The organism is Streptomyces catenulae (assembly GCF_000718015.1).
GTDB lineage: Bacteria > Actinomycetota > Actinomycetes > Streptomycetales > Streptomycetaceae > Streptomyces > Streptomyces catenulae.
Map to the genome: position 1 here is coordinate 284,258 of NZ_JODY01000002.1, position 215,529 is coordinate 499,786.

Annotated in this window: 135 protein-coding genes, 1 tRNA gene and 4 pseudogenes (1 of these 140 running past the window's edge); 68 read left to right on the plus strand and 72 right to left on the minus strand. The window is 74.3% G+C overall.

The genetic code is table 11. From position 1 onward, the window contains the following. From IF23_RS0103435 to mmuM, 4 genes are all read left to right on the plus strand, one after another. A protein-coding gene (locus IF23_RS0103435) for a helicase-related protein (RefSeq protein ID WP_037677166.1) crosses the window boundary here: on the plus strand, positions 1-836 show its end. Its footprint begins 1,003 nt before the window's first position; the window shows 836 of its 1,839 coding nt (coding positions 1,004-1,839); its start codon lies beyond the left edge, outside the window; its stop codon occupies positions 834-836. A gap of 83 nt (positions 837-919) precedes the next feature. Continuing rightward, on the plus strand, positions 920-2,251 hold the full coding sequence (locus IF23_RS0103440; protein ID WP_051739187.1) for an SWF or SNF family helicase: 1,332 nt from the start codon (positions 920-922) through the stop codon (positions 2,249-2,251). Between the two features lie 178 nt (positions 2,252-2,429). Beyond that, positions 2,430-5,390, plus strand: a complete 2,961-nt coding sequence (locus tag IF23_RS0103445) for a glycoside hydrolase family 2 TIM barrel-domain containing protein (RefSeq protein ID WP_030279591.1) — start codon at positions 2,430-2,432, stop codon at positions 5,388-5,390. A gap of 183 nt (positions 5,391-5,573) precedes the next feature. Continuing rightward, positions 5,574-6,494 carry a homocysteine S-methyltransferase gene (mmuM, locus tag IF23_RS0103450; RefSeq protein WP_030279592.1) on the plus strand — a complete coding sequence of 307 codons (921 nt, stop codon included), beginning with the start codon at positions 5,574-5,576 and terminating at the stop codon, positions 6,492-6,494. 143 nt (positions 6,495-6,637) lie between these two features. On the opposite strand, the gene IF23_RS33895 is transcribed toward mmuM, so the two are convergent. Then, positions 6,638-7,471: a hypothetical protein gene (locus IF23_RS33895; RefSeq protein WP_030279593.1), complete on the minus strand. Its 834-nt coding sequence runs from the start codon at positions 7,469-7,471 to the stop codon at positions 6,638-6,640. Positions 7,472-7,609: 138 nt separating this feature from the next. Here IF23_RS33895 and IF23_RS0103460 point away from each other — a divergent pair, with 138 nt between their 5' ends. The 4 genes from IF23_RS0103460 (at position 7,610) to IF23_RS0103475 (ending at position 12,367) form a co-directional block, all read left to right on the plus strand. After that, a complete protein-coding gene (locus IF23_RS0103460) occupies positions 7,610-8,575 on the plus strand; it encodes an acetylxylan esterase (protein ID WP_030279595.1) in 966 nt (321 codons plus the stop codon). A 131-nt stretch (positions 8,576-8,706) separates the two neighbouring features. Further along, positions 8,707-10,137, plus strand: coding sequence for a xylulokinase (gene xylB, locus IF23_RS0103465; RefSeq protein WP_030279597.1), 1,431 nt, complete (start codon positions 8,707-8,709; stop codon positions 10,135-10,137). 277 nt (positions 10,138-10,414) lie between these two features. Then, the gene (locus IF23_RS0103470) at positions 10,415-11,032 is read left to right on the plus strand and encodes an N-acetylmuramoyl-L-alanine amidase (protein ID WP_030279599.1); all 618 of its coding nucleotides are present in this window, start codon (positions 10,415-10,417) and stop codon (positions 11,030-11,032) included. 108 nt (positions 11,033-11,140) lie between these two features. Then, complete coding sequence (locus tag IF23_RS0103475; protein WP_030279601.1) at positions 11,141-12,367, plus strand: phosphodiester glycosidase family protein; 1,227 nt, start codon at positions 11,141-11,143, stop codon at positions 12,365-12,367. Between the two features lie 45 nt (positions 12,368-12,412). Here the strand turns inward: IF23_RS0103475 and IF23_RS0103480 are convergent, their stop codons facing one another. Next, positions 12,413-12,607: a hypothetical protein gene (locus IF23_RS0103480; protein WP_030279604.1), complete on the minus strand. Its 195-nt coding sequence runs from the start codon at positions 12,605-12,607 to the stop codon at positions 12,413-12,415. Between the two features lie 388 nt (positions 12,608-12,995). Here IF23_RS0103480 and lysX point away from each other — a divergent pair, with 388 nt between their 5' ends. From lysX to IF23_RS0103495, 3 genes are all read left to right on the plus strand, one after another. Further along, complete coding sequence (gene lysX / locus IF23_RS0103485; RefSeq protein WP_030279606.1) at positions 12,996-16,310, plus strand: bifunctional lysylphosphatidylglycerol synthetase/lysine--tRNA ligase LysX; 3,315 nt, start codon at positions 12,996-12,998, stop codon at positions 16,308-16,310. A gap of 105 nt (positions 16,311-16,415) precedes the next feature. Then, positions 16,416-17,216 carry an aminotransferase class IV gene (locus IF23_RS0103490; RefSeq protein ID WP_030279608.1) on the plus strand — a complete coding sequence of 267 codons (801 nt, stop codon included), beginning with the start codon at positions 16,416-16,418 and terminating at the stop codon, positions 17,214-17,216. 148 nt (positions 17,217-17,364) lie between these two features. Further along, positions 17,365-18,072, plus strand: coding sequence for an alpha/beta fold hydrolase (locus IF23_RS0103495; protein WP_030279610.1), 708 nt, complete (start codon positions 17,365-17,367; stop codon positions 18,070-18,072). Positions 18,073-18,091: 19 nt separating this feature from the next. Here the strand turns inward: IF23_RS0103495 and IF23_RS0103500 are convergent, their stop codons facing one another. The 5 genes from IF23_RS0103500 to IF23_RS0103520 form a co-directional block, all read right to left on the minus strand. Further along, positions 18,092-18,790 carry an ABC transporter ATP-binding protein gene (locus IF23_RS0103500; protein ID WP_030279612.1) on the minus strand — a complete coding sequence of 233 codons (699 nt, stop codon included), beginning with the start codon at positions 18,788-18,790 and terminating at the stop codon, positions 18,092-18,094. After that, positions 18,774-19,811, minus strand: a complete 1,038-nt coding sequence (locus IF23_RS0103505) for an ABC transporter ATP-binding protein (RefSeq protein ID WP_078653774.1) — start codon at positions 19,809-19,811, stop codon at positions 18,774-18,776. Before IF23_RS0103505 ends, IF23_RS0103500 begins: the two co-directional genes overlap by 17 nt. A 68-nt stretch (positions 19,812-19,879) precedes the next feature. After that, a complete protein-coding gene (locus IF23_RS0103510) occupies positions 19,880-20,836 on the minus strand; it encodes an ABC transporter permease (RefSeq protein WP_030279616.1) in 957 nt (318 codons plus the stop codon). After that, positions 20,829-21,824, minus strand: a complete 996-nt coding sequence (locus IF23_RS0103515; protein WP_030279618.1) for an ABC transporter permease — start codon at positions 21,822-21,824, stop codon at positions 20,829-20,831. The genes IF23_RS0103510 and IF23_RS0103515 overlap by 8 nt, the downstream gene beginning before the upstream one ends. Then, positions 21,824-23,419: an ABC transporter substrate-binding protein gene (locus IF23_RS0103520; protein WP_030279620.1), complete on the minus strand. Its 1,596-nt coding sequence runs from the start codon at positions 23,417-23,419 to the stop codon at positions 21,824-21,826. Before IF23_RS0103520 ends, IF23_RS0103515 begins: the two co-directional genes overlap by 1 nt. 205 nt (positions 23,420-23,624) lie before the next feature. Between IF23_RS0103520 and IF23_RS0103525 the strand changes: the two genes are divergently transcribed. The 3 genes from IF23_RS0103525 (at position 23,625) to IF23_RS0103535 (ending at position 26,627) form a co-directional block, all read left to right on the plus strand. Then, positions 23,625-24,608: a hypothetical protein gene (locus tag IF23_RS0103525; protein WP_030279622.1), complete on the plus strand. Its 984-nt coding sequence runs from the start codon at positions 23,625-23,627 to the stop codon at positions 24,606-24,608. A 100-nt stretch (positions 24,609-24,708) separates the two neighbouring features. Next, on the plus strand, positions 24,709-25,971 hold the full coding sequence (locus IF23_RS30870; RefSeq protein ID WP_051739160.1) for a hypothetical protein: 1,263 nt from the start codon (positions 24,709-24,711) through the stop codon (positions 25,969-25,971). Positions 25,972-26,186: 215 nt separating this feature from the next. Continuing rightward, positions 26,187-26,627 carry a hypothetical protein gene (locus IF23_RS0103535; RefSeq protein ID WP_030279626.1) on the plus strand — a complete coding sequence of 147 codons (441 nt, stop codon included), beginning with the start codon at positions 26,187-26,189 and terminating at the stop codon, positions 26,625-26,627. Positions 26,628-26,696: 69 nt separating this feature from the next. On the opposite strand, the gene IF23_RS35320 is transcribed toward IF23_RS0103535, so the two are convergent. Beyond that, the gene (locus tag IF23_RS35320) at positions 26,697-27,923 is read right to left on the minus strand and encodes a S1 family peptidase (RefSeq protein ID WP_030279628.1); all 1,227 of its coding nucleotides are present in this window, start codon (positions 27,921-27,923) and stop codon (positions 26,697-26,699) included. Between the two features lie 96 nt (positions 27,924-28,019). Here IF23_RS35320 and IF23_RS0103545 point away from each other — a divergent pair, with 96 nt between their 5' ends. Further along, positions 28,020-28,547 (plus strand): hypothetical protein, encoded by a 528-nt coding sequence (locus IF23_RS0103545; protein WP_030279629.1) that lies wholly within the window; start codon positions 28,020-28,022, stop codon positions 28,545-28,547. A gap of 30 nt (positions 28,548-28,577) precedes the next feature. Here IF23_RS0103545 and IF23_RS0103550 read toward each other — a convergent pair whose 3' ends face one another. From IF23_RS0103550 to IF23_RS0103585, 8 genes are all read right to left on the minus strand, one after another. Beyond that, positions 28,578-29,924, minus strand: coding sequence for a hypothetical protein (locus IF23_RS0103550; protein ID WP_030279632.1), 1,347 nt, complete (start codon positions 29,922-29,924; stop codon positions 28,578-28,580). A gap of 120 nt (positions 29,925-30,044) precedes the next feature. Next, a complete protein-coding gene (locus IF23_RS0103555) occupies positions 30,045-31,190 on the minus strand; it encodes an acyl-CoA dehydrogenase family protein (protein ID WP_030279633.1) in 1,146 nt (381 codons plus the stop codon). Beyond that, entirely contained in the window at positions 31,187-32,368 is a 1,182-nt protein-coding gene (locus IF23_RS0103560; protein WP_030279634.1) for an acyl-CoA dehydrogenase family protein, read from the minus strand. The genes IF23_RS0103555 and IF23_RS0103560 overlap by 4 nt, the downstream gene beginning before the upstream one ends. Further along, on the minus strand, positions 32,365-33,363 hold the full coding sequence (locus IF23_RS0103565; RefSeq protein ID WP_030279636.1) for an NADPH:quinone oxidoreductase family protein: 999 nt from the start codon (positions 33,361-33,363) through the stop codon (positions 32,365-32,367). Before IF23_RS0103565 ends, IF23_RS0103560 begins: the two co-directional genes overlap by 4 nt. A gap of 200 nt (positions 33,364-33,563) precedes the next feature. Further along, positions 33,564-34,664 (minus strand): glycosyl hydrolase family 18 protein, encoded by a 1,101-nt coding sequence (locus IF23_RS0103570; RefSeq protein ID WP_030279638.1) that lies wholly within the window; start codon positions 34,662-34,664, stop codon positions 33,564-33,566. Positions 34,665-34,780: 116 nt separating this feature from the next. After that, entirely contained in the window at positions 34,781-35,653 is an 873-nt protein-coding gene (locus tag IF23_RS33370; protein WP_107126863.1) for an aminoglycoside phosphotransferase family protein, read from the minus strand. After that, on the minus strand, positions 35,650-36,132 hold the full coding sequence (locus IF23_RS0103580; protein ID WP_030279642.1) for a phosphatase domain-containing protein: 483 nt from the start codon (positions 36,130-36,132) through the stop codon (positions 35,650-35,652). Before IF23_RS0103580 ends, IF23_RS33370 begins: the two co-directional genes overlap by 4 nt. Beyond that, positions 36,129-36,806, minus strand: coding sequence for a winged helix-turn-helix transcriptional regulator (locus tag IF23_RS0103585; RefSeq protein WP_030279644.1), 678 nt, complete (start codon positions 36,804-36,806; stop codon positions 36,129-36,131). Before IF23_RS0103585 ends, IF23_RS0103580 begins: the two co-directional genes overlap by 4 nt. A gap of 193 nt (positions 36,807-36,999) precedes the next feature. On the opposite strand from IF23_RS0103585, the gene IF23_RS0103590 reads away from it, so the two are divergent. The 6 genes from IF23_RS0103590 to IF23_RS0103615 all read left to right on the plus strand — a co-directional run bounded on the left by IF23_RS0103590 (position 37,000) and on the right by IF23_RS0103615 (position 43,850). Next, entirely contained in the window at positions 37,000-38,211 is a 1,212-nt protein-coding gene (locus IF23_RS0103590) for a pyridoxal phosphate-dependent aminotransferase (RefSeq protein ID WP_030279646.1), read from the plus strand. Between the two features lie 235 nt (positions 38,212-38,446). Further along, the gene (gene egtA, locus IF23_RS0103595) at positions 38,447-39,742 is read left to right on the plus strand and encodes an ergothioneine biosynthesis glutamate--cysteine ligase EgtA (protein WP_030279648.1); all 1,296 of its coding nucleotides are present in this window, start codon (positions 38,447-38,449) and stop codon (positions 39,740-39,742) included. After that, a complete protein-coding gene (gene egtB / locus IF23_RS0103600; protein WP_030279650.1) occupies positions 39,739-41,055 on the plus strand; it encodes an ergothioneine biosynthesis protein EgtB in 1,317 nt (438 codons plus the stop codon). The genes egtA and egtB overlap by 4 nt, the downstream gene beginning before the upstream one ends. A 35-nt stretch (positions 41,056-41,090) precedes the next feature. Next, on the plus strand, positions 41,091-41,846 hold the full coding sequence (egtC, locus tag IF23_RS0103605) for an ergothioneine biosynthesis protein EgtC (RefSeq protein WP_030279652.1): 756 nt from the start codon (positions 41,091-41,093) through the stop codon (positions 41,844-41,846). Further along, positions 41,843-42,805: an L-histidine N(alpha)-methyltransferase gene (gene egtD, locus IF23_RS0103610; RefSeq protein WP_030279654.1), complete on the plus strand. Its 963-nt coding sequence runs from the start codon at positions 41,843-41,845 to the stop codon at positions 42,803-42,805. Before egtC ends, egtD begins: the two co-directional genes overlap by 4 nt. 139 nt (positions 42,806-42,944) lie before the next feature. Continuing rightward, positions 42,945-43,850: a phosphatidylinositol-specific phospholipase C gene (locus tag IF23_RS0103615; protein WP_030279656.1), complete on the plus strand. Its 906-nt coding sequence runs from the start codon at positions 42,945-42,947 to the stop codon at positions 43,848-43,850. Between the two features lie 61 nt (positions 43,851-43,911). On the opposite strand, the gene IF23_RS0103620 is transcribed toward IF23_RS0103615, so the two are convergent. Further along, the gene (locus IF23_RS0103620; RefSeq protein ID WP_030279658.1) at positions 43,912-44,949 is read right to left on the minus strand and encodes a phosphatidylinositol-specific phospholipase C domain-containing protein; all 1,038 of its coding nucleotides are present in this window, start codon (positions 44,947-44,949) and stop codon (positions 43,912-43,914) included. 199 nt (positions 44,950-45,148) lie between these two features. Here IF23_RS0103620 and IF23_RS0103625 point away from each other — a divergent pair, with 199 nt between their 5' ends. Beyond that, positions 45,149-45,700 carry a DUF2165 domain-containing protein gene (locus IF23_RS0103625; protein WP_051739162.1) on the plus strand — a complete coding sequence of 184 codons (552 nt, stop codon included), beginning with the start codon at positions 45,149-45,151 and terminating at the stop codon, positions 45,698-45,700. Positions 45,701-45,843: 143 nt separating this feature from the next. On the opposite strand, the gene IF23_RS0103630 is transcribed toward IF23_RS0103625, so the two are convergent. Then, entirely contained in the window at positions 45,844-47,013 is a 1,170-nt protein-coding gene (locus IF23_RS0103630; RefSeq protein WP_030279663.1) for an FAD-dependent monooxygenase, read from the minus strand. A gap of 336 nt (positions 47,014-47,349) precedes the next feature. Between IF23_RS0103630 and IF23_RS0103635 the strand changes: the two genes are divergently transcribed. From IF23_RS0103635 to IF23_RS0103650, 4 genes are all read left to right on the plus strand, one after another. After that, positions 47,350-48,069 (plus strand): PAS domain-containing protein, encoded by a 720-nt coding sequence (locus IF23_RS0103635; protein ID WP_030279664.1) that lies wholly within the window; start codon positions 47,350-47,352, stop codon positions 48,067-48,069. A 64-nt stretch (positions 48,070-48,133) separates the two neighbouring features. Next, entirely contained in the window at positions 48,134-48,595 is a 462-nt protein-coding gene (locus tag IF23_RS0103640; RefSeq protein WP_030279667.1) for a universal stress protein, read from the plus strand. Positions 48,596-48,720: 125 nt separating this feature from the next. Then, positions 48,721-48,936, plus strand: coding sequence for a dodecin (locus IF23_RS0103645; protein WP_030279668.1), 216 nt, complete (start codon positions 48,721-48,723; stop codon positions 48,934-48,936). A 133-nt stretch (positions 48,937-49,069) separates the two neighbouring features. Then, on the plus strand, positions 49,070-50,509 hold the full coding sequence (locus tag IF23_RS0103650) for an amino acid permease (protein WP_037677173.1): 1,440 nt from the start codon (positions 49,070-49,072) through the stop codon (positions 50,507-50,509). 77 nt (positions 50,510-50,586) lie between these two features. On the opposite strand, the gene IF23_RS0103655 is transcribed toward IF23_RS0103650, so the two are convergent. Next, positions 50,587-51,060: a hypothetical protein gene (locus IF23_RS0103655; RefSeq protein WP_030279672.1), complete on the minus strand. Its 474-nt coding sequence runs from the start codon at positions 51,058-51,060 to the stop codon at positions 50,587-50,589. Between the two features lie 407 nt (positions 51,061-51,467). Between IF23_RS0103655 and IF23_RS0103660 the strand changes: the two genes are divergently transcribed. Then, positions 51,468-53,843 carry a GH92 family glycosyl hydrolase gene (locus tag IF23_RS0103660; RefSeq protein ID WP_030279674.1) on the plus strand — a complete coding sequence of 792 codons (2,376 nt, stop codon included), beginning with the start codon at positions 51,468-51,470 and terminating at the stop codon, positions 53,841-53,843. Between the two features lie 56 nt (positions 53,844-53,899). On the opposite strand, the gene IF23_RS0103665 is transcribed toward IF23_RS0103660, so the two are convergent. From IF23_RS0103665 to IF23_RS0103685, 5 genes are all read right to left on the minus strand, one after another. Further along, positions 53,900-54,112 (minus strand): EF-hand domain-containing protein, encoded by a 213-nt coding sequence (locus IF23_RS0103665; protein ID WP_030279676.1) that lies wholly within the window; start codon positions 54,110-54,112, stop codon positions 53,900-53,902. Between the two features lie 54 nt (positions 54,113-54,166). Then, on the minus strand, positions 54,167-56,623 hold the full coding sequence (locus IF23_RS0103670) for an excinuclease ABC subunit UvrA (protein WP_030279678.1): 2,457 nt from the start codon (positions 56,621-56,623) through the stop codon (positions 54,167-54,169). A gap of 20 nt (positions 56,624-56,643) precedes the next feature. After that, on the minus strand, positions 56,644-57,906 hold the full coding sequence (locus IF23_RS0103675; RefSeq protein WP_030279680.1) for an NAD(P)/FAD-dependent oxidoreductase: 1,263 nt from the start codon (positions 57,904-57,906) through the stop codon (positions 56,644-56,646). Next, a complete protein-coding gene (locus IF23_RS0103680) occupies positions 57,903-58,097 on the minus strand; it encodes a ferredoxin (RefSeq protein WP_030279682.1) in 195 nt (64 codons plus the stop codon). The genes IF23_RS0103675 and IF23_RS0103680 overlap by 4 nt, the downstream gene beginning before the upstream one ends. A 295-nt stretch (positions 58,098-58,392) precedes the next feature. Beyond that, positions 58,393-59,583 (minus strand): CapA family protein, encoded by a 1,191-nt coding sequence (locus IF23_RS0103685; RefSeq protein ID WP_030279684.1) that lies wholly within the window; start codon positions 59,581-59,583, stop codon positions 58,393-58,395. 165 nt (positions 59,584-59,748) lie between these two features. On the opposite strand from IF23_RS0103685, the gene IF23_RS0103690 reads away from it, so the two are divergent. From IF23_RS0103690 to IF23_RS0103710, 5 genes are all read left to right on the plus strand, one after another. Next, complete coding sequence (locus tag IF23_RS0103690) at positions 59,749-60,702, plus strand: aminoglycoside phosphotransferase family protein (protein WP_051739164.1); 954 nt, start codon at positions 59,749-59,751, stop codon at positions 60,700-60,702. A 340-nt stretch (positions 60,703-61,042) separates the two neighbouring features. After that, positions 61,043-61,987: a hypothetical protein gene (locus tag IF23_RS30880; protein ID WP_030279688.1), complete on the plus strand. Its 945-nt coding sequence runs from the start codon at positions 61,043-61,045 to the stop codon at positions 61,985-61,987. A 186-nt stretch (positions 61,988-62,173) separates the two neighbouring features. Continuing rightward, complete coding sequence (locus tag IF23_RS0103700; RefSeq protein ID WP_245654870.1) at positions 62,174-62,947, plus strand: triose-phosphate isomerase family protein; 774 nt, start codon at positions 62,174-62,176, stop codon at positions 62,945-62,947. Positions 62,948-63,005: 58 nt separating this feature from the next. Next, positions 63,006-63,476, plus strand: a complete 471-nt coding sequence (locus IF23_RS0103705; protein ID WP_037677178.1) for an RpiB/LacA/LacB family sugar-phosphate isomerase — start codon at positions 63,006-63,008, stop codon at positions 63,474-63,476. 65 nt (positions 63,477-63,541) lie between these two features. Then, on the plus strand, positions 63,542-64,555 hold the full coding sequence (locus tag IF23_RS0103710) for a zinc-dependent alcohol dehydrogenase family protein (protein WP_030279694.1): 1,014 nt from the start codon (positions 63,542-63,544) through the stop codon (positions 64,553-64,555). Positions 64,556-64,564: 9 nt separating this feature from the next. Here the strand turns inward: IF23_RS0103710 and IF23_RS0103715 are convergent, their stop codons facing one another. Continuing rightward, the gene (locus IF23_RS0103715; RefSeq protein WP_030279697.1) at positions 64,565-65,389 is read right to left on the minus strand and encodes a helix-turn-helix transcriptional regulator; all 825 of its coding nucleotides are present in this window, start codon (positions 65,387-65,389) and stop codon (positions 64,565-64,567) included. 188 nt (positions 65,390-65,577) lie between these two features. On the opposite strand from IF23_RS0103715, the gene IF23_RS0103720 reads away from it, so the two are divergent. Beyond that, the gene (locus IF23_RS0103720; protein WP_030279699.1) at positions 65,578-67,050 is read left to right on the plus strand and encodes an MFS transporter; all 1,473 of its coding nucleotides are present in this window, start codon (positions 65,578-65,580) and stop codon (positions 67,048-67,050) included. 18 nt (positions 67,051-67,068) lie between these two features. Here IF23_RS0103720 and IF23_RS0103725 read toward each other — a convergent pair whose 3' ends face one another. Beyond that, positions 67,069-68,226 (minus strand): glycoside hydrolase family 88 protein, encoded by a 1,158-nt coding sequence (locus IF23_RS0103725; RefSeq protein ID WP_037677181.1) that lies wholly within the window; start codon positions 68,224-68,226, stop codon positions 67,069-67,071. 467 nt (positions 68,227-68,693) lie between these two features. After that, positions 68,694-68,864: a hypothetical protein gene (locus IF23_RS34315; RefSeq protein WP_169749983.1), complete on the minus strand. Its 171-nt coding sequence runs from the start codon at positions 68,862-68,864 to the stop codon at positions 68,694-68,696. A gap of 411 nt (positions 68,865-69,275) precedes the next feature. Here IF23_RS34315 and IF23_RS0103735 point away from each other — a divergent pair, with 411 nt between their 5' ends. Beyond that, a complete protein-coding gene (locus IF23_RS0103735; RefSeq protein ID WP_030279701.1) occupies positions 69,276-70,706 on the plus strand; it encodes a lipase maturation factor family protein in 1,431 nt (476 codons plus the stop codon). Here the strand turns inward: IF23_RS0103735 and IF23_RS32395 are convergent. Then, complete coding sequence (locus IF23_RS32395; RefSeq protein ID WP_078653753.1) at positions 70,600-71,685, minus strand: tetratricopeptide repeat protein; 1,086 nt, start codon at positions 71,683-71,685, stop codon at positions 70,600-70,602. The two genes, IF23_RS0103735 and IF23_RS32395, sit on opposite strands and share 107 nt — an antisense overlap. 329 nt (positions 71,686-72,014) lie before the next feature. Between IF23_RS32395 and IF23_RS0103745 the strand changes: the two genes are divergently transcribed. Beyond that, positions 72,015-73,208 (plus strand): lactonase family protein, encoded by a 1,194-nt coding sequence (locus IF23_RS0103745; protein ID WP_030279703.1) that lies wholly within the window; start codon positions 72,015-72,017, stop codon positions 73,206-73,208. Between the two features lie 93 nt (positions 73,209-73,301). Continuing rightward, positions 73,302-74,762 (plus strand): amino acid permease, encoded by a 1,461-nt coding sequence (locus tag IF23_RS0103750; protein WP_078653754.1) that lies wholly within the window; start codon positions 73,302-73,304, stop codon positions 74,760-74,762. Here IF23_RS0103750 and IF23_RS0103755 read toward each other — a convergent pair. Next, the gene (locus IF23_RS0103755) at positions 74,666-75,550 is read right to left on the minus strand and encodes a PaaX family transcriptional regulator C-terminal domain-containing protein (RefSeq protein ID WP_078653755.1); all 885 of its coding nucleotides are present in this window, start codon (positions 75,548-75,550) and stop codon (positions 74,666-74,668) included. The two genes, IF23_RS0103750 and IF23_RS0103755, sit on opposite strands and share 97 nt — an antisense overlap. Before the next feature lie 46 nt (positions 75,551-75,596). On the opposite strand from IF23_RS0103755, the gene IF23_RS0103760 reads away from it, so the two are divergent. From IF23_RS0103760 to IF23_RS0103775, 4 genes are all read left to right on the plus strand, one after another. Further along, a complete protein-coding gene (locus IF23_RS0103760; protein ID WP_030279706.1) occupies positions 75,597-77,243 on the plus strand; it encodes an acyl-CoA dehydrogenase family protein in 1,647 nt (548 codons plus the stop codon). A gap of 96 nt (positions 77,244-77,339) precedes the next feature. Continuing rightward, the gene (locus IF23_RS0103765; RefSeq protein ID WP_030279707.1) at positions 77,340-77,918 is read left to right on the plus strand and encodes a GrpB family protein; all 579 of its coding nucleotides are present in this window, start codon (positions 77,340-77,342) and stop codon (positions 77,916-77,918) included. A gap of 159 nt (positions 77,919-78,077) precedes the next feature. Then, positions 78,078-79,310, plus strand: coding sequence for a metallophosphoesterase (locus IF23_RS0103770; protein WP_030279708.1), 1,233 nt, complete (start codon positions 78,078-78,080; stop codon positions 79,308-79,310). A 245-nt stretch (positions 79,311-79,555) separates the two neighbouring features. After that, the gene (locus tag IF23_RS0103775; protein ID WP_078653756.1) at positions 79,556-81,724 is read left to right on the plus strand and encodes a SpoIIE family protein phosphatase; all 2,169 of its coding nucleotides are present in this window, start codon (positions 79,556-79,558) and stop codon (positions 81,722-81,724) included. 64 nt (positions 81,725-81,788) lie between these two features. Here IF23_RS0103775 and IF23_RS0103780 read toward each other — a convergent pair whose 3' ends face one another. Next, a complete protein-coding gene (locus tag IF23_RS0103780; protein ID WP_030279710.1) occupies positions 81,789-82,010 on the minus strand; it encodes a hypothetical protein in 222 nt (73 codons plus the stop codon). A 179-nt stretch (positions 82,011-82,189) separates the two neighbouring features. Between IF23_RS0103780 and IF23_RS0103785 the strand changes: the two genes are divergently transcribed. After that, a complete protein-coding gene (locus tag IF23_RS0103785; protein WP_078653757.1) occupies positions 82,190-83,014 on the plus strand; it encodes a TetR/AcrR family transcriptional regulator in 825 nt (274 codons plus the stop codon). Here IF23_RS0103785 and IF23_RS0103790 read toward each other — a convergent pair. From IF23_RS0103790 to IF23_RS0103805, 3 genes and pseudogenes are all read right to left on the minus strand, one after another. Beyond that, positions 82,989-84,380 carry an NADP-dependent succinic semialdehyde dehydrogenase gene (locus IF23_RS0103790; RefSeq protein WP_030279712.1) on the minus strand — a complete coding sequence of 464 codons (1,392 nt, stop codon included), beginning with the start codon at positions 84,378-84,380 and terminating at the stop codon, positions 82,989-82,991. The two genes, IF23_RS0103785 and IF23_RS0103790, sit on opposite strands and share 26 nt — an antisense overlap. Before the next feature lie 492 nt (positions 84,381-84,872). After that, positions 84,873-85,181 (minus strand): annotated as a pseudogene (locus IF23_RS32405) (MFS transporter); the annotation flags it as partial. 72 nt (positions 85,182-85,253) lie between these two features. Continuing rightward, positions 85,254-86,204: a GntR family transcriptional regulator gene (locus IF23_RS0103805; protein WP_030279714.1), complete on the minus strand. Its 951-nt coding sequence runs from the start codon at positions 86,202-86,204 to the stop codon at positions 85,254-85,256. A gap of 269 nt (positions 86,205-86,473) precedes the next feature. Here IF23_RS0103805 and IF23_RS0103810 point away from each other — a divergent pair, with 269 nt between their 5' ends. Further along, entirely contained in the window at positions 86,474-87,583 is a 1,110-nt protein-coding gene (locus IF23_RS0103810; RefSeq protein WP_030279716.1) for an FAD-dependent monooxygenase, read from the plus strand. Positions 87,584-87,758: 175 nt separating this feature from the next. Further along, positions 87,759-88,604, plus strand: coding sequence for an LLM class flavin-dependent oxidoreductase (locus IF23_RS0103815; RefSeq protein ID WP_030279718.1), 846 nt, complete (start codon positions 87,759-87,761; stop codon positions 88,602-88,604). Between the two features lie 49 nt (positions 88,605-88,653). Here IF23_RS0103815 and IF23_RS0103820 read toward each other — a convergent pair whose 3' ends face one another. The 3 genes from IF23_RS0103820 to IF23_RS0103830 form a co-directional block, all read right to left on the minus strand. Further along, positions 88,654-89,781 carry an amidohydrolase family protein gene (locus IF23_RS0103820; RefSeq protein ID WP_030279720.1) on the minus strand — a complete coding sequence of 376 codons (1,128 nt, stop codon included), beginning with the start codon at positions 89,779-89,781 and terminating at the stop codon, positions 88,654-88,656. Next, positions 89,775-91,175 carry a type I glutamate--ammonia ligase gene (locus IF23_RS0103825; RefSeq protein ID WP_030279722.1) on the minus strand — a complete coding sequence of 467 codons (1,401 nt, stop codon included), beginning with the start codon at positions 91,173-91,175 and terminating at the stop codon, positions 89,775-89,777. Before IF23_RS0103825 ends, IF23_RS0103820 begins: the two co-directional genes overlap by 7 nt. A gap of 115 nt (positions 91,176-91,290) precedes the next feature. Next, positions 91,291-93,354 carry a SpoIIE family protein phosphatase gene (locus IF23_RS0103830; protein WP_030279724.1) on the minus strand — a complete coding sequence of 688 codons (2,064 nt, stop codon included), beginning with the start codon at positions 93,352-93,354 and terminating at the stop codon, positions 91,291-91,293. A 191-nt stretch (positions 93,355-93,545) separates the two neighbouring features. On the opposite strand from IF23_RS0103830, the gene IF23_RS0103835 reads away from it, so the two are divergent. From IF23_RS0103835 to IF23_RS0103870, 8 genes are all read left to right on the plus strand, one after another. Then, complete coding sequence (locus tag IF23_RS0103835; RefSeq protein WP_030279726.1) at positions 93,546-94,406, plus strand: TetR/AcrR family transcriptional regulator; 861 nt, start codon at positions 93,546-93,548, stop codon at positions 94,404-94,406. Positions 94,407-94,477: 71 nt separating this feature from the next. Continuing rightward, entirely contained in the window at positions 94,478-95,365 is an 888-nt protein-coding gene (locus tag IF23_RS0103840; protein WP_030279728.1) for a beta-keto acid cleavage family enzyme, read from the plus strand. Between the two features lie 46 nt (positions 95,366-95,411). Beyond that, positions 95,412-96,383: a 3-hydroxyacyl-CoA dehydrogenase NAD-binding domain-containing protein gene (locus IF23_RS0103845; RefSeq protein ID WP_030279730.1), complete on the plus strand. Its 972-nt coding sequence runs from the start codon at positions 95,412-95,414 to the stop codon at positions 96,381-96,383. Continuing rightward, positions 96,380-96,838: a thioesterase family protein gene (locus IF23_RS0103850; RefSeq protein WP_030279732.1), complete on the plus strand. Its 459-nt coding sequence runs from the start codon at positions 96,380-96,382 to the stop codon at positions 96,836-96,838. The genes IF23_RS0103845 and IF23_RS0103850 overlap by 4 nt, the downstream gene beginning before the upstream one ends. A 269-nt stretch (positions 96,839-97,107) precedes the next feature. Further along, positions 97,108-98,058: a metallophosphoesterase family protein gene (locus tag IF23_RS0103855; protein ID WP_030279733.1), complete on the plus strand. Its 951-nt coding sequence runs from the start codon at positions 97,108-97,110 to the stop codon at positions 98,056-98,058. Positions 98,059-98,083: 25 nt separating this feature from the next. Beyond that, complete coding sequence (locus IF23_RS0103860; protein WP_030279735.1) at positions 98,084-99,331, plus strand: MFS transporter; 1,248 nt, start codon at positions 98,084-98,086, stop codon at positions 99,329-99,331. After that, positions 99,328-100,467: a TolB-like translocation protein gene (locus IF23_RS0103865; protein ID WP_245654871.1), complete on the plus strand. Its 1,140-nt coding sequence runs from the start codon at positions 99,328-99,330 to the stop codon at positions 100,465-100,467. Before IF23_RS0103860 ends, IF23_RS0103865 begins: the two co-directional genes overlap by 4 nt. 42 nt (positions 100,468-100,509) lie before the next feature. Then, entirely contained in the window at positions 100,510-101,199 is a 690-nt protein-coding gene (locus IF23_RS0103870; RefSeq protein WP_245654872.1) for a DUF309 domain-containing protein, read from the plus strand. A 37-nt stretch (positions 101,200-101,236) separates the two neighbouring features. On the opposite strand, the gene IF23_RS0103875 is transcribed toward IF23_RS0103870, so the two are convergent. The 5 genes from IF23_RS0103875 to IF23_RS0103895 form a co-directional block, all read right to left on the minus strand. After that, a complete protein-coding gene (locus IF23_RS0103875; protein ID WP_037677187.1) occupies positions 101,237-102,403 on the minus strand; it encodes a D-alanyl-D-alanine carboxypeptidase family protein in 1,167 nt (388 codons plus the stop codon). A gap of 196 nt (positions 102,404-102,599) precedes the next feature. Next, on the minus strand, positions 102,600-103,838 hold the full coding sequence (locus IF23_RS0103880; RefSeq protein WP_030279743.1) for a cytochrome P450 family protein: 1,239 nt from the start codon (positions 103,836-103,838) through the stop codon (positions 102,600-102,602). Between the two features lie 201 nt (positions 103,839-104,039). Next, the gene (locus tag IF23_RS0103885; RefSeq protein ID WP_030279745.1) at positions 104,040-105,269 is read right to left on the minus strand and encodes an MAB_1171c family putative transporter; all 1,230 of its coding nucleotides are present in this window, start codon (positions 105,267-105,269) and stop codon (positions 104,040-104,042) included. After that, the gene (locus IF23_RS30885) at positions 105,262-105,984 is read right to left on the minus strand and encodes a hypothetical protein (RefSeq protein ID WP_245654873.1); all 723 of its coding nucleotides are present in this window, start codon (positions 105,982-105,984) and stop codon (positions 105,262-105,264) included. Before IF23_RS30885 ends, IF23_RS0103885 begins: the two co-directional genes overlap by 8 nt. Next, on the minus strand, positions 105,974-106,546 hold the full coding sequence (locus IF23_RS0103895; protein ID WP_078653760.1) for a helix-turn-helix domain-containing protein: 573 nt from the start codon (positions 106,544-106,546) through the stop codon (positions 105,974-105,976). Before IF23_RS0103895 ends, IF23_RS30885 begins: the two co-directional genes overlap by 11 nt. Positions 106,547-107,695: 1,149 nt before the next feature. Between IF23_RS0103895 and IF23_RS0103900 the strand changes: the two genes are divergently transcribed. From IF23_RS0103900 to IF23_RS0103920, 5 genes and pseudogenes are all read left to right on the plus strand, one after another. Further along, positions 107,696-109,237 carry an AMP-binding protein gene (locus IF23_RS0103900; protein WP_051739168.1) on the plus strand — a complete coding sequence of 514 codons (1,542 nt, stop codon included), beginning with the start codon at positions 107,696-107,698 and terminating at the stop codon, positions 109,235-109,237. Positions 109,238-109,301: 64 nt separating this feature from the next. After that, positions 109,302-110,093 carry a nitroreductase family protein gene (locus IF23_RS31860; protein ID WP_051739170.1) on the plus strand — a complete coding sequence of 264 codons (792 nt, stop codon included), beginning with the start codon at positions 109,302-109,304 and terminating at the stop codon, positions 110,091-110,093. Between the two features lie 86 nt (positions 110,094-110,179). Then, positions 110,180-110,863: pseudogene (gene ribA / locus IF23_RS0103910) on the plus strand (GTP cyclohydrolase II); the annotation flags it as partial. Continuing rightward, positions 110,860-111,192 carry a hypothetical protein gene (locus tag IF23_RS0103915; RefSeq protein WP_030279757.1) on the plus strand — a complete coding sequence of 111 codons (333 nt, stop codon included), beginning with the start codon at positions 110,860-110,862 and terminating at the stop codon, positions 111,190-111,192. The pseudogene ribA and the gene IF23_RS0103915, both read left to right, overlap by 4 nt. A gap of 144 nt (positions 111,193-111,336) precedes the next feature. Next, entirely contained in the window at positions 111,337-111,747 is a 411-nt protein-coding gene (locus IF23_RS0103920) for a PaaI family thioesterase (RefSeq protein WP_051739172.1), read from the plus strand. Positions 111,748-111,801: 54 nt separating this feature from the next. Here IF23_RS0103920 and IF23_RS0103925 read toward each other — a convergent pair whose 3' ends face one another. The 7 genes and pseudogenes from IF23_RS0103925 to IF23_RS0103955 all read right to left on the minus strand — a co-directional run bounded on the left by IF23_RS0103925 (position 111,802) and on the right by IF23_RS0103955 (position 128,938). Then, positions 111,802-112,593, minus strand: coding sequence for a methyltransferase domain-containing protein (locus IF23_RS0103925; protein WP_030279761.1), 792 nt, complete (start codon positions 112,591-112,593; stop codon positions 111,802-111,804). Next, positions 112,590-112,826, minus strand: coding sequence for a ferredoxin (locus IF23_RS0103930; RefSeq protein ID WP_030279763.1), 237 nt, complete (start codon positions 112,824-112,826; stop codon positions 112,590-112,592). Before IF23_RS0103930 ends, IF23_RS0103925 begins: the two co-directional genes overlap by 4 nt. Next, positions 112,823-114,052: a cytochrome P450 gene (locus tag IF23_RS0103935; RefSeq protein WP_051739173.1), complete on the minus strand. Its 1,230-nt coding sequence runs from the start codon at positions 114,050-114,052 to the stop codon at positions 112,823-112,825. The genes IF23_RS0103930 and IF23_RS0103935 overlap by 4 nt, the downstream gene beginning before the upstream one ends. Before the next feature lie 50 nt (positions 114,053-114,102). Continuing rightward, positions 114,103-115,689, minus strand: coding sequence for a long-chain-fatty-acid--CoA ligase (locus IF23_RS0103940; RefSeq protein ID WP_030279767.1), 1,587 nt, complete (start codon positions 115,687-115,689; stop codon positions 114,103-114,105). Positions 115,690-115,949: 260 nt separating this feature from the next. Beyond that, positions 115,950-117,542, minus strand: a pseudogene (locus IF23_RS0103945) (beta-ketoacyl synthase N-terminal-like domain-containing protein); the annotation flags it as partial. Between the two features lie 58 nt (positions 117,543-117,600). Further along, a complete protein-coding gene (locus IF23_RS0103950) occupies positions 117,601-123,219 on the minus strand; it encodes a type I polyketide synthase (protein WP_425423793.1) in 5,619 nt (1,872 codons plus the stop codon). A 22-nt stretch (positions 123,220-123,241) separates the two neighbouring features. Then, positions 123,242-128,938 (minus strand): type I polyketide synthase, encoded by a 5,697-nt coding sequence (locus tag IF23_RS0103955; protein ID WP_051739176.1) that lies wholly within the window; start codon positions 128,936-128,938, stop codon positions 123,242-123,244. Positions 128,939-129,477: 539 nt separating this feature from the next. On the opposite strand from IF23_RS0103955, the gene IF23_RS0103960 reads away from it, so the two are divergent. From IF23_RS0103960 to IF23_RS0103985, 6 genes and pseudogenes are all read left to right on the plus strand, one after another. Beyond that, complete coding sequence (locus tag IF23_RS0103960) at positions 129,478-130,509, plus strand: beta-ketoacyl-ACP synthase III (protein ID WP_030279776.1); 1,032 nt, start codon at positions 129,478-129,480, stop codon at positions 130,507-130,509. A 23-nt stretch (positions 130,510-130,532) separates the two neighbouring features. Then, on the plus strand, positions 130,533-130,781 hold the full coding sequence (locus IF23_RS0103965; RefSeq protein WP_030279778.1) for an acyl carrier protein: 249 nt from the start codon (positions 130,533-130,535) through the stop codon (positions 130,779-130,781). Between the two features lie 32 nt (positions 130,782-130,813). Beyond that, entirely contained in the window at positions 130,814-131,701 is an 888-nt protein-coding gene (gene scoE / locus IF23_RS0103970) for a (3R)-3-[(carboxymethyl)amino]fatty acid oxygenase/decarboxylase (RefSeq protein ID WP_030279780.1), read from the plus strand. Next, positions 131,698-132,210, plus strand: a complete 513-nt coding sequence (scoD, locus tag IF23_RS0103975; protein ID WP_030279782.1) for a (2E)-enoyl-ACP glycyltransferase — start codon at positions 131,698-131,700, stop codon at positions 132,208-132,210. Before scoE ends, scoD begins: the two co-directional genes overlap by 4 nt. A gap of 61 nt (positions 132,211-132,271) precedes the next feature. Beyond that, entirely contained in the window at positions 132,272-133,048 is a 777-nt protein-coding gene (locus tag IF23_RS0103980; RefSeq protein ID WP_051739177.1) for a thioesterase II family protein, read from the plus strand. Positions 133,049-133,211: 163 nt separating this feature from the next. Continuing rightward, a pseudogene (locus IF23_RS0103985) lies at positions 133,212-133,430 on the plus strand (response regulator transcription factor); the annotation flags it as partial. Positions 133,431-133,511: 81 nt separating this feature from the next. Here the strand turns inward: IF23_RS0103985 and IF23_RS0103990 are convergent. The 13 genes from IF23_RS0103990 to eccD form a co-directional block, all read right to left on the minus strand. After that, positions 133,512-134,255 carry an AfsR/SARP family transcriptional regulator gene (locus IF23_RS0103990; RefSeq protein WP_245654874.1) on the minus strand — a complete coding sequence of 248 codons (744 nt, stop codon included), beginning with the start codon at positions 134,253-134,255 and terminating at the stop codon, positions 133,512-133,514. Positions 134,256-134,699: 444 nt separating this feature from the next. After that, a complete protein-coding gene (gene ccrA / locus IF23_RS0103995; RefSeq protein WP_030279790.1) occupies positions 134,700-136,046 on the minus strand; it encodes a crotonyl-CoA carboxylase/reductase in 1,347 nt (448 codons plus the stop codon). Positions 136,047-136,453: 407 nt separating this feature from the next. Continuing rightward, positions 136,454-137,974, minus strand: a complete 1,521-nt coding sequence (locus tag IF23_RS35325) for a beta-ketoacyl [acyl carrier protein] synthase domain-containing protein (RefSeq protein ID WP_030279791.1) — start codon at positions 137,972-137,974, stop codon at positions 136,454-136,456. Between the two features lie 566 nt (positions 137,975-138,540). Further along, a complete protein-coding gene (locus IF23_RS0104005) occupies positions 138,541-139,665 on the minus strand; it encodes a hypothetical protein (RefSeq protein WP_157847971.1) in 1,125 nt (374 codons plus the stop codon). A gap of 161 nt (positions 139,666-139,826) precedes the next feature. Further along, on the minus strand, positions 139,827-181,802 hold the full coding sequence (locus IF23_RS0104015; protein ID WP_245654880.1) for a protein-glutamine glutaminase family protein: 41,976 nt from the start codon (positions 181,800-181,802) through the stop codon (positions 139,827-139,829). Between the two features lie 180 nt (positions 181,803-181,982). Beyond that, on the minus strand, positions 181,983-182,339 hold the full coding sequence (locus IF23_RS0104020; RefSeq protein ID WP_030279800.1) for a hypothetical protein: 357 nt from the start codon (positions 182,337-182,339) through the stop codon (positions 181,983-181,985). Continuing rightward, positions 182,332-182,775, minus strand: coding sequence for a YbaB/EbfC family nucleoid-associated protein (locus IF23_RS0104025; RefSeq protein ID WP_030279802.1), 444 nt, complete (start codon positions 182,773-182,775; stop codon positions 182,332-182,334). Before IF23_RS0104025 ends, IF23_RS0104020 begins: the two co-directional genes overlap by 8 nt. Before the next feature lie 37 nt (positions 182,776-182,812). Beyond that, positions 182,813-184,921 (minus strand): hypothetical protein, encoded by a 2,109-nt coding sequence (locus IF23_RS0104030; protein WP_030279805.1) that lies wholly within the window; start codon positions 184,919-184,921, stop codon positions 182,813-182,815. A gap of 173 nt (positions 184,922-185,094) precedes the next feature. Then, positions 185,095-185,544 carry a hypothetical protein gene (locus IF23_RS0104035; RefSeq protein WP_030279807.1) on the minus strand — a complete coding sequence of 150 codons (450 nt, stop codon included), beginning with the start codon at positions 185,542-185,544 and terminating at the stop codon, positions 185,095-185,097. Further along, positions 185,534-185,824: a WXG100 family type VII secretion target gene (locus IF23_RS0104040; RefSeq protein WP_030279809.1), complete on the minus strand. Its 291-nt coding sequence runs from the start codon at positions 185,822-185,824 to the stop codon at positions 185,534-185,536. The genes IF23_RS0104035 and IF23_RS0104040 overlap by 11 nt, the downstream gene beginning before the upstream one ends. Positions 185,825-185,909: 85 nt before the next feature. After that, positions 185,910-186,251, minus strand: a complete 342-nt coding sequence (locus IF23_RS0104045) for a WXG100 family type VII secretion target (protein WP_030279810.1) — start codon at positions 186,249-186,251, stop codon at positions 185,910-185,912. Between the two features lie 390 nt (positions 186,252-186,641). Then, entirely contained in the window at positions 186,642-188,114 is a 1,473-nt protein-coding gene (gene eccB / locus IF23_RS0104050) for a type VII secretion protein EccB (protein WP_030279811.1), read from the minus strand. A 51-nt stretch (positions 188,115-188,165) separates the two neighbouring features. Further along, positions 188,166-189,554 (minus strand): type VII secretion integral membrane protein EccD, encoded by a 1,389-nt coding sequence (gene eccD / locus IF23_RS0104055; RefSeq protein WP_030279812.1) that lies wholly within the window; start codon positions 189,552-189,554, stop codon positions 188,166-188,168. Positions 189,555-189,828: 274 nt separating this feature from the next. Here eccD and eccCa point away from each other — a divergent pair, with 274 nt between their 5' ends. Next, positions 189,829-193,797, plus strand: a complete 3,969-nt coding sequence (gene eccCa, locus IF23_RS0104060) for a type VII secretion protein EccCa (protein ID WP_030279813.1) — start codon at positions 189,829-189,831, stop codon at positions 193,795-193,797. 515 nt (positions 193,798-194,312) lie between these two features. Here eccCa and IF23_RS0104065 read toward each other — a convergent pair. The 4 genes from IF23_RS0104065 to IF23_RS0104080 all read right to left on the minus strand — a co-directional run bounded on the left by IF23_RS0104065 (position 194,313) and on the right by IF23_RS0104080 (position 202,056). Next, entirely contained in the window at positions 194,313-195,647 is a 1,335-nt protein-coding gene (locus IF23_RS0104065) for a S8 family serine peptidase (RefSeq protein WP_051739178.1), read from the minus strand. Positions 195,648-195,856: 209 nt separating this feature from the next. Further along, positions 195,857-199,150 carry a right-handed parallel beta-helix repeat-containing protein gene (locus tag IF23_RS0104070; RefSeq protein ID WP_030279815.1) on the minus strand — a complete coding sequence of 1,098 codons (3,294 nt, stop codon included), beginning with the start codon at positions 199,148-199,150 and terminating at the stop codon, positions 195,857-195,859. Between the two features lie 430 nt (positions 199,151-199,580). Further along, positions 199,581-201,305 (minus strand): GAF domain-containing sensor histidine kinase, encoded by a 1,725-nt coding sequence (locus tag IF23_RS0104075; protein ID WP_051739179.1) that lies wholly within the window; start codon positions 201,303-201,305, stop codon positions 199,581-199,583. A 19-nt stretch (positions 201,306-201,324) separates the two neighbouring features. Then, on the minus strand, positions 201,325-202,056 hold the full coding sequence (locus tag IF23_RS0104080) for a response regulator transcription factor (RefSeq protein ID WP_030279819.1): 732 nt from the start codon (positions 202,054-202,056) through the stop codon (positions 201,325-201,327). A 158-nt stretch (positions 202,057-202,214) separates the two neighbouring features. Between IF23_RS0104080 and IF23_RS0104085 the strand changes: the two genes are divergently transcribed. The 5 genes from IF23_RS0104085 to IF23_RS35555 all read left to right on the plus strand — a co-directional run bounded on the left by IF23_RS0104085 (position 202,215) and on the right by IF23_RS35555 (position 209,547). After that, the gene (locus IF23_RS0104085; RefSeq protein ID WP_030279821.1) at positions 202,215-203,441 is read left to right on the plus strand and encodes an AMP-binding protein; all 1,227 of its coding nucleotides are present in this window, start codon (positions 202,215-202,217) and stop codon (positions 203,439-203,441) included. 20 nt (positions 203,442-203,461) lie between these two features. Beyond that, positions 203,462-204,481: a 2-phospho-L-lactate transferase CofD family protein gene (locus tag IF23_RS0104090; RefSeq protein ID WP_051739181.1), complete on the plus strand. Its 1,020-nt coding sequence runs from the start codon at positions 203,462-203,464 to the stop codon at positions 204,479-204,481. Then, positions 204,478-205,353 carry a LuxR C-terminal-related transcriptional regulator gene (locus IF23_RS34580; RefSeq protein ID WP_051739182.1) on the plus strand — a complete coding sequence of 292 codons (876 nt, stop codon included), beginning with the start codon at positions 204,478-204,480 and terminating at the stop codon, positions 205,351-205,353. The genes IF23_RS0104090 and IF23_RS34580 overlap by 4 nt, the downstream gene beginning before the upstream one ends. A gap of 102 nt (positions 205,354-205,455) precedes the next feature. After that, entirely contained in the window at positions 205,456-208,449 is a 2,994-nt protein-coding gene (locus tag IF23_RS33900) for a helix-turn-helix transcriptional regulator (protein WP_030279827.1), read from the plus strand. Between the two features lie 222 nt (positions 208,450-208,671). Continuing rightward, the gene (locus IF23_RS35555) at positions 208,672-209,547 is read left to right on the plus strand and encodes a zinc-binding dehydrogenase (protein WP_425423795.1); all 876 of its coding nucleotides are present in this window, start codon (positions 208,672-208,674) and stop codon (positions 209,545-209,547) included. Here IF23_RS35555 and IF23_RS0104115 read toward each other — a convergent pair. The 7 genes from IF23_RS0104115 to IF23_RS30890 all read right to left on the minus strand — a co-directional run bounded on the left by IF23_RS0104115 (position 209,513) and on the right by IF23_RS30890 (position 214,799). Continuing rightward, positions 209,513-209,586: transfer RNA gene (locus IF23_RS0104115), tRNA-Pro, on the minus strand. The genes IF23_RS35555 and IF23_RS0104115 overlap by 35 nt on opposite strands. 146 nt (positions 209,587-209,732) lie before the next feature. After that, positions 209,733-210,656: an alpha/beta fold hydrolase gene (locus tag IF23_RS0104120; RefSeq protein ID WP_030279838.1), complete on the minus strand. Its 924-nt coding sequence runs from the start codon at positions 210,654-210,656 to the stop codon at positions 209,733-209,735. 180 nt (positions 210,657-210,836) lie between these two features. After that, a complete protein-coding gene (locus IF23_RS0104125) occupies positions 210,837-211,418 on the minus strand; it encodes a GAF domain-containing protein (RefSeq protein ID WP_030279840.1) in 582 nt (193 codons plus the stop codon). Continuing rightward, complete coding sequence (locus IF23_RS0104130) at positions 211,415-212,032, minus strand: GTP-binding protein (RefSeq protein WP_030279842.1); 618 nt, start codon at positions 212,030-212,032, stop codon at positions 211,415-211,417. Before IF23_RS0104130 ends, IF23_RS0104125 begins: the two co-directional genes overlap by 4 nt. Beyond that, the gene (locus IF23_RS0104135) at positions 212,010-212,405 is read right to left on the minus strand and encodes a DUF742 domain-containing protein (RefSeq protein WP_030279844.1); all 396 of its coding nucleotides are present in this window, start codon (positions 212,403-212,405) and stop codon (positions 212,010-212,012) included. Before IF23_RS0104135 ends, IF23_RS0104130 begins: the two co-directional genes overlap by 23 nt. 2 nt (positions 212,406-212,407) lie before the next feature. Next, on the minus strand, positions 212,408-212,881 hold the full coding sequence (locus IF23_RS0104140) for a roadblock/LC7 domain-containing protein (RefSeq protein WP_245654875.1): 474 nt from the start codon (positions 212,879-212,881) through the stop codon (positions 212,408-212,410). Next, a complete protein-coding gene (locus tag IF23_RS30890) occupies positions 212,871-214,799 on the minus strand; it encodes a sensor histidine kinase (protein ID WP_030279848.1) in 1,929 nt (642 codons plus the stop codon). Before IF23_RS30890 ends, IF23_RS0104140 begins: the two co-directional genes overlap by 11 nt. Positions 214,800-215,529 lie beyond the last annotated feature (730 nt).

Here is a 215,529-nt window from a genome sequence, read left to right on the forward strand (position 1 = left end):
CGTGGGCGCCGCTCGCGCCGCTGCTCTCGGCGGCGGTACCGGACACGCTGGAGCTGGACGACGAGGAGGTCGTCGCCCTGCTGGGCCCGGCGGGGCGGTCGCTGGCCGCCGCCGGGGTGCAGGTCCGGCTGCTGACCTCGCTCAAGCAGATCTGCAACCACCCGGCGCAGTACCTCAAGGAGCTGGACGCCGCCCCGACGACCGCCTCCGTACGGCCGGAAGAACCCGTTCCGGTGAACGAAACCGGGGCTCCTACGGGCGCTCCGGTTTCGGAGGGCGTGGGGAACTCGCCGCGGATTGCCGGGCGTTCGGGAAAGGTGGAACTGCTCGACGAACTGCTGGAGACCCTGCTGGCCGAGGAGGCGAGTGTGCTGGTGTTCACGCAATACGTACAGATGGCGCGCCTGCTGGAGCGGCATCTGACGGGGCGCGGCATTCCCGTGCAGCTGCTGCACGGTCAGACGCCGGTGGCGCGGCGGGAGGAGATGGTGCGGCGCTTCCAGGAGGGGGCGGTGCCGGTGTTCCTGCTGTCGCTGAAGGCGGCGGGCACCGGGCTCAACCTCACCCGCGCCTCCCATGTCGTGCACTTCGACCGCTGGTGGAACCCGGCGGTCGAGGCCCAGGCCACCGACCGGGCGTACCGCATCGGGCAGACCCAGCCGGTCCAGGTGCACCGCATGATCACGGAGGGCACGGTCGAGGACCGTATCGCCGGGATGCTCGCCCGTAAGCAGAAGTTGGCCGACGCGGTGCTCGGCGCGGGCGACGCGGCGCTGACGGAGCTGACCGACGCCGAGCTAGCGGAGTTGGTCACCCTGCGGGGAGAGCACGGATGACGGGGTGGCCGGGCCCTCGGGGGCACGACGGACAGGACGTACGGGAAGGCGAGGAGGACAGGGTGACGGGGGTCGTGGCGGAGATGCGGGCGGAGTACGGGGAGGCTTCCTCCGGCGGGCGCGAGGCGGTGCCCGAGCGGACGTTCGCGGCGCTGCCCGCGGTGCGCGGCGGGGCGTTCGCGCAGAGCTGGTGGGGCCGGGCGTGGCTGAAGGCGCTGGAGGACACCGCGCTCGACGGACAACAGGTCAAGCAGGGGCGGCGGCATGCGCGGGCCGGTGCGGTGGGGGCCGTGTCGGTGCGGCCCGGGCGGATCACGGCGATGGTGCGGGACCGCGACCACACCCGGCACCGCACCGATGTCCTGTTGCAACAGCTCGACCCGCGGGAGTGGGACCGGCTGCTGGATGTGATGGCGGACCGCGCCGGGCACATCGCCGCGCTGCTCGACCGCGACCTGCCGCCGGTGCTCGCCGAGGACGCCTCCGATGTCGGCATCACGCTTCTGCCGGGCATCGGCGATCTGGAGTCGGAGTGCAGCTGCGAGGAGTGGGACCACTGCGCGCACTCCGCCGCGCTCTGCTACCAGCTGGCCCGGTTGCTGGACGAGGACCCGTTCCTGTTGCTGCTGGTCCGCGGCCGCGGGGAGCGGGAATTGCTGGACGAGTTGCAGGCCAGGAGCGCGGCGCGGGCCGCCGACGCCTCCGGGGAACGGCCCCCGGCGGTCCTCGGCATCCCCGCGGCCCAGGTCTACGCGGCGCGGGAAGCGCTGCCGCCGCTGCCTGACCTGCCGCCTCCCGTGGACGCCTGGGACGATCCGGCTCCCCTCGGGGGCGGCACCCCGCCCGAGCCCGGGGTGGAGGTCGCGGCGCTGGAGCTGCTGCGGGCGGACGCGGCGGCCCGGGCCCGGGAATTGCCGCCCCTGCTGCTTGCCGCCCGGCCCGGTCAGCTGCCGCCCGCACTCACCCGCGCGCAGGACACCGTACGGCTGGCGGCCGCCGATCCCGGGCCCGCGGCGGTAGCGCGGCTGGCGGCGGGTTCGGGGCGTGATGCGCGGACGATGGCCCTGGCGGTGCGTGCCTGGCGGCTGGGCGGCGCGGCGGCGCTCGACGTCCTGGAGGAGGACCGGGTGCCGGATCCGGCCGATCTGGTGCGCGCCCGGGCGCAGCTCGCCGCCGCCTGGCCGGACGCCGCGCGGCCCGAGCTGCGGATGGCGCGGGCCCGTTGGACGGTGCGGGGCGGCGCCGCCCAGCTGCGGCGCGGGCGGGACGGGCGCTGGTGGCCGTACCGCAAGGAGCAGGGCCGTTGGGCACCGGCCGGAGCGGCGGCGGAGGATCCGGCGGCGGCGCTCGCCACCGCGATATCCGGCCCGGACGCCCCGGACCGGCGGGACGGCGCGGGCGGGGACGCCCGGTAGCGCCCGCCGTTCGCGCCGGTCCGTCCCGGGTGCGTCCGGGTGTCCGCCCGGCCGATCCCCGCCGCCCTCCTGCGGGCGGGCGGCGGGGCGTGCTTCGCTGGACCGATCCCCATCGCACCGATCCCCGTACCGCACCGCCGCCCGCCACCGGGCCGGTGCCCCGCAGCGAGGAGGAGCCATGAGCGGTACCCCACCGGCGCCCGGCCGGACCACCGTGCCGTATCACGAGGACCGGTCGCCGGGGAGCGGTGCGCTGCCGCCCCGGCCCTGGTACGCCGGGTCGGACGCCGCACGGCTGTCGTTGAACGGCCGCTGGCGGTTCCGGCTCTCCCCCACGGTCGCCGATACGGACACCGCGTTCACCGCCCCGGAGTTCGACGACGCGGGGTGGTCGGAGCTGGAGGTTCCGGGCCACTGGGTGCTCCAGGGACACGGCGCGCCCGCGTACACCAACACCGCGTACCCGTTCCCGGTCGATCCGCCGCGGGTGCCGGACGAGAATCCGACCGGCGATCACCGCCACCGCTTCGATCTGCCCCCCAACTGGCCGGGCGGCCCGGCGGTGCTGCACTTCGGCGGGGTGGAGTCCTGCGCCCGGGTGTGGCTCAACGGCACGGAGCTGGGCCACTTCAAGGGCAGCCGGTCGGCGCACGAGTTCGCGGTGGGCCCGCTGCTGCGCCCGCGCGGCAACGTCCTGGCCGTCCGGGTGCACCAGTGGTCGTCGGGCAGCTATCTGGAGGACCAGGACCAGTGGTGGCTGCCGGGCATCTTCCGGGAGGTGGAGCTGCACAGCCGTCCCGAAGGCGCGGTCGCCGACCACTTCGTGCACGCCGGGTACGACCACACCACCGGCCTCGGCACGCTCCGCGTCAGCTGCGATCCGCCGGGCCGGGTGACGGTGCCGTCGCTCGGCCTGGATCTGGCGACGGACGAGAGCGCCACCGTCGCGGTCCGCCCGTGGACGGCGGAGGACCCGGTGCTCTACGACGGCGAGCTGGTCACGCCCGGCGAGCGGATTCCGCTGCGGATCGGCTTCCGCACCGTCCGGGTGGCGGACGGGCTGTTGCAGGTCAACGGCCGTCGGATCCTGCTGCGCGGTGTCAACCGCCATGAGTTCGACCCGCACCGGGGCCGGGCCCTGGACCGCGGGACGATGCGGCGGGATCTGCTGATGATGAAGCGGCACAACCTCAACGCGGTGCGCACCAGCCACTATCCGCCGCATCCGGCGTTCCTCGACCTCTGTGACGAGCTGGGGATGTGGGTCGTCGAGGAGTGCGATCTGGAGACCCACGGCTTCCGGGCGCTGGGCTGGCGGAACAATCCGGTGGACGATCCGCGCTGGGAGCCCGCGCTGCTCGACCGGGCCCGCCGCACGGTCGAGCGGGACAAGAACCATCCCAGCGTGATCATGTGGTCGCTGGGCAACGAATGCGGCACCGGGCAGGGGCTGTCCGCGATGGCCGCCTGGATGCGGCGGCGGGATCCGTCCCGACCACTGCACTACGAGGGCGACCCGAGCTGCGCCGACACCGATGTGTACTCCCTGATGTACGCCGACCACGCCGAGGTGGAGCGGATCGGGCGGCGTACGGAGGAGCCACCGGACGATGCCGAACTGGCCGCCCGGCGGCGTGATCTGCCGTTCGTCCTGTGCGAGTACGGCCATGCGATGGGCAACGGACCCGGTGGACTGAGCGAGTACCAGCGGCTGTTCGAGACCTATCCGCGCTGCCAGGGCGGCTTCGTCTGGGAGTGGCTCGATCACGGGCTGCACCGCACCACCCCGCAGGGGGCGGAGTTCCACGCCTACGGCGGCGATTTCGGCGAGGAGCTGCACGACGCCAACTTCGTCTGCGACGGGCTGGTCTTCCCGGACCGTACGCCGTCCCCAGGGCTGACGGAGTTGAAGAAGGTCGTCGAGCCGGTACGGATCACGGAGGGCGGCTCCGGCGACGGTCCGCCGCGGACGGTCGTGATCCGCAACCTCCATGACTTCGCGGACCTTTCGGGGCTGGCGTTCTCCTGGGCGTACGAGGTGGACGGCGTGGCCCACGCCTCGGGCACCCTGACCGTCCCGGACACCGCGGCGGGCGCGACGGCCGAGGTCGAGCTGCCGCCGGTGCTCTCCGCACCTGGTGGGACGCGCGCCGACGGGTCCTATCCGGAGGCGTGGTGGACGGTCCGGGCGGTGCTGGCGGAGGGAACGGCGTGGGCAGCGGCCGGGCACGAGGTCGCCTGGGGCCAACTGCCCGCACCGGCGCCCGGCGACCGCACCGGCCCGCCCGTCGGCCCCCCGGTGGCGCCGCGCCGTTCGGGGGCGGATCTCACGCTGGGCCCCGGTGTCTTCGACCCGGCGACGGGCCTGCTCACCGCCGTGGCGGGCGAGGCGGTGCACGGCCCGCGGCTGGAGGTGTGGCGGGCGCCGACCGACAACGACGAGGCGGCGTCCGGCCCATCGGATCCGGGCCCCGCCGCCGCCTGGCGCCGGGCCGGGCTGCACCGGATGCGGCACCGTACGGACGACGTCGCCCTCTCACCGGAGGCACTGACGGTGCGCACCCGGGTCGCGGCCGCCGGGACGGACGCGGCGCTGCGTGTGGTCCACCGCTGGACGGCCGCGGCGGAGCTGCTGCGGTTGGAGGTGACCGTCGAGCCCGAGGGGGAATGGCATGTTCCGCTGCCTCGGCTGGGGCTGCGGATGGCGGTGGCCGGGAGCCTGGGCCGGGTGCGGTGGTACGGCGGCGGACCCGGCGAGGGCTACCCCGACAGCCGGGCGGCCGCGCGGCTGGGGCGCTGGGAGTCGTCCGTCGACGCACTGCAGACGCCGTACGTCCGCCCGCAGGAGAACGGTGCCCGGCCCGGTGTGCGGTGGGCGGAGCTGACCCGGGCCGACGGTACGGGCCTGCGGATCGACGGCGTACCGGAGTTCTTCCTCACCGCCCGGCGCTGGACCACGGAGGAGCTGGACGCCGCCCGGCACACCACGGATCTGACGCCCGGTGAGCGGGTCCGGCTCCACCTCGACCATGCGCAGCACGGCCTCGGCAGCCGCTCCTGCGGCCCCGGTGTGCTGCCCCGGTACCGGCTGACGGCCGGGCCCGCCCGGTTCGCGTTCACGTTCTCCGCGGTGCGGTGAGGCGGCCGTGACGGGGCACCGGGCGAGCCGCCGGAGCGCCCGCACACCGCCCTGACCAGGACCGTACCGACTCCGCCGGGCCGCGGGTGGCGGTCCGCCGTCACCGGGCGGCGTTACGATCCGGACGGACGGGCCGGGTGACGCCCGGTCCTCCTGTGCCGTGTTCTTCTGGAGAGGATTCCGATGGTCCGTACGTCTGTGCCGTTTGCCGAGGCGCTCGCCGCGGGGCCGGTGGTTCTCGACGGCGGGCTGTCCCACCAGTTGGAGGCCGCGGGGCACGATCTCGGCGACGCGCTCTGGTCGGCGCGGCTGCTCGCCGAGGATCCCGAGGCGGTGACCGAGGCGCACCGTGTGTACTTCGCGGCGGGGGCGCAGGTCGCCATCACCGCCAGCTATCAGGCGACGTTCGCGGGGTTCGCCCGGCGTGGGATCGGCGCCGCCGAGGCCGGGGCGCTGCTCGGCCGCTCGGTGGCGCTGGCCCGGGAGGCGGCCGGGCGGGCGCGGGCGGACGGTGTCGCCGGGCCGCTGTACGTGGCCGCGTCGGCCGGGCCGTACGGCGCGATGCTGGCGGACGGTTCGGAGTACCGGGGGCGCTACGGCCTGACCGTGGCCGAGCTGACGCGTTTCCACCGGCCCCGGCTGGAGGTCCTGGCGGCGGCCGGTCCGGATGTGCTGGCGCTGGAGACGGTGCCGGACGCCGACGAGGCGCGGGCCCTGGTGCGGGCGGTGCGCGGGCTGGACACCCCGGCGTGGCTCTCGTACAGCGTGGCGGGGGCGTGCACCCGGGCGGGGCAGCCGCTGGAGGAGGCGTTCGCGGTGGCGGCGGATGTGGACGAGATCGTCGCCGTGGGCGTCAACTGCTGTGCGCCCGCGGACACGGACCACGCCGTCGAGGTGGCGGCCCGGGTGACCGGTAAGCCGGTGGTGGTCTACCCCAACAGCGGGGAGAGCTGGGACGCCGGGGCCCGCACCTGGTGCGGTGCGCCGGAGTTCCGGGTGGAGCAGGTGACCGGCTGGGCGGCGGCCGGGGCGCGGCTGATCGGCGGCTGCTGCCGGGTGGGCCCGGAGCAGATCCGCGCGTTGGCGGCGCAGCTGCGGGGGTGAGGGGCGCGGTGCCCGCGGGCCGCCGGGTGTGGCCGCGGCGCCCGTCGGCCCGTACGGGCGTGTCCCCGCGGGGCCGCGCGGTCCCGGAGCGGCAGCCTCCGGGTGCGCCGTCGGGCCCGGGCCGGGCGGCGCACCCGTCACGCTCAGGAGAGCGGGGCGTGCAGCTTCTTCGTGCCGGAGCGGTTGCCCATCAGGCTGCAGCTGACGCTCTTGATGCCGAGGTTGTAGCCCTTGAGGTTGGGGAACTGCACATAGGTCCCCTCGGCGGTGCCGGAGGGCTGGCGGGCGGCCTTGCTCTCCAGGTCGCTCTTGCAGATCTTCGCCGCCTCGTCCTTGATGTCGGAGCTGGAGGTGAAGCCGGAGCGCAGCTGGTGGATGCTCACCACCTCGGCGTCGTGGGCGTCGTTGCAGGACGCCGCCTCGTTGTTGCCGCTGCCGTCCGCCGGGAGGTCGTAGCAGTCGCCGACCTGCAGCTTGAAGAACGGGATGGTGCTCTCCGACGGCGAGGCGCTCGCGGGGTCGGACGGGAAGTCCGTGGCGGTGGCGGGGTCGTCCGGTGTGGCGCTCGGCGAGGCGTCGGTGCTGCGGGACGGCGTGGCACGGTTCTTCTTGTCGTCGTCGCCGTCACCGCTCAGCGCGATGATGCCGAAGACGACGGCGAGCACCAGCACACCGCCGCCGATGATCGCCGCGATGATCTTCCCGTTGCCGCCGCCGGACGGCGGCGGGGGCGGCGGCCAGCCCCCGGGAGCGCCGGGTCCGCCCGGGCCCGCCGGGCCGTAGCCGGGACCGGCCGGACCGAAGCCACCGGGCGGCGGACCGGCCGGCTGTCCTCCCGGCGGCGGGAAACCGCCCTGCCCGTAACCGCCCTGCACCGGGCCCCCGGCACCGTAGCCGCCGGGCGGCGGGCCGAAGCCGCCCTGACCGTCGTTCGGGGGCTGGTTCGGCGGGGGCGGCGGAGGCGGAGGAAAGCTCATGGCAGAGATAATCGCTTCTTTGCGGGGTCTTGGGAAACTCGGTGACAGAGCTGGGGCGAACGACGTCTGAAATGTCCGGCAGCTGGGCACGGGTTGGTCCGCAGCCACCCGCTCCACCCTACGGCCCGGAGGTTTGACGTGTTCATCGACCTGCCCCTGGACGAACTGCGCCGCTACCGCCCCTCGGTCCCCGAACCGCCCGGCTTCGACGCCTTCTGGCAGCGGACCCTGACGGAGACCCGCACCCACGACCTCGACGCGCGGTTCACCGCCACCGACGCCGGGCTGGCCCTGCTGGACACCTACGACGTGGAGTTCGCCGGGTTCGGCGGGCACCCCATCCGCGGCTGGTTCCTCGCCCCGCGCGGCGCCGCCGGGCCGCTGCCGTGCGTGGTGCAGTACCTCGGCTACGGCGGCGGGCGGGCGCACCCCCACGACTGGCTGCTGTGGCCGTGCGCCGGGCTGCCGACGCTGGTGATGGACGCGCGCGGGCAGAGCGGCCCCAACCGGCCGGGCGACACCCCCGATCCGGTCGGCGCGGCCCACCCCGGGGTGCCGGGGAAGATGACGCAGGGTCTGCTGGACCCGGAGACGTACTACTACCGGCGGCTGTTCACGGACGCGGTCCGGGCGGTGGAGGCGGCGGGTGTCCATCCGGTGGTGGATCCGGCGCGGATCGTGGTGTCCGGGCGCAGTCAGGGCGGGGCGTGCGCGCTGGCGGTGGCGGGTCTGGTGCCGGAGGTCGCCGGGGCGCTGATCGACGTCCCGTTCCTGACGGACGTCCGGCGGGCGCTGGAGATCACCAAGGAGGAGCCCTACGGGGAGTTGGTCCGGTACTTCGCGGGTGAGCGGCTGCACATCGACCGGGCGCTGGCCACCCTCGACCACGTCGACGGGCTGAACTTCGCGGTCCGCGCCCAGGCGCCCGCGCTCTTCGACACCTCGCTGCACGACCCGATCACCCCGCCGTCCACCGGCTTCGCCGCGTACCACCACTACGCGGGCCCCAAGGAGCAGCGGGTGTGGCGGTTCAACGGGCACGAGGGCGGCGGCGGGCATCAGCGGGCGGAGCAGCTCCGGTTCGTCCGCGAGCTGTTCGGCTGAGCCTCCGGGCGCCCCGGGCCGTGGATCCGGGGCGTCCGCGCCCCACTAGCATGCGGCACGCGCGGGGAGTGCCCCCGGGCATGCGGTGGCCGAACGGCCCGGTCCGCGGCCGGGCGGAGGGAGAGAGCGCGATGGGCGCACAGGCAGCGGGACCGCTCGTCGTCGGTGTGGACAGTTCGACGCAGTCCACCAAGGTGCTGGTGGTGGACGCGGCGTCCGGCACGGTCGTCGCCCGGGGCCGGGCCCCGCACGCCGTCGGCGGCGGGGCGGGCAAGGAGAGCGATCCGGGGCGGTGGTGGGCAGCGCTCGGTGCGGCGCTGGGGCAGTGCGGGGAGGCGGCGCGGCAGGCGGGCGCGGTGTCCGTGGCCGGGCAGCAGCACGGGCTGGTGACGCTGGATGCGGCGGGTGCGCCGGTGCGGCCCGCGCTGTTGTGGAACGACGTACGGTCCGCGCCGCAGGCGGAGCGGCTGGTGGCGGAGTTGGGCGGGGCCGCCGCGTGGGCCGAGCGGGTCGGCAGCGTGCCGGGCGCGGCGTTCACGGTCGCCAAGTGGGCCTGGCTGCGCGAGCACGAACCGGCCGCGGCCGCCGCCACCACCGCGGTCCGGTTGCCGCACGACCATCTCACCGAGCGGCTGACGGGTGCGGCGGTCACCGACCGGGGCGATGCGTCCGGCACCGGTTGGTGGTCCTCGGCCACCGAGGCGTACGACACCGGGATCCTCGACCACGTCGGGCTGGACCCGGCCGCGCTGCCGCGCGTCGCCCGCCCCGGGGAGGTGGTGGGCACCGTACGGACCGATGAGCTGCCGCTGCCGCGCGGGGCGTTGGTGGCGGCGGGTACCGGCGACAACATGGCGGCGGCGCTGGGGCTCGGGCTGCGGCCCGGTCGGCCGGTGCTGAGCCTGGGGACGTCCGGCACGGTCTACGCGGTCTCGCGGCGGCGCCCGGCCGACCCGTCCGGGACGGTCGCCGGTTTCGCGGACGCGCGCGGCGACTGGCTGCCGCTGGCCTGCACGCTCAACTGCACGCTGGCCGTCGACCGTATCGCCGCGCTGCTGGGCCGGGACCGGGAGGCGGTCGAGGCGGGCGGCGAGGCGGTGCTGCTGCCGTTCCTCGACGGGGAGCGGACCCCGAATCTGCCGGGGGCGTCGGGGCTGCTGCACGGGTTGCGGCACGACACGACACCCGGTCAGGTGCTGCAGGCGGCCTACGACGGCGCGGTGTTCGCGCTGCTCAAGGCGGTGGACCAGGTGCTCGACGCCGAGTCGGCGGCCGATGCGCCGCTGCTGCTGATCGGCGGCGGCGCGCGGGGCCGGGCGTGGCGGGAGACGGTGCGGCGGCTGTCGGGGCGCCCGGTGGAGGTGCCGGACGCCCGTGAGCTGGTCGCCCTGGGCGCTGCAGCGCAGGCCGCGGGGCTGCTGCTGGGCGAGGACCCGGCGGCGGTGGCGGAGCGTTGGGGCACCGCCCGCGGCACCGCGTACCCGCCGCGGGAGCGGGACACCGCCGCCTGGGAGCGGCTGACGGCCACCCTGGCCGACGGGGAGGCGCTGCTGCGGCGGTGAGGGCCGCGTCCGGGCCGCTCCCCGGGGCGGTCCGGACGCCTCGCCGCCGCTCCCGGGGCGGGCCGCGCGACGCGCCCGGCCGCCCCGGGGATCACTACGGCGTCCGGGTGACGGCGTGTCACCCCCAACTCGCCTGTAGGACCTGCGAGTTCCGTCTTTGGTTCGCCCATTGGCAGCACCCGAAGACCCTTGGCAGCCGGGGGGCGGCTGCGCATCATGAACACACCGGCCACACGTGTCATGTACGCGTCCCCCCTCGGCCTCGTCAGGAGTACGCATGGAGTCCGACCGCACCTCCCTGCCCCGCCGCCGCCTGCTCACCGGCGCCGCCGCGCTCGCCGCGGCCGCCGCGCTGGTCCCGGCGGGCAGCGCCGCCGCCCGTCCCCGCACCGCCCGCCCCCGGGCGGCCGCCTATCCGCCCGTGCACTGGGCCGCCGCCGACCCCGCCAACTTCACGGAGGCCAACCGGCCGACGGAGTACCCGGTCGAGATGGTCGTCATCCACGTGACACAGGAGACGTTCGCCGACACCCTCAAGCTCTTCAAGGACCCGAACCACAAGGCGGCCGCCCACTACGTCGTCCGCTCCTCCGACGGCTATCTCGCCCAGTGCGTCAGCGAGAAGAACGTCGCCTGGCACGCGGGCAACTGGGACTACAACACCCGCAGCATCGGCATCGAGCACGAGGGCTGGATCGACGACCCGAAGTGGTTCACCGACGCCCTCTACCAGAAGTCCGCCGCCCTGACCGCGGCCATCTGCGACCGCTACCACATCCCCAAGGACCGCGAGCACATCATCGGTCACGTCGAGGTCCCCGGCACCGACCACACCGACCCGGGCCAGTACTGGGACTGGTCGCGCTACATGGACCTGGTCAAGGGCCGCGCCTGACGCTCCGCCACCCGGGCGGCGTTCCCGAGATGTCCGCCGCGCCGACATCCCCGCGCCACGGCGACGACGCCGGACACCGCGAGGATCGGTGCGACCTCGGGAGGCACCGTGCGACGTCGATGGGGCGCGGTACACACGGCACTGGCGGCGCTGGCCGTCTGGAGTCTGCCGGTCGCGACCGGCAGCCCTCCGGCGAGCGCCGCCACCGCCCTGACCACCGCGCCCGGCGTCCGGCAGGCGCCCGGCGTCACCTACACGACGTTCCGGGTGACCGTGGCGCGCGGCGCCGCCCACGGCCATCTGCTGACGGTGGACCTCCGGGCGCCGCGCGTCTCGGTGGACCTGCTGTACCCCGGGGCGGTCGGCGCGCGGGCGCCGGTCTCCGCGCTCGCCGCGGCGCGCGGCGCGACCGCCGCGGTCAACGGTGACTTCTTCCATCTCCTCGAAACCCAGCACCCCGGCGTCCCGGCGACCGGCGCCCCGTCCGGCCCCGCCGTCGCCGCCGGGCACGGGCTGAAGGCCGCGGTCCCCGCCGGTCAGCGCTTCGGCCCCGCGCCGCCGCCCGGCGCGCGCCCCGAGGATGTCCTCGGCATCGGCGACGACCGGCGGGCGCGGCTGGACCGGCTCACCCTGCGCGGCGCCGCGGTGACCGGCCACGGCACGCTGCCGCTCACCGGGCTCAACCAGTACGCGCTCCCGGTGGACGGCATCGGCGCGTACACCTCCCGCTGGGGTCCGGCCGCGCGGGCGCGCGCCGTCTGCGGCACCGACACGGACCGGGCGGCGCCGTGCACCACCCGCGTACGGGAGGTGACCGTGGCGCACGGCCGGGTCACCGCGGTCGCCGACCGGCCCGGTGCCGGGGTGCCGCCCGGCGCCGAGGTGCTGCTGGGCCGCGAGGAGGGCGCGCGGCGGCTGGCGGCGCTGCGGCCGGGCGACCCGGTGCGCATCGGCCACCGTCTGACCGGCCGGAGCGGGGCGCCGCTGCGGTGCGCGGTCGGCGGGTTCGCGGTGCTGCGGGACGGGCGGACCGTACCGGGCACCGATACCGGCACCCCGGCGGTACGGACCGGCGCCGGGATCGGGGACGGCGGCCACACGCTCTATCTGCTGGCCCTGGACGGCTCCCCGGGCGAGCCGGGTCTCACCCTCGCCGAGCTGGCCACCGTCCTGCGCGGGGTCGGGGCGCGCGACGGGGTGGATCTGGACGGCGGCGGCTCCTCGACGCTGGTGACCCGGGCACCGCACGGTGGACCGGTCGTGGTGCGCAACCATCCGTCGGGCGGTGCGGAGCGTCCGGTGCCGAACGCGCTCGGGGTGTTCACGGGCGGCTGACGGCCGCCCCCGGCGGAGCGTGCGGCCCGCCCCGCCGGAGCCCGGTCACGGGCGGACGCTGCTGATCACGTCGGCGGCGCCGGAGAGGCTGTGCCGCAGGTCCGGGGCGATGCTGCTGCTCGCCAGGTAGAAGCCGAGCAGCGCGCAGACGATCGCGTGCGAGAGCTTGAGCTTGCCACTGCGCAGGAAGATCGCTGCCAGAATGAGCAGCAACAGGACGACCGAGATCGTCAGAGCCATGGGTGCACCTCCGCGACGGCCGCCCGATCGGACGGCTAGGAGTGGCAAGTTTGGCGCATTTCCGGCAAAATCCCGCCCGCGATACGGTGCCCCATCCGGGTGATCACTGCGGGTCACACCGCTCGCGGCGCCGGAGTTCCCGGCATTCGTGTGTCGCGGATCACTTTCTCCGCGGGCAACGGGGCCTCCACCCCAGCCGTCTTAGCGACGGATACGCCCGGCGCCATCCGCGTCGGCGCACACCCCCGGCCGACGGAAGCACCGCCATGATCCGACCGCGCACCCCGCGCTCCCCACGACGACCCGTGGGGCAGGCGGCCTGCCGTGCGCGGCGACCGTGCGCTCCCGTATCGGCCGAATATCCCCTTTCCATGCTTAATGTGACGGAATGAGCACCGTGCAGGACCAGGATCAACTCACGGGGTGGCTGCGCTTCCGGCGCCGCGTCCCCAACAGCTTCGCCATCGCCTTCGGTGTGCTGGGCCTCTTCTGCGCCGTCACGGCGCTCTTCGGACCGCTGCGGCGCGGGCTCCACCCGGTGGTGTACTGGCTGGACACCCTCACCATCCCCGTGGCGCCGAACTTCGCGTACGCCGTCTTCCTGTTCCTGCTCGGCGCGGCGATGGCCGCCCGTAAACGGGTGGCGCTGTGGTTCGTCGTCGCCTACATGCTGCTGGTCGCCCTCGCCGACGCGCTGTTCCTCGCCGCCGGGTACTGGGAGTTCGCCGTCTCGCTGGCGGTGTGCACCGCCATCCTCGTGCTGCTCGTCGTCTCGCACCGCGAGTTCTACGCCATCACCCGGCGCGGCGCCTTCGTCCGCGCCGCGGGCGTGCTGGTGGCCGGGCTGGTCGCCGCGGTGCTGCTCGGCTGGGGCCTGGTGACGCTCTTCCCCGGCTCGCTGGAGCACGGCGCCGGGAACCGGCTGCTGTGGGCGGCCAACCGCGTCTGCGGCGGGCTGGTCGGCGGTCGCCTCGTCGAGGGCCACCCGCCGCACTGGATCGTCTTCCTGCTCGGCGTCTTCGGCGCCCTCGCACTGCTCAACGCCGCCGCCACGCTCTTCCGCTCGCAGCGCCTGGAGGCCGCGCTCCACGGCGACGAGGAGCCCCGTATCCGGGCGCTGCTGGCCCGCTACGGCGGCGACGACTCGCTCGGCTACTTCGCCACCCGCCGCGACAAGGCCGTCGTCTTCTCCCCCAGCGGCAAGGCGGCCGTCACCTACCGCGTCGAGGCGGGCGTCTGCCTGGCCAGCGGTGACCCGGTCGGCGACCGCGAGGCGTGGACCCAGGCCATCGAGGCGTGGCTGGAGGTCGCCGGGCGCTACGGCTGGCAGCCGGCCGTGATGGGCGCCAGCGAGGAGGGCGCGAAGGCGTTCGCCCGCTGCGGTCTGGGCGCGCTGCAACTCGGCGACGAGGCGATCCTGCACGTCAAGGACTTCGAGCTGGACGGCCGCGACATGCGGGTCACCCGGCAGGCCGTCAACCGCGTCCAGCGCACCGGCGCCACCTGCCGGATAAGGCGTCATTCGGCGCTCACCGACGCCGAGATGCGTGAGGTCGTCGACCGCGCCGACGCCTGGCGCGACACCGAGACCGAGCGCGGTTTCTCCATGGCGCTGGACCGCCTCGGCGACCCCGAGGACGGCGACTGCCTGCTGGCCGAGGCGTTCGACGGCGACGGCCGGATGATCGCGCTGCTGTCCTTCGTCCCCTGGGGCGACGACGGCATCTCGCTGGACGTGATGCGGCGCGACCGCAGCGCGCCCAACGGCGTCATGGAGTTCATGGTCGCGCAGCTCTGCGCCCAGGCCGGGCAGTTCGGGGTGCACCGCATCTCGCTGAACTTCGCGGTGTTCCGCTCCGCCTTCGAGGAGGGCGCGCGGATCGGCGCGGGCCCGGTGCTGAAGTTCTGGCGCCGGTTGCTGCTCTTTTTCTCCAAGTGGTGGCAGCTGGAGGCGCTCTACCGCTCCAACGCGAAGTACGCCCCCGAGTGGTACCCGCGCTTCCTGTGCTACGCCGACACCGGCGCGCTGGCCCGGATCGGCCTCGCCTCCGGCATCGCCGAGGGCTTCGTCGCCGTACCGAGCCTCGGCAAGCTGTGGGGCAAGGGCCACAAGAAGAAGCTGCAGGCCCCGGCGAGCACCGCCGGACTGCCCTCGCTGGAGGAGCTGGGCCTGGTCAGCGAGGTGCCGTCCGCCGAGGAGCAGCGGGAGCGGGAGCTGGCCGCGCTGCCGGAGCAGGTGCGCACCCGCCATTTGAAGCTGGAGCGGCTGCGCGCCGAGGGCACCGACCCGTACCCGGTCGGGGTGCGGCGGACGCACACGCTCGGCGAGGTCCGCGCCGCGCACCCGGAGCTGACCGCCGGGACGCACACCGGGGAGACCGTACGGATCGCCGGTCGGGTGCTGCTCACCCGCGACCACGGCGGCGTGCTCTTCGCGGTGCTGCGCGACTGGTCCGGTGACCTCCAGATCGCGCTGACCCGCGACACCGCGGGCAAGGAGCTGCTGGAGCGCTTCGGCTCCGACATCGACCTGGGCGACCACATCGAGGCGGAGGGTGAGGTCGGCGCGAGCGACCGCGGTGAGCTGACCGTCTTCGTCACCGAGTGGCGGCTGACGGCGAAGTGCCTGCGACCGCTGCCGGACAAGCGCCGCGGTCTGACCGACCCGGAGGCGAAGGTCCGCCACCGCTACGTCGACCTGGTGGTCTCGCCGGACGCCCGGGACACCGTACGGGCCCGCAGCACGGCGGTGCAGGCGCTGCGGCAGGGGCTGATCGACCGGGGTTACCTGGAGGTCGAGACGCCGATGCTCCAGCAGATCCACGGCGGCGCCAACGCCCGCCCGTTCCACACCCACATCAACGCCTACAACCTCGACCTGTACCTCCGTATCGCGCCCGAGCTGTATCTCAAGCGGCTGTGCGTGGGCGGTATGGAGAAGGTCTTCGAGATGGGGCGGACCTTCCGCAACGAGGGCATCTCGTACAAGCACAACCCCGAGTTCACGATGTTGGAGGCGTACCAGGCGTTCGCCGACTACGACGTGATGCTCGATCTGACCCGGGAGCTGATCCAGGGTGCCGCGGTCGCCGCGTTCGGCACCGCGACCGCCCGTAAGGCGGATGCGAACGGGCGGCTGGTCGAGCACGACATCTCCGGGATGTGGCCGGTCAAGACCGTCTACGGCGCGATCTCCGAGGCGCTGGGCGAGGAGGTCGACGCGGACACCGACGCACCGGTGCTGCGGCGGCTCTGCGACGCCGCATCGGTGCCGGTCAAGCCGGAGATGGGCCGCGGCGACATCGTGCTGGAGATGTACGAGCGGCTGGTGGAGGAGCGCACGACGCTGCCGACGTTCTACAAGGACTTCCCGACGGACGTCTCGCCGCTGACCCGGCAGCACCGCAAGGACCCGCGGCTGGCCGAGCGCTGGGACCTCGTCGCGTTCGGCACGGAGCTGGGCACCGCCTACTCCGAGCTGACCGACCCGGTCGAGCAGCGGCGGCGGCTGACCGCCCAGTCGCTGCTGGCGGCGGGCGGTGACGTGGAGGCGATGGAGCTGGACGAGGACTTCCTCCAGGCGCTGGAGTACGCGATGCCGCCCACCGGTGGTCTGGGCATCGGTGTGGACCGGCTGGTCATGTTCCTCACCGGTCTGTCGATCCGCGAGACGCTGCCGTTCCCGCTGGTCCGGCGCCGCTGAGCGGTCCGCCTCCGTACGCCGCGCGCCTCTCCTCCGGGAGGGGCGCGCGGCGCGTTTCCGGCCTCCGTACGGGAACCCCGGCACCGGGTGGGGCGTTGGCCGCACATGACGACTCATGTGGTGCACTGCAACGGCCGGGACGCGACCGCCGAGGAGCTGGCGGCGGTCGCGTTCGGCAGCCCCTCCCATTTCACCGCCATGCAGGTACGCGGCGGTCTGATCCGCGGACTCGACCTCCATCTGACCCGGCTGCGCAACGCCTCCCGGGAACTGTTCGGGGCGGCCACCCCGGACGACGAGATCCGCGCCCAACTGCGGGCGGCGCTGGCGGTGAGCCCCGCCGATGTGTCGCTGCGGGTGCTGGTCCATGCGCCGGGCGATCCGTTCTCGGCCGGTGCGGGCACGCCCGAGGTGCTGATCCGTACGGCGTCCGCCGGGGTGGCGCCGACGGGTCCGCTGGCGCTGACGGCGGTGGCGCACGAGCGGTTCCAACCGGCCGTGAAGCACGTCGGGGAGCCCGCGAAGCGGTTCTTCCTCCGGCAGGCGGTGGCGGCGGGGTGCGACGACGCCGCCTTCGTCGACCGGGAGGGGCGACTGAGCGAGGGCACGATCTGGAACCTCGCGTTCTGGGACGGTTCGGCGGTGGTGTGGCCGGTCGCGGAGGTCCTGGACGGCGTCATGCAGGGCATCGTCAAACGGCAGTTGACGAAGCTCGGGGTACCGCAGCGCGACGCCGAGGTGCGGGCCGACGGCCTCGCCGGATGGGCCCGCGGGGCGGTGGTCCTCAACTCCCGGGCCCCCGCCGTCGCCGTCCACCGCATCGGCGGTGAACTCCTGCCCGAGGCACCGGACTTCGTCGCGCTGCTGCACCGCGCGCACGAGGCGGAACCGCCGGTGGCGCCGTGAGGCTCCGGCGTACAGGCGCTGAGCTGCGCCGACGACCGCATACGGGGCCGGGTCCGGGTGTCCGCCGGGCCCGGCCCCGGGCCGTCGCCGGACGGCTTTCGCCCGCCGGTGGGCGGGCGTTGTCAGACCCCTCGGTTACGTTGCCCACATGACGCACTTCGTGATGGTGGCGGGGGCCTGGCTCGGGGCCTGGGTGTGGGGCGATGTGGCGCGGCTGCTGGCCGCGGCGGGGCACGGCGCGCATCCGCTGACGCTGAGCGGTGTCGCGGAGAGGCGGGGTGTCCCGGCCGGGCAGGAGACCCATGTGCGGGACATCGTCGACGAGGTCGTCCGGCGCGATCTGCACGACGTGGTCCTGGTCGGGCACAGCTACTCGGGCATACCGGTGGGTCAGGCGGCCGAGCGGATCGGCGGGCGGCTCTCCCGGGTGGTCTTCGTCGACTCCGAGGTGCCGGTCGACGGGGAGTCGTTCGTCTCCGGCTGGTGGGAGGGGCCGGAGCGGCTGGCCGCGGTGCTCGCCGCGCACGACGGCCGGTGGCCGCCGCCGACCGCCGCGGACCTCGCCGGTCAGGGGCTCTCCGACGCACAGATCGCCCGGCTCGTGGCGGGCGCCACACCGCATCCGGGTGCCTCGTTGGCGGAGCCCGCGACGCTGACGCGCCCGCTCGGCGCCCTGCCCGCCACCTACGTCAAGTGCCTGCTCGACGGCCCGGAGCCGAAGACCACGGTGGCCGAGCTGCTGACGTGCGGCACCTGGCGCCGCGTCGATCTCGACACGGGGCACTGGCCGATGGTCTCCCGGCCGGAGGAGCTGGCCCGCGTCCTGCTCGCCGCGGCGGCGGAGGGCCGGGGGTAGCGGTCCGGGCCCGGCGGTCTCACGCCGCCGCGGGCCCCTCCCCCGGTGCCGTGACCCGCTCCGTCCCCGCCAGGTCGGACCAGCGCACCGTCCGGTCGCACCAGCGCTCCAGGAGGGTGCGGTCGTGGCCGACGGCGAGGAGACCGGCGCCGGTGCGGGCGCGGTACGCCTCCACGACGGCGACCAGCGCCGCGGTGGTGGAGGCGTCCAGCATCGCGGTCATCTCGTCGCAGATCAGCCAGCGCGGCTCCAGCACCAGCGCGCGGGCGAGGCAGGCGCGTTGCAGCTGTCCGTCGCTGACCTCGTGCGGGCGGCGGGTGAGCAGATCGGCGGTGAGGCCGACGGCGGGCGCCAGCTCCGCGACGGCGGCGGACGCCTGGGCGCGGCGCCCGGTGGCGCGCAGCGGTTCGGCGATGAGGTCGGCGAGGCGTAGCCGGGGGTCGGCGGAGAGCCGGGGTTGCTGGAAGACGACACCGAAGGAGGTCCGCAGGGCGCGGGGGGCGCGGTGGCGCCAGCCCGGGGCAGCCACCCCGTCCACGGTCACCGTTCCGGCGTCCGGCCGGTGCAGCAGCGCCGCGACCCGGGCCAGGGTCGACTTGCCGCAGCCGCTCGGGCCGAGCAGCCCGACCGACTCGCCGGGCGCCACGGTCAGGGAGACACCGGAGACGACCGGGCGCCGCCGCTCGTATCCGGCGGTGATGTCACGCAGTTCGAGCACGGCGGTCGCCCTTCTCCTCGGACTTCTCGGGGGCGTCGGCCGGTGGCGGGCCGGGGTGCGGATGGTGGCAGGCGACGCCGTCGGACGGTTCCGGGCGGACGGCGCACCGGGCGTCCGCGCGGGGGCAGCGGGCGGCGAAGGCGCAGCCGTCCGGCAGGGCGCCCAGCTCGGGCGGCAGTCCGGGGATCGGGGCGAAGGCGCGGCCGGGCAGCGCGTCCAGCAGCCCGCGGGCGTAGGGGTGGCGGGGGCCGGGGGTGCCGAAGAAGGTGGCGGCGTCGGCGTGTTCGACGATCCGGCCCGCGTACATGACGGCCACGTGGTCGGCGATCCGCTCGGCGGCGGCCAGATCGTGGGTGATCATCAGCAGCGCCCGGCCGTCGTCGGCGTGCGCGCGGAGCGCGTCGACGGTGCGGGCGACGAGGTCCCGGTCGAGGCCGGTGGTGGGTTCGTCGGCGAGCAGCAGCCGGGCGTCGCCGACCAGCGCGAGGGCGCTCGCCGCGCGCTGGGCGAGGCCGCCGGAGAGCTGGTGCGGATAGCGGTCTAGGTGGTCGAGGGGGAACGCGGCGCGGTCCGCGGCCCGTTCCGCCGCCGCGCGCAGCGCCTCCCGGGCCGCGCGCCGCCCGGGTCGCCGTGCGGCGGACGTGCCGCGCGCCGCGCCCGCCGCGGGTGCGGCCGGTCCGCCGCCCAGTTCCCGCACCGTCTCCTCCAGTTGGGCGCGGATGGTGCGGACGGGCGTGAGGTGGGCGGCGGGGCTCTGCGGGACGAGGCCGATGCGGCGACCGCGGACGGTGCGGGCCAGCAGCGGTTCGTCGGCGGTGAGCAGTTCCACGGCGGGTGCGCCGTCGGCGGCGGTCAGATGGGCCGCGCCGGACGTCTCGGCGTTGCCCGGCAGCAGGCCGAGCAGTGCGGAGGCGAGGACGGACTTGCCGCAGCCGCTCTCGCCGACGAGGGCGAGGCAGCTGCCCGGCGCCAGGTCGAAGGAGGCGCCGGAGACGGCCCGGACGTGGTGGCCGCCGCGCATCCGGAAGCGGACCGACAGCTCACGCACCGACAGAACGGGGGCGGGCGGTGCGGTGGTGCGGGGCGCGGTCACAGCATCAGCTCCGATCGGCGGCGGGGGTTGATCCGCTCCCGCCAGGCACCGGCCAGACCGGCGAGGGCGAGGGTCGGCACGATGAGGAAGAGACCGGGGAAGAGCGTCGGCCACCAGGCACCGGCCAGCAGCGAGCCGCGGGCGGCGTTGACCATGATGCCGAGGCTCGCCTCGTGCGCCGGGAGGCCCAGGCCCAGGAAGGAGAGCGCGGACTCGTGCCAGATGGCGTGCGGCACCATCAGCACCGCGGCCAGTCCGGCCTGCGGCAGCACACCGGGCAGCAGATGCCGTACGGCCACCCGCCAACGGGAGGCGCCGCCGGAGATCGCCGCGTCGATATGGGGGCGGGAGCGGAGCGACAGCACCTCGGCGCGGACGATCCGGGCCGTGGAGAGCCAGTGGGTCAGCGCCACGGAGAGGATCACCGGCCAGACGCCGGGCCGGAACATCGCCACGATGAAGATGCCCAGCAGCAGATGGGGCACGGAGGAGAAGAGGTCGACGAGACGCATCACGGCGCGGTCCGCCCAGCCGCCGAGCGCCCCGGCGAGCGCCCCGACCGCGGTGCCCAGCCCGACGGCGACCAGCGCGGCGACCACGCCCACCAGCAGCGAGACCCGCAGACCGTAGACGCAGCGCAGCAGCAGATCGCGGCCGACCTCGTCGGTGCCGAAGGGGTGCGACAGCGAGGGGGCCTGGAGTTTCCGGGCCAGGTCGACGGATTGGTTGTCCAGCGGGACGAGCAGCGGGACGACGAGCACGGCGAGGACCACGGCGGCGACGAGACCGGCGCTGACCCACACCCGCACGGTGCGGGTGCGCCGCCGGTGGCCGGTGCCGGGCCGCCGGTGCCAGGTCACGCCCGGCGCGAGCGCGGCGCCGGTCCCGGGCGCGGTGCCCGGTCCGGGTGCCGCGGTGGCTTCCTGTCGGGTGGAGGTGTGCGAGTCAGCCATCGAAGCCCACCCTGGGATCGGCGAGACCGTACAGCAGGTCGGAGAGGAGGTTGCCGGCGAGGACGGCGGCGGTGGCGAGGACGGTGAGGGCGGCGAGCAGCGGGAAGTCCACGGCGGTCGCCGCCTCGACGGTGGCGGCGGCGATGCCCGGCCAGCTGAAGACCGTCTCGACCAGCAGCGCGCCGGTGATCAGTTCCGGCACCCGGGAGCCGATGAGGGTGAGGACCGGCAGCAGTCCGGAGCGGAGCGCGTGGTGCAGCAGCACGGTGCGTTCGCGCAGGCCACGGGCGCGGGCGCCGCGCACCGGGTCCTCCTCCAGCGCGTCCCCGACGCCCTGCCGTACGTACAGCACGAACCACGGGAGCTGGGAGACGGCGAGGACGAGGGCGGGCAGCGCCACATGGCGGGCGATCTGGCCGGGGGTGGCGAGGTCGGTGCCGGTGTCGGTGAGGCCGCCCGCCGGGAGGACGCCGAGTTTCAGGGCGAACAGCCAGACGGCGAGGAGGCCGAGCCAGAACGGCGGCGCGGCTTCCAGGGTGTAGGCGAGGGAGGTGACGGCGCGGTCGAGGAGTCCGCCGCGGCGGCGGGCGGCGGCCACCCCGAGGGCGGTGCCGACGGCGACGGCGAGGAGGAAGGCGAGCGCGCAGAGCAGGACGGACCAGCCCAGGCGTTCGCCGATGACCTGGGTGACGGGTGCCCGGAGCGTGGCGGAGTCGCCGAGGTCTCCGGTGAGCGCGGCGGTCAGCCAGTGCCACCAGCGGCCGATCAGCGGCTGGTCGACGCCGAGGTTGTGGCGCAGTTGGTCGAGGTTGGCCTGGGAGGCGGTGAGCCCGGCGTCGCCCGCGTAGGCGCGGACCGGGTCGAAGGGGGAGGCCGCGGCGACGGCGAAGACCCCGAAGGTGACGGCGAGGAGGACCGGCACGGCGAGCAGCGCCCGCCGGCCGGTCATCCGCGCCATCGCCGCCCAGGGCAGGGAGGCGCGGGGCATCACGTGGCGGGCTGCCAGTCCTCGACGTTCCACCAGGGGCCGGAGGCCAGGCCGTGGTCGTGCGGTTCGGTCTGGGTGGTCAGGTTCTTCCAGCGGTCGGCGACCACATAGACGTGGTCGACGTGGGTGAGGAAGGTGTAGGCGGGGTTCTCGACGAGGCGGCGCTGGACGGCGTCGTAGGCGGCCTTGCGGGTGGCCTGGTCGTCGGTGCGGCGGGCCTCGGTGAGCTTGGCGTCGACGGTCTTGTCGGCGTAGCGCGACATGTTGTTGAAGCCGTCCCCGGCGAGCGAGGAGTGCAGCAGGAGGTACTGGTCGAAGTCGGGGTCGGCGGGGCTGCCGCCACCGGCGAGGACGGCGTCCTTGGCCATCCGCGGCTCGATCGCCTCCCAGGTGCCGGATTCGACCTTGGCCTCGATACCGGCCTTCTTCGCGTCGGAGGCGAAGGCGAGGGCGTGCTCCTGGCGGAGCTTGTCGCCGGAGAGGTACCAGAGGGTGAACGAGGCGCGCTGGTGGCCCTTGGTGCGGATGCCGTCCGGGCCCTTCTTCCACCCGGCGTCGTCGAGGATCCGCTCGGCCTTCTTCAGGTCGTGCGGGCGCTCGGTGCCCTTCGCGAACCAGGGGCTGTCGGTGGGCACCGGCCCGTAGGCGGGCTTTCCGGCGCCGTTGAGGATGCCCTTGACCATGGCCTCGCGGTCGACGGCGAGGTCGAGGGCGCGGCGGACGGCCTTGGCGCCGGTGACCGGGTTGCCGGTGGGCAGCGTGACGTTGCGGTAGTCGAAGGTGGTGGCGGTGACGGTGGTGCGGTGCTTGTCGCCCTTGAAGGTGGCGGCGAGCTCCGGCGGCAGGATGGCGCCGTCGAGGTCGCCGGAGCGCAGCCGGGTGGCGCGGATGTCGTCGTCCTTGATGATCGCCATGGTGAAGTTCTTCACCTTCGGCGCGCCGCCCCAGTAGTGCGGGTTGGCCTTGAAGGTGAGCTTCTCGCCCTTGGACCAGCGGGTGAGGACGTAGGGGCCGGTGCCTATCGGCTTGGTGGTGAAGGAGCCGTGGTTGATGTCCTGCTTGCCCGCGATGTGCTGCGGGGCGATGGGCAGGACGGCGCGCTCGGCGAACGGCGCGTAGGGGTACTTGAGGTGGAAGACGACGGTGTGGTCGTCCTTCTTCTCGACGTTCCGCAGGGCGTCCAGCTCCGCCTTGGAGGCGTTGTTGGTCTTGGAGTCGAGGATGGTGGAGTAGGTGAAGACGACGTCGTCGGCGCTGAAGGGCTTGCCGTCGCTGAAGGTCACACCCCGGCGGAGGTCGAAGGTGTAGGTCCGGCCGCCGTCGGTGACCTTGGGCAGCGCGGTGGCGAGGGCGGGCCGGAGGTGCATCCCGGCGTCGTGGGTGAGCAGCCCGTCGAAGATCTTGGAGTTGCCGTCCTTGCCGTAGCCGAGGAGCGGGCTGAGCGTCTCCGGTTCGTACGCGATGCCGACCACCGCGGAGTCCGTGCGTCCGGTGGCGGACTTGCCGTCGTCCGGTGTGGAACAGGCCGTCGCGCTCAGCGCGAGGCCGGCCGCCAGCGTCACCGCGGCGGCTCCCCGTGGGAACCGGGCCGTCATCCTTGTGACTCCTCTGCATAGGGATCGTTATTGCATGGTCAACGCAATTAAAGCGTACGTAAAGGTGCGCCGATGAAGCGGGGCGGTTCTGGTAATGGCCGGTACCGGCCGGTGGCCCGCCATGCCCCCTGGACACCCCCGCGGCAGCCGTTCCGGAGCGTCGATCCCGGTGGCAGACTGCTGCCCCTACGGGACGGGGGCGACCGTGAGCGACGATCCGAGCGGGGGGACGGGGCAGGGGCGGGGCGCGCAGGCCCGGCGGCGGATCCGGAGCGGAGCACGGTTCGTCGCCGACACCGTCCGTCCGGAGTCGGCCGGGCTGAGCCGCGGGAAGCGGCTGGCCACCTATGCCGTCGCCCTTTTGACCTCGGCGTTCCTGGTGGGTCTGGGGCTGGCGCGGTCCTACTTCACGGCCGGGACGGAGGCACGGATCGGGGATGACGCACAGAGCGCCCTCGACGCGGAGAAGGGCTACCTGCACGCCGCGTTCCGGCCGCTCCCCCGCACCGCCTACGGGCCGCCGTACTCCGCCTTCTCCCGGACGCCGCTCACCCCGCGCCAGATCGACGGCGTCCACCGCGGCGAGTACGACGCCGCCGTACTGCGGGACAGCGTGGCCGCCTCCGGCTTCGGTCTGCGGGACACCGCACCGGGCAACGGGCAGGTCAACTACGTCGACCTGGTCAGCGACAGCAGCTCGATCATCACCGTGACCGGCATCGCCCCGACGCACATCCGCTGCCGGAACTCCGCGATGGTCGCCGAGATCCACACCCCCGCCCAGGGTGATTCGCCGATCAAGGGGCTGGCGTTCGAGCTGGAGCAGCCCGCCGGAGCGCCGAACGGGTTCATCACCGACTCCGAGGATCCGCACCGGGGCGAGCCGTACTTCGCGCACCACACCGTGCCGCTCGGCGGCGCGGCGCCCCCGCAGACCCTGAGCGTGCTGGGTGTCGCCCCGCCCGGCAGGTACTGCACCTGGGACCTGGCGGCGCAGTTCACCACCGACGACGGCACGGTGCACCACACCCGGCTCAACGCCGCGCCACTGGTCACCGAGGGCGGGCCGGGCACCGGTCCCGGCACCCAGCACCTCCAGGTGGATCTGGTCACGCAGATCCGGTGGCGGTGCGAGCACGGGCTGCGGCGGCCGGAGGACTGCGGCGGGGTGTTCCGCGCCCGGCCGTAGGGCGTGCCCGCCCCCGTTCCCCCGGACCGTTCCGCGGGCCGAACGCCCCTAGGGTGCACGGAAGATCACTACCGGGCGAGGGGCGAGGAGCGTGGCGGAGATGGCGCACGAGCGGGACGGGGCACCGACGCGCAGGCGGGTCCTGTGGAGCATGTCCGCGGCCGGGGCGCTGCTGGCCGCCGGATGTTCCACGTCCGACGGGCGCCCGGCCGGGAACGGCGGTACGCAATCCGGCTCCCCGGCCCCCGGGCACGCCCCCGCCGGGGTCCTCGCCGCGAACTTCAACGAGGATCCGCGCGGCACCACCCTCGACCGGCTGAAGGGCGTCCAGGCCGGTTGGGTCCGCGGTTTCGTGCCGATGCCCGAGGTCAGGGACGGCCACGCCGACCGGCAGCGGGGCATCGCCGCCCTGCTGGCCGCGGGGCGCGCCGGGTACGGCACCGTGCTGTCGCTGAAGTTCCCCTTCACCCGGCGCCCGCTGCCCGCCCCCGGCAGCGCCGCCATGGACACCGAGCTGAACCGCGTCGACCAGGTCCTCGACGCCACGCTCGGCACGGTGGACATCCTCGGCATCGGCAACGAACCGTTCCTCGAATCCCGCGCCGACGACCGGCGACGCGGCCGCTTCAACGCCTTCTACGAGGCGCTCGCCCGGCACATCGTCGAGCGGCGCCGGAAGCGCTTCCCCGACGGCTGCCGCACCCGGCTCTACATGGGCGCCCTCAACGATCTGGAGAACCCGGCCACCCACGACGCCGCGCACGCCCGCTGGCTGACCTTCGTCCACGACACCCACGAGATCGAGGGCGTCGACATCCACCCCCATGTCGCCGCGATCGAGGACACCGAGGCGTTCCTCCGGTACGTCCTCCCCCGCCTCCGCCCCGAACAGCGCTTTCTGGCCACCGAGTTCTCCCTGGTGCGGCTCTGGAAGCGGCATCTGAAGGACCGGGTCCCCGCCTCGTTCGCGCACAGCCGCGGCATACCGGCGGACACCCCGGTCTGGCGGGCGCTCCGGGACGCCGCCGCCCACCCGCTCCCGCAGGCCGACTGGCAGCGCCTTCTGCTCGACAGCGCCTGGTTCGGCCCGCACCGCAACTTCCTGACGCACCAGATGCAGCGGTTCCGGGCCACCGGGCGCCTCACGGTCGCCGCGTACGGCGTCGTGCAGGGGCCGGTGATGGTCCACGACTTCGGGCCGACGTCCCAGCCCTGGCTGCTGAACAGCGTCTACTCCAACCTGACCGCCCAGCCCTCCGCCGACGGCACGCCCGCCCCCAATCCGGCCTGGTACGACGAGTTCCGGGCGCTCCAGCGGGCGGAGGACCGCCTTCCGGTGCGTACCGGGACCGTCCCGACCTGACCGCGCCCCGCCGTCCGGGCCGCGCCACGGCGGCGAAGGGTCAGGAATCGGTAATGCCGCCCACTTCGGACGGAACCCGCCGCGGGCTCCGGCCCTCTGGAGGGGTGCGGGACACGCCACCCACGGGCCGCTCCCGCTCGACCGTCACACCATGCGTGCACGACGAGATGCTCCGTGGCCGCCGTCCGGAGAAGGCGCCGCGGGAAGGGAAGCCCATGACCAGGACGACGAAGACCGGGACACGGACGAGGCACACACCGGGCGGGCGGCGGGTGGCCGTGACCGCCGCGCTGGGGCTGGCGACGCTGGCGCTCACCGCGGTGCCCGCACACGCCAAGGGCACCGCGGAGGTGACGGCGCCCCGCACCGCGGCCGTCGGCAAGACCTTCACGGTCTCCGCGTACGGGGACGACGACGCCGCCTCCTACCTGCGGGTGTGCCTCCAGGAACGCGGCCACGGACAGCCCTGGCACCAGGTGGCCTGCGGCGCCGTCGTCGAGCGGGGCGGCCCGGAGGCGCGGGCCGTGGCGCACCCGAGGAGCGCGCGGCGCGGCCCGGTGGAGTTCCGTGCGGTGGCGTACGGGCTGACCGGGCCGCACGACCGGCACCCGCAGCGCTGGCGGACCTCGGGCGTCGCGACGGTGCGGGTCCGCTGAGCCTCCCGGGGCCCCGGACCCGCACGGATCCGGGGCCCCGGTGCCGACTGCCGTTGTTGCGGGGCCGGTTCAGGTGCCCGCGGTCGTCAGGGTGAGCTGCCACTTCGTCAGCGCCTCGTCGACCGGCTGGAAGACCGTCATGGTGTCGCCGCCGGTGCTGCACGTCGCGGTCCCGCCGCCGGAGTGGATGCCGACCGCCTTCGGGTCGCCGGGCTGGGTGACGTACGAGCCGCCGGAGTCACCCGCGGTGGAGCAGGCGTCGGTGAAGGACAGCCCGTCGACCACCACACCGCCGTCGTAGTCCACGGTCTGGTCGACGGCGGTGATCTCCCCGCAGTGCCAGCCGCTGGCCTCGCCCGAGCGGCACACGGAGGTGCCGACGATGCCCTCCTGGGAGCCGGTGACGGCGACCGGGGCGCCGCTCTGACCGGCCACGTCGGGGCTGAGCTTCCAGGCCGGTTGGTCCACGTCGACGAGGCCGAAGTCGCCCTCGCGGCCGTCCACGCTGTGGGTGCCGCCGCGGTTGGAGGTGCCCATCCGGCTGCCGTCCTTGCCGTACGCCGCCTGGTCCGCGGTCTCGGTGCAGTGACCGGCCGTCAGGAAGCCGCGGCGGCCACCGCCGGTCACCGAGAAGCCGATGGAGCAGATGCCCTCCTCGCCCGGTGACCACCTCTCGCCGCCGACGACGGTGCCGCCCTGCTGGCGCGGCGCGTCAGCGGCGCGGACGACCCGGACCGGGATGCCGGTGGGGGCGCCGAGTTGCTGGGCCTCCTCGACGAAGGAGTCGGTGGCGGCGGTCCGGGTGCGGGTGTCGACGCGGACGGTGAGGGCGTTGGCGCGCTCGTCGACGCCCCACCCGGTCACGCCCGGCACGCCCTTGCCCGCCTTGGTGTCGATCTGCGCCAGCAACCCGGTGAGCTGGGCCCGGCTGTGGGTGACGCGCTGTGCGACGGCCCCGGCGTCCTTCACCAGCTTGGCGTCCGCGTCCCCGGTGACCGCGACGACGAGCTTGCCGCTCTTCTTGTCGAACCACATTCCGGCGGCGCGACCGGCGAGCGCCTGACGCACCGCCTTCGCCGCGCGCGCCGCCTCCGTCTCCTGCGCGAGCCGGGCCCGCGCCTGCGCCGGGGTGAGGCCCAGATCGCGCCGCATCGCGTCGAGCATCGCGCGGTCGGTGGGCCGCGGGCCCGGGCCGGGGGACGGTGTGGCGTGGGCGGCGGCGAGCGGGGTGACGGCGGCCAGGACGACGGCGGCGGCCGCGCCCCGGACGGCGGCGGTGCGGTGGCGACGGTGCATGGAGGCTCTCCTCGCGGGTCGGTGACGTCGGCCCGTCGAGCCTCCTCGACCCCGCCACCGCCGGCGCGGGCAAGATCGCCGCGGGATGATGGCCCGATGACGTCCGACACGCGGAACACCGGCCCCGGGCCCTGCGGCCCCGACCCGTTCGGCGGGCTGCCCGCGGCCCTGCGCGACATCGCCTACTCGGCGGCCCGCCATCCGGGAGCCAGGTCACCTGATGGGCCGTCATCGGACGGGAGCGGCGCCCCCGATCTGTCGGCGGGCGCCAACTGCCAGCTCTACGCGTACGCGGTGCTGCGCCACCACGGTCTGACCGCGCCGCCGCTGCGGTCGGCGGAGCTGTGGGCGGACACCGCCGCCACCCGCCGCGTCACGGTGGCCCGCCCGCTGGATCTGGTGCTCTTCGACGGCGGGCCGGTGGCCGGACGCCCGGAAGGGTACGGCGCGCACGTCGGGGTGCATCTGGGCCCGGACCGGGTGCTGCACCTGTGCAAGGAGGTCGGCCGCCCGGCGGTGTGGCGCTACGCGGAGTTCGCGGCGCGGGCGCGGTACGCGCGGACGCTGGGGATCAAGCGGGTGGTACGGGACAGGGCCCGGTCGCAGGCCGGGCCCCGTCACTGACTCCGCGGGAGAAACCGCGCGCGTCGGCCGTCAGAAGCCGCCGCCGAAGTCGCCCCCGCCGCCTCCGCCGTCGCCGAAGCCACCGCCGTCCCCGAAGCCGCCGCCGAAGTCACCGGCGTCGAAGTCGGAGCCGGAGAACTCGCCGCCCTCGGTGCCGCCGAGGTCCGCGCCGTAGGCGTGCGGGGCCGTCATCAGATTGCCGAGCACGGTGCCCATCAGCATTGCGGGCAGCAGCCCGCCGCCGAAGTAGCCGCCCGCCCAGGGCGCGTAGGCGGGACCGGCGTCCCAGTAGGGGCGGTCGCCCTCGGCGGTACGGACCGTACGGGCCAGCGGCTCGCGGCCGTCGTCCAGGCGCGCCTTGTCGGCGGCGCAGACCGGGACGGTGCGCGCGGCGCCGCCCGCCGGGGCCCACTCCACGTCGACCACGGACGGTCCGTGCCGCGGGTCGAAGAAGCACGGCAGGCGCCGTTCGGGCAGCGGGGCGCCGGTGCGGCGGGCGGCCAGCGTCGCGAGCGAGAACCGTCCGTCCTCCAGCGCCTCGGTCACCGCCCGCACATCGTCCGGCCGCTCGGCCGACGCCATCGCCGACTTGGCGGTCTCGTACGCGTCGAGCGCACGGCTGTAGTCGTCGCGCATCGCGTCGTCGGCGCCGGGCTCACCGGGCCGGAAGTCCAGCCGGTCCAGCTCCTCGCCGAAGGCGGTGATGTCCTCGTCGACGACGACCCGCAGGTCCTCCAGGGCGGCGCGCTCCCGCTCGGCGCGGCGGCGCCGGTTGCGGCGGGTGAGGGCGTAGGCGCCGCCACCGCCGACGACGGCCAGCACGCCCAGCCCGACGAGGGTGCCGGTGCCGGGGCCCCCGCCGCCGTCGCCCTCCCAGGCGGCCGGGGCGTGGCCGTTCGCCTGCTGGATCGCGGTGTCGACGAAGCTGTTCAGCCGCTCATCGACGGACGGGTACCCGGAGCGCTTCACCGCGCCGACGAGGTTCTGCACCGAACCGCGCGACATCACCCGGGCGTCGGCCCCGGCGTTGAAGCCGTCGCCCAGCTCCACGGCGTAGACGCCGCTGATGCCGGTCTTGGTGCGCAGATCGCGCAGCAGGGTGTCGGGGCGGTACTCGGCGGTGCGGGGCAGCACCGCGACGAAGACCGGCTTACCGGAGTTCTCGATCTTCTTGGCCAGGGCGTCGGCCCGGTCGCGGGGCAGCTGGGAGGCGGCGCGCGGGTCGACGTAGACGGGACCCTTGCGGAGGGCGGCGGCCGCCTCGTCGAGCCCGCCCGCCGCCCGCGCCGTGGACGCCGGTGCCACGGCGGGCACCAGCAGCGCGGCCAGCAGGGCCAGGAGGGGGAGGAGCAGCACACGGTGGCTGACGGTCTTCATGCCCACGACGCTACCCGAACGGCGTATTCAAGACATCAGCCGCGACGGCGGGAAGCGACAGCGGCTGCCCGGGAGCCGGGGCGGGCGGCGGCCGTGGTGTGCCGCCGCCCGCCCGGGCGGTCACGGTGCGGGCAGGTCCACCAGCTCCGCCAGGGCCGCGCGGTGGCGACCCGGGGCGCCGAACGCGCTCTCGTCGCTCTTGGCCCGCTTCAGGAAGAGGTGCACCGGGTGCTCCCATGTCATGCCGGTGCCGCCGTGCAGCTGGAGGCACTCCTCGGCGGCGCGCACCGCGACCGGCGCGCAGTACGCCTGGGCCACCGCGACGGCGACCGGTGCGTCCGGGCTGCCGGTGGCCAGCGCGTCGGCGGCGTTGCGGGCCGCGGCGCGGGCGGAGGCGATATCGAGCCAGAGCGTGGCCATCCGGTGTTTGAGCGCCTGGAAGGAGCCGACCGGACGGCCGAACTGGGTGCGGGTCCCGGTGTACGCGACCGCCGTGGTCAGGCACCATTCGGCGATCCCGAGCTGTTCCGACGCGAGGAGCCCGGCGCCCGCGGTGAGCGCCCCGCGCACCGCCGCGACGGCCCGTTCCCCGGTGGCCAGCGGTGTCCCGGCGGCGCCGTCCAGGGTGAGGGTGGCGAGCGGGCGGGTCAGGTCGAGCGGGGTGAGCGAGGTGGTGGCCACGCCCGCGGCGGGCACCTCGACCGCGTAGAGGGCGGGTCCGTCCGGACCGTCTGCGGGGACGAGCAGCACCTCGGCGCAGACGGCGTCGGCGACGGTGGTGACCGTGCCGTGGAGGGTGCCGTCCGCCGTGGCCCGGACCGTCGGCCGGGCCGTCCGGAACGGCTGGTCGGGGGCGGTGGGCAGCGGCACGGCTAGGACGGCGACGGTACCCGCGGCGAGCCGGGTGAGCAGCGCGCCGACCGGCGGTCGCCCGGTGCCGCAGCCCAGCAGCGCGGTGACGGCGACGACGGCGCCGGTCAGGTAGGGCACCCGGGCGACGGAGCGGCCGGTCTCCTCCAGGACGACGGCGGCTTCCCGGGCGCTCGCGCCCGCGCCGCCGAACTCCTCGGGGATCAGCAGCCCGGCGGCGCCGATGCCGTTCGCCAGCGCGTCCCACAGCCCGGTGTCGCAGGCGCGGCCCGCCTCCAGGTCGGCGAGGACGGTGGCGGGGTCGCTGCGGGCGGCGAGCAGGGCGCGGACGGCGGCGCGCAGATCGTCCTCGCTCTCGCCGTAGAGCAGGTCGGCCGCGGGGGTGTCGGCGGTCATCGGGGGAGGTCCTTCCACGCGACGTCCTTGTCGGTGCGCGGCTCGGGCGGGAGTCCGAGGACGCGTTCGGCGACGATGTTGAGCAGCACCTCCGAGGTGCCTCCTTCGATGGAGTTCCCCTTGGCGCGCAGATAGCGGTAGCCGGCCTCGCGTCCGGTGAAGTCGACGGATTCGGGGCGGCGCAGCGCCCAGTCGTCGTACGTCAGGCCGTCCTCGGCGAGGAACTCCAGGTCCCAGCCGCTGATCTGCTGGGCGAGGCGGGCGAAGGCGAGCTTCATACCGCTGCCCTCGGGGCCCGGGGCGCCCTTGGCGAGTTGCTGGCGCAGCCGTTCGCCGGTGAGCCGGGTGACCTCGGCCTCCACCCAGAGCGTGAGCAGCCGCTGGTGGAGGTCGTGGGTGCGCAGGTCGGGGCGGGCGCGCCAGTCGGCGGCGGCGATGCCGATCATGCCGCCCTCGCGCGGGGTGGCGGCGCCGCCGATGGCGACCCGCTCGTTCATCAGGGTGGTGCGGGCCACCTCCCAGCCCTGGCCGACCTCGCCGACGCGGTGGCTGTCGGGGAGCGAGACGCCGGTGAGGAAGACCTCGTTGAACTCGGCCTCCCCGGTGATCTGCCGCAGCGGCCGGACCTCCACGCCCGGCGCGGTCATGTCGCAGATGAAGTACGTCAGGCCCTGGTGTTTGGGGAGCGAGGGGTCGGTGCGGGCCACGAGGATGGCCCAGCGGGCGAGGTGGGCGCTGGACGTCCAGACCTTCTGGCCGTCGATCACCCAGCGGTCGCCGTCGCGGACGGCGCGGGTGGCGAGCGCCGCGAGGTCGGATCCGGCGCCCGGTTCGCTGAACAGCTGGCACCAGACCTCCTCGCCGGTCCACAGCGGTCGCAGATGGCGGCGCCGCTGTTCCTCGGTGCCGTGGCGCAGCAGAGTGGGGGCGGCCATGCCCAGGCCGATGGCGAGGCGGCCGGGGTTGTTGCCGGGGGCGCCCGCGGCGGCCAGTTCGGCGTCGACGACCGGTTGCAGGGCGCGCGGCGCGTCGAGCCCGCCGAGCCCTTCGGGGAAGTGGACCCAGGCGAGCCCGGCGTCGAAGCGGGCCCGCAGGAAGTCGAGGGGCGCGGTGGTGGCGGGCGGGTGCGCGGCCAGCAGCCGGGCGGTGCGCTCGCGCAGGTCGGCGGCGTCGGTCATCGTCCCGCCTCCGCCCCGGGCAGGACGACGAGGCGGCCGGTGGTGGTGCCGTCGGCGACCCGCTGCACGGCGTCGGCGGCGCCGTCGAACGGGACGCGCTCGCCGATCAGCGGGGCGACGGCGCCCTTGGCGGCCAGTTCGGTGAGGGCTTCGTGGCAGGCGTCGACGGCGTCCGGGTCCTTGGTGTTGTAGAGGCCCCAGTGGAGGCCGAGGACCGCGTAGTTCTTGACCAGCGCGTGGTTGAGGGCGGCGGTGGGGATCGCGCCGCTGGCGAAACCGACGACGACGATGCGCCCCTCGAAGGCGATGCACTTGACGGATTTGGCGTACGCGTCGCCGCCGACCGGGTCGTAGACGACATCGGCGCCGCGGCCGTCGGTGGCGTCCTTCACGGCGGCGACGAGGTCGTCGGCGCGCCGGTCGAGGACGAGGTCGCAGCCCAGTTCGCGGGCGACGCGGACCTTCTCGGCGCCCCCGGCGACGCCGATCACCCGGGCGCCCGCGGCCTTGCCGAGCTGGACGGCGGCGCTGCCGACGCCACCGGCCGCGGCGTGCACCAGCAGGGTCTCCCCCGGCTGGATGCGGGCCCTGCGGTGGAGGCCGAACCAGCCGGTCTGGTAGCCGATGTGGAGGGCGGCGGCCTCGGCGTCGTCCAGGGATCCGGGCGCCGGGCGCACGGTCGCGGCGTCCACGGCCACCCGCTCGGCGAACCCACCGTCCGGCAGCGGCGGTTGGGCCAGCACCCGCTGTCCGACGGCGCCGCGCGCGCCCTCGCCCACGGCCAGCACCTCGCCGCAGATCTCCACACCAGGGGTGAACGGCAGCGGCGGGCGGACCTGGTACTGGCCGCGGCAGAGCAGCGCGTCCGGGAAGTTGACGTTCGCGGCCCGCACCCGCAGCAGCAGCTGCCCGGGACCGGCCTGTGGCTCCGGCACCTCCTCCAGCCGCATCACCTCACGCGGTTCGCCGTTCGCGTGTACGCGCCATGCCTTCACCAGCTGCCTCCCGGGCCGTCGGTACGCGGACGGCGCGCGGACCGTGGGGGCTCCGGCGCGCCACGGGCATACTAAGCGGTCGGTATCCCGGAGGGAACCGCTTCCGGAAACCGTCCGGCGGGCATGCCGGACGCCCCGCGCACCCACCCGCGCCCCGGCGCGAACGGGCGCGCCGGGCCGGGGGGTTCACCGGCCGTCGCTCACCGCACGGGGCGGTGGCGCACCGCGTGGGCCCGCAGCTCCGCCCAGCTCCCGGGGTCCTCGAAGCCGAGCGCCCACAGCCCGGTGCCGCGGATGCGGTACCGGTCCAGCACCTCCTTGTGCGCCGCGACGCCGCGCGCGTCCTGGTACCAGACCTCGTGGTCGTGGCCGTCGCGCCGGTAGCGGAAGTGCGGGGTGCCGGAGGCGTCGTCGAAGCGGTACGCGGCGCCCGTGCTGCGGCGCAGCGCCTCCGCCTCCTTCCAGGTCCGGTGGGTGGCGCGGCCCCCGGCGGTCCGGTCCCAGTCCCAGCCGTAGCCGGGGAAGGCGACCTCGATCTTGTGCCGGGGGACGGTGGCGGTGGCCCGGCGCAGGAACGCGTCGTACCACTGCCGGGAGGAGAGCGGTCCCGGTGCGCCGCCGGACCAGTGCAGGTCGTAGCCCATGATGCGGAACCGGTCGGCGACCTTCCCCAACCGCCGGTAGTCGTACGCCGTACCGGAGTCGCCGGTCTGCGGCAGGACGGTGACGACGCACTGCTTGCCGAGGGCGTGCAGCCGGGCGCAGAGGTCGGCGGTGAGCGCGTTGTACCCGGTGGCGACGCGGGCGCGGTCGGCGGCGTCGCCGGTGAGCGCCATCCTCTCGTAGTCCAGGTCGATGCCGTCGTAGCCGTGGCCGCGCACGGTCCGCAGCAGCGCCTCGACGTGTGCGGCGCGCCGCCGCCGGTCGAGCATCAGCCCCGCCATGTCCTTCGCGTCGAGCGTCTCGGTGACGGTCGGCACCACCTTGATCCCGGCCTCCCGCAGCCCTTGGACGATGTCGCGGCGCCCGGCCCCCGGGTGGGCGGTGACGGTGCTGTCCCCGGTGGCCTCGTACCAGAACGGGCTGACGGTGTGCAGCTGATCGGCGTGGCGCAGCGCGTCACGGTAGGCGGCGTCCACATCGCCCCAGTAGGGCAGCCAGGCGGAGGCGGTACGGGTCGGATCGTGACGGGTGTGCGCGGTGGTGGCGGGCGAGGCGGCGGCGAGCGGTCCGGCCAGTGCGGCCGCGGCGAGCAGCAGCGCGGTTCCGGTACGGGCCAGGAACGATGAGGGACGGTGCATGGTCCGAGCCATGCCCGATGCCGGCGGGGACGTCCCACCCGGCTCCGCCGAACGGTGTCGGGCGGCGCGGGCGTACCGCCGTACGGGGCAGGCGCCGCCTCGGTGCTGTCGGCCCGTCAGCTCTCCAGGAGCACCTGGAGGCGGTGGGCCTGGCGCTCCGCCGTGCCGGGTGGGTTACGGGGGCGCGCCGGATCGTCGGCAGCGAGCAGGAAGAGCCAGACCAGGGCGAGCAGGCGGCGGCAGTCGGCGAGCCGGGCGGTCTCGGCCGGGGTCAGGGCGCAGGCGCGCAGCAGCGCGGGGACGTCGACGGGCTCCGCCACCCAGCCGCCCACATGCTCGGTGATCTCCGCGATCTCCCAGGCACGGTCGCTGCGCCCGGACTCCTCGAAGTCGACGAGCCGCACCCGGTGTCCGTCCCCGAGGTAGTTGGCGGCGTTGCCGTCGCCGGGGCCGAAGCAGGGCGTGACGCCGGATGGCGGGGCGTCCCCGGTGACGCCGGGCGGCGCGCCCGCGAGCCAGGCGCGGCCCGCGTCGAGCGCGCGGCGCACCACGGGCGGGCGCGGCCGGTCCGCCGGCCGCGCGTACCAGCGCCTCAGCCGCTCCGTCACCGCCCGTTGGTGGCCGGGCCGCAGTGGCATCGCGGCCAGCTCCGGCGGCGGGAGGGCGGTGTGCACGGTCCGCAGGGCCGCGGCCCAGGCGTGCAGCTCCGGTGCGCCCAGCGGGCGGCCGCGGAGGGGGGTGCCGGGCAGGCGGCTCATGGTCAGCGCACCGGGCCGGGACGCGCCGTGCTCCAGGAGCACCGGGGCGATCCCCGGGGCATGGACCGCGAGCAGCCGCAGGGCACGCACCTCCCGTGCCCGGGCGGCGGCGTGCCCCGGGCGGTACGTCTTGACGACCCGGTCGGGGAGGAGCACCACCCGGTGCGTGCTCCACGGAACGGCCTCCGCGCCCGCCCCGCCCTCCCCCGCCGTGTCCGCGTCACCTCTCACGTCCGTCCCTCCCGTTCCTGTGCGTCGCGGAGGGCTGCCGACGGGGTGGCCCAGTCGGCCCGGACGACGCGGAAGCCGTCGCGGGTGGCCGCCTCGCAGACGAGGGCGTCGTCGTCGACGAGATGGCGGACCTCCCGGCCACGGGCGAGGCGGCGGAGCAGATCGAGTTTGGCGTGGCGGGCCGGGCGGCGGTCGTCGTTCGCGCGCATCCGGAGCGTGCCCTCGGGCAACCCGTGGGCGGCGAGCCAGTCGAGGGTGGGGCGGCGGTAACTCTCGGGGCGGCCGGTGAGGTAGGCGATCTCGCAGTCCCGGGCGTCGGCCAGGACCAGCGCGACGCCCTCGGCGAGCGGTGGGTCCTCGGGTGCGGCGGCGAAGAACGCGGCCCAGTCGCGCGGGCGCCGGTCGAGGAAGTGCCGGCGGTGCCCGGTGTCGGCGAGCGTGCCGTCCAGGTCGAAGACGGCCAGCGGACGCCGCGTCATGGCGTACCGCCCGCTCCCCGCGCCCCCGCGGACACCGCGTCGGCCTCCCCCGCCGGGGTGACCGCGATCCGGCCGGACTCCAGTGCCTGGCTGAGGGAGACCTGGTCGTAGGCGACGTCGACGCAGGTGGCGGTGGACATCCGGAGGCTGACATCGGGCTCCGGGGCCGGGCCGTCGCCGTAGACCGGGGTGTCGCCGCCGAGCGTGACATGGAAGGTGCCCTCGTCCAGGACGACGTCGAGGACGCCGATGCCGGGCGCGGCGGGGGTCGCCGGATCGCCGGAGAAGTGGGCGGCGAGACGGGTGAGGAGCGGGACGGCGAACCAGTGGGCGCGCACCGCGTCGGTGGGGCGGGGGTCGCCCAGGGCGGGGGCGCCCCAGTCGGCGAGGGCGGTGAGGACCGGCAGCAGCTCCCGGCCGCGCGGGGTGAGTTCGTAGACGAAGGCGGCGCCCGGCGGGGCGAGGCGGCGGCGGGTGGCCAGCCCCTCGCGCTCCATGTCCTTGAGGCGGGAGGCGAGCATGTCGGTGCTGACGCCCGGGAGGTCGGTGTGGAGGTCGGTGTAGCGGCGGGCTCCGCCCAGCAGTTCGCGGACGATGAGGAGCGTCCAGCGGTCGCCGACGGCATCGAGGGCGCGGGCGACGGCGCAGTACTGGTCATAACTTCGGCGCGACATGGCTCCAGCATAGACATATGGTTGGACTTTCCAAGTCCGGGCTTGGTAAAACCAAGTACGGTGAGGAAACCGGGGTTCCGCCGCACCGCGCGGCGGCCACGGACCGGTCGGCACGGCGCGCGGGCGGGCACCGCCCACCACACGCCCCGGCCACGTCCCGCGGCCCGGCGAACGACGAAGGGGAGGCCGCCGTATGCAGTTCAAGCAGTCCAGCAAGATGGCCGACGTCTGCTACGAGATCCGGGGTCCGGTGATCGAGCAGGCCGACGCGCTGGAGGAGGCCGGGCACAGCGTGCTGCGGCTGAACACCGGAAATCCCGCGCTCTTCGGCTTCGAGGCGCCCGAGGAGATCCTCCAGGACGTCATCCGCAACCTCTCCCGGGCCCACGGCTACACCGAGTCCCGCGGCATCCTCGCGGCGCGCCGCGCGGTCGCGCAGCACTATCAGGGCCGCGGGCTGCCCGAGGTCGGCGTCGACGACGTCTACCTCGGCAACGGCGTCTCCGAGCTGGTCTCCATGGCCGTCACCGCACTGCTCGACGACGGCGACGAAGTCCTCATCCCGGCCCCCGACTTCCCGCTGTGGACGGCGGCGACGACGCTGGCCGGGGGCAAGGCGGTGCACTACCTCTGCGACGAGTCGGCGGACTGGCTGCCGGATCTGGACGACCTCGCCTCGAAGATCACCGACCGCACCCGCGCGCTGGTCATCATCAACCCCAACAACCCCACCGGCGCCGTCTACCCCCGCGAGCTGCTGGAGGGCATGCTCGACCTCGCCCGCCGCCATCAGCTGCTGGTCCTCGCCGACGAGATCTACGACCGGATCCTCTACGACGACGAGATCCACCACCACGCCGCCGCGCTCGCCCCCGACCTGGTGTGTCTGACCTTCAGCGGACTGTCCAAGGCGTACCGCGTCGCGGGCTTCCGCTCCGGCTGGCTGGTCGTCTCGGGCCCGCAGCAGCACGCCGCCGACTACCTGGAGGGCCTGGGCACCCTCGCCTCCATGCGGCTGTGCCCCAACGCCCCCGCGCAGTACGCCGTCCAGGCGGCGCTGGGCGGTCGGCAGAGCATCCAGGACCTGGTGCTGCCCGGTGGCCGCCTCCGGGCGCAGCGGGACGTGGCGTGGGAGCGGCTGAACGAGATCCCGGGCGTCTCCTGCGTCAAGCCCCGGGGCGCGCTCTACGCCTTCCCCCGGCTGGATCCCAAGGTGTACCCGATCCACGACGACGAGAAGTTCGTCCTCGATCTGCTGCTGCGGGAGAAGATCCAGGTCGTCCAGGGCACCGGCTTCAACTGGCCGCGCCCGGACCACTTCCGGATCCTCACCCTCCCGCACGCCGACGACCTGGACGCCGCCATCCGCCGCATCGGCCGCTTCCTCGGCGGCTACCGCCAGTGACCGGCCGCCGGGCACGGCACCCGGGGGCCGCCGCCCCCGGGCCCGCCACCACGCCACCTCACCCGGACGGCCGTACCGACCGGGGGTACCCTGCGCCCCCGCCCTGCCGCGCGGCCCCGGCCCAGCGCCCGCCGACCGCCGCCCGCGGGGGCGCGAAGCCCCCTTGAGCGCACGCGCCACAGCGGCTTAGGTGGAGGGCGGCAGCCCAGCCGCCCCCGGAGGGGAGAGGGAAGCGATGCCCGTACGACCCGCGGTCAGCGAAGCCGAACTCGAAGCCCATCTGCGCGGAATCTGTTTCAAGACCGGTCCGCCCCGCCGGATCGGCGTCGAGATCGAGTGGCTGGTCCACGACGCCCGCGCCCCCCGAAGCCCCGTCGCACCGTCCCGACTGCACACCGCCGCCGACGCGTTGCGGCAGCTCCCCCTCGCGTCCCGGCTCACCTTCGAGCCGGGCGGTCAGCTGGAGCTCAGCTCGCCGCCCTCGGCGTCCTTGATGTCCTGCATCGAGACGGTCGCCGCCGATCTCGCCCTGGTCCGGCCCGTCGTCCGGGCCCACGGTCTCGGCCTCGCCGGTCACGGCCACAACCCCTGGCACGCCCCCAGCCGGGTCCTCGTCGAGCCCCGGTACGACGCGATGGAGGCGTACTTCGACCGCTGGGGTCCGGCGGGCCGCTCCATGATGTGCGCCACCGCCTCGGTGCAGGTCTGCCTGGACGCCGGTCACGAGGAGCCCGGGCCGCTGGGCCTGGGCCGCCGCTGGCTGCTGGCCCATCTGCTGGGCGCCGTCCTGGCCGCCGCGTTCGCCAACTCCCCCACCAGCGAGGGCTGTCCCACCGGCTACCGCACCACCCGGCAGCTCGTCTGGTCCCGGCTCGACCCGGGGCGCACCCTCGCCCCGCCGCCGGACGACGACCCGCGCGCCGCCTGGGCCCGGTACGTCCTCGACGCCCCGGTGATGTGCATCCGCGGCCCGGACGGCCCCTGGGACGCCCCCGAGGACCTCACCTTCCGCAACTGGGTCCGCGGCGCCGCGCCCCGGCCACCGACCCGGGAGGATCTCGACTACCACGTCACCACGCTCTTCCCACCGGTGCGCCCGCGCGGCCATCTGGAGCTGCGGATGATCGACGCGCAGCCCGGGGAGCGCGGCTGGGTGGTCCCGCTGGCCGTCACCACCGCGCTCTTCGACGACCCCGAGGCCACCGAGCGCGCCTACCGCGCGGTCAAGCCCCTGGCGGAGACCGCCGGCGCCCGGCCCGCGCCCCGTAACCCGCTGTGGCGCCGGGCGGCGCGCGCCGCGCTGACCGACCCGGAGCTGCACGCCGCCGCGCTGACCTGCTTCGACGCGGCGCGCGAGGCGCTGCCCCGGCTGGGCGCCGGGCCCGAGGTGCTGGCCGCCGTCGAGGCGTTCACCGCGCGCTACGTCGCCCGTGGCCGCTGCCCCGCCGACGACCATCTCGACGCCCTGGACGACCTGGCCGCCGCGGGCCCGCCCGAGGCCGGTTCCGCTCCCGGTAAGGAGAGCCCGTGACCCACGATCCCGAGGCGCTGCGGACCCGCGCGGCCACCGCGCTGCTCGCCGCCCGCGACCGCACCCATCTGCTGACCGGCTGTGTCGAGGAGCCCGATCTCCTCGCCCAGCACTCCCCGTTGATGTCGCCGCTGGTCTGGGATCTGGCGCACATCGGCAATCAGGAGGAGCAGTGGCTGCTGCGCACCGTCGGTGGCCGCGACGCCCTCCGCCCGGAGCTGGACTCCGTCTACGACGCGTTCGCCCACCCCCGCGCCAGCCGCCCGTTCCTGCCGTTGCTGGGCCCCGCCGAGGCGCACGGCTATGTCGCCGAGGTCCGTGGCCGGGTCCTGGACATCCTGGAGGGCGCCGCGCTGCACGGCGCTCCGCTGCTGGACGCCGGTTTCGCGTTCGGCATGATCGCCCAGCACGAGCAGCAGCACGACGAGACGATGCTCATCACCCACCAGCTGCGCCGTGGCCCGGCCGTCCTCACCGCGCCGGAGCCCCCGGACCCCACCGGCGGCCCGCTCCCCGCCGAGGTGCTCGTCCCCGGCGGCCCGTTCACGATGGGCACCTCCACCGAGCCGTGGGCGCTGGACAACGAACGGCCCGCGCACCCCCGCACCGTCGCCCCGTTCCACCTCGACACCGCGCCCGTCAGCAACGCCGCCTATCTGCGTTTCATCGAGGACGGCGGCTACGACGAGCCGCGCTGGTGGGCCGCCGAGGGCTGGGCGCAGATCCGCGAACACGGCCTGCGCGCCCCGCTGTTCTGGCGGCGCGAGGGCCCCGGCTGGGTCCGCCGCCGCTTCGGCGTCACCGAGGAGGTCCCGCCCGACGAGCCGGTGCTGCACGTCAGCTGGTACGAGGCGGACGCCTATGCGCGCTGGGCGGGGCGGCGGCTGCCGACCGAGGCGGAGTGGGAGAAGGCCGCCCGCCACGACCCGGCGACCGGCCGCTCCCGCCGGTATCCGTGGGGCGACGCCGACCCGGAGCCCGGCCACGCCAACCTCGGCCAGCGGCATCTGCGGCCCGCCCGGGTCGGCAGCTACCCCGAGGGCCGTTCGCCGCTGGGCGTCGGGCAGTTGATCGGCGATGTGTGGGAGTGGACCGCCGACGACTTCCTGCCGTACCCGGGGTTCGCCGCCTTTCCGTACCGGGAGTACTCCGAGGTGTTCTTCGGCGGGGCGTACAAGGTGCTGCGGGGCGGGTCGTTCGCCGTCGACCCGGTGGCGTGCCGGGGGACGTTCCGCAACTGGGACCTCCCGGTGCGGCGGCAGATCTTCGCCGGGTTCCGTACCGCCCGCGACGCCGCCCCGGGTGCCGTATGAGGCGCCCGGGGCCGGTACGGGGAGGGTGGTGAGCGATGTGCCGTCACCTCGCCTATCTGGGACCGCCGGTGCCGGTGCGGCAGATCGTCCTGGATCCGCCGCACGGTCTCTACCGCCAGTCGTGGGCCCCCCGTCACCAGCGGTACGGCACGGTCAACGCCGACGGTTTCGGCGTCGGCTGGTACGCGCCGGGCGACCCCGAACCAGCCCGCTACCGCCGTGCCGGGCCGATCTGGGCCGACGAGTGTCTGCCCGGCATCGCCCGGGTGGTCCGCACCGGCGCGCTGCTGGCCGCGGTGCGGGACGCCACCGAGGCGGGCGCCGACGCCGAGGCGGCAGCCGCGCCGTACACCGGCGACGGGCACCTCTTCAGCCACAACGGCGCGGTCCGCGGCTGGCCGGAGGCGCTGGCACCGCTCACCGCCGCACTGCCGCCCGCCGATCTGCTGCGGCTGGCGGCCCGCTGCGACGCCGCGTTCTGCTGGGCCCTCATCCGCAACCGGCTCGCCCGGGGCGACGACATGGGGCAGGCGCTGGCGCACACGGTCGAGGCGGTCGCCGAGGCGGCGCCCGGCTCGCGGCTGACGTTCCTGATGACCGACGGTGCCGCCATCGCCGCCACCGCCTGGGGCGACACCCTCTTCCATCTGTCGATCCCGGGCGGCGGCACCGTCGTCGCCTCCGAGCCGTACGACGACTCCCCCCACTGGACCGAGGTGCCCGACGCCACCCTGCTGCGGGCCACCCGCGACGGCGTCCACCTCACCCCCCTAGAGGAGCGCACCCCGTGAGCCCCTTCACCCTCACCCGTACCCTGCCCGCCGACGCCACCGCCGCGGCGCTCCGCGCCGACGTCCGGCGGGGGCTGACCCACGACCCCAAGGAGCTGCCGCCGAAGTGGTTCTACGACGCCCGCGGCAGTGAGCTGTTCGACGAGATCACCCGGCTGCCGGTCTACTACCCGACCCGCGCCGAACGCGAGATCCTGCTCACCCGCTCCACCGCGATCGCCGCGGCGACGGGCGCCCGCACCCTGATCGAGCTGGGCTCCGGTTCGTCGGACAAGACCCGCCACCTCCTCGGCGCGCTGGAGACGCTGGACACCTATGTCCCGGTCGACGTCAGCGCGTCCGCCCTGGAGGCGGCGGGGAAGTCGCTCCTCGCCGAGCACCCCGGGCTGACGGTCCATGCCCTGGTCGCCGACTTCCAGCACGGGCTGACGCTGCCGGACACCCCGGGGCCACGGCTGCTGGCGTTCCTCGGCGGCACCCTCGGCAATCTGCTCCCCGACGAGCGCGCCGTCTTCCTGCGCGACCTGCACGACCTGCTCGCCCCGGGCGATGCGCTGCTGCTCGGAACCGACCTGGTCAAGGACGAGGCGACGCTGGTCGCCGCGTACGACGATCCGCAAGGCGTCACCGCCGCGTTCAACCGCAACGTCCTGCACGTCATCAACCGCGAGCTGGACGCCGACTTCGACCCGGACGACTTCACCCACCTCGCCCGGTGGAACGCCGACGACGCCTGGATCGAGATGCGGCTGCGTGCCCGCCGGGCGCTGACGGTGAAGATCCCGGCGCTGGGTCTGGCGGTGCCGTTCGCCGCCGGTGAGGAGCTGCGCACCGAGGTCTCCGCGAAGTTCCGCGAGGACGGCATCCGCGCCGAACTCGCCACCGCGGGGCTGGACCTGACCCACTGGTGGACGGATACGGCGGAGCGTTTCGCGCTGTCGCTGTCGGTGCGCCGCTGACCTGATCCGGCCCCCGCCGCCGCCCTCCCGGGCCCGCCGCACGGATTCCGTGCGGCGGGCCCGTGTGGTTCGATACCTCGATCACCTGTACGCACCGGTAGGTCCGGGCGTACGACGGACCAGGGCAGGGGTGGCGGGGATGGGACTGGATCGACGGGGATTCCTCAAGGGCGCGGCGGCGTTGGCCGGTGCCGGGATGCTGGCGGGCGCCGGTGCGGGCTCCGCGGTGGCCGCACCCGGCCGCCGTACGGCGACGGTCTCCGCGCAGAACTGGCTGGCCGCAGTCGGCGACGCCACCCCGATCCAGCGGCTCTCCATCCCCGGCACCCATGACTCGGGCGCCCGGCACGGCGGCCCCTGGGTGGAGTGCCAGAACACCTCGGTCGCCGAGCAGTTGGCGAGCGGCATCCGCTACCTCGACGTCCGCTGCCGCGCCATCGACGACGTCTTCGCCATCCACCACGGCGCGTTCTACCAGGAGTTGATGTTCGGCGACGTGCTCAACGCCTGCCGGGACTTCCTCGCCGCGCAGCCGTCGGAGACGGTGCTGATGCGGGTGCAGCAGGAGTACTCCGAGGTGGCGGCGGAGGAGTTCCGCCGGATCTTCGACCTCTATCTCGACACCAAGGGCTACCGCCCGCTGTTCCGGCTCGACGGCGGGCTGCCGACGGTGGGCGAGGCACGCGGCCGGGTGGTGCTGCTGGCGGACGCCGACGCCATGCCGGGCGTGCGCTACGGCGCGCCGGAACTGTTCGACATCCAGGACGACTACATGACCGAGCCGCTCGGGAAGTTCCCGAAGATCGAGGCGGAGTTCCGCAAGGCGGTCGCCGAGCCGGGCAAGCTCTTCGTCAACCACGTCAGCACCGCCGCGCTGCTGCCGCCCCGCTCCAACGCGGACCGCCTCAACCCGAAGGTCAAGAGCCTGCTGGAGGGCGAGGGCGCCGACTGGCAGGGGCTCGGCGTCGTCCCGATGGACTTCCCCAACGAGAACGGACTGGCCGAAACGCTCATCCGGCACAGCATCGGCGACGCGCTGGCGTAGGCGCCCCGCGGGCCGAAAAAGGAGCGGCGTGCCGGACCCCGCCGGGCCCGGCGCGCCGTCGTCACTTCCCGCCGCGCGGCTCCACCGTCTTCAGGACGGACGGCAGCGGATACCAGTCGGCGGTGGTGAAACTGGCGTGCTCACCGGCGAGTTGCCGGACCCGGGCCAGGGCATCGCCCTCGGACGGGTGGGTGCCGTCGATCGCCGGGGCCACCTTGTGGGCGTCCGTCATGATCAGCAGGTAGTGGCGGGTGTCGTACCAGGCGGTGTCGGTGCCGTCGGCGAGATACGCCGAGGCATCGCCGTCGAACATCACGAACCACGGGCGGAGCGAGGCGTCCTCGTACCGGCTCCGGGGGTCACCGGGGGCCGCGCCGTGCACCGCGGGGAAGGCCGTGGAACGCTTCAGCTCGCCCCGGGCGGCGAGGTCCTTGAGGTGGCGGGCGTACTCGACGTCGGTCCAGAGCTTGTCGAGGGGGTTCTTCTCCTCGACGGTGCCGGGGATCAGCTCGAAGAGGAACTTGCCCTTGAGCGCGTCCCGTTGCGGCCAGCCTCCGGCGCGGACCGCCTCGTCCGGGGTGGCGTGGCTCCCGGTGAGGTCGCCGGGTCCGTAGACCGCGTCGCCCAGCTTGGCGCGGACGAGGGCGTCGAAGGCGGCGGGGCCACGGCCGCCCTTGTCGTTGAAGCCGTCCTTCATCTCGACCTTGATGAGCACCGGCCGGTGGTCGGGGTGGGCGTCGTGCCAGGCGCGCATATCGGCGAGGCAGCCGCCGAAGTCCTGGTCGCGGCCCTTGGTGCGCAGATCGGCGGGGGTGGTGGCGCCCTCGCAGTTGCTGTTGTTGCCGAGCGGATTGCTGTGCGAGACGCGCCAGGAGCGGCCGAAGCCGTTGGTCCAGACGTCGATCTCGACGAGCGAGGCACCGGAGTCCAACGCATCCGCGAGATAGGGGTACTTGTCCTTCTCGTAGGCGTTGTGGACGCCGACGGAGGTGCTGGTGGCGTAGGTCATCGGGGCCGTCTCCGCGCCCGCGGTGGCCGCCACCGTGATCAACCCGGCCGCCGCCACGGCCACCGCCCCTGCGCCCCACGCCTTCTTCATCGTCCCGCTCTCCCTCTCGCTCCGCGACCGCGCACCGCGCCGCCGTCCGCCGGTCGCTCACCCGGTCGAATGGGCAGCATCGTACGGGAGTTGACCTCGGGCGGGGAACGGAAACGGCAGGTCGGGCACGTTCGGGCGGCAGTCGTGGCAGGCTGCACGGGCCGTGGCCGCAGGGGCCCGGCGGAGCAGAGGAGCAACCATGTCCGAACGGACCCCGCGGAGCGGATTTCCGGTCGCCGCGGTCGTGCTGACCGGAATCGTCGCGCTGTACATGGCACTCGTCGCGTTCGGCAACATCACGGATTTCGGCACCAATCAGGAGTTCGTCCGTCATGTGCTGGCGATGGACACGACGTTCCGGGACGAGGACCTGATGTGGCGGGCGGTGACCTCCCGCCGGGTGCAGGACGGCGCATACATAGCGATCATCGTCTGGGAGACGCTGGCCGCGGCGCTGCTGACGGTCGGCGCGCTGTGGTGGGCGCTGCGGCTGCGGCGGGATTCCCCGGGGCGGGCGCGGACGGTCGCGGTGGCCGGGCTGGTGATGGTGCTGATGCTGTTCGGCGCCGGGTTCCTCGCGGTGGGCGGTGAGTGGTTCGCGATGTGGCAGTCGAAGCAGTGGAACGGGCTGGACGCGGCGACCCGCAACTTCACGGTGGCGGGCCTCGCCCTGCTGGTGGTGCAGGGCGCGGGCACGGGACACCGCGAGGAACACGACCGGGACGCCTTCTCGGACCGGACGGACTATTGACGGAGGGACTGCTGACGGAGGGGCTGCTGACGGACGGACTCCTGACGGACGGATTACTGACGGTCCGCCGGGAGGCGGTGTCCCGGGGCGCTCCTACGGGCGGGGCGCCCCGGACGGCGGCCCTGACCCCTCGGGCCCGCGCCTCACCACGTGATCCGATACCCCGTCAGCCAGTCCGGGCCGCCGTCCCCCTCGGCCCGGGGGCTCTCCTCGGCCGCCCGTCGCCGGTCGCCCTCCGGGGTGCCGACCCGCCCGGCCAGACCGGCGCTGGTGGCGACCACTCTCTCGACCCGCTCGCGCCGCGCCGCCTCGAACACGGCGTACGCGGTGGGCGCGGCGTCGTGGTCGCGCAGCGCACGGGCGAGGACCACACCGTCCTCGACGGCCATCGAAGCGCCCTGCGCGGCGTTGGGCGCCGCCGCGTGCGCCGCGTCGCCCAGGATGACGAGCGGGCCACGGTGCCAGCGCGGGGTGCGGGCGAGATCGTAGGAGCCGGAGGCGACGACGGTGTCACCGGCCGCCGCGACCAGGGCGGCGGCGGGGGTCGCGTCGTCCGCGAAGAGCGCGGTGAGGCGGGCGCGCCACCCGGCGGCGGTCGGGCCGCCGCCCCGGGGCAGCTCCGCGCCGGGCACATTGGCGAACCACCACACCTCGCCGTCGGGCGCCCGGGTACAGCCGAGGAAGCCCCGCGCACCGGCGACCATGGTGTAGGTGCCGGGCGCCAGGTCGACGTCGTCGGCGCGGGAGCGGCCGCAGACCGTGTGCTGCCCGGTGTAGCGCGGACGCGGGGCGCCCGGGTCGATGAGGGTGCGGGTCACCGAGTGGAGCCCGTCCGCGCCGATGAGGACGTCCCCCTCGGCGGTGGTCCCGTCGGCGAAGGCGGCCACCACCCGCTCGCCGCCTGCGCCGGGCACGGTCTCGGCGCCGGTCAGCCGCTTGCCGTGGTGGACGGGGATGCCGCGGCGGACCGCCTCGTCGTGCAGTACGCGGTGGAGGGTGGCCCGGCGCAGGGTGCGCGGTCCGAGACCGGCGCCGTCGCCGCCGGAGATCGGGCGTTCCCCGCGCGGCGCACCGTCCGCGCCGATCAGGGCGACCCGCCGGGCCGGGAAGGAGTGGTCGACGACGGGCCCGTGCGCGTCGATCACCCGTAACGCCTCCAGGCCGTTGGTGAAGACCACCAGGAAGGCGCCGACATCATCGGCGCCGGTCGGATACGCCTCGAAGATCTCCGCCGCGATGCCCGCCTTGTGCAGCGCCAGCGCGGTCACCGTGCCCGCGATGCCGCCGCCGACGATCAGAGCCTTCCTCGCCATACGCTCCCCTGTTCCGGCACCGGCCGCGCCGGACCGGCGAAGGCGGCGTGGCCCGGCGCCGCGCCGTGTGCCCCGGGCCCGGGCCCGGCGGCCCCGTCAACGTACCCGCCGCTCCCCCGCGCCCGCCGGGGAACGCCGTGACCGGCCACGGGCGCACCGCACGGCCCGGGGCGCGATCCGGTGGGCAACCCCTAATCTCCCGCCGTCGGCGGTTCTGCGGTGCAGGTCGACGCGGTGGATCGCGGGTTTAGGGGTATCCCGTCCGGGGCGGCGACTGCATGATTGTGCAGTGGGTTTCCCGCCGGAGTGAGGCGGGACGAGGAGGGTCGACAGGGCATGGCGGACGGAGCCGAGCCGGGCACGGTGCGCAGCGGAGCACCGGACGGAGGCGGTCCGCGGACCGCCGGGAACGCGCCGGAGGAGGTGCCGCCCCCGCCCGGACCGGCCCCGCAGAATCCGTGGCGCAACCACTTCCTGGCCCTGCTCGACCGGCTCCCGCTGCCGATCGCGGTGTGCCGGGCGGACGGCGGGGTGCTGATCGCCAACCCCGCGATGGCCGCCGAATGGGGCGTCGCCCCGGGCCGCCTCTGCGGCCGCAACCTGCTGGATCTCTTCCGGCCGCGGGACACGGCCCAGTTGGACCGGCTGACGGAGGCGCTGCGGCTCGGCCGCCGCTCGCGGTACCCGGTGGCGGTCGGCTGGCGGGGGACGGACGGGGTGACGCGGCAGGGTGAGCTCTCCCTCGACCCGGTGGGCGACCCGTCGGCGCGGCCCCCGGCGCTGCTGGCGCTGCTGAAGGTCCGGGAGCAGACGGCGCCGCCGCCCGCCCCGCGCGGCCGGGTCAGCCCGGTGGAGGGCCGGATCCTGGCGCTGGCCGCGGGCGGCGCCACCACCGCCGCGATCGGCTCGGCGCTGGGCCTGACCGTGGACGGCGTCAACTACCACCTCTCCCGGCTGGCCCGCCGCTGGCGGGTGCAGGGCCGGACCGCGCTGGTGGCCCGGGCCTATGTGCTGGGCGTCCTGGAGCCGGGCAGCTGGCCGCCGCGGGCCGCCTGACCGGGTATCGCGCCACCCGGTGCCCGGCCGCCCGTCCGGACAGACGTACGGATAACCTCAAGGGGTGGCGGACAACCAGCAGCCCGCGTTCGAGCGGGGCACGGACGGCCCGAAGGTCATCGTCGTCGGCGTCGACGGCTCGGACTCGTCGTGGCGCGCCGCCGCCTACGCCGCCGGGCTGGCCCGCCGCCAGGGCGCGAAGCTGGCGCTGGTCTACATCCAGCCGCTGCTGCCCGCCGGGGCGACGATGGGCGCGCCGGTCGTCGACACCACCCATGAGGTGGCCGAGGAGTTGATGGCGGAGATCCGCCGGTCGACGGAGCGGTTGCAGGGGCTGTACCGGATCCGCTGGGAGTTCCACACACTGCGCGGCGACCCGTACGCCGGGATGGTGCAGATGGCCGACGAACTGCAGGCGGACGCCGTGGTCGTGGGCGCCTCGGAGTCGGCCGGGCACCGCATCATGGGCTCGGTGGCGGTCCGGCTGGTGAAGACCGGGCGCTGGCCGGTGACGGTCGTCCCGTAGGGGATGTCCCGGGGCCGGGACGCCCGGCGGCGCACCGGGCGGGTCAACTCCGCTGGTGGGCCGGGGTGTGCTGGGGCACGGTGAGAAGGCACGGGCGGAGCGCCGCCCCGGCCAGGGAGACCACCGTGACGAACCACACCTACCGGGTGACCGAGATCGTCGGCACGTCCCACGAGAGCGTCGACGCCGCGATCCGCAACGCCGTACGGCGCGCCTCGCAGACCCTGCGCAACCTCGACTGGTTCGAGGTGTCCCAGGTGCGCGGCAACCTCGCCGACGGCGATATCGAGCACTACCAGGTCTGCCTGAAGGTCGGATTCCGGCTGGAGAGCGCGGACTGACACCCTCCGCGGTGTGCCCCGGTGAACTCCCCGCCCGGCCGGCGTGAACACCCGGGGAGACGCCTTCCCCGCCGGCCGTCGAGGGTCCATCATGAGCCGCCGTCAGGCCACGACGGAGGTACGGAGGTCACCAATGGGGTTGCGTCCGGGACACGGTGTACTGCGCCGCAAACCGATCGAGCACATCGAGGAGGCCGAGGGCGGCTCCGCCCAGCAGCTGACGCGGGTGCTGGGGCTGTGGCAGCTGACCGCGATCGGTGTCGGCGGGATCATCGGCGCCGGGATCTTCACGCTGGCCGGAACCGTCGCCAACGGCAAGGCCGGACCCGCCGTGCTGATCTCCTTCCTGATCGCGGGCGTGGCGAGCGCCGCGGCGGCGTTCTCGTACGCGGAGTTCGCCGGTCTGATCCCGAAGGCGGGATCGGCGTACACGTACGGCTACGCGGTCCTCGGTGAGCTGGCGGGCTGGTTCATCGGCTGGGACCTGCTGCTGGAGTACACCGCGATCGTGGCGGTGGTCGCCATCGGCATCTCCGGCTACTTCAGCTTCCTGGTGGGCGAGATGGGGGCGAAGCTGCCGGACTGGATGCTGGGCGCGCCGGGCACCGGCCCGGGCCACCGGGTGGACCTCTTCGCGGCGGTCCTCTGCCTGCTCATCGCGTATCTGCTGACGCTGGGCATCAAGAACGCGGCCCGTTTCGAGATGATCGTGGTGGGGCTGAAGGTGCTGGTGGTGGTCGGCGTCATCGCGATCGGCTTCTTCCACATCAACACCGCCAACTACCATCCGTTCTTCCCGTTCGGCGTCAGCGGCGCGTTCACCGGCGCGGCCACCGTCTTCTTCGCCGTCTTCGGCTACGACGCGATGAGCACGGCGGCCGAGGAGTCGAAGGACGCCCAGCGCCACATGCCGAAGGCGATCATCTACTCGCTGGTCATCTCGATGGTGCTGTACGTCCTGGCCTGTCTGGTGCTGACGGGGATGCAGAACTACAAGGACATCGACCCGGAGAGCGGGTTCTCGTCGGCGTTCAAGTCGGTGGGGCTGAGCAGCATCGCGGACGTCATCGCGGTCGGCGCGATCATCGGCATCCTCACCGTGATGTTCACCTTCATGCTGGGTGTGACCCGGGTGTGGTTCTCGATGAGCCGGGACGGGCTGCTGCCGAAGTGGTTCGCCAAGACCCATCCGACCCGGCATGTGCCGACCCGGGTGACCTGGATCGTCGGGGTGGCGTCGGCGGCCATCGCCGGTTTCCTGCCGATCGGCGAGGCGGCGGAGCTGACGAACATCGGCATCCTGCTGGCGTTCGTGGTCGTCTGCATCGCGGTGATCGTGCTGCGCTACAAACACCCCGAACTCCCCCGCACCTTCCGCACCCCGGGCATGCCGGTGGTCCCCGCGCTCGGGGTGCTCTTCTCGCTCTGGCTGATCACGTTCCTGGAGTGGCAGACCTGGGTCCGCTTCGTGGTGTGGTTCCTGATCGGCCTGGGCGTGTACTTCGGCTACTCCTACCGCCGTTCGGAGGTCGCGAAGGCGGAGCGCCGGGAGGCGGAGGGCCCGACCCCCTGACGGCGGCCACGCGGCCGGTACGCGGACGGCGGGCCCCGGGAGTGTTCCGGGGCCCGCCGTCCTGGGTGCGTCGGGGATCAGAAGACGAACGGTCCCGGGTCCTGGGGGCCGGTGGCCTTGCAGGTGGCGGTGATACCGAAGACGACGACCTTGAGGGAGGTGGCCTCCAGCTTGTCGCCGGAGGCGACGGTGCCGGTGAGCGGGCCGGTGCTGACGGCGCTGCCGGAGGGGATCTTCGGGTTGGAGCTGCCGCTGAAGGTGGCGGTGTCCGAGCCGTTCTTGGTGAGGGTGAGGGTGGACTTGACGGAGTTCGCGGCCACGTCGATCGGGGCGGTGACGGCCGAGGTGGAGACGCTGATGGTGGCGGCCGTGCCGTCCTGGGTGGCGGTGAGCGTGGCGGTGCCCTTGCCGTAGGTGCCGCAGTCGAAGCCGAGGGTGGCGGTGTCGGGGTTCACCGCACCGGCGGCCGGTGCCATGGCGAGGGTGCCGACGAGTGCCGCGCCGACGGCGAGGGCGCTGCCGAGGGCCTTGCCGAGCTTGCCGTGTCTCATGTGGTCCGCCTTCGTGGGGGGGGGCGATGAGGTGGTCGGGGCACCGGCCGTCGTGGTGCGGGCGGCGGGCGTCCGCGCGGGGCCGCGGCGCGGTCCCGTGCCCGGCACACGGATCTGACGTGTGTTCAGCAACCTGAATGCGGTGCCCATTGAGGCATGGCCCCGCGAAGAGAACAAGGCACTGCCGCGGAATTTTTTGACGTGTCATCGTCAAGACACCGGGGCGCGGGCCCGCGTTCCCGCACCGGTCCGCCCTCTTGACGGGTACCGGGCCGCCCCCAAGAATGAGCCCGCCCTGACAACGTTGTCGGCTCGCTCGTCGCGTCGGCCCGGTGCCCGCCGTGCCGGTGCCCGGTGCCCCGCCGCGTCCAGTGGGCCGCGCCGCGCTCACTCCCGGAGGTCCACCCATGCCATGGCCCCGTCGCACCCGGCTGCGCACCGCCGGTGCGGTGCTGGCGGCCGCGCTCGTCGGGGGCGCGCTCGCGGCCCCCGCCGCGCAGGCCGCGCCCCCGTCCGGCCGCCTCACCGACCTCGTCAACCCGTTCATCGGCAGCCGCAACGACGGCAACACCTACCCGGGCGCCGCCGTGCCGTTCGGCATGGTGCAGCTCTCCCCCGACACCGGCCACACCACGGGCTACGACTACGACGACGACCACATCCGCGGGTTCAGCGCCGTGCACATCTCCGGTGTGGGGTGCGGTCTCGGCGGCGATCTGCCGGTGCTGCCGACCACCGGCGAGGTCACCGAGACCGACTACGCCAAGTACGCCGCGGCCTATAACCACGACGACGAGTCGGCCCGCCCCGGCTCGTACCGCGTCAAGCTCACGTCGTACGGCGGGATCGGCGCGGAGCTGACCGCCACCGCGCACACCGGGCGGCAGCGGTACGTCTTCCCGGCGACGGAGAAGGCCAATGTGCTGCTCAACGCGGGGCAGGCGCTGCACAAGGTGGTCTCCAGCCGGGTCGAGGTGCTGGACTCGCGCACCGTGCGCACCGCCGTCACCGGCCGCGGCTTCTGCCAGGACACCCAGCCGTACACCGTCTACACGCTCACCCGCTTCAACCGGCCCTTCGCCTCCTACGGGACGTGGCGGGGCGACAGGGTGACGGCCGGGTCGAAGAGTTCGACGGCGGCGGGGCGGCACGGGGCGTACGTCCGCTTCGACACCCGGAAGGGCCGCGTCGTCGAGGCGACCACCGCGATCAGCTATGTGGACGCGGCGGGCGCGGCGCGCAATCTGCGGGCGGAGGGCGGTTCCTCGTTCGACCGGGCGCGGGCCGCGGCCGACGCGGCGTGGGAGCGGCGGCTGGGGCAGGTGCGGGTGGCCGGCGGCGAGCCGACGCTGCGGCGGACGTTCTACTCGTCGCTCTACCGCGCGTTCCTCGCCCCCAACACCGGCACCGATGTGGACCGCCGCTACCGGGGCTGGGACCAGCGCGTCCACACCGCGCGCGGGTTCACGTACTACCAGAACTGGTCGCTGTGGGACACCTACCGCACCCAGGCGCAGCTTCTCGCGCTGCTCGCGCCACGGGAGTCGCGGGACATGGCGCTGTCGGTGCTGCGGATCGGCAAGGAGAGCGGCTGGCTGCCCAAGTGGGGCTACGGCACGGTCGAGACGAACATCATGACCGGCGATCCGGTGACGCCGTTCCTGACCAACGCCTACCGGCAGGGGCTGCTGGCCGGGCACGAGGAGGAGGCGTACGCGGCGCTGAGGCGGAACGCCGACGGGGTACCGCCGGCCGACTCACCCGCGGTGGGCCGGGAGGGCAATGCGGAGTACGTCCGGAACGGCTACGTCCCGTTCCTCAAGGGCCGTCCGCACACCAAGCCCGGCGACTCCGACTTCGACCACGGCGGCTCCGCGACGCTCGAATACGCGCTGGCGGACGCGGCGTTGGCGGGGATGGCGCGCGATCTGGGGCATACGGCGGACGCCGACCGGTACGCGGCCCGCGCGCAGAGCTACCGAAAGATCTTCGACGCCTCGACCGGCTTCTTCCGGGCGCGGGACGGGCAGGGCGCGTTCACCGGGCCCGCCGATCCGGCGAAGAGCGAGGGGTTCCACGAGGGGACGGCGTGGCAGTACCAGTGGCTGGTGCCGCAGGACCTGCCCGGAATGATCTCCCTCATCGGCGGCAAGGCGAAGGCCACCGAGCGGCTGGACTCCTTCTTCGCCTACGACAAGCTGCTGGCGGACCCGGAGAGGACCGCGCGCGAGGTGTGGGTCAACGGTCCGTACGACTACTACAACGCGGACAAGTACAACCCGCAGAACGAGCCGGATCTCATCGCTCCGTACACCTATCTGTCGACCGGTCAGCCGTGGAAGACGACGGATGTGGTGCACGCGGCGCTGACGCTCTTCACGGATACGCCGACCGGGATGACCGGCAACGACGATCTGGGGACGATGTCGGCGTGGATGGTGCTCTCGTCGATCGGGGTGTTCCCCGTGCAGCCCGGCACCGACACCTGGGGGCTGAGCACCCCGGTCTTCGACCGCGTCGATCTCCGGCTGGACCGGCGGTTCCACCCGGCGGGCCGCTTCACCGTGACGGCGCCCGGCACCTCGGCGACCGACCGCTACGTACAGTCGGTGCGGCTGGACGGCGCCGGGCGGCAGCGGACGTATCTGACCACCGACGAGCTGCGCGGGGCGCGGGAGTTGGCGTTCACCGTGGGTGACGCGCCGTCGGGGTGGGGCACCGGGGCGGCGGATGCGCCGCCGCCGATGACCGCGGCGGACGGGCGGCCGGGCCGCACCGGCTGAGCACGGGCGGTGTCCGGGGCGGGCGGCGGGTGCCGCGGCCCGCCCCGGACGGACGTTCAGCCCTGGAGCGAGGCCCAGAACTCGTCGAAGGACATCCGGCCGTCGCCGTCGGTGTCCTTGGAGTTGATGATCGTCTGGGCGGTGGCGCCGGTGAGGTACCGGTCACCCATCTCGGCCATGGCACGCCGGAACTCCTCGGCGGTGACCAGGCCGTCGCCGTCCTCGTCGAACCGCGCGAACTGCTCCCTGGCCTTCTCGATGTCTGCCATGTGGGCCCCCTTCGTGTGCTGGACGATCCGTGCCGCTGATGCGACCCGCGTACCTTAACCCGCAGGTCGGACCCCGGCGCGGGCCAGGTAGGGCGCGGTACGGCTGCCGGGGGCGGCGGCGACCTGCCCCGGGGTGCCCGCGGCGACGATCCGGCCGCCGTCCGCGCCGCCGCCGGGCCCGAGGTCGATGACGTGGTCGGCCCCGGCGACCACCCCCATGTCGTGCTCGACGACCACGACGGTGTGCCCGGCGTCCACCAGCCCGTGCAGCTGACGCAGGAGCACCTCGGTGTCGGCGGGGTGGAGTCCGGTGGTGGGCTCGTCGAGCAGGTAGAGGGTGTGGCCGCGGCGGGTGCGCTGGAGTTCGGTGGCGAGTTTGATGCGCTGGGCCTCGCCCCCGGAGAGTTCGGTGGCGGGCTGGCCGAGCCGCAGATAGCCGAGGCCCACCTCGCGCAGGGTGCGCAGGCTGCGGGCGGCGGCGGGGACGTCGGCGAGGAACTCCGCGGCGGTGTCGACGGTCATCGCGAGGACGTCGGCGACGGTCCGGTCCCGGTAGGTGATCTCCAGGGTCTCGGGGTGGTAGCGGGCGCCGTGGCAGGCGGTGCAGGGGGCGTAGGTGCCGGGCAGGAAGAGGAGTTCGACGGCGACGAAGCCCTCGCCCTGGCAGGTCTCGCACCGTCCGGCGGCGACGTTGAAGGAGAAGCGTCCGGCGGTGTAGCCGCGGGCGCGGGCGGCGTCGGTGGCGGCGAAGACCTTGCGGACCGCGTCGAAGAGTCCGGTGTAGGTGGCGAGGTTGGAGCGCGGGGTGCGGCCGATGGGCTTCTGGTCGACGCGGACCAGCCGGTCGACGGCGGACAGGCCCTCGGCGGCGGCGATGCGGGCGCGGTCGTCGGCGGCGTCCTCGGCGCTCCCGTCGTCCTGGGGCCCGGCCGGTTCCTCCGCGGTGCCCAGGTGGTCGCGGACGGCGTCGGCGAGGACCCGGGTGACGAGGGTGGACTTGCCGGAGCCGGAGACGCCGGTGACGGCGGTGAAGACGCCGAGCGGGAAGTCGGCGTCGAGTCCGCGCAGGTTGTGCAGGGTGACGCCGCGCAGCGCGAGCGTGCCGGTGGGCGTGCGCGGGGTGCGCTCCGGGGGCGGCGCGGGGTCGAAGAGGAAGCGGCGGGTGGCGGACTCCGCGGCGTCGGCGAGCCCGGCGACGGGGCCGGAGTGCAGGATCCGGCCACCGTGCTCACCCGCGCGCGGGCCCACGTCGACCAGCCAGTCGGCGCTGCGCACCACATCCATGTCGTGCTCGACGACGAAGAGGGAGTTACCCGCCTCCTTGAGCCGCCCGAGGACGGCGAGGAGGGATTCGGTGTCGGCGGGGTGGAGCCCGGCGGAGGGTTCGTCGAGGACGTAGACGACGCCGAAGAGACCGGAGCGGAGTTGGGTGGCGAGGCGCAGGCGCTGGAGTTCCCCGGCGGAGAGGGAGGGCGCGGGGCGGTCCATGGCGAGGTAGCCGAGGCCGAGTTCGGTGAGGACCTCGATGCGGGAGACGAGGTCGCGGGCGAGGGTGGCGGCGACGCCGTCGTCGTCGCGGCGGGCGGTGGGGGCCAGCAGTGCGGCGAGTGCGCCGAGCGGGCGGGCGGCCAGGGTGGCGATGTCGTGTCCGGCGAAGGTGACGGCGAGCGCCTCGGGGCGCAGCCGCCGTCCGGCGCAGACCGGGCACGGTTCGGTGAGCAGGAAGCCGCGGACCCGGGTGCGCAGCGTCTCGCTCTTGGAGTCGGCGAAGGTGTGCAGCACATAGCGGCGGGCGCTCATGTACTGGCCCTTGTACGGGCGTTGGATACGGCCCGCCTCGCGGACCGGTTCGACGGTGACGACGGGCTGTTCGTCGGTGAAGAGGATCCAGTCGCGTTCGGCGGAGGGCAGTTCGCGCCAGGGCCGGTCGATGTCGTGGCCGAGGGTGGCGAGGATGTCGCGGAGGTTCTTGCCCTGCCAGGCGCCGGGCCAGGCGGCGACGGCGCCCTCGCGGATGGTCAGCGCGGGGTCGGGGACGAGGGAGTCCTCGGTGACGCGGTGGACGCGGCCCAGTCCGTGGCACTCGGGGCAGGCTCCGGCGGCGGTGTTGGGCGAGAAGGCGTCGGAGTCGAGGCGGGCGGCGCCGTCGGGGTAGTCACCGGCGCGGGAGAAGAGCATCCGCAGGGAGTTGGAGAGGGTGGTGACGGTGCCGACGGAGGAGCGGGCGGACGGCGCGGAGCGGCGCTGCTCCAGGGCGACGGCCGGGGGCAGTCCGCTGACCTCCTCGACCTTGGGCGCGCCGACCTGGTGGATCAGGCGGCGGGCGTAGGGGGCGACGGACTCGAAGTAGCGGCGTTGCGCCTCGGCGTAGAGGGTGCCGAAGGCAAGTGAACTCTTGCCCGATCCGGACACCCCGGTGAACGCGACCAGCGCGTCCCTCGGGATGTCCACATCGACGGTGCGGAGATTGTGCTCACGGGCGCCGCGCACCCGTACGTACGAGTCGGTCATCCCTCCATGATCGGGCACCGTCAGGCCGGGGCGAGAACCGCCCGGGCGCGGGCGCGTGCCTCCTCCCAGGGCTGCGGGGTGGCGACGACGGCGCGCAGCGCCCTGACCTGGCGTGGCGGCAGTCCGGCGGCGAGGACGCCGGTGGCGGCGCCGTCGCGTCCGTAGAGGGCGACGGCGCTGCGCGCGGCGCGGTCGAGGACGGTGGTCTCCGTGCGGTCGGCGTCCGCGGTGAGCCCGTACGCCTGGAGCTTGATGCCGTACTGGTCGGACCAGAAGTACGGGACGGGGGCGAAGGGGCGGCGCTCGGGGGTGTCCGGGCCGGGCGCGGTCTCCGCGGCGAGTTCGGCGAGGAGGTTGCGGGCGGCGGCCATGCCCTGTTCGGTGGCGTTCATCCGGTGCTCGAAGCGGAGCGGGACGCCGTGCAGCGGGTGGTCCCAGCGGGCCACGTCCCCGGCGGCGTAGATGCCGGGCGCCGCCGCGCAGTAGGCGTCGCAGCGCAGCCCGTCGGTGGTGTCGAGGGCGGGCTCGCCGCGCAGCCAGTCGACGGCGGGGTCGGAGCCGATGGCCAGCAGGACGGTGTCGGCGGGTACCTCGGTGCCGTCGGTGAGGCGGACGCCGCCGGTCGTGCCGGGCACCGGTCCGGTGAGGAAGTCCGCGACGTCGCCGGTGAGCAGGTGGACGCCGCGGGTGCGGTGCTCCTCGGCGAGCAGCATGCCGACCTCGGGCCCCACCGCGCGGGCCATCGGGAAGGCGTCGCGTCCGATGAGCGTCACCTCGTGTCCCAGCTCCCGGGCGACGGCGGCGGCTTCGCAGCCGAGGACGCCGTTGCCGACGACGGCGAGCCGGTGTCCGGCTCCGGCCAGCCGGGCGCGGAGGGCGACGGCGTCGTCGAGGGTGCGCAGGGTGAGGACGCCGTCGAGGGCGTCCGCGCCGGGCAGGGTGCGGGCGGTGACGCCGGTCGCGACGACGATTCCGGCGCAGGCGAGGCGGGCGCCGTCGTCGAGGGTGAGGGTGCGGGTGGCGGCGTCCAGAGCGGTGGCGCGGGTGCCGAGCCGCAGGTCGAGGTCGAGCGGGGCGAGTTGGTCGGCGGTGCGCAGCAGCAGCCGTTCGCTCTCCCAGGTGCCGTGGAGCAGCTGCTTGGACAGCGGCGGCCGGTCGTACGGCAGATGGGGTTCGTCGCCTATCAGGGTGAGCGGCCCGGTCCAGCCGGAGCGGCGCGCCGTCTCCGCGGCGGCGAGTCCGGCGGCGGAGGCGCCGACGACGGCGAGGGGGCGGGCGGTCATGCGTGCAGCTCGATGACGCCGGCGGGGCAGAGGGCGGCGGCTTCGCGGACCGCGTCGTGCCGTTCGGCGGGCGGTGTCCCGTCGAGCAGGACGACGGTGCCGTCCTCGTCCCGCTGGTCGAAGACCTCGGGGGCGGTGAGCACGCACTGGCCTGCGCCGCAGCACGCGTCGGCAGCAACGGTGATCTTCATGGCCGGCAACTCCTGGGGGGTGTGGGCGGGTTGGGTTCGATCTTCCGGCGGAATGGACGGTACCTCCGTCGGCGGACGGCGGGCAGGGCGCACCCGCCGCGGGCCGACATTCCGGTACGGACCGGCGCTCCGCCCGGGGCCGGGATCCGGCCCGGCGCGGGGCGTCGGCGCCCCGTACCGGCCGTGTACCGGAATGTCCGCCGGGCGCCCGCAGCGGCGGGCCGGGGCGCGGGCCGCCCGGTCCGCCGCACCGCCGCCCGCCCCCGCGTGTCCGGGCGCCGACCGTGTCCCGCGCTCAGCGTCCCGCCTTCAGCCCCGATGCGGCAGCCCCCCTGCTGAGCACGGTCTTCCCGATCGCGGCGCGTTCCTTGACCCACAGTTTGGTGCGGTTGAGGTTGATGCTGCGCAGCGGCCGGCCATGGGTGATGAGCTGTGGGACGTACTCCGCGTCGGTCACCTGCCAGCGCTCGCCGGGCCGCTCCGGCGGGGCGAAGCGGAAGCGGGCGACGGTGCCCCAGTTGCCCTGCCACTTCTTCATGGCTCCGGTGATCTGGTCTCCGAGCCCGTAGACCACCCACACACCGTTGACCCTCTCGTACGCCTGCGGGGCGCGGGTGCCGGTGCCCAGGAGCAGGTCGAGGTCGGGGCGGCCGTCGGTCTGCGCCGCGGTCAGGGCGCGGGCCAGGGCGAGTTGGGTGGCGTCGGGGACGGAACCGTACTCGGTGCCCCACTCCACGCTGACCACGACGAGGTCGGCACCGGCGCGGCGGGCGGCGCGGGCGTCGGCGACGATCCGCTGTTCGTCGACGAGGTTGACCGCCCAGGGTTTGCCGCCGCGGGCGGCGGCCCGGCGGTCGCCGAGGGCGTAGGAGAGGTGCGCGACCTCGGCGCCGCCGCGCGCCCGCAGCAGCGCGGGGCGGGAGCCCTCGGCGGCGTCCCGCGCCGATCCGGTGTGCCGCATCCCGACGGTGTCCAGCGCCTCCAGGGTGGTGCGGACCCCGGCGTCGCCGCGGTCGAGGGTGTGGCCGGAGGCGGTGGCGCAGGAGTCGAACCCGGCGTCCTTGAGGGCGGTGGCGACCTGGGGCGGGGCCTGGGCGGCGCCGGAGCTGGTGAAGGGGCCGGTCAACGGGCCGAGCGGGGTCCCCAGATGACACAGCGCGAGGTCCGCCTCGGCGATGACGGGTTTGATCCCCTTGAGCATCGGCCGGTAGTCGTACCCGGTCGGCGCCCCGGCGTGGTGCGCGAAGTCCGGCGCGTCGTCCTGCGCGGTGTCCAGGACCTCCGGGTACGAGGCGAGGACCTCCCCGGACGCGACGAGGGTGAACGGCGCCTTGGCGGCCGAGGGTGGCGGGGCACCGCCGTGCCCGCCCGCCGCGGCCGGTGCGGACGGGGCCGGGCGGGGCGGCGGGGCGGCCGGGGGCGCACCGCAGCCGACGGCGAGGGCGGCGACCAGGACGGTCACGGCAGAGCGGGGGTACAGGTTCATTCCTGACGCATATCAAGACGATTCTTCGGATAAGCAGCGGAAAGGGTGGATTGCGGGGATATCGCCCGGACGGCCGCCCGGCCCGCTCGGCGGCGTGGGCGCGACGGCGTCGGGGCCGGGCGGGCGCCCCTCCCGCCGCGCCCCGCCCGCCTCTACGCTGCCTGTATGGACGACACCGGCGGCCACCCCGCCACGGACCGTTTCCCGCCCGGCCTGACCATGCTCCGTACGGTGCGGCGTACGGCCGACGGGCGGTCCTGGCTGGCGCGGCTGCCGGAGCTGGTGCGGGCGGCGGAGGAGCGGTGGGGGCTGCGGCTGGGCGCCCCGTACGACGGTGGCAGCTGTTCCTGGGTCGCGCCCGCCACGCTGCCGGACGGTGCGCCCGCCGTCCTCAAGGTCGGGCTGCCGCACCGCGAGGCCGACGGCGAGGCGCCCGCGCTGCGCGCCTGGGCGGGCGAGGGCGCCGTACGGCTGCTCGACCACGATCCGGCGCTCGGGGCGCTGCTCATCGAGCGGTGCGCACCGGGTACCCCGCTCGCCGCCGCGCCGCTGCCGCCGGAGGAACGGCTCACCCTCGCCGCCGAGGTGCTGCGCGGTCTGTGGGCGGTGCCGCGCCCGGCGGACGGCGGGCCGGAGTCGATGGTGGCGGTGTGCGACGAGTGGGCCGCGCTGGTCGAGGAGCGCGCCGCGCACCTGCCCGCCGGGTACGACGCCGGGCTGGTGGCGCTGGGGGCGCGGCTGCTGCGGACGCTGCCGCGCGGGGCCCGGCGTACGGCGGTGGTCCACGGCGACGCCAACCCGGGCAACCTCCTCGCCGCCCGGCGCCGCCCCTGGCTGGCCATCGACCCCAAGCCGATGACCGGCGACCCGGCGTACGACCCGTGGCCGCTGCTGCTGCAGATCGACGACCCGTTCACCCACCCCGACCCGGGCCCGGTGCTGCACGCCCGCGCCCGGTTGCTCGGCGCCGCCCTGGCCGAGGACCCGGCGCGGCTGCTGGCCTGGGCGGCGGCGCGCGGGGTGGAGAGCGCGCTGCACGAGGCGGCGCACGGCGACCCGGCGGGCGGCGCGGACGCGTTGCGGCGGGCGTGGGTGGCGGCGGAGCTGGCGGGGTGCTGAGCGCCCGCCCGGGCAGGGCCTGAGCGACGGCTTCCGGGGTTCCCGACCGGCGCTTCCCGTACCGGCCGCCCGCCGGACATCGGAGGTGTGCCCCTCGGGGCATCTGCCGCACCACGGCCCCAACTCCACGTAGCGCACCGGCAATCCCCCTCGCACCGCACGTCAACCCCCCTTTCCCGCACCGCGTTGGCCCGTCCGGAATGTGTTCACCCCTCCGACGTACGCCCCGTGCGGGGGCTTCCGGAACGTCCGGTGGGGCACCACCATGCGGAGGGGCCGGCGCGGCGGGCGGCCGTTCGTGTGCGCCCGTTCCCCGCCGCGCGCGCCGACTGGAGGCCGCATGGCCGTCGAACCGTCCCCGTCCCACCGCTCCCCCGCCTCCCCGCCGGGACGCCGCGCCCCCGGGGCGCCGACCCTGACCGCGGCGGGCAGAGGCGAGGACGGGGTGGCCGGGCGGGAGGCGGAGCCCGGCGACTCCTGGGTGCGGCTCCTGGCCGACGCCGACCCCGTCTGGCGGCGGCTGCCCGCGGCGTGGCAGGAGGCGCCGTTCCTCGGGAACGCACTGCTGGGCAGCTGGGCGTCGGCCGAACCGGACGGGCACGCGGTGCGGTTCACCGTGCAACAGGGCGAAGTCCCGGCGCAGCGGCCGGAGTCGGGGGCACCGTTCGGTCCGGTACGGCCGCCGGTGGGGCACTTCACGCTGACGCCGTGCGGCGCGGTCACCGCGGCGGACTGGCGGCTGCGGCTGCGCGAGGCGGAGCTGACCGGCACCCTCACCACCGACCGCGGCACCCTCACGGTCCGCGCGCTGGTGCACACCGCGCGCCCCGTGCTCGCCGTCGAGGTGGTCCCGAGCGCCGGGGAGCGGGCGTTCCGCTGGCGGTTCCGTCCGGCCGGGGCGGACGGGCCCGAGGGGGACACCGGTCCGCCGCCCGTCCGGGTCGAGGAGCACGCCGCGGCGCACGCCGCCGTGCGACCGCTACCGGACGGCGGGGCGCAGGTGACGGCGTGGCGGGAGCGGGCCGACGGGTACGGGGCGCGGACGCTGTACGCGGCGGTCGTCCCGGCGCACCCGGACCGCGCGGCGCGGCGGCGGGCGCTGCGGGTGGTGCGGGACGCCACCGCGGAGCCGTACGACGCGCTGGCGGCGGATCACCGGTCGTGGTGGCACACCTATTTCCACCGCGGGCTGCGGGCCGTGGCGGACTCCCGGTTGCAGCGGAACGACGGGATCCAGCTCTACCGGGCGGCGTTCCTCCCTCCGCCGCGCGAGGGGCTGCCGTAGCTTCCGGCCGACCTGCCGAGGGGGACGGCGCGGCCGGGGCACGGGGCGCCGGGGGTGTCCGGCGGCGGCAGGCCCGCCGCCGGACACCCCCGCACGGGCCGAGCCCCGCATCACACCTACTTTGTGAAATTCACGTCTTGATCTGAGAACTTCACATGTGATTCTGTTTGAAGCATCATGAACGACGTGATCCCTGAGAACTCGACGTCTTCCGTGCGCCCGCGCCCGGTGGTCGGCGTCTCGCTGAAGCTCTACTTCGGCCTGGCGCAGACCCGGGCCTGGCTCGCGGAGGTGGCCGCGCTCCGCGACGCCCTCACCGCGCTCCCCCGCCCCGTCGACCTCTTCGTCCTCCCCGCCTTCCCCGCCCTCGCCGACGCCCGCGACCTACTGGCCGGGACCGGCATCGGCTACGGCGCCCAGGACGTCCACTGGGCCGAGAACGGCGCCTGGACCGGTGAGGTCTCCGCGGGCATGCTCGCCGAGACCGGCGCCCGCTACGTCGAGATCGGCCACGCCGAGCGCCGCCGCCACTTCGGCGAGACCGACGAGACGGTGGCCGCCAAGACCCGCGCCGCCACCCACGCCGGGCTGATCCCCGTGATCTGCGCCGGTGAACGCCGCGCCGACGGCCTCGCGGACGCCGTCGCGGAGACCCTCACCCAGGTCCGCGCCGCCCTGTCCGGCGCCGTCCCCGGCAGCGAGATCGTCATCGCGTACGAGCCGGTCTGGGCGATCGGCGCCCGCGAACCGGCCCCCGCGCACCACGTCCGGACGGTCGCCGACGCGATCCGCGGCGCGCTGCGCGACCACGACGTCCGCGGGCGGCTGATCTACGGCGGCACCGCGGGCCCCGGCACCTACACCGAACTGGACGGCGCCGTCGACGGACTGTTCCTGGGACGTCTCGCCCATGACACCGAGGGCCTGCGCAAGGTCGTCGAAGAGATCGCCGGTGGCTGATCCGAGCCGCCTTCCCGCACCCACCCGGCCGCACGGCCCCGCCCCGTCAGGAGACCCCGTGACCACCGCCCAGGACCCCGTCCGTATCGCCATCGGCGCCGACGACGCAGGCATCGTCATGCGGGACGCGATGATCGCCTACCTCACCGACCGCGGCTACCCCGTCACCGACCTCAGCGCCGCCCCCACCGAGGACTACCCGGACGTCGCCGAGCGCGTCGCGCGGAGCGTGGCCCGCGGCGACCACGAGCGGGCCGTGCTGATCTGCGGCACCGGCATCGGCATGGCCATCGCCGCCAACAAGGTCCCCGGCATCCGCGCCGCGCAGATCCCCGACAGCTACAGCGCCGAGCGCGCCCGCAAGTCCAACGACGCCCAGATCGCCTGCTTCGGCAACCGCACGATGGGCGTCGAAGCCGCGCTGGTCTGCCTGGAGCACTGGCTGGCCTCGGAGTTCGCGGGCGGCGGCTCGGCGCCCAAGGTCGAGAAGATCCGGCAGGTCGAGTCCCGTAACCTCCTCACCGCCTGACCCACCGAGCCCTCCCAGGAGCCCCGCCCCTCTCCCGCACCCTCTTCCGAAAGGCGGTAGCGACCATGCGCGCCGTTGTCATCGAGGAACCGAACAAGCTCTCCGTGACCACCGTCGCGGACCCCACCCCGGGCCCCGGCGAGGTGGTCGTCAAGGTGACCGCCGCCGGACTGTGCGGCACCGATGTGCACATGCTCGCGGGCGAGTTCGGGCCCACCCGCTACCCGGTGATCCCCGGCCACGAGTTCTCCGGCGAGATCGTCGCGGTGGGCGCGGGCGTCACCGGCTACGCGGAGGGCGACGCCGTCGCCGCCGACCCGGCCATCTACTGCGGCGCCTGCCACTTCTGCGCCATCGGCCGCGGCAACCTCTGCGAGCGGTGGGGCACCATCGGCATCACCGTCGACGGCGCCTGCGCCGAGTACGTGAAGGTCCCGGTCGGCAACCTCTACCGGCTGCCGGAGACCGTCCGCCTGGAGCACGCCCCGCTCATCGAGCCGCTGTCGACGATCGTCCGCGGCTTCGACATCGTCGACCCGCAGCTCGGCGACAACTTCCTGATCTACGGCGCGGGCACCATGGGCCTGCTCTACCTCCAGGTCGCCCGCCGGGCCGGTGCCGCCTCCGTGTCCGTCGTCGACCTCAACGAGGACCGGCTGGCGGTCGCCCGCCAACTCGGCGCCGACGCCGTCGCCACCACCGCCGACGCGCTGACCGACGACCACCCGCGCGGCTGGCAGGTCGTCACCGACTGCACCGGCAACATCCGCGCCATCGAGGACGGACTGACCCGGCCCATCCGCGGCGGCACCTTCCAGCAGTTCGGCTGCGCCCCCGACCAGGAGAAGGCGCAGTTCTCGCCGTTCCGCATCTACAACGACGAGATCCGCATCGTCGGCAGCATGGCGATCCTGCACAGCTACGGCCGCGCCGTGGAGTTGCTGGGCAGGGGCGTCATCGACTCCGAGACGATGATCACCCACCGCTTCGGTCTCGACCGGTACGCCGAGGCGCTGGAGACCTTCAAGAAGGGCACCGGCCGCAAGCTCCAGATCGTCCCCGACGGATCGGCCGACTGACCCGTCGGCTCAGGGCCCGCGCGTCAGCTCCGGCAGCCGGGCGGCGGTCCCCTCGTCCGAGGGCAGGCACGACACCACCGTGACGCCCGGCGCGTCGACCGCCGCCAGCTTGACGTAGTCGAACGTCAGCAGCCCCAGCCGGGGATGGGCGAAGCGGCGGCGCGTCGGGCGGAACTCCGCCACGTCGTGCCTGCCCCACCAGCCGCGGAACTCCTCACTGCGGGCGCACAGTTCCGCGGTCAGCTCCTCGAACGCGGCGTGGCCCGGGTGGCGGTCGGCGTGCGCGCGGTACTGCTCCAGCAGCGTACGGGCCTGATCCGGCCAGTCGACGAGGAGCGTACGGACCGGCGGATGGGTGAACACCCGGCGCAGCAGATTGGGCACCGGGTCCGCCCACCCCGCCGGGTCGCCGATCAGCCCGGCCTCGGCGCGGTTCCAGGCCAGTAGATCCCAGTTGGGCGCCACCGCGTAGGCCGGATGCGGGTCCAACGCGTCCACCAGGCGTTGCAGCGCCGGGCCGCCGTCCGGCACCGGAGCCGGGCCGGGCGGGGCGTGCCCGGCCAGCGCGGCGAGATGGCGGGCCTCGGCCGGGGAGAGCCGCAGCACCCGGGCCAGGCTCTCCACCACCTGACGGCTCACGGTGATGTCACGGGCCTGCTCCATCCACGTGTACCAGGTGACGCTGACACCGGAGAGCGCGGCGACCTCCTCACGGCGCAGCCCGGGCGTGCGCCGCCGCGGCCCGGTGGGCAGCCCGGCCGTCTCCGGGGAGATCCGTTCGCGGCGGGAGCGGAGGAACTCCGCCAGAACCCGGCGCCGTTCCCGGTCCGCCATCACACCGCTCCGTCCACGGGCCCCGCGCCCGCCCGCTCCCCGCCCCGCGCTCCGGGGCGTCCGACCGCCCGCCAGCGTAACGCCCGTACGGCGCGGACGCGTTCGCCCGCGGGCCCCAGGGTGGTACCCCCACCACCAGCATCAACGGGCTCTGTATCCCGGCCGCCCCGCCGACCAGGCTCGGCGGCATGACCATCCCCCGGCCACCCGCCGCCCCCGCACCGTCCGTCCCGGCTCCCGCCCCGGAAGCGGTCTTCCCCGCCCCGTGGCGGGCCCTGTCCCTCGTCCTCGTCGGCGTGTTCATGGCCGTGCTGGACACCTTCGTCGTGCTGGTGGCGGCGCCCGCCGTCCAGGCCGGTCTGCACGCCTCCGACGCCGACACCCAGCTGATCCTGGCGGGCTACCAACTCGCCTACGCCCTCGCCCTGGTCACCGGCGCCCGGCTCGGCGACCGGTACGGCCGCAGACGCTGCTTCCTCCTGGGCACGGGCGCCTTCACCCTCGCCTCGGTGGCCTGCGCCACCGCGCCCACCGCCGGTGCGCTGATCGCCGCGCGGGTGGCCCAGGGGCTGGCCGCGGCGGTGCTGTTCCCGCAGGTGTTCGCGGTGATCCAGGTGGTGCTGCCGCCGGAGCGGCGGGCCCGGGCGTTCGGCGTCCTCGGTGCGGTGATCGGCCTCGCGGGCGTCGCGGGGCAACTGCTCGGCGGCGTTCTGCTCGCCGCCGACCTGTTCGGCGCCTCCTGGCGGCCGCTCTTCTGGATCAACGTCCCCCTCGGCGTGCTCACCCTCGCCCTCGCCGCGGTGTACGTCCCCGAATCGCGCGCCGCCGAACGGCACCGCCCGGACCTGGCGGGCACCGCGGTGCTCACCGTCGCGCTCGGTCTGCTGATCGTGCCGCTGATCGAAGCGCACGGCGCCGGTGGGGCGCCGTGGATCTGGGCCGGTCCGGTCGCCGGGGCGGCCGCGCTGTACGCGTTCGTGGTGGTCGAGCGGCGGATCGAGGCGCGCGGCGGGACGCCGCTGCTGCGCCCGCGGCTGCTGGCCGACCGCGCCTTCACCACCGGTATCGCGCTGGTCCTGCTGGCGTACTGCGGGATCAACTCCTTCTTCCTGATCCTCTCCCTCACCCTCCAGGACGGCCTCGGGCTGGACCCGTTGGCCGCCGGGCTCTGCTACGTCCCGTTCGCGGCGGCGTTCTTCGCGGGCAGCGTCGCCACCGGGCGGGCCTCCCGTCCGGGGCGGCGGTTGCTGCGGACCGGGGCGTGGATCCTCGCGCTCGGCCACGCCGTCACCCTCGCCGTCGTCACCGTCCGCGGCGCCGCCCTCACCCCGTGGGCGCTCGTGGGGCCGCTGCTGCTGGTCGGGCTGGGCAACGGCGTACTGGTGCCGCCGCTGCTGCACACCGTGCTCGCCGGGGTCCGCCCCGCCGAGATCGGGATGGCCTCCGGAGTGCTCTCCACCGGCCAGCAGGTCGGCGGCGCGGCCGGGGTCGCCGTCCTCGGCCTGGTCTTCTACGGCACGCTGGGCGGCGCCGCCCGGCACGACACCGGCGCCTACGCCCATGCGCTGGCCGCGGCGCTCGTTCTCAGCCTCGGCCTGGCGCTGGCGGTCGGGGCGTTGCTGCGGTGGCTGCCCGGCGGGGAGGCGCCGGGCAGCCGGTGACCGCCGGGCGGTCCGGGCCTACCCCACGAGCGCCGCCAGCTCCGTCCCCGCGAGCAGGAGCCCGCCGACGCCGAAGTCCGCGGTGGTGTCGCGGCCGACCGGCTGGCCCGACTCCGGCCGGTCCCCCTCGGGCTGGACGTAGCCGAGGAAGCCGTCCGGGTGCAGAGCGTGGGTGACCAGGGCGTGCCAGGCGCGGGCGGCGACCGGCCGGAAGAGGCGGGCCGGGACGAGTCCGGTGCGCAGCGCGTAGGCCGTCGCGTAGAGGAAGAAGACGGTGCCGCTGGTCTCGGGGCCGGGCAGGTGCGCGGGGTCGCCGAGGTCGACGTTCCAGAAGCCGTCGGGGCGCTGGATACGGCGGAGTGCGCGCAGCTCGGTGAGGAGGGCGGTGCGGTAGGCGGGCGCGTGGCGGTGGTCGTCGGGGAGCGCGGTGAGCACCTTGGTGTGGGCACCGGCGACCCAGCCGTTACCGCGCGACCACAGCACCGGTCGGCCGTCCGGGGAAACGATTCCTCCGGGCAGGAAACGTTTGTCGCGGTACCAGAAACCGCTGGTGGGATCGTAGAGCCCCGGGCCGCCCTCGGCGTTGCGGGTGTGGGTGTAGAAGGTGTGCATCGCCGTCGCGTAGGAGTCGTCGCCGCGGAGCGCGCCGAGGCGGGCGAACGGCGGCATCGCCATGTGCAGCGCGTCGTCCCAGGTCCAGTCGGAGTGCCGGTCCGCCGCGGAGTCGACCATCGCGCGCACCGACGCGTCCAGCGCCGCGATCTTCGCCTCGTCGGGTGCCGGGTCCAGTGCGTACAGGTCCAGGTACGCCTGGCCTGCGCACTGGTTGTCGGCGTGGCGGGTGGTCGGGCCGTCGTTGAGACCGTAGTCGTGTTTCTCGGCCCAGCCGCGGGCGTAGGCGGCGTAGCGGGGCTCGCCGGTCAGCCGGTGCAGGGCGAGCAGTCCGCTGAAGAAGGTGGCGCGGGCCCATCTGTTGTCGCCGGGGTCGGTGTGCGCCCCGATCCAGTGGTCGGCGACGCGCCGCAGCACGGCGATGATCTCCGCCCGTGCGGGCAGTCCGCCGCCCGCGGCCGTCCGCTCCGCCGCCGCGGCGCGGTCGCCGCCGCCCGTGAACGGGGAGAGGCCACCCCCTACGGCCAGGACGGCGCCGGTGGCGAGAAAGTGCCGACGTTCCATGACACACCCCTTCCGGGTACGACGATCGGGCACGAGCACCACGGGACGGGCCGGGGCCGGGGGCTGCCCGGACGGGGCGACGCGGGGCCGCGGGCGGCACCGGCGGAGCATGCGGTGGGGCCCGGCGCGACCCATCCCGTTCACGTACGGGAACGCTGTTCGTTCATGGGAAGCGGTGCCATGGTGACAGTGGAGCCCACGGTTCGGAAGAGGGCCCGGCGCCGGAAGGGGAGAGGGCCGGACGGGCGCCGTACCGCCCGGGCAACGGCCCGTCCGGGCAACGCCGTTCGGTACGCGGGAGCGCCGTGCCGCGTGCGGGCGTCGCCCGCCGGTACACGACGACGGGGAGCGGCAGCCGATCGCTGCCGCTCCCCGTCGTGCGCCGCTCCCGGACGGGAACGGGCGGTTGCGGTGCCGGATGTGCCCTTCGCGCCCGGCCCGGGCGGGACCGGAAGGGGGCTCCGGGGTCAGTCGATGCCGCGGAAGATGTGCGGCTCGACGGGCTCCTCGTCACAGCCGGCGAGCCGGACCGGAGCGCCACGCCCCCAGACCTCAAGGTTGCGGACTTCCTTGATCCGGCCGGGGCGTTCGCCCTGCTTCGGGCGGGGCTCCTTGTACTGCGTCTTGTCGAATGCCACCACGCACTCCTTCAATCAGAGGTATGGGTCCCGACGCGGTGGCGCCTCGTTCACAAACCGGGAGATCGGCCAGGGTTTGTGGCGTTCCCGCGACGGGCCAAATGGTGTTGGCGTCTCCCAGAAGGGGCGTCCGTCGTCCCCCACCCTAACGACACCTAACCCCTACCGCGCGACTTTTTCCGTCGGCTTTGCCCCGCTCTCCGCGCAATGGCGGTGATCCGCACCGCGTCGGCCCCGGTCACCGGCCCGGGCGGGGTGGCCGACGGGTGCCGCGGCCGCCCTGCGGGGCCCGCCATTCGGATGACCGCCACCCCTCCGGCCGGGCGCCGCCGCCCGGACGTACCGGCGCGTCGGGTGGCGTCCGGAGCGTCTGCCCGCGGGACGGCACCGGGCGGTGCTACCCCTGGGCGGGTGGACTGGTTCACCGACTCCGGTTACTGGCTCGGCCGCCTCGTCTTCCAGCGGCTGCTGGCCCTCGTCTATCTCACCGCGTTCCTCGCCGCGGCGCGGCAGTTCCGGGCGCTGATCGGCGCGCGGGGGATGCTGCCCGTGCCCCGCTTCGTCGCGCGCGTACCGTTCCGCGCCGCGCCGTCCGTCTTCCAGCTGCACTACTCGGACCGGTTCTTCGCCGCCTGGTCGTGGTGCGGGGCGCTGCTGGCCGCCGCGGTGGCCGCGGGCGCCGCCGACGCGGTGCCGCTGGGCGCGGCCATGGCGATGTGGGCGGCGCTGTGGGTGATGTACCTGTCGATCGTGAACGTCGGCCAGACCTGGTACGGCTTCGGCTGGGAGTCGCTGCTGCTGGAGACCGGGATGCTGGCGGTCTTCCTCGGCAACGGCGACCTCGCGCCGCCGGTCCTCGTGATGTGGCTGGTGCGCTGGCTGCTGTTCCGGGTGGAGTTCGGCGCCGGGCTGATCAAGATGCGCGGGGACCGCTGCTGGCGCGATCTGACCTGCCTCTGCTACCACCACGAGACCCAGCCGATGCCGGGCCCGCTGAGCTGGTTCTTCCACCGTCTGCCGGGCCCACTGCACAAGGTCGAGACCGCCGCCAACCATGTGGCGCAGCTGGGGCTGCCGGTACTGCTGTTCACCCCGCAGCCGGTGGCCGGGTGGGCGGCGGCGGCGATGGCCGTCACCCAGCTCTGGCTGGTCTTCTCCGGCAATTTCGCCTGGCTGAACTGGCTGACCCTCGCGCTCGCCCTCTCCGTCGCCGCCGGGGCCCTCCCCCGGGTCACCCCGCCGCCGCTCCCGGCGGGCGCCCCGGTCTGGTTCACCGTCCTGGTCTGCGCGGCGACCGCCGGGGTCCTGGCGCTCAGCTACCGCCCGGCCCGTAACCTCCTCGCCCGCGAGCAGCGGATGAACACCTCCTACGAACCGTTGCACCTGGTCAACTCGTACGGCGCCTTCGGCAGTGTCACGCGGGTGCGGCGGGAGGTGGTGGTGGAGGGGACGGCGTCGGCGGTGGACGGGCCGGGGACGGTGTGGAAGGAGTACGCCTTCCACGGGAAGCCGGGCGAGGTGGGGCGGCTGCCGCGCCAGTTCGCCCCCTACCATCTGCGGCTCGACTGGCTGATGTGGTTCGCCGCGCTGTCGCCGGGCTACGCCGCCGGCTGGTTCGGCGGCTTCGTGGAGCGGCTGCTCGAAGGCGACCGGGACACGCTGCGGCTGCTGCGCGGCAATCCGTTCCCGGACGCCCCGCCGCTGCGGGTGCGGGCCCGGCTCTTCGAGTACCGCTTCACGACGTGGCGGGAGCTACGGGAGTCAGGTGCATGGTGGCACCGTCGAGAAGTCCGTCCGTTTCTGCCGCCCACCGCGCTGTCACCTCGTCCCGGAAGGCGGTGAGCGTCCGCAGCGCCTCCCGCAGCCCGATCCGGCGGAACTCCCGCTCCAGGGCGTCGAGTTCGGCGAGGGTCTCGACGTGGTCGCGGCCCAGCCGGGCGCGGGACCGTGCCAGGCCCAGCGCGGCCAGGGCGCGGCCACGGGGCTCGGTCATCTCGGTGAACTCCCGCAGTGCGAGGGCGTACAGCTCGCGCGCCTGGGCGTACCGCTCGGCGCGGAAGAGGACGTTGCCGCGCATCTTGTGGTTGTAGGCGAGGGCGGCGGCGAGGTCCATGGCGCGGCATATCGCCTCCGCCTCGGAGAGCAGCTCCAGGGCGCGGTCGGTCTCGCCCAGCGCGGAGCGGACGTCGGCCACGCCCCGCAGCGACCAGGCGTGGCCGCGGCTGTCGTCCGCCGCGGCGGCGATGGTGACGCACTCCTCGAAGAGGTCCAGCGCCTTGGGCAGGTCGCCGGTGTTGCGGTGCATCTGGGCGATGCCGGACAGCGCCCAGACCGCGTGGCGGGGCTCGCCGTGGGCGCGTGCCTGGGCCAGGAGCTGTTCGTGCAGGTCGGCGACTGCTGCGTAGTCGCCCTGGATGCGGCCGGTCTCGGCGAGCCCGGCGAGGGCGTAGCCGTGGGCCAGCCGGTCGGCGCCGTCGGCGAGGGCGACGGCGTGGGTGAGCAGCCGACGGGCGAGCGGCAGGGCACCGCACTGGCGGGCGAGGGTGCCGCCGCTCCACAGCGCCCAGCCCATGGCGCCGCGGTCGCCCGCCTCCCGGGCGCTGCGGTAGCTGTCGCGCCAGGCCGCACCGGCCGCCTCGACCCTGCCCAGACGGCGGTTGGCCTCGCCCGCCGCGAGGGCCGCGCGGGCCCGGTCCAGCGGCCCTTCGGCCTCCTCGTGGGCGCGGACGGCGGCGGCCAGCACCTCCTCGTAGGAGGAGTTGACGTCGAGCTTCGCGCCCAGCGCGCCCTGGTACTCGGGGGCGAATGCCTTGCCGTACATGTTGCGGTGCCCTCTCGTTCATGATCCGTCTTGCTCACGACGCTATGGAGTCGGGTCTGTAGCCCGAATCCCTCGCAGTGCCCCTCCTCACGTACCTCTGAAGTGCTACGGTCCGCCCCCGCCGTCATCACCGCGATGTACGGGTGAACCCCCTCCCAACAGCGATAACGGCAGCGGTAGCTGACGGAGCGTCGGGGAACGGTGACGCGGTGGACCCGTGCCGCGGGCCGCCGTCCCCTTGCCGTGCCGCGCCGTCCGGGTCAGGCTGACCCCGTCTTGCCGCGGGGCCGTACGGTCCGCGGGCCGAGCGCCGGATACCGAGGTGGAGCATGAACGCAGCAGGGACGGGCCCCGGCGTGGGGCGCAGGCGTCTGCTCGGGGGCGTCGCCGCCGGACTCGCCGTCGCAGCCACGGGCACCGCGCTGACCGGCCGCGACGCCACCCCGGCGCAGGCCCGGGACCGGGGGCGCGGGGAGGCCCGGCGACCGCGGGCCGCCCGGACCGCGTTCCTCGGGACGTACACCTCCTCGGGGGGAGCCGGGATCATCCTTGCGGAGTACGCCGCGGACGGGACGCTGACCTCCACCGGCACGGTCGGCGGCGTCCCCGACCCGTCGTACCTGGCGCTCGCCCCCGACGGCGGCACGCTCTACGCCGTGGACGAGCAGCCGGACGGCGCGGTGACCGCGCTGGCGCTTCCGGCGCAGGGCCCGCCGAAGGTGCTGGGCAGCCGTCCCACCGGCGGCGCCGGGCCCTGCCATCTCTCGGTCCACCCGGGCGGACGGTGGCTGCTGAGCGCCAACTACACCTCCGGGAGCGTGGCGGTGCACCCGATCGACCCGGCGGACGGCTCGCTGGGCGGGCGGACGGATCTGGTCACCCACTCCGCGCCGCCGCCCGGTCCGGGCCAGGACGGGCCGCACGCGCACCAGATCCTCACCTCGCCGGACGGCGGCCACGTCCTGGCGGTCGATCTGGGCACCGACACCGTCTACACCTATCGGCTGGACACCTCCGCCGGGAAGCTGGCCGAGGTGTCGCGGGCGGCGCTGCGGCCGGGCGCCGGGCCGCGGCATCTGACGTTCCACCCGTCGGGCCGGTACGCGTATCTGGCGAACGAGGTCGACAACACCGTGGTGGTCTGCGGGTACGACGCGGACAGCGGGCGGCTGACGCCGGGCGAGCCGCAGCCGACCGGCACCGGCGAGGGCACCAGCTATCCGGCGCAGCTGCTGGTCACCGCGGACGGGGCGTTCGCGTTCCTGGCCAACCGCGGCCACAACAGCCTGACCCGGTACGCGGTCGAGGACGGCGGGGCGCGGTTGCGGCTGCTGGACAGGGTGCCGGTGGGCGGCGACTTCCCGCGGCAGATCACCTTCTCGCCGGACGGACGGCTGCTGTTCGCGGCGAACCAGAAGTCGGGGACGGTGACGGTGTTCGCGGTCGACCCGGACTCCGGGGCGCTGGTGCGGCGGGGCGAGCCGTTCGCGGCGGCGGCAGCGGTGTGCGTCCTGCCGCGGTGAGCGGGCGGGCCGCGCCGCGGGATCCGGCGGGTCGCGGGGAGTGAAACACTGCCGCAACAGTGCGGCAGTGTCCGGAAGTTAGCGTCGCCCCCCATGAGTACGCAGACACCGGGGGCGCACGGCCCCCAGAGCGGCCCGGCACCGGCGGAGGGTGCGCTGCACCAGGGGCTCAAGCGCCGTCATATGCGGCTGATCGCGCTCGGCGGGGTGATCGGCGCGGGGTTGTTCGTCGGCAGCGGGGTGGTGGTGCACGCGACCGGTCCGGCGGCGGTGCTGTCGTTCCTGGCCGCCGGGGTGCTGACAGTGCTGATCATGCGGATGCTGGCGGAGATGACCGTCGCCCGGCCCGCGCAGGGCTCGTTCTACGCGCATGTCCGCGAGACGCTGGGGCCGCGGGCCGGTTTCACCGTCGGCTGGCTGTACTGGTACTTCTTCGTGATCGTGGTCGCCGTGGAGGCGGTGGCCGGTGGCCGGATCGTCCAGCTGTGGCTGCCCGGCGTGCCGTTGTGGGCGGTCAGCCTGGTCCTGATGGGGCTGCTGACGGCGACGAACATGGTGTCGGCGCGGTCCTACGGCGAGTTCGAGTACTGGTTCTCGTCGATCAAGGTGGTGGCGATCGTCGTCTTCCTGTTCCTGGGCGCGCTGTACGTGCTGGGGCTGTGGCCGCACGCGCAAGGCGGGCTGGCGCTGCTGACGTCGCACGGCGGGTTCGCCCCGGCGGGGGTGGGCGCGGTGCTGGCGGCGGTGGTGCCCTGTGTCGGGTTCTTCACCGGGGCGGAGATCGTGACGATCGCGGCGGCGGAGTCGGTCGAGCCGGAGCGGGCGGTGGCGGACGCGATCCGCTCGATCGTGCTGCGGGTGGTGGCGTTCTACGTGCTGTCGATCTTCCTGGTGGTCGCGGTGGTGCCGTGGACGTCGCGGGCGATCGAGGTCAGTCCGTACGCGGCGGTGCTGGAGCGGCTGGCGGTGCCCGGCGCCGGGACGGTGATGAACGCGCTGGTGCTGATCGCGGTGTTGTCCTGCCTGAACTCCGCGCTCTACACGTCGTCGCGGATGCTCTTCGCGCTCACCGGCAACGGCGATGCGCCGCGCGCCTTCACGAAGGTCAGCCGCGGCGGCGTACCGCGGCGGGCGCTGCTGGCCGGGACGTCGGTCGGCTATCTGTCGGTGATCGCCGCCTGGATCTCCCCCGATGTGGTCTTCTCGTTCCTGATCAACTCCTACGGCGCGGTCGCGCTCTTCGTCTATCTGGCCATCGCCTTCGCGCAGGTGCGGATGCGGCGGCGGCTGGAGCGCGAGGACCCGGCGCGGCTGACGCTGCGGATGTGGCTGTTCCCCTGGCTGAGCTGGGTGACCATCGCGGCGATGACGGCGGTGATCGCCGCGATGGCGGTGCTGCCCGACAGCCGTTCGCAGTTCTGGCTGAGTCTGGTGACGATGGCGGTGGTGCTGGTGGGCTACGAGGTGCGGCGGCGGGTCCCGGCGGCGCGTACCGCACCGGCGGGTCCGGTGCCCGAGCCGGACGTCGTGGGGGCGGCGACCGGCGAGAGGTAGTGGCGCAGCAGTTCGCGCAGATGGTCGACGAAGGCGTCGTAGCTCTCCCGCAGGGTGGATCCCGGCCAGTCGTCGGGGAGCAGTTCGGCGGGGAGCAGCGGGTCGGTCAGCAGATGGCGCTGGGCCGCGGCGGCGACGGTGAAGCGGTGCGCGGGGTCGTCGGCGCCGCCGAGGCGGGCGTCGAGGTCGCGGGCGCGGGCGGCCCAGCCGTCGAGGTCCCAGAGCTTGCCCGCGAGGACGGCCGGATCGCCGTCGGGGGTGCCGGTGAGCCAGATGCACTGGTCGGCGGCGGACGGGCGGGGGCGGTCGAGGTTGGCGGGGCGCAGCCAGCTGCCCTCGCGCAGCTCGGCCAGGCGGAGTCCGTCCATGGCGCGGCGGAGCGCGGTGCGTTCGGCGGCGGTCCGGCGCTCGCCGGTGACCAGGGCGATCTCCCAGGCGCCGGACCACGGCAGGGTGCGCGGGGTGCGGCTGTCGTCCTGACGGCGCTGGCGGGCCAGCAGCCGTGCGGTGAGGGCGTAGTCCCCGTCGGCGTGGGTGAGGTCTCCGGCTGCCACCATGCGGGAGAGTGCGACCCGGACCGTGCCCTCGGCGATGCCGAAGAGTTCCCCGATACGGACGAGGGCGCGGACCGGCAGCTGCGCCGGATGGTTGCCCAGGAGGGTGCTGAGGACGACGGAGCGCGCGGTGAGCGGCCTCACCCCGAGGTCCTCCGCATCGTCCGCCGCGCTCCGCGGGGTGCCCGTGGGGGCCGTTCCGGGGGTGCCGTCACAGCCGTCCGCGCCGTTCATTCATTACATCCTTTCCACGCTTGTCGTACAACTGTAACGTCGAGGTATGACCGTCACTCATGAAGTCGTGAATCAGCCGCCGCCGCTGACCGGTTTCACCGCCGCGGACGAGCCGGCCCTGCTGGAGACCTTGCGCCGGGAAGGCGCCGGATGGGGCGAGCGGGAGGTGACCGAACTCGGCGCGCTGGCGGGCACGGCGGCCGTCCAGGAGCAGTCCCGCTGGGCGGAGGAGGTGCCGCCCCGGCTGCAGACCCACGACCGCTTCGGCCACCGCGTCGACGAGGTCACCTTCCACCCCGCCTGGCATCAGCTGATGACGGTCGCCGTGGAGCAGGGGCTGCACGCCGCGCCCTGGGCCGACGACCGGCCGGGCGCGCATCTGGTGCGCGCCGCGAAGTTCTACCTCTGGTCCCAGGCGGAGCCGGGCCACGGCTGTCCGATCTCGATGACGTACGCCGCCGTCCCCGCGCTGCGGGCGGCGCCCGAGCTGGCGGCGGTGTACGAACCGCTGCTCACCTCGCGGGTCTACGACTTCGGGCTGCGGCCGCCGCTGACCAAGTCGGGCCTGATCGCGGGCATGTCGATGACGGAGAAGCAGGGCGGCTCCGACGTCCGCGCCAACACCACCCGCGCGGTGGCCGCCGCCGACGGGAGCTACCGGATCACCGGCCACAAGTGGTTCACCTCCGCGCCGATGAGCGATGTCTTCCTGACCCTGGCACAGACGGCGGAGGGTCTCAGCTGTTTTCTGCTGCCGCGCGTCCTGCCGGACGGCAGCCGCAACGGACTGCGGCTGATGCGCCTCAAGGACAAGCTGGGCAACCGCTCCAACGCCTCCGCCGAGATCGAGTACGAGGCGGCGGTGGCCTGGCCGGTGGGCGAGCCGGGGCGCGGGGTGCGCACCATCGTGGAGATGGTCAACATGACCCGCCTGGACTGTGTGCTGGGATCGGCCGCCGCGATGCGGGCCGGGCTGCGGCAGGCGCTGCACCACACCGCGCACCGGCAGGCGTTCGGCCGGACGCTGGACCACCAGCCGCTGATGCGCTCGGTCCTCGCCGACCTCGCCGTGGAGTCGGAGGCGGCGACGCTGCTGGGGATGCGGCTGGCGGCGGCGGTGGACCGCTCGCAGGCCGGGGACGCCCGGGAGGCGGCGCTGCGGCGGCTGGCGCTGGCCGCCGCCAAGTACTGGGTGTGCAAGCGCGGCAGCTCGCACGTGGGCGAGGCGCTGGAGTGCCTGGGCGGCAACGGCTACGTCGAGGAGTCCGGCATGCCGCGGCTCTACCGGGAGGCGCCGCTGCTGTCGATCTGGGAGGGCTCCGGCAATGTCGCGGCGCTCGACGTGCTGCGGGCGCTCCAGCGGGAACCGGACGCGCTGGAGGCGTACTTCGCGGAGATCGACGCGGCCGCGGGCGCCGACCGGCGGCTGGACGCGGCCGCCGCGGGGCTGCGGAAGCTGCTGGGTGAGCTGGCCGACCCGGAGCGGGCGCAGCTGCTGGCGCGGACCGTCGCCGAGCGGATGGCGCTGGTGCTCCAGGGGGCGCTGCTGGTGCGGCACAGCTCCCCCGCGGTCGCCGACGCGTTCTGCGCCTCGCGGCTCGACGGGGCGTGGGGCAACGCCTTCGGCACCCTGCCGCCGGGCACGGATCTGACGGCGATCCTGGAGCGCACCCGTACCGGTGAGGCGCACTGAGGCCCGGGCGGTGGACGGAGGTGCGCCCGGCGGGCCCGGCGGCGCGGGGCGCACCGGGAGGGGGCGGCCGGGCCGCCGGGGCGGTAGCGTCCGGGCATGCCCTTCGACGATGAGATCGCCCCGGTCGCCGTGGTCGCCCACCGGCCGTGCTGGGCCCGGGAGTTCGCCGGGCACGCCGCCCGGCTGCGGGAGCTGCTGGGGGCGCTCGCGGTCGCGGTCGACCATGTGGGCTCCACCTCCGTGCCGGGGCTGGCGGCCAAGGACTGTCTGGACATCCAGGTGCGGACGGCGCCGCTCGACGAGGAGTGCGCCGGGCGGGCCACGGCGCGGCTGACGGCGGCCGGGTTCCGGCTCCGCCCCGAGCCGTGGAACCGCACCGAGGTGGTGTCCGGCCGCCCCTGCCGCAAGCTGGTCTTCGCCCCGCCCGTCGGCGCCCGCCGGTGCAACATCCACCTGCGGGAGCACGGCGGGCCCAACGCCCGGTTCGCGCTGCTCTTCCGCGACCATCTGCGCGCCGACGCGGAGGTCCGCCGGGCGTGGGGCACGTTCAAACAGCGGCTGGCCGCAGAGGTCCCGGACCTCGCCGCGTACGGGCGGATCAAACAACCGGCCACCGAGGCGCTGATGCGCGGCGCCGAGCGCTGGGCGGCGGCGACGGGGTGGCAGCCGTCCTGAGCCCGGGCGGCCGTACGGCGGCGGGCCGCACCCCGCGACCCTTATGGCACCGAGTGCACCGACAACTCCCCCACCCGGCACCCGGTGTCGTACATACGTCCACTTCGCCTTCATCGGACCTTCACCATCAGCCTCCTCGCCCATGAGAAAAAGCGAGGCATGTGTGACGACGAACTGATCCCGCCGCGCGCGGACCTGACCGAGGACCAGTGGCTGCGGGACGAGGCCACGCGGCCCGCGGCGGACGCGCCCGGGATGCGGACGACCGGCCGCACCGTGCCGTGGGTCAACCGGCGGACGCTGCTGGGCGGCGCGGTGGCGGGCGCCGCGCTCGGCGTGCTGCCGCTCGGCGCCGGGGACCGGACGGCCGCCGCCGCGCCCCGCGGCGGCGCGCCCGGCGCGTACCCCTTCCCCGAACGCCCCAACCGCAGGGGCGAGTTCGCCGTCCTGGTGACGGGCGACGCGGGCACCGGCGACGAGGCGCAGTACGCGGTGGCCGCCGCGGCGCGGGACGTCTGCCGCGCGGAGGGCGTGGAACTGGCCGTCGGGCTGGGCGACAACATCTACGAGAACGGGCCGGAGTCCGACCACGACTCCGAGTTCCAGGACAAGTTCGAGAAGCCCAACGCCGGAATCGACGTGCCCTGGCTGATGGTGCTGGGCAACCACGACTGCTCCGGGCTGATCCCGGGCAGCGGCGGCGACCCGTCCCGCGGCGACCGCGAGGTGGCGTACGCGGCGACCTCGCGCCGCTGGTACATGCCGGAGCGCTACTACAGCGTGCCGGTCCCCGCCGACCGTCCGCTGGTGGAGTTCTTCGCCATCGACACCATCCCGTGGTCGTCGTACGTCGCCCAGATCGACCCGCACTACCGCTGGGACGGCCCGTACATGCGCGGGCAGCGGGAGTGGCTGGACGGCGCGCTGCGCGCCTCCCGGGCCCGCTGGAAGATCGTCCTGGGCCACCATCCGTACCTCAACAACGGCAAGCACGGCAGCGCCGGTGCCTACGACGGCTTCACCGTCGGCAACTACACCAGCGGCGTCCACCTCAAGGAGATGTACGAGGAGGTCGTCCTCGGGCGCGCCGATCTGATCCTCTCCGGGCACGACCACACCTCGCAGCTGCTGGAGCCGACGGCGCGGACCGGCGGCACCCGGCAGGTGGTGTGCGGCGCGTCCGGCAAGACCGGCGACGGCAGCGCGCACTTCGGCCACCCGGCCGCCTGGCAGAACTTCTCCGACCACGGCTTCATGCTGCTGAAGGTGTCGGGCACCGCGCTGACGCTCGACGCGTACACCGTCGACGTCGCCACCCGGACGGCCACCCGCGCCCACCGGATCCGCACCACGGCGCCGGTCGGCGGGGCGCGGGCGGGCGCACCGGCGTAGCGGCGGGTCCGGCACCAGCGGGGGCCGCGCGCCCCGGGCGGGGCAGCGGGACATGCGGCGGGCCGCGCCCCGGCCTAGGGTGAGCGCATGGCCGCGTCCCGGTGGATATCGGCCCTGGTCAACGGCGCGCGGCCGCGGGCCCGGGGCCCGCACTCCCGCGCGGCGCCGCACCGCCAGGACCGGATCGCGGCGCCGTCCCTCCCCCGTTCCCGTCCGCCCGTGGCAGCCGGGCGACGGGCGCTTCGGTGACCGCCGGGAGCGGCGACGATCCCGGGCGCCGCTACGACCCGCTGGCCGCCCCGGGCGTCCGCGCGGTGCCCGAGGAGGCGCCGGGCGTCTCGCACCACGAGCCGATCGGGCTCCGCCGCCGCCTCGATCTCAACCTCATGGGCACGTTCGACTGGGACCTGAACCGCGGCCACCTGAACCTCGACGAGGGTGCGCTGCGCCTCTACGACCTGCGCGCCGACGAGTGGAGCGGGGAGCCCCTGGCGCTGGCCTCGCGGGTGCCGCCGGAGGAGGGCGCGCGGCTGGACCGGGCGCTGTCGCTGGCGCTCCAGGACGGCGCCTCCTCGTACGGCGCGTACTTCCGGGTGCGCCACCGCGACGGGACGATGCACTGGGCGCACTCCCAGGGCCGGATCCTGCACGACGCGGACGGGCTGCCGTACCGGGTGATCGGGGTGGTGCGGGAGGCGTCGAACGAGCTGGCGGACTCGGCGCTGCTGCGGTCGCTGCAACAGGAGCGGCAGCGGCAGACCGTGATGGTGCAGCAGACCACGGCGGCGCTGGCGCGGGCGATGTCGGTGGCGGATGTGACGCGGGTGCTGACCGGTCCGGGCGGGGCGCGCCGGTTCGGGGCGGACGCGCTGGTCCTGGGGCTGGTGGCGGGCGGCCGGTTCGAGGTGATCGCGGCGACCGGGCTGGACGGCGACGTCCCCGAGGACATGCTCCGCTCCCGGCTGGACGACACGCTGCCGCTGTCGGACACGGTGGCGTCGCGGCGCCCCAGCTTTCTGCGCACCCGCGGCGAGATGATCGCCCGCTTCCCGCGGCTGCGCCCGTACGGGGAGATGCTGCCGCCGGGCAGCGCGTCGTTCCTGCCGCTGGTGGCGCAGGACACCGTCATCGGGGCGCTGGGGCTGTTCGGCAACGAGCCGTCCGGACAGTCCGCCGAGGCGCGGAACCTGGCGCTGGCGCTGGCCGGTGTGGTGGCGCAGTCGTTGCAGCGGGCGACCCTCTTCGACCAGGAGCGGGAGTTCGCGACGGGCCTCCAGGCGACGATGCTGCCGCGGCGGGTGCCGGAGATACCCGGCGGCGAGGTGACGGTGCGGTACCACCCGGCGAGCGTGGGCCGCGACATCGGCGGCGACTGGTACGACGTGATCGCGCTGCCGCAGGGCCGTACGGGGCTGGTCGTCGGGGACGTCGAGGGGCACGACACCCATGCGGCGGCGGTGATGGGGCAGCTGCGGATCGCGCTGCGGGCGTACGCGAGCGAGGGGCATCCGCCGGAGACGGTGCTGGTGCGCGCCTCGCGGTTCCTGGCGGAGCTGGAGACCGACCGCTTCGCGACCTGCACCTACGTCCAGGCGGATCTGGACTCCGGGGCGCTGCACGTGGCGCGGGCCGGGCATCTGGGGCCGCTGGTCCGGGACGGTTCGGGGCATGTGGACTGGCCGAAGGTCCGCGGCGGGCTGCCGCTCGGGGTGGCGACCACGTTCGGGCACGACCACTTCCCCGAGACGCAGCTGTTCCTGGAGCCCGGGTCGACGCTGCTGCTGTGCAGCGACGGGCTGGTGGAGCAGCCGGGGCAGGACATCTCGGTCGGGATCGACGCGCTGACCGCGGCGGTCCGCGCCGGGCCGCAGGAGTTGGGGCCGCTCGCCGATCAGCTCGCGGAGCTGCTGTGGTCGGCGCCCGGGTCGGAGGACGATCTGGCGCTGTTGCTGCTGCGGCGGGTGCCGGACCCGGGCGGCAGCGCGCTGCCGCGGCTGCGGCTCCACGTCCACCAGGCCGATCCGGCGGGCGCCGCCGATGTCCGCTCGGCGCTGCGGCGGACCGTGGACCAGTGGCGGGCCGGGCCGGTGATGTACGACATCGAGGTGGCGGCGAGCGAGCTGATCGCCAACGCGCTGACGCACACGGAGAGCGGGGCGCTGGTGACGATGGAGCTGCTGCCGGGCGAGCCGCGGCGGATCCGGCTGGAGGTCGAGGACCGCTCCAGCCAGTGGCCCCGGCGTCGCAGCCCCGGTGAGACCGCCACGTCCGGGCGCGGTCTGATGCTGGTGGAGGCGCTGGCGGACAGCTGGGGCGCCGAGCCGCGCGGCTCCGGCAAGGCGCTGTGGTGCGAGTTCGTGGTGCCGGACGGGGAGGCGTCCCCGGACGGGGCGGGCCCGCCGGGCGAGGGGTGAGCCGGGCCCGGGGAACGCCCCCGGCCGCCTGCCGCCGCTCCCCCGGCCCGCCCCCGCCGTCGGGTCAGCCGCGGCGGCCGAGCGCCTTGGCGCGGCCGTGGGCCCAACCGGCGAGGACGACTCCGGCGACGGTCCCGGTGGCGTAGACGCCCAGGGTCACCCCGAACCCGGCGTGCAGTGCGCCGAGGACGCCGGTGTCGCCGTGGTGGACGAGCAGCCGGACGGCGCCCTGCCCGCACACCGCGACGGCCACCATGCCGATGATCTGGCACACGTCGTACTTCACCGTCGGTCTCCCCCTTGTGGACTCGCACCGGTCGGCTCCCCCGCGGAGCACGTCCGCACCGGCGCTTCCGGGCGGCGGGACGCCCCCGGAGAACGTTACGAACGTACCACCGGAAATCGCGCAGAATGCGGCTCACATCGGCATTACGTCACACAATTTCCCGCGCTAGGGTGGCGTTCATGCGTGACGAAAAGAGGGAGGCCGGGCGGCGGGACGCGGTGGGCGGCTGCCGGGAGTGCGGGGGTCCGTTGGCGGTCGGCGGGCGGGGGCGACCGGCGCGGTACTGCTCGCGGAGCTGTCAGGCGCGGGCCTACCGGCGGCGCAGGCAGCCGCCGGTCCCGGCGCCCGCGGCGGAGCCGGAGCCGGTCGCGGTCTCGCCGCGGCGGCGGCAGATCGCCGAGGCGGTGTGGCGGATCGCCGCGGCGCGCGGGCTGCACGCGGCGAGCATGCGCGAGATCGCCGCCGAGGCCGGGGTCTCCCTGCGGACCGTGCAGTACCACTTCACCGGCAAGCACCAACTCCTCGTCGACGCCCTCCGGTTGCTGCACGACGACAACGAGCGGCGGGCCCGCGCCCGGATCCGGCACGACGCGGACGATCCGCGCGGACTGCTGCGGGCCGTCCTCGAAGAGTTCCTGCCGCTGGACGAGGAGCGGCGCACCGCGCTGCGGGTGCTCGCCGCGTACTACTCCCGCAGCCTGACCGACCCCGCGCTGGCCGCGGTCTTCCTCGCCCCCGAGCATCCGCTGGAGGAGTTGGTCGCCGGGCTGCTGGAGCGGGCCCGGGAGCGGGGGCGGTGCGCCCCGGGGGTGGACCCGCGGCACGAGGCCGATCTGCTGGTCTCCGGAGTGACCGGGCTCGGCGGCGATCTGCTGCACGGGCGCCGCCCGCGCGAGGACGTGCTGCGGGTCCTCGGCTACCACCTCGACCGGATCCTCCCGCCGGAGGCGGATCCGGCCGGGGCTGCCGCGGCCCGGCCTACGGGCCGTACCAGAGCGTCGTGATGTTGCAGAACTCCCGGATGCCGTGGCCGGACAGCTCCCGGCCGTAGCCGGAGCGCTTGGCGCCGCCGAAGGGCAGGCCCGGGTGGGAGGCGGTCATGCCGTTGAAGTAGACGCCACCGGCGCACAGATCGCGGGCGAGGCGTTCCTGTTCGGCCTCGTCGCGGGTCCAGGCGTTGGAGCTGAGGCCGAAGGGCGTGTCGTTGGCGAGCGCCACCGCCTCGTCGAGGTCGGCGACCCGGTAGAGCGTGGCGACCGGGCCGAACGCCTCCTCGTGGTGGATGCGCATGTCGGGGGTGAGGTGGGTGAGGACCGTCGGCTCGTAGAACCAGCCCGCGGTGGGGCGCGAGGGGCGGCGGGCGCCGCAGAGCACGGTGGCGCCCCGGTGGACCGCGTCGTCCACCAGCTCCTCCAGGTCGGAGCGGCCCTGTTCGCTGGCGAGCGGGCCGACGTCGGTGTTCTCATCCATCGGGTCGCCGACGGTCAGCGCGGCCATCGCGGCGGTGAACTTCTCGGCGAACGCGTCGTGGATGTCGGCGTGCAGGAGGAAGCGCTTGGCGGCGATGCAGGACTGGCCGTTGTTCTGGACCCGGGCGGTGACCGCGACCCGGACCGCGGCGTCGAGGTCCGCGGAGGGCAGGACGACGTAGGGGTCGCTGCCGCCGAGTTCCAGCACCGTCTTCTTGATCTCGTCGCCCGCGACGGAGGCGACGGCGCGACCGGCCGGTTCGCTGCCGGTGAGGGTGGCCGCCGCGATCCGCGGATCGCGCAGTACGCCCTCGACCGCGCCCGAGCCGATCAGCAGGGTCTGGAAGCAACCTGCCGGGAACCCGGCGCGGCGGAAGAGTTCTTCCAGGTAGAGGGCGGTCTGCGGAACGTTGGAGGCGTGTTTGAGCAGCCCGGTGTTCCCGGCCATCAGGGTCGGCGCGGCGAACCGTACGACCTGCCAGAGCGGGAAGTTCCACGGCATCACGGCGAGGACGACGCCCAGCGGGCGGTAGCGCACCACGGCGCGGGCGGCGCCGGAGTCGCGGACGTCGGCCGGATCGGGGTGCTCGTCGGCGAGGAGGGCGGCGGCGTGGTCGGCGTACCAGCGCATGGTCTTGGCGCACTTGGCGACCTCGGCGCGGGCCGCCACCAGGGTCTTGCCCATCTCGGTGGTCATGGTGCGGGCGACGGTCTCGTGGTCGGCGTCCAGCAGATCGGCGGCCTTGTGCAGCCACCCGGCGCGGGTGGCGAACGAGGTGAGCCGGTGGGCGGTGTACGCCTGCTCGGCGAGGACCAGCCGGTCTTCGAGTTCGCCCGGGTTGAGCGGTTCGAAGGTCTTGAGCGTTTCGCCGGTGGCCGGGTTGACCGTGGCGATGGCCATGAACAGCACCTCCTCGATGGGACGGGACGATCGGCTCGGCGGGGGTACGGGCGCGCCCGGCTCAGCTCAGCGGCGAGGGGGCCGGTGAGGGGTCCGGTACGGGATCGGGCCCCGGCGGGCGCGGGATCGGGGACGGCGAGGGTTCGGGGCCGGGCGGGCCCGGCGGCGGTTCGGGGACCGGGCCGGGCGGCGGACCGCCGGGCTCCGGGGACGGGCCGTCCGGTTCCGGTGGCGGACCGCCGGGATCGGGCGGCAGCGGGTCCGGGCCCCCGGGATCCGGCGGGGTGGCCGGGTCGGTCGCGGCGGGGCCGTACCGCCCGTGGCCCGGGCCGCCGGACGCCACCGGGCCGCCGCGCGCCCGGGGGCGGTGCGGGATCGGTTGCGGCTGCACGGCGTGCCTTTCGGAGCTGGACTGCTGCGTGCGCGGATCCCCCCGTCTCCGAGTCTGGCCCGTTCCCGGCCGCGCCGCACGCCCGGGCCCGCCCGTCACGGCAGACGCGGGATCAGCGACGACCGCGCCGGGGAGTTCATCGCGAAGCAGACGGCCTGGAGCGCGACGACGGTGTAGAGCAGCGCGACGGGGTGGTGGTGGGTGAGCGCCGCGACGGCCGGCACGGCGGAGAGGACGGTGGCGCCGGTCGCGCTGCAGAGGCCGAGCGTGCGGCGGTCGACGGTGTCGGCGACGGCGCCGCCGTAGAGACCGAAGACGACGAGCGGGACGAGGGAGCAGAGGCCGACCAGGCCGACCGCGAAGGTGGCGTGGGTGAGGTCGCGGGGCGGGGTCCGCGGGGGTGTTCGTATCGGGCACGCGGAAGGAGAGCATGTCCGCGCCGCCGGGCGGCGGGTCGTCTCACGGCAGCCGCCCGGCGGGGCTCAGGCGGGCGGGGCGCACTCCGCGACGAGCCGGTCGACGGTGTCGAGCAGGGCCCGCAGCCCCCGCTCGAAGAGCCCGTCGAGCCGCAGGTCGTAGCCGTCCTCCCCGACCTCGTCGAGGAGCCGGGCGAGCGTCGGGTACGCGCCGGAGCCCAGCAGCGCGGACATCGTGGGCTCCTGGGTGTCCAGCCACTCCTCGTCGGTCAGCCCGGTCTGGCCGACGGCGTGCGCCTCGCGCTCGGCGTGCACCGCCAGGCCCTGGATGTGGCTGTAGAGCAGGGCGTTGAGGTCGAGGACGGTGGCGGCGTCGAGTCCGTGGCCGTCGAGGGCGGCGAGCATCCACTCGGAGTAGGCGAGCAGCCGCGGCAGCAGTTGGGGCCGGGTGAGCGGACCGGTCTGGGCGAGCCAGGGGTGGGCGCGGTGCACCCGCCACAGGGCGCGGGCGCCCTCCTCCAGCCGGGTCCGCCACGGCGCCGGGGTGCGCGGATGGTCCAGCTCGCCGAGGACGGTGTCGGTCATCAGCGCGACGAGTTCATCCTTGCCCTGCACATTGCGGTACGCGGCCATCGTGGAGACGCCGAGACGCCCGGCGACGGCGCGCATGGAGAGCGCGGCGAGCCCCTCGGCGTCGGCGAGCGCGATAGCGGCGCGGACCAGGCGGTCCCGCCCCGGGTCCCCGGCGGACGCGCTGACCGGGGGCGGTGCGGGCGCGGTGCGGCGGGGCGCGGGCCGGGGCGCGACGACGGTTCCGGTGCGCCCGGTGGCGTGGATCAGCCCCTCGCGGCGGAGGACGGCGAGCGCCTTGGTGGCGGTGGCGAGGGCGACGCCGCTCTCCTCGGCGAGGCGGCGGGTGGCCGGTACCCGGTCGCCGGGGGCCAGTTCGCCGTTCTCGATGCGGCGGCGCAGCGCGGCGGCGATCCGCAGGTACGGCGGGTCGGGGCGCTCGGCCACGTCCTGCTCCTTCCGTGTGCGGCGCCTCCGCCGGTGCGGAGACGCCCCCGCGATCCTTCCGGAAATTCCGTCCGCGCGCCGCCCCTGTACTAGCACAGAGACCACCTGCGGGAACGGCCGCGCTCCTCCTCATGTCCTAGTACACAAGGGGGAGTTGGGGCGGAGAACATGCAGCTCAGGAAGGTGGTGCAGGCGTCGCGTACGCCGTACATTCCTGGGGTGCGTACGTGGCGGTCCCGCCGTGTACACCTGATGGAGGGGGAATTTCCATGACGTCCGTACTGATCTCCGGAGCCAGCGTCGCCGGGCTCGCCGCGGCCCACTGGCTGCGCCGGGCCGGCTGTACGGTGACCGTCGTCGAGCGCGCCTTGGGGTTACGCCCGGGCGGTCAGGCGCTGGACGTCCGCGGGGTCGCGCTGGAGGTGCTGGAGCGCGGCGGGCAGTTGGCCGAGGCGCGGGCGCTGCGGACCACGATGCGCGGGATGTCGATGCTGGACGGCACGGGCGCCGAGCAGTGGCGCTCGACCGAGGCGACCTGGAGCGCCGGTCCGCTGGACAGCCCGGACATCGAGGTCTTCCGCGACGAACTGACCGTCCTGCTGCACCGGTACGCCCAGGACGGTGTGGAGTACCTCTTCGACGACTCCGCGACCGCCCTGGCGCAGGACGCGGACGGGGTGCGGGTCGACTTCCTCAGCGGGCGGCGGCAGACGTTCGACCTGGTGGTCGGCGCGGACGGGCTGCACTCGACGGTACGGCGGCTGGCCTTCGGCCCGGAGGAGCGGTACACCCGCCACCTGGGCGCCTACGTCGGCGTCTTCCGCTCCGCCAACTTCCTCGACCTGGCGGACTGGCAGATCTGGCTCCAGGAGGGGGACGCGAGCCTCTGCGTCTACCCGACGCGGGACAACGGCGAGCTCCGTACCTTCCTCGGCTTCCGCTCCGACCCCCTCGACCTCGACCGGCACGACACCGCCGCCCAGCGGAAGCTGCTCGGCGAGAAGCTGGGCCATCTGGGCGGCCCCGCACCGCAGTTGCTGGCGGCGATGCAGGAGGCGCCGGACTTCTTCTTCGACGCGATGGCGCAGATCCACATGGACCGCTGGTCGGCGGGGCGGGTGGTGCTGATCGGCGACGCGGCGCACTGCCCGTCCCCGCTGTCCGGGCAGGGCAGCAGCCTGGCGCTGGCCGGGGCGTACGTCCTCGCCGACGAGCTGGGCCGGTCCGGCGGCGACCACCGTGCCGCGTTCACCGGCTACGAGCGGCGGATGCGCCCGTACGTCACGCTCAACCAGGCGCTGGCGCTCGAACACTCGGAGGGCCCGCCCCCGAACGAGGTGATCGACCGCGCCAAGAACGCGCTGCGGCTGGACGTCTGACGCCGGTGGGGTGACGGTCCGCCGCGGCGCCGACGCGCGGCGGGCGTGCCCCGCCCGGGCGGCCCCGGCGGGTAGCGTGCAGGGGCCGCCCGGGCGGCGTCACCCGCCGGATCGGTTGCCCGGGCCACCCACGACGGGGCCGGACCGTTCGCCCGGCCCGGGAGGAGCACCCGACATGGACCTCGGCATCGGACTGCCGGTACTGCGCCCCGACCCGGAGCTGTCGCTCGCCGACTGGGCGCGGCACGCCGAATCGCGCGGCTTCACCACCCTCGGCACCACCGACCGGCTCGTCTACGACCAGTACGAGCCGCTGACCGCCCTGGCCGTCGCCGCCGGGGCCACCTCCCGCATCCGGCTGACCACCAGCATCCTGCTGGCCCCGCTGCGCGCCAACCACGCGCTGTTCGCCAAGTCCGCCGCCACCCTCGACCGGCTCTCCGGCGGCCGTCTCGTGCTGGGTCTGGCACCCGGCGCCCGGGAGGACGACTACCGGGCGGGCGGACTGCCCTTCCGGCGCCGCGGCAGGCTGTTCGACGCGCTGCTGGAGACGGCCACCGCACAGTGGCGGGAGACCGACGGCATCGGGCCGCGACCGGCCACCCCCGGCGGTCCCCCGCTGCTGCTGGGCGGTTTCACCGAGGCGGCGCTGCGGCGGATGGTCACCCACGGCAGCGGCTGGGTGGCCGGGGCCCAGGGCGTCGAGAACTTCCGTGCCCACGCCCCGGGGGTCCGGCAGGCGTGGCAGGCGGCGGGCCGGGCGGGGGCGCCGCGGCTGGTGGGAACGGTCCACTGCGCGCTGGGTCCGGGCGCGGAGCGGCGTCTGCGCACCAGCCTGGAGCGGTACTACACCTCCGGCACCTTCACCCGGAAGAGCATCGAGGCGGGGCTGTCCTCGCCCGAGGCGGTGGCCCACGAGGTGGCGGCCTACGCCGAGGCGGGCTGCGACGAACTCATCCTCTTCCCGCACGGCGGCGGCCCGGAACAGATCGATCTGCTCGCCGAGGCGGTCGGGTGGTGAGCCGCGGGCGGCGGCCGACGGGAGGCCGCCGCCCCGGCGCGGCCGTGCCTCAGGGGCCGTCGCCCAGCCCGTACAGCCGCCGTGCGTTCTCCGCCGCGATCAGCGCCGCGACGCGGGCGGCGTCCTCGTAGGACCAGGCGCCGTGGTGGGTCCAGTCGTCGAGGACGGTGCGCAGCGCGGTGCGGAAGACGGCGCTGCCGACGGTGTACAGCTCGGGCAGGCCGTAGGCGTCGGTGGAGAAGAGGAGCTTGCCGAACGGGGTCAGCTCCAGGAACTCGGCGAGCACCGCGGCGGCCCGGGCGCCGGTGTGGCCGAGGGCGAGGCCGACGTCGGCGTAGACGTGCGGGTAGACGGCCGCCAGGTAGGCGGCCTGGCGGTGGTACGGGTAGCAGTGCAGCAGGACGAGCGGGGTGCCGGTGTCGGCGGTGGCCCGGACGAAGTCGGTGAGCAGCGCCGGATCGGCGTGGTGCAGCCGCAGGTCGGGGTCGCCGAAGCCGGTGTGGATCTGGAGCGGCAGGCCGGTGGCGACGGCGAGTTCGACGAGGTGGCGCAGCAGGACCGGGTCGGCGAGCCGGTCCTCACCGGCGGCCAGCCAGCCGCGGGCCGCGGCGTGCACCACGTCCCGGCCCGGCGGGTGGGCCGCCAGGGCGAGACCGTGGCGGTAGGCGGCGACGGTCTTGAAGGCGACGGCGTGCGCCGCGGCGTCGCGTACCGCGCGGGCCAGCGCGTCGAGGAACTCCTCGGCGTCGGCGGTCTGCCGGGCGGTGTGTTCGGCGAGGGTCTCCAGGCGGACGATCTCGTGGCCGGTGCCGCCGCCGGACTCCGCGGTCCCGGCGGGTCCGGTGAGCGGTCCGGGCAGCCCGGTGTCGACGAGGTAGGTGCCGATGCCCGCGGCGGTGAGCAGCAGGCGGCGGGTCTCGTCGGGGCCGAGTTCGGCGCGGCGGGCGAGGTAGTCGGCGGGCGGGCAGTGCGGCGGCAGGCCGAGGACCGGCGGGCACCAGCGGCGCAGCGCGAAGCCGAGTTGGCTGTCGAGGTAGCTGGTGCCGGGGGCGGCCGGGCGGTCGGACTCGGTGAGGAGTCCGGCGAACTCCGCCGCGGTCGGCTGGTGGCGGAGCACGCCGTGGCAGTGGTGGTCGACGAGCGGCGGCAGGCCGTCCCGCGGTGCGGGCGTCACCAGCGCCACCGGGTCTCGGCGGCGATCTCCTCGTCGCCCTCGCCCGCGAACCGGGCGGCCTCCGCGCGGCGGACGGCGAGCACCGCGCCGTGCAGCACCTCGCCCATCGCCTCGCGCAGCGGCGCCGACTTCTCCAGCCGGTCGGCGGAGTCGGTGAGGGTGGTGGGGAGGCGGACGATGCCGCGGCGGCCACGCTCGCGGACGCCGAGGACGCCCGGGTCGCCGCTGACCGGCTCGGGCAGCACGCTGCCAAAGGCCAGGCCGTGGAGCCCGGCGGCGAGCACCGCGCCGACGACGAGGTAGGGGTTGGCGGCGGCGTCGAAGGGCTTCAGCTCGGCGTGGCCGCCGTCCGGGTCGTCGGGCGCCCCGGTGATCAGCCGGAGCGCGGCCTCGCGGTTCTCCACGCCCCAGCACTGGAAGACGCCCGCCCAGTGGGACGGCTGGAGCCGCAGATAGCTGGCGGGCGAGGGGCAGCCGAGGGCGAGGAGGGCGGGCAGCGCCTCCAGGACGCCGCCGAGGAACGCCGTCGCTTCGGGGGCCAGACCGTGGGCGGCGGCGGGGTCGCGGTGCAGGGAGCGGCCGTCGCGGTCCAGGCTGAGGTGGAGGTGGCAGCCGTTGCCGACGAGTCCGGCGACGACGGTGGGGGCGAAGGAGGCGCGCAGTCCGTGGCGGGCGGAGACGGCGCGGACAGTCTCGCGGACGAGGACGACGTCGTCGGCGGCGCGCACCGGGTCCCCGGCGGCGGTGGAGACCTCGAACTGGCCCGCCGCGTACTCGGGGTGGAGTTGGAGGACGTCGAGGCCCTGGACGGTGAGCGCCTCGGTGATGTCGCGGAGGTAGTCGGAGAGTTCGACGACGCGGGTCATGCCGTAGGCGGGTCCGGCGCAGGGGAAGTCGAGCGGGGCGTCCGGGTCGGCGGCGGCCGGGGTGCCGGGCTCGGGGACGCGGGTGACGACCCATTCGGTCTCGAAGCCCATCCGTACGCCCAGCCCGTGCTCCGCGGCGCGTTCGGTCATCCGGCGGGCGAACTGCCGCTGGCAGGCGGGGTGCGGGGCGCCGAGTTGGTCGTAGCGGTCGGCGGGCGCCCAGGCCCAGCCGGGCTGGGCGGCGAGCGGGGTGACGCGGTCCAGGTCGGGGAAGAGCCGCAGATCGCCGTCGGGGCCGCCGATGTGGGGGGATTCGGTGATGGCGTCGTCGGAGGTGAAGACGTCGAAGACCGGGGACATGCCGACGCCGCGGCGGGCGGCCTGCTCCAGGCGGTGTGCCGGGACGGCTTTGACGCGGGTGATGCCCGCGTTGTCGACCCAGGTCAGAGCGGTGTTGCGGACCCCTTCGGCGTCCAGTCGCGCCGCCAGTTGCCGGTCCTGTGCCGACTGTTGTGCCGACCGCGATTCCATGGTGCGTCCTTACCTCGCGCGTGCCGATGTCTCGGCGTCCGGTGTGCCCACGGGGCGCGTCCGCCCGCGGGGCGGGTCGGCCGCGCGCCCTGCCGGGTGGCCGTCGGGCCCTGGCTCAGGGGCAGTTGAACTCGCACCATACGCACTTGCCGCCGCCCCGCGGTTCCACTCCCCAGACATCGGCCAGCCGGTCGACGAGGAGCAGACCGCGTCCGGAGACCCCGGCCTCGCCCGGTTCGCGGCGGCGGGGGAGGTTGCTGGACTCGTCCTCGACCTCCAGCCGCAGCCTTCGTTCGACGCTGTGCGGCATCTCGACGGTGACGGCGCACGAACCCTCGGTGTGCAGCAGGGCGTTGGTGATCAGCTCGTCGGCGACGAGTTCGATCTCCTCGGAGCGGTCCCCGGCGCCCCAGGCGCGGACGGCGGCGCGGATCATGTGGCGGGCGGCGCTCAGGCCCTCCGGGTCGGCGGGGGCGATGTGGCGCCGGACGCGTCCGGCGATGTCCTGGTGCGGGTCGCCGAGGCGGCGCAGCAGCAGGAAGGCCATGTCGTCCTCGCCGGGGTCGCGGTCGGCGAGGTCGCAGAGGCGGTCGGCGAGGCGCTGGACGTCCTGCGGGCCGCGGCGCACCTCGGCGGCCAACGCGCGGATGCCGTCGCCGAGATCGACGCCCGGCGTCTCGACGAGGCCGTCGGTGCAGAGCAGCAAGGTGTCACCCGGAGCGAGCTGCACCGTGGTGACCGGGTAATCCAGTCGGGTGAATTCGGCGGAGAGCCCGAGGGGCAGGCCCCCGGCGACGGGCAGCGGGCGGCAGAGCCCTTCGGCGTGCCGCAGCAGCGGGTCGATGTGCCCGGCGCGGACGAAGCGGGCGGAGCCGGTGCTCAGGTCCGCGTCGACGTAGACGCAGGTGGCGAAGCGGTCGGTGTCCAACTCCTTGAGGAAGGCGGAGGCGCGGGCCATGACGGTGGCGGGGGCGTGGCCCTCGGCGGCGTAGGCGCGCAGCACGATGCGGAGTTGGCCCATGAGGGCGGCTGCCTGGGTGTCGTGGCCCTGGACGTCGCCGACGACGGCGGCGACCCGGCCGTGCGGCAGCGGGATGACGTCGTACCAGTCGCCGCCGATGTCGCTGCCGAGGCGGGCCGAGCGGTAGCGGACGGCGATCTGGGCGCCGGGGACGCCGGGGATGCGGCGCGGCAGCATCGCCTGCTGGAGTCCGGCGGCGAGGTCGTGCTCCTGGTCGTGGAGCATGGCGCGGGCCAGGCTCTGGGCGATGCTGGTGCCGAGGGCGACCATCAGGGTGCGTTCCTGCTCGCCGAAGTCCGACTCGCGCTGGAAGAAGATGCCGATGACGCCGATCGGGCGGCCCTGGGCGATCAGCGGGAGGTAGGCGGCGGAGCCCACGTCGAGGGGTTCGATGGCGGGCCAGATGCGCGGGTAGCACTCCTCGAACTCGGCGCGGCTGCCGACGAACCGCGGGGTGAGGGTGCGTACCACCTCGCTCATGGGGAACTCGTCGCCGATCCGGGTGAGCCCCAGCTCCGGGACGAAGCTGCCCGCCTTGCCCTCGGAGATCAGCCGGATGCGGCCGGATTCGACCAGTCCGAGGATGACGTTCTCGGCGCGCAGCCGGCTCAGTCCCTGGTCGTCGGCGAGGACGGCGATGACGTCGTGGACGGTGCGGGCGTGGGCGAGGGCGGCGGTGGTGCGCTGGACGACGTCGGTGTGGCGGCGGCGTTCCTCGTCGACGGCGATCCGTTCGGCGGCGTGGCGGTACTCCTCCTCGGCGTCGCGGACCACGCCGATGATGCGGAAGGGCCGCCCGGTGTCGTCGCGGCGGATGCTGCCCTGGCTGTGGATCCAGTGGAGCGAGCCGTCGCGGTGGCGGGCGCGGTAGTAGGCGCCGTAGGAGTCGCTGCCGTCCTTGAGGGCGCGGGAGACGAGGGCGTCAAGGCGGGCCGCCTCGCCGGGCGGGATGCGGTCGCCGAGGCTGGCGGGCCGGTCGTCGTACGCCTGCGGGGGCATGTCGAAGAGCCGCAGCGCGGGCGGGTCCATGTGCAGCAGCCCCCGGTCGAGGTCCCAGTCGAATCCGCCCATGCGGTTGAGGGCAAGGGTGAGATCCGGGTGGGCGGGCCAGTCGTCCGGCACCGACACGGTGGGCCGCTGAGCTCCCCGGTCAGCCATGCGGCCACTGTCCCACACACCCCGGTATGCAGGCTTTTCGACCGTCTCTCCGTCCCCCTGCGCACCACAACTGACTTTCGCATCAGTCAGTGAGCGCAACGCGAGAAATTCCCTGCTCAGGGTAGGTTTAGAGAAGGAAATCGGCGCTCATCGTTGCGATGGTCTCAACGCGGCTGCTACGGTCCCGGACCATGACGGACGACCCCGCAGCCCGGGTGCCGGATGAGGCCGGGGCGCTCACGGAACGTGTCCGGCAGGCGATCGACGGGCTGGGATGCAGCCGCCGCGAGGTCGCCCGCCGGATCGTGATGGACCCCTCGAAGCTCTCCCGGTCGCTCAACGGCGGGCGCCGCTTCACCGTCGCCGAGATCGTCCGTATCGCCGACATCACCGGCGTCGACGCGGGCCGCCTCCTCGGCCCGGCGCAGCGCCCCGCACCGCCCGCCGCGACCGGTCCGGTGGCGGTGCCGGACGGTGGCCGTCCGCTCCAGATCGTCCGCGAGACCGTCCGGCTCATCGCCGAGCACGGCTTCCACGGCGTCCGGGTCGCCGACATCGCGGCGGCCTGCGGCACCAGCACCGCGGCCGTCCATTACCACTTCCCCGGCCGCGACGAGTTGCTGGAGGCGGCGGTGCGCTGGTGCATGGACGAGGACACCGCGCGCCGCGCCGCGGGCCTCGCCACCGCGGCCGACGCCCGCGGCGAGCTGCTGCACCTGATCGCCCTCCAGACGCCCCGCACCGACCAGCAGCGCCGCCAGTGGCTGGTCTGGCTGGACCTGTGGGCGCAGGCCGCCCGCTCCACCGCGATCGGCCGCCTCCACGAGCACTACTACCGGCAGTGGCGCACCACCGTCGCCGATGTGCTGCGCCGCGGCATCGACCAGGGCGTCTTCCGCGACCTGGACCCGGAGTTCACCGCGCTGCGGCTGACCGCGCTGATCGACGGTCTGGCCACCCAGGTCCTGGCCACCGCGCCGGACAGCACCGGCCCCGACACCATGCACGACGCCCTGCTCGCCTTCGTGGCGAGCGAGGTCACCGCGGACTGAGTCCGCCCGTCCCACCGGCCGCCGCCACCCCGGCGGCGGCCTCCCCCCTGCCCCCTCCGAAGGGAACCCCCGTGAACAACGAGGTCATCATCACCTGTGCGCTGACCGGCGCGGGCGACACCGTCGGCCGCTCCCCGCACGTCCCGGTGACGCCGGAGCAGATCGCCGCCTCCGCCGTCGAGGCGGCCGCGGCGGGCGCCGCCGTCGTCCACATCCACGTCCGCGACCCCGAGACCGGCGCGCCCTCGCGCGACCCGAAGCTGTACGCGGAGACCGTCGCCCGGATCAAGGACACCGGCACCGACGTCATCATCAACCTCACCGCCGGGATGGGCGGTGACCTGGTGCTCGACGCCGACCAGCCGCTGGAGAAGGGCGCGCTGCCCGGCACCGACCTGGTCGGTGGCCTGGAGCGGCTGCCGCACGTCGAGGACCTGCTCCCCGACATCTGCACCCTGGACTGCGGTTCCCTCAACTTCGGCGACAACCTGTACATCTCCACCCCGGAGATGCTGCGCAAGGGCGCCAAGCGCATCCAGGAGCTGGGTGTGCGGCCGGAGCTGGAGATCTTCGACACCGGTCAGCTGTGGTTCGCCAAGCAGCTGCACGCCGAGGGCCTGCTGGACGACCCGACCGTCTTCCAGCTCTGCATGGGCATCCCGTGGGGCGCGCCCGCCGACCCGGGCGTCCTCCAGTCGATGGTGAACATGCTGCCCGAGGGCGCGCAGTGGGCCAGCTTCGCGCTGGGCCGGATGCAGATGCCGTGGGTGGCGCAGTCGATCCTGCTCGGCGGCAACGTCCGCGTCGGTCTGGAGGACAACCTCTACCTGAGCAAGGGCGTGAAGGCCACCAACGGCCAGCTCGTCGAGCGCGCCGTGCAGGTCACCGAGTTGCTGGGCGCCTCGGTCGCCACGCCCGACCAGGCCCGCGCCCGCCTCGGCCTCAAGCCCCGCGGCTGACCGCCCTCCCCTCTCCGCCCCTCCCCCGGCACACCTGGAGTTCCCCATGACCACCACTCCGCCCGCCCCCTGCGCCCCCGAGGACGTCCGCCGCGTCGCCTGTATCGGCGCCGGTGTCATCGGCGGCGGCTGGGTCGCCCACTTCCTCGCCCGCGGCTACGACGTGACCGCCTGGGACCCGGCGCCCGACGCCGAGGAGAAGTTGCGCCGTCTGGTCGCCGCCGCCTGGCCCGCGCTGGAGCAGCTGGGCCTGGCCGAGGGCGCCTCGCAGGACCGGCTGACCGTCACCGCGACGCTCGCCGAGGCCGTCGCCGACGCCCAGTTCGTCCAGGAGAGCGCCCCGGAGAAGCTGGAGCTGAAGCGCTCCCTCCTCGCCGAGCTGGACGCCGCGACCCCGCCCGGCGTCGTCATCGCCTCGTCGACCTCCGGCTACCCGATGACCGACATGCAGACCGAGGCGGCCGACCCGGGCCGCCTGGTCGTCGGTCACCCGTTCAACCCGCCGTACCTGATCCCGCTGGTCGAGGTCGTCGGCGGCGAGAGGACCGCCGCGGACGCCGTGGCCTGGTCGTCGCGCTTCTACGACGTGGCGGGCAAGTCCGTGATCACCATGGACCGCGAGCTGCCCGGCTTCATCGCCAACCGCCTCCAGGAGGCCCTGTGGCGCGAGGCGCTGCACATGGTCGCCAACGGTGAGGCGACGGTGAAGGACATCGACGACTCGATCACCGAGGGCCCGGGCCTGCGCTGGGCGTTCATGGGTCCCTGCCTGACCTTCGCGCTGGCCGGTGGCGAGGGCGGCATGGGCCACATGCTCGACCACTTCGGCCCGTCGCTGAAGTCGCCGTGGACCCGGCTGGAGGCCCCCGAGCTCGACCGCGAGCTGCGCGACGCGATGGTCGACGGCTGCGAGGAGGCCGCCGGTGAGCGGACCTACGCGGACCTCGTCGCCGAGCGCGACCAGGGCGTCATCGACGTGCTGCGCGCCACCGGCCGTCTGGGAGGCACCGCCCGATGACGGCCCCGCTCCCCCTCTTCCGGCAGACCGTCCGGGACGAGTGGATCGACTACAACGGCCACCTCAGCGAGGCGTACTACGTCCTCGTCTTCGGGTTCGCGACGGACGCGCTGATGGCGGAGACCGGGCTGGACGACGCCTACCGCGCGGAGTCGGGCTGCTCGCTGTACACGGTCGAGGCGCACGTCCGCTACCTCGACGAGGTGGCCCGCGGTAGCGCGCTGACGGTCCGCACCTCGGTGCTGGGCGTCGACGCGAAGAAGGTGCGGTTCGCGCACGAGATGTTCGTGGGTGAGCCGGGCGACGCGCCGGTGGCGACGGAGGAGCTGTTCGCGCTCCACGTCGACCAGGGCACGGGCCGCTCCGCGCCGCTGCCCGAGGCGACGCACCGCAGACTCACCGGCCTGGTGGTGCCCGCACCCGCCTGGGCGGGACGCGGTATCCGCGAGATCTGACGTACCGGCGCCGGGGCCCTCGGAGGACATCCTCCGGGGGCCCCGGCGTCTGCGTTCCGGGCCCGGCGCACCACCCGGCGTACGCGCCCCCGGGTGCGCCCGAGCGCCTGAACTCCGGCCACGGCAGCGGGATTTGGGGTGTTGACGTCCCCGGCACACGGCAAGTAGGAAAGTTTCCTAACAATGACGGGTCCGGCATCTTGACCCGTACATGACCCGGCGTCAGGATTCCTCGGGAACGGCTCCCCGTGCCGAACCAGGAGACGCACATGACGCCCACCCCCCGCGCCAAGAAGCCCCTCCACAAGAACCCCCGCATCTCCGTCCCGGCGGCCGGTGCCGCCGCCCTCGCGCTCGCCGGCGGCGTGCTGATGTGGTCCCCCGCCGGACGCGCCGACGCCTCCCCGCACCGCGCGGCGGGCGGCTTCACCGTCGTCGCCGCCGGGGACATCGCCGAGCAGTGCACCGCGGACAGCAAGGACTGCGAACACCCCAAGACCGCCGCGCTGGTGAAGAAGATCGACCCGAAGTTCATCATGACGATGGGCGACAACCAGTACGACGACGCCCGCCTCAAGGACTTCACCCGCTACTACGACAAGACCTGGGGCGCCTTCAAGAAGAAGACCCACCCCATCCCGGGCAACCACGAGACCTACGACCCGGACGGCGAGTTCAAGGGCTACAAGGCGTACTTCGGCGACATCGCCTACCCCAAGGGCAAGCCGTACTACAGCTACGACGAGGGCAACTGGCACTTCATCGCCCTCGACACCAACAACCTCGACTCCACCCAGCTGAAGTGGTTCAAGAACGACCTCAAGGCCACCTCCAAGAAGTGCGTCGCCGCCTACTTCCACCACCCGCTCTTCTCCTCCGGCGAGCACGGCAACGACCCGGTCAGCCGCCCCGTCTGGAAGGCGCTCTACGACGCCAAGGCGGATCTGGTGCTCAACGGCCACGACCACCACTACGAGCGGTTCGCCCCGCAGAACCCGGACGGTGAGCGGGACGACAAGAACGGCATCGTCGAACTCCTCGGCGGCATGGGCGGCGCCCACCCGTACAAGATCGAGGAGGTGCAGCCCAACAGCCAGAAGCGGCTGACCAACACCTTCGGGGTGGTGAAACTCAACTTCACCGACGACGGGTACTCCTGGGACCTGATCGGCACCGACGGCAAGACCAAGGACAGCAGCCCGTCCTACACCTGCCACTGACCGGCGAAGGCGGGCACCGGGCACCATGTATCTCGCGACCACGGACGCAGCCACCACGGCGACCAAGGTGACGCGGGGCCGCGTCGGCGGGCCGGTTCTGGCCCTCGGCGCGGTCAGCCTCGTTACCGACATCTCCTCGGAGATGGTCACCGCCGTGCTGCCGCTCTACTTCGTCATCCAACTCGGCCTCTCCCCCCTCCAGTTCGGCTTCCTCGACGGCCTCTACAACGGCGCCACCGCCCTCGTCCGGCTGCTCGGCGGGCACGCCGCCGACCGCGGCGGGCGCCACAAACTCGTCGCCGGCTGGGGCTACGCCCTCTCCGCGCTCTCCCGCCTGGGGCTGCTCCTCTCCGGCGGCGCCACCCTCGGCATCGGCGCCTCCCTCGCCGCCGACCGGCTCGGCAAGGGCGTCCGCACCGCCCCGCGCGACGCGCTGATCTCGCTCAGCGCCCCGCCGGACGCGCTCGGCCGCGCCTTCGGCGTGCACCGCGCGATGGACACCACCGGCGCGCTCCTCGGCCCGCTCGCCGCATTCGCGCTGCTGTGGGCCACCGCCGACGCCTACGACGCGGTCTTCGTCGTCAGCTTCTGCGTGGGGCTGCTGGGCGTGCTGCTGCTCGTCGTCCTCGTACCGGACCGCGTGGCGCAGCCCGCACCGCCGCCCGCCGCGCCCCGGCCGCGCGCCGCGCTGCTGGCCCCGCTGCGCGACCCGGCGTTCCGGCGGATCTTCGTCGCCGCCGCGCTGCTGGGCGCCGCGACCATCGGCGACTCGTTCCTCTATCTGCTGCTGCAACGGCGGCTGGAGTTCGCGGTCAGCTGGTTCCCGCTGCTGCCGCTGGGCGCCGCGGCGGTCTATCTGCTGCTGGCGGTGCCCGCCGGGCGGCTCGGCGACCGCATCGGCCGCCGGGTGCCGTTCCTCGTCGGCCACGCCGCCCTGCTCGGCGGCTACCTCCTGCTGCTGACCTCCGGCGCCGGACTCCCGCTGCTCGCCGCCGTCCTGCTGCTGCTCGGCGTTTTCTACGCGGCGACCGACGGCGTCCTGATGGCGCTCGCCGGACCGGTCCTCGCGGCCGAACGCCGGGCGAGCGGGATGGCGCTGCTCCAGACCGGCCAGGCGCTGTGCCGGTTGCTGGCGGCCGCCGGGTTCGGCGCCGCCTGGACGCTGTGGGGCACCCGCCCGGCGCTGATCGCCGCGGTCGCCGCCCTGGCCGTGGCGCTGCTCGCCGCGGTCCTCCTGCTCCCCCGCACGGAAAGGCACCTCACACCGGCATGAACCCCTCCCCCCGCCACAAACCCCCGGTCCGGGAGCCCGAGGGCCCGCCCCCCGAGGGCCGGGAGCCGGGCGCCGCCGCCCCGGGCGCCCGGCCGGTGCCCGCCGGGGCCGCGGCCCGGTTCGCCGCGCTGCCGCTGCGGACGCGTGTCCTCGCGCTGACCGTGACGGGCGCGCTGCTGGCCGGTGTCGCGGTGGCGTACACCGTGGGCGCGGCCCGCCGGGCGGAACCGGCCGACCCGGTCTCGGCGTTCGGTCTCGACCACGGTCAGCTCTACTTCCGCTCCGGCGCCGCCGGGGACGGCCGCGTCGCCCGGCTGCCCGCCACCGGCGCCGCCGTCTCCCCCGCCGCCCACGGACCGGGGCGGCGCACCACCGGCGGCCCGCGCTGCGACCGCTTCTACGCGGCGGCCCGCACCGGGCTCTGCCTCCAGCGCCGCCCGGGCATCCCGCCGCGCTCGTACGCCGTCGTCCTCGACGAGAAGCTGCGCGAGAAGCGGCGCATCGGGCTGACCGGCATCCCCAACCGGGCGCGGGTCTCGGCGTCCGGCCGGATGCTGTCGTGGACGATGTTCGCCACCGGCGACTCGTACGCCACCACGTCCTTCTCCACCCGCACCTCGATCCTCGACACCCGCACCGGCTATCTGATCAAGAACATGGAGGGCGTCCCCCTCACCCTCGACGGCCGCCGCTACCATGCCCCCGACGTCAACTACTGGGGCGTCACCTTCGCCCGCGACGACAACACCTTCTACGCCACCGTCTCCACCGCGGGCAAGACCTATCTCGTCAAGGGTGACCTGCGGAAATGGCGGGCCCGCACGCTCCGCGAGAACGTCGAGTGCCCCTCGCTCTCCCCCGACAACACCCGACTGGTCTTCAAGAAACGCGTCCGCGACGGCGCCCGCGACCCGTGGCGGCTCCACGTCCTCGATCTGCGCACGTTCGAGGAGCGTCCGCTCGCCGAGACCCGCAGCGTCGACGACCAGGCCGCCTGGCTGGACGACACCACGCTCGCCTACGCGCTGCCCGGCAAGGAGACCGGCTCCAGCGACATCTGGACCGTCCCCGCCGACGGCCACGGCTCCCCCGCCCTGCGCGTCCCCGACGCCTCGTCCCCGGCCCGGGTGCCGTGACCCGGACGCATGGCGGCCCCGTTCCCGGCGCACAATCGAAGGGTGAGTGACGCGCAGAGGGACACCGGACGGACCACCTCCGACACACCGCGCCCGGCCACCGGCGGAGGCGGCGACCCGGCCTGCTGGCTGGACCGGGTCTGCGAGGTCTGCGGGCGGATCGACGACCGGCCGGACGGGGCACGCGACGGCTGCCGCTTCTGCGCCGAGGAGGCGGCGCCACCGGCGGCGGAGGCCGCACCGCCGGTGGCCGCCCGCCGCCGCGACCGGGACGCCGACGGCCGGGCCCGCAACGCGCGGCCCCGCGACGGGCTCGGGCGCCCGCTGCCGTACGGCACCCCGGGCGTGGCCCGTCAGCCCGAGGGCGTGGTCCGGACGCCGGAGGCGACGCTGACCGAGGCGCAGCGGCTGCTCGACGCCGGGATGCCGTTCCACGCCCACGAGGTGCTGGAGGACGCCTGGAAGACCGCCGCGGAACCGGAGCGCGCGCTCTGGCGCGGCCTGGCGCAGCTCGCCGTCGGCCTCACCCATGCGGCCCGCGCCAACGCCACCGGCGCCGTCGCCCTCCTCGACCGCGGCGCGGCGGCCCTCGCCCCGTACGCGGACACCGCCCCGTACGGCATCGACACCGCCGCGCTGACCGCCTGGGCCCGGCGGCTGACCGCACGGCTGCGGGACGCCCCGGCAAAGCCGGTCCCGGCGGCCGGTACGGCGCCGCGGCTGCGCGGCTGATCCGGCCCGCCGGGAGACGGTCGGCGGGCGCCGTCCGTCACGGTGCCTGCGGTCCGCCCCGCTCGCCCGCCCGGCGGCGCAGATGCTGGCGCCGGGCCAGCGCCGCGCCCATGGCGAGGACCGCGGCGCCGATGCCGCCGCCCCACAGGGCGAGCGCGTCCCGCCACGGCGAGTTGCCCGCCTCGTCGGTACGGGTGGTGTGCGGGGCGGAATCGGTGTCCGGGCCCGGCGCCACCGCGCGGGTCATCGAACCGATCGGCTCCGCGGTGCCCACGCTGTCGAAACCCCAGTCCAGCAGCGCGGCGGCCTCCTTGTAGACGCCGTTGGCCGCGCCGGACCGCGGGTTCATGACCGTCACCAGCAGGGTGTGCCCGTTGCGCCGGGCGGCGGCGATCAGGGTGTTGCCCGCGTTGGTGGTGTAGCCGTTCTTCACCCCGATGATCCCCGGGTAGCGGGACATCCCGTTCGTACCGGAGAGCAGCCGGTTGGTGTTCTCTATACGGGTGACGCCGCCCGCGGTCGGGAAGTCGGCCCGGGCGGTGGAGCAGTAGCGGGCGAAGTCGTCGTTGGCGAGCCCCGCCCGGGCGAAGACCGTCAGGTCGTACGCGGACGAGACCTGGCCCGGGGTGTCGTAACCGTCCGGGGACTTCACGGTCGTGTCCTTGGCGCCCAGTTCCCGGGCCTTGGCCTGCATCTCCCGGGCGGTCGCCGCCCACCCGCCGTTCATCGACGCGAGGACGTGCACCGCGTCGTTGCCCGAGCGCAGGAACACCCCGCGCCACAGGTCGGCCACCGAATAGCTGCTGCCCGCCTCGACGCCGACGAGGCTGCTGCCCGAGCCGACGCCCTCCAGTTCGGCGGGCTCGACCCGGTGCACCGAATCCGCGGCGAACTTCGGCAGCGCGGTGACCGCGAAGAGGGTCTTGAGGGTGCTGGCCGGGGGCAGTTTGCGGTGCAGGTCCTTGGCGGCCAGGACGCTGCCGGAGTCGGCGTCGGTGACGGCCCACGACAGCGCGGAGAGGTTCTCCGGGAGCGCGGGCACCCCGGGATCGTCGGCCACCTGCACCCCGGCGACGGCCGGAGCGGGCGGACGGTGCGCGTCGGCCGCGAGGGCCGGGGCCGGTATGGAGGCCGACGAGACGCCGGTGACGACGAGCACCGCCAGTGCACCGGCCTTCCGGGACAGGAACGCATCGAGTGACATGACGATCACGCTAGGGAGCTGCCGGGTGTCTTGCAGGGCGGCTGGGCCAGACGGACGACAGATGCGCCCCGCAGCGGCGCGCCCCCACGCAGAGCGGCCCGCCCGGTGCGACGGGGGATGCACACCGGGCGGGCCTCAACACCTTTCTACCGCATCGCAGAACACTTATGCCTCGGAAAGCGTGTTCGTCGGCGGCTCACCACGTCACAGGCAGCGACTTCAGGCCACGTGCGCGCAGCGTCCTGCGGTGGGTCAGCGACTCCCGCGGGACGTCCAGCCGCAGCCCGGGGAACCGTTCGAGGAGCGCGCCGAGCGCGACCGCCGTCTCCATCCGGGCCAGCGGCGCCCCCAGGCAGTAGTGGATCCCGTGGCCGAGGGCGAGGTGTCCGGAGAGGCCGCGGGCGAGGTCCAGGCGGTCGGCGGCGGGGAAACGGGCCTCGTCACGGTTGGCGGAGGCGACGGAGAGCAGCACACAGTCGCCCGCCGGGATGCGGACGCCGCCGATCTCCAGGTCCTCGCGGGGAAAGCGCCGGATGGCGAGCGGGGCCGGCGGATCGAAGCGCATGAACTCCTCCACCGCGCTCGGCAGTTCGGCCGGATTACGGCGCAACGCCTGGAGCTGCTCGGGGTGGTCGAGGAGGGCGAGGACGGCGTTGCCGATGAGGTGGACGGTGTTCTCGTATCCGGCGAAGAGGATCAGGAAGGCCAGCGAGGTCAGTTCGTCCTCGGAGAGCCGGTCGTCGCCGGGGGTGGCGTCCGGTGCGGCGGCGTCCGGGGTGTCGCGGACCGCGATGAGTTCGGAGAGCAGATCGTCGCCGGGGTGGGCACGCTTGGTGGCGATGAGGTCGGTGAAGTAGGTGAAGAGTTCGCCGACCGCCTGCTTCATCAGCTCCGGGCGGGCCGGGTCGGGGGTGATCAGCCGATCGGTCCAGGCGCGGAAGTCGCGCCGGTCGCCGCGGGGGACGCCGAGCAGGTCGCAGATGACGACGATCGGCAGATGACCGGCGTAGTCGGCGAGGAGGTCGGCGCGTCCGGCCGGTGCGACGGCGTCGAGCAGTCCGTCCGCGACACGGCGTACGGGGGCGCGCAGTGCCTCGATGCGGCCCGGGGTGAAGGCGCGGACGACCAGGCGGCGGACCCGGGTGTGGTCCGGCGGGTCCATGTTGAGGAGGTTGGCGTCGAGCGCCGGGGGCAGTGCGAAGCCGCGGTAACTGCCGGGCGTGGCGTGGCTCCTGTCGAGGGAGAGCCGCGGGTCGGCGAGGGCGGCCCGGACGTCGTCGTAGCGGGTGACGAGCCAGGCGGGTTGTCCGTCGGGACCGGCGATGCGGTGGACGGGGCCGCTCTCGCGCAGGGCGACGTACGCGGTGTGCGGGTCGTCGAGGAGGGGCGTCACATCGACGGGTGCTGCGGGGCCGGTCTCGGCGGTGTTCTGCATGGTTCCCGACTCTAGGGGTGGCGGGCCGCGGCGGCCGAACTGCCCTGCCGGGCAGGGCCGGTGAGGTCGGAGGGGGCTGTCCTTCTCCCCCCTGTCGCGGGCGGTGTCCTCCGGTCCGGGACCGGGGGGGCACCGCCCGCGGCGGAGGTGGTGCGGGCGGCCCGGACCCCCGTACCGGGCCACCCCGTCGGTGTGCCGCCGTCAGGGGCGGCCCGTCGCGCTGCGTTGGCGCAGCTCCGTGAGGACGGTGTCGATCAGCGGTGAGTGGTAGACGTCGGCGACGAGGGCGAGGTGCTCGTACTCGGCGGTGAGGCGGCCGTCACCGGTGCCCTCGGTGACGACGACGGTGTCGGCGGAGTGCGGCGGGACATGGCCCACCGCGCGGTTCTCCAGGCCGCGGCGGAGCGCGGCGGCCTCGGCGACGGCCGCGCGCTGGCGCTCGTCCGGCACCACGGCGCGGGCGCGTTCCCCGGCGATGTCGAGGGTGTCGGACTCGACATGGCGGCGCAGCGAGCGCTGGACGTCGCGGATCTCGGCCATCCGGCGGTTGGCCCGCCACTCCAGGTCGGCGAAGGGCCACCGCCCCGGCCAGTCCTCGCGTTCCATCGTGACCTCCGGGTTCTCCTCGGTGACCTGCCGCCACAGCGGGGTGAGGCGGCGCAGGCGGCGCCAGGCCGTCACGCGGGGCCCGGCGGCCGGGAGGGCGAAGCCGGTGAGGACGAGGAGGGCGGCGACGGAGGCGCTGAGCGGGGCGACGCCGTTGGAGAGCCAGGGGGCGGGGCGGTCGGCCCAGGAGAGGGCGAAGCCGAGGAGTTTGGCGGCGCAGTAGACCAGGCCGAGGAGGCATCCGGCGGAGAGCACCCGCAGGCCGCGGGCGAGCCAGGAGACGCCGAGGGTGGCGGCGTAGCGCAGGCAGAGCGTGCCGAGGGCCGCCAGGCTGGCGCCGAAGATCGCCAGGTAGAGGCCGAGGAAGACCATCACGCCGGGGGCGCCGGTGTAGGCGGTGCTGAAGTCGCGGGGGTGCTCGACGGCGTCGGGGCGGCCGACGGCGAAGCCGGTGACGGCGACCGCCCAGAGCACCGCGACGGCGGCGACCGTGGTGCGGGCCCGGGTGCGGGCGCGGCGGCGGGCGGCGCCGCCCACGCCCGCCGCCCAGCGGGCCAGCATCACCTGGGCGCCGACGGCGAAGACCATGACGGCGGAGTAGAGGAAGACCATCGCGAGGTTGGCGACGCCCAGCAGGTGGTCGAAGGCGCGGTAGAGGCTGGGCGCGGAGAAGAGGAAGACGGTGGCGACGCTGCCGGTCATCACGCAGGCCAGGCCCAGGTCGGCGTTGGCGCGGTCGCGGAGCCAGGCGGTGGTCTTGTAGCCGACGAGGGTCCAGGCGACGGCGGCGAAGCAGAGGTAGACGACGTCGAAGACATCAGGCACGTGGCTCACCGCCGTCGTCACGGGCCGGTTCGGCGGCGTCGGTGCCCGGGGCATCCGCTGCCGGGACGCGGTCCTCGCCGTCGGCGGCGGCGTCCGGGCTGCGGAGGTGCTGGAGGGCCGGGCCGAGGGCGGCGGCGAGTTCGGCGGCGCGGCCGTCCGGCGGGGGCGGCGGGTCCTGGGTGGGCGGGGCGAGGTGTTCCATCAGGAGGGTGCCCAGGACCTCCGTCTCGCGTTCGGCGGGGTTGTCGTAGCCGTGGTGGCGGGCGAGGCCCGGGGTCAGACCCATCCGGCGCAGCGCGGTCGCGGCGTCGACGGAGGGCGTCCACAGGCGCAACGCGTCCTCGGTGAGCGCGGGGTCGCGGTCGTGGCCGAGGAGGAGGTGGCCGAGTTCGTGCAGCACGATGTGGGCCTGGTGCCAGGGCGAGGTGCGGCTCTCGTAGAAGACCCAGTAGGCGTCGTCGGTGGCCGCCGTCATGCCGGAGGCGGCGCCGTCGAGGCTCATCGGCACCAGGTGGACGGGGGCTCCCACGCGTGCGCCGACGAGGTCGCACAGACCCCGCAGATCGACCGTGGCGGGCAGCGCCAGCTCCTTGACGAGCCGCTTGCACCGCCTGCGTATCCGCCCCACTCGCATGGTCATCCCGTCGTCGTGCGTGCGCCGCCAGGTGGCGAAGAGCCGGTCCGGCCCGTCGACCCGGGGCAGGTCAACCGTCATGGCCGACACCGCCTCTGCCCGGCAGGTCCATCTGGCGGCGGAACTGGTCGATGATGGTGGTCAGGCTCTCCTGGACGTCGGGCGGCAGGCCCACCGAGCGCAGCGCGATGGCGCGGACCCGCTGGTCGCGCATGGCGGCGAGGAAGCGGACCTCCTCCTCCACCCGCTCGGCCTGCGGCTGCGACAGGTCGCCCAGGAGATATCCGGCCGGGACGCCGAAGAACTTCGCCAGCGCGCGCAGGACCTCGGGGGAAGGGTTGCTCCGGCGGCCGTTGCGCAGCATGGAGAGGTACTGCTCGGTCAGGCGCACCCCGCCGAACTGCTCCGGGTCGCCGCTGATCTCGTCGGCGACATGGGCGTTGGTGTACGGGGCGCCGGGCGGGTGCATGTGGGTGAAGAGGCGGCCCAGGCGGTCGGCGAGGGTGCCGGTGTCCTGCCGTGCCGTCCCGTCGTGCGCCGCAGTGCCGGGCCCGGCGCCGCCCGGCACGTCCTGGGCCGCGCTGTCGCCGGTCTTTGCCCTGCCCGGCTTCCCGGTGCGCTCCCTGTCGTCCTTCGCAGCCATCCCCTAGCCCTTCCCCCGTGTGCGGCCGTTGCCGTCGCCGGCCCGTGCGCAGCCCTGTCCACGGACCCAACGGTGAGTTAAGTCGACCGTCGGGACTCCCGGGCACATCCTGTCACGGACCGATCACCGGATGCCAGGGGTGGTCGGGAACGGAAGGCGGAACGGACGGTATTCCGTGGCGGATTGCCCCGTGCCGCCGCCGGTCGGTAGGGTCCCTTCGCACGGCCCGGTCGTTCCTTAACGGAGAGTTGAGCCGCCGCTTCCGCCGGGGCCGTCGGGCCCCGCCGCCGTACCACGGAAGGCGTGCGGAACGCCACCGCGGCCCTTCCGGCCACCCCCTTCCGGGGGCACCCAGGAGGGGGTGCCCGTCCCGTCGCGGGGGGCGGTTTGATGGCGGGAAGTCGCCGCGGCAGCTCTGCCGTCCGGCGTCGGCCGGCGCCCCTTCGTGAGTACCGCCCGGCCCTCCCCGCTTACGGCCCGGACCTTCCCCCCGGGCCGTCACCCCCCGCCTGACGGAGAGGACCTGCCCCCATGACCCCTGCCCTCGTACGTACCGCCCGGCCCGCGCCCGTCGAACGTGCCACCGCTCCGGCCCCGGCCGCACGCCGCGCCGGAGGTGCCGCGTGCCCCGCATGACCATGAACGTGTACCGGATCGACCCCACGACCTCCGCCCGGACCGAAGTCCGTTACGTGGACGTGCCGTTGGGCACGGCGCCGCCGCATCCAGCGATCAGCGCGGCGTTCCCGCCGTGCCGGTGTGCGCGCTGCCCCCGCCACCAGGAGCCCCGGTCGGGCCCCGGGCGGCACGGCTCGCCCCGTTCCTGACCCTCTGACCGCCCCGCGGCAATCCTCACGGCCGCGTCCCGGGACGTCCTCCCCCGCCCGGGCCGCACCGTTGCCGCGGGGCCCGCTCCACCGGTCGCCCCCTGAAGGCGACCGGCGCCGGAGGGGCGGGCCCGGGAGTTCCCCCGACTCCGCCCTGCGGGCCCGCCCCTCCACCCTCTCCCCCGAGCACCGGACGCCCTGCCGTCCGGTGCTCTCCGCCGTTCCGGGGCCCGCGCGCGAACTCACCCCACCAGCCCTCCGTTAACAGCGAGTTGATGGTTCGTTACGCCGGAACTGATCTACGCCACGGACTCTGTTCCGCGTGCAACCACTACGGCAGAGCAGCCCAGGACCGGACACCGTCCACGGTGTCCTGCGGCGACGCGCCCGGAGCCATCCGGGCCGCCCGTTCCTCTCCTTCCTGGACGAGTCCGGTGCGGTCACGACGGTCAGCTACGGCGAGATGGACCGCCGCGCCGAGCGGATGGCCGACCTTCTGGTCAGCCGGGGCATCGGTCCCGGGAGCCGTTTCCACGTCCATCTGACCAACCGGCCCGAGTTCTTCGACGCCTGGTTCGGCGCGGCGAAGGCGGGCGCCGTCATGGTCCCCACCAACCCCCTGTCCACCGCCGACGAACTCTCCTACGTCCTCTCCCACGCCGAGTGCCGGTTGAGCCTGACCCAGCCCGAGCTGCTCACCACCGCACAGGTCGCCGCCATCGACTCGCCCTGCTGCGAACAGCTGCTGGTGACCGGCTCGGAGTCGCTGGAGCGGGCGCTGGCCACGGCGCCCGCCCGGCCCGCGCGGGTGGTGGACGATCCGGCGGCGCCGCTCGGGGTGCTCTACACCTCCGGCACCACCAGCCGCCCCAAGGGCGTCGTCGTCCCGCACGCGGCGTATCTGCACTCCGGTGAGGTGGTGGCCCGGCAGCTGCGGCTGCGGCAGGAGGACCGGCAGCTGATCGTGCTGCCGCTGTTCCACGGCAACGCGCAGTACTACTCCTCGATGTCCGCGCTGGTCACCGGCGCATCGATCGCACTGGCCCCGCGGTTCAGCGCCTCGCGCTGGTCGGAGCAGGCGGTGCGGCTGGGGGCGACGGTGGCGAGCCTGTTCGCCGCGCCGATCCGGATGATCCTGGCGCAACGCCCGTCGGCGTACGACACCGCGCACCGGCTGCGCTCCGTGCTCTTCGCGCAGAACGTCACCGACGCCCAACTCGCCGAGTTCGAGGAGCGCTTCGGGGTGCCGCTGCTCCAGCTGTACGGCATGACCGAGACCGTCGCGCCGCCGCTGATGAATCCGCTGCACGGGCGGCGCCGCAACCAGAGCATGGGCCGTCCGGTGCCCGGCGCGCGGCTGCGGATCGTCGACGAGCGGCTGCGGGACGTCGTCCGCGGTCAGAGCGGCGAACTGCTGGTCGGCGGCGTGCCGGGGCGGACCCTGATGGCCGGTTACCTCGGCGATCCGGAGGCGACCGCCGAGGCGCTGGGCGGCGGCTGGCTGCGGACCGGGGACCACGTCCGGGTGGACGGCGACGGGTTCGTGCACTTCGTGGACCGCGGCAAGGACGTCATCAAGCGGGCGGGCGAGAACGTGTCGTCGAGCGAGATCGAGCGGGTCGTCAACGCGCACCCGGCGGTCTTCGAGTCGGCGGTGGTGGGGGTCCCGGACCCGATCCGGGACGAGACGGTGAAGGTCTTCGTCGTCCTCAACGGTCAACACCCCTTCAGCGAGGGCGAGTTGATCGAGTGGTGTGCGGCCAGGCTGGCGCCGTTCAAGGTTCCGGGGTGTGTGGCGGTCGTCGAAGGACTGCCGCGCACCTCGGTAGGCAAGATCCGCAAGCATCTGCTTCGCGGTCGCTGACCCGGTGCGGGCGCTGATGACGCCCGCACCGGTGGATATCCATCCATCAACATGAGGAGTATCCATGGAATTCAAGCGCGCCGTCGGTACGCGCCGCACCACCCGCTACTACCAGGCATGGCGCCCGGTGGAGAAGGAGAAGGTCCAGAAGATCCTGCACGCCGCGCGGCTCCAGTCGCACCACGGCAACGCGCAGGAGGTCCGTAAGGCCGTTGTCATCACCAAGGGCGAGACCCCGGACGCGGTGCGCGACGGACTGATCGACGCGGTCTACAACCAGCCGCAGGCCCACCAGGCGCCGGTCGCCATCGTGTGGTGCACCGACATGGCCGGGTGGGAGCCGCTGCGTCCCGCGCTGCTCAAGCTGATCGAGTCGGGCTCCCTGACCTCCAGCTACGGCTGGTCCGAGGAGTTCGTCGACAGCGTCGTGATGAAGACGCCGGACTTCAACGTGCTCGCCGGTGACGTCGAGTTCGCGAAGTGGCTCAGCGCCTTCGAGTGCGGTCTCGGGGTCGGCTCGGCGCTGCTCGCCGCGACGGACGAGGGTCTGGGCACCGGCCTGGTCACCGGCCGCCGGGAGCAGATCCGTGAGCTGCTGAAGATGCCCGACAGCGTCATCCCGACCCAGATCCAGCTGGTCGGCTACTCCGCCGAGAGCATCGAGGCGGGCGGCCAGCGGCCCCGCCCCGACTTCGAGGACCTGTACTTCGACGGCACCTGGGGCACCAGCTACGGCAGCGACGAGTCGGTCGTCGCCGAGCTGTCCGACGCCGGGATGATCCAGGCGCCCGCGCCGCTGCCGCACCGCAAGGCGGAGCTGCGTGCCCTGGCGGGGATGTTCGGTCTCCCCGAGTGAGAGCCGAGCTGATGTCGGAGGCTGCGGTGGTGCCCGATTCCCGGGCGCCGTCGCGGCCTCCGGCCCACCCCGACGGCTCCGCGGGAGTCCGCCGCCTGGCCCAGGCCCGCATCCCGACCGCCCACGGCGAGCTGCGCTGCGTGGCGTACGCGGCGGCGGACGGTGTGGAGCATCTGGCGTTCGTGGCGGGCGAGGTGTCCGGGGCGGCCGACGCGCTGGTGCGGCTGCACAGCGAGTGCGCCACCGGCGACCTCATGGGGTCGCTGCGGTGCGACTGCGGTGCGCAGCTCGACGAGGCGCTGCGGCGGGTCGCGACCGAGGGCACCGGCGCGGTGGTCTACCTCCGCGGTCACGAGGGCCGCGGTATCGGCATCGCCGCCAAGCTGCGCGCCTACCAGCTCCAGGACACCGGTCTGGACACGGTGGACGCCAATGTGGCGCTGGGGCTGCCGGTCGACGGCCGGGACTACGGCGCGGGCGCGGCGATCCTCCACGACCTGGGCATCACCGGCGTACGGCTGCTGACCAACAACCCCGACAAGGTCACCGCGCTCGCCCGGCACGGCGTGCGGGTGGCCGACCGGGTGCCGCTGCTCGCCCCGACGCACGGGGAGAGCCTGCGCTATCTGCGGACCAAGCGGTCCCGGATGGGGCACCTCCTCGACGGTCTGGACTCCCCCGCCGGGCCCGCCGGCCCCGACCGTTCCCACCCGCCCCGAACCACCACGACGACGGCGCCCGCGCCGGCGCCTGCTGAGGAAAGCCCATGACCGACACTGCCTTTCACGATCTGATCACCGTCCAGCGGTACGCGGCCCAGCTGTCGGACCTGGACACGAAGGACCGCGACGCGAGGCTGAACACCGTCGCCGAGTTCGCCGAGTTCGTCGGGCGGACGCCGGACGAGATGATCGCGGAGATCTTCAACGAGGAGACCCGCAAGTACCGCAAGCGCGGCTTCTACAGCGACCGGGTCAAGGAGTTCTCCGCGGCGTTCGACGGGCCGCGCAACCGCCAGCTGGCCCGCGGCAACGTCATCCGCTCGTTCTTCATCGCCAACGGCCGCCGGATCCCCCCGGAGCAGCCGGACTGGATCTGAGCACCGGTGCGGGCCCGGCGACGGGCCCGCACCCGCCCGGCCGCCCCGGGGCGGCCGGGTCCACGCGCGCGGCCGCCGACCCCTCGTGCAGCGGCGCCCGCCCGCGGTGCCGGCCCACCTGAAGGGAGCAGACCCTTGCTGCCCATGCCACGGCATCCCCTCGACGACCTGCTCGGCATCCGCTACGAGGAGGTGTCCCCCGGGCGGGTGCTCGCCTCGCTCACCCTGTCCCCACGCATACACGGCGCGCGGGGCACGGTGCACGGTGGTGTGCTGGCGGCGCTGACCGAGAGCGCGACGGCGGCGGGCGGGACCCTCAACGCCGGGGAGGGTGAGGCGGCGGTCTGCGCGGACACCCAGATGCACCACGTCCGCCCGGCGGTCGACGGCACCCTGCACCTCTGCGCGGTCCCCGTCCACCGCGGCTTCACCCAGCAGCTGTGGTCCGCGGAGGTCTTCGACGACCGCAACCGGCTGGTGAGCCGCGCGACGGTGCAGTTGCTGCACGTGGCGCGGGAGCGGGCGGTGACACCGGCCGCGGGCCACCCCCGCTGACGCCCGGTCACCGCCGAACGGTCGGCCCCGGGCTCCGGGGCCGACCGTCGCGCGTCAGACCTCCGCCGTGTCCGGCCGACGGCCCCAGGCGCTGACCATCAGCGGGCCGAAGCCGAGGATGTCGCCGTCCCGCCAGAGCCGGTGGAAGGCGTCGAGGTCGTCCTGGTCGACGAGCCCGGCGGCGAGCAGCCGGGGCGCGAGCTGCTCGATCAGCAGGTCCCAGGCCGGTTGTCCGGCGACCGGGTCGGCGGAGAGCGGCAGCGACACCGCACGCACCTGGACGTCACGCAGTCCGGCGGCGCGCAGCAGCCGCGGCACCTTCCGGCCGAAGTGCTGGTCGTAGGGGCCGACCGCGAGGGCGGTGAGCAGGGCGGTGACGACGCGGTCGTGGGCGGGTGAGGGCGGGTCGACGGCGCGCACCGTGGTCCAGTCGATGTCCTCCACCAGCACCCAGCCGCCGGGCCGGGCCGCCCGGACCATCGACCGCAGCACCGGCTCCGGGGACGTGAGGTGTTCCAGCAGCAGCCGGGAGTGGACGAGGTCGAACCGGCCCTCGGGCAGCGGTTCGGCGGTGACGTCCATCCGCCGTACGCCCAGCACGCCCCCGGCGAGCGGTTCCAGGAAGCGGGTGTCGGCGTCGACGGCCAGCACCTCGCCGTCCGGACCGACGCGGTCGGCGAGGCGCTGCGCCACCCCGCCGGTCCCGGCGCCGACGTCGAGACAGCGCCAGCCGGGGGCGAGGCCGAGGCGGTCGCAGAGTTCGGCGGTGCCCGGGTCGTAGAGCGCGCAGATGTTCTCCAGGCGGGCGCGCTCCGCGTGCCATGCCGGGTCGAGCACGTAGCTCATGTGGACTCCTGTCGTTCGAAGGTGACGGCCATCCAGGGGCAGATCGTCTCGGCGCGGACGAGGGCTTGCGCGTCGGCCGCGTCCAGGTCGGCGTCCGGCCGCAGCCAGGCCCGCCGGTCCGCGAGGCGGAAGACGGCGGGGACGGTCTCCGCGCAGTGGCCGGTGCCGCTGCACAGGGCGTGGTCCACGCTCACCCTGCGGGTTGCGGTGGTCCGCTCGACGGGGCCGCTCATGCGCGGTCCGTGCGGGGCAGGACCGGGCCGTCGTGGACCATCTCCAGGGAGGTCCAGGAGCGGAACATCGGTCCGGGCACCTGCTCGGGGGTGAAGCCGGGGCGCAGCCGCAGGCCGGGCAGGCGGCGGTAGAGCGTGGACAGGGCGACCTCGGCCTGGAGGCGGCCGAGGTTCATACCGATGCAGTGGTGGACGCCGTAGCCGAACGCCATGGAGGCGGGCAGCTCCTTCCGGTCCCGGTCGAGGCGGAGTTCGTCGGGCCGGTCGAAGATCTCCGGGTCGTGGTTGGCGGCGCCCAGCGAGAAGTAGATCCGCTCGCCGGGCCGGGAGACGTGCCCGCCGGGCAGCTCCGCCTCCTTGAGGGTGCGGCGGTACAGGCCGAGGATCGGCCCGTCGTAGCGCAGGCCCTCCTCGACGAGGGTTTCGGTCAGTCCGTCGATGTCGCCGAGGTACGCCGTCTTCTGGTCGGGGTGCTGCTCCAGGGCGCGGACGAGGTTGCCGATGGCGGCGCCGGTGGAGGCGTTGCCGGCGATCAGGCCGAGGATGAGCAGGCCGATCTCCCGCTCGGCGAAGCGGTCGCCGTTCTCCTCGGCGAAGCAGAGCGTGGTGGTGAGGTCGTCGGCGCCGGGCCCGGCGGCGCGTCGGGTGCGCACCGTCTCGCGGAGGTAGTCGCTCCACGCCTCCAGCTCGGGGGAGGCCAGTCCCTCGGTGTTGGCGAGGCCGGTGGACTCCGGCAGCAGCGCGGTGCGCAGGACGTACTCGCGGTCCGCTTCGGGGATGCCGAGGAGTTCGGAGATGTGGGTCTCGCTCACCGGGGAGGCGAAATCGGTGACGAGGTCGAAGGAGCCGCCGCGGGCGGCGAGCCCGTCGATGAGGTCGTTGACCGTCCGCTCGGTGAACGGCCGCATGCGGTTGATGCGGGACGCGGACAGCGCCCGGACGATGAGGCGGCGCTGACGGGTGTGGCGGGGCGGGTCGGCGAGCGTGAAGACCTGCAGCTCCTCGGGGACCGGCTCCTCCAGCGGCCAGGCGGCGCTGTAGGTGCAGGAGAACGCCTCGTGGTTGCGGCCTATCTCCTTCACCGCCTCGTACGAGGTGACCTGCACGGAGTCGAGTTCCGGGGAGTGGACGATCGGGCAGCGGGCGCGGTCGGCGGCCAGCTGCTCCCAGGGGTGGGCGGCCTTGCCTTCGTACGGCTTGAAGGCGGGGACGGGCTGCTCGGACATGTCAGCTCTTCTCTTCCGGCGGGAGGCTCGGCTCTTCGGGTGGGCGGCGGTCAGTTGACCGCGCGGTCGCGGTCGGCCCAGAACTGCTCGCGCAGGGTGCGGCGGAGGATCTTGCCGCTGGGGTTGCGGGGGACGGAGTCGACGACGGTGTAGCGGGTGGGGACCTTGAAGTCGGCGAGCCGTCCGCGCAGGAAGGTACGGATCTCGTACGGGGCGGCGAAGGCGCCGGGGCGGAGGGCGAGGAAGGCGTGGACGGCCTCGCCCCAGCGGTCGTCGGGGACGCCGATGACGGCGGCGTCCAGGACGGCGGGGTGGGCGCAGAGGGCGTTCTCGACCTCGGCGGGGAAGATGTTCTCCCCGGCTCTGACGATCATTTCCTTGATGCGGTCCTGGATGAAGAGGTAGCCGTCCGCGTCGAGGTATCCGGCGTCGCCGGTGTGGAGCCAGCCGTCGCGGAGGGTGGCGGCGGTCGCGTCGGTCAGCCGCCAGTACTCCAGCATCCGGGCGGGCGTCTTGATGCAGACCTCACCGACCTCGCCGGGCGGCAGGGCGCGGCCGTCGGGGGCGACGATCCGCAGTTCGATGCCGGGGTAGGCGCGTCCGGCGGCGCGCAGCCGGGGGCTGCCGGGGACGTGGTCGGCGGGCGGCAGGCAGACGGCGGTGTTGCCGGTCTCGGTGAGGCCGTAGATCTGCGCGAGGTCGCACCGCATGACGGAGATGCACTGCTGGAGGAGGGATTCGGAGATCGGGGAGCCGCCGTAGACCACCTTGCGCAGGGTCGCGAAGTCGGCTTCCGCGGCGTCCGGTTCGGAGAGCAGCATCAGCAGCATGGCGGGGACGAGGAAGGCGGTGGTGACGCCGGACTCGCGGATGAGGTGGAGCACCTCGCGGCCACCGAAGGAGCGGAGCGCGACGTTGGTGACCCCGGCGTTGAAGCCCTGGGTGGCGTACCACAGGCCGCCGATGTGGGAGCCGGAGATGCCGATGAGGCTGACGTCGTCGGGGCGGAAGTCGATCCAGTCGAGTCCGGCGTCGTCGAGCAGCCCGCGGACGGCGAAGAAGCTGCGGTGGGCGAGGACGACGCCCTTGGGCAGGCCGGTGGTGCCGCTGGTGTACATCTGGGCGACGGCGTCGTCGGTGGTGGCGGGGGCCGGGGCGGCGGCGCCGCGTCCGGTGTCCTTCCAGTCCTTGAGGGTGCGGGCCGACTCGTCGGTGCCGTCGAGGAGCACCAGGTGCCGCAGGTCGGGCAGGTCGGGGCGGATCTTGTGGGCGGTGGGCAGGAACTCCTCCTCGACGAAGAGGAGTTCGGCGCGGGAGTCGCGCAGGATGTACTCGACCTCGGTGGGCGCCAGGCGCCAGTTGACGGGGACGAGGACCGCTCCGGCGGCCGCGCAGGCGTACAGCAGCTCGTAGAAGCGCACCGACTCCTTGCCGAGGTAGCCGACGCGGGAGCCCTTGGTGAGGCCGGACGCGGCGAGCGCCAGGGCGCCGCGGGCGCTCTCGGCGTACAGGCGTCCGTAGGTGACCTCGACGCCGCCGCAGACGAGCGCGGGGTATTCGGGCCGGTGGGTGGCGTGGAAGGCGAGCCGGGCGTCGAGGGTGCGGTGCGTCGGCGGGGGCGCGGGGTGTCTGGTCATGGTGGAGCGGCCCTTCAGATGCGTGCGGCGCGCAGCCAGTGGCGGCGGCGCCGGAAGGCGTAGGTGGGCAGTGGGGTCAGGCGGGCCCCGGTGGCGGCGAACGCGGCGTCCCAGTCGGGCCGTTCGCCCCGGCAGTGGGCCTCGGCGAGGGCGGTGCCGGGGTCGGGGTCCGGGCCGGGGGCGGTGCGGGGGCCGGGGCGGAGCAGGCCGGGGGCGTCGGCGCCGTCGGCGAGGACGGTCAGGGCGCGCAGCCGGGCCGCCCGGTCGGCGCCGAGGACCGCGGCGCGGCACGGCTGTCCGGCGTGGGCGGTGGCGAGGGTGCGGGCCACGTCGAGGACGGAGGCTTCGGGGTGCGCGGTGAGGTGGGCGGCGAGGCGGGCGGCCTGGGCGCGGAGCCCGGCCTCGTCGGCGGCGGAGAGCGGCCAGGGCGGGGCGTGGTCCGGGCCGGACGGGGGCCGGGCGGCGGGGGTCGTGGTCTCCTCGGCGGGCGCGTCGGCCGGGGCCTCCTCCAGGATGACGTGGACGTTGGTGCCGCTGATGCCGAACGAGGAGACGGCGGCGCGGCGGGGGCGGCCGGGCGCGGTCGGCCAGGGCACGGCCTCGGTGAGTAGCCGGACGGTTCCGGCGCTCCAGTCGAGGTGGGGTGAGGGTTCGTCGGCGTGCAGGGTCCGCGGCAGCTGTCCGTGGCGGAGGGCGAGGACCATCTTGATCAGGCCGCCGATGCCGCCGGCGGCCTGGGTGTGGCCGATGTTGGACTTCAGGGAGCCCAGCCACAGGGGCCGTCCGGCCTCGCGTTCGGCGCCGTAGGTGTCGCACAGCGCCTGGGCCTCGACGGGGTCGCCGAGCGGGGTGCCGGTGCCGTGTGCCTCCACCGCGTCGACGGAGTGGGCGGGGACGCGGGCGGCGGCCAGCGCCTGGTGGATCATCCGGCGGTGGGCGAGGCCGTTGGGGGCCGTCAGCCCGTGGGAGGCGCCGTCCTGGACGACGGCGGAGCCGCGGATGACGGCGAGGACGGTGCGGCCGTGGCGCCGGGCGTCCGACAGACGCTCCAGGGCCACCAGTCCGGCGCCCTCGGCGACGCCCCAGCCGTCCGCCCCGGCGGCGAAGGACTTGCAGCGGCCGTCCGGCGCCAGCAGGCCCTGGGCGCCGAACGCGGTGAGCGCGGCGGGCGTCGCCATCACGGACGCGCCGCCGACCAGCGCGAGGTCCGTCTCGTCGGCGCGGAGTGCGTGCACGGCGGTGTGCAGGGCGACGAGCGCCGAGGAGCAGGCGGTGTCGACGGTGACGGCGGGGCCCTGGAGGCCGAGGGTGTAGGCGATCCGGCCGGAGGCGACGCTCGGGGCGCTGCCGACCAGGAGGGCGCCGCCGGTGCCGGGCGGGGCGTCGCGGACGCGTCCGCCGTAGTCGTTGTAGATCACCCCGGCGTAGACGCCGGTGCGGCTGTCGCGCAGTGCGGTGGGGTCGATCCCGGCCCGCTCCAGCGCCTCCCAGGCGGTCTCCAGCAGCAGCCGTTGCTGGGGGTCGCAGAGTGCGGCCTCCTCGTCGGTCATCCGGAACGGCGCGGGGTCGAAGTCGGCCGCGCCGTGCAGGAATCCGCCGCGGGTGGTGGCTCCGGCCGGTGCCGGGTCCCAGTCGCGGTCGGTGGGGAGGCCGGAGGTGGCGTCGCGGCCGTCGGCGAGCAGTTGCCACAGGTCGTCGGGGGTCTCGACGCCGCCCGGGTAGCGGCAGGCCATCCCGACGACGGCGATCGGCTCGTGCCGCCGTTCCTCGGCCGCGGCCAGCTCCCGCCGGGTGCGGCGCAGTTCCCGCGTGACGCGTTCGAGGTAGACGCGCAGCTGGCGTTCGTCTGCCATGGATGCCTTCCTTGGGCCGGTCGGGGCGGTACGGGACGGGGCGCTGCCCGGCGCCCCGTCAGTGGGTGCCGAGTTCCTCGTCGATGAGGCCGAAGAGCTGTTCGTCGGTGGCGGCGTCCAGCCCGTCGTCCGGGCCGGTGTCGTCGCGCAGTTCGGCGAGGAGCGCCGTCAACCGGGCCGCGGCGGCGGCCCGTTCGCCCGGTCCGGTGCCCTCCAGGGCGGCGGTGAGCCGGTCGAGCGCACCGTGCAGCGCCTCGGCGGGGGCGTCCGGCGTTCCGGGGACGTCGGGTGGCGCCGTGGACCCGGTGGGGGTCAGCCGGGTGTCGAGGTCCTGGGCGAGCGCCGCGGGGGTGGGGTGGTCGAAGACGAGGGTGGCGGGGAGCCGGAGTCCGGTCGCCTCGTCGAGGGCGTTGCGCAGCGCCACCGCGGTGAGCGAGTCGAAGCCGAGGTCGGTGAGGTGGCGTTCGGCGGGGACGGTGCGGGCGGCCTGTCCGGCGGGGTGGCCGAGGACGGTGGCGACGCGTTCCTGGACGAGGGTGAGCAGCGCGGCGGTGCGGCCGGGGGCGTCCAGTGCGGCCAGCCGGGCGCGGAGGGCGTCGGCGTCGGCGCCGTGCGGGGCGGGGCGGGCCGCGGCGGGCAGCAGGGCGCCCAGGAGCGGGGGTGGGCCGCCGGGGCGTTGCCGCAGGGCGGCGAGGTCGAAGCGGACGGCGGTCAGGGCGGGTTCGGTGGTGGCCAGGGCGGTGTCGAGGAGGGCCACGCCCTGGTCGGTGGGGAGCGGGAGCACGCCGGTGCGGCGGAGTTGGGCGGCGAGGTCGTCGCGGTCCAACTGCTCCTCGCGTTCGACGGTGCGCTCCCAGTAGCCCCAGGCGAGGGCGGTGGCGGGGAGCCCGGCGGCGTGCCGGTGGCGGGCCAGCCCGTCCAGCAGGGCGTTGGCGGCGGCGTAGTTGGCCTGGCCGGGCGCGCCGAGCACCCCGGCGAGGGAGGAGAAGAGGACGAAGCGGCGGAGCGGCAGATGGGCGGTGAGGTCGTGGAGGTGGAGCGCGGCGTCGGCCTTCGGCCGCAGCACCCGGGCGACGCGGTCGGCGTCGAGGGCGGCGAGTACCCCGTCGTCGAGGGCGGCGGCGGTGTGGACGACGGCGGTCAGCGGCCGGTCCCCGGGGACGGTGGCGAGGAGCCGGGCGAGGGCTTCCCGGTCCCCGGCGTCGCAGGCGGCGAGGGTGACGGTGGCCGCGCCGAGGTCGCGCAGGTCGCGGGCGAGGGCGGCGGCGCCGGGCGCGTCGGGGCCCCGGCGGCCGGTGAGGAGGAGGTGGCGGGCGCCGTGTGCGGTGACGAGGTGGCGGGCGACGAGGGAGCCGAGGACGCCGGTGCCGCCGGTGATCAGGACCGTGCCGTCGGGGTCGAGGGGCGCGTCGTCCGCCGGTGCCGGTGTCCCGGCGCGTTCCAGGCGGGGGACGAGGACGGTGCCGCGGCGCAGGGCGAGTTCGGGTTCGCCGGTGGCGACGGCCGCGGGCAGGGTGCGCGGCGCCGCGGGGTCCGCGTCGGTGTCGAGGAGGACGAGGCGGCCCGGGTGTTCCTGCTGGGCGGAGCGGACCAGGCCCCACAGGGCGGTGTGGGCGAGGTCGGGGACGGCGTCGCCGGGGGCGGCGGCCACGGCGCCGCGGGTGACGAGCACCAGCCGTCCGGTCAGGCGGGGGTCGGCCAGCCAGGTCCGGAGCAGGGTCAGCGCCGCGGTGGTGGCGGCGCGGGTCCGGTCGGCGAGGTCCCCGGTGGGCGGGGTGTCCTCGGGTCCGGGGAGCGCCGCCACGAGGACGTCGGGCGGCGCCTCACCCGCCGCCGTCGCGGTCTGCAGGTCGGCGAGCCGGTCGTGGTGGCGGGCGCCGGGGACGGGCGGGGCGGAGCCGAGGACGGCCCAGGTGCCGCCGCCCGGACCGGTGGCGGGCCGGGGGTGCCAGACGGTGCGGAACAGCGCGTCCCGGTGGGCGCCGCCGGATGCGGCGACGGCCGCCGGGTCGACGGGCCGCAGGGTGAGGGCGTCGGCGTGGAACACCGGGCGGCCGGTGCCGTCGGTGACGGTGACCGCGGCGGAGTCGGCGCCCTCGGGGGTGAGGGTGACGCGGAGCGCGGTGGCGCCGGGGGTGTGCAGACGGGCGCCGCGCCAGGCGAACGGGAGGCGCAGCCCGGGGCCGGTGAGCCCGAGCGGGTGGAGTGCCGCGTCGAGGAGGGCGGGGTGGAGCGCGAACCGTCCGGCGTCCGGGACGGCGTCGGGCAGTGCGACCTCGGCGTGGAGGGTGTCGCCGTCGCGCCAGGCGGCGGTCAGCCCGCGGAAGGCGGGCCCGTATCCGGCGCCGATGGTGTCGAGCCGGGCGTACAGCTCGTCGGGCGGTACGGGTACGGCGCCGGGTGGCGGCCAGGCGGTGGGGGCGGGGGCCGGGGCGGGGTGCCCGGCGGTGAGGGTGCCCTTGGCGTGCCGGGTCCAGGGGGTGTCGGGGGCGTCGCCGGGGGCGGCGTGGACGGTGACGGTGCGGTCGCCGGTGGCCGGGTCGGGGGCGTCGACGGCGAGGTGCAGGCGGACGGGTTCCTGCTCGGGGAGGAAGAGCGGGGCTTCCAGGAGGAGTTCGGCGATCTCGGGGCAGCCGGTCTCCTGCCCGGCACGGAGCAGCAGTTCGACGAAGGCGGTGCCGGGGAGGAGGACGGCGCCGCCGACCGCGTGATCGACCAGCCACGGCTGCGCCGCGAGGGAGATCCGGCCGGTGAGGACGGTGCCGCCGGTGCCGGGCAGCTGGACGGCGGCGCCCAGCAGCGGGTGGTCCACCCCGCCGACGCCGAGGTGGGCGGGGTCCCCGGCGGTGGTGGCGGGCGGCACCGGCCAGAACCGTTCGTGCCGGAAGGCGTAGGTCGGCAGGGCGGTCCGGGCTTCCCGGGTCTGCCGGGGGTCGGCGCCGAGGACGGCGGGCCAGTCCAGGTCCACGCCGTGGACGTACGCCTGCGCCAGCGACCGGGCGAAGTCGTCGGCGCCGCCCTCGTCGCGGCGGAGCGACTCCAGGACCACGCAGCCGTGTCCGGCGTCGTCCGCGATCTGTGTCACCGCCGCGGTGAGGACGGGGCGCGGGCTGACCTCGACGAAGGCGCGGACGCCGTGGTCCAGGAGGTGGGTGACGGCGCCCTGGAAGTCGACGGTCTCCCGGAGGTTGCGGTACCAGTACGAGCCGTCCAGCGCCGCCGGGTCCACCGGGCCGCCGGTCACCGTCGACCAGAACAGTGTGCCGTTGCCGGGCAGCGGCGTCAGGTCGGCGAGGGCGGTACGCAGCCGGTCCTCCACCTCCGCCACATGGGCGGAGTGTCCGGCGCGCTCCGCCGGGATGCGGCGGACGCGGACGCCGTCGGCGGCGAGCCGGTCGAGGACCGCCTCGACGGCGGCGACCTCACCGGAGATCGTGGTGGCGGCCGGGGAGTTGACCGCGGCGACGGTGACCCGGCCGTCCCAGGCGGCGATCCGTTCCTCGACGGCGGCGCGGCCGAGCAGCACGGAGGCCATCGCGCCGGGCGTGGTGAGGGCGTTGAGGCAGGCGGCGCGCAGCGCGACGATCTTCGCCGCGTCGTCCAGGCTCAGCGCCCCGGCGACATACGCGGCGGCGATCTCGCCCTGCGAGTGTCCGACGACCGCCGCCGGGGTGACCCCGCAGCGGCGCCACAGTGCGGCGATGCCCGTCATGACGGTGAAGAGCGCGGGCTGTACCACCGCCAGATCGTCGTAGGCGGCCGGGTCGTCGGTCTCGCCCTTCAGGAAGGCCGTCAGCGGTACGTCCAGGTAGGGGGCGAAGGCCCGCTCGCAGCGGGCGACCCAGTCGGCGAACTCCGGCACGGTGCGCAGGAGTCCGGCGCCCATGCCGATCCACTGGGAGCCCTGGCCGGGGAAGACCAGTGCGACGCCCTCGCCGGGGTTCTCCGGGACGGTGCCGGTGACGGTGGCGGGGTGCTCGACCCCGGCGGCGAGCGCGTCGAACGCCGCGGCGGCGGCCGTCCGGTCGGCGGCCCGCACCACGGCCCGCTGCGCGAATCCGGTGCGCCCGGCGAGCGCGCCCGCCACCGCCGCGTCCGGCAGCTCCGCCGTCCGGTCGGTGCGCAGGAACTCCGCGAGCCGTCCGGCCTGGGCACGCAGTGCGGCGTCCCCGCGTCCGGAGACCGGCCACAGCAGCGGCGCCACGGGCCGGGGCGCGGCCGTCGCGTCGGTGTCCGGGCCGGGCTCGGCGGGCGGCGCCTGCTCGACGATCACATGGGCGTTGGTGCCGCTGACGCCGAAGGAGGAGACGCCCGCCCGGCGGGGGCGGTCCACGTCCGGCCAGGGCACCGCCTCCCGGACGACCTCCACGGCGCCCTCGGCCCAGTCCACATGGGTGGACGCCGGCGCGACATGGAGGGACGCCGGGACGGTCCCGTGCTCCATCGCCAGCAGCGCCTTCATCACCCCGGCGACGCCCGCAGCCGCCTGGGTGTGCCCGATGTTCGACTTCACCGAACCGAGCAGCAACGGCGGAGCATCCGACGGGCGCTGGCCGTACGTGGCGAGCAGCGCCTGCGCCTCGATCGGATCACCCAACGCCGTACCCGTCCCGTGAGCCTCGACCACGTCCACGTCCGACGCCGACAGGCCCGCCGACGCCAGCGCCTGACGGATCACCCGCTGCTGCGCCGGACCACTCGGCGCCGTCAAACCGTTCGACGCACCGTCCTGATTCACCGCCGAACCCCGCACCACCCCCAGAATCCGACGACCCGCGCGCACCGCGTCCGACAGCCGCTCCAGGACCAGGACGCCCACGCCCTCGCTGAGGGAGGTGCCGTCGGCGGCGTCGGCGAAGGGCTTGCAGTGGCCCTCGGGCGAGAGGGCGCGCTGACGGCTGAACTCGATGAAGACGGTGGGGGTGGGCATCACGGTGACGCCCCCGGCCAGCGCCAGCGTGCACTCGCCGCGGCGCAGCGCCTGCGCCGCCAGATGGAGCGTCACCAGCGACGACGAGCACGCCGTGTCGAGGGCGAGGGTCGGGCCCTCAAGACCGAGGACGTAGGCGAGGCGTCCGGCCGCGACGCTGGAGGTGGTGCCGAGGTCGAAGTACCCCTCGACCTGGTCGAACACCGGCTGGAGGAGGAGGGAGTAGTTGGACGGGAAGGCGCCGGTGAAGACGCCGGTGCGGCTGCCCTTCACCGTGGCCGGGTCGAGTCCGGCGCGCTCCAGCGCCTCCCACGACGTCTCAAGGAGCAGCCGCTGGATCGGGTCCATCGCCAGCGCCTCGCGGGGCGAGATGCCGAAGAACGCGGCGTCGAAACCGGTGGTGGCGTCGAGGAAGCCGCCCTCGCGGACATAGCTGGTGCCGGGGTGTTCCGGGTCCGGGTCGTACAGCGCGTCCAGGTCCCAGCCGCGGTCGTCGGGGAACGGGCCCTGGACGCGGCCCTCGGCGGCGACCACGTCCCAGAGGTCTTCGGGCGAGTCGATGCCGCCGGGGTAGTGGCAGGCCATGCCGACGACGGCGATCGGCTCGTCGGCGGCGTCCCGCAACCGCTGGTTCTCCCGGCGCAGTTGCCGTGCCTCGGTCAGGGACGCTCGGAGCGCCTCGACGACCTTGGCGTCGGGGGCGTGCGGCGGGCGCGGCGCGCCGGGGGTGTCGGGGGTTTCCATCACGAACCTCGTTGTTGCCGTGGCGTCAGGAGTGGTCGTCGAGCGCGAGCCGGATCAGGGCGTCCACGTCCATCGCGGCGATGTCGGCGGTGTCGCCGGGGCGCGGGGCGGTGGCGGGTGCGGCCGGGGGTGCCGGTTGCGGGGCGGGGGCGTCCGGGAGCAGCCGGGTGCGGAGGTATCCGGCGATGTCGGCGGGGGTGGGGTGGTCGAAGACCAGGGTGGAGGGCAGCCGCAGGCCGGTGGCGCGGGAGAGGCGGTTGCGGAGTTCGACGGTGGCGAGGGAGTCGAAGCCGAGGTCGCCCAGGCGGCGGTCGGGCGCCGCGTCCCGGTCCTGGGCGCCGAGCACCGCACGGACCTCCGCCTGCACCAACCGGCGCAGGAGGCGGTCGCGTTCGGCCGGGTCGGCGGCGCGCAGCCGCCGGGTGAGGCCGTCCGGCTCCGCGTCGGTCCGTGCGGGGGCGGCGCGGCGCGGGGCGGCGGGTGCGGCGGCGCGCAGCAGGGCGGGCGGTTCGGCGCCGGGGGTGTGCGCGGTGAGCGGGACGGGGGCCAGCAGGGGTTCGGCGGTGGCCGCCGCGGTGTCGAAGAGGGCGAGGCCCTGTGCGGTGGTGAGGGTGCCGATGCCGAGGCGGGCGAGGCGGTCGGTGCGGCTGCCCTGGTCGAGGTGGCGGGTGAGTCCGGTCGTCTCGTCCCACAGGCTCCAGGCGAGGGAGGTGGCGGGCAGTCCGTGGGCGGCGCGGTGGGCGGCGAGGGCGTCGAGGAAGGTGTTGGCGGCGGCGTAGTTGGCCTGCCCGGCGGTGCCCAGGAGGCCCGAGGCGGACGAGTACAGGGCGAACAGCGCCAGGTCGTGGCCGCGGGTGAGGTCGTGGAGGTGCCAGGCGGCCCGCACCTTGGGGGCGAGGACGCGGATGGTGCGCTCGGCGGTGAGGGAGGGGAGGACGCCGTCGTCGAGGACTCCGGCGGCGTGGACGACGGCGGTGAGCGGGTGGGCGGCGGGCACGCCGTCGATGAGCGCGGCGAGGGCGGCGCGGTCGGTGGTGTCGCAGGCGGCGACGGTCACCTCGGCGCCGAGGGCGGTCAGTTCGGCCGCCAGCTCGGTGGCGCCCGGCGCGTCGGGTCCGCGGCGTCCGGCGAGGAGGACATGGGCGGGGCGGTGGCGGCGTACCAGGTGGCGGGCGAGGGCGCCGCCGAGGGTGCCGGTCCCGCCGGTGATCAGCAGGGTGCCGTCCGGGTCGAGGGCGGGCGCGGCGCTCCCCGCCGTCCGTCCGGGTGCGCCGCCGTCCGTGGGTCGGTACGGCGTGAGGCGGAGCCGGGCGGCGCGTCCGGCGCGCAGGGTGAGCTGGGGTTCGTCGGCGTCGCGGGCGGCGGCCAGGGCGGCGGGCAGGGCGCGGCGGGAGGCGTCGGTGCCGTCGGTGTCCACCAGGAGGAACCGGCCCGGGTTCTCGCTCTGCGCCGACCGCACCAGGCCCCACAGGGGCGCCGCCGCCAGGTCGGTGACGTCCTCCCCCGGTGTGGCGGCGACGGCTCCGGAGGTGACGATCACCAGGCGGGAGGCGGCGCAGCGGTCGTCGGCGAGCCACTGCTGGAGGGTGGCCAGGAGCGTGGTGGTGGCGGTCTCGGCGGCGCCGGGCAGGTCCGGGCCCGACGGTCCGGCGCACGGCAGCAGGACGGTGTCGGGCACCGGCTCCCCGGCGTCGAGGCGGGCGCGGAGCGCCGCGAGTCCGGTGTGGACGGTGGGGCCCGGCGGGCAGTCGGCGGGGTCGGTGCCGAGCACCGCCCAGGTGGCGTCGGGTCCGGTCGCGGCGGGGAGGTCCCAGGGCTGCCAGACGGGGCGGTGCAGGGCGCGGCCGTCGGCGGCGGGGCGGAGCCGGTCGGCGGGGACGGGCCGGGTCACCAGGGAGCGGGCGGTGGCGACGGGGGCGCCGGTGGGGTCGGTCAGGTCGACGGCGACGGTGCCGGGGCCCTGCGGGGTCAGCCGGACCCGCAGCCGGTCGGCGCCGGTGGCGTGGCTGCGGACGCCGCTCCAGGTGAACGGCAGCCAGGGCCCGTCGGCGGAATCGTCGAGCCCGCCGTTCAGCAGCATCGGGTGGACCGCCGCGTCCAGGAGGGCCGGGTGGAGCGCGAACCGTCCGGCGTCCGGCACGGCGTCGGGCAGTGCGACCTCGGCGAGGAGGGCGTCGCCGTGGCGCCAGACGGCGGTCAGTCCGCGGAAGGCGGGCCCGTAGCCGAAGCCGCGGGCGGCGGTCCGGTCGTGGAAGTCGTCGAGCGGCACGGGGCGGGCGTCGGCCGGGGGCCAGGGGGCGGGGTCGGCCCCGTCCGGCGCGGGCTCCTCGGCGGTGAGGGTGCCCGTGGCGTGCCGGGTCCAGGGGGCGTCGGGGTCGTCCGCGGGGCGGGCGTGGACGGTGACGGGGCGGTCGCCGGTGGCCGCGTCGGGGGCGTCCACGGCGACCTGGAGGTGGAGGGCGCCGCGCTCGGGGAGGAAGAGCGGGGCTTCCAGGACGAGTTCGGCGATCTCGGGGCAGCCGGTCTCCTGCCCGGCACGTAGCAGCAGTTCGACGAAGGCGGTGCCGGGGAGCAGGACGGCGCCGCCGACCGCGTGATCGGCCAGCCACGGCTGCGCGGCCAGGGAGATCCGGCCGGTCAGCACGGTGCCGCCGGTGGCGGGCAGTTCGACGGCCGCGCCCAGGAAGGGGTGGTCCGCGGCGGTGACGCCGAGGGCTTCCGGGGCGCCGCGGCCGTGGGACGGGGCGGGCCAGAACCGTTCGTGCCGGAAGGCGTAGGTGGGCAGGGCGGTGCGCAGGGTCCGGGCGTGGGCCGGGTCGGCGCCGAGGACGGCGGACCAGTCCAGGTCCACGCCGCGGACGTACGCCCGCGCCAGCGACCGGGCCAGCCGGTCCGCGCCGCCGTCGCCGCGCCGCAGCGTCTCCAGCACCACGCCCTCGTGCCCGCGCTCCTCCAGGATCCGGTCGACCGCCATCGTCAGCACGGGGTGGGCCGCCGCCTCGACGAAGACCCGGAAGCCGCGGTCGAGGAGGTGGCTGACGGCGCCCTGGAAGTCGACGGTCTCCCGGAGGTTGCGGTACCAGTACGAGCCGTCCAGCTCCGCCGGGTCCACCGGGCCGCCGGTCACCGTCGAGCAGAACAGCGTGCCGTCGCCGGGCAGCGGGGTGATGTCCGCGAGGAGGGTGTGCAGCCGGTCGGCCAGGATCTCGGTCTGGGCGGAGTGCGAGGCGTAGTCGATGGGGATGCGGCGGGCCCAGATGCCGTCGGCGGCCATCCGGTCGAGGAACTCCGTCACCGCGGCGGCGTCGCCCGACACGGCGGTGGCGGACGGGGAGTTGACGGCGGCGACGGTGAGGGCGCCGTCCCAGTCGGCGATCCTCGCGGCGGTCTCGGCGCGGCCCAGCATCACCGTGGCCATCGCGCCGCGCCCGGCCAGCTCGGTGAGGAGTCCGGCGCGCAGTGCGACGATCTTCGCCGCGTCGTCCAGGGTCAGCGCCCCGGCGACATGGGCGGCGGCGATCTCGCCCTGGGAGTGTCCGACGACCGCCGCCGGGGTCACCCCGTGGTGCCGCCACAGTGCGGCGAGGCCCGTCATGACGGTGAAGAGCGCGGGCTGCACCACCGCGTCGCCCTGGTCGAGGGAGACGGTGCTGTCCTCGTCGCGGAGCAGGGCGGTCAGCGACCAGTCCAGGTAGGGGGCGAAGGCCCGCTCGCAGCGGGCGACCCAGTCGGCGAACACCGGTGAGGCGTCGAGGAGTTCCCGCCCCATGCCCGCCCATTGGGAGCCCTGGCCGGGGAAGACCAGCACGGTGCCGCCGGTGGCGGCGCCCGCCGGGGCGGTGCCGGTGACGACGGAGTCCGGCTCCGCGCCGGTGGCGAGCGCCGCCAGCGCGGTGGCGGCGCCCGTCCGGTCGGCGGCGAGCGCCACCGCCCGCCGCTCGAACCCGGTCCGTCCGGCGAGGGCGGCGGCCACCGCCGCGTCGGGCGCCCCGTCGTCGCCCCGCAGATACTCCGCCGTCCGTCCGGCCTGGGCGCGCAGTGCGGCGTCCCCGCGGCCGGAGACCGGCCACAGCAGCGGACCGGCGGCGCCGCGCGGGGCCGGAGCCGGTTCCCGTTCCACCGCGGGCGGTGCCTGCTCGACGATCACATGGACGTTGGTGCCGCTCATGCCGAAGGAGGAGACCCCGGCGCGGCGTGGCCGCCCGGTCGGCGGCCAGGGCGCGGCCTCCCGGACGACCTCCACGGCACCGGCCGTCCAGTCGACGTGCGAGGAGACCGCGTCGACATGGAGCGAGGCGGGGACGGTCCCGTGCTCCAGGGCGAGCACGGACTTGATGACTCCGGCGACGCCCGCGGCCGCCTGGGTGTGCCCGATGTTCGACTTCACCGAACCGAGCAGCAAGGGAGGCGCATCCGACGGCCGTTGTCCGTACGTGGCGAGCAGCGCCTGCGCCTCGATCGGGTCACCCAACGGCGTCCCCGTCCCATGGGCCTCGACCATGTCCACGTCCGACGCCGACAGGCCCGCCGACGCCAGCGCCTGACGGATCACCCGCTGCTGCGCCGGACCACTCGGCGCCGTCAGACCGTTCGACGCACCGTCCTGATTCACCGCCGAACCCCGCACCACACCCAGAATCCGGCGACCCGCGCGGAGCGCGTCCGACAGCCGCTCCAGGACGAGCATGCCCACGCCCTCGGCGGGACCGAAGCCGTCGGCGCCGTCGGCGAAGGCGCGGCAGCGGCCGTCCGGGGAGAGGGCGCGCTGACGGCTGAAGCCCTGGTGGACGCTGGGCCCGGAGAGGACCGTCGCACCCCCGGCCAGCGCCAGCGCGCACTCGCCCTGGCGGAGCGCCTGCGCCGCCAGATGGAGCGTCACCAGCGACGACGAGCACGCCGTGTCGACGGTCAGCGCCGCGCCCTCCAGCCCGAGCGCGTAGGAGATACGCCCGGAGGCGACGCTGTGGTGGGTGCCGGTCGTGTAGTACATGTCGCTGTCGGGGACCGGCCGGGCGGTCAGCGCGTGGTCGAAGTCGGCGACCCCGGCGTAGACCGCGGTGGGCGAGCCGCGCAGCGCCGCGGGGTCGATCCCGGCGCGCTCCAGCGCCTCCCACGACGTCTCCAGCAGCAGCCGTTGCTGCGGGTCCATGACCAGCGCCTCGCGGGGCGAGATGCCGAAGAACGCGGCGTCGAACTCCGCGGCGCGGTCGAGGAAACCGCCCCCGCGGACATAGCTGGTGCCCGACCGGTCGGGGTCCGGGTCGTAGAGCGCGTCCAGGTCCCAGCCGCGGTCGGTGGGGAGCGGGCCGATGGCGTCGTCCCCGGCGGCGAGCAGCCGCCAGAGGTCTTCGGGCGAGTCGACGCCACCGGCGAAGTGGCAGGCCATCCCGACGATGACGACGGGGTCGTCGTCGGCGGCGGGCCCGGTCGGTTCCGCGGCGGGGGCATCGGCCGGAGCGGTGTCCGACGGGGCGTCCGCGGGCGGCGCGGAGTCCGCCGTCCGCAGGGTGTCGAGGAAGGCGGCGAGCGCCACCGGGGTGGGGTGGTCGAAGACCAGGGTGGACGGCAGGCGCAGCCCGCTCCCGGCGCCGAGCCGGTCGCGCAGGTCGACCGCGGTGAGGGAGTCGATCCCCAGGTCGAGGAAGGGCACCTCGGACGCGTCCTCCGGCACCGGGTATCCGAGCAGCTCCGCCAGGTGCGCGCGGACCACGCCGAGCAGCACCCGGCGCCGTTCCCCGCCGGGGCGGTCGGCGGCAGGCCAGGCGGGTGCCGAAGTCGATTCCATGGGAAACGCGCCTCCAAATGAATCCGCGCGGTACCACGTGCCGGTCTCACACGGGCAGCGGAAAAGCGTCAACGACGCCCGGAACAATTCCGCACCGCGGCGTTCCGGACGACCGGTTCATTTGATACGCCGCAGCTCACGGGGAACGCAAGCGACGATCTCGGGGAACGGGACACACAAACGGCCGGGTGCCGTACCGTACGGAAGCGCGCCACCCCTACACTCTCCCGCATCCCCGCACGTCAGGAACTCATACCGGACGGCCTGTCGGCAACATCCCGCCCGCCCTGCACCCCGCGCGGCACCTTTAGAGCGGCTTTAGAATCACTTCAGAAACACGGCCTTTGATTGACAGGGAACGCCGCGGCGTCTTTTGCTGAGAACACCTCTCCCCGTGACGGGCGGAATGCGGCGCAGAAATGCACCGCAGGAATTCTCCGCCCGTTCTCTCTCTTCTCCAGAGGCTGGTCGTGAACATGAGCGGAATACCTCCCGGGGCGCCCGGACGCGCCGCCGTACTGTGCGGTGTGGGCGGTCGGCTGCCCGAACGGGTCGTCAGCAACGCGGAACTCTCCGCGCGGCTGGAGACCACCGACGAGTGGATCACCACCCGCACCGGCATCCGCAACCGCCGCGCCGCGGCCCCCGGTGAGGCCACCTCCGACCTGGCCGTCGCGGCCGGACGGCGGGCGCTGGACGCGGCGGGCGGCGAACCGGCGGACACCGTCCTGGTCGCCACCGTCACCCCCGACCGCCGCTGCCCGGCCACCGCTCCCCTGGTGGCCGCCCGGCTCGGGCTGACGGGCGCCGCCGCCTTCGACGTGTCGGCGGTCTGCACCGGCTTCCTCTACGGGCTCGCCACCGCCGCCGGGCTGATCGCCGCGGGCGTCTCCACCCGCGTTCTGCTGATCGGCGCGGACGTCTACTCGTCCGTCGTCGACCCGACCGACCGCACCAACGCCATCATCTTCGGCGACGGCGCCGGGGCGGTCGTCCTGCGTGCCGGTTCGCCCGACGAGCCGGGCGCGGTGGGCCACTTCGACCTCGGCAGCGACGGCGGCGCGGAGGAGGCCATCCTCATCGCGGCGGGCGGCTCCCGCAGCCCCCTCACGGCGCAGACCCCGCGCGCCGACCGGCACTTCGCGATGCGCGGCAAGGAGGTCTACCGCCAGGCGGTGACCCGGATGACCGCGTCCGCGCGGACCACCCTCGCCGCCGCCGGATGGCACCCCGACGACGTCGACCACCTCGTCGCCCACCAGGCCAATCTGCGCATCCTGCACTCCGTGGCGGACGGGCTCGGCGTCGCCCGGGAGCGGTGCGCCCGGCACCTCGTCGACGTCGGCAACACCGGCGCCGCCTCCATCCCGCTGGCCCTCGACGACGCCCACGCCACCGGTGCGCTGACACCGGGCGCCCGGGTGCTGCTCACCGGCTTCGGTGGCGGCCTCACCTGGGGCTCGTGCGCACTGCGCTGGCCCGACCTCAGCCCCGCGACCGACCGGTGACCGACCGGCGGAAAGGACCGGCGATGACCCACGCCACGTACGACCGACTGACCGCCCTCCTGGGCGAGTTCCACGACGCCCCGGCCGAGGCGCTGACCCCGGAGGCAACCTTCGTCGAGCTGGGCGTCGACTCGCTGACGATGGTCGAGATCGCGCTGCGCATCGAGCGGACCCTCGGCATCGAGGTCGGCGACGACGAACTCACCGAGGACCTGACGCTGGCACAGACCGTGCGGCTGATCGACGCCAAACTCCCCGCCGACGCCGCCTGACCCCCCTCCCCCGCCACCTCCCAGGAGCCCCCATGCAGATCACCCCGCAGGCCGGAAAGCAGCTCGGCGTCACCGTCGAGGGCTTCGACCACACCACCGCCTCCGAGGCGGCCGTCGCACGCGTCCTGTCCGCCGTCTACGAGCACAAGATCGTCGTGCTGAAGGGGCAGCACCTCTCCCCGCAGTCCTTCCACGACCTGGGCTCCCGGTTCGGCCGCCCCGAGGCGTACTACGAGCCGATGTACCACCACCCCGACAACCCCGACATCTTCGTCTCGTCGAACGTGCCGGAGAACGGCAAGCAGATCGGCGTCCCCAAGACCGGCAAGTTCTGGCACGCCGACTACCAGTTCATGCCGGACCCGTTCGGCATCACCCTCATCCACCCCCAGGTCGTCCCGGAGAAGAACCGCGGCACCTACTTCCTCGACATGGGCGCCGCCTACCGGCGGCTGCCCGACGAGCTGAAGCAGGCGGTGGCGGGCACCAACGGGCGGCACAGCGTCCGCAAGTACTTCAAGATCCGCCCGTCGGACGTCTACCGCCCGATCTCGGAGATCATCGAGGAGGTCGAGCGGAAGACCCCCGCGGTGCTCCACCCCACGACCTTCACCCACCCCATGACCGGCGAGACCGTCCTCTACCTCAGCGAGGGCTTCACCGTCGGTCTGGAGGACGCCGACGGCACCCCGCTCGACGACGCGCTCCTGGCCCGGCTGTTCAAGGAGACCGGCCAGCTCGACGAGGAGCTGACGCACGAGGCCCTCCACCTCCAGGAGTTCGGCAAGGGCGACCTGCTGATCTGGGACAACCGCAGCCTCATCCACCGCGCCCGCCACACCACCACCCCCGAGCCGACCGTCTCGCACCGCGTCACCGTCCACGACGCCCGCCCGCTGTACGAGACGGCGGCCGCGTGAGCGCCACCGGCACAGCCGAACCGGACCTGCTGACCCGGGTGCTCGCCCCCTACAAGGCGCACTGCACCTATCTGCGGTCGGCGGAGGTCACCGCGGACGACGGGACACTCACCGCCCGCGGCGAGTTCGCCATCCCCGAGTCCTGCTACATCGACGACACCGGGCACCTCAACTCCGTCGAGGTCAACATCTGCTACAACCAGCTGATGTACTACGCCCTCGCGGTCGCGGTGCGGGACCGGCTGCTGCCGCAGTTCGCGGAGTGGACGATGGCGGACTACTGGAAGCGGCAGCTCCCCGACATCCTCATCGTCCGCTTCGAGAGCCGCTTCCCCCGGCCGGTCGACCCGCGCGCCTTCCAGGGAGAATTCACCCTGAAGCGGCTGACCCGGCGCACCCCCCGCGGCGGCACCCCGCTCCTGATCGCCGAAACCACCCACCGCTACCACGACGCACACGGCGGCCGGTGCCAGGGCGAGGCCACCCTCGCCCTGACCCGACTGCCCTGACCCGCGGGCGGCCGTCCCCGGCGGGCGGCCGCCGCGGCGGCGCGTCCCAGGAAGGTCCCCCGTGCCGCACCCGCCCTCCCCCCGCACCGCGCCGACCGGTCCGTGGATCCGCCGCTTCGGCGCCGCCGACGGCGCCGTACCCCTGGTGTGCTTCCCGCACGCCGGTGGCTCGGCCGGCTCCTACCTGCCGCTGGCCAAGCAGCTGACGCCGCATGTCGAGACCTGGGCGGTGCAGTACCCCGGGCGCCAGGAGCGGTACCGCGAGACGCCGTTCACCGAGGTCACCGCGCTCGCCGACGCCGCCTTCACCGCCCTGCGCCCGCATCTCACCGGGCCCTACGCCTTCTTCGGGCACAGCATGGGCGCCCTCGTCGCGTTCGAGGTGGCCCGCCGGTGCGAGGCGGAGACGGGCCACGGGCCGGTGCGGCTCTTCGCCTCCGCGCGCCGGGCGCCGTCCGTACCGCACCGCGGCGCCACCGGATGGCGGGACGACGACGCGCTCGTCGCGGAACTGGAGCGGCTGGGCGGCACCATCCCCGGCGCCCTGGACGATCCCGATCTGCGCGCCATGGTGCTGCCGGTGCTGCGCGCCGACTACCGGGCCGTGGAGGGGTACGTCTGCGCCGCCGGGGCGACGGTCGGCTGCCCGCTGACCGTGCTGTGCGGCGACAGGGACCCGGTCGTCACGGTCGCCGAGACCGACGCCTGGCGCCCGCACACCACCGGCGCGTTCGACGTCACGGTGCACCCGGGCGGCCACTTCTACCTCGACGCCCGCGCGGCCGAGGTCGCCGCCGGGATCATCGGTGCGCTGACCGGCCCAACACAGCGGCTCTGACCCCCGGTTGGCGGGGCTCACGGTGCGCCCCTCCAACTGGGGGTGCCTCCCGCGCACACCCTTCGGCATCCTCGTCCGCGATGGCCGACAACCAAGGAGAACGACGGTGATCAGTCGGCTGCGGCCGCATCGGTACAGGTGGATGCCGCCGGACACGAGCGGCCTGGAGTCGCTGACCGGCCGGGAGCGGGAGGTTCTCCTCCTGGTGACCCAGGGGCTGTCCAACGCGGAGATCGCCGAATCCCTGGTGGTGTCCGCGGCGACCGTCAAGACCCACGTCGGACGGATGCTCGCCAAACTCCAACTGCGCGACCGCGTCCAGGCGGTGATCTTCGCGTACGAGTGCGGTCTCGTGCAGGCGGAAGGGGACCGTACCGGCTGAGCCGCCGGGCGGGGTGGGACGGGCACCGGCGGGGCGGCCGGAGCGCCCCTCCCGCCCCGCCCGGCTCCCCCCGGTGCGGGCTCAGCCCACCAGCTGCATGTCCCGCGCCGCGCCGTCGGACCGCAGGATCGTCCGCTGCAACTCCCGCAGCTCCCAGGAGGGTTCGAGGCCCAGCTCACGGCGGATGGTGTCGCGGGCCGAGTGGTAGGTGCGCAGCGCCTCGGCGCGCCGTCCCGAGCGGGACATGCAGAGGATCAGCTGCCGGTAGAACGCCTCGTGCAGCGGATGCTCGGCGAGCAGCGCCCGCAGGACGCCGGTCATCTCCTGGTAGCGGCCCAGGGCGATGCCGGACGCCACGAGGAGTTCGGCGCACTCGATGCGCGCCTCCTCCGCCCACCGGGCGCAGCCGCCGACGATGGGGCCCGTGGCCGCGCCGTCCAGCACCGTGCCCCGGTGCAGCGACCGGGCGGCGCCGAGCAGTTCCACGGCCCGTTCGTGGCCGCCCGCGCGGGCGGCGCGGCGACCGTCCCGCAGCAGGCACTGGAAGCGGTGCAGGTCCAGTTCGCCGGGGGCGAGCCGCAGGACGTAGCCGGGCGCCGTGGTGGCGATCGGGCCGCCGGGCCGTCCGGGGCGGGTGAGGAGCTTGCGCAGTTGGGACATGTGGACGTGGAGGGAGGCGGTGGCGCGGCGGGGCGGGGCGCTCCCCCAGATCTCGTTGCTCAACTCGTCCCGGGAGACGACGTGGTTGGCCCTGATGAGCAGCGCCGCCAGCAGGATCTGCATCTTCGGTGCGCTGACCGCCGCGACGGACCGGTCATCGGTCACCCGAAGCGATCCCAGAATCTCGTACCGCACGAATGGTTCCTCGCTCTCCAGCTGTCATTCCGTCGTTCCGGGCACCCCGGTGACCGGGGTGCCCGGAACGCGCTTCGGTACCGTGGAATTCACCGGCCGGAACCCGGAATCCAGAATCCGATTTCTCGTATTCCTTGTGGGACCTCGCCACAAAAATTGCGGTGGGACCGTGGTCGGTCCGTCGCCTCGTGTGCGTCCGGCCGGACTCTTCTTCCGTTCCGCGCCGTTGCCCCCGGCACATGCCAACGTAGCCGCGCGGAACCCCTGGCGTGAACCCCAGTCCCCTGGGCCGGACCCCTTAGGGGACACCGCGGTGAACAGGGGTCGTCCGCATTCCGGATGCGGTTCACCGCTTACGCGCCAACGCCCGGAAGGGGGCGGGATCCGGCCGGGCGGGGAGGGGCGGGGCCCGGGTCAGGCGACCGTCTCGGCGGGCAACTCCCGTAGGGGGTTGAGGTTCTGGGCCCCGATGCGGGCGCGCAGCTCGGGGTCGGTGACGCCCAGCCCGGTCTCGGGCGCCATGCAGAGCACACCGACCTTGCCGACATGGCGGTTGAGCTGCACCGACCGCGCGGCCTCACCGACGTCGGCGAGCGGGTGCACGGCCGACAGGACCGGGGAGAGCAGGCCCAGCCGGAAGAGCCGGTTGCACTCCCACTGTTCCTGGAGGTTGGCGCCGTGACTGCCCACGATGCGCTTGAGGTTCATCCACAGATAGCGGTTGTCGTAACTGTGCTGGTAGCCGGTGCTGGAGCCGCAGGTGACGACGGTGCCCCCGCGGCGGACCACGAACACCGAGATCCCGAACGTGGCCCGGCCCACGTAGTCGAAGACGACGTGCGGGTCCTCGCCGACCGCCGCCCGGATGGCGCGGCCCAGCCGTTTGCCGCGTTCGATGGTCTCCTCGGGACCGGGCGCGCCGTCGTCCACGCCGATCTCCCGGCGGTCGATCACCACCTCGCAGCCCAGTTTCCGCAGCAGTTGCGCCTTGTGCTCCGAGCCGACGACACCGACGGGGATGCCGCCGGCGTTCTTCACCATCTGGACGGCGAAGGAGCCGAGCCCTCCGGCGGCGCCCCAGATGAGCACGATGTCGCCCTGCTTGATCCGGGCGCCCTTGTCGCTCACCAGCATGCGGTAGCTGGTCACGGCGGTCAGCATGGTGCTGGCCGCCTCCTCCCACGTCAGATGGGCGGGCTTGTCGAGGAGTTGGCTGGCCCGGACGACGGCGTAGTGGGCGAGCCCGCCGAAGTTGGTCTCGAAGCCCCAGGCGCGCTGGCCGGTGCCGAGCATGCCGTCGGCGTGGGTGGCGGGCTCCTGGTCGTCCACCTGGACGCAGCTGACCACGACATGGTCGCCGGTACGCCAACGGCGCACGCCGGTCCCGGTCTTGACCACCACTCCGGCCGCGTCCGAGCCGATGACCTGGTACGGACGGTCGTGGCGGGTGGCGAAGCCGCCCTCCCGGGCGTACTTCTTCAGGAAGGTGAACGTCGGCAGCGGTTCGAACATCGCCGACCACACGGTGTTGTAGTTGATCGAGCTGGCCATGACGGCGACGACCACCTCGTCCGGCGCGATCTCCGGCATCGGCACCGGGCCGACGTGCAGGGACTTGCGGACGTCCTTGTCCTCGACGCCGTCGAACAGGTGGATGTCCTCGGCGCGGAGATGGGCGGCGAGATACTCGTCCGGCAGTTCGTGCCGTTCGAGTTCTTCCGGTGTGGCTCCGCCGAGCAGAGCATCAGCCAAGGAATCCACGGCTCTTCCCTTCTGAGATGAGATACGGCGCCCCACCGCGGCTTTCCACCGCACGGTCCATGGGCGCGAGAAATTCCGGGGCCGATCGCGGCATCGCACCGGGCGGATCCGCGTATACGTCGGCGGTCCGCGGCGGTACGGGAAAGGCTCCCTTTCGCGCCGCCACGCTAGGCAGCCCGCCACGGCGCCCTCAAGCCCCTGCGACCCCTATAAATTCCGCACCGGAGAAGAAAAGGGAACCCCGATAATTCCGGCCCTTCCTTTCCGCGACCCCGCACCGCGTTTCCCGCCGACGGCACGGCGCCGCCCCGGGAGCGTCCCGGCGCCGTGCCCGTGTCCCGGCATGCCGCAGGGCCCGTACGGAACGTGCCGTACGGGCCCTGCGCGGGGTGCGGGGTGCCGCGGGCTCAGCGGTGCCCGGCCAGCTCCAGCAGCCGGGAGAGGAGTCCCTCCTCGCGCAGCCGCTGGAGGGGCAGTTCGCCCAGTATCTCCAGCACCTGCTCGTCGTTGAGCCCGGCCGCCAGATCGACCGGGGCGGCGGCCTCCGCGTCGGGGGCGGCCGGTGCCGCCGCGGCGTCCGGCCGCGCGGGGACGGCCTCCGGGAGCGGGCCCGGGGCGACCGGCGGCAGGGGGCGGCGGACGGGGGTGGGGGCGAGCGCGTCGGCGATGTCCTCGGGGCGGAAGCCGGGCCGGGTCGCGAGGTGGACGCTCATCCGGGCGGCGCGGGCCCGCAGCGTCGCGGCGGCCTCCGCCGGGGAGGTGGCGGGCCCGTCGTCGGCCCGCCGGACACCGTGCCCGCCCGCGGCCGGTGCGGGCGCGGTGCGACCGGCCCAGTCGGAGAGCACCAGATGGCAGGTCCCGCCGTCGCCGTACGCGCCGACCCCCGCCAGCACCGGTTCGCTCCCCCGGCGCGTCAGCGGCACCACGGCGCGGCCCGTCCCCTCCGGGGCGCCGGTCCACGCCGGGGCCTCACCGGTCACCCGGACCGCGGCGCGCAGGCACAGCACCGTCTTCACCAGCGCGGCGGCGGCGCCCTCGGGCCGCGCGGCGGCGTCGGCGGGCAGCGGCTCCCGCACCGGGCGGCCACCCGAACCGGCGGGGACCGCGGTACGCACCGGGCCCGCGGTGGCGGCCAGTTCGACGAAGCGGACCGCGGCGGCGTCGACCCGGGCGTGGGCGCGGGCCCGGCGCGCCGCCTCCTCCTGGGCGGCGCCCGGCCCGGCGGTGGCGCCGCCGTCGTGGCTCACGGCGCCGCCGCGGATCAGACAGTGCACGGTGTCGCCGTCGGCCAGCGCCCGGCGCAGCGTCTTCAGGACGAGGAGCCCGCCGTCGGCCGCCGCCGCCGCGCCACCGGCGGACGCCCGGACGCTGACCCCACCGGCCAGCGCCTCGTCGCACTCGCCGCCGCGCAGCGCCAGACAGGCGAGGTGGACGGCGGTCAGCGCGGAGGAGCGCGCGGTGTCGACGACCAGGCTCGGACCGCGCAGGCCCAGGGTGGCGGAGAGTCGGCTGGCGAGGGTGGTGCGGTCGGTGCCGGACGTGCCGCGCGCCGCGGGCCGCGGGCACTCGGACGCGCCGAGGAAGACACCGGTGCCGCCGCCCGCCAGGCCCTCGGGGAGGATCCCGGCGCTCTCCAGGGCCTCCCGGGCGAGGTCGGTGGAGAGCCGCTGCCGCGGGTCGGGGGCGCCGAGGTCCTCGGCGGGCACCCCCAGCGACTCCGGACCGAACCAGCGGGCCGCGCCGCCGGACCCGAACCGCCTGCCGCCGGAGCCCTCGGACGCCTCCGGGCCGTCGTGGAGCAGCCGCCAGAAGCTGTCGGGGCCGTCCACCCCGGGGAACCGGCAGGACACCCCGACGACCGCTACGGCCCCGTCCTCCTCCGGCGCGGTCCGCCCCGCGCCCGTGTCCGCCTCGGAAGCGATACCCATGTCATTCCTCTCGCCCGCCGCGCGCCGCGGCCGGATGTCGGGCAGCCGGAGCGGCCGCCCCGCCGCCGTTCCGCTTGTACCGCCCGCCGCTGTGTCCGTGTTCCGGGGCGGCTTGCGCCCCGCTCGCCCAACTCGGTGGTCAGGACCGCCGTCGGCCCGGTTCGGTTGCCTCCCGTACCAGGCGGGAAGGGTTCCACGCCGAAGGCGTCGCACCATCGCTCCCGGTCGCCCCAGGGCCCCTGAAGCGGCGGACGAGGTCCGTGCTCCGGTCGCCGGGCGACATTCCGATTCCGGCCCGGCGGAGACCGCCGTGGCCCGGGCCCGGCCGCCCGCTCACCGCGCGGCCCCGGTCGTCCCCCTCCATTGTCCAGGCCCCGAACACCCTGCGCAGCGCACCCCGACCCCTAGCGACCCCTATAAATTTCAGGTGAACACCGGGTGTCCCCCGAAGAGGTGTCATGGGCCGGGACCTGCGGGCGGAGCGGCGTCCCCGCCCGGATGTCCGCCGTCCCCGGCGCCATGCAGGACGCCGGGGACGGACCGGAAACCGGGGCGGGTGCGGGGTGTCAGCCGGTGCACCGCACGGTGACGGCGGACGCCGCGTGGTGGGCGCCGTCGAAGCCGGAGCCGAAGTCGGTGCCCTGGGTGTGGAGTTTGACGGAGAGGTGCCCGTCGGTGATCGGGAAGGTGCCGCCGGGCGCCCAGTCGCCGCGCTTCTTGGTCTGGTCGACGGTGAAGTCGCCGAGCGCCTTGCCCGTCCCCGCCGCGGAGGCGAACACCGAGTAGCGGGTGGGGTGTCCGCCGACGTGCTTCACGTCGTCGTCCCCGGGGATGAAGGCCCGGACCTGGCAGCTGCCGGACTTCACCGGCCCGGTGGTGAAGGTCCACAGGGTGTAGTTGCCGTCGTCGCCCTTGTCGCCCGCCATCGGGACGGAGACGAAGGAGCCGTCGCAGCCGTCCTTGGCCCAACCGCCCTTGTGCGTCGTCCAGCCCGCGTCGCCGTCGGCGTAGGTGCCGTGCTCCTTGTACCCGGTGGACTTGTCGGTGCAGCCGGGCCCGGCCGTCCCCGTGTAGGTGGTGGCGGCGTCCGCCGGGGCACCGCCCTGCCCGCCGGAGCCGCCCGACGCGCCGCCGTCCTGCGGTGCCTGATGCCCCTGCGGCTGATCGGCGCCGGGCACGACCCCGGCGCCGCGGCCCTGTCCGTCGTACTCGGAGGCGGCGGCCGGGGGCTTCGCGGCGTCGCCGTGGCGGCCGGTCAGCTGGGAGATGAGGAACGGGGAGCAGAGGAGCAGGACCCCGGCGATACCGGCGGCGGCGACCATGGGCCTGGAGACCCGGCCGCCGCTCGCCACGAGCGTGTCCGGGGCCGCCTCGGACGCCGTCGCACCGGTGGCCGCGGTGGCCGACGCGGTCTTGCCCGCCGTCCGTTTCCCGGTGTCCGCCGCCGCGTCCGTCTCCCCCGCGGCGGCGGTGCGCCCGTCGGTCCCGGGCATCCGCCGCGCCGCGGGTCCGGGCGCGGGCGTGGTGTCCGCGGAGAGGACGGGTACGGTCGCGCCGTCCGTGCGGGGCGGCCTGGCGGTCCCCCGGCGCGGCGGCGCGGCGGGCGCCTCGCCTCCGGCCGCTTCGACGGCCGTCGCCTCGCCGTCCGCCGACGGGGCGTCGCCCCTCCTACGGGACTCTTCCGGCTCCATGGGCGCCATCGTCTCCTTCTTCTGATGTGACTCTGGGTGGGTGTGAGGGGGTCATACGGGACCGGGGCGGTGGTCCGGGGGACGCGCCCGTGCGGGGCCGCCGCGGGACCGTGGAGGGGTGCCGTCCACCGGGCGCGGGGGTCGCGTGGCCGGTGCCGGTGTCACTGCCCGGCTCCGGGGCCGGGCGTCTGGTCCATGGCGGTGTCGGAGGAGCCGTCCCAGTGCACGAGGGCCTGGAGGGCGGTGGGTGACATGGAGCCGAGGACCGGGGTGGCGAGGAAGCCCGCACCCTGGAGGATCATATCCAGCTCCGTGGCCTCAACGTCGGGGTTGCGGGCACCGGTTGATGTCCCGCCCAGGGTCTGGTGGCCGGGTGGCAGCAGCGCGCGCAGCCGCGCTTCCAGCTCCGGATGGCGCTCCAGGGTGCCGGTGACGCTCAGCGTGTCGTAGGTGACCGCCGCCCACTCCGTGCCGCCGGTTCCGCCGCCGTGCTCCCGGGCCGTCAGTTCCTGCCGGAGTTCGCGGACCATGTCCCGTTCCATCGCCTCCAGGCTGTGGGTGCGCAGGGTTTCGCTGAAGTTGCGCTGGACGGTGTCCGCCTCGCGCAGCGAGCGGCACTGCGGCAGGTTCGGGTTGGGGAAGTACTGCGCGTAGGGGTCGGTGACGACGGTGATCGCCTGGAGGGGCAGCAGTCCGCCGCCGCTCATCGCCTTCCAGCCGCCCGGGTTCTCCAGGTAGTTGGCGATGAGCGCGGTGTGCACCTCCTCCAGCGAGCCGATCAGCCGCAGCCCCTCGTCCTGGGTGACGCCGATGACGGCGAGCCATTCGTCGCCGGTGAGCACCCCCCTGCCCAGGGCCGGGTCGAGGACGAGGAGGACGACGCTGCCGTCCGTCCGGGTCACGGGGACCGCGCAGGCGATGTGGTAGTCCCATTCGATGCGCCCGGGGCTGGTGTTGTCGGCTCCGGCGGCGTTGGGGCTCGCGACGTGGAGCCGGGGTTCGGTCCGCGCCACGGTGATCTTGCGGACGGGGGCGTTCCACTGCTGGAGCTTGAGCGCGATGTGGTGCGCCCGCAGATAGCAGCCGTCCTCCGGGTGGCCGTGCGGCATCGGCAGCTCGCCCAACTGGTGGTCGTGGTAGTACATCCGGGACAGATCCTCGTACCAGCCGTCGACCAGCTCCCGGCTCACCACGTCCCTCGTGCCCAGGCCCAGCGCGTAGGAGATGTCCGGGGTCCGCCGGGGGGCGAGGGTGCGCAGTTCGCTCTCCAGGTCGGAGTGGTACGCCGCGGTCCAGGCGTCCTGGACCGCCCACAGCTTGCGCAGATCGCGGTGGAGTCCGCCGAGCATCCGCAGGGCGCTGTCGAACGCCCCGTCGCGCAGCCGGGTGTGGAGTTCACCGGCGAACGCGACGACCTGCGGCAGCTGTTGCGGCAGGGCGTACGGCGCGACCTCCACGGGCGCGAGGGCGCTCGCGGCAGGCGCCTCGGGGTGGCCGAGCGCCGCCATCAGCGGCTGCCACCACTCCGCGCCCAGACGGCGCTGCTCCACCGCGCGCCGGACCGCGTCGACCGGGGTGAGGCCGGTGTACGAGCGGAAGCCGCTCTCGAAGCTCCGGTCCGGGGCCGGGTGGTTGCCACCGGTCGCGCCGAGGAGGTCCAGCAGTTCCCGGTGCGGCACCGGGTTCGCCAGCAGCAGACCGGCGGCCCGGGCCGCCATGCGGACGACGGCCAGGTGGGCGACGACCGCCGCCTGGTCGAGGCCGAGTCCGGCGACGGACTCCTGCGGCAGCGAACCGGTCGCCGCCTCCACCTCGTTCAGCACCGCGGTGAGCGACCGCGCGGTGTCCAGATGCCGCCGCACCACGGCCTGGGCGCGGGTACGGCCCGGGGACAGCAGCGTGCCGGAGGTCGGGGCGCCGCCGAAGGCGCCGCGCCGCTGCCGCGGGGCGCCGGGCGGCACGTTCGACGCGCTCTGCAGCGCCTGCGGACCGGCCTGCGCACGCCGGATCGCGTCCCGCAGCAGGGCCGACACACCGCTCCCGCCGCCGGGCGCCGGGGGCCGCGCGCCCCGCAGGACCCTCGGACCGGCCTGCGCACGCCGGATCGCGTCCCGCAGCAGGGCCAAGACGTCGCTCCCGCCGGTGGCGGTCGGCGGGGTGCCGTTCCCGGGGCCGCCCGGGGTGGCGCCCGGCTGCGGTACGGGGACGATGCCGCCGGGCGGCACGTCGGGCAGCTCGTAGTCGAGGACGTTCCCGGTGCGGGCGTCGACGGTCACCGTCATCGTGAACGGGACCTCGGGCCCCGCCTCGACGGTGAACTCCGGCGCGCCGGGCGGCGGGGTGGTCCGGCCGCTGCGGGCCGTCAGATACGCGGCGACGCGCAGCCGGTCGGTGCTCCAGCCCTCCGGCAGGTACCGCGGGTCGTACCGCCGCTGCCACGCCTCGGGTGCGAACCGGTCGCGGAGCTGACCGGCCAGCCGGGCGGCGCCGGAGCCGTGCGGGACGGCGTCCGGGTCGCCGGACACCACCCGGACCTCGGCGTCGCCGGTCAACGCGGTGACCCGGGCCGCGGCCCGCATCCGCAGCGCCGGGGTGAGGTGCGGTGCCCCGTACCCCGTCCGCGGCTGCCAGGCGGTCGCCTCGTCGGGGACGGGGACGAGCCGCCGCACCCCGGCGAGGAGGGTGTCCAGCCCGGCGGCGGTCGGCGCGGTGCCGAGCAGGCGCTGTGCCGCGGCGGCGAGGTCCGCGTCGTCGCCGGAGAGGAGGAGGGCGAGGAGGTCGGCGCCGCCGCCCGGGTGGGCGCCGGGCTCCGCCGCGGTCACCGTGACGGTGACCGGCTGCGCGGTCCCGGTGAGCGCCCGGTGCACGGTGTCCAGGTGTTCCTGGAGCCGGGCGAGGGCGGTGGCGTATGCGGTGCCGTCGGTGGTGCCGGACGCCGGTCGGGGCAGGGTGACGGTGAGCTGCGCCACGGCCGTGCCGTCGGTCCGCAGGGCGTGCCGGACGGTCAGCGGGAGGGGCCCGCCGTCGCCGGGCAGCTCCACCGTCACCGGGGCGGTGTGCGCGATCACCTCCGCCTCGGTCTCCGGCCCGATCTGCGGCTGGAGGTGGTGCGCCGGGCGGATCCACTGGTGTTCGCCGTCGCGGACGTACCCCTCGATCCGGACGCCGTTGCCGGTACCGGCCCACAGGTAGCCGTCGCCGTGCAGGCTCAGCTCCCCCGATTCCAGGGCGTGTGCGTGGGCCGCGGTCACGGCGTCGCGCAGGGTGTCGAGCGTCCACCCCGTCGGGAAGATCTCCTTCCACGCGGCGCCGACCGGGCCGTGCTCCGTCCCGTTCTCGTCCAGCAGCCGGACCTTCGCCATCCGGATGCCGTTCTCCGTGTGCAGCCAGTCCTCCTCGTACAGTGTCCGGTCGGCGTCCCGCAGCAGCCTCTTGCGCGGGGCGTAGACGATGCCGTGGGCCCGCTGTTCGTCCGCGTTCCGCAGCAGCCGCCCGGCGAGACCGCGGTCCCGGTCGCCGTGGAGGAGCAGCTGCGCCAGCTTCTCGGTGAAGTGCGGGGCCGCGTCGCCGGTGGGCGGGGCGGAGAGGACCGGCCCGGGGACCTCCTGGTCGTCGGTGACGGTGGGGTGGGTGGTGTGGGCGGTGTGGGCCGCGGCGTCGGTCTGCCCGGTGGCCTGGCCGCCGCCGCTCAGGACGTCGAGGATGTCGTCCTCCTCCGGTTCCTCGTCGTCGCGGTTCCGGATGTCGCTCTCCAGGATGTCGCTGCCGCTGTCGTCCCCGTCCTGCGGGGCGGGCGGCGGCGTGGGGGCGTCGCCGCGGACGAGGAAGAAGTCGTCGACGAGCCCGTCACGGTCCATCTCGACATGGATCTGGAGGTCGTCGTGGTCCGGCACCCAGTCGACGGCGATGCGGCCGGACCGTCCCTCGGTCCGGATCCGCCGGGCCGTGCGGACGGCGAGCAGACGGACGTCGTCCATGGTGAGGTCCGACGGCAGCTCGGTCAGCGTCTTGTGCCAGCCGCGCTCGGTGAACCGGTGGAAGTGCTGGCTGAGCAGCTCCCCGAGGGTCTCCTCGCGGGTGGTGAACGGTGCCAGTTCCCGGGCCCGGTAGGCGTCGAGCAGCTTCTTCGCCTGGGGGTCCCAGAGGATCTCCTCCACGCTGCGGTGGTTCATCGCCATGAGGGCCATGTCCATCCGCGACCCCTCCCCCCACTGCTGCGGGGCGTACGGGTTCGGCGGATCCAGCACCGCGCGGGCGGCGTCCAGCAGGAGCTTGAGGTTCTCGTCCGTCGCCTCGAAGCCGATCAGTTCCTGCGCGGCCAGGGCCGGTTCGTTCCCGCAGAACTCCAGGAAGTCCGCGATCGCCTCCTCGGACGGCTCGCCGCCCTCCAGGACCGTCCGGATCACGAAGCGGGTCACCGGGGCGCCGTCGATCCGGCTCAGGTGGTTGTACGTGGCGTCGATCTCCTGCTGCATCGCGGTCAGCCGCGCGTGGGCCCGTGCGACCTGTTCGGACGTCATGCCGGACGGTACGGGCAGGTCGAGGGCGATGTGCAGGGCGAAGTCCCCGTCGCCGAGGACGGCGTGCGAGAAACGGTAGGAATACCCCCCGTTCCCGCCGATCTCCAGGCTGTGCTCCTCCGGCAGTGTCCGGGCATGGACCAGGGTGCCGCTGTCCGTCCAGGTCGGCAGCGGCTGGTGCGGGGCGGGCCGCACCCAGATGTGCCGTCCCTGGAGGGTGTAGCCCTGGATGCGGATGCCGCCGCTCTCGCCCGTCCACAGATAGCCCGCGTGCAGATGCCGGGCCTCCCCCACCGGCCAGACGAACCGGCCGCTGTCCATGGCGGTCAGATAGGCGGTCTGCACATGCAGCCACAGGCTCTCCGCCGACCAGCCCTCCGGGTACTCCTCGCTCCGGCCCCGCGGGAAGAGCAGGCGCCGCCCCTGGTGGGCGTCGAGCATCGGGCGCCACCGGTTGTGGTCCCGGGCCTCGGTCTGGTGGGTGCCGACGGTCACGTCGAGGGCCTCCACCTCGGCGTAGAAGGTGCCGTTGGGGTTCTGCTGCACCAAAGGCTCGTACCGGGTGCCGAGTACGCCCTGAACACCCTGGTCGAAGAAGAAGTAGCCGCCCACCCGCTTGGCGCGGTCGCCGACGAGGAGGAACCGCTCCAGGGAACGGGTGAGGCGCGGCAGCCCGAGGGGGGCGGGGCCGAGCAGTTGGTCGAAGAAGAGCGGCGCCTGGAGGAGCCTGCCCGTCCTCGGGTCGCTCTGGTCCTCGTGCGGGGCGAAATCGAGGATCCGGCCGGTGGCATCGATGACGCCGCGGATGCGCAGTCCCTGGTAGACGCCGTCGAACGTGGTCCGCCCGGCGCCCGGGTCCAGGGTGCCGCCGCGGTCCCGCCAGTCGAAGTACGCCTGCCGGGCCGCGTACACGATCTCGTCCTCGGTCCGGTTGTCCGGGAACATCAGTACCGGCGCGCCCGGTTCGGGCGTGAGCCCCGTGCTGTCGTCGACGGTGGTGCGGAAGGTGAAGCGGCCCTGCGGCGACTGCCAGGACCGGAACGTCGCCCAGTAGGTGTGGTTGGGCAGCAGCGCGCCCATCTGCAGGGGCTGTTCACGGACGCTGGAGTGGTTGCGCGGCGCCATGCGTCCGGCGCGGAAGGTGCCGGAGTCGCCCCACAGCACCCTGCGGCGCACCTCCAGCGGGACGGTGACCCGGTCGAAGGTGAGCGGCAGGGGCTTGGGCGCGGCGCCCGCCGCGGCCCGCACCTCGTTGTTCTTCGCATCCGTCGAGAGCAGCCATCCGTCCCGTCCGGCCTTCGCCTTGCCCTTCGGGTCCTTCGGCGTGCCCGTCGCATGGTCCGTCCCGCCCGTGGTGGCGGTCTCCTCCTCCAGCAGGCGCCGTTTCCGCTGGATGGACGACCAGATCATCATCAGGTCGTGCACGGCGAGCCGCAGGTTGGGCGGGAGCCCGGCGGCGTCGGACAGGAGGTTCGAGTTGGGGATGCGGCCCCACCGGTCGACGACGGTCGCCGACATGAGCGTGCCGTCCTCGTCGAGGGGGCGCGGCAGGCCTTCCCCGTACCAGTCGGAGGTGCCGTAGTTGTGCATCGTCTCGTGGGCGATCACCGATACCGGGGTGCCCTCGTACCACGTGACGTTGTTCTCCCGGTCACGGCCCGGCTTGAGGTTCACATGGTGGTGGCGGACGGCCTTGGCGCTGACGAACTCCACCGCGAAGTGGACCAGATCGCCGTCGGGGAAGCGGTGTCCGACGTTGTGGTAGAGCTTTCCGGCCTCCTTGGTCTGTTGTTTCTTCTCGGCCAGCGTCTTCGGGGTGATCCCCTCGTCGGGGGCGAGATGGTGCCGGGCGATCAACCGGCTGAGCCGGGTGCCGTCGCCGAGTTGGTAGCGGCGTACCTCGAAGCGCTGCGCCCAGACCGGTCCGAGCGAGCCCAGCCACCGCTGGAACTCCTTCGGGGGTGCCTGCACCTCGACGCGCGGTCCGATCTCCTCCCCCATCGGCACCACCGTGACCCGGTGGCCGCGGCGGATGATCGGCCGGCCGTCCTTCGCCCAGCCGACGGTCAGGTCGAGTTCCGGTGCCCACTGCACCGAGACGACCACCCCGCGGCTCTTCGGGCGGAACAGCACCTTGCCGGGGGCCAGGGCGTCCACGTCGACGGTGTCGAAGCCCTCGTAGACGATCTCCATGGTGGCGCTGGACGGCAGCTGCGCGCCGGGGCGGGGGACCGCACCGGGTGCGCCGGTCCTCGGCAGACCCGCCAGCCGGTCGGCGTGGCGCAGGTCCAGATCCATCTCCTCGCCGATCTGGAACGGCATCTCCTCCGTCGTCACCAGCCTCCGGACGGCGCGGGTGTGACCGGGCAGCGTCTGCAGGGCGGTGACGGCGACGGAGACGGCGGCCATGGCGGACGGTTCGCGGGCGTCGAACGCGTCCCAGAAGGCGGACGGCTTGCCGTCGGCGAAGGCGAGGACGGCGTTCAGCGCGATCCGGGCGGCGCCGTCGTTCGGCACACCGTTGCCCAGGAGTTGCCGCACCAGGTGGTCCGGGAGCGTCGCCGGGTTCCGCGGCGGCCGGTTGCCCCAGCTCCGGCGGACGGCGTCGTAGTCCCGCTCGACGGGCCGGTGTCCGTCGCGGATGCGGTCCACCGGGTCGTCGGCGAGCAGCCAGCCGTCCCTCCAGAGCAGTTCGTCGAGCTGCTCCCCCTTGAACGTGCGGTACGCCTCGTGGACCGCCTCGTCCGTCGCGAACAGCCGCGCCAGCTCCTGGTAGCGCTGCCGGTGGACGCCGTCGTAGCGGAAGACGCCGCCCTCGGGCACCAGGGCGCGCCTGCCCGGGAGGTGCGGGCGGCCCTCGTGGCTGTCCTGGTAGGCGAAGACCGGGCCGGTCGGGTGCTGCGGCGGTTGCGAGGTCTGTTCGGCGTGCGCGTACGGCACGGAGGCGTACGCCTGGAAGAACTGGTGGAGTTCGTGGAAGAGGTCGCGGACCTTCCGCACCACGGAATCGGGCAGCCGGGCGGGGAAGTTGCCGTCCCAGCCGTCGAGCCGCGCCAGGGTGTCCAGGACGTGTCCGAAGACGCTCGGCGCGTCGGTCGCGCCGTCGAAGTACGCGGTGAACGTGTCGCGGGCGCCGACGGCTTCCAGGGCCGCCTGGACGGCCCGGGCGCCGCCGAAGAGGCGGTGCTGGTCGGGGAAGAGCTGCTGGGGCGACTGCCGGAAGAAGTGGCGGCCGAGGCTCATCCCGAGCCCTTCCAGCAGCGCCGCGGTGAGCAGCGCGTCCACGGGCAGGACCCGTCCGGCCACCCGCTGCTTCGACCAGGCCAGCCGGAGGAACTGCCGGGCCCGGACGACCCGGTCCGTGCCGGGGTCGTCCCGGTCGGCGGTGAGGGTGTCCGCGACCGCCTTGGCGAGGGCCGGGTCGTCCTTCCCGAAGTGGGCGAGCATCTGGGCCGGGTCGACCGCGGCGCGGCGCAGCTCCCGCAGGGCCGGGGGGTTCGAGGGCTCCTCGCGGGTCCACGGCTCGACCTGTTCGATCAGGAAGCGGGCGACGGCCTCGTCGTGCCGCGGGCCGCCCCAGCCGTCGATCAGCGCGGAGTGCGCGTCGAGGAACGCCTCCAGCTCGCGCATGCGCTGTGTGTAGGAGGTCTGGGCGCCGGTCAGCAGCGGATGCCAGGTCCGGTCGCCCTGCGGCTGCCGGGACTGCTCCCAGGTCGCCAGGTGGGTACGGAGCGTGCGCAGGGCGTTCCGGGACCGGGTCAGCTCACGCGCGGTTCCGTTCGCGGGGTGCGGGTCCAGCTCCGGCAACAGCGGGAAGGAGGTGGGGCCGGGGGTCGGGTCGGCCTGCGGGGTGGGCCCGGTGACCGCCACCGTGGGCTGCGCCGCGCCGTCCGTGGGCGGCGTCACCTCGGCCGTGTCGGTGCCGGGGGTGTGCTGCTGCTGGTCGCCGAGGAGTTCCTCCAGGGTGGGCGGGTTCGGGTCGAGGTAGGGCATCTCCTCCAGTGCGGTGAGGAAGTCCGGGACGCCGGATCCGGTGTCCTGCGGGAGGGGGCCGTCGAAGGAACCGTTCCGGAGGAAGTCCAGGAAGCTCTGGTCGGGGTCGAACAGCGTGGTGCCGCCCTCGTCCAGCGGCGGGAACTGCGGGTCCGACACGTTCTGCTGGAGGTGCGCCATCTCCGTCAGGAGCGGGTCGAGGTCGGAGGTGCCCGTGGTCAGGTCGCCCGTCGTGCCGCCCTGGTTCTCGGTGGGGAACTGCGGGGGTGTGGAGGCGTCCTGCAGCGTCTCCGTCGGGCCGAAGTCGAACGCGTTCGGGTCGAAGGGGTCGGTCCCCTCGCCGTTCCCCAGCGCGGCCAGCAACTCCTCGTCGTGGAAGAGCTGCCCCCAGTAGTCCTCCTCCGGGGTCTCGTGACGGGGCCGGGTGACGGTTGCGGAGTGCTCGTCGTGGGTGGTGGCGTCGGGCGTCGGGGGGAGCGGGGCGGTGGGGTCCGTCGGGGTCCTGAGCAGCCAGGGGTGGCGGACGGCGAACCCGTAGAACGCCTCCGCGCCGGTGCGCAGCAGTTGCTGTTGTGCCGGTGAGAGCGGCCGGTCGGTCCCGTTGTCCCGGAGGGTGGCCAGGAACTCGGTGTACCCGGGGTCGGTGGCCGGTGAGTGGTTGCCGTTCAGCGGGTGGCGGTCGGTGGCCGTCAGGAAGTCGGTCCAGGTCCGTACGGCGTCCATGAGGAACGCGCGTTCCTCGAAGGTGAACTCCTGCTGCATCCAGAAGGTCAGCGCCCGGGCCAGCCGCTGATCGGTCCCCGTCAGCTCGCCGAGGTACGTGAAGACGTCCTCCGGCCAGTCCTCGGGGCGGGTCCGCGGCGCCGGGGGGAGGTCGTCGGGGCCGTGGGTGAGGGGCTCGAAGCCCGCCGCGGGCCGGACCGCCGGGGTGGGGCCGGACGCGGGGAGCTGCGACGCGGCGATCACTTCACGGATGACCAGGTGGCGGTAGAAGTCGGCCACGTACCGCAGGTTCCCGAGCGCCTGCCGGGACGCCTCGGTGCCGAGCAGCCCGGGACCGTCGTCCAGCAGGTCCGCGCCGAGGCTCTCCAGATACCCCCACCAGCGGGCCAGCTGTGCCGCCTTGGGGCCGCGGATGTGGGGGACCTCCTCCAGCTCCAGCCAGGCGTGGGTCTGCCGGGTGCGGACGTCCGTCGGGCCGAAGACGTCCTGGAGGTCGTCCAGGAGGAGGCGTTCGCGGTCGGCCCAGTACGTCGGCGCGGTGATCCGTTCCTCGTCCTGCGCCGATCCGCCGTCGCCGTGCTCCGGCTCCTCCCCCGTCCGCGGCGCGGACCCGGTGTCCAGGAACGTCATGAACTCGACGGCCGAGGCTCGGGCCTTCCGGATGTCCAGGTTCGGGAGGCCGAACTTGACGCCCTGCAGATGGCGGACGAACTCCCCGGACGTGGCGGCTGCGGCCGTCTCCGTCAGGAGCGACCGGCCGTTCTCCCGCAGATACCGGTGCCAGAGCAGCACGTGCCGGAGGGCGGGCAGCCCCGCGCGGCGCTCCTGGGCCCACCGCTGGATGGCGTCCCGCTCCTGCGGGGTGGCCGCCACCTCGTCCAGCGCCTCCCTGGCCTGCTGGAGCAGCCGACGCGGTCCGCGCAGCGTGGTGTGGTGGAACGGGTCCGCCGTGATGACGCCGTGCTCCCGCAGGTAGGCGTAGAACTTGCGGGGCCCGGCCAGGGCCCGCATCCGCTCGTACGGCCGCCGGGTGCCGTCCGTCAGGTCGGCGCGGAGCTGTGCCACGTACTCCGTGACCGCCTCCCGCGGCGGGGCGATCAGGTCGTCCCCGTCGAGGTGGCGCCACCATGTCCGCAGTCCCGACGCGACCTGCTGCTGGCTGCTCCAGGTCACGATGTCGCCGAGGAAGTCCGCGACCAGGCGGACCTCGTCGGAGCCCCTGCCGTGGACCGTCTCCAGGTCGAGGAGGAGCACCCGCACGCCGGCGGGCCAGCCGGAGAGGTCGAGGGTCCGGGCGATGGAGACGGGCCCCTCGTCGGCGCCGGTCCGCTGGTCCGGGGTGACGGTCAGGATCTGGTTGAGGTCCAGATCCAGGCCCATGCCCAGGTCCAGGCCCATGGTCGGGTCCAGGTCTTCCTGGCCGTCGTGCATCCCGAGGAACGCGTCCAGCTCCGGGTCGACCGCCGGGAAGGAGACCGGCTGGTGGTCCGTGACCGTGTAGAGGAATGTGTCGAGTCCGGGGTCGAGCGCGTCGAAGAGTTCGGCGCCGACCGTCTCCTGGTGCCGTCCGGGGGCGGTGTGCGGCTCGGTCGGCCACTGTGCCAGCACCGTGTCCAGCTGCTCCCGCAGCGCGGCCGCCCGCTCGTCGGACACCCCGTGCGGCGCCGCCCCGTCCAGTTCCTGGCGGTAGGCGAGCGCACGGTCGATCCACTCCGACCACGTCGACCGGTCGCCGAGCGGGGCGCTGCCGCCGCCCGATGCGGCCTCCAGCACCTGCACCGTCGTCTCCACTCCGCCCACCCAGGTGGTGTCGGTGTCCTCGGGCGGGTGCCCGGTGAGCAACTCCGGGTGGGTGGCGAGGTGTTCGTAGAAGAGGGCGGCGTAGGCCCGCCGGATCACCCGCATCCTCTTGGCGCCACCGTCGGACGTGGCCTGGTGGGCGGCGAGGTAGGCGTCGAACTGCCGGTCCAGCATCGGCCGGTGCGCCGTGGTCAAGGGTCCCGCCTGCGGGTCGCGGCCACGGAGGTAGTTGCGCCACGCCTGGAACGCCCGGGCGCGCAACCCACGCTCGGGGTGGGTCAGCGCCTCCCCGCCCAGCCAGCCGCGGACGGCGGCGGCCAGTTCGGGTTCGTTCTCCCGGTCGAGCTGGGTGAGGAGCTGCGCCGCCTCACCGCTCCACTGCGCGGGGTCCACCACGGCGGACGTGTTCCAGCGCGGTGTGCTCCGGATACCGGCGGTGGGCCCCTGGAGGGTGTCGTCGGCGCGCAGCCGGGCCAGCGCGGCGTCGATCGCCCGGCTGTACTCGGCCCGCATGCTCACCAGGAACCGTTCGGCGGTCCGCGCCTCCCACAGGTCGCGGCGGAACTGCTCGCCCACGGCGATCCGGACGTCCCGGAGGTTGGTCCGGGTCAGGTTCCGTGTCCGGAACGGCAGGTATGCGGTGCCGGGCGCGTGGAGGAAGCTGCCCAGGTAGCTGAACCACTTGTTCCAGGCGGCCCATCCGTCGCGCTGCCGCGGCAGCTGCGACGAGGTGGCCGGGACCTGATCGGGCGTGGTGCCCGGGGTGTCCAGCCGCCGCATCTGGGCGAGCAGCCGGTCGCGGAGGGCGGGATCGGCGTCCGCGAGGTACACCTCGTCGTCGGCGGCGGCGAGCAGGCGCCAGCCCTCGTCGAGCCGGGCGCGGGTGACCGGTCCCTCGTGGGCCTCGGCCCAGGTGAGGAACGCCTCCGCCTCATCGGCGCCGGGCTCCTCGACCCACGAGCCGTCCCCCTCGTCCTCGTCGAGGACCAGGCTCCGGCCCCCGTCGAATCCGTCGTCCTCCGGCATGACCAGGGGGCTCGGCGGGGCCGGCTCGGTGAACTCCTCGAAGGTGGTGAGGGCGGGCTCGTCGAGGCTCGTCCCCGACGGGTCGAGCAGGGTGGGGTTGTCCCGCAGGTACTCGTAGAAGTACTGGGCGGCCCGGACCCGGTGCCGCTCACGGACCTCCTGCCAGTTGCCGTGTTCGTCCTGCCGCGCCCCCCACCTCCGCTGCTGTCGCACGGCGGAGCGGAAGACCATGTCGTCCTGGGGCGGAACGACCCGCGCCATCGTCCGCGGCACCTCCGGTCCCAGGTGGGTCAGCCAGTCGCGGATGCCGAGGGCGATCCGCGCCGCGGCGGGGAGCGTGGCCACCCGGCCGAACCAGACCGCGAGCGCGGCGGCCAGCTCCGGGTCGCTCACCCGTCGCGCGTCGACCAGGTCGTACATGGTGCGCGACCAGCTCTGCGGCTGCTGCCTGGGCAGGACGAGCCGCTGGGCGGAGTGCAGCACCCGCAGGATCTGCGCGCCGGTCTCGGCGCCGGTCAGGTGGAGCGGCGTCTGGTTCCACACGAACCGCGTGGCGGGCACGGTGGGGACCGGCGGCGGGGTGCCGCCGCCGGAGCCGGACTCCGTGCGGCGCGTCACCGCGTTGCCGCCGGGCCGGGGGCGGCGTTCCGTGCGGCGCGGCTCCCGGTGGCGGACGGTGCCGGACTCCGGCGGGTCCGTGGGCCGGGCGAGTTCGGCGGGCCAGCCGAGCTGTCCCGAGCGCAGGACGTCCAACTGGCCGGAGTCGCGCAGGTAGTCGTGGAGGCTCTGCGCGATGTCGACCAGGGTGTCCGGGCTCCAGGCGGCGGCCGTGGCCAGGGTGGGTTCGACGTCGAGGAAGCGTACGTCGCGCCGGAACGCGTCGTCGCTCCGCGGGTCCAGGAGGTGCTGTCCGTCCGCCGTGAACAGCTCGGGCCGCTGCTCCCGCAGGCTCTCCAGATGGCCGAGCCAGGTCCGGATCCCGGGCTCCCGCGTCTGCAGGTTCCGCTTGCCGAGGACGGCGTAGTGGTGCAGATAGCCGGTGAGCGCACGCGCGATGGCCGGGTTGGGGTGCGTCGAGACCATCGGGAAGACGGACTGCGGCCAGGTGCTCGGGCACGTCGGCGGCACCGTCACCGGCGCGTCGCCCACGGGCACGACGGGGCCGAGCTGCGGTACGGGCCGCCGCCGCGCGGATCCCCGCACCTCGATGCCGTGCTGCTCGTCGCCGTGCCGCTGCTCCTCGTCGTACCGGTCCTCGCCGTACCGCTCTTCGTCGTGCGGGTCCTCGTCGTGCTGTTCCCGGCGGCGGGTCCTGCGCGGTCCGGAGGTCCCGGTCTCCTGTGTGGTGTCGGACGGGTCGGGGTGGGCCGGGTCGAGGGACATGACGGACTCCTCGTCCGGCACGTACGCCTCGAACTCGTAGGTGACGAAACCGTCGTCGCCACCGGTGCTCACGGGGTGCGCCTGCTCGTCCAGCTCCATCGCGTCCGGCGTCCCGGAGATCTCCTGCGTCTCGTCCGGCCGGGAGGTGTTCTGCCCCGTCACGGTCGGCTCGTCCATCTCGGTGTCGAGCGGGTCGTTCTCCGGGGGGAGGACGGGGCCCGTCTCCTCGGTGAGGAGCATGGGCCGCCCGCCCCGCGGCAGGGCGCAGGCGAGCGGGCCCGACCGCAGCACCTCCAGCTGACCTGTTCGGATCAGGAAGTCGTGGTACTCCTGCGCGTAGTTGAGCCGCTTGACCAGCTGTCCGTCGTCGACCGCGGAGTGGGACGGCCTGCCGAGTCGGTAGCGCCGTGCGTAGCTCCGGAAGATGCGGTCGTCCTCCGGGGCGAGGATCGGCTGCGTCTGCTGGCGTCCCCCGTCCGTGGCGGGCTGGGAGTGCGGTGTCCGCAGTGTGCTCTCCAGGTAGTCGAGCCAGATCCGGACCGCGTTGCCCATCTGGCCCCGGGAGTTCTTGAGCCGGGGCGTGTCGTCGATGTACGCGGCGATCGTGGCGGCGACGGCCGGGTTGGGGTGCCGCGACACCATCCGGAAGAGCTCCTTCGGCCAGTCTTCCGGGTAACTCTGCGGCAGCGTCACGTGGTCGGACCCGGTGGCGTGGTCGGACCCGGTGGCGTGGCCGGGGCCCGTCGGCTGTGTCGGTTCGTCCAGTTCCATCGCCTCGGGCGTCCCGGGCGGTTGCTGCCTCTCCTCGCCCTCGGACGGGGTGGGCTCCGGTGCGGGGGTGACCGGCGGAGCCTCCCGCACGGTGTCGAGCGGCTCCGTGCGGGGCTGCAACGTACGGCGGTCCAGCGGGGGGCAGGAGACCGGACCCGACCACAACGCCGCCAGCTGACCGGACTCCCACAGGTAGGTGTGGAACAGCTGCGCGAAGTTGATCCGCCGCGTCACCTGCGGGGTGCCCAACGGGAAGCCGGTGAGCTCGCCGTCCCGGTAGAACGTCGCGAAATTCGCGAACCGGCTGTCGTTCTCCGGGGCCAGGATCTCCTGCCTCTGCCGGTACGCCTCGCTCCTCCCCACGTAGTCGAGCCAGGTCCGGATCGCGGTCACCATGACGCCCCGGGCGCCCATCCCGACCGTCGTGTTCTGCAAGAAGTCGCTGATCGCCCTGGCGACGGCCGGGTTGGGGTGCGTGTCGATCAGCTGGAAGGCGGTCAGCGGCCACCCTTCCAGAGCGTTCCCCGCCTCCGTCTGCGGCGCCGGGTGCCCCTCTTCGGTCGTCGTCCCGGTCGTCTCCTGCTCCTCCAGGGACGTCGAAGTGGTGTCCGTCGCGGTGGTGGGGTCCGTCGTGGTGGTGGGGTCCGTCGTGGTGGTGGGGTCCGTCGTGGTGGTCTCGTTCATCAGCGACGCGATGTTCATCACCGAACTCGCCGTCGACGGCTCCGTCACCGGCTCCTCGTTCATGAGCGACGAGATGTGCATCGCCGAGGACGGGGTGGAGAGCTGCGTCCCGGACGTGGGCCCGTCACCGAACAGGTCCAGGCCGCCCGGCCCACGGAAGGAGGACGGCCGCGGGGGCTGCTCCTGCGGTGTGACGTTCTCCCGGACCCGCTGCGTCATGTGCCGTCCCGCGGAGCCTCCGGGCTGCGGGAGGCGCAGGGAGCCGACGCTCTCGAACGGGCAGCCCTGGGGCCACTCCCGTTCCAGCGAACGGTAGAAGGAACGGAGCAGCCCCAGGCGGCGCAGCACCCCGGAGGTCAGTTCGGGCGCGCACCGGCGCTCGATGTAGGCGCGCACAAGGGCGGGCGACGGGTCCAGCAAGCTCTGCCCGTTGCGCTGTGTCTCCCGCCACCACAGGTCGAACTCGGCGGCACACCGGTGGTGGTTGTCCCCGTGGTACCGATTGATCCAGTTCCGCAGGGGATCCGCCAACGCCGCGTCCGGCCCGCCGCTGTCGCGGAGCGCGGCGATCAGACCCTCGACGTAGTGCCTGCCCGTCGCGCTCCGGAACTCCGCTCCCCCGCGGAAGTCCGCGAGGTCCCGGTCCAGATAGGCACGTGGGTCCTGCGAAACGCTGCCGGGCGCTTCGACCCGGAAGGCGCCGAGCATGCTGTCGGCGCGGGACGAGCGGGACGAGGAGCCGCCGCCCGACCCGGAGGCCATGTACGGGCGGGCCTGCCACTGGCGCCTGCGGCTACCCCGGCTGGGCGCGCCGCCCGACACCCGGGCGAGGCGCTGCGCCTCGGTGCCGATCCAGGAGACGGCGCCCGCCTGCCGGTCCTGCGGCAGGCGCCGCACGGAGGCGGCCCGCTCCAGGTCGGAGAGGCGGCGGGCGGTCTCCACGGCCGCCTGTCGGCCGTACCGGAACAGCGCGTCCGCGACCTCCCCCAGCGCCTCGGTGGTGGCGGTGCGGCGCAGTTGGGCCTCGGCGTCGGTGCCGATCACCATCGGCCAGCGGAGGAAACCGGACGCCAGCCGGAGGCGCGCCACGGCGACCTCCTCCGTCAGCAGCGACTCGATCAGTTCCGCCGGGTCCCGGAGCACCGGGCCGCCGGGGGTTTCCCGGATCAGGTCCAGCAGGCCCTGCGGGACCGTCCGCAGCTCCTCGGCGAGGGCCAGCAGCGGTCCGGTCTCCACGAGGCCCAGGTCGTCGGCGAGTTGCTGGAGGGCTTCGGCGTCGTACCAGGGCGCGTTCTGCGCCGCCAGCCGATGCTCGCGCCACTCCTGGACCGCCTGGGCGGCCAGGTCACCGGCGTGGGCGAAGTACTCCCACAGGGCCCGGCGTTCGGCGCGCCCCGCGGATTCGTAGTCGGTCACCCCGGTCAGCGAGCCGATACCGGACGTGGTCGCGAGGTGGTTGCCCAGGGACGCCAGGTCCCCGAGGCGCAGATGGTGGGTGTCGAGCGTCGTCAGAAGCCCCCGCAGAGAGCGGGACTCACGGTCATGGCCGGAGGAGTCCCTCAGGTCGACGCCGAGGCGCTCCCAGTGGGCTTGGGCCACCTCCTCGTGCCAGGTACGGGCGGAGCCGCCTGCGGAGAGGTGGTCCAGCAGGGAGGTGCGCAGCCCGCGCAGCAGATGGTGTTCGTCGGCACCGAGGCCGAACAGCTGGGCGAGGTCGTACAGCACCGGCGCCAGCGCCGCGGGCACATGCACCGCGCGGACCAGGGCGTCGACCTCCTCCCGGGGCAGCCGCCCGTGCTCGCGGACGAAGGCGTCCACCCAGTCACGCTCGTCGGCGGCGTCGATGCTCCGGGCGTACGTCTCGATGTCCTCGGGGGTGAAGCCCAGCTCGGCCAGTGCCTGGAGCTGCACCTCGTCGGCGGCGCGCCGCTGGGACTCCTGGAGGGTCGCCTCGACGCGCGCCTCCGCCAACCGGACGCGTGCCTCCGCCAACCGGCGGGAGAACCGGCCCAGATACTCCTGCGGGAGCTGGCCCCGCCGTTCGGCGACCCAGCCGATCAGCGCGCGGAACGCCCCGGCGGGCCCGCGGTCGACCGGGTACAGCTCCTGGACGCCGAGGCCTTCGGACAGTGCCAGCTGACCGAAGGTGCCGTCCAGGGCGCCCAGGACGGCCGGGAAGCCCTCGGTCCGGCGCAACTGCGTGACGGTCCGGCCGTAGGGCAGGCCCGTCCGCTGCCACTCCTCGGCGGTCTCCAGCAGGTGCAGTACGTGCGACGGGGCCAGCCAGGTGCTCGTGCTGTCCCAGGTCCGGGCGGACAGGTCGGCGGGGCCGATCACCGCCGGGTCGGTGAGGAGCCGGTAGAACCAGGCGCGGTCCTCTGCGGAGACGCCGAGGGTGTCGGCGGCGTCCCCGAGGATCAGCTCCACATGGTCCTGCTCGCGGAGCCCGAACGTCTCCCGGAAGTGGTCGGCCGCCGCCGTCACATCGGAGACCAGGTCCGGCTGGAGCGTCCAGTGGAACTGCTGCCGGGCCTGGGCGGCGGCCCCCGCGCGGATCAGCGCGGCGGCGACCTGCCGGACCGGCCGTCCGGGCCAGAGCTGCCGGTCGTTGAGCGGCCGGAAGATCTCCCGCAGCCGACGGGCGTCGGCGAGCAGCGGCAGGACGTCCAGCCGGACCGGGAACCGCTTGAGTACGCGGTAGAGGTCCCGGGGGGTGACGCCCCACTGTTCGGCGTAGCGGGCCAGCCTCCCGTAGGAGGGGATCTCGCCCGTGGTCCGGGCGAGGCGGGCCAGGTTCGCCATCCGCCGGACGCCCAGCCGCTGCCGGAGGTCGTCGAGGCGGACCATTTCCTCGGGGGTGAAGGTGTCCACCAGGTCGGCGTGGCGGTCGCGGACCTCCTGGATGCGGTTGTCGTCCAGGTACGGGGGCGCCTCCTCGCCGTCGGCCACGAGGTAGGCGGGCGGCTCGGTGGGCTCCGGCACGGGGGACGGTTCGGTCGGTGTCCGCCGCTCGGTGGTGGCGTTCGTCCCGGTGACCGGCTGCTGGGTCTCCGGTGTCCGCTGCTGGGCGGTGGCTTCCTCTCGCGCCTCCAGCCAGCGGAGGGTCGTCTCGTGCAGGCTCTGCGGTGTCGTGCCGCTCCCGTAGGTCGTGTTCCGCAGGTGCCGACCCAGTTCCCGGAGGATCGCGGGGTCGGTCCGCAGCGTCCGGTCCGGGCGGGTGCTCAGTGCACGGTGGATCGCGTCGTAGTGGTCGGCGGCGGACGGACCGCTGCCGAGCACCTCGCGGAGCGAGGTGTCCAGTCCGCGCAGGAAGACGTTGACGCGCTGGTAGCGGACGGAGCCGAGCAGTTGCGACCCCGGTGCGCCGCCGCCCGCCTCGGTCCCCCGCATCAGCGACGGCAGGTGCTCCACCAGGCGGGCCAGTGCCACATGGCCCGCCGTTCCGCGCAGCCCGAGGCCGTCGAACTGGCCGTTCATCAGGCGCACCCACCGGTCCGGCGGCGTCCAGCTGGGACTCTCCAACTGACCTTCGCTCCGGCGGAGGACGTACAGCTGCCGCACCTCCTGGCCGAAGAGGTGGTGCAGGTCCAGCGGGTCCATGCCGAGGGCGCGGGCGGCCGCGTACACGGTGGAGCGCAGCGCGTCGTCGGGGAAGAAGCGGCGGCCGAACGCCCTGTCGGTCTCGTCCGGTCCGCTGCGACCGGTCAGCCAGTCCGTCACGACCGACGCCCGCTCCTCCGCCGTCAGCTGCCGCAGCTCCTCCGGCGTCCGCCCGTCGGCGCGCGCATGGCGCAGGAAGTCCAGCAGGTCGGCCAGGGTGAGGCGGAGACCGCGGTCGGCGAACCAGCCGAGGTCGGTGGGGTGCAGGCCCAGCAGGTCGAGCCGGGCGCGCAGCCGGTACTCGCCGAGGTCGGCGCGGGAGCGCGGTGCGGCGTCGCCCAGCCAGGTCAGCTCGTCGGTGAGCACGGCGAGCGCGTCATGGCTGATCCCGAGCGTGCGGGCGAGGTCGGTGAGTTCGGCGGGGAGCGCGCCCGTGTCGAGGACGAGGAAGAGAGAGGCGGGCGGCAGGTGCGCGTGGTCGACGGCGCGGCGGACGAGTGCGCTGATGCGGTCCTCGTCCGGCGTGCCGCGCAGGGCGCGGTCCAGCACCCGGGCGCCGTCGGTGCCGAGCGGCAGGGTGCCGTGCCCGTCCAGCCCCTGCCGCCAACCGGCCAGCAGAGGGTGGAACCGGTCGGCTTCGGACGGCTGTGTGGTCGCGACGGTCCGTACGGATTCCGTGAAGCGGTGGAACACCTCGTGCGGCAGTCCGTTCCCCCACTCCGCGAGATCGCTGAACCAGGACAGGTCCCGCAGGGTCAGGCCGTGGCTCTTCAGATGGGCGACGAGCGCCGCGGCGGTCCGTGCCGCGCCCCGGGTCTCCAGCAGGGCGAGGACGGAGTCCTGGTCGAAGTAGGAGAGCGCCCCCGGGTGCCCCCGGTCCCCCGCCACCCGCAGCAGACTCGACAACTCCACGGTCCACAGGGCCCACCGGGTGGCACTCCCGGAACCCAGCGTCCGGCCCCCGAAGCGCCCGGAGCCCGTAACGACCTCGTCCTCCTGCCCACCACGCCGCTCACCGACGACCTGATCCTGCGGCTCGTCCACCTCGTGGACGGGCAGTTCGTCGGTCGGTTCGTGGGTCGGTTCGTCGGTCGGTTCGTGGGTCAGATCGTGGGTCAGATCGTCGATCGGTTCCTCGGTCAGGTCCCCGGCCAGGTCCTCGGTCAGCTCATGCTGCTCGTCGGTGAGTTGGTCGTGCTGGCCCTCGGCCTCGTGGACGGGCAGTTCGTCGATCAGCTCGTCGGTCAGTTCCTCGGCCGACTCGTACAGCAGTTCCTCGGAGAGTTCGTCGCTCAGCTCGTCGGAGAGTTCGTCGGCCGACTCCTCGACCGACTCCTCGGCCGATTCGTCAACCGGCTCCTCGATCAGTTCCTGGACCGGCTCCTCGACCGGCTGGTCGATCAGCTCCTCGACCGGCTGGCCGTCGTCGTGCGGCTCTTCCCCGGTGTGGGGGGCCGGGTCCGTCTGCGGTGCGGGAGGGGTGGGGGCGGTGAGCGGTACGGGCACCAGATCCGTGGGGACCGATGCCGTCTCGTGGGCGTACAGGACGAGTGTGTTGGCCTCGCGGACGGCGGCCATCAGGCCCTCGGTCAGCAGGGCGCGCGCGACCCGGTCCCGTGCGGTGTCGTCCAGCCTCTGACGGCCCAGGACCTGGTACGTATTCATCAGCCAGTCCGCCAGGGCGCGCCGGGTGGTGATGCCCGCGGGACCGGTGAGGTCCCACAGCAGGTCGGCCGGGGCCTGCCGCAGCTGTGCGGCGATCCGCCGGAGGTGGCTCGGCACCCCCTGAAGCTGCTCGGCCAGCGCCAGCACGTCGGTCGGGGACAGCCGGGCGGCCGTGGGACCCTCCTCGGTGCCGTGCACCACCGCCACCAGGTGGCGGGCGTCGAACCAGGTCTGCCCGTGCTCCTGCCACAGCGCCTCGTACCGCGCCCGGTCGATGCCGAGCTGTGCGGCGCTCCAGGTGACCGCCAGATCCTCGGGGATCCGGCTCCAGACCTGGTGCCGCAGGGGGCTGTCCAGCGCGTCGTACCCCGTGGCCGCGAGCGGGCCGCCCGCCGTCGCGGCCAGGTACCGGCCCAGCTCCGGGAGGTCGGCCAGGTCCGCACCGGCCGTCTCCATCACCCTCAGGAGCTGGTGGAGCTGCTGGAACCTCCGCACCCGCTCCTGCTGTTGTTCCTCCGCGGACAGCTCCGCCGGCATGGGCGCCTCGGTGTCCACCCCGTGCTCCACGAACAGCGGCAGGATCTCGTTCACGACCAGGTCGCCGAGTTCCCTGCCGTTCCGGTGCGCTGCCAGAAAGGTGTCACGCAGCGGCCGCATCAGCCCGTAGTCCTCCGGTTGGAGGCCGAAGCTGAAGGCCGTCCGCAGCAGGCCGACGGCGACCGTCGGCGGGATCTGCAGCACCGCGGCGAGGTGGTGCAGCTCCCGGAGCGGGAAGCCCCCTGTCCACATGGCGAGTTCCAGCAGGGTCCGCAGCTCCTGGATACCGGCGCGGTAGGTGCCCCCGCCGGTGTCGAGCCCGCGGAGGTAGTGCACGATCTCCGGGATCTGTACGCCGCTCTCCCCCAGCGCGGCGTAGGCGTCCGCCGTCAGGGTCAGCTGGTACTGGAGCCAGACGGCGAGGCCCTGCGTCACGTCCTGCTCGTCCGGCTGCGGCAGCGGCGTCCCGTCCTCGGCCCGCGCCGTCAGCGGGAAGCGGAACTGCTCCGACGACGACAGCTCGTGTTCCTGCGCCATCGTGTCCAGGTACTCCGCGGCCTCCTCGATGTCCATGTCCGCCAGGTTCGCCAGGCTGTTGCCGCCGGTGAGGGTGTCGGGTTCGGCGCGGGCGGCCCAGCGGAGCAGGGTGAGCAGGCCGCCGGGGAGGATCCGGCCCTCGCGGCGGGAGACCGCGGACAGCCGCTCCTCGTCCAGCGAGCCGACGGCCTCGGCGAGGCGGTAGAAGGCGGCCCGGGTACGCGCGTCCACGGCGCCGCCCAGGAACATCGCGTCCTGGAGGTGCTGGTCGATACCGGCTCCCCAGAGCCGGAAGCTCTCCATGAAGTGGGTGTGCGCCACCGACTCCTCGATCTGCTCCGCGTAGGCGACGGCCCGCTGGAGACCCTGGGTGATTCCGGCGGGGGTCGGCTGCACCGCGTGGTAGTGGTGGAGGACCGCGCCCCCGCGTCCGTACTCCGACAGCAGGTCGTCGAAGGCGTGGAGGGCCGCCTCGAAGTCACCGGCCCGGCGCAGCGTCTCGAAGCCGCTCCGCCGCCACTGGTTTCCGCCGCGTTGGGGGGAGACGGCCCAGAGCAGGGCCGTCAGCGTCTGGGAGGGCGCGTACCACTCGCCGTCCCACCGCTCCTCCGCGCGGACCGGCCCGGCCACCGCGGGGTCGCTCAGGAAGTGGTAGAGCCAGGCGCGGTCGGCGGCCGAGTACGCCCCGGCCGCGGCCAGCGCCTGCTCCAGGAGGTGCTGGACGCCCGGATCGGCGGGCAGCGCGAACCGTCGCAGGAAGGCGGCCCGGGCCATCGGCTCGTGCCCGCCCGCCGGCTCCTGGCCGCGGCCCCAGCCGGGCCAGAGCGACCAGTGCACGGACGGATCGGGGTGCGCCGGGTCGTGGACCGGTGCGGGCGGATCGAGGTCACCGCCCGGGCCGGTCCCGGACGGTTCCGTGTACGTCGGCGGCGGTACGTCGTCGTGGAGCTCCGGGGGCCGCCGGTCGGAGTCGTACCGTTCCGGCGGGTCGTAGGGCGGCGGGGCGGTGTCCGGGCCCCGGTATCCGGCGGCCCACTGCCGTACCAGGTGGGCGAGCGGCTGGGCGAGGAGCCAGCTGAGGGTGAGTCCCCTGCGGTACGGGGGGCGCCACAGCGCGGTCACCCAGTCCACCGGCGGGGTCTGCTCACGTGCCGTCAGGAAGAGGTGGTCGGCGAGGTCGGCGAGGGCCTGCGGTGTGCTGCGCAGGGCCGGGCGTTCGTGGAGTCCCGCGAAGACCGACGCCATGATGCGGGCCCAGGGCCGGGATTCGCGCAGCGCCTCAAGGGAGAGGTGCGGGGGCAGCCAGTTGCTGTCGCTCGTGATCCGGTCGTCCGTGGGCCGGAAGGACCGGACGAAGATCTCCGCCGCGCGGTACGCGGCCGTGCCCGGGTACCACCCGGCGTCGGCCCCGGGCGGCGGCGGGTTCCCGACGCCGTGGGTGAAGAGCTCCTGGTGGCTGCCGACGAAATGGAGGAACGCGGCGCGGTCGGCCGGACCGCGCAGCCCGATGCCGTGCAGGCGGCCCTGGAACGCGTCGAGCACCTCCTGTGTCGGCAGCCAGCCCTCGACCGCCCCCGATTCCTGCCGCCGGTGGTGGACCGACTCCAGGTCCGGGCGGAAGAGCTGCACGAGGTCGACGACGTCGATGCCGAGCGCCTCGGCGAGATGCGCCGCGGTGTCGGGCAGACCGTTCGGGACCGGCCCGCCGTGGGCCAGCACGGTCCGCGCCAGAAGCACCCGCTGCTGGTGGCGCCGCACCGCCCGGGGGTCGGCTTCGGGCGGGGGCACCTGCCCGGTCCGCAGCGCCTCGGCGGTCCGGGCGGCCAGCGCCGTGTGCTCCTCCGCCGCCCTGGCCGCCTCGGTGGCCTCGGCCCGCTGCCACGCCCTGACGTGCTCCTGAACCGCTTCGGGGCTGCCGTCGCGCAGGGCACTGACGGAGGTACCGGCCTGTTCCAGATGCCGCCGGAACGCCGCGAGGTCGGACAGGGAGAGGCCCTGCAGCCCCGCGAACCAGCCGAGGTCCCGGGGCTCGAACCCGACCATCGCCAACCGGTTGATCAGCGTGATCGCGGGGATCAGGACCTGCTCACCGGCCGACAGGTCACCGGCCCAGGAGATGAGGTCGGAGACGGGGAACAGCTGCTCCGGGGTGAGGTCCAGCCGCCGCAGCATCCGCCGGTACCGCTGCGGCGACAGACCGAGGCGGACCGGCAGCCACTCGATCGCGTCCGGCATCCGCCGGTGCTCCGTCAGGAAGCGGAGCAGCATCGCCATGGTCCCGGTCGTGGTGATCCGGTACTCGTGGGCCAGGTGCAGCAGGTCGGAGCCGTCGACCGTGTGCGGCAGACCCTCCCAATCGTCGATCAGACGGGCGACCGCGTACGGTACGCGCAACTCGTCGGCGAGGAGCCAGTAGTTCTCCTGGACCGTGAGTTGAGCCGTGAGTGCGGCGGGGCGGCCCACCTCGCCCTGGCCGTTCCCCTCCTCGTCCTCCTCCGGGATCGTGGGCAGCGGACGCCGCTCGCCGCCGGGCGGCGTTCCCCCGCCGGGCGGACCCGGCTCGGAGGCGCCGTCGCTGAGGAAGAACGGCTGGTACCGGTCGTCGCCGCCGAGCGCGCGCCAGGTGTCCAGCGCCGACCGCTGTGCGGCGGGCGCGTCCGTGGGGAAGTGCCGCATCGCGCCCGTGAGCATGAGGTGGTCGGCGAAGCTCTGCACCGAACCGGACGTCGGCTCGGCACCGGGCGGGACCGGCGTCCAGCTGAGCTGTTCCGTCCGGGCCACCCGCAGCAACGCCCGTCGCTGTGCGGGCGTTTCCGCGCCGAGGGCGGCGAAGTCGCGGCGGAGGGTGTTCACGAACTCGTGGTGGGCGCGGGCCGGACGGAAGCGGGACGGCGGCACGGAGCCGCCCAGGGCGCGCAGCTGCTCCGGGAAGAGGTATGCGAGGTCGCGCGGGTCGGCTTCGAGGTCGCGGGCGGCGCGGTAGAGGTCCTTGACGTCGGACATGCCGAGGCTACGGGCCAGCTCCGGGATGTCGGACGGGAGCCGCCCGATGCGGTGGCTGAGGGCGATCAGACGGCTGATGTCGCGGACGCCCAGTTCGGTGGCGAGCGCGTGGAGCCGCTCCGGGTCGGCCCAGGCGTTCTCCATCAGGTCCCGGACCGCGCGGGGCGTCATCTCCAGGCGGGCGGCCCAGTCCTGGATCTCCCATGCGGTCAGCGCCCGGGGCCGGGGGACGGCGCTCTCGGTGGCGTACGCGGGCAGGGGGTCCCGCAGGGCCCTGTTGCGGTGGTCGAGGAGGAGTTCGTCGAGACGGCTGGGGTGCATCGCCCGCAGATGTGCCGCCAGGCGCGAGGACGGGAGACGGTCCGTGTCGGCGACGTACCGCAGGAAGGCGCGCATCGTGCCGTGCTGGATACGGTTGTCGCTGCTGTGGATCATGGGGTCGGAGTCGGGCCACGCCATCGACTCGCGGGCGGCGAGCGCGAGCAGCCAGGCGGCGTCGGAGCCCCCGTTGCCGCGTACGGACGCGCCGTAGCGCCGCATGTGCCGCTCGATCCCGACGATGAACTCCGCCGGGGCGCGGAGCAGATTCTCGGAGTTGACGGCGCGCAGCGAGTGCGGGAAGGCCGATGCCAGGTGCCGGGGGTCGATGCCGGTGTCGCGGGCGATGCGGTACAGGTCCTTGACGACGGGCATCCCCAGCTCACGGGCGAGCTGCGGGAGGTCCGACGGGATCCGGCCGAGGGTTTCGGAGAGGTCCGCGAGGTGTGCCATGTTCCGTACGCCCAGCTCCCGGGCGAGCGGGACCAGCAGCTCCGGCCGGAACCAGGAGTACGCGGTCAGCGCCCGGAAGCGGTCCCGGGACAGCCCGACGGCCCGGGCGCCGCGGCGGATCTCCTGCGGGGAGTGGACGCGCGGCGCCTCGTACGGCGGCAGCTCCGGCCGCTCCGTCGGGTGCAGCGGCACGGTGCCGGAGGTGGCGGACTCGACGTCCTCCCGCCCGAGCACCGACTTGTACGAGGGGGGCTCGTCCGTCGGCTCCTCGGTCTGAAGCTCCGTCAGCTCGTGGGTCGGGTCCTCGGTCGGCTCGTGGGTCGGGTCCTCGGTCGGCTCCTCCACCGGCTCGTGGGTCGGCTGGTGGGTCGGCTCCTCCGCCGACTCCTGGGAGGACGGTCCCGCCGGGGGCAGTTCCTGGTCCCGGTCCGTCAGCAGATGGGGGGCGGTGTGGTCCTCGGGTGCGGCCAGCAGCGCGTTCCAGGTGGGGACCTGCTCGTCGATCAGCTCCTTGACCTCGGTGAGCTGTGCGCGCAGGGCGGACGGGGAGACGCCCAGGGAGAGAAGGTCCTCGGGGACGGCGGTGAGCAGCTCCTCCAGCGCGGCGAGCTGTTCGTGGGCCCACACCGCGAGGTCGCGACTGCGGCGCAGGGCGTCGTGGCCGGGCTCCGCCAGGGTGTCCGCGGTGTCCACCACGCCGCTGCCGACGCTCTCCGCGAGGCCCGGGTGGCTGAGTTGGGCGGCCAGCTGCATCCGCAGGTCCGTCCAGTGCGCGACGACGTCGTGCCAGGTCTTCGCGGCGTGGTCCGTCGCCGACCCGGTCAGCAGCCGGGACAGCTCGGTGAACTTCGCCCGGTCCGCACCGAATTCCGGGTGGTCGCTCGCGGCTGCGGCGGTCGGGGCGGTCGGCTTCGCCGCCCGGGGCTGCGGGGTGACGACCGGCTCGGTGCCGGGCGGCCGACCGGTGTCCGTCCGCTGCGGGGTGAAGACACGGAACTCGCCGCGCTCGCCGCCCTTCTCGTAGGCGAGGGCGAAGCAGTACTCCTCGCCGGGCAGCACCGTGGCACGGGTGGTGGGCGCGATGGTCTCCATGCCCGTCGCGTCGGCGATCTCCTGGGCCGCGAGGCGCCCCGAGGGGCCGACGGTCGCGGCGTCGCAGGAGAGCAGCAACAGCTGTGCCCGCGCCCCGTACTTCTGCTGCATCCTGACGAAGCTGTCGCGGCGCTTCAGCCCCTGCCCGGCATCCTCACCGCGGAGGGCGCGGGTGGCGCCCGTACCGGACATCAGGGTGACGCGCCCGGCGCCGCCGTGGAAGAGGCCCACATACATCGGGCGGGCGGGATCCCACACGACCGGGGAGAGGCCGTCCGCGGGCACCTTGCCGCTCTTGCCGTCGGCGCTCAGCTCGTAGTGGGCGAACTTGGTCTTCGACAGGTCGATCAGGGTATGCAGGGAGCCGCCCGCCGCCAGCGCCTGCGGGCTCAGGAACGCGCGGCCGATCTTCCGGCCGGTGCGGGCGTCCCGGATCTCCTGGTGCTGGACGTCCTTGAGCTGGATCTGCCCGGCTTCGTGCTTGTCCGTCTCGAACGTGGGCAGCGACAGTTCCTCGTCGTGGAACTCCTCCCGGCTGTCCCGCTCCTCCTCGTCCGGCCGGGAGACCGGGTCCTCCTGTTCCGTGAGGTCCTGTTCCGTGAGGTCCTGGACCGGGGGCTCCTGGACCGGCGGCTCCGGCGGGGCGGACTTCTGTACGGAGACGTCGCGGACGGACCGCCCGGAGAGGGCCGAGAGGATCTCGTCGTCCTCCAGGAGGGAGACCTGCGGCGGGTCGTGCCGGACGACGCTGACCGGGGTGTTCGGGCTGACCGGCGACGGCGCCGGGAAGCCGCCGGTGTCACCGGCGAAGTGGTTGTGGCCGTTGTAGCGGAAGACGACGGTCGGGCCGCCGGGCGGGCCGAGCCGCGTCTCGTCCATGCCGAGCACGGGCCGGTGGACGTGGACCCCCACGCCGAACGCCTCGGCCAGCAGCGGCAGCAGCAGCTCGCCGTAGTGCTCCGCCATATACGCGTTCGACCACTTGGCCGCGGTCTTCCGCAGACCGTTGAACTCCTCGGCGGTCCAGCCCGGCGACTGGTCCCAGACGTACGCGGCGAACGACTGCAGGTCGGTGGAGGAGAGCGCGTCGAGGGCCGCGGCCAGCGCGTCCGGCCCGACCGGCTCCGTCCCGCCGGGGCGCCACTGTGTGAACAGAAGGCGGAGTTCGTCGGTGCCGCCGGTGCGCTCGTACACCTCCCGGAGGCGTTCTTCCCTGGTCGGGACCCGCCCGGGCGTCGTCCGGTGCATACGGACCTGCCGCCGCGCGGCGAAGGACCGCGGCAGCTCGCTCACCCGGGTGCCGAGGAAGGCCATGACGTGCTGGTGGGCGAGGCCCACCGCGCGGTCGAAGGCGGCGCGCCCGGGGCCGCCGATCGGGCGCCGCGCGGCGGCACGCACCGCCTCGGCGTCGCCGAGCAGCCGGTACACCTCGGGGTGCCCGGTGAGATCGAGCTGGTCGCGGACGTGACCGGGCGCGCCGACCAGCAGCGCGGAGATCTGGCACCAGCCGTCCTCGGGAACGGACAGCTCGGTGCCGAGAACCGGCAGGGGCCAGGTGGCCGACTCCTCCGGGACGTGCGAGATCGGCTCCTCGGAGACGTGCGGCGTCGGCGGCTCCTGCGGGGTCGGCGGCTCCTGCGGCGTGGGTGTCAGGGCCCGTTCGGACGCCGCGGACTTCGGGGAGGGCGGCGTGGGTGTCAGGGCCCGTTCGGACGCCGCGGACTTCGGGGAGGGCGGCGCGGACTTCAGGGAATCCGCCGACGGATTCGGGGAGGGCGGCGCGGACTTCGAGGAGTCCACCGACGGATTCGGGGAGGGCGGCGTCGTGGGGTCGGAGTCCGGTTGCCCGGATTCCGGGCGCGGGATGAGCGCCTTGACCGTGTCCTTCTCCAGCACCACCGTGACCGCCGGGACGCCGAGCTTCCGCGTCCCCTCGGGGCCGCCGGGGTGGAAGACCTCGACGCCCACCTCGGGGCGTACGACATGGACCTCGACGCCGTGGACGAAGGCGAAGAGCTGCGGCGCCAGGAAGAAGTCGTCGAACTCGTTCTCGTCGGGGCCACCGCTGCGCAGCGGGCTGTCGGACGGGCGCTTCAGCTGGAGGGCGAGGAGCTTGACGCGGGCGGAGTGCGGGAGACCGACGTTGCCGTGGAGCGTGCCGTCCTGGAGGAACTCCTTCTCGTGCGGCGGGGTCAGCCGGATGCCGCCCGCCGGGAGCCTCTTCTCGGAGGTGCTCAGCAAGATCCCGGCCGATTCGAGTTCGTCCTGGGTGAAGCGGTCGCGTCCCGGGTCGATCTGGAGCCAGGTGTTGCCGGTGGAGCCCGGGGCGCCGAGCCAGGAGTCGTGGTTCTCGCCGTCCCGGAGCAGCCGGTCGGCGAGCGCCTCGCGGAGCGCCCGGGCGATCTCCTGCGGGGTACCGGTGTGCGGCGCCGTGGCCAGCGGGGTGCCGGTCGCCGCCAGCGCGCTCAGTGCGCTGTTCAGCGCGAGGAACAGGCCCTCGCCCCGGGTCCGTTCCGGGTGCTCGGTGTCGTGCGGGTCGAGGACGTCGTGGACGGTGCCGTCGTCGCCGACGTAGGTGGTGGGGTCGTCGTCCCCGCCCCCCGCCCCCCCGGCGGTGAACTGCACGGGGGTGTCGAACGCCGCCAGCTCCTCGACGGCGAGGCGTGCGTCCTCGCCGAGGTCCTTGACGAGCGGCGGCTCGGGGAACGCCGAGGGCTGGAGCGACCGGGCGAACTCCAGGGCCTGCCGCTCCTGCCGGACGGTGCGCTCCAGCTGTTCCACGGCCGCCAGATGCTCCCGCACCCGCGCGAGCGCCTCCGCGGCGTGCGGACCGCCCGCGGCCTTCTCCAACGCGTCGCGGGCGACGTCCAGCCGGGCCCGCAGCTCCGCGAGGCGGCCGTCGAGGTCGGTGAGGCGGACCAGACCGCCCTTGCGCAGCTCCTCGGCGTACTCGGTGAGCAGCGCGGCGTCCTCGTCGCCCCGGGCGGCGGCCGCCCGGATCTTCGCCAGTTCGGCGTCGATCGCCTCCCGGATCTGCCGGGCGGCGGTCAGCGCCCGCTCGTGGGCCCGGCGGAGGTAGGCGTCCTCCCCCGCGCGCAGCACACCCTGGCGCCGCGCGGACTCCTCGTCGAGCGCGTCCGCGGTGTCGAGCGGTTCGGCCGCCTTCTCCTCCAGCACCAGGGCGAGCGCCTGGGCCATGAGCTTCTCGCGGAGTTCGGCGTGGGCGGGCGGCACCGCGCCGCCGGTCCAGATACCGCCCTGCGACTCGGCCTGCGCCACCAGTTCGTGGACGGCGGGGTCCGTGAACAGGTCGTCGACGGGCGGGGCGGGCGGCCGGGGCGTGGTGGCGTCCTCGACGGCCACCACCGGCCGCCGGGTGGTCTTCTCCTCCTTGTCGTAGGTGTACGCGGTGGGCTTGCCCTCGGCGTCCGGGTTCCCGGCGTTGCGCTCGTGCCACTCCCGCAGCGCGTCGGCGCTGACCCGGGCCCGGTGGAGTTCGGTGCGCAGCCGCGCCAGCTCGGCGCGGAGACCGGCACGTTCGATCTCGTGGTCGACGAGGCGGCGCAGCGCCGAGCGGTAGGACCCGGCCGTGACGTCGTCCTGCGAAGTGGTGGACGTGCCGTCGGCGGTGCGCCGTCCGCGCTCGCGGAGCGCCTCGTACAGCTCCTCGTAGCGCTTCTCGATCCGGACCTCGGCCTCCTGGTACTCCTTCTCCGTCTCGACCAGCTTCTCCCGCAGGTCCTTGACGTGGTCGTACGCCGTACCGACGGCTTCGGGGAAGGTCGTGTCGTCGAGGAGTCCGGCTTCGCGCAGCACCCACTCGGGGACCAGCGCCAGCACGCCGTCGTCGGAGGAGAAGGTGGTGCGGGCGGAGCCCTCCAGGGTCTCGATGTGGTCGCGCAGCAGCGCGGCTTCCTCGTCGGGACCGGCGGTGGCCAGCTTCTGCTTGAGGCGGTCCACGGTGCGCTGCAGCGCGGTCGACGCGGGCAGATAGGGCGCCATGGCGGCCTTGAGGGCGGCGGCGCCGGACTTGAGGCCGTGCTTGACGACGGTGGCGCCGACGAGGAAGTCCAGCGGGACCTCCACCAGGAACCGGCGTTCCGCCTTGGGGGCCACCACGGAGTTCACGGAGTTGGCGAAGGCGCTCTGCGAGGTGGCGACGTCGCTGCCCTGGAAGGCGGGCGGGGTGGCGCGGTGGGAGAGGTTGCCCGCGTCGTTCACGGTGTACGAGGGGACGGCACCGGCGCTGAAGCTGGACGCCGCGGTGTACCCCTCGGCGTGCTGGAACGTCTGGGTGATCCGCTGGTCCTTGGTGACCGTCGCCTCGTCGAGGACGCCGAGGATCCGCGGCCGGTCGCTCTTCGCCCGGGCGTGGACGGTGACCGTGGCGCGCGAGGAGCCGGACCAGGAGCTGTCCTCGACGGCGGGCTGCCGCCATCCCGCACCGAGCGCCTCGGAGATCATCTCGCGCAGCGCCCGGGAGGTGTTCTGCAGGTTGAGCTGGCGTGCCGCGCCGGTGCCGGGCCTGGTCAGGCTGCTGCCGCCGACGGCGCGGCGCCGTGCGGGCGGGGTCCCGGGGGTCTGCTTCTTCCCCGACGTGGTCAAGGTGGTGGTCTTCCCGGCGGCGGCGTCGACCGCGGCGGTGACCTGACGGAGCAGTTCCTGCGCGCCGTGGGCGTCGAGGAAGACGGTGTGCTCGTGCGCCAGGACGTCGGTCAGGGCGCTGTTCCGCTGCCGCCAAATATTGGGCGCGGCCGGTTCGTTGGGCGGCTGTGGCGTCGGCTGCGGGGTCGGTCCCTGCGTCAGCTGCCCGTCCTGCGGGGTGGGCTGCGGGTCCGTCTGCTGCTGGTCCGTCTGCTTCGGCCGGGTGACGGCGGGCTTGAGCAGCGTCTCGGGGTGTCCCTGGATCAGGGAACCGGCGTCCTCGGAGACCTGGACGACCTTGCCGGAGTCGTCGATGTGGGTCAGCTCGATGCGGTAGCCGACGAGGTAGTCGACGTAGGGACCGCCGAAGGTGAGCGTCCCGGTCTTGCTGACCGCGTCGGTGCGGGTCACCGACCGGGTCGTGGTGGCGGTGACGTTCGCGCTGACCGGGAGGCCGACGCCGACGGCACCGGGCTGCCGCTTGCCCTCGGGGGTGTTGGGGTGGGTGGCCGGGGTCTGGGTGCTGGTCAGCCCCAGGCTGACCGCCTCGGACCGGGAGAGCGCCTGCGAGCTGGTGTAGGAGACGGCGCGGTCCTCGTCGACCGAGACGTTGTAGAGGGTCGTCAGATACTCCGGGGTGCCCTCCTGGATCAGCCGCAGCCAGACGCCGCCGGTGAGCGGGATGCCCTCGCGGACCAGCTGGTAGTGGAGACCGCCGTTGAGGGCGTCGGGGGTCAGCAGGGTGTTCAGCTCGGTGCGCAGCGCGGCGCGGCGGCCCATGCCGTCCGCCGGGAGCACCGACTTCGCCTTGCCCTCCAGCGCCTTCACGAACGACTCGACCACCGGCCCGGTGTCCAGCGCGCCGCGTACGGAGACGAACGAGGGCAGCTGCCGCGGCGCCTCCCACTGGGAGCGGTGCGACAGCGTGCCCAGGCCGTTGGCGACCCAGCCCAGGCTGCGGGCGTCGTCCAGGGTGAAGACGGAGGTGTGGTCACCGGCGACCGTGACGGCGCCGGAGAGACCGGACCCGCCCCCGCCGACCCGCAGGGACTTCAGCTGCGCGCTGACCGCCCAGGTGATCGCCTCGTAGCCGACCATCGCCATCCGGCCGGTACGCGCCTCGGTGAAGGTGACGCCGACGGAGAGGGAGTGCGAGGTGGTGTGGGTGTTGCTGCGGTTGTAGAGCGTCCACACCACGCCCCAGCTCTGCGACTCCTGGGTCGCCCCCGGCTCACCGGCGTGGAAGGCGGTGCTGCCGGTCACCTGGCCCTGGATGTTGAGGGTGCGGGTCTCCGAGATGCCGGTGCCGACGCTCAGCGCGCTCGGGATGGCGTGGCTGGCGGAGAGGTTGGTGTCGACAATGTCGCGGACCACCGGGCCCAGCGGGTAGGCGTTGAGCTGGAGCCGCGTCTCGAAGCGGAAGGCGCGGCCGCGGTGGTGCAGCATGTCGAGGGTGCGGCCGCCGTGCACCGCGGAGTCGAACTGCGCCTCCATCTGCTCGACGAAGGCCATCAGGTCGCCGTACTCCTGCGAAGCGCGGTAGGTGAGCCGGTCGTTGAGGTGCGTCGAGACGGCGCTGAGCACCTCCTTGGTGAGCGCGGCGATGTACGGGCCGTGGCCGTTGCGGACGTGGGCGTGGAAGGCGTTGACATGGGAGCGGGACGGCCGCGCGTGGTCGACCAGCGCCTTGGCCGCCGGGGCGGTCCACTTGGTGACGCCGTTCTCCGGGGTGTGCAGGGTGTTGCGGGCGATCTCCAGCGCGGTGGGCCGGTGCGGGGTGGGCGCGGTGGTCGGGTGCGGGGGCGCGCCGGGCGGCGGGGTGGGCCCGGCGAGCGGGCTCGGTGCGCGGTAGGGCTGACGCAGGTTGTGCGGCATCAGCGAGTCCGGCTGGAAGATCAGGACACGGACCTTGCCGATGAGCCTGCCCTCGTTGTCCCGGCCCAGTTCGATCTGGTGCGGGGCGATGTCGAAGAGTCCGTCGGCGAGGGTGCGGAGCAGTTTCCGGGTCGTCCCGTGGTGCTCGGCGTCGAGGTGCAGCACGCCGACGGCTTCGTAGGCGTGTGAGCCCTTGCCGGTGCTGAGGGAGTACTCGGTGCCGGTCTCCAGTCCGGTCTCGGACTTGCGGCTGGTGCTGCCGCCGTAGGTGGCGGAGAAGCCACCCATCACGAGGTTCGTGAGGGCGACCGGCTTGACCCCGGCGTCGGCGGTGGCGCCGATGTGCCAGTTGGTCTGCGTCTCGGTGGACTGGCCGAGGGTGCGGGCGCCGGAGGTGCTGCCGGAGGAGGTGACGTCCCGCCAGAGCCCGGCGTAGGAGAGCCGGTCGAGGGTGAGGCTCATCGCCACGGAGACGCCTTCGTGGCGGAAGAGACCGGAGCGGCGGAGCACGACCATCGGGCCGGACGTCTCGACGGTCAGGTCGTCGAGCGGCTGGAGCGCGCGCCGGATGAGCTTGGCGCCCTGGGTCTCGACGCTCGTCGCGCCGTGGTGGCGGAGGAACGACTGGTCGTTGGCGAGCGCGCGGCGCTGCCGGGAGTTGGGCTTCGGGTACGCGGTCGGGCCGGTGCTGATACCCAGGCGCTTGGCGAAGGCACGGACGGTGTGCTTGGCGACGAAGCCGGGGTGGAACTTCCGGTTGCCCGGCCCGGGCTCCGCCGGGAGCATCTGCCTGACGTGCCGCTTGTCGTTGTTGACCAGCGCCCGGCGGGCGGCCTCCCGCAGCTGGCGGGCGAGCGGGCGCGGGTCGCTGGGCGTCGTCGCGGTGACCGGCAGTTCGGAGTTCTGGGAGGGCTGGGTTTCCGGCTCCGAGAAGCTGCCGGACTCCGGAGGCGTCTGCTCCTCCTCTTCCGGCACGGGGAACAGCCGCCGCCCGGTCGGGGTGGTCGGGGAGCCGGGCGGGGTGCCGGGGATCCGGGACGTGCCGGAGCTGTTGGCCGTGTCGACCAGGGAGTCGGGACGCCGCCTGCGGAGGAACTTCGAGGTGGCCCCCGGGGAGCCGGTCGCGGGCACGGACACGGTCCGCCGCATCGGCTGCCGCTTCCCCTGCATTGCACCGCCGGCGCGGCGGCTTCCGAAGGCCAGCACCGACGCGGCGCGCTGCGACAGCGGACGCGGCGACGGGCGCCGCGGGGGCCGGGACTCGACGGTGGGGGCGTTGATCCGGATGTAGTTGTACGAGCTGAGCAGCAGCTTGAGGTGGTCGGCCAGCTCCTGCGGATCCTGCGGCGGGACGAAGTCCGGTACGTGCAGGTCGTTGGGGCTGTCCTTGCCGGTCATACCGGGCAGGGCCAGCGGGTCGCGCTGCTTGATCACCCGGTTGGGGTCCAGGTCCGCCCATTCGCGGGCGGAGTCCATGGGGGTGCGCAGGACGGTGTGGGCCACGAAGCTCTGCTGGAGCGGCGGTTGGTTCCCGGTCCGCAGCTCCTTCGGGGTGTCCAGCTGGCTCAGCTCGTAGCCGGGCCGGAACCTGACGTTGATCCTCAGCTGGTACGCGTAGAGCCCCTGGGCCGACTTGTCGGAGAGGCCGATCTGCACCTGTCCCTTGCCGGAGGAGGTCATCGTCCGGCTGGTCGCCGCGCCGAGCTGGGTGTTCAGTCCGGCCTGGGCCCGGGCGGGGCCGTTGTACGCCGGGCCGCCGGAGAGGTTGACGGTGAGGCTGTTGTTGATCGTGTTGCTGTGGTCGTCGCCGACGGCGGTGTTCTTCTGGACCTTGGTCTCGCTCTCCTGCGCCGCGATCGTCTTGACGAGGGTGGCGTCCACGGAGCGGACGATGTCGATGCTGTAGGTGAACACCCCGATGGTGTTCTGCTGGTTGTCGACGACCTTGATCTGCTGGATGTCGCCGCGGATGGCGGGGACCAGGTTCTCGTGCAGGGTGAAGGTGGAGAACCGGTGCAGGATCTCCGCCATCCCCGGCATCTCGGGCGTCATCTGGCCGTGCACGGTGGCGACCTGGACCGCCCAGTCCGGCAACTCCTGGGAGACGACGAGGTGGTCGGCGGAGACCAGGTCGGGGAAGACGCCCTGCGGCAGGGTCAGGGACTTGGGCAGACCGGTCGGGGCGACCGGCGGCTTCGCCGTCAGGGAGTCCGGGACCCGCCAGGACCAGCCGCTGTCGACGGCGATGCGCACGGGGGCGGCGCCGGTCGGCCGCCGCTCACCGCGCGCGTTCAGGGTGTACGTCCGGCCCTCGTACAGCACATGGTTGACATAGGTGTGCGACGGGCCTTCGGAGCCGACGGTGCGGGTGTCGGTCGAGGTGACCGAGTGCGCGGTGGTGTGTGTCGCCTGGTTGATGTTGCCGGTGGCGGCGACGGTGATCATGCCGGTGGCGACGCTGGGCATCATCACACCGGTGTTGATGCCGATGGCGTGGCTGGACGCCTGGACGTGCGAGGTGGCGTCCTTCTGGTTGCTGCGCTGCCCGCCCTTCACCTTGACGGTGACGGCGTCCTCGTAGCGGGAGTACGTACCGTGGTTGAGGGCGCTGAGGGCGAACAGGCCCCGACCGCCGGTGACGGTCTCGTAGAGGACGAACGCGCCGTTGCCCAGGGAGGTCGGCAGCTGTCCGGCGCCGCTCTCCGGGTGGGGCAGCAGGGTGTGCGGGCGGTGGACGAGCAGCGTGAGGATGTCCTCGCGCAGCTTCGCGCGGGCGCTCCGGGCGACGTCCGTGACGCTGTTGGCGAGCCGGTCGGCGACCTTCCCGGCCTCCCGCAGCTCGATCTCGGTGCCGCCGACCAGCGACGCGTGCTCCTCCAGGGCGGTGCCGTCCTCGAAGGTGGTCCGGGAGCCCTTCCGGTAGACCTTGCTGACGTCGGTGGGCGCCAGGTCGAAGAAGACCGGGCGGTCGTTGTCGCGGTCGTGGATGTCGAGGATCTGCTCCTCGACGGGTGTCGTGGAGAGCTTGCCGTCCTCGTCGCGGGGGGCGAAGACGACCTCGCGCTGGAGGGCCTGGAGCAGGTCCTTGTGGTGGGCGATCTGCTGCGCCTGCCAGGCGTCCACCCCGGAGGTGCTGACGGGGTGGCGCAGCAGATCCTGCTCCAGGAGGTAATTCTGCAGCTCCTGCCCCGAGGAGACGTGCGCCAGCCACTCCTTCAGCTCGTCGGCGGTCAGCGCGTCGGGGCGCACCACCTTGGCCTTGGCCTTGTCCTTGTCCGCGGTCTTGTCTGCGGCCGTGGCCTTGTCTGCGGCCTTGTCCGTGGCCGTGGCCTTGCCCTTGTCCTTGGACTCGGTGGGGGGCGTGGCCGCGGGCTGGTTCCCGGACCCGCTCGCGGCGGCCGGGTACCACGTGCCGCCGAGCGGTTCCGGCACCGGGCGGCCCTGCTCCCGGTAGAGCCGGGCGCGCTCGGCCTCCAGCGCCAGGATCTTCCGCTGGATACGCCGGATCCGGTCGCGTTCGTCGTCCGCCGCGTTCTGCTCCGTCGTGGCCGGGGTGGTCGGCGGCACCGGCGGGGTCTGCCCGAGCTGCCCGCCCTGGGGGGCCGGGGGGTGCTGCTCGTCCTGGTTCCGGTTCTCCTGGCTCTCCTGGTTCTCGGTGGGCCGGGTGTCCTGCTGGGCTCCGTTCGTCGGTGCCTGCTGGACGAGGTGCTGGTCCCGCACCTCGCGCCGCAAGGGCTGCGCCACCGGCGGCTGCGGGACGAAGTCCCGGGAGGTGAGGGCCTGTTGGACGGCGGCGGGGTCGGGCATGAGGTCGGGGAACCAGTCCACGTCCTCGTCGCCGCCGTCCCGCATCCCGCGCAGCGTCTCGTCCAGGTGGAGGAGGCGGCCGTCGGCGTCCAGGTCGATCGAGGTGAAGAGCGTTCCGTCGGTCTGCCCCGGGAGCGGGGTGCCGTCGTCGGCGTACACCCAGACGGTCCGGCCGTCCTCCGGTGCCTTCAGCGCCCGGCCGGTCCGGGGGTCGAGCCAGAGCAGTGTGCCGTGGTCGTTGACCGCGTGCAGCCGGACGGTGGTGGCGCCGTCCGTGCTGCCGAAGACGTAGGAGACATTGCCGTGCCCGGCCGTACCGGACGACGTCAGCGCCTTCCTGACCCCGGCGACGGCCGCCTCGGACCCCCACCACCGCTGCTCACCACGGGCGTGCCGCATCCGCCGGGCGGCACGTTCGCGGTCGATGGACGAGGAGGTGGCGACGGAGCTTTCCGAGGACGTGTCGTCGTCCGCCGCCATCCACTTCCGCTGCCGGACCGTGGCGGTCGTGGGCTCGTACGAGGTGCCCTGGCCGGGCGGGTCCTGACGCTGGAGCATCCGCAGCCGCCGGTCCAGCTCCTCCTCGACGCTCTCCTGGTGCGGAGGCGTGTCCGTGCCCGGCGTCTCCTCCTCCGCACCGGCGGGCTCCTTCCGCCGCAGCGCCGCCAACCGGCGCTCCATCTCCTCCTCGACGCTCTCCTCGTGCACCGGAGGCGTGTCGGTGCCCGGCGTCTCCTCCTCCGCACCGGCGGCCCCGTCCCGCCGCAGCGCCTCGAACCGGCTGAGCAGCGACTCGTCCCAGGCGTCCCCCTTGGGCGAGGAGGTGATGGACGTCATCTCGTCCGCGTCGGTGGTGGAGGTCAGTCCGTCATCGGTGGTGGGCTTCGGCGGGGTGACGGCGTCGGTCGGGTCGTGCTCCAAGAGGTGCGGGGCGGTGTCGGCGTGGGAGACGAGGGCGGCGTCGGTCTCCGGTGTGGGGGCGGTGGTGCCGAAGCGGTTGCGGTGGGCGCTCTCGTGCTGGAGCCAGTGCGCCGCGTCGAGGTCGTCCGGCCCCCAGGTCTTCTGGAAGGTGGTGAACCAGTCCTCGCGGGTGCGGGAGCCGATCCGGGTCAGGTCCTCCTGCGCGATGCCCCGACCGCCGGCCGCACCGTGGAAGCCGGTGGCCCAGGAGTCCAGACCGCCGGTGGCGCTGATCTCGAAGTGCAGACGGCTCAGCAACTCGTCGCTGAGGCTGCGGCGGCCGTCCGCCCAGGTGACGAACGCCTGGCGGAGCGCGGACCCCTCGTCCGTCCGCGCACCGCCCGCGCTCGGCTGCCCGTCGTCGCCCGCGGAGCCGTCCTGCTGCGGGGCGGCGTCCGGGTTCTGCCCGGCCGCATCGTGCTGCGGGGGCGCCGCCGGGACCTGCTGCGGGTCCGCGTCCCCCGGCGTCACGGGCTCCGTGGCCCCGGCGGGCGGGGTGGCCGTGGGGTGCTCGTCCGCCGCGCGGCCGAAGACCGTGTCCAGCGTGAAGACCGCGTCGAACTGGGCCGTCACCCGCTCGACATGCTCGGTGACGAACCGCTTGCGGGCGTCGTGGGCGAGGTGCTCGGCCTCGTCGGCGGCCAGCGCCTCGGCCTCCGCGCGGGCCACCCGCTCCACCTCGGCCCGCGCCACCGCGAGCGCGACCCGCTGCCGCACCACCTCCGGCTTCAGATACTCCGACAGGAGCACATGCGGGAACGCGGCGTCCCGGGTCCCGGCGGCCCAGGCGTCGAGCTGCTGGTGCAGTACGTCGCCGAGCTTGCGCGCGGCGGTGTGCCACGCGTCGAGGGCGGCGGTCCCCGTGCCGTCCAGCCCGAAGTCGTCCTTCAGCTGCTGCCGGACGTCCTCGGGCAGCCCGTTCAGCGCCTCGCCCCAGGATTCCGCCGCGTCCTGGGCCGCCGAGAAGGCCTCCTTCGCGGCCGTCTCCTTGGCGATCTGCAGCTCCAACTCAAGGTGCAGATCGGCCTCGTGGGGCGCCCGGAGCCGCTCCCAGCTCTGCTCCGACGGACCGGAGCCGGTACGCGACCCGTTGCCCGCGGCGCCGTAGTGGTCCAGGCGGTCGCGCAGATAGCGGTCCAGCCACCGGCGGCGCAGCAGCTCGCGGCCACCGTCGGAGAGCTGCGAGGCGGTCGCGGGGGCCACCGCGCCGTCGGACTCCGTCACCTGCGTCGCGGGACGGAGCGCGGCGGACCGCGCCGCCCCGTTGAAGATCTCCTCCGCGGCGTGGTGGTGGACCACGTCCTGCACCGCGTCGCCGAACGCCTTGTACAGCTCCGGCAGCGCACCGGCGAGCGCCTCGCCCACCGCACCGGCCTGCCGTCCCAGGTGCTGCCGGAGCGTCGCGGCGCTGAACGCGCCCTCGCTCAGCGCGTCGAGCGTGGCGATCAGCCGCTGCGGATCGGTCCGCAGCGCGCCGTTGCCGATCAGCTGCTCCACGACGGCGGCGGCATGCTGCTCGAAGGCGTACACCGCCTCGTCCAGGGCCGTTCGGCCCCGGGTGTGCGGCGCCGGGGTGGCCTCGTCCGTCTCCGTGTCGGAGCTCTTCGGGAACACGGTGGCGGGGTCGATCTCGTCGAGCAGGGCGCGGGTCTCGGGCGGGAGGCCGCCGCGCCAGTTCTCGAAGGCGGCCTCGGCCCACCCGGAGAGGTGTTCCAGGGCGTGCTCCCGCACCCAGGCGCGGTCGAGGTGGGCGCGGAGCCCGTCGGCGGTGGCCAGCGACTCGTCGCCGCCCGCCTGGAAGTGCTGTGCGGCGCGCTCCCGTTCCCGGTCGTACAGGCGGGTCAGGACGCGGGAGCGCAGCTCCTGGTCGGCGGCGTGGAGCGGGGCGCCGCCCAGCCGGTCCGTGGCCCACCGGTCGAAGACGTCCTCGAAGAACGCCATCCGCAGGGCGTCCTGGTGGGCCTGGGAGAGTTCGGCGTCGTACCAGCCGGCCATCCGCTTCTGTTCGGCCTGCCAGCGCGTGGCGCGGGTCGCGGCGTCCTCGTGGGTGGACCACTGCGGCGCCTGCGAGAAGTGCTGCTGCGCCTCGGCGCTCGCGGTGAACTCCGTCAGCAGATCGGCGTGGAGCTGTGTGAGGAACTCCTCCTGCTCCTGCCGGAACGCGGCCTCGGCCGCCCGCTGCTTCTCCTCCGGCGTCGGCTCGACCGTGGGCTGCCCGTCGGTGGACGCGTCGGTGCCCGGGGTGGGGTCCCCGGTCCGCCGCTCCTCGTCGGTGGGGGCGTGCTGCGGTGGCTCCTGCTGCTGGTCGGTCTTCCTCCGGAGCAGCTGTTCCTGGATCCACTCCTGCCGCTCCCGCTCGGTCAGCGGACGCAGTGCGCCGGTGTCGTGCAGGTGCGGGGCGGAGACCTGGTCGCCGTCGACGGTGGCCTCGTGGCGGGCGGCGCGGACCCGGATCATACGGTCCACCAGCGCGGTCACCGGCTCGTCGCGGAGCGGTGCGCCGCCGCCCTCCCCCGGCGTGTGCGGGGGCGTCGCGGTCGGGCTGCCGCCCTCGGTGACCACGGGATGCGGGGTGCCGGGGGTGGCCGTGGGGTCCGAGAGCCCGGCGGTGTCGTCGGTGCTCGCCGTCGGGTGCTGGACGGGCGGGGCGGGCGGTGTGTCGCCGGACGCGGTGACGGGGTGCGAGGTCGAGGTGGTGGTGTGCTCGACCGGGGTCCCGGTCGGGGTCTCGGTCGGGGCGGACTTCTGGTGGCTGGTGGTGACGATCTTCCGCGGGGACGGCGGCGGGACGACGGTGTTGCTGGTCGATCCGCCGGTCGTACGGTTGCCGCCCGGCGGTGTCTCGTCCCGGGTGACGGGGGTGTGCTGCTGATGCGGGGTGGTGCTGCTGCTCTGCCCGGCGCCCGGCGTGCCGGAACCGGGCACCGGGGACTGCCCGTCGGTCACCACCGGCGTCACGGGCGTCACGGGGGTGGTGGCCGTATCGGTCGAGGCTTCGGTGGCGGTGTCGTTCTTCGGGTCGGCGAGGGAGTGGGTGTCCTCGTCGGTGACGGAGGCGGTCTCCACCGGGTGCGCGGCGGAGGTGCCCGCCGTCGGGTCGGTCGTCGGAGGTGCCGTGGCCGTCGCCCCGTCGGAGCCGCCGGTCGACGCGCCGTCCGACCCGCTGTCGTGGAGGACGGAGGAGGCGGAGTTCTGGTCCGTGGTGCTGACGGTGGGGACGGTCGGCGGGGCGGCGGGCGGCTCGGCCGTCATCGGTCCGACGGCGTTCGACGTCGAGGGGCCGAAGATCTGGTCCTTGAAGCTCTTGAGGCCGCCGGTCACCGCGCCCAGCGCCGGGTGGATGACGTGCTTCTGCACCGGCGGCATCGCGTACTCGCCCAAGCCACGACCGGCCGCGCCCATGGCCATACCGCCGAGGAACGCGCCGCCCGTCGTCTCGAACTTGCCGGTGTAGACGTAGTTGACGACCGCGTCGGAGAGGGCGTTGTTGGCGCCGTCCGTGAGCGTGCCCGCGGCGGTCCCGGCCAGGCGGTAGCGGAGGTTGCCTTCGAGGTGGTCGCGGAGTGCGGCGTGCATCGCGTCGGGCACCTCGTGCGTGAACACCTTCACGCCGTCCGCGCCGAGCTGCTTCTCGTACCCCTTCAAGGTGGTGCTCAGGGCGTCCTTGACGGCGTTCCGCTCCGCGTCGGTGCCCCAGTTCTTGACGACCTCCCGTCCCCAGGTGCGGCCCAGCTCCCGCGCCTCGCTCTCGGCCAGGCCCTTGGCCTCGCCGCCGAACGCCTTGCCGCCGCCGAGGTGCTTGGCGAACAGGTCGCCGGTCTTCTCGGTGAAGGCATGGGCGATGGTGCCCTTGCCGCCCTCCAGGCCCTTGCCGAAGCCCTTGGACAGCTCCGCCTGGGTGTTGCTGATGAGCTTGCCGAAGTCCCTGCCGAACGCCTGGCTCTCGGCCTTGCCGAGCGCGTTGCCCAGCCCCACTCCCACGCCTGCCTTGGCCGCGCCGCCGGTGGCGGCGTGCTCGAAGACGTCGGCCAGCTCCTTGCCGAGCGCACCCGACACCCCGGTGCCGATCTTGTTGCCGATCCACTTGCCGATGCCCACGCCGACCAGGTCGAACGGGGCGGCGATGGCACCGCCGATCGCCCCGGCCACCGCCGCCTGCGTCAGCAGCTTCTGGTCGAAGCCGTCGCGGTGGCCCTGCCCGATCTGGATGCCCTGGACGGCCGCGTCCACGGCGGCGCCCACCCCGGCGCCGATGGCCGCCTGTGTGGCGATGGACCGCAGCAGCGCCATGATCAGGTTCCGGATGAACTCCCGTACCAGCGTGTACTCGAAGCTCAGGCCGAGCATCACCTCGGGACCGAAGAAGAAGCTCAGGAACGCCATGGCCGCCTGCATCGCGATCAGGGCGATGGCCTGACCGATGATCGACCACTTGGTGTGTTCCACATCGGTGGCGGTGTCGCGGGCGTTCTTCGCCAGCTGCTCGCACTGCTTCGCCGAGGCGTCCAGGATCGACTGGTCACCGTTGCAGAGGTAGTCCACCCAGTCCGCGAACTTCTGGGCGCTCTCCCCGCTGAAGTTCAGATTGACGCCGCGCGCGATGTCGACGAAGTACTCCTCCGCCTTCCGCAGGTCCCCCGCGGTCCGCAGATACGCGGCGTCCGCCTCCCGCAGCAGGTCCTCGTTGGCCTGCGGCCATTTCATGCCCAGGGTGTTGAGGAGGTTGATGATGTCCTGGGAGGGCATGAGGGCCACGGCCGACCCCTTTCTGGAACCACGGGCGGCGGGCCCGCATGACGGAGTGCACGGCGAGTGCGGGGACACGGAGAACGGGGACGGGACGAGGCGGCGGGACCGGGACGGCGGGGACGCCCGCGCGCCCGCCCCGTCTCCCCGGTGCGGGCGGTGCGCGGGCGCGGGCGGACGCTAGTGCTTCTCCGTGCCCTTCTCCTCGCCCTGGGTGTCCATGGCCTTCCACGCCTGGACCAGCTCCTCGCTGTCCCGCTTGGCCGCGTCGAAGATCTTCATGATGTTCTCCCCGGACTGACCGGTGGAGTCGGTGAGGTCGGACATCAGCTTGACCACCGCCTCCAGGGCGTGGGTGCCGGGCCCGGCGTTGTCCATGTACTGGTCGTGGACCTCGTCGTCGCGCCCGGCGCCCTCGGTGTTGAGGCGGTTGATCTCCGCCACGTCCGCGTTGAGCGCCTTGATGGACTCGGCGAGGTGCGGGTACTCGCCGAACAGCCGCTTCAGATCGTCGGTGGTCCGGATCTCCTCAGCCATCGGTCTCGTCCTCGTCGTCGCCGCCGCGCCGGGCGGCACCGGCCGCGCCCTGCTGCGGCCACATCTTCCGGGCGTCCTGCATGGCCTTGAACTGTTCCGTACCGCCGAGCATCGACTCGCGGATCTCGTCGCCGAAGCCGGTGAACGGCGCGACGGCGCTGTGCACCTTGGAGTGCACCTCGGCGCGGGCCTGCTCCAGCAACTGCACCAGCGTCCGGCCCAGTTCGGCCGGGGCCATGGTGCGGTACTGCTCGCCGTGGAACTTGATCTCGCGGACGTCCGAGCGGGTGCCCATCACCACGGTGACCGCCCGGTTCTTCGAGGTGACCTTGACGGTCTCCTGCGCCAGCCGCTCCTGTGTCTCCCGCAGCCGGTCGCGGTGCTCGGCCAGCCGTCCCATCATCTGGTCGACCTGGTCCTGGAATCCGGGGCTCATCGCCTGCCCTTCCGTTCGTCTGCCACTGTCCGTGCGGTCATCGGCCGATCACGCCCGGTGTGGCGCCGCCGTCGGTGCCCCACACCTCTTCCTCCTCGTCGACCCAGGTCGCGCGCTCCCGGTCGCCGCCCTGACCGGCGCCGCCCGCGCCTGCCCCGCCGCCGCCCATCGGCGGGACCATCGGGGAGCCGGACGAGGTGGACCGCCCCATCGAGGTGGCCTCCTGGAGCGCGCCGCCCCGGCCACCGCGGCCCCCCGGGGGCATCTCCTCGGGCGGCGGGGGCGGCAGCGAACCGCCGTTCTTGAACGCCTTCGGGCTCATGCCGGTGCGCGGGGGCTGCACCTCGCCGGGCGACACCCCGCGGCCACCGCCCTCGCCGCCGCCACCCAGACCGCTGACGGTGCTCAGACCGCGCGGCATCACCGGCGGATGGGCGCCGCCACCGGCCCCGCCGCCCTTGCCCCCGGGCAGCTGGAAGTTCTCGGGCGCCTTCCGCTCGCGCCACACCGAACCGTCGTGCGGCGGCTCCACCGTGGAGTGGAGCTTGGTGCCGCGCGGCACGGTGAGCGGATTGCCGTTGCGGTCGGTGGCGAGCGTGCCGTCGGGGCGGGTGACGGTCCCGTCGGCGTTGACCTTGGAGCCGCGGGGGACGTCGACCGCGTGCCCGTTCCTGTCGGTGACCGCCTTGCCGTCCGGCCCGACCAGCTTCGCGGAGCCACCGCCGGAGCCGTACGGGGAGGTCTTCAGGCCGGACCGGTCACTGCTGGATCCGGTCATCGGCGGCTGGATCTTCGGCGGCGGCGGGGGCGGCAGCACGCCCGGCGGGAGGTGCCCGGTCTTGTCGCCGTCGCCGCCCTGCCCGTTCGCGGTGCCGTCGCCGGTGCCGCTGGTGCCGCCCGTGCCGCCGCCGAGCTGCTGCGCGAACTGCTTGACGTCCGGCGGGGTCTTCGCGCCCTCGGGACCGTCCTCGCCCGAGCCGCCGCCGGGCGGCTGTACGCCGTCGCCCTTGCCGTGCTCGTCCACCGAGGAGTCCGTACCACCGGCCCCGTCCGGACCGGTTCCGGAGCCGTCCGGGCCACCGGCGCCGTCGGGTCCGGTGCCGGTGCCGTACCCGTTGTTCTTGAGGTACTGCTGCATGTCCGGCGGCAGTTCCTTGCGGTCGGTGCCCGTACCGAACGGGTTGGTGTTCGTACCGAACGCGTTGCCGCCGCCCGCACCGCCGCCGGGCATCCTGAGCTGCAGCGGGGTGAGCTGCTGCGGGATCGCGGTGCTGGTGGAGCCGACGGTCGTGGTGAGCGCGTCCATGTGCTGCCCGGCGGGCTGGTCGAGCCGGGTGTTGACGTTCGCCAGCCACAGCGCCTTCGCCCGCGACTGCACCCGGTCCCAGAACTCCTGCGTACTCGGATCCCCGTACGAGGAGGTGACCTTGGGCTCCGGGTTGCTGCCGTCGCCCACGGTCTGGTAGCCGAAGCTGACGGTGGCGCCCTGCATCGCCTCCTGCAACGCGTCGTGCACCGCGTTGACCGGCCAGGCCATCCGGTCGGCCCGCCAGTCCCGGTGGGCGGCGAGCAGCGCGGTGAGCGTGTCGTGCATCTGGGTGCGGGTGCGGTCCAGCTCCGCGGCGATGTCGCGCGGGGTGGTCATCTCGACGCGCAGCCGATCGAGTTCGTCGGCCATGCCGTGCAGCACCGTCCGGAAGACGCCCGCCGCGCTGCCCTGCCAGTTGGAGTCGTCCTCGTTGACCTCACGGGCCCAGGCGTCGAGGATGCCGCGGGCCCCTTCGAGCCGCCGCTCCAGACCGCGCAGGGTGATTCCGGCGGTGTCGAAACTTCCCAGGCTGGCGACGTCGTTGCCCTTGAGGGAACCGGCGATCGGCCCGAGGATCGCCTCGGGCTGCTGCACGAACTGGTGGAACGGTCCGGAGTCCAGACCACCCCAGTCCATGGTGGCGCCGAGGAAGTACTCCAGATCGCTGGAGCCCGTGGAGAAGCGGAAGGACCACCACACGTCCTGGCCGTGTGCCATGTCCGCGCCACCGGCGAGCGAGGTGCCGGTGGTGAACCCCGACAGCCAGCTCGGGGTGCCGTCGGTCCCGACCGCCGAACTGTCCGTCACGTTCTGCCCGCTGCCGGCGAAGGCTTTCATCGCCTCTCCCCAGTTCACGCGCGCGCCCGTCCCTTCGGCCCGTACCGGTTCACCTGGTGGTCCCTCTCCGGCCGGTCCCCGTCACCGGACGGGCCGCTGGGGGCCGCCCGGGGCGGGGCCGGTGTGTCGTCGATCATTGCTCGCCGGACATGGTCCGCCGCTGCGGGCGGTCGCTACGCGGTTCCCGTGGAATTCCCCTGCGACGGCGGGGTCTTGCCGCCGAAGCCGTTCAGGATGTCCTGGAGGTCCTGCATCATCTGCGACGCGGACAATTCGGTGTCCGCCTCCGCCTTGTCGAGGACCTGGTGCACCGACAACAGGTCCTTCGACAGATCGGTCATGGACTGCGCGAAGCGGTCCAATTCCTGCTTCAGGCCCTTGCAGAATGCCGCGTACCGCTGCTGGAGTTCCTGGCCTGCGGGGAAATCCTTGCTCCCGGCGAGGAGCTTGGCATAGCCGCCGGGACCGGCCGCGCCGCCACCGAAACCGTCGATGTTGCGGTAGTCGTCGTTGTCCCGCAGACCCATGATGAAGTCTTGGATCCGTTGCTGGGCGAAGTTTTCGAGATATCCCTCGGTGATCTTCACCCGGCCGGTGCCGGAGCCGTGCTCCTCATCCGCCATGGACCTGGTTCCCACCGTTCCGGTCGGCCAGGAGCATGGTCTCCCTGATTTCGCGGAGCACGTTGACACCCTGCGAATGCGAGGAGTTCAGCGCGTGGATCTGGTTGTCGAGATTGCGCTGCACCTCGTTCCAGGCGTCCGCCGTGGTACCGCGCGTACTCCGGAGCAGCGGCGCCAGATCGTCCTTCATGGCGTTCAGCGCGTCGACCATGCTCCGGTTGGCGGTGTCCAGATCTTCGATGTCGTTTTCCAGCTCTTGGGTTTCCATCCGGAAGGACATGTCGCTCCTCGCGAGGCTGAGGGATGAGGTGAGAGGTGCCCCGACCGCGCTGTCGCCTGCGGGGCGGTGGTGCCGCGGGGCGGCGTCAGGAAGCGGAGCCGCCGAGCACACCGTGGATGTTGTCGAGGTCGCCGCCACCGGTGTTCCACCCGGCGGCCAGGTCGTGTGCGTCCGTGTCACCCGTGTTGAGCGTCTGGTTGGCGGCTTCGAGGTTGTCGTGCAGGGTGTTCACCTTCTGCGACACCTGGTTGTACGTCTCGATCCATTCCTGCATCTTCGTCTGGAACTGCCGGCTGGCGCCGGAATCGAAGTTCCGGGCGACGGACTGGACGGTGGTCTCCACCGTCTGCCCGGCGGTGCGCATCTTGCCCATCTGTTCATTCAGCAGCGAAAGCGCCTGCCGAATGTCCTCATCCTTCTTTTCCATGCCACCGGCACTCATGGGGTCGTCCTCTCCGAAAAAAGCTGGGGGTTGGGGACATATGTCGACGACGTCGGGAACGACGCCGCGGTGCGCTCCGGACAACGCAGACGAAAGGTGGGCGGAACCCTTCGCGGGGAATTCACGTTCTCCGGGCGCGCCGCTCCCGGGCTCTTCGGCCCGGTGTCGCTGCCAGGGAATCGCCGACACCACCGGCACGTGCACCTGCGCGACGGCAGGAGATACGCCGGTAATCCGGCTGCCACGACGCCGACTTCACGAGGGAATCAGCTTCGGGAAACAACATCGAATCCAGGGTAACGACGAGGGTACGGGGTGTAGTCATACCAAAGGCTGATGTTCGGAAATCCCTTTTCCCGGCCTCTCCGTCACGGCTCATGAACCGGCACCGGAGGGCGCGCAACCGGTGGCCGAGGACGCGGCGGCGGGCACGATGCCGCCCTTGGCGATCCGTGTCGGGTCGAGCCGCGGTCCGGTCGGCAGCAGCTTCACCAACTGGCCGGGAACGGTGGCGGGTTGGGTCTGGTCGTAGCCGAACTGCTTGGCGGCCTCGGCGCTGAGCGGGTAGGCCGCACCGGCGTCGGTGACGAGGTAGTCGGCGGCCCCGGCGCCCGCCGAGGACAGCGACCGCACCAGCACCCCGCTGCCCGGCCGGACCCAGACCCGGTCGGACGGCAGACACGCCGCCTGGATGCCGGGCTGGGCGTTGGGCGCGCCCGCCGGGACGTCCTTGCTGTCGAGGACGACGACGCCGGTCGTGGGGCCCTTGCTCCCGCGGCCCGGGGTGACCTTGGTGCACACGCTCTGTGCGGCGCCCGCGGTGACCAGCCGGGGCGCCGTCGCCGGGAGACCTTCGGCCAGGGAGGCGCCCGGACCGGAGGACGCCTGGTGCGCCGACAGGTCGGCCGGTCCGATGGCGCGCGGCTGGACGGGCGCGCCGTCGTACGCGTCCTTCTGGGTGCGGGGGTCGCCGCGCAGCAGGTCGAACAGGAGCGGGGTGAGCGGGACGAGGCCCTGGCTCTGCAGGACGTAGTGCTGGCCGTCGGAGCCGGTGAACAGCTGGCCGACGCGGGTGGGGGCACCGGCCAGTTCGGGTCCGTCGGTGCCGCGGTCCGGGACGGGCGGCGAGGCCACGTCGATGCCCGCGGAGAGGGTGTTGAGGAACTCGTCCTTGACCGGCAGGGGCGAGACGCCGGACCAGCCGACGGCGGAGTGGGCGCCGTGCTCGGTGTCGACGCGGTGCCGGGTGCCGTGCCAGAGCAGCTGCACACCGCCGGAGGGCGAGGTCACCAGCGTGCCGGTGTTGTCGTCGAGGGCGTCGCCGACCTCGGTGCTGCCGACGGCCAGGCTCAGCGCCTCGCGCTTCTTGCCGTAGGCGTTGGTGAGGTGTCCGGCGCAGGCCAGCCAGGCGCCGGTGTCCAGTGCGTCGGGCGCGGGCACCGAGTCGGGGGCGCCGACGATGCCGACGGGCGCGCCGTGCGGGGTGCCGCCGAGGGAGGCGGCGCTGACGTGCTGCACGGTCAGCCGGTCACCGGCGACGAGCTTCGCCGACGCCTCGTTGAGCACCGGGTGCAGGGCGTTGTCGGCGTAGAGGTAGCGGGTGGTGGAGTCGTCGACGAGGACGAGGGTGCCCGGTTTGCGCCAGGAGGTGGCGCCGCCCGGGGAGATGACGCCGTAGAGCGCCACGCCGATGCCGACGAGGACCGCGACGACGGTGCCGCCGATCAGGCCGCGTTTGGTACGGGCGCTGGGGGCGTCGGCGGCGTCCGGCTCGACGCGGAGCATGCCCGCCGACAACCGGCTCATCACGAACAGGTGGGCCTGGACCTGGTCCCGCCTGGATTGCATGTCTTTTCCCCTTCCCCGGCCGGGCGGCCGGCGGCGATACGGCGGGCCGGATCAGCCGTTGACGGCGCGCAGTTGCTGGTAGATACCGGCGACGAGGATCGCCAGCGGGACGAGGACGACGGCGGTCGTGGTGTGCAGCAGGTCGCCGATGCGGCCCCAGTACGGCACGAGGCGGCGGCCGGGCACCGTCCAGGCGGCGACGGCGGCCACCGCGCCCGCGGCGAGCAGCACCGCGATCAGCGCCAGGCGGGCGGGGAGCCCCAGCCCCGTCGCGCCCGCCGTGGCGGCGAGGGCGAGTCCGTAGGCGCCGGGCAGCACCATCGCCAGGCGCTGCCAGAGGCTGCCGAAGTGGCGGGAGTGGAGCAGCAGGAGCAGGCTCAGCACGCAGGCGCACACCAGGGGCGGCCAGCTGTCCGTGGCGGGGGCGGTGAGCAGTGCGGTGAGGCAACCGGCGGAGACCAGGCCCAGGGCGGCGTAGAGGCCGGTCAGATAGGTGTCGGCGAGGACGGCGCGGGAGTTGACGTGCTCGGCGGGGTGCGGGTCGATGCCTTCCTGGAGCTGGTCGGCGTTGGCGGGCAGCACCGGCAGCCGCAGCCCGGAGAGCCGGAAGCCGAGGCCGGGGACGAGACCGCCGCAGATGAGGACCAGCAGGACGACGACGCCCGCGGCGTGTGCGAGGGGCAGTCCGGCGACGACGGCGCCGCCGCCCACGGCGACGAAGAGGCTGACGGTCAGCGCGCCGAGGAAGAGCGGGGCGCAGGCGGCGACGGCGGCGAGGGCGAGCACGGAGGCACCGGCCCCGGCGGCGCCCGCGGCCAGCAGCCGTGCGCCCAGCAGGACTTCGGGCTCCCCGCCGGTGGGCACCAGGGCTCCGGCGAGCGCCATGCCGGGCACGGCCATGATGCCGAGGACCGCGCCGCCCGAGGCGTCGCCGACGGCGCGGGACGCGGCGCCGGAGCAGCCGATCAGCAGGAGCGCGAGTCCGGCGCCGAGCACGGCGCGCAGGGTGGCCGGGCCGGGCAGGGCGAGGACGGTGAGGGCGACGGTGAGGGCGGTGGCGGTCAGACCGAGGAGGAGGCGGCGGGTGAGTTCGGGGCGCCAGGAGTCGGGGCGTGCCCGCAGGGCGTCGCCGACCCCGTCGACGAGGTCGTCGTAGGCGACTTCGGGCAGCGTCTCGTTGCGGGGGCGGAGGTAGAGGGTCTCGCCGTCGCGCAACTCCAGGGTGCGGGGGGTGCCTTCGTCGTCGAGCGGGGGGCGGCCGAGGCGCTGGATCGCCCAGCCGCCCTGCTCCAGCCCCGCCTCGTGCAGGTCGTCGCCCGCGTAGTCGACGAGGACCGGCAGCAGGTCGGCGACGGGGACGTCGACGGGCACGCCGATGTCGAAGGCCCGGTCGGGGGCTCGGACGGTGAGTCGGCACAGGCCGACGGTGGTGTCGCTCACGGCGGCTCGCTCTCTTCGTCCCGGAAATTCCTCCGGGTCGACGCGGATTGAGGAGAACACTATCGTGACTGCTTATCAGTAATGCGATCACAGAGGGTACTCCCGAGAGCGGAAGATGCATCCGGAACCATCCGGTCACCGCCTCCCGATCTCTCTTTCCTTAACCGCCATTTGCTCCATCGCATCTGCGAAGTGTCCTCGCTTCCGCGCCCGGTGGTCCGCACCGGCCGCCGGGCAGCGCGGGATACGGCCCCCTCCCGAAGGAAGGTCCGTCTTGAGCACCGTCACATTCCGCCGCCCCCCACGAAGGCCGGGGCCCCAACTCCCGCAGGGTGAGCTGAGCCTGCAGGAACCGCCGACCCTGCCCGAGCCGCAGAGCGCCGTGTCCGGCATGCTCATGTACCTGCCCATGGCGCTCAGCTCGATGGGCATGGTGCTGATCTTCCTCAAGCCGGGCGGTGGCGGCGGGGCGCTGACCTACGTCGCGATCGGCATGATGGCGCTCTCCGCCGTCGGGATGCTGGTCACGCAGTTCCTGCGCACCTCCCAGGACCGCAAGCGCAAGCTGCGCGGCGAGCGCCGGGACTATCTGCGCTACCTCTCCACCACCCGCCGCCGGGTCCGCAAGGTGATCACCCAGCAGCGGCAGGCGCTGGCCTGGCAGCACCCCGAACCGCCCGCCCTGTGGTCGCTGGCCCGCACCAGCCGGCTGTGGGAGCGCCGGCTGACCCACGAGGACTTCGCCGAGGTCCGTATCGCCCGCGGCTCCCAGGCTCTGGCGCTCACCCTCTCCCCGCTGTCGACCAAGCCCGTCGAAGACCTCGAACCGCTCTGCGCGCACGCGCTGCGCCGCTTCATCCGGGCGTACGGCACGGTCGCCGAACAGCCGGTCGCCGTGCGGCTGCGGACCTACGCGCAGATCGTGCTCCGCGGTGACGAGGCGGTCTCCCGCAGCACGGTGCGGGCGCTCCTGGCCCAGCTGGCGGTGTTGCACGCGCCCCGGGAGCTGGACATCGTGATCGTCGCGGACGGCGAGGCGCGCACGGAGTGGGAGTGGGCGAAGTGGCTGCCGCATGTGCACCACCCCGCCGAGACGGACGGCGCGGGCGCCGCCCGGCTGGTCATCGACACCGTCTCGGAGCTGGAGTCGCTGCTCGGTGAGGAGTTCGCGCAGCGGCCGAAGTTCGACGCGGAGCGGGAGCCGAGCCGCGACGAGCCGTACACCGTGATCGTGCTGGACACCGCGAACGTGCCGCAGGGCGCGCGGGTGGCGGGCGCGGGCTACGCCAACACCGTGGTGCTGGACGTGCGCGGGGTGCTGGACCGGCAGCACGCCCGGCAGGTGCTGCGGCTGCGCTCCGGCGACGGCACGCTCCACATGATCGGCACCGACCGCAACGGCAAGGAGACCGAGACCGCGATCGGCCGCCCCGAGCAGCTGGGCACGGCCGCCGCCCGGGCGCTGGCCGCCACCGTCGCGTCGTACCGGCCCGGTGTGCGCGCCCAGAGCGACCAGCCGCTCCAGGAGGACATGGACCTGGCGGGTCTGCTGGGCATCGCCGATCTCCGGTCGGCGGCGCTGGACCGGCTGCGGCGGCGCTCCGGCGGGGAGCGGCTGCGGGTGCCGATCGGGCTGTCGGCGGACGGCGGGCCGGTCGAGCTGGACATCAAGGAGTCCGCGCAGGGCGGAATGGGCCCGCACGGCATGCTGATCGGGGCGACCGGCTCCGGCAAGTCGGAGCTGCTGCGCACCCTGGTGCTCTCGCTGGCGCTGACCCACTCGTCGGAGACGCTCAACTTCATCCTCGTCGACTTCAAGGGCGGCGCGACCTTCCTCGGGCTGGACGAGCTGCCGCACACCTCCGCGGTCATCACCAACCTCGCCGACGAGACCGCGCTGGTCGAGCGGATGAAGGACGCGCTGCACGGCGAGCTGATCCGCCGCCAGGAGCTGCTGCGGAAGGCGGGCAACTACTCCTCCGCGCTGGAGTACGAGCGGGCCCGGGAGGGCGGCGCGGATCTCGCGCCGCTGCCGACGCTGTTCGTGGTCGTCGACGAGTTCAGCGAACTGCTCGCCGCGCACCGCGACTTCATGGAGCTGTTCGTGATGATCGGCCGCCTCGGCCGCAGCCTCGGCGTCCATCTGCTGCTCGCCTCGCAGCGCCTCGACGAGGGCCGGATGCACCAGCTGGAGTCGCATCTGTCGTACCGCGTGGGCCTGCGGACGTTCTCCGCGATGGAGAGCCGCGGGGTGCTCGGTGTGCCCGACGCGTACAACCTGCCGTCCCAGCCGGGCAGCGGTCTGCTCAAGAACGACGTGGGCACGCTGACCCGCTTCAAGGCGGCCTATGTGTCCGGGTCCTACCGCCCGGTCCGGCGGGCCGCGCAGCAGGCGGTCGTGGCGGGCCAGGTGGTGCCGTTCAGCACCGCGTGGGTGCCGCAGCGGCAGCTGCCGCAGGCGGTCGAGGAGCTGCCGGAGGAGACGGACGAGTCGGCGCCGAGCCTGCTCTCCGTCGCGGTGGAGCGGCTGCGGGAGCCGGACGCCGCCCCCGCGCACCGGGTGTGGCTGCCGCCGCTGGACCTCGCGCCGACGCTGGACGGGCTGCTGCCGCCGCTGACCGGGACGCCCGGGCGGGGTCTGGCACCGGCCGGTGCGGCGGACGGGCCCCGGCTGACCGTGCCGGTCGGCGTCGTCGACCGCCCCTTCGACCAGCGGCGCGACCCGCTGACGGCCGATCTGTCGGGCGCCGGTGGCCATGTCGCCGTCGCGGGCGGTCCGCAGAGCGGCAAGAGCAATCTGGTCCGCACCCTGATCGCCGCGCTGGCGCTCACCCACACCCCGCGCGAGGTGCAGTTCTACTGCCTGGACTTCGGTGGCGGTTCGCTGTCCGGGCTGTCCGGGCTGCCGCACGTCGGCGGTGTCACCGGGCGCCTCGACCCGGAGCGGGTGGTCCGTACGGTGGCCGAGGTCACGGCGGTCATCGCACGGCGCGAGCGGCAGTTCGCGGAGCTGGGCATCGAGTCGATGGACGACTTCCGGCGCCGCCGCGCCGCCGGTGAGCCGGTCGACGAGCGGTACGGCGACGTGTTCCTGGTCGTGGACGGCTGGAGCACGGTGCGGCAGGACTTCATGGATCTGGTGCCCGCCTTCAACCTCATCTCGTCGCGGGGGCTGAGCTTCGGTGTCCACCTGATCATCGCGTCGTCGCGGTGGTCGGAGATCGGCAGCGCCCTCCGCGACCAGCTCGGCACCCGCTTCGAGCTGCGGATGGGCGACCCGGTCGACTCGGTGATCAACATGCGGGCGGCGGACACCGTCCCGAAGATCCCCGGCCGCGGTCTGACCGATGAGCGGCTGCACTTCCTCACCGCGCTGCCGCGGCTGGACGGCGACCCGCAGGTCGCCTCGCTCGCCGAGGGCGTGACGGAGCTGGTGAGCCGGGTCAAGGCGGCCTGGGACGGACCGGCGGCGCCCGCGGTGCGGATGCTGCCGCTGGAGCTGGACGCGGCGACGCTCCCGGCGCCCGACGGCGATCTGCGGGTACCGCTGGGCCTGGAGGACCAGCGGCTGGAGCCGCTCCGGCACGACTTCGAGGCCAATCCGCACCTCATCGTCATCGGCGACGCGGAGACCGGCAAGACCAACCTGCTGTCGCTGATCTGCCGCGCGGTGACGCAGCGGTACGGCCCCGACGAGGGCCGGATCATGCTGGTGGACTACCGGCGGTCGCTGGCGCCCGCGGTCCCCGAGGAGTCGCGGCTCGGGTACGCGGTCTCCACCGACAAGCTGCGGAAGATGATCGAGAGCGTGGCGCGGGCGATGAAGGACCGGGTGCCCGGCCCGGAGATCACCCCGGAGCGGCTGGGCCGCCGCGACTGGTGGACCGGACCGCAGCTCTTCCTGGTGGTCGACGACTTCGAGATGGTCGGGGGCGGCGGGGTGTCCGGCCCGAGCCCGTTCGCGCCGCTGATGGAGTTCCTGCCGCAGGGCAACGAACTGGGCCTGCACCTCATCGTGGCGCGCAGCGCCAACGGTGCCTCCCGCGGCATGGGTGACCCGCTGCTGCGGAAGCTGCTGGAGGCCAACACCCCGGCGCTGATGCTGTCCTGCCCGCCGTCGGAGGGGATGTTCCTGCCCGGTGTGAAGCCGCGCACCATGACGACCGGGCGCGGGCTCTACACCACCCGCCGCGGCACGACCCAGGTGCAGACCGCGATGCTCCGGGCCCCCGACGCCTCCTGAGCGACGGCCCCGGCGCCCGCCACGGCCCCGCGCGGATCCCTTCCCGGCATCCGCGCGGGGCTTTGCTCTTGCACATCAGACGGGCCTTCTCGCGCCCTTGCCGGATAATCCGGCGCCCTTTTCCCGACCGTCCCGCTATTTCTCCGGAACGTAATCCCGGTAATGCCACCCCCAGGTGGAGGGTTTACGGCTCCGATATCGCGGAGGAACGGGGAAAGGGTGGGCGCGGAGCGGCGGGAAAAACGCACGCCGTCCCAGGAATTCACCCGCTTCTGCACAGCACGGTCACACCCGCCGGGCCGATGTCCGCCCCCGGCGCCCGCCGCGCACCGCACCGGCCCGGCGCCACCGCCCCGCACTCCCCCGGTCGGGCACGGCGACAAGGCCCGGATCCGGCCGACTCGGCCCGCGGTTGGCCGATACGGGACGCTCCGACCCGGCGCCCCACCGCCCGGGAACAGCGAAGGCGCCCGGGGCGGTTCCGCCCCGGGCGCTCCCTCACTCCGTGCTCGGGCTCAGACTCCGGAAGCCGCCGCGCCGGTACCGGCCGGATCCTGACCGGGCGCGGCACCGCCCGTAGGGCCGACGGCGAACCGGCCGGGGCGCCAACCGCGGCGCCTGCCCCGCGGAACGACGACGGCGACGAGGCCCACCAGGGCCAGCAGGGCGGCCGACGCCCCGGCGATGATCCAGGCGCGGTGCGCGGCGACCCGGGACGGCGCGGCGGGCAGCCGCAGCGCCATCGCGTCGTCGCCGCCCGCACCGTGCCGGGCGGCGCTCAGATTGGCGCTGACCGCCGGTCCGGGGTCCACCGTCCCCGAACCGGCCAGCGGGCCCGCGCCCTGGTCGTAGGCGGTCCGCCGGAGCCGGGAGGTGACCTGTTCAGCCGTCAGATCGGGCCGGTAGGAGCGGACCAGCGCCGCCGTCCCGGCGACGAAGGCGGACGCGTAGTCGGCGCCGCTGCCCACGAAGTGCCCCTCCCCGTGCGGCCCGATGCTCAGCACGTTGTCGCCGGGCGCGGCGAGCACCGGTGCGGTCCGCGGCGGGAGTTGCTGGTCGGGGAGGCCGTCGGGCGGGGCGAGGGCGGCCACCGCCACCACGCCGGGCAGCTGCGCCGGGTACGCGGCGGGCGCCGGTGCGTCCCGGTCCTGCTGCTGGTCCCCGTACGCGGGGGCGACGACCAGTACGTCCTCGGCGCGGGCCGCCTGTACCGCCGCCGTCAGCTTCGCGCTGCCGGAGGCCAGCGCCACCGGCACCTCGATCACCTTCGCGCCGCCCTTCACCGCCGCGTCGATACCGGCGGCGAGATGGTCGGGGGTGACGGTGCCGTCGTGCGACGAGGCGCGGACGGCCAGGACATGGGTGCTGGGCGCGACGCCCGCGAAGCCGACATCGGCCGGTTTCGCCGCCGCGATCAGCCCGGCGACGAAGGTGCCGTGGCCGACACAGTCCGTCCCCGCCGAACCGCCCCCGACGACGTCCGGGCCCGCCTTGACCCGCCCGGCGAGGGCGGGCGCGGACGCGTCCACGCCGGTGTCCACGACGGCGACGGTGGTGCCGTCGCCCTCGGTGAGGTCCCAGGCCAGCTCGGGCCGGAGAAGTTCCTGCTGCCAGGGCGGCGCCGGGGTCTTCTTCCCGGACGGTGCGGTACAGCCCTTGCCGTCCAGCACCCGGGGGATCTGCGGCAGCGAGAGCCCCCCGTCGCCCGGGTCCGCGGCCGCCGGTGCGGCGCCCGCGGCGAGCAGCCCGAGCGCGGCGACGGCCGTCAGGGTCCGCCGCGCGCCGGGCGGTCGCTTCCCGGTGCGGCCACGGGTGGTGAACCGGGCGGCGTTCTCAGGGCAGTTGTCCACCGGTGGCGTTCCCCTACTTCCGTCGAGAGCCGTTCCCCCGCCCTCCCGGGACGCCGGGACGGGGCGGCACCGGCCGGGCACCCCCGCGCCCGGTCCGGCGCACGGCGGCAGGAGCCGCCACGCCCTCCCATTCACCCAGTCCCGAGGAACGCCCACCACCTACAAGTGGGGGGTATGCGAGGGGCATTGGGCCCGCCGGGCCCGTTCCCTCACAGGTTGGCGCTCGCCAGGTCCTCCGGCAGCAGCCTGCGCAGTTCGTCGAGACCCGCGTCGGGCATCCGGCTCAGACGGCTCGCCTGGCGGGTGACCATCGCCTCCATCACCTTGCGGGCGTAGCGGGCGTTGCCGAAGTCCGCGCCCCGCTCGACCCCCTCGAAGTGGCGGCGCAGGCCCTCCACCGTCTCCGGAACGCATTCGTAGCCGTCCCGTTCGCAGGTGCTCCGGACGATCGCGAGGAGTTCGTCGGTGGTGTAGTCCTCGAAGTGGACGGTGCGGGAGAAGCGGGAGGCCAGGCCCGGGTTGGAGGCGAGGAAGCGCGCCATCTCGCCGGAGTACCCGGCGGCCACCACCGCGACATCGCCGCGGTGGTCCTCCATCAGCTTGACGAGGGTGTCCACCGCCTCCTGACCGAAGTCGTTGGAGGCGCCGCCGGACGGGGTGAGGGTGTACGCCTCGTCGATGAAGAGGACGCCGCCGCGGGCCCGGGCGAAGACGTCGCGGGTCAGCTGGGCGGTGTGGCCGACGTACCGGCCCACGAGGTCGGCGCGGGCCACCTCCACCAGTTGGCCGCGGGGCAGCACCCCCAGGGAGCCGAGGAGTTCGCCGTAGAGCCGGGCGACGGTGGTCTTTCCGGTGCCGGGCGGCCCGGCGAAGATCAGATGGTGGCCGACGGAGGTGGCGGGCAGCCCGGCCGCCTGCCGCCTGCGGGCCGTGCCGAGGAGGTTGACCAGGTCCTCGACCTCGTTCTTGACCGCCTCCAGGCCGGTCATCGCGCGCAGCCGCCCCAGCACCTCGTCGAGTGCCGCATTGTCCTGCTGGACGGTGCCCGCGCCGACCGCGGCGGCCGCCTGCTTGCCGACGTCGGAGGGGACGAAGGTGGTCAGATCGGCCTGGGACACCTCGGCCATCTCCGCCAGCCGGAACGCCTGCCGGTCCACCATCTCCTCGAACACCTTGCGGGCGGCGCGGGCGTTGCCGAACGACTCGTCCTTGTGCATCCGCCCGAAGTGCACCGCGAGCGCCTTCTCGGTCTCCTCGGCGAGCGTGTAGCGGTGCGCCTCGCACTGCTTGCGGACGATGGTGACCAGCTCGGGGACGGTGTAGTTCTCGAACTCGATGGTGCGGCTGAACCGCGAGCCCAGACCCGGGTTGGAGTCGAGGAAGTTGCTCATCTGCGAGGTGTAGCCGGCGGCGATGACCACGACGTCGTCGCGGTGGTCCTCCATCAGCTTGACGAGGGTGTCGACGGCCTCCTGACCGAAGTTGGCGCCGCTGCCCTCCTGGGCGGTGAGGGTGTACGCCTCGTCGATGAAGAGGACGCCGCCCAGCGCCTTCTCGAAGACCTCGGTGGTCTTCAGCGCCGTACCGCCGACGATCTTGGCGACCAGGTCGGCGCGGGAGACCTCCACCAGATGGCCCGAGCGCAGCACACCGAGCGCGGCGAGGATCGAGCCGTAGAGCCGGGCAACGGTGGTCTTGCCGGTGCCGGGCGGGCCCGCGAAGACCACATGGCGGGAGTTCTGGGGCACCGGCAGCCCGGCCTCGCGGCGGCGGCGGGCCAGCCGGTTGAGGTTGACGAGCATGGTGACCTGCTCCTTGACGCCCTGCAGCCCGACAAGCGCGTCGAGCTTGGCCAGCGGACCGTGGGTGTCGGCGCCGCCGCCCGGGCCCGCGGCGGCCGCGGCCGCGCCCCAGATGTCCGGGTCGGCGTTGTCGGCGCTGGTCAGGTCCTCGACGCTGGTCTCGCCGTCGGGCGCGGTCTGGCGGACGCCCGCACCGCCGTTGCCGGTGGCGGTGCAGCCGGTCACCCGGACCCGCTTGTCGCTCTCGGCGCGGACGCCGTCGCCGGTGTTGTCGGTGAGGCGGCAGCCGTTGAGCGCCCCGCGGGCCTTCGGTCCGATGCGTACGCCGTTGGCCTCGGCGCCGTGCACCCAGCTGCGGACGGCGGTCAGTTCGCCCTCCTCCTCGACCGTGATGCCGTCGTCCCCGGCGGCGTCGATCTCGCAGTCGAGGAGGGTTGCGGCGGCGCGCGCCCCGACGAGGATCCCGGCGCGGGCGGCGCCGCGCACCGTCGTGGCCTGGAGGGTGGGCCGGGCGCCCTCGGCGAGGGCGACGCCGCACCGTCCGGCGCCGGTCAGCTCGGCGTCCTCGATCTGGGCGCGGCCGGTGGACCGGACCTCCAGGGCGTGGCCCTCGGGGTCGGTGACGGTCACCCGGCGCAGCACCGGCGCGGCCGCACCGTCGATGAGGACGGCGGTGCCCTTCGCGGCGCGGATCTCGGCGCGGTCCACCCGGGCCGCGCCGTCCCCGCCGAGCGACAGGCTCTCCGCCGCGCAGCCGCGGAGCGTGAGGCCGGTCAGGACCGGTGCCGCGGACTCCTCGGTCACCACGCCGGAGCCCGCTGCGTCCTCGACGGTGCAGTCGGTGAAGGTGCCGCGGGCGTGCCCGGAGACGACGATGCCGTGACCGTCGCTCCGCTCCACCCGTACGCCGCGCAGTACGGGGTCGGTGTCGCCGCCGAGTGTCACACCGTGGCTGGAGGTGGCGCTGACCGTGCACTCCTCGACGGTGGCCTGGGAGGTGGTGGAGAGGTGCAGGCCGATGACGGTGTCGCGCAGTCGGCAGCGGGCGAGGCGGGTGGCGCTGTCCTCCTCCAGGGCGACGGCCGGTTTGCCGGTGGTGGTCAGGGTGCAGTCCTCGACGGTGCCGCGGGCCCGGCCGTTGGCGAGGACGCCGTTGCCGCGGGCGTCGCGCACGGTGCAGCCGCGCACCACGGGGTCGGCGTCCTCGCCGATCACCACGCCGGAGCTGCCGAGGCGTTCGAGGAGGCAGTTCTCGATGATGCTGGGGGCGCGGGAGATGTCGACGATGCCGGCGCCCGCCTGGTTGACGACATGGCAGTTCCGCATCGCCAGGGAGCCCTCCTCACGGGAGAGCAGCGCCGTCCAGGAGGCGCCGGTGATCTCGCAGTCGTCCAGGGCGGCCTGTCCGCGCGGTACGTCGACGACCGGCAGCTCCGTGTCGTCGCTGCGCAGCCGCAGTCCGGAGAGTTTGACGGCCTCGGCCAGCACCTGGACGGCGCTGCCGGTGCGGGGCGCGATGTCGACGGCCGCCCCGGCCTCGTGGGCGACGAGCGTGACCATCTTGGTCACCACGAGATTCTCCTCGTAGCGCCCGGCCCGCACACTGATGACGGCGCCGCTGCGGGCCGCCTGGATGGCTTCTGCGATGGTGCGGTGTCCGTCGACCCCGTCCGGGTCCACGATCAGCAGGTGGCGGGCCAACGCCGCTCCCCCTTCGTCTGGATCGGGTCGGCGACCGTACCGGTCGTGCACCGGAGCGGGTCGGCTCCCTGATTCGGTGTGATGTGTTCGGGCCGCCCGCGCCCGCGGCCCGGTGGGCCGGACGGCGCGGCGGCCGGTGGCGGCGGAAGACTCCCGAGGGGCGCCGGATGCGGCGGACCGCCCGGCTCCGCCGTGCTGACGAAACCCCGGCACGGCACGCCCCGGAGGCGCGGCCGTGGGCCGGTGTCGATTCTGATGGGACTGCGGTGGCGGGCCCGCCCGGCCCCGGCGCGCCGGGGCTGACCCGGCGGCCCGTGCAGCGGGCGCACCAGGTGCGCCGCGCCGCTGCCGCCGCGAAGTGTACGCGTAATTCCGTTACGGGGAACGGGCGTTGCGGGGCGTACGCAGGGGATTGGCCCGTTCCGTCCGGTCATGCCTCCCGGGGTGCGGAACGGTCACCGGACGGCCGGGCGGCGGTGCCGTCGGGGGTGGGCAGGGTGACGCGGGCGACGGTGCCGGGGGCCGGTCCGCCGCTCTCGATGGTGAGTTCCCCGCCCATGCCGTCGACGAGTCCCTTGGTGACGTGCAGGCCGAGGCCCGAGCCCGGGTTCCGGCCGCGTTCGGCGCCCAGCCGGTCGAACGGGACGAACAGCCGGTGCTGGAGGTGGCGGGGGATACCGGGTCCGTCGTCGGTGACGATCAGGTCGAGGCGGTCGCCGTCGGCCGGTGCGGTGCCCAGGACGACGCGGCCGCCGGGGTGGTTGTACTTGATGGCGTTGGTGGCGAGGTTCAGCAGCACCTGCCGCAGCCGCCGTTCGTCGCCGGTGACGGCCGGGTCGCCCGGCGGCAGCTCGACGCCGAAGGTCACCGACGCCTCGTCCGCCGCGGTGGTCAGCAGCCCGTGGACATCGGCGAGGAGCGGTCCGACGGGCACCGGCTCGGCCCGCAGCCGCAGCGCGCGGGCCTCGATGGCGGCGACGTCGCTGAGGTCGTCGACGAGATCGACCAGATGGCCCGCGGCGGAGCCCATCCGATCCAGCGCCTCGGTGCTGCGCTCCGGGGTGAGGGAGCCGGAGCGGAGCATCTCGCCGAAGCCGACGACGGCGTGCAGCGGGGTGCGGATCTCGTGGCCCAGCGCGGTCAGGAACTGCGACTTGGTGCGGCTGTTCTCCTCGGCGTGGCGCTGGGCGATCTCCGCCTCGGCGCGCGCCCGCCGCTCCTCCTCGGCGGCCTTGCGGTCGGTCTCGTCGACGAGGTTGACGCACCAGGAGGCGATGTTGCCGTAGGCGTCGCGGACGCCGGAGTACGTGGTCGAGGTGACGATCGGCTCGGCGTCGGGGCGGTGGAAGCGGAGTTCGAAGCGGTGGCGTTCGCCGGTCTCGGCGGCCACGCCGTGCAGCAGCGAGGCGCGGTCCTCGGACTGCACCAGATCCTGGAAACACCGCCCGACCAGGTCGGACGCCTCCCGCCGCAGCAGGGCGCACAGGGAGCGGTTGACCCGCAGCAGCCGCCCGTCGAGGCCGAGCAGCGCCATCCCGGCGGCGTTGTCGTCGAAGGCGCGGCGGAAGCGTTCCTCGCTCTGCGCCAGGCTGCCGAAGAGCCGGTCGTGGTCGATGGCGACGGCGGCGAGGTGGGTGAAGCGCTCGACGAGATGGCGTTCGTACTCGGTGGGGGTGTGCGGGTCGTCGTGGTAGACCGCGAACGTGCCGAGGACCTGGCCGTCCTTGCCGGGGATGGGCGTCGACCAGCAGGCCCGGACCCCGGCGATGGCGGCGGCCGGGCGGAAGGCGTCCCACAGGACGCTGCGGTGGATGTCCGGCACGACGACCGGCACCGCGGTGTACGCGGCGGTGCCGCACGAGCCCGCGCAGGGGCCGGTGTCCATGCCGTCGATCTCCTCGATGTACTCCTGCGGCATGCTGGGCGCCGCACCGTGGTGCAGCCGCCCGGAGCGTTCGTCGAGGAGCAGCACCGAGCACCGCGTCCCGGGCAGCAGGTCCTCCAGCGCGCCGGTGACGGCGTCGAGGACGGGCCGTAGCGGCGCGCCCTCCGCCATCATCTCCAGCACCTGGGCGTGGTGGACGAGGAGCTGCGGGATGGCCTCGGTGTCCGGGCCCGTACCGAGGGAGGCACGCCGGTCGAATTCGCGCAACATGACACCTTCTGGGGGTTTTTCAGGGCTCGAAGCGGTAGCCGACACCGCGGACCGTACGCAGCCAGTGCGGGCGGTCGGGGTCGCGTTCCAGCTTGCGTCGCAGCCGGTGCACGTGCTGGGTCACGGTGGCCGGCTCCTGCCAGTCGCTGGAGGACTGCCAGACGTGTTCGAGGAGTTGGTCGCGGGTGTAGACGTGGCGGGGCGAGGCGGCGAGGAAGGCCAGCAGGTCGAACTCGCGGGCCGTCAGCTCCACCGCGTCGCCGCGCACCGTGACCGTCCGCGTCGCCCGGTCGATGACGAGACCGCCCCGGGGCGGCGCGGGCACGGTCACCGGTTCCGGCGCGGGCGCCGTGGGTGCGGGCTCCGCGCGGCGGCTGCGGCGCAGCACCGAGCGGACCCGGGCGGCCAGTTCCGCCGGGGAGAAGGGCTTGACCACGTAGTCGTCGGCGCCGAGGTCGAGGCCGATGATGCGGTCCGTCTCGCCGGACCGGCCGGAGACGACGATCACGGGGAGGTCGGCGGAGCGGCGCCGGATGTGGGTGAGGACGTCCAGGCCCGCGACGAGCGGGAGGGTGAGGTCGAGCAGCACGACATCGGGCCGTCCGTCCGCGACGGCGTCGAGCGCCGCCTGACCGTCGGCGGCCGTCACCACCTCGAAACCCTCGGACTCCAGCTGCCATCTGGCCAGCGTCCGGACATCCTCGTCGTCGTCCACCACCAGGACGTGAGCATGTGTGCCGCTGCTCGGCAAAGTGCCTCCCCGCATCGATCGAACCGCACTGCGCGGGGTGTCGATGATCTCATTGTTCACCCCTTCGCGTCACCACGCGATCACCTTGAGCGAGCAGTTAAGCAATATTTGATGAACCGTTGCGGACGAAGTGAGGTGGCCGCACAAGAGTCTCCACCGTGAGTACGAGAACCGCGGACACCGTCGCCGCCGCACTGGCACAGGGAGCCGCCCGCCACGGCGCGAGGACCTTCCTCGTCGCCGAGACCCCGGAGGGCGGCCGACTGTCGGTCAGCTGGGCCGAGATGGACGCACGGGCGACCCGGACGGCGCGGCTGCTGCGCTCGCTCGGGCTGCGCCTCGGTGACCGGCTCAATGTGCACACGGCCAACTGCCCGGAGTTCTACGACCTGTGGTTCGGCGCGGCCCGGATGGGCGCCGTGCTCGTCCCGAGCGATCCGCTGCACACCCCGGACGAGTTGGGGTATCTGCTCGCCCGCTCGCGCAGCCATGTCAGCGTCACCCAGGCGTCGTTGCGGGACACCGCGGTGCGCGCCTGCGTCCAGGCGCCGGACTGCCGGCATCTGCTGGTCGTCGGCGGGGACGGCCACGACGCGTTCGAGACGGCGCGCGATGCGCAGTCCGACGCGCCGTGGGACCCCGAGCAGGACGGTCCGGGCCCCGGTCCGCACGACCTCCTCGGGATGCTGCACGCCGCGTCGGGCCCGGGCCCCGCCGAGGAGGTGCCGCTCAGCCACGCCGCGTATCTGGGGGCCGGGCGGAACATCGCCGGGCGGCTGCGGATGCGCCCGGAGGACCGGCAGCTGATCGTGCTGCCGCTGTTCCGCGGCAACTCCCAGCAGTACGCGTCGATGTCGGCGCTGGTCAGCGGCGGTTCGATAGCGCTGACGCCGGGTTTCACCGCGGCGCGCTGGGCGGGCCAGGCCACCGCGCTGGAGGCGACACTGGCCGGACTGCTCCCCGCGCCGCTGTGCATGCTGCTGGCCCGGGAGGAGAGCGCCTGGGACACCGCGCACGGGCTGCGGGCGGTGATCGCCACGCAGAAGGTGTCCGAGGAGCGGACCACCTCGTTCGAGAAGCGGTTCCAGGTCTCGCTGCTCCAGCTGTACGGCATGCAGGAGACCGTCGCCCCGGTGCTGGCGTCCGCCCAGGCGCGGCGCCGTAAGCGGGAGCGCGGCGCCCCCACGCGGCGGGCGACGGGCGGGCGGACCGGTCCGGACGGGGGGCGTCGGCCCGGTGCCCGGTTAGCCCGCGTCCACGTGGTGGGCCGCTCTGCGGCGCGGGGCGGGGTACCGGGAAGATCATGTGAGATCCGGTCGGTGGGATTCCGCGCCGACCTGCTGTCGTCCTTGAGAGCCGCCGGCTGCCCGGCGGTCGGTGAATGAGCGCGCTGAGGCGGAGTGACATGGTCAACGTTGTGGGTATCGGCGGCGGCATCGGCGCATCGCGCCTGTGGCTCACCCTGAACGAGGCACTGGACGCGGGGACGCCGGGGCTGCCGTCCCCGCTGACCCTGGTGGTCAACACCGGGGACGATCTCTGGGCGCACGGCGTGCGGGTCTGCCCGGACCTCGACACCACGCTGTACGCGCTCGGCGGGCGGCAGGACGTGGAGCGCGGCTGGGGCACCAAGGGCGAGACCTGGCGGTGCATGGAGACCATGCGGGAGCTGGGCAACGAGGTGTGGTTCAACCTCGGTGACACCGATCTCGCCACCCATCTGCTGCGCACCTCCTGGCTGCGCGAGGGCGTGGGGCTGGCCGAGGTGACCCGGCGGCTCGCGGCGGGCATGGGCCTGCGCTGCCGGGTGCTGCCCGCCACCGAACAGCCCGTCGGCACCCAGCTGTTGTGTACGGACGGCGAGCGCCGCAGCTACCAGGAGTTCCTGGTGCGCGACGCCGCGGCCCCCCGGGTGCACGAGGTGACGTACGCCGGGATCTCCGCCGCCCGCCCGGCGCCCGGTGTGCTGGACGCGCTGGACGCCGCCGATCTGGTCGTCCTGGGCCCGAGCAACCCGGTCGCGAGCCTCGGCCCGGTGCTGGCGGTGCCCGGCATACGGGAGGCGCTGCGGGAGGTGCGCTGTCCGGTGGTGGCGGTCACCCCGACCGTCAGCCGGGTGCCGTTCGAGGATCCGGGTGAGGCGCGACGGGCGGACAGCAGGCAACGCCTCATGGAGTCACGGGGCGTGGCCGCCACCGCCACCGGCGCGGCCGAGCTGATCCGCGATGTGTGCGACGTCTACGTGCTGGACAGCGCGGACGCCCAGGAGGCGGAGGCGATCCGGGCGTTGGGCCCGGAGGTGCTGGTCACGCCGACGCTGGCGCGCGGCGGCCGGGTCCCGAGGTCGCTGGCGGACGCCGTGCTCGACACGGTGAACGCCGGTCGTCCGCTCCGCGGCGCAGCGATCGGGGGCGTGCGGCGATGACCCTCGTCAGCCCGGAGAACCCGGCGGCCACGGCGCGGCAGCGGCCGGACGTACGGCCGCGCGGGGAGCGTGAGCGGGAGCGTCCGCTGCCCACGACGCCGCCCCGGCCACGGGTGCGGGCCACCGGTGATCTGCAGGTCGGTCTGAAGGGCGGCGGCACCGCGGTCGGTACGTCGGTCACCTTCAGCGGTCTGTCGCACGGCGGTGAGCACGTGGCGCTCGGCTTCGGCGGGCCCCCGGCGGAGGGCGGCCGGGTGCCGCTGGTCGGGGTGCACAGCGAATGCCTCAGCGGCCAGGTGCTGGGCGCCCTGCACTGCGACTGCGCGGCGCGGCTCCAGCAGACCATCCGTACCGTGCACGACGCCGGTGGGGTCCTGCTCTACCTGCGGCAGACCGGCCGGGACTTCGGTGCCGTCGGCACCCTCGACAGCTGTGCCCGGCGCCGGTCGTCGGTGGCGGGCGCGCAGTACCGGGCGGAGCGGGAGAACGGCAGCCGGGTGGTCGCCGAGATGCTGACGGCGCTGGGCCTCTCCCGGATCGCGTTGCTGACCTGCCATCCGGACTGGGCGGCGCCGGTCGCGCGGTACGGCATCGCCGTCGAGCGGGTGACGGCCGCGACGGCGGCCGAGCGTCCCGCCGAGGCACCGGCCCGGCAACCGGCCGCGTCCGCCGTGGACGGGTTCGTCACCCCCCGCGAGCACGAGGTGCTGCGCCGGGTCGCGCTCGGCCAGAGCAACCCGGAGATCGCCTCCGCGATGTACATCTCCCGCAACACCGTCAAGAGCTATCTGCAGAACGTGCTGCAGAAGCTGAACGCCCGCAACCGCGTCGAGGCCATCGCCCGCGCCCGTGAGCTGGGAATCCCGCTGTGAGCGCCGCCCCGGCGCCCGGCTCGGCACAGGTCCGCCGCCAGGATGTCCAGGAAGAAATGTGAAGGAATACCCCGGTTCTCCGCACCCACCGAATGAGCAGCGATGAACGGTCAGGCCGTCTTCCCCTCCCTGCAGGAGCGCGCGGGCGATCTCGCGGTGCTCCACCAGCTGCTGACGGACGACCGACCGGGCCCGGCGCGGTTCGCCTTCCTCTCGGGTCCGACCGGCTGCGGCAAGTCCGAGCTGCTGCGCACCTTCGCCCGCCAGGTCACCCACGGCGGCGGCACCTACCTGGGCGCGACCGCGTCGCGCACCGAGCACCTGGTGCCGTTCGGTGTGTGGGCTCAGCTCTTCCGTGGCGCTGCCGCGCTGCTGCCCGGCGGCGGTGAGCCCGCGCTGCCGGACGGCGGGCAGCTATGCGACGCGGCGGGCGCGGACGGTTCGCTGCCGCTGTCGGCGCAGGTCGTCAACTCCCTCTGTCTGCCGCTGCTGGACGCCGTCGAGCGGCTGCCCGGCCCGGTCGTCCTCGGCATCGACGACTTCCAGCACGCCGACGCGGTCTCCCTCCAGTGTCTGGCGGCGGTGGTCCGGCGGCTCGGCACGAAGCCGGTGCTGATCGTCCTGGGCGAGGCGCCCGACCGTCCGTGGGCGCAGGCCGCGCTCCAGGCGGAACTGCCCCTGGAACCGCACTCCCGGCGGCTGCGGCTGCGACCGCTGTCCCGTCCCGCCGTCCGCGATCTGCTGACCGAACACCTGGGCGCGGCGGCCTCCGAACGGCTCTCCGACTCCTGTTACGACATCACGGCGGGCAACCCGCTCCAGATCCACGGGCTGATCGCCGACAACCGGTGGGCGGACCCGGCGGACGGCACCCCGGCGGTCGACTCCGGGTACACCGCGGCCGTCCTGTCGTGTCTGCACCGCTGCGGCGCCGAGGCGCAGGCGCTGGCCCGGCACATCGCCCTCCTCGACGACCCGCCGAGCACCCGGGTCCTGACCCAGCTGGCCGGTGTCGACACCACCGCACTGATGCGTACGGTCAACACCCTCAACAGCGCCGGGGTGCTGTCGGGCAGCCGCTTCCGGCACGCGAAGGCGCGCGCCGCGGTGCTGGACAACACGGCACCGGCGAAACAGGCCGAACTGCGCGGCCGGGTCGCCGAGGTGCTCTACCGCGGCGGCGCCGCGCCCGTCACCATCGCCCGCCAGCTGCTGGCCGCCTCGCCCGTACCGGACGGCGACTGGGCGGCGGAGATCCTCGACGAGGCCGCCCGTACCGCGCTGCGCGGCGGTGAGCCGGATCTGGCGCACGACTGTCTGATGCGCGCCCTGGAGCTGGAGCCGTCCGACGAGAAGCTGCGGGCCGCCATCACGGCCACCCTCTTCGACATCGAGTGGCGGACCGACCCGTGCGCCGCCGTCCGTGGCCTGCCCGCGCTGGCGCCCGCCCCCGACGCCCCGCAGGGGACGGACGAGGGCGCGCCCGCCGCCGTCCCGCTCTGGCTGGCGGACGTGGAGTCGGCCGTCGCCGGGCTCCAGCGGATCAACGCCGCACCGGAGGTGTACGCCCCGGGCGCGGCGGCCCACGTCCAGGCGTCGCTCCAGTGGCTGCGGCTCGGCTACCCGACGGCGACGGGCCGCTGGGAGCCGGTCGACGTACCGGAGGGCCCGGCGCCCGCGACGCCGTTCACCGACCCGCTGAGCCCGGAGGTCCAGGGAGCGGTCCTGCTGAGCCGCCTCAGCGGCACCGGCCCCGACACCGATCTCGCCGACGAGGCGGAGCGGCTGCTGGGCCGGTACCGGCTCAACGAACGCAGCTTCGCGGTGCTGCTCTCCGCGCTGATCACGCTGCTCTACTCGGACCGGCTGGAGCCCGCGGACGCGGCCTGCCGACGGCTGGCCGCCGAGGCGCAGCGGATCCCGGCGCAGAACTGGCAGGCGCTGTTCACCGCCGCGCGGGCCGAACTCGCCCTGCGGCGCGGCGCGTTGGCGGACGCCATCCAGCTGGCGCACACCGCGCTGTCGACGACCTCGCAGGACAGCTGGGGGGTGGGCATCGGGATGCCGCTGGGCACCCTGATCCAGGCGGGGATCGCCTCCGGGCAGCTGGAGATCGCGCGGCGGGCGCTGCGGGTCCCGGTGCCGGACACGCTCCTGGAGACGCCGATCGGGCTGCACTACCTGTGCGCCCGCGGCCGCCACCTCCTCGCCACGGGGCAGCCGCAGGCGGCGCTGGACGAGTTCACCGCCATCGGCGCCCGGATGACGGAGTGGGAGATGGACGTGCCCGCGCTGGTGGCGTGGCGCAGCGAGGCCGCCTGGGCGTGCCTGGCACTCGGCGAGCGGGACCGCGCCCGCGCGCTGGCCCGGGCGCAGCTGGAGCGGTGCACCGAACTCCAGGCGCGGGCGCGCGGTGAGGCGCTGCGGGCGCTCGCCGCCTGCGCCCCGAAGGAGGAGCGCGCCGCGCTGCTGGCGCGGACCGCGGAGGCGTTCGCGGAGTGCGGGGCGCTGCGGGACCGGGCGGCCGTGCTGCGGGAACTGGACGGAATCGAGCAGGGGAAAGGGCTGGGGACGTTGGGAGAGAGGCACACCATGACAGCGCGTCAGGAAGTTCCGTCGAAGCGGGTCGGGGCGGCACCGGGCGGCCGGTCCGCGACACCATCCGCGCAGCGCACCGGCGCCCACCCCGGCCGCACGGCGGCGCCGCCCACCCGCACCGCCACTCCCCCGCCCGCGCGCGCCGCCGCTGCCGCTGCCGCTGCCGCGTCCCGTACGCCGCGGCAGCAGCCGTTCGTCCCGGCGGCGCGCTCCGCGCACGGCGGCCGGTCGGAGGGTGAGTCCCTGTTGCGGGCGAGCCTCAGCGACGCGGAGGGCCGGGTCGCCGAACTCGCCGCCCGTGGCCACAGCAACCGCCAGATAGCGGCCCGTCTCTACATCACCGTCAGCACCGTCGAACAGCATCTGACCCGCGTCTACCGCAAGCTCCACATCAAGCGCCGCACCGACCTCACGGCCCTGCTCCGCGCCCGCGCCACACCGCTCGCCCATGCGGCGAACGGCCCCGCACCGCAGGGCCAGGACTCCGCCACGCGGTGAGGTCCGGACAGCTGGCTACAGGAACCGCGGGCCTCCCGGCCACCGGTGGTGAACGCCGTGGCCGCTGACCGGACCGCTACGGTCCGTCCGGAGATCGCCCTGGCCTGGAAACGGGCCCGGCTCAACGGGCTGGACCCCGGGATGGAGGTGCGCGAGCCCTCACTCGCGGGCGTGGACCGGCGCAGCCGGTTGTCCGACGCGGCGTCCCCGGCGCTGAGCCGGATGCCCCACGACCTCTCCGGCACCCGCTCCAGCGTGCTGCTCGCCGACCGCACCTCCCGCATCGTCGAGCGCCGCCACCCCGGTTCGGGGGAGGCGGGCGCGCCGGACCGGGCGCGGGCCGCCCCCGGCAGCCGCTACGCCGAGGAGGTCTCGGCACCAACGCGCCGCCCACGGCGTACGAACCGCGCCGCGGCCTCTCCGTCACCGGCACCGAACACCTCCTGGAGGCGCTGCACCCCTTCGCCCGCTACGGCGCCCCGCTCCTCCACCCGGTGCACCGCCGTCCGCCGGGCGTCCCCGACGCGACCGGCCACACGAAGGACGCCCGCCCCGCTCCTCGGCCCGTTCCTGCAACGCGCCACCCATGTCATCGCCCCCACCCACGAGGACCCCGTCGAGGCGATCCGCCGTATCACCGGCCACGGCGCGGACCACTCCGTGGAGTGCATCGGCTTCGGACAGATGGTCCGCCAGGCCCTGGAGTGCCTGGCCTCGCCCGGCGTCTGCGCTCCGGTCGGCCTCCAGGGCCCCGGAGAACGACCTCACCCTCGACCAGGGCCCTCTGCTCTTCGGGCGGCGGCTCGTCGGCGTCATCGAGGGCGACGCCGATCCGCACACCTTCATCCCGCGGCTGATCGCGCTGTACCGCGAGGGGAGGTTCCCCTTCGACCGGCTGGTCGAGGTCTTCCCCGTCGACCGCATCAACGAAGCCGTCGACCTCGCGCACCACGGCAAGGTGACCAAAGCCGTGGTGACGTTCCGGTAAGCCGCCCCGGGCGGCCGCACACGGAAAAGCCCGCCGATCCAGGTCTCCCCGGATCGGCGGGCTCTCCGACAACTGTCGGGACGACAGGATTTGAACCTGCGACCCCTTGACCCCCAGTCAAGTGCGCTACCAAGCTGCGCCACGTCCCGATGCTCGCCCGGCCGGTTCCCCGGCTGACCGCGCACGAGAACAATACCGCATGTCAGAGGGTGCGCGTTGCCACAATCCGGACGGGAGCGCACGCCCGGGCGGGCCACCGGGGCGGCCGCCCGGCGGACCGCGGGACTCCGGTCGCTCAGACCCGGGCGTCCAGCCAGGCCAGCAGGTCGCGCTGGACCTCGTCACGGTTGGTCTCGTGGAGGATCTCGTGCCGGGCACCCGGGTACGCGCGCCAGGTCAGGTCCTGGACACCGTGGTAGCGGTAGTCCTCCAGCATCTCGCTCACCTGCGTCAGCCGCTGGTTGCAGGGGTCCTCGGCACCGACCACGAGATGGACCGGCAGCCCGCGGGGCATCCGGGCGAGGTGCGCCGGGTCGTTGACCTTGCGGACCGCCTGCAGCCAGTCCAGGGCGAGCCCGGCGCAGAACGGGAAGCCGCACTGCTCGTCGGCGGCGTACCGGTCGACCTCGGCGTCGTCCCGGGTGAGCCATTCGAAGCCGGTGCGGTGGGTGAAGGCGTCGTTGAAGGAGCTGAAGGCGCGCGGCAGGAAACCGGACGGCGCGGTGCGGCCCCGCTCCGCGATCTCGGCCTCCAACTCCGCGATGGTGGAGTCGAGTTCCATGCCGGGCAGGGTCCGGAACGTCCCGCAGAGGATCAGCCCGGCGAGATCGGCGCCGTACTCCTGGGCGTAGTCGCGGGCGAGCATCGAGCCGAGGCTGTGGCCGAACAGCACCAGCGGGACGCCGGGGTGCTCGGCGGCGGCGTGGTCACCGAGGCGCTTGAGGTCGGTGACGATCGCCCGCCAGGCGTCCTCCCCCACCACCCCGAGGCCACCGGTCGACGCGGCGGTGGCGCCGTGCCCGCGGTGGTCGGAGGCGAGGACGCCGAAGCCGCGGGCGGTCAGGAAGCGGGCGAACCGGTCGTAGCGGCGGGCGTGTTCCGCCGCGCCGTGCGCGATCTGGACCAGGGCCCGGGGCTGCCCGGTCTCCGGCAGCCAGGTGTACGCGGCGATCCGGGCGCCGTCGGGGGCCTCGTGGAACTCCGGCTGAGGGGCCTGCATGGGGCATCGTCTCCTGGGTGCGGGCGGAGGCCGCCCGGGTGGCGGCCGCATCGGCGGGACGCCCGCGCCGGATTGCGCCCACCGACCGGAGCCCCACCGGTCGCCACTCTCCCCTCCCGGACGGCGCCCCGCCAAGGGCCGGGCCGCCGGGGCGCGCCGGACGGCCCGGAACCGCCCGCCTCAGAAACCGGCGGTCAACCCGTCCTCCCGCCGCTGGATCCGGGCGGCCAGCACGTACGCCGCCTTCTTGATCGCCGCCAGCCCCTCCTTCCCCCACGACCGCGGTTCGAGATCGACCACGCTGACCGTGCCCAGCGCCAACCCCGTACGGTCGAGCAGCGGCGCTCCCAGGTAGGCGCGGATGCCGGACTCGTCGACGATCGGATTCCCGGCGAACCGCGGGAAGTCGCGGACGTCCTCCAGGGCCAGCGCCTTGCGGCGGACGACGACGTGCGGGCAGTAGCCGCGGTCGCGGGGCAGCACCCGCAGATCGCCGCCGCAGCCCCGCGGCGCCCCCGGCACCCGGCCGCGCGGCGGGGTGTGGAGCCCGGCGAGGTACTGCCGCTCCTCGCCGAGGAGGTTCACCACCCCGTACGGCGCCTTCAGTGTCCGGGCCACCTCGTGGGCGTAGGTGTCGAAGGCCGGCACCGGGGCGTCGCCGAGCCCCAACTCCCGCAGCCGGGCCGCCCGCCGCGGCGCCTCGGTGTCCACCGGGGTTCGCAGCAGATGCCGGTTCTGGTCGTACGCGGTGGGCCGGGTCACGGCAGCTCCCAGGTCGCGGCGGGCACCGGCGTGAGCAGATGCTGGACGAGTGCGACCAGGACGTGCGTGGCCGAGCCGCACCGCCGGGCGTCGCAGACCACGACGGGCACATCGGGCCCGAGGTCGACGGCGGTGCGCACCTCCTCGGGGGCGTAGTGGTGCGAGCCCTCGAACTCGTTGACGGCGACGACGAACGGGATGGCCCGGCGTTCGAAGAAGTCGACGGCGGCGAAGCAGTGGTCCAGCCGCCGGGTGTCGGCGAGGACCACCGCACCGAGCGCGCCGTTCGACAGCTCGTCCCACATGAACCAGAACCGCTCCTGACCGGGCGTCCCGAACAGGTAGAGGATGTGCGACCGGTCGAGGGTGATCCGGCCGAAGTCCATGGCGACGGTGGTGGTGTCCTTGTCCTCGACACCGAGCAGATCGTCGTGCCCGACGCTGATCTGGGTGAGCAGCTCCTCGGTGCTGAGCGGTTCGATCTCGCTGACCGCCCCGACGAAGGTGGTCTTGCCGACCCCGAAGCCGCCCGCGACCAGGACTTTCACGGCGGTCGGGAAGGCGGCCCCGCCGTCGGTCGGGGCCAGGGATTCACAGTCGGGTGCGCAGTCCATGCAGCACCGCCTCCAGAAGTGCTCGGTCGGTCCGGGGTGCGGGTCCCGCGGTCGCGGGGGCGTGGGCGGTGAGCGCACCGCAGTCGACGAGGTCGGCCAGGAGCACCTTGGTGACCACGACGGGCAGCCGCAGCTGACCGGCGACCTCCGCGACGGAGACCGGCACCCGGCACAGCGCCAGCGCCCGGGCGTGCTCCGGCCCCTGCGCCTCGGCCCGCCGCCCGGTCGCCCGGACCAGCGTCAGCAGATCGAACGGGGCGGTGGGCCGGGTCCGTCCGTTGCTGACGGTGTACGGGCGGACCAGACGGCCCGCCGCGTCGTCGTACCACGCGGGCTCCCGGCCGCCGTCGCGGCTGCGGTGGCACAGCGCCATCCTCAGCGTCCACCCGCCGGAGACTGCCGCCGCGCGGGGGTGATCAGGTACGGGCGGACGCTCTTGACCAGCATCCCCATCTCGTAGCCGAGGACCGCCACATCGGCCTCCCGACCGGCGATGACGGCCAGACAGGTGCCGGACCCGGCGGTGGAGACGAAGAGGAACGTCGACTCCAGCTCGACGACGACCTGGAGGACGTCGTCCCCCTCGCCGAAGCGGACCCCGGCGCTGCGGGCCAGCGAGTAGAGGCCGCAGGAGAGGGCCGCCAGATGGTCGGCGCTGTCCGGGTCGAAACCGTGGGCGGCCTTGACCAGCCCGTCGGAGGAGAGCAGCAGCGCGCTGCGGGCGTGCGGGACGCGCTGGACGAGACCGGTCAGCAGCCAGGAGAGGTCCGGCTGCGGACCGGCGTGCAGCGGAGGGGGCACCGGCGTGTGCGCGGGCGCGTGGGTCGGTGTGTGCAGATCACTCACCATGATGGGGCTCGTCTCCTCGGGGGCGGGCCGTCGGGGCCTCGGGGTCGGTGGGGCGGGGGTCGGTGGGGTCCGGCCCGTCGAAGGCCGGGCTCAGGGTGGGGCGGAAGGCGTCGCCCCCGGCCGAGTGCCCGGCCTCGAAGGCGTCGTCGGAGAGGCTGATGCCCCGCCGGAACGCGGCCATCAGGCCCGGGTCGTGCTCCGGTTCGGGTCCGGCGCGGTCGTCGGGGTGCCGCAGGATCGGTTCACCGCGCAATTCGGGCACCAGGTGCTCCTGGCGCCGCCGCCGCGGCAGCAGGGGCCGGGGCCCGCCGCCCCGTTCCTCGGCGGACGCTCCGTGGGCGTCCGGGTCCGCTCCGGCGGGCTCGGCACTCCCCGCGGACGGGGCGTCACCGGGCGACGGCACCTGTCTCGGTGCTCCCGCACGGGGCGCCGCCCCCGGCCCGGAGAGCGGGGCACGGGCCGCCGGGATGGCCGGTCCGGGCAGCGCCTCCGACGCGGCGGGATACAGCTGCTCCGGACCGCCCGCGGCGTACCCGCGGTCCGCGCCGGACCCGGCAGCGGCGGTGCGCTCCCCGTCGGACGGCCCGAGCGGCGCGTCCCCGTGGGCGTCGGGCGCACCGTCGTCGAGCACCCCGGTGTCCTGGCACTCCGGTCCGAGCAGCTCCCGGGGCAGAACCAGGACGGCCTGCACCCCGCCGTAGATGTTGCTCTCCAGCCGCACCGCGATGCCGTGCCGCCGGGCCAGCGACGAGACGACGAACAGCCCGATCCGGCCGTCGGCCAGCAGCGCGTCCATGTCGACGTGTTCCGGGTCGGCGAGCAACCCGTTCATCCGCGTCCGCTCGTCCGGCGTCATGCCCAGACCCCGGTCCTCGACCTCGACGGCGAGCCCGGAGGTGACGAGTTGGGCGCGGAGCAGGACGTGGGTCTGCGGGTCGGAGTAGACCGACGCGTTCTCGACGAGTTCGGCGAGGAGATGGATGACATCGGCGACGGCGTGGCCGCGCAGCGTCCCCTCGATCTGCGGGACGAGCTTGATCCGCGGGTACTGCTCGACCTCCGCGATGGCCGACCGCAGCACCTCCGTCATGGCGACCGGACGGCTCCACTGACGGCGCGAGATCGCGCCGCCGAGCACGGCGAGGTTCTCCGCGTGCCGCCGGGTGCGGGTGGCGAGATGGTCGACGTGGAACAGGCCCTTGAGCAGGTCCGGGTCCTCGACGTGGTTCTCCAGGTCGTCCAGCAACTCGATCTCGCGGTGCACCAGGGACTGCAGGCGCCGGGCGAGGTTCACGAAGACCTCGACCTTCTGCTCCCCCGCGGCGGCGCTCCGGGTGAGATCGACCGCCTCGACGACGGCGACCGAGGCGGTGTGCGCGGCCACCGCCATCTCGTGGGCGAGCAGATCGAGCGCGTCCCCGCCCGCCGACTCCGGCTCGGGCCCCGGGTGTTCGAGGCGCTCGCCTTTGCGCACCCGTTCGACGAGCGCTTGAAGCTCCGCCTGGTTACGGGCGCTGAGGCGGCGCACCTCGGCGCAGCGGCCCGCGGTGGCGCGCGCCTCGCCGTTGGCCGCGGCGCCCGCGGCGACGGCGACCCCGCAGACCAGCACCAGCCCGGCGACCAGCACCGGCCAGGCGCGCCCGGAGAGCGTGGCGGCGCCGGTCTGGACGAGGCAGACAACGGCCGCCGCGCAGACCGCGGTGGCAACGGCGCAGGGCACCACGGCGATACGGACCCACCTGGCCCGTATCACCGCATCGGCGGCCGAGCCCCGGAAGGCCGCCCGCCCGTGTCGGCCCCCTTCGCGGTCCCGCCGTCGCGCCCCGGTGGGTACGGCGGCGGTCCCCGGGGAAGGTTCGGGTTCCTGGGACCCCGTTTCCTGGGACGTCGGGTGCCCCTGGGGAAGTGCGGTAGGCATCGTGCCCTCCGGTAGTGACCGTCAGCAGTTCACAAAGCACGCACGGTAGTTGTTCTCCGGGTGGGGTCCGGACCACCTTGCCCCTTTCGCCACCCCCCGCCACCTCCTTACGAGGGCACCACCCGCACACCCACCCGAATCCGAACGAATGACCGTTCCCATAAGGGCAGTGGAAACATTCCTTACGGTGACCACCCCGAAAAGGCGCTCACAGCCCTTGCGGGGCTTACATCTGGCCTCCGCACGCAGAGCGTGACCGCCGACGACGACACCCCGGAAAGGCCGCTCCACCACCGAGCAACACCCCGAAACACCACCCGGAAGAGTGACGTGACGCTCGGTAACCGAATCCCGCGGTTACTCGAACTCCGGTCGAACGGGGTAATCCTGCGGTGATCGAACACCCCCGATGCCGCGGACCGCAGCATCCGGACGCCCGGCAGCCGGAAATGCCACGGCGTATTTACGGGGCTCAAGGCGGGGTTACGGGGCGCGAACTGGCGGCGAACCGAGCCAGGGGCCGTACGGGGCTCTCGGGAGCCTCCATCGGCCTCTCGCGACCTCGTGCGCCATCACTTGCGGCGTGCCCGGGAAGGTTCTGAAAAGGTTTTGAACGCAAAAATGCTCCGGCCCCCGGAAACCATCACTGGTTTCCGGGGACCGGAGCTAAAAATTGTTCGGCGGCGTCCTACTCTCCCACAGAGTCCCCTCTGCAGTACCATCGGCGCTG

Coding starts and splice junctions, on each gene's coding strand:
- IF23_RS0103570 (WP_030279638.1), bottom strand. CDS start 34,664: ATGCACCGTCCCTCATCGTTCCTGGCCCGTACCGGAACCGCGCTGCTG.
- IF23_RS0103960 (WP_030279776.1), top strand. CDS start 129,478: ATGAGCGGAATACCTCCCGGGGCGCCCGGACGCGCCGCCGTACTGTGC.
- IF23_RS0103505 (WP_078653774.1), bottom strand. CDS start 19,811: ATGCGCGGCGGCCACCACGTCCGGGCCGTCTCCGGCGCCTCCTTCGAC.
- IF23_RS0103810 (WP_030279716.1), top strand. CDS start 86,474: ATGACGTCCGTACTGATCTCCGGAGCCAGCGTCGCCGGGCTCGCCGCG.
- IF23_RS31860 (WP_051739170.1), top strand. CDS start 109,302: ATGGAATTCAAGCGCGCCGTCGGTACGCGCCGCACCACCCGCTACTAC.
- IF23_RS30890 (WP_030279848.1), bottom strand. CDS start 214,799: ATGCCTACCGCACTTCCCCAGGGGCACCCGACGTCCCAGGAAACGGGG.
- IF23_RS0104005 (WP_157847971.1), bottom strand. CDS start 139,665: ATGGAGCCGGAAGAGTCCCGTAGGAGGGGCGACGCCCCGTCGGCGGAC.
- IF23_RS0103675 (WP_030279680.1), bottom strand. CDS start 57,906: ATGACCGCCCGCCCCCTCGCCGTCGTCGGCGCCTCCGCCGCCGGACTC.
- IF23_RS0103560 (WP_030279634.1), bottom strand. CDS start 32,368: ATGACCGACGCCGCCGACCTGCGCGAGCGCACCGCCCGGCTGCTGGCC.
- IF23_RS30870 (WP_051739160.1), top strand. CDS start 24,709: ATGGCGCACGAGCGGGACGGGGCACCGACGCGCAGGCGGGTCCTGTGG.
- IF23_RS0103760 (WP_030279706.1), top strand. CDS start 75,597: ATGACCGTCACTCATGAAGTCGTGAATCAGCCGCCGCCGCTGACCGGT.
- IF23_RS0103815 (WP_030279718.1), top strand. CDS start 87,759: ATGGACCTCGGCATCGGACTGCCGGTACTGCGCCCCGACCCGGAGCTG.
- IF23_RS0103615 (WP_030279656.1), top strand. CDS start 42,945: ATGGGACTGGATCGACGGGGATTCCTCAAGGGCGCGGCGGCGTTGGCC.
- IF23_RS0104045 (WP_030279810.1), bottom strand. CDS start 186,251: ATGGAAAAGAAGGATGAGGACATTCGGCAGGCGCTTTCGCTGCTGAAT.
- IF23_RS0103590 (WP_030279646.1), top strand. CDS start 37,000: ATGCAGTTCAAGCAGTCCAGCAAGATGGCCGACGTCTGCTACGAGATC.
- IF23_RS0103830 (WP_030279724.1), bottom strand. CDS start 93,354: ATGGCTGACCGGGGAGCTCAGCGGCCCACCGTGTCGGTGCCGGACGAC.
- IF23_RS0103655 (WP_030279672.1), bottom strand. CDS start 51,060: ATGAGACACGGCAAGCTCGGCAAGGCCCTCGGCAGCGCCCTCGCCGTC.
- IF23_RS0103470 (WP_030279599.1), top strand. CDS start 10,415: ATGGAGTCCGACCGCACCTCCCTGCCCCGCCGCCGCCTGCTCACCGGC.
- IF23_RS0104135 (WP_030279844.1), bottom strand. CDS start 212,405: ATGGCGCTGTGCCACCGCAGCCGCGACGGCGGCCGGGAGCCCGCGTGG.
- IF23_RS0103710 (WP_030279694.1), top strand. CDS start 63,542: ATGCGCGCCGTTGTCATCGAGGAACCGAACAAGCTCTCCGTGACCACC.
- IF23_RS0103825 (WP_030279722.1), bottom strand. CDS start 91,175: ATGGAATCGCGGTCGGCACAACAGTCGGCACAGGACCGGCAACTGGCG.
- egtC (WP_030279652.1), top strand. CDS start 41,091: ATGTGCCGTCACCTCGCCTATCTGGGACCGCCGGTGCCGGTGCGGCAG.
- IF23_RS0103515 (WP_030279618.1), bottom strand. CDS start 21,824: ATGCCCCGCGCCTCCCTGCCCTGGGCGGCGATGGCGCGGATGACCGGC.
- IF23_RS0103480 (WP_030279604.1), bottom strand. CDS start 12,607: ATGGCTCTGACGATCTCGGTCGTCCTGTTGCTGCTCATTCTGGCAGCG.
- IF23_RS35325 (WP_030279791.1), bottom strand. CDS start 137,974: ATGGGTATCGCTTCCGAGGCGGACACGGGCGCGGGGCGGACCGCGCCG.
- IF23_RS0103765 (WP_030279707.1), top strand. CDS start 77,340: ATGCCCTTCGACGATGAGATCGCCCCGGTCGCCGTGGTCGCCCACCGG.
- IF23_RS35555 (WP_425423795.1), top strand. CDS start 208,672: ATGCCCCACGACCTCTCCGGCACCCGCTCCAGCGTGCTGCTCGCCGAC.
- IF23_RS0103860 (WP_030279735.1), top strand. CDS start 98,084: ATGTATCTCGCGACCACGGACGCAGCCACCACGGCGACCAAGGTGACG.
- IF23_RS0103785 (WP_078653757.1), top strand. CDS start 82,190: ATGCGTGACGAAAAGAGGGAGGCCGGGCGGCGGGACGCGGTGGGCGGC.
- IF23_RS0103635 (WP_030279664.1), top strand. CDS start 47,350: ATGGCGGACGGAGCCGAGCCGGGCACGGTGCGCAGCGGAGCACCGGAC.
- IF23_RS0103745 (WP_030279703.1), top strand. CDS start 72,015: ATGAACGCAGCAGGGACGGGCCCCGGCGTGGGGCGCAGGCGTCTGCTC.
- IF23_RS0103930 (WP_030279763.1), bottom strand. CDS start 112,826: ATGAGCGGCCCCGTCGAGCGGACCACCGCAACCCGCAGGGTGAGCGTG.
- IF23_RS0103690 (WP_051739164.1), top strand. CDS start 59,749: ATGGACGACACCGGCGGCCACCCCGCCACGGACCGTTTCCCGCCCGGC.
- IF23_RS0103865 (WP_245654871.1), top strand. CDS start 99,328: ATGAACCCCTCCCCCCGCCACAAACCCCCGGTCCGGGAGCCCGAGGGC.
- IF23_RS0104130 (WP_030279842.1), bottom strand. CDS start 212,032: ATGGACTGCGCACCCGACTGTGAATCCCTGGCCCCGACCGACGGCGGG.
- IF23_RS33900 (WP_030279827.1), top strand. CDS start 205,456: ATGAACGGTCAGGCCGTCTTCCCCTCCCTGCAGGAGCGCGCGGGCGAT.
- egtA (WP_030279648.1), top strand. CDS start 38,447: ATGCCCGTACGACCCGCGGTCAGCGAAGCCGAACTCGAAGCCCATCTG.
- IF23_RS0103880 (WP_030279743.1), bottom strand. CDS start 103,838: ATGCAGAACACCGCCGAGACCGGCCCCGCAGCACCCGTCGATGTGACG.
- IF23_RS0103495 (WP_030279610.1), top strand. CDS start 17,365: ATGACGCACTTCGTGATGGTGGCGGGGGCCTGGCTCGGGGCCTGGGTG.
- IF23_RS0103875 (WP_037677187.1), bottom strand. CDS start 102,403: ATGTCACTCGATGCGTTCCTGTCCCGGAAGGCCGGTGCACTGGCGGTG.
- IF23_RS0103660 (WP_030279674.1), top strand. CDS start 51,468: ATGCCATGGCCCCGTCGCACCCGGCTGCGCACCGCCGGTGCGGTGCTG.
- IF23_RS0103685 (WP_030279684.1), bottom strand. CDS start 59,583: ATGAACCTGTACCCCCGCTCTGCCGTGACCGTCCTGGTCGCCGCCCTC.
- IF23_RS0103895 (WP_078653760.1), bottom strand. CDS start 106,546: ATGGCTGCGAAGGACGACAGGGAGCGCACCGGGAAGCCGGGCAGGGCA.
- IF23_RS0104025 (WP_030279802.1), bottom strand. CDS start 182,775: ATGAGCCCCGGATTCCAGGACCAGGTCGACCAGATGATGGGACGGCTG.
- xylB (WP_030279597.1), top strand. CDS start 8,707: ATGGGCGCACAGGCAGCGGGACCGCTCGTCGTCGGTGTGGACAGTTCG.
- IF23_RS0103915 (WP_030279757.1), top strand. CDS start 110,860: ATGACCGACACTGCCTTTCACGATCTGATCACCGTCCAGCGGTACGCG.
- IF23_RS0103755 (WP_078653755.1), bottom strand. CDS start 75,550: ATGAACGGCGCGGACGGCTGTGACGGCACCCCCGGAACGGCCCCCACG.
- IF23_RS0103585 (WP_030279644.1), bottom strand. CDS start 36,806: ATGTCGCGCCGAAGTTATGACCAGTACTGCGCCGTCGCCCGCGCCCTC.
- IF23_RS0103725 (WP_037677181.1), bottom strand. CDS start 68,226: ATGGAACGTCGGCACTTTCTCGCCACCGGCGCCGTCCTGGCCGTAGGG.
- IF23_RS0103670 (WP_030279678.1), bottom strand. CDS start 56,623: ATGACCGACTCGTACGTACGGGTGCGCGGCGCCCGTGAGCACAATCTC.
- IF23_RS0103720 (WP_030279699.1), top strand. CDS start 65,578: ATGACCATCCCCCGGCCACCCGCCGCCCCCGCACCGTCCGTCCCGGCT.
- IF23_RS0104030 (WP_030279805.1), bottom strand. CDS start 184,921: ATGAAAGCCTTCGCCGGCAGCGGGCAGAACGTGACGGACAGTTCGGCG.
- IF23_RS0103835 (WP_030279726.1), top strand. CDS start 93,546: ATGACGGACGACCCCGCAGCCCGGGTGCCGGATGAGGCCGGGGCGCTC.
- IF23_RS0103445 (WP_030279591.1), top strand. CDS start 2,430: ATGAGCGGTACCCCACCGGCGCCCGGCCGGACCACCGTGCCGTATCAC.
- IF23_RS0103920 (WP_051739172.1), top strand. CDS start 111,337: ATGCCACGGCATCCCCTCGACGACCTGCTCGGCATCCGCTACGAGGAG.
- IF23_RS0103850 (WP_030279732.1), top strand. CDS start 96,380: ATGACGGCCCCGCTCCCCCTCTTCCGGCAGACCGTCCGGGACGAGTGG.
- IF23_RS0103630 (WP_030279663.1), bottom strand. CDS start 47,013: ATGGCGAGGAAGGCTCTGATCGTCGGCGGCGGCATCGCGGGCACGGTG.
- IF23_RS34580 (WP_051739182.1), top strand. CDS start 204,478: ATGACCCTCGTCAGCCCGGAGAACCCGGCGGCCACGGCGCGGCAGCGG.
- IF23_RS0103940 (WP_030279767.1), bottom strand. CDS start 115,689: ATGACCAGACACCCCGCGCCCCCGCCGACGCACCGCACCCTCGACGCC.
- IF23_RS0103845 (WP_030279730.1), top strand. CDS start 95,412: ATGACCACCACTCCGCCCGCCCCCTGCGCCCCCGAGGACGTCCGCCGC.
- scoE (WP_030279780.1), top strand. CDS start 130,814: ATGCAGATCACCCCGCAGGCCGGAAAGCAGCTCGGCGTCACCGTCGAG.
- IF23_RS0103620 (WP_030279658.1), bottom strand. CDS start 44,949: ATGAAGAAGGCGTGGGGCGCAGGGGCGGTGGCCGTGGCGGCGGCCGGG.
- IF23_RS0104020 (WP_030279800.1), bottom strand. CDS start 182,339: ATGGCTGAGGAGATCCGGACCACCGACGATCTGAAGCGGCTGTTCGGC.
- IF23_RS0103550 (WP_030279632.1), bottom strand. CDS start 29,924: ATGAAGACCGTCAGCCACCGTGTGCTGCTCCTCCCCCTCCTGGCCCTG.
- IF23_RS0103580 (WP_030279642.1), bottom strand. CDS start 36,132: ATGACGCGGCGTCCGCTGGCCGTCTTCGACCTGGACGGCACGCTCGCC.
- IF23_RS0104035 (WP_030279807.1), bottom strand. CDS start 185,544: ATGGCGGATGAGGAGCACGGCTCCGGCACCGGCCGGGTGAAGATCACC.
- IF23_RS0104090 (WP_051739181.1), top strand. CDS start 203,462: ATGGTCAACGTTGTGGGTATCGGCGGCGGCATCGGCGCATCGCGCCTG.
- IF23_RS0103750 (WP_078653754.1), top strand. CDS start 73,302: ATGAGTACGCAGACACCGGGGGCGCACGGCCCCCAGAGCGGCCCGGCA.
- IF23_RS0103665 (WP_030279676.1), bottom strand. CDS start 54,112: ATGGCAGACATCGAGAAGGCCAGGGAGCAGTTCGCGCGGTTCGACGAG.
- IF23_RS0103440 (WP_051739187.1), top strand. CDS start 920: ATGCGGGCGGAGTACGGGGAGGCTTCCTCCGGCGGGCGCGAGGCGGTG.
- IF23_RS0103650 (WP_037677173.1), top strand. CDS start 49,070: ATGGGGTTGCGTCCGGGACACGGTGTACTGCGCCGCAAACCGATCGAG.
- IF23_RS0103715 (WP_030279697.1), bottom strand. CDS start 65,389: ATGGCGGACCGGGAACGGCGCCGGGTTCTGGCGGAGTTCCTCCGCTCC.
- IF23_RS30880 (WP_030279688.1), top strand. CDS start 61,043: ATGGCCGTCGAACCGTCCCCGTCCCACCGCTCCCCCGCCTCCCCGCCG.
- IF23_RS0103680 (WP_030279682.1), bottom strand. CDS start 58,097: ATGAAGATCACCGTTGCTGCCGACGCGTGCTGCGGCGCAGGCCAGTGC.
- IF23_RS35320 (WP_030279628.1), bottom strand. CDS start 27,923: ATGCACCGTCGCCACCGCACCGCCGCCGTCCGGGGCGCGGCCGCCGCC.
- IF23_RS0104140 (WP_245654875.1), bottom strand. CDS start 212,881: ATGGTGAGTGATCTGCACACACCGACCCACGCGCCCGCGCACACGCCG.
- IF23_RS30885 (WP_245654873.1), bottom strand. CDS start 105,984: ATGACGGTTGACCTGCCCCGGGTCGACGGGCCGGACCGGCTCTTCGCC.
- IF23_RS32395 (WP_078653753.1), bottom strand. CDS start 71,685: ATGTACGGCAAGGCATTCGCCCCCGAGTACCAGGGCGCGCTGGGCGCG.
- IF23_RS0103790 (WP_030279712.1), bottom strand. CDS start 84,380: ATGGCCATCGCCACGGTCAACCCGGCCACCGGCGAAACGCTCAAGACC.
- IF23_RS0103935 (WP_051739173.1), bottom strand. CDS start 114,052: ATGTCCGAGCAGCCCGTCCCCGCCTTCAAGCCGTACGAAGGCAAGGCC.
- IF23_RS0103545 (WP_030279629.1), top strand. CDS start 28,020: ATGACGTCCGACACGCGGAACACCGGCCCCGGGCCCTGCGGCCCCGAC.
- IF23_RS0103925 (WP_030279761.1), bottom strand. CDS start 112,593: ATGAGCTACGTGCTCGACCCGGCATGGCACGCGGAGCGCGCCCGCCTG.
- lysX (WP_030279606.1), top strand. CDS start 12,996: ATGAGCACCGTGCAGGACCAGGATCAACTCACGGGGTGGCTGCGCTTC.
- IF23_RS0103535 (WP_030279626.1), top strand. CDS start 26,187: ATGACCAGGACGACGAAGACCGGGACACGGACGAGGCACACACCGGGC.
- IF23_RS33895 (WP_030279593.1), bottom strand. CDS start 7,471: ATGAGCTTTCCTCCGCCTCCGCCGCCCCCGCCGAACCAGCCCCCGAAC.
- IF23_RS0104075 (WP_051739179.1), bottom strand. CDS start 201,305: ATGTTGCGCGAATTCGACCGGCGTGCCTCCCTCGGTACGGGCCCGGAC.
- IF23_RS0104015 (WP_245654880.1), bottom strand. CDS start 181,802: ATGCCCTCCCAGGACATCATCAACCTCCTCAACACCCTGGGCATGAAA.
- IF23_RS0103520 (WP_030279620.1), bottom strand. CDS start 23,419: ATGACGGCCCGGTTCCCACGGGGAGCCGCCGCGGTGACGCTGGCGGCC.
- IF23_RS0103490 (WP_030279608.1), top strand. CDS start 16,416: ATGACGACTCATGTGGTGCACTGCAACGGCCGGGACGCGACCGCCGAG.
- IF23_RS0103625 (WP_051739162.1), top strand. CDS start 45,149: ATGTCCGAACGGACCCCGCGGAGCGGATTTCCGGTCGCCGCGGTCGTG.
- IF23_RS0103555 (WP_030279633.1), bottom strand. CDS start 31,190: ATGACCGCCGACACCCCCGCGGCCGACCTGCTCTACGGCGAGAGCGAG.
- mmuM (WP_030279592.1), top strand. CDS start 5,574: ATGGTCCGTACGTCTGTGCCGTTTGCCGAGGCGCTCGCCGCGGGGCCG.
- IF23_RS0104040 (WP_030279809.1), bottom strand. CDS start 185,824: ATGTCCTTCCGGATGGAAACCCAAGAGCTGGAAAACGACATCGAAGAT.
- IF23_RS0103965 (WP_030279778.1), top strand. CDS start 130,533: ATGACCCACGCCACGTACGACCGACTGACCGCCCTCCTGGGCGAGTTC.
- IF23_RS0103855 (WP_030279733.1), top strand. CDS start 97,108: ATGACGCCCACCCCCCGCGCCAAGAAGCCCCTCCACAAGAACCCCCGC.
- eccB (WP_030279811.1), bottom strand. CDS start 188,114: ATGCAATCCAGGCGGGACCAGGTCCAGGCCCACCTGTTCGTGATGAGC.
- IF23_RS0103510 (WP_030279616.1), bottom strand. CDS start 20,836: ATGGCTGACTCGCACACCTCCACCCGACAGGAAGCCACCGCGGCACCC.
- IF23_RS0103770 (WP_030279708.1), top strand. CDS start 78,078: ATGTGTGACGACGAACTGATCCCGCCGCGCGCGGACCTGACCGAGGAC.
- IF23_RS0104120 (WP_030279838.1), bottom strand. CDS start 210,656: ATGCAGGCCCCTCAGCCGGAGTTCCACGAGGCCCCCGACGGCGCCCGG.